The following is a 226,772-nucleotide window of genomic DNA, read 5'->3' on the forward strand; positions in this document are numbered from 1 at the left end:
TGTATTTACGTTGCGACTGATGATACCGCGAGGTAATGCTACCGTACAGCATTTTTATGCTAACACGACATTAAAATTTGTTAATTTGTAATTTATAAAACTAGTTTTCAACACATGTAGATTCTCTGAATATACGAAAAATGATGAAAGCATAGCTTTTATGCGAATCGCATAGTTAATTCGAGAAAACAACGAAAAGTTTTTAAAGAGGGGCACAGATGAGCTGAATCAATAGTGCGGCGGCTTCTCATTCACCGGCCCCTGCCCGGCGTCGCGCAGGGCGCGGAGGTGCTCCGCCAGCTTGGCCACCATGGCTTCGAGCTGGTCGATGCGGCGGCCCTGCTCGTAAATGGTCTGGTTCAGCGAGTCGACCAGGTTTTCCTGGTGGGCCAGCTTGATTTCGATATCGATGACACGGTCTTCGTCGCTCACGGCAATTCCCCAAATGAAAAGAGCCGCATTATGACAGCGGCTCGTGAACGACGCCGGCCATGCGGCGCCGCTTCCTGGTACAAATTTCAGATATGAACGACGGGAATGTAATCCACTCCATGTTCAAGCTGCCCAATTACTTTTGCGATGTTTTCAGGACTATCGCTGAAATCGATCAGCAGTTGCGCGCGTAGTGCCACCTTGTTCGCTTCTGGTGCATTGATCAGCGCGCTCATCCAGAAGTCAAAACCCTTAGCGTCCGGGTCGCGACCCAGTACATTATGGTAGAGCTGTGTAACGAACTGAGTATCGGTCGGGTTAGTGCCGTACATCTTGTCGAATTCGGCTTGGCCTTTCCCATCGCCGCCTACCATGAACTCGAGCGATACCGTATTGAGTGCAGCGCCGCTATCCATACGATCGATCCAGTAGCCCATGCCAACGGCGTCGGAAGGACGTCCAAACGCAGCCGAATACAAGCGGTACAACTGAGCAGAGGTGTCATCGATCGAGACGCTACCATCATCGAACTTGATACGCTCGATGTTGATCAGGGAATCATGACCATTGGCGCCGCCGTTGTCGAAGATATCGAAACCCCAATCCGCTTGTTGGACGGTAAAACCGCTACGCGAGCCTGCATAGACCGCAGTATCGATGCCTGCACCGCCGTCAACAGCGTTATTACCCATGCCCGGCGTGAGAACATCATTGCCGGTAGATCCCGTGATATTCGCCGTACTGTTGATAACCCAGCTCGGGCTACTTGTTGCATTGCTACCGTTCTCGCCTTGATCAATCGACGTTACTCGAACCGTGTAACTACCGTTGGGCAATGGTGATGTTTCGAGATGCCAATTACCATCGGCGCCAACGGTAGTATGTGCGATTTGTTGAAGATCCTTGGTACGCACAAGTACCATAGTCGTACCGGGCTCTCCTCTACCATTCAAGACGACCTGATTGCTGTCGAATGCTGGAGCGTAGCTGGAGTTGTATGTAGGACTGACCGGCGGCAAAGTGTCTAGACCAAAGCTAACTGGGCTGCTTTTTAATAAAACATTGCCTGTTGCGTCAGTTTCCGTAGCGTAGATACTTTGCATGCCATCCGGGAGCCAATCGAGCTGCACCGAATACATACCATATTTGTCCAGTGCGGCAGTTCCTAGTAGATGATCGTCTGCGGCAGAATAAATTTTTACGGTAGTACCCATCTCAGCCTTGCCGCTGACCTCCAGAGGCTTAGTTTTTGGATAGTATCCGTATTGATTTGTAAATATCGTCAGAGTGAGTTTGTCCGATGTCTGAGCAGCTGAATAGAGATCGGCACGAGTCACGCTCATGTCCGAAAACTGCAGGACTTCTATAGACTTCAACGTGTCGGTGCCGTCGATGCCATTCTGACTCGCCACCTGCAGATCACCGTTCGACAACGTAGTGATTGTGTAGTTGCTGCGTGCGCCCCGAAACACGGCGGTATCTGTACCAGTTCCTCCATCGATCATGTCATCACCTCCATTGCCTTGTAGTTTGTCGTTAGCAGCAGTACCTGTAATGTACCGACCGCCGTTATCAGAATTGATACCCAATGCGCCACCAAGGCCATCGCCGCCGTAGAGCCAGTTCAAAGCAGCGACGTCGTATGGGCTGTACGTAGAATAAACACTGTTCAGTGGCTTATGGGTGTAGGACATGAGCGTGTTGCTCGTGTCGTCCTGTGATTGGGGAAGGTAAATCGGATTTGGATTGTCTTCCGTTGGTTGGTAGAACGAATGCTTCAGGCCGAGAGCGTGGCCTAACTCATGCAATAAGGTTTCATAACCTGTTTGTCCTGGGGTAAGGTTTGCGTTCTCTGCTCCAAACTCGACGTTATCCAGATAAACGTAGGCATCGGCGTCATAGCTGACCAGCTGCGGCCCCAGATAGCTGTAGGAGCTTTGCCAGCTGCACAGGCCAGTGGCATTGCTGCCGATGAGATTGGCATTACACAGGTGGATCTGGGCGTCGGCGCCGTTACTGGTTTCGACAAAGTGAATGCCTGTCAGGGCCGTCAAGTACCCATCTTCTTTAAGTAGCGCTTTTACGATTGCTTGTTGAGCTGAGCTGAACGCCTGCTGTGTACCCGTGAAATTTTTCTGCGCATACTTCGGATCCTCGTTTCCAGATGCAACAGAGAACGTGTAATAGATCGTATTGTTGTTCGGCGTAAGATAATTCCAATCCGGTCCCGTATCGAGCAGTGCGTCGATGTGGTTCAGCCCGGACAGAGGAGTAGTAGTGATATCGAATACGGTTGCCATGCTATTTGACTTCAACGTTGACTGTGACAAAGAAGTCACTTCGGGAAAGTATTTCCTGCTCAACAGTTGATGTCAAATAAGAGTTCAATCGTGCGCACCCCTTGTCATCCCGACAAGGCTTATGCGCAACGAATGTCAACTCCAGGCAAATGTCTCTTATCTGATGAATTACACCTTCGGCGTCGCCAGCAAGGCCTTCAGATTGGCCAGGCGTGCCTTCGGGCTCAGCACTTCATCTTCCTTGGGTGGCGCTTCGCCGACCTCGAGCGCCATTTCCTTGATGAAGCGGGACGGATCGCAATGCAAGAGCTCACCGGCGCGCTTGCGCTTCTTGCACCACAGGACATGCAGGGTGCGCTGGGCGCGCGTGATGCCGACGTACATCAGGCGCCGCTCTTCCTGGATGCGCGCGGCAATGCGTTCGACCGGATCGTCGGGATCGCCCTTGTGCGGCAGGATGCCTTCCTCGACGCCGACCAGGTAGACATGCGGATACTCCAGGCCCTTCGATGCATGCAGGGTCGACATGCGGACCGCATCCTGTTCCTCGTCCTGGCCCTCGAGCATGGACATCAGGGCCACCATCTGGGTCAGCTCGAGCAGGTTTTTTTCTTCGCCATCGCGCTCGCGCCCGCCGCGGCCGCGTTCCTTCAGCCAGTTGGTGAACTCGAGCACGTTCTGCCACCGGGCCTGGGCGGCCTTGTCGTCGAAGTTCTCGTACAGGTAGTGCTCGTAGTTGATCTCTTTCATCATGTCGTCGAGCAGCTCGGCGGCATTGTCGCCGCTGCCGGACGGGCCGGGACGGGTGGCGCGGTCTTCCAGTTCGTTGATCCAGTGGCAGAACTCGCGCAGCGGGATCAGCTGGCGGTCCTGCAGCCTGGCTTCGATGCCGCCCTTGAAGGCGGCCTCGAACAACGAGCAGTTCCACTGCTTCGAGACTTCGCCCAGCACCTCGATGGTGGTCATGCCGACCCCGCGCTTCGGGGTCGTGATGGCGCGGATGAAGGCCGGGTCGTCGTCCTGGTTGGCGATCAGGCGCAGGTAGGCGATGACGTCCTTGATCTCGGCCTTGTCGAAGAAGCTCTGGCCGCCCGAGATCGTGTAGGGGATGCGCTCCTTGCGCAGCGCCTGCTCGATGATGCGGGCCTGGTGGTTGCCGCGGTACAGGATGGCGAAGTCCGCCCATTTGTTCTTGCGCTGGAAGCGCTCGGACGAGATCATCATCGCCACCTGGTCGGCTTCCGTCTCTTCGTTCGGCATGCCCAGCACCTTGATCGGCTCGCCCAGGCCATGCTCGGACCACAGCGCCTTCTCGAACAGCTTCGGGTTGTTGCCGATGACGGCATTCGCCGCCTGCAGGATGCGGGTGGTCGAGCGGTAGTTCTGCTCCAGCTTGATGACCCGCAGGTCCGGGAAGTCGGTCTGCAGGGTTTTCAGGTTCTCGACCGAAGCGCCGCGCCAGGCATAGATCGCCTGGTCGTCGTCGCCCACGGCCGTGAACATCGGCTTCTTGCCGAGGCCCGTCACCAGCAGTTTCACCAGTTCGTACTGGCAGGTGTTGGTGTCCTGGTACTCGTCCATCAAGAGGTAGCGCAGGCGGCGCTGCCAGCGGTCGCGAATCGGCTCGTTGTTGCGGAACAGCTCGACCGGCAGGCGGATCAGGTCGTCGAAGTCGACCGCCTGGTAGGCCTGCAGGGTCGCCACATAGCTGCGGTAGATGCGGCCGGCGTGGGCTTCGTCCTCGTCCTTGGCATCACGGATTGCGTCCTCCGGGTCGACCAGGCCGTTCTTCCACAGCGAGATCGCGTTCTGGATGCGGCGGATTTCCTGCTTGTCGGTGGTCACCGCCAGGTCGGACACGACGGTGTAGCAGTCGTCGCTGTCCATGATCGAGAACTTGTCCTTCAGGCCGACGCCGGCCGCTTCCTGGCGCAGGATCTTGACGCCCAGCGAGTGGAAGGTCGACACGGTCAGCTGCTTGGCCTGCTTGGGCTGTTTCAGCAGCTTGCCGATCCGCTCCTGCATCTCCAGCGCGGCTTTATTCGTGAAGGTCAGCGCGGCGATGGTGCGCGGATCATAGCCGCGGTGCTCGATCATGTAGGCGATCTTCTGGGTGATCACGCGGGTCTTGCCGGAGCCGGCGCCAGCCAGCACCAGGCAGGGGCCGTCCAGGTAGAGCACGGCTTCGCTCTGCGGACCGTTGAGGCCGAAATTCGGGGTCGACATGGGGATATTTCCTGCAGGACTGCCTTTGGGGTGAGCTCAGCATTTTAACGAAGCTCGGCCGCGCACGCTAAAATCATTTTCGGAAAAACACATTATGTTGCGACTTGTCAGCACGCCATTCGCCACCATATAACCGGTTTAGTGCTGTCCAAGCGAGAGAACAGAACATGAAATTCGAACACCTGATCGAGATTAACGACCCGCTCAACCCGCTGGCGGATACCCTGACCCGCGAGCAACTGTGGCGTGGCCTGGTGCTGCGCGCCGAAAACCCGAAGATGTTCATGCCGCACCTGGACGAATGCACGCTCGGCGAGCGCGAGAGCGGCAGCTTCGCGCGCCGCCTGCGCTACGGCGAACTGGTGATCGAAGACGTGGTGCACCTGACCCCGCTGCAGGAAGTCCGCTACGAAGTGCCGGCCCAGGGCGACATTGCCGCCTCGCGCATGAGCATGACGATCGAGGCGCCGAGCGAAGGGGTGATGTGGGTGCGCTTCCTGTACGACGACGGCAATGCCTCGGCAAGCGACGAGATGGGCAAGATGTACGAGGACTTCAAGAAATCGGCCTACCAGGAGGCCGATATCGACACGATCAAGATCGTGCGCCAGCTGGCGTCGGAAGGAAAGCTGGACGCGTCGTATCTGAATTGACCTCACGCGTGGGCACGGTGTGCCTACGCCGGCCGCGCCCACCCTACACAAGGATTACGTTCCGGGTTCGACCTCGTCCGGATCGAGGTCGCTGGCGCCCTTCGCAAGATTGGCCGCCAGGTCGCGCAGCGCAGTGCGCACGCCCTCCTCGATCACCGGGTGGTAGAAGGGCATCTCCAGCATCTGCTCGACCGTCACGCGGCACTGCACGGCCCAGGCCAGCAAGTGGCCGAGGTGCTCGCCGCGCGGCGCGATCATCTCGGCGCCCAGGAAGCGGCCGGTGCCGTATTCTCCGTACACCCTCAGCATCCCCTTATTCTGCAGCATGACCCGGCTGCGGCCCTGGTTCTCGAACGAGACCTGGCCGATCGCGAACTTCGGCTTGCCCGGCGCGCACAGCTGCTTGTAGCTGGCGCCCAGGGTGACGATGTTCGGCTCGGTGAAGGCGGCGGTCAGCGGCGCGCGCCGCAGGCCCGGGCGGATGTCCGGGTAGCGGCCGGCATTGTCCCCGGCGATCTTGCCGTGGTCGGCCGCCTCCGGCAGCACCGGCCGCTCGTTGTTGGCGTCGCCGGCAATGAACACGTGGCTGCTTCCGCACTGCATGGTGCGGCTGTCGAACAGCGGCACGCCGTTGGCGCCCAGCGCCAGGCCGAGCTGCTCGATGCCGATCCCGGCCACGTTCGGCGTACGCCCGGCCGCCTGCAGCACGTACTGGAAGCGCATCGCGCGCTCCTGGCCCTGCTGGCGGATGGTCAGCGCAACCTCGTCGCCGTCCTGCACCGCGCTCACGATCTCGGACTGGAAGTGCAGGTCGATCTCCTCGGCCAGTACGCGGCCCGCATTGCGCAGCACCACCGGATCGCTCAGCTGGGCCACGCTGCCGCCGCGCGCGAACACGCTCACGCGCACGCCCAGGCGCGTGAGGGCCTGGCCCAGCTCCAGCCCGATCACGCCGGTGCCGATCACGGCCACCGAACGCGGCAGGTCCTGCCAGTAAAACACCTCGTCGCTGGTGATGATGCCGGGGCCGACGTTCTCCAGCTTCGGCAGGCGGGTCGGCGTCGAGCCGGTGGCGATCACGATGCGCGCGGCCTCGACCTCGGTATGGTCGTCGACCATGAGGGTGTGCGGGCCGGTGAAGCGCGCATAGCCGCGCAGCTTGTCCTCATCGGGAATGTTGTCGACGCCTTCCAGCACGAAACCGACGAAGCGGTCGCGCTCGCGCCGCACGCGCTCCATCACGGCCACGCCGTCGATGCGCTTTTCTCCGGCATGCACGCCGAAGCCCGGCGCGATATCGATGAAATGGGCTGCCTCGGCGGCGGCAATCAGGAGCTTGCTGGGCATGCAGCCCACGCGCGCGCAGGTGGTGCCGTAGGGGCCGCCCTCGATCATGACGGTACGCGCCCCCTGGACCCTGGCGGAACGGTAGGCGACCAGCCCGGCGGTGCCGGCGCCGATGACCGCAACATCGACCTTCAGTTTCTGCATCTTCATCTCCGGTAGTTCGCGGACATGACGATACGCTATTTTCGCGATGCCGGCGGAACCGGCTGTGCCTTGTGGCCGTCTATTCGAACCGGATGCCGAAGTGCCAATCGGTCGTGACCAGCGTATCGGGAGAAATGCCGTCCGGACGCGGATAGCGGCGCAGGGCACGGTCGGCGACCCCACGCGCGGCGCCCTCGAAGCCGCCCGCCGACCTGGCCCCGCGTTCGCGTATTCTGTCGCCGTCGATCAGGCCGAACAGCGGGTACTCGCGCACCTTGCCAAGCCGTAGGTCGATCTGCGGCACCGCGGGCAGGAAGCGCAGGCTCACGTCGCCGCCGACGTTGTATTCGGCGGCCAGGGTCGGATAGCCGATTTCGGCCGAGAGCATCGACATCACGCCGATCAGGTAGTTGCAGACAGCGAGCCGCGCCTGCGGCCAGGTCTGCAGCTCGGCCACGAAACGGTCCATGTCGTCGGCCGCCGCCGGGCTGACCGCGCAATCGGGCATGCCCTTCGCCCGGGTGACGTCCTTGTTTCCGCGGTGACCCCACCACAAGGCGGCGGCCACGTCCGCACCGTTCTCGGGCGCCGCGTAACCGGCGGCTAGCCTGTCCGCGGCTTCCTTCATTCCGCCCTGCCAGGCCTGGATATAAAACGGGACGGCGCGATTCCAGTCGCGCTTCACGCAGATGCCGTTGTCGTACATGCTGCCCGCCAGCAGGGCGACTTCGACAAATCCCTTCTTCAGGCCCGTCTTCAGGTCGGCTACCGCACCGTCGCAATGCCGCATCTGGATCCGGTCGCGAATCTCGGAGACGGCGTTCCTGCCGAAACGGGATTCCTCGGCAGTGGCATGGAAGGATGACAAGCCGATCAGGCCGGCCAGGACGACGCGCAGTGCATGGGATGCCATCGGTGTCATTCGAAATGTTTTTTGAATGACAATAATAGCTTCAAATATCCAGCGGGTCGACCTCCAATGACCAGCGCACCCGCGACTTCATGGCCCGCAGCGCATCGACCCAGACCGTCAGGAAGGCCTGCAGGGCGGGACGCGAATTCGATTCGACCAGCAGCTGGGCGCGGTCGACGTTGTGCAATCGCGTCATGGTCATCGGGATCGGATCGTTGAGCACCACCGCTTCGTTCGGCACCGCATCGCGCGCCTGCTCCAGGAAGGCGATCGCGGTGGCCAGCTCCGGCGCCTCGGCGCGCAGCAGGGCCTGGTACATATAGGGCGGCAGCGCGGCCTGGTGGCGCTCTTCCAGCAGGCTGCCGGCGAAGCGGTCATAGTCGTGCCGCATCACCGCGCCGTACAGCGGGTGCTGGCAATAGCGCGACTGGATCAGCACCTCGGACTCGAGTCCGGCGCGCCCGGCGCGCCCGGCCACCTGCATCAGCTGGGCGAACAGGCGCTCGCTGGCGCGGTAATCCTGCGAGAACAGGGCCGTATCCGGGTTCAGCACGCCGACCAGGGTCAGGTTCTTGAAGTCGTGGCCCTTGGCGACCATCTGCGTGCCGATCAGGATGTCGACGTCGCCGCGGTGCACGGTGTCGAAGGCGGCCTGGGCGCTGCCCTTGCGGCGCGTGGAGTCGGCATCGATGCGCAGCACGCGCGCCTCCGGGAACAGCGACTGCAGGCCCTCCTCGATGCGCTGGGTGCCGCGGCCCAGCGGCTGCAGGTCGATGTTGCCGCAGGTCGGGCAGGAATGCGGGATGCGCAGCTCCAGCGAGCAGTGGTGGCAGCGCAGCCGGTGCTCGGGACGGTGCAGGACCATGAAGGCGGTGCAGCGGGTGCAGTTGCTGATCCAGCCGCAGGCGTCGCAGGACAGCACCGGTGCATAGCCGCGCCGGTTCAGGAACAGCAGCGACTGCTCGCCGCGCGCCATGCGATCGCGCAGGGCCGCGATCAGGTGCGAGGTCAGGCCTTCCTTCGGCTTGTCCTTTTCCATGTCGACCAGTTTTACGCGCGGCAATACGGCATCCTTCACGGCGCGCTCGCGCAGCTCCAGCTTGCGGTAGCGGCCCGTCTGCGCGTGGTGCCAGCTTTCCAGCGAGGGCGTGGCCGAGCCCAGCACGATGGGAATCCGGAGCTGGTGCGCGCGCCATACGGCCAGGTCGCGCGCCGAATAGCGCAGGCCTTCCTGCTGCTTGTACGAGGGGTCGTGCTCCTCGTCGATCACGATCAGCCTCAGGTGCGGCAGCGAGGCCAGGATCGCCAGCCGGGTGCCGAGCACGATGCGCGCGCGGCCCGTGTGCGCGGCCAGCCAGTGCAGCATGCGCTCGCCCTCGGACAGGCTGCTGTGCAGGGTCGCCAGCATCACGTCCGGGAAGCGCGCGCGGATATTCGCTTCCAGCTGCGGGGTCAGGTTGATCTCCGGGACCAGGATCAGGATCTGCGCCTCGCTTTCCTTCGCCAGCACCTGGGCGCAGGCCTGCAGGTAGACCTCGGTCTTGCCGCTGCCGGTCACGCCGTACAGCAGCAGCGGACTGAAGCCGCCGGCCTGGCCGATGGCGTCGGCCGCCTGCTGCTGGGCGGGATTCAGGACCGGCATCGCGGCCGGCGTCGGATCGTGCGCCTCCTCGAGTTTGGCCAGCTTTTTCAGGGCGCGGTCCAGCGCCACGGTGCTGCCAAGGCGCAGGTTCTTCGGCAGGCCCGGCATCGCCACCTCGCCCAGCGGACGGTGGTAATAGTCGGCCGCGAAGCGCGCCAGCGCCAGCCATTTGCCGGACAGGGGCGGCAGCTGGCTGCGCACGGCCAGTGCATCCTTGAGCTTGTCCGGCGGAACGTCGGTCTCCTGCTTGACGGCGACGATCACGCCGACGGCTTCGCGCCGGCCGAAGTTCACCAGCACCAGCTGCCCGACCGCGGGCTCGCTGCCGGGCTCACACGGCCAGCGGTAATCGAACACGCTGTCGAGCGGCGTATCGAGCGCGATTTGTAAGATGCAGTAAGACAAACCGGACCTTGTGGAAAACTTTGTGGAAAATGGAAAACTTGACCGGGACAAAGGTTTACGTTAGCGCAAAGCACTTGGCAATTCCTTAATTCCACAAAAGATTTTCTCTTTTAAAATCAGGAACTTGCCTTTACAACCTTGCTGCAGTAGAAATCCAGCATCGCTCGACCGCTTCTGTGCATAACTGGGCATTTCCGGTGAAGAACTCAAGCGCAGTGCAGCAAAAACTTGATGCAACACTTGAAGAAATCGCGTAAACCCCGGTAAACGCAGCACTTTTCCAGATTATTCACAGAATCTGTGCATAACTTTGTGAACAATGCGCTGTCAACTTGGGCAGGCCCCTCTCGGAGAAGCGGAACAGCCTCCCGGACCGCTGTGCGCTCTCGGCAATAAAACCAATGAAATCAACTACTTATTCAAATTCATCCAGTACTGTACATTTTCACAGCCGGGTGATGGGAAGTTCAAGAATTTGTGAATAAGTGTGATTCGATGCACCGTGGGCAGCACCGCGGCGCAGCACTACGCTCAAGCCTGGCGTTGCCGGCGGCTGAAGTCATGCACCGCCTCGACCATCGCCGTCACCGACTCCGGCGGCGTGAACTGCGAGATGCCATGCCCCAGGTTGAACACGTGGCCATGGCCGCTGGATGGCGTGCCATAGCTGCCCAGCGCCTTTTCGACTTCGGCACGGATCTGGTCCGGACCCGCCATCAGGATGGCCGGGTCCAGGTTGCCCTGCAGGGCGACGCGGTCGCCGACCAGGGCGCGGGCGCGGCCCAGGTTGACGGTCCAGTCCAGGCCGAGCGCGTCGGCGCCCATGTCCGCCATCTCGTCCAGCCACAGGCCGCCGCCCTTGGTAAAGACGATCGCCGGGATGCGCACGCCGTCTTTCTCACGCTGCAGGCCGGCGACGATCTTGCGCATGTACGCCAGCGAGAAGGCCTGGTAGGCGCCGTCGGCCAGCGCCCCGCCCCAGGAGTCGAAGATCATGACGGCCTGGGCGCCGGCGTCGATCTGGGCGTTCAGGTACTGGATGACGGCTTGCGCGGTCACGTCCAGGATGCGGTGCATCAGGTCCGGGCGCGCGTACAGCATCTTCTTGATCGTATGGAACTCGCGCGAACCGCCGCCTTCGACCATATAGCAGGCCAGGGTCCAGGGGCTGCCGGAAAAGCCGATCAGCGGCACGCGGCCGTTCAGGGCAGTGCGGATCTGGGTCACGGCGTCGAACACGTACTGCAGGGACGCCATGTCCGGCACCTGCAATTTGGCGACGTCTTCCTCGGTGCGCACGGTGCGCTCGAATTTCGGGCCTTCGCCATCCTCGAAATACAGGCCCAAGCCCATCGCGTCCGGCACCGTCAGGATGTCCGAGAACAGGATCGACGCATCCAGCGGATAGCGGTCGATCGGCTGCAGCGTCACCTCGGTGGCGTAATCCGGATTCTTGGCCAGGCCCAGGAAGGAGCCGGCGCGCGCGCGGGTGGCGCGGTATTCCGGCAGGTAGCGCCCCGCCTGGCGCATCAGCCACACCGGGGTATGGTCGGTCGGCTGGCGCAGCAGCGCACGCAGGAAGGTGTCGTTCTGGAGCGGGGCGAATCGTGGCATGGCTGGCAACCTGATCAGAGAATAGGCGCCCGGCGCGCGGGCAAACGTCTATTATCTCACTACTGGCCCATCCGTACGCATCCTTCGTGACACGGGAATAGGCTCTTATAATGGGCGCCTACCTTTTGCCAGGACCGACCATGCCCGAATCCTCCCGCAAGCAGGCCGCCCCCTGTGGCGCCTGGACTTCCCCGATCACTGCCGCTCTTGTCGCCGCCGGCTCGACCCCGCTGTCCGGCGTGCTGCTCGACGGCGCCGACCTCTACTGGCTGGCCGGCCGCGCCAGCGAAGGCGGGCGCACGCCCCTGCTGCGCCAGCGCGACGGCGAGGTAAGCGAGCTCACGCCGGCGCCCTTCAACGTGCGCACCCGCGTGCACGAATACGGCGGCGGCGCGGTGCTGGCCGCGAACGGGACGGTGTGGTTCTCGCATTTCGCCGACAACCGTCTGTATCGCATCGAGGATGGCGGCGAGCCGCAGCCCATGAGCGCCGGCGGCGACTTGCGCTATGCGGATTTCGTGCTCGATGCCGCGCGCCGGCGCCTGGTCGGCGTGCGCGAAGACCATTCGGCGGGCGGTACCTACCCGGTCAATACGCTCTGCGCGATCGGCTTCGACGGCCTGGAAACCGTGCTGGTCGACGGCAACGACTTTTATTCGTCGCCGCGCCTGTCCCCGGACGGCAAACAGCTCGCCTGGCTGTGCTGGGACCATCCGCGCATGCCCTGGCAGGGTACGGAACTGTGGCTGGCCGATGTCGCCGCGGACGGCAGCCTGGTCAACGGCCGCCTGATCGCAGGCGGACAAGAGGAAGCCATCGTGCAGCCGGAGTGGTCGCCGGGCGGCGTGCTGCATTTCGTGTCCGACCGCAGCGGCTGGTGGAACCTGCACCGCTACGACCACGGCGTGGTGCACCCGATTTGCCCGCGCGAGGCGGAATTCGGCGGCCCGCACTGGGTCTTCGGCAACAGCATGTACGGCTTCCGCTCGGACAGCGAGATCGTCTGCACCTATATCGAGGGCGGCGTGAGCAGGCTTGCGCGCCTGGACACCGCCAGCGGCGCCTTGAGCGCCATCGACACGCCCTACCAGGAGATCCGCGAGCTGCGCGTGGCCGGCGACACCCTGGTGCTGCTGGCCGGCGCCCCGACCATTGCGGCGGAGGTGGTGCGTATCGACCTCGCCAGCGCCAGGCGCGAGGTGCTGGCGCGCTCGATCGAGCAGCTGCCGGATGTGGGCTATCTGTCGGTACCGCAATCGATCAGCTACCCCAGCGCCGGCAAGCGCAATGCCTACGCCTTCTACTATCCGCCGACGAATGCGGACTATGCGCCACTGCCGGGCGAGTTGCCGCCGCTGATGGTGATCGGCCACGGCGGCCCGACCAGCATGGCCAGCAGCACGCTGAAGCTGGCGACCCAGTTCTGGACCAGCCGCGGCATCGCGGTGCTGGACGTGAACTACGGCGGCAGCACCGGCTTCGGGCGCGCCTACCGCGACCTGCTGAAGGAACAGTGGGGCGTGGTCGACGTCGAGGATTGCGTGGCCGGCGCCCGGTACCTCGCCGGGGAGATGCTGGTCGACCGCGAGCGCCTGGTGATCCGCGGCGGCAGCGCCGGCGGCCTCACCACGCTGTGCGCCCTCGCCTTCCACGACGTGTTCAAGGCCGGCGCCAGCTACTACGGCGTGTCCGACCTGAAGGGCCTGGACGCCGACTCGCACAAGTTCGAGTCGCACTACAACGAATACCTGATCGCGCCGAAAGCGCGCGCGGATGCCGTCTACGCCGAGCGCTCGCCGATCAACCACACCGACAAACTGCGCCGCCCCATGATCTTCTTCCAGGGCCTGGACGACAAGGTGGTGCCGCCGCCGCAGTCGGAGGTGATGGTCGAGGCCTTGCGCAAGCGCGCCGTGCCGGTGGCCTACCTGACGCTCGAAGGCGAAGGCCACGGCTTCCGCAAGGCCGACAGCATCGTCCGCACGCTCGAGGCGGAGCTGGTCTTCTACCTGCGCGTGTTCGGCATTCCGGTGCCTGGCGACCTGCCTCCGGTGGACATCGAGAACCTCGCCGCATGACTGTGGAAGTCATCGGCGCGATCTTCGAAGCCTGTAGTGAGAAGCGCAAGCTGATCCTGACCCTGCTGGCCCTGGCCGGCGAGCCGATGGGCCGGCGGCGCATCCACGAGCACCTGGCGCCGCTGGGCGAAAGCGCCGTGGAAGACGACCTGGCGGACGACCTCGACAGCCTGCGCGCCGATGGCCTGATCGGCGAGCTGCCCTCGCGCGGCTACGTCGTCACGCCCGACCTGGGCTGGCCGGCGATGGCCTGGGCCATCCGTGCACGCCGCCTGAACGAACTGCGCGAGGTCTACCAGACGGTGACGCCGCTGCGCATCGACTGGCAAGGCACGCCCATGCTGCGCAGCTACCGCCAGGGCGTGGCCCTGCTGCGCATGGCCCTGCTGGCCGGCGAAGGCCCGAAGACCATCGCGCCGCTGCTGGCGGCCTGCCTGCGCTGCCACGAAGCGGCCTACCTGCATCCGCTGGTCGACATCTGCGCGCGGCCGTTCGAACCGGCGCTCATCGAGCGCGTCAACTCCGCCTTCCGCGACGAGGTACTGGCAGTGCTGGTCAGTCACGTCCAGCGCGAGCCGGCCAGCGCGTCGCAGGTGCGCGCCTACGCCGAAGAGCACGTGGCCCAGGGCGGCGCCTCGATGGCGCTGCGCACGGCCCTGGCCGAGCACCTGATCCTGTGCGGCCGCCTGGACGCCGCCGCCGACCTGCTGCACGACCTCGACGAGTCCGCGACCCTGTACTACCGCAGCGTGCTGCAGCTGCTGCGCGGCGATACCGAGGAAGCGCTCGGCGGTTTCGACAAGGCCCTGAAGGCGCTGCGCAAGGAAACCGGCAAGCGCAAAGCCATCTTCGAAGGCATCGGCGGCCACCTGTACATCACCGCGCTCCTGAAGAGCAGCGATCCGAAGCACGCCAAGGCGCTCGACAGCTACCTCGATTCCGCCACCCGCGCGGTGCAGAGCCACGACACCGCGGTCTACCAGCAGCTGTCGATGCTGCGCCAGATCCGCGGCGGCACCGTCGACGCCGAGGTCCTCCCCTCGCGCAACTGGGAACAGGCATTGCAGCCGGTGATGTTCCGCGCCCTGCTGCACTGGTGGCTCGGCATGCCGCAGTTGGGCGAGCGTAAAGCCTTCCTGGAACAGCAGATGGAGACGGCGGAAGCGGCCGGCTTCGACTTCATCGCCGCCCAGATCGGCTCCGTGCTGGGCCAGCTCGGCATGGTGGGCGTCGACAAACGTGCGATCGCCCTGCGCCAGCGCCACCGCTTCACCGACATGGCGCTGTGGTTCGAACGCGAGCAGCCGTGGGAGCGCCAGCTCAACGCCCTGATCAACCTGCAGCCGGCCGTCAACGTCGAGGTGGTGAAGGAGTCGCGCCTGGCCTGGCTGGTGGGCTGGGACCCGCACCTGGGCGTACGCGCGCTCGAGCCGCGCGAGCAGAAGCGCGACGCGCAGGGCGGCTGGACCCGCGGCCGCGCCTTCAGCCTGAAACGCCTGGCCGAGGAAGCGGCCGAACTCGACTTCCTGAGCGCGCAGGACGTGCAGGTGGCCGCCACGATCGGCGCCTACCGCTACTACAGCGGCACCGGCATGCGCCACGAATTCGACCTCGACAAGGCGGTCATGGCCCTGGCCGGCCACCCGCTGCTGTTCTGGATGGATTCGCCCGGCACCCGCATCGAACTGCTGCCCGGCGAGCCGCAGCTGATGGTGCGCGCCGCGAGCGGCAAGGTCACGATCTCGCTGAATCCGCCGATGCGCGAACAGCAGGGCGACGTGGTGGTGACGAAGGAAACCCCGACCCGGCTGCGCATCGTGCGCATCAAGGATGAACACAAGCGCATCGGCGCCATCGTCGGCGAGGGGCTGGAAGTGCCGCTCGAAGCGGAAAAGCGCGTGCTGCAGGCGATCAGCGCGATCTCCTCGATCGTGACGGTGCAGTCGGACATCGGCGGCAGCCCGGCCGACATCGAGCAGGTCCCGGGCGATCCGCGCCTGCACGTGCACCTGCTGCCCTACCAGCAGGGCCTGCGGGTGCGCGTGCTGGTGCGCCCGCTGCCGGATGCCGGTCCCTACCTGCAGCCGGGCGACGGTGCCGAGAGCATCATCGCCGACGTGGGCGGGGTGCGCATGGAGGCGCGGCGCGACCTGAACGCCGAGCGCGAAGCCGAGCGCCAGCTGCTGGCCGATTGCAAGACCCTGGAAAACGCCGAGGACGAGCATGGCGAATGGCTGCTGGGCCAGCCCTTCCACTGCCTGGAACTGCTGACCGAGCTGCAGGAGGTGGATGCGTCGCGCGTGGTGATCGGCTGGCCGGAAGGCGAATCCTTCCGCATCACGAAGAAGGTATCGTCGAAGTCGGTGCGCCTGAACATCCGGCGCGACAAGGACTGGTTCGCCGCGAATGGCGAAGTCCGGGTCGACGAGAACAAGGTGATGGACTTGCGCGAACTGCTCGGACGCCTGCGCGAAGACCGTTTTATCGCCCTGGGCGACAACCAGTTCCTGGCGCTCACCGACGAACTGCACCGCAGATTGACGGACCTGTCGGCCTACACCGATGCCGATGACGAAGCCCTGCGCTTCCATCCGCTGGCCAGTTTCGCGCTCGAAGAGATGGCGCTGGAGGCTGGCGAAGTCGACGCCGATGCCGCCTGGCGCAAGCACCTGCAGCACATGGCGGCGAACGCCGACTACCGGCCGCAGTTGCCGAGCACCCTGCAGGCCGAGCTGCGCGACTACCAGGTCGAGGGCTTCGAATGGCTGTCCCGCCTGGCGCACTGGGGCGTGGGCGCCTGCCTGGCCGACGACATGGGCCTCGGTAAAACCCTGCAGGCGCTGGCGCTGATCCTGTCGCGCGCACCCGGCGGGCCGACCCTGGTGGTGGCGCCGACCTCGGTCGCCACCAACTGGATGGCCGAGGCGGAGCGCTTCGCCCCGACGCTGAACATGAAGCTGTTCGGCCCGGGCGACCGGGAAAAGACGGTGAAGGAAGCGGGGCCGTTCGACGTGATCGTCGTCAGCTACGGCCTGCTGCAGCTGGAAGCGGCGCTGTTCAAGGAGCTGCGCTGGCACAGCATCGTGCTGGACGAGGCGCAGGCGATCAAGAATGCGCATACGCGCCGTTCGCAGGCAGTGATGGCCCTGCGCGGCGACTTCCGCATGGCCGCCACCGGCACGCCGCTGGAAAACCACCTGGGCGAGTTGTGGAACCTGTTCCGCTTCATCAACCCGGGCCTGCTCGGCACCAGCGACCAGTTCAACCTGCGCTTTGCCGGCCCGATCGAAAAGGCCAGCCAGGATAAAACTAAAGACAGGCGCGCCGAACTGGCCGCGCGCACGCGCCTGCGCCGCCTCACGCAGCCCTTCATCCTGCGCCGGACCAAGGCCCAGGTACTGTCCGAACTGCCGCCGCGCACCGAGATCGTGCTGCCGGTGGAGCTGAGCCAGGAAGAGATGGCGCTGTACGAATCGCTGCGCCGCGACGCGCTGGAACGCATCGCGTCACTCGACGCCCCGCAGGCCCAGAAGCAGATCCAGATCCTGGCCGAGATGATGAAGCTGCGCCGCGCCGTCTGCAATCCGGTGCTGGTGGCGCCCGACAGCGGCATCCGCAGCAGCAAGCTGGAAGCCTTTGCGCGCCTGCTGGAGGAGCTGCTGGAAAACCGCCACAAGGCCCTGGTGTTCAGCCAGTTCGTCGATCACCTGAGCCTGATCCGCAAGCACCTGGACGAGCGCGGCATCCGCTACCAGTATCTCGACGGTTCCACGCCGATGCAGGAACGCAAGCGCCGGGTGGACGCCTTCCAGGCCGGCGATGGCGACCTGTTCCTGATTTCGCTGAAGGCCGGCGGGGTCGGCATCAACCTGACCGCGGCCGACTATGTGATCCACATGGACCCGTGGTGGAACCCGGCGGTCGAAGACCAGGCCTCGGACCGCGCCCACCGCATGGGCCAGCAGCGCCCGGTGACCATCTACCGCCTGGTGGCGCGGCATACGATCGAGGAAGGCATCGTCGACCTGCACCGCCACAAGCGCGACCTGGCCGACAGCCTGCTGGAGGGCAGCGACGTGTCGGCGCGCCTGTCCCCCGCCGACATGCTGGCCATGCTGCAGGCCGGCCTGGCGGGCGGACGGCAGGCGGTCGCGGATACGTGACGTATTGTTTCAAGTTTCCGCAAAGACCGGTAATGGTGCTAATCTGGCGCCCGCCATTTTTTAATCAGGCAGACAGACCACGATGATGAAAACGAAACTCGCGCCGAAACTTGTTCTTGCGGTCCTGCTCACCAGCTTCGCGCTGGCGCCGGCCGGTGCGCGCACCAGCAAGGCGGCCAAGCCGAAGCACAGCAGCAGCGCCAAGGCCAAGGAATCCGGCAAGCACGCCTCGAAGTCCCCGAAGGCCTCGAAAGCCTCGAAGGCCGACGGCAAATCCGCCCGGGGCACGAGCAAGCATGTCGCCGCCCCGGTCGAGGCAGCGCCGGCGCAGGTCCGCGCTGCCGCGCCGGCTTCGCTGAACCGCAACGACCGCTACATGGACTCGCTGTCGATGCAGTTCCTGACCGCGCTGTGGCGCATGGATCCGGAAGGCGGCATCTATGTCGGCAAGTTCGACGCCGCCGCCAGGCTGACCATCCCCGACGCCCCGACCCGCGCCAAGCAGCTGGCCTTCATCGACGAGTGGCTCGAAAAATTCCGCAAGCTGAATGCCGATAAACTCTCGCCCAACCAGCGCACCGACCTCGCGGTCCTGCTCAACAAGCTGCAGCAGGACCGCTGGCAGCTGACCGTCTACCGCGACTTCGAATGGAACCCGGCCCAGTACAACGTCGCCCAGCCGCTCGACCTGATCCTGAACACCGAGTACGCGGCCAAGCCGCAGCGCCTGCGCACCATCCTCAAGCGCCTGGCCGACGTGCCGGCCTATTACCAGGCGGCGCAGGCCTCGATCGCGCACCCGACCCGCGAGCACACCCAGCTCGCGATCTCGCAGGCGCCGGGCACGCTGGTGGTGCTGGCCGACCTCGGCAAGGCGGCGCAGGAGTCAAGCCAGCTGACGCCGCAGGAAAAGGCGATCTTCGCCCAGCGCATCGCCAACGCCGGCAGTGCCGTGCTGGCCTGGGTGGACTTCCTGAGTGACCTCGACAAGTCCCAGGAGCAGATGCAGCGCGCACGTTCCTTCCGCATCGGCAAGGAGCTGTACGAGCAGAAGTTCGCCTTCGAGATCCAGTCGTCCAGCACGGCCGAGCAGACCTACCGCAAGGCCCTGGCCGCGCGCGAAGAACTGCTGACCCGCATGGACGGCCTGGCCGACCAGCTGTGGGACAAGACGATGGGCAATGCCGCCAAGCCGAACGACCGCTTCCGCAAGATCGGCATGGTGATCGACAAGCTCTCGCTGCAGCACGTCGCGCCCGCCGACTTCCTGCCCGAGATCCGGCGCCAGATCCCGCAGCTGCAGGACTACGTCATCAAGAACAATCTGGTGACGATCGACCCGAGCAAGCCGCTGGTGGTACGCGAGACCCCGCTGTACCAGCGCGGCGTGGCCGGCGCCAGCATCGATGCGCCGGGTCCGTACCGCCCGAAGGACAAGACCTATTACAACGTCACGCCGCTGGATGGCCTGACCCCGGCCCAGGCCGAGAGCAGCCTGCGCGAGTACAACAACTGGATGCTGCAGATCCTGAACATCCACGAGGCGATCCCCGGCCACTACACCCAGCTGATGAACGCCAACCGTTCGCCGTCGCTGGTCAAGACCCTGTTCGGGAACGGCGCGATGATCGAGGGCTGGGCCGTGTACGGCGAGCGCATGATGCTCGAATCCGGCTACGGCGACAATGCGCCGGAACTGTGGCTGATGTGGTGCAAGTGGAACCTGCGCAGCGTCTCCAACACCATCCTCGACTACAGCGTGCACGTGCTCGGCATGACGCGCGAGCAGGCGATGGACCTGCTGGTGCGCCAGGCCTTCCAGACCCCGCAGGAAGCGGCCGAGAAGTGGCGCCGCGTGCAGCTCTCCTCGGTGCAGCTGACCAGCTACTTCAGCGGCTACAGCGACATCATGGAACTGCGCGAGCGCCGCAAGCAGCAACTGGGCGAGCGCTTCAACCTGAAGGAGTTCCACGACCAGTTCCTCGGCTACGGCAATGCGCCGGTGAGGATCATCGGGCAGCTGATGCAGTAACGATGCAGCAAGCGTGATGCGGCGGGCGGGGGCATGAAAGGGCAGCGCGCGCAACTGGGATATCGGCGGCATGGCCGGCTTCTTCCAGCACGGCTTCGCCGGCGCCAGCGGCTTCAGCCAGACCCCGGAAGGCAAGGTGCTGGCGGCGTCTTTCATGGATTCGTACAAGCAGATGGTCAAGGCCGTGCGCGCCTACAAGGCGCAGTCCGTTGAAGGCGGCTTGGGCAATGGCGGGGTGTTGAAGATCAACTGAGTTGGTCCCGAACCGACAGCTTTCGACAGGCTGTTGTTCCCGGGCCGACGCTGCGCGGCCCAAAAGCGCCCTGACGGCGCGCTTCCCCCTCACAAAGTGGCTGGCACGCCTCGTGCTCAATGAAGAAGGCCGGGCGGAAAAATGCCGCCCGCTTTCCGAAACCAGCCACTGAAGGGGAACATCATGAACATCCACAAGCACATGGAAGCCATCTTCGTCGTCGCGTTCACCGTCGTCGTGCTCGGCACGTCCGCATTCGACAGCACGGCGCAAGCCGGCGCCGGATCGGCGCCGGTGATACGCGACGTGGCGGCGACGCCGGCCGATGCCGCCGCCGTCGCCTGCGCGGCGCAGGCGCCGCGCCGGGCCTGAGCTCGGGCTATGCGCCTCTCAGGCCTCGGCCCGGATCATGTTGCGCATCACGCCCAGGCCCGTGATCTCGGTCTCGATCACGTCGCCGCTCTTCAGGAACTCGGGCGGTTTGCGGGCAAAGCCGACGCCCGAGGGCGTGCCGGTGGCGATGATGTCGCCCGCCTCGAGCGTCAGGCCGCGCGACAGCTCGGCGATGATGCGCGGGATCTTGAAGTACATCTGCTTGTAGCTGGCGTTCTGCTTTTCGACGCCGTTCACGCGGCAGATCACGCGCAGGTCGTCGAGCTTGACGCCGGCCGCGGTGACGATCCAGGGCCCCATCGGCCCATGGCCGTCCAGGCTCTTGCCCTTGAACCACTGGCCGCCGTGCATTTTCTGCTGGGCTTCGCGCACCGTGGTGTCGTTGTAGGGCGCATAGCCGAACACATAATCCATGGCCCGCTCTTCCGGGATGTTGCGACCGGTCTGGCCGATGATGACGGCCAGCTCCGCTTCCCAGTCGGTGGTGTTCGAATAGTTCGGGTCGTGCGGGATCGGATCGAAGGGCCCGTTCATCGTGTGCGTGCCCTTGGTGAAGAACACCGGGTGATCCGGCAGCTTTTCGGCCGACTTGTCGAAGCGGGCCTGCTTGCCCTCTTCGAAGTGGTCGAGGTAGTTCCAGCCGACGCAGTAGATGTTGCGGTCGGGCCGCGGAATCGGTGACATGAAGCGCGCATTCTCGACCGACAGCAGCGAAGCCGGTTTCCCGGCCGCGTGCTCGACCAGGGCCCGCACCTGTTCGAGGCCGGCATTGCCGCTCTTGATCAGCGCCAGCATCGACGAGGCATCGAAGGGCAGCGTCCGCTTCTGGCGCTTCGCTTCCGCCTGCAGGTCGATCATCTTGCCGTTGTCGAGCACCGCCACCACCCGCGGCGCACCGTTGGGTGCGAGGGAGCAGGTGGCGAGCCGCATGCCGATCCTGCCGGCCAGCGGAGGGACGGCGAGCGCGTGCGCTTCGGGGGTGGCCTGGTTCTGGGCCTGGGCCTGGGCCTGGGTGGCGGCGAGCAGGCTACCCACGGCGGCGGATGCACCGGCTTTCAGCAGGTTGCGACGGTTTGAATCCATGAAACGTCTCCTTGTCGTTATGGCAAAACTCATCTTTAACCATTCTAACGGGCAAGTTTCCTGCACTGGAGGTTTGTTGCAAAAATATAACAAATGAAAACGGCGCCCGAGGGCGCCGCTTTCGCTGAAGCAGGTGCCGGACCGGGATCAGGCGTGCTCTTCCGGCGCGCGGGTGACGCGCACGAACACCGGGGCCATCAGCAGGCCGAGCTCGAACAGCAGGCACATCGGAATGGCCAGGGCCAGCTGGCTGACCGCGTCCGGCGGCGTGACGACGGCGGCGATCACGAAGGCGCCGACGATCACGTAGGGGCGCACCGACTTCAGCTTCTCGACGCTGATGAAGCCCATCCGCACCAGGATCACGACCACCACCGGCACCTCGAAGGTGGCGCCGAAGGCCAGGCACATCGAGATCACGAAATCGAGGTAGTTCTCGATGTCGGGCATGACCGCGATCGAGCTGGGCGCGAAATTGGCGATGAAGTGGAACACCCGCCCGAACACGAAGAAATAGCAGAACGCGACCCCGGCGATGAACAGCAGCGAGGACGAGATCACCAGCGGCAGCACCAGCCGCTTTTCGTGGGCGTACAGGCCGGGCGCAATGAAGGCCCAGGCCTGGTAGAACACCCAGGGCAGCGCGAGGATCAGCGCCAGCACCAGGGTTACCTTCATCGGCACCAGGAAGGGCGAGCTGACGCCGGTGGCGATCATCTTGGCGCCGGCCGGCAGCGAGGCCAGCATGGGTGCGGCCAGGAAATCGTAGATCCGGTCCGGTCCCGGCCACAGCATCAGGGCGACGCAGGCAATGGCAACCCCGATCACGGCCCGGACCAGGCGGTCGCGCAATTCGACCAGGTGCGAAATGAAAGTTTCGCCTGCGGCTTCGTCAGTCATCTAGACTCTAGAAAAAGGAAGTATGGGACTTGGCGCCGGGACGGAACTTGCGCACGCGCGCCGCGCCCGACAGGACATGCTGGCGGCTGCCGTTGCGGTTCTTGTACCAGGCCGGAACGCTGGAGCTCTTGACCAGCTTCTTGCGGCGGAATTCGCGCGCCTTGCGCTCGATGTCATCCGGGGTGGCCAGCGAGGGCGACGGCGACGTATTGGCGTCGCCGCGCCAGGCCGATTCGACTTCGCCGAGATGGGACGAGACCGTGTTCTCGACCTCGGAACCGAAGCTCTCGACCTCGGTCTTGAAGCTGTGCGCGGTTTCCTGCACTTCTTTATGCAGGTTGCGCAGCTCTTCCATTTCGATCTCGCGCGACACCTCCGACTTCACCTCGTGCAGGTAGCGCTGGGCGCGGCCGTACAGCGTGCCGGCCATGCGCGCCACCTTCGGCAGGCGCTCGGGGCCGATCACGATCAGCGCGACCACGCCGATGACGGCGAGTTTGGAAAGCCCGAGATCGATCATGGGGACTCAGCGCGGATCAGGAACGATTCTTTTCGCGCGTCTCGACGTCGATCGTGGTCGTGGACTTGTCGACCACCTGCTGCGGCGGCGCCGGCGGCACATTCGCATTTGCCTGGCGCTCTTCTTCGCTGCCCTTGACGCCGTCCTTGAAGCCTTTCACGGCCTTGCCCAGGTCGGAACCCGCGTTCTTCAGCTTGCCGGTACCGAAGACCAGCACCACTACCACCAGCACGATCAGCCAGTGCCAAATACTCAACGAACCCATTGTTTTCTCCTTGCGGGCGCAAGCCCGAATTCGCGTGAAGCGTACGCGCAGTATAAGCGATGAACAGCTGGAATGGCCTATTTCCAGCCGGAAGCTTTGATCAGGTCCCCAGCCCGCGCCACGGACGTGGTCCGCCGTACACATGCAGGTGCAGGTGATACACCTCCTGCCCGCCGTCCGGACCGGTGTTGATCAGCGTTTTATACCCGCCGCGGCGCTGGCCATCCGGTCCCTGCTTGACGGAAATACCATGTTCGGCCGCCAGCTTCGGCGCCAGGGCCAGCATCTTGCCGAGGATCGCCGCGTGCTGCTCCGTGCAGTCGGACAGCGTCGCCAGGTGCTGTTTCGGAATGATCAGCAGGTGGACCGGCGCCGCCGGGTTGATGTCCTTGAACGCGAGCAGCTCATCGTCCTCGTACACCACGCCAGCCGGGATCTGTTTGGCGGCGATCTTGCAGAAGATACAGTTGTCCATGTTCTCTCCCAAAAGGGTTACTTGCGCGCGGCCTTTTCCTCGATGCCGGAAATGCCTTCGCGGCGCGCCAGTTCGTCCAGCACCTGCTCGGGCGTCAGGCCGAAGCGGGCCAGCAGCACGGCCGAGTGGAACCACAGGTCGGCCACTTCGTACAGCAGCTTGGACGGGTCGGCGCCGGCGCGCACGTCCTTGGCCGCCATGACGGTCTCGGTCGCTTCTTCGCCGATCTTCTTGAGGATCGCGTCGTCGCCTTTCGCGAACAGGCGCGCGACATAGGATGTATCGGGATCGCCGCCGTTTTCCGGCTTGCGCGATTCGATTACCGCCGCCAGGCGGTTCAGGGTGGTGCTCATTTGCTTTTCTTCGGAGTCGTCTTCGGGTTCGTATAGATGCTGTCGGGGTCCTTCAGCACCGGCTCGGCGTCATGCCAGTCGCCGTCCCCGAACTTCTGGAAGAAGCAGGAATGGCGGCCGGTATGGCAGGCGATCCCGCCGGCCTGCTCGACCTTCAGCAGCACCACGTCCTCGTCGCAGTCGAGGCGGATCTCCAGCACTTTCTGGACGTGGCCGGACTCTTCGCCCTTGTGCCACAGCTTCTTGCGCGAGCGGCTCCAGTACACCGCTTCGCCCAGCTCCACGGTCTTGGCCAGGGCTTCGCGGTTCATCCAGGCGAACATCAGGATGTCGCCGGTCGCCGCTTCCTGGGCGATCACCGGCACCAGGCCGTGCTCGTCCCATTGCACCTTCTTCAGCCAGGGCTGGGCGGGAATCGCGTGGTTCGTCGTCGGGGTTGCCATCTGTATCGTGTCCAGTTCAGTCCAGCTCAGTCCAATCTCATCGGGATGCCGCGTTCCTGCATGAAGCGCTTGGCCTCGCCGACCGTGTGCTGCCCGTAGTGGAAGATGCTGGCCGCCAGCACGGCATCGGCATGGCCTTCGAGGACGCCGTCGGCCAGGTCCTGCAGGCCGCCCACGCCGCCGGAGGCGATCACGGAAATGCCGACCGCGTCCGAGACGGCGCGCGTCAGGCCCAGGTCGAAGCCGGACTTGGTGCCGTCGCGGTCCATGCTGGTCAGCAGCAGCTCGCCGGCGCCCAGGCTTTCCATTTTCCTCGCCCACTCGACGGCGTCGAGGCCGGTCGCGTTGCGGCCGCCGTGGGTGAACACTTCCCACTTGCCGGGCGCGACCTGCTTGGCGTCGATCGCCACCACGATGCATTGCGAGCCGTGCTTCTGCGAGGCGTCGAACACCAGCTGGGGGTTGGTCACGGCGGAGGTATTCATCGACACCTTGTCGGCGCCGGCGTTCAGCAGGCGCCGCACGTCCTCGACCTTGCGCACGCCGCCGCCCACCGTCAGCGGGATGAAGACGGTCGAGGCGACCGCCTCGATGATCGGCAGGATCAGGTCGCGGCCATCGCTCGAGGCGGTGATGTCGAGGAAGGTGATCTCGTCGGCGCCCTGGCCGTCGTAGCGGCGTGCGATCTCGACCGGGTCGCCGGCATCGCGCAGCTCGGTGAAATTGACGCCCTTGACCACGCGGCCACCGGTGACGTCCAGGCAGGGAATGATGCGTTTTGCGAGCATAAAGTTAAGCCTGTGCACCTTCGGTCAGCTGGTCGGCGCGTTCCTGCGCACTGGCCAGGTCGAGCGTGCCTTCATAGATCGAGCGGCCGCAGATCACGCCCTCGATGCCTTCGTCCTGCACCGCGCACAGGGCCTCGACGTCGGCCAGGTTGTGCAGGCCGCCGGAGGCGATGATCGGGATCTTGACGGCCTGGGCCAGGCGCACGGTCGCTTCGATGTTCACGCCGCCCATCATGCCGTCGCGGCCGATGTCGGTGTAGATGATCGATTCGACGCCGTAACCCTCGAACTTCTGGGCCAGGTCGATGACTTCGTGGCCGGACATCTTGCTCCAGCCGTCGGTCGCGACCTTGCCGTCCTTGGCGTCCAGGCCGACGATGATCGAGCCCGGGAAGGCGCCGCAGGCGTCGTGCAGGAAGCCCGGGTTCTTCACGGCGGCGGTGCCGACGATGATGTAGGTGATGCCGTCGTCCAGGTAGCGCTCGATGGTGTCGAGGTCGCGGATGCCGCCGCCGAGCTGGACCGGGATCTCGTCGAGGTCGTTTTCGGTAGCGTATTCCTGTACCACCTGCAGGATCGACTTGATGGCAGCCTCGTTCTTCGGCTTGCCGGCGAAGGCGCCGTTCAGGTCGACCAGGTGCAAGCGGCGCGCACCTTTCTTCAGCCAGTGCAGCGCCATCTCGGCGGGATCTTCGGAGAACACGGTGGCGAGGTCCATATCGCCCTGTTTCAGGCGAACGCAGTGACCGTCTTTCAGGTCGATGGCGGGGATCAGCAGCATGGTCGTAAAAAGGTTAAGGATTCCAGTGGATGAAATTGCGATACAGGCGCAGGCCGGCGGCCGCGCTTTTCTCGGGGTGGAACTGGGTGGCGACGATATTGTCGCGCGCGACTGCGCAGCAGTAGGCGCCCCCGTAATCGGCCTCGCCGATCGTGTCTTGCGGATTCGCCGGCTGCGCGTAATAGCTGTGCACGAAGTAGAAATACGCGCCGTCCTCGACGCCTTCCCACAAGGGGTGCGCGCGCACCTGGCGCACGCGGTTCCAGCCCATCTGCGGGACCTTGAAGCGCGAGCCGTCGGCCTGCAGCTTGCCGTCGAGCTGGAAGCGCACGACCTTGCCGGGCAACAGGCCCAGGCCGGGCGTGCCTTCGTTCTCTTCGCTGGCGTCGAACAGCATCTGCTCGCCCACGCACACGCCCATCACCGGACGTGTCTTCATGGCGCGCAGCACCGCATCCTCGGCGCCGGATTCGCGCAGGCTGCGCATGCAATCGCGCATCGCGCCCTGCCCCGGCAGCACGACGCGGTCGGCGGCGTCGATCACGGCGGCGTCACTGGAAACGATCACGTCGGCTTCGGGCGCGGCGGCGCGCAGCGCCTGCGCCACGGAGCGCAGGTTGCCCAGACCATCGACCACAACAATCTTGTTCGTCATGACGGTTACAGGCTGCCCTTGGTCGAAGGAATCGTGCCGAGCGCGCGCTCGTCGAGCTCGGAGGCCATGCGCAGGGCGCGGCCGAAAGCCTTGAACACGGTTTCGCACTGGTGGTGGGCGTTCACACCGCGCAGGTTGTCCACGTGCAAGGTCACGCCGGCGTGGTTGACGAAACCGCGGAAGAACTCGATCGTCAGGTCGACGTCGAAGCGGCCGATGGTGGCGCGGGTGAACGGCACATGCCATTCCAGGCCCGGACGGCCGGAAAAGTCGATGACCACGCGCGACAGCGCCTCATCGAGCGGCACGTAGGCGTGGCCGTAGCGGCGGATGCCCTTCTTGTCGCCGATCGCCTTGGCGACCGCCATGCCCAGCGTGATGCCGGTGTCCTCGACGGTATGGTGGTCGTCGATGTGCAGGTCGCCGACGGCCTCGACTTCGAGGTCGATCAGGCCGTGGCGGGCGATCTGGTCCAGCATGTGGTCCAGGAAGGGCACGCCGGTGTTGAGTTTCTGGCGGCCGGTGCCGTCGAGATTTAGCGCGACGCGGATTTGCGTTTCGCTGGTGTTGCGCGTGATTTCTGCGGTGCGGGTCATTACAGGGAAGCCTTCAGGGCATTCAGGAATACGGAATTTTCTTCCGGGGTGCTGACCGTCACGCGGATGCAATTGGCCAGCAATACATGCATTTTACTCAAATTCTTGATCATTACCCGTGCATCGAACAGTTTAGCGCAGGTCCGCTCGGCGTCCGGCACACGCACGGTAATGAAATTCGCGCTCGACGGGAATACCGTCACCCCCGGCAACGCGGCCAAGGCCGCCGCCAGCTCGCTGCGCGCCTCGTTCAGGCGGGCGGCCTGCTCGTTCAGCACATCGAGGTGGTCGAGGGCAAACTCGGCCGCGACCTGGGTCAGCACATTGATGTTGTAGGGCGGACGCACCTTGTCGAACTGCTGCAACAGGCTGGGCGCGGCCGCCAGGTAGCCCAGGCGGATGCCGGCCAGGCCCAGCTTCGACAGCGTGCGCATCACCATCAGGTTCGGATACTGCGGCAGGCGCTCCATGAAGCTGACCCGGGCAAAGGGCTGGTAGGCCTCGTCGACCACGGCGATACCGTGCTCGCCCAGCGCCTCGATGATGGCGACCATGTCGTCCTCATCGTACAGGTTGCCGGTCGGGTTGTTCGGGTAGGCCAGGAACACGACCGAGGGCTTGTGCTGTTCGATCGCCGCCAGCATCGCCGCGCGGTCGAGCGTGAAGTCGGCCTTGAGCGGCACGCCGACGAAATCCATGCCCGCGAACTGGGCCGAACGCTGGAACATCACGAAGGCCGGGACCGGCGCCAGCACGACGGCGCGTTTGTCCTGGCGCGCGGTGGCCATCGCGATGATGCTGATGATCTCGTCCGAGCCGTTGCCGAGGATGACGTCGTAGCCGGCCGGCACACCCAGATTGTCGCGGATCTTCTGCTTGAGCGTGGCGTACGAGGGCACCGGATAGCGGTTCAGCACGGCGTCGGCCAGGCGCTGCGCGAGCTGCTGGCGCAGGTTCTCCGGCAGCTCGTAGGGGTTCTCCATGGCGTCGAGCTTGACGTAGCCGCTGGCGTCCGGGACGTTGTAGATATGGCCGGCACGGACGTCTTCGCGGATCGTGTTGGCGATGAGGGTGTCGATGTCGGTCATGGTGTCGCTCCTTCGGAGGTAGTAATGGAAATCTGGTCCTTCTTGCGGCTCGCCGCGGCGCGCTTCCTGGCCGGCGCCGCCGGCGCCGCCAGGCGCTGCTGGATGATCTCGCAATACGCCGGATTCAGCTCGAAGCCGACGAAATGCCTGCCCAGCCGGCGCGCCGCCAGGGCCGTGGTGCCGCTGCCCATGAAGGGGTCGAGCACCGTGCCGCCCGGCGGACACGAGGCCTTCAGCATGCGTTCGATGATCTCGAGCGGCTTCTGGGTCGGGTGGTCGACCCGTTCGGCATGCTCGCGGTGCAGGCGCGACACGCTCCACAGGTCCTTCGGGTTGTAGCCGACCTCGAGCCATTTGGCGCCGATGAAGATCGAACGCGAGCGCGCCTTCTTGGTTGCGGCGTCGTAGGGGATGCGCACGGCGTCCAGGTCGAAATAATAGTCCTTGCGCCTGACGAAGAAGCCGATGGTGTCGTGCACCGAGCTGAAGCTGCGGGTGCTGCCGCCCATCGAGGGCACGCGGCGGTCCCAGATGATCTCGTTCATCATCGTCATGCGCTTCTTCAGCATGACGAAGATCTCGGGCGTGAAGCGCCAGGTGAGGAAGATGTACAGGCTGCCGTTGGGCTTCAGCTTGGGGACGGCGATGTCGATCCAGCGCTCGGTCCAGGCCAGGTAGTCGTCCACGCTCTGCTGGTCGGAGGCGTTGCCGTAGTCCTTGCCGAGGTTGTAGGGCGGATCGGTCAGGATCAGGTCGATGGACCCATCGGGGATGCGCGCCATTCCGGCCAGCGCATCCTCGCAGAAGACCCGGTCGACCCAATCCATCATGCCGGGTCGCCGGACCGCGTCGAACCGTCCTGCCTGATCCTCAGCTCTGCACTGCGGGCGTGCGCCTGCAGCCCTTCTCCATACGCCAGCTCGGCCGCCACCTTGCCCAGGGTCTGGGCCCCGGCTTCGGACACGAACAGCACCGACGAACGTTTCTGGAAATCGTACACGCCCAGCGGCGACGAGAAGCGCGCCGTGCGCGAGGTCGGCAGCACGTGGTTCGGGCCGCAGCAGTAATCGCCCAGCGACTCCGAGGAGAAGCGGCCCAGGAACATCGCGCCCGCATGGCGGATCTGGTCGGCCCACTGCTGCGGTTCGAGCGCCGAGATCTCGAGGTGCTCGGCGGCGATGTCGTTGGCGATCGCGCAGGCTTCCGCCATGTCGCGCACCTTGATCAGGGCGCCGCGGTCGCTCAGCGAGGTCGTGATCGTGTCCTTGCGCGGCATGCTCGGCAGCAGCTTGTGGATGCTGGCTTCGACTTGCGCGATATAGCCGGCGTCCGGACACAGCAGGATGGCCTGGGCCAGCTCGTCGTGTTCGGCCTGCGAGAACAGGTCCATCGCGACCCAGTCCGGATCGGTCGTGCCGTCGCACAGCACCAGGATCTCCGACGGGCCGGCGATCATGTCGATGCCGACCGTGCCGAACACGCGGCGCTTGGCGCTGGCGACGTAGGCGTTGCCGGGGCCGACGATCTTGTCGACTGCCGGGATGGTCTCGGTGCCGTAGGCCAGCGCGCCGACAGCCTGGGCGCCGCCGATGGTGATTACGCGGGTCACGCCGGCGATCGCGGCGGCGGCCAGGACCATCTGGTTCCTGACGCCGTCCGGGGTCGGCACCACCATCACGATTTCCTTGACGCCCGCGACCTGGGCGGGAATCGCGTTCATCAGCACCGACGAAGGATAGGCCGCCTTGCCGCCCGGGACGTAGATGCCGACACGGTCCAGCGGGGTCACGCGCTGGCCCAGCACGGTGCCGTCGGCTTCGGTATACGTAAAACCGTTCAGTTCCTGCTTCTGGCGCTCGTGGAAGACGCGAATCCGCTCGGCGGCCGTCTGCAGCGCCGCGCGCTGGGCCTGCGGCAGCGCGTCGAGCGCGGCCTGCAATTCTTCCTGCTTCAGGTCGAAGGCGGCCATGCTGGCGGCGCCGCCGGGGATCCGGTCGAATTTGTTGGTGTACTCGAGCACGGCCGCATCGCCGCGCGCCTTGACGTCGGCCAGGATCTTCGCCACGGCGGACTCGATGGCGTCATCGGTCTCGGCCTCGAAGGCCAGCAGTTTCGTCAGCTGCCGCTTGAAATCGGGAGCGGTGGAATCGAGCTTGTTGACCCTGACTTGGACTTGTACGTTCATTACTCAGCCTTGCTGTTTCGAGGCGCGTTCGAAGGCCTCGATGATGGGTTGCAGGCGCTCGCGCTTGAGCTTGAGCGCGGCCTGGTTGACCACCAGGCGCGACGAGATTTCCATGATCTTCTCGACCTCGACCAGGTTGTTGGCGCGCAGCGTGCCGCCGGTCGAGACCACGTCGACGATGGCGTCGGACAGGCCGACCAGCGGCGCCAGTTCCATCGAGCCGTACAGTTTGATCAGGTCGACGTGCACGCCCTTCTTGGCGAAGTGCTCGCGCGCGGTTTCCACGAACTTGGTCGCCACGCGCAGGCGCGCACCCTGGCGCACCGCGTTCTCGTAGTCGAAGCCGGCGTTCACCGCCACCGACATGCGGCAGCAGGCGATGCGCAGGTCGACCGGCTGGTACAGGCCCTCGCCGCCATGCTCGAGCAGCACGTCCTTGCCGGCCACGCCGAAGTCGGCGGCGCCGTACTGGACATAGGTCGGCACGTCGGTGGCGCGCACGATCAGCACGCGCACGCCGGGGTCGTTGGTGGCCAGGATCAGCTTGCGCGAGGTTTCCGGGTTTTCCAGCACCTCGATGCCGGCCGCGGCCAGCAGCGGCAGCGTGTCTTCGAAGATGCGGCCCTTCGAGAGGGCGAGGATCAGCTGTTTGCCGTCCTGGGGTGATTTGGTCATGTTATTTGATACGAACGATGTCGGCGCCTACCGCCGACAGCTTGGCTTCCATGCGGTCGTAACCGCGATCCAGGTGATAAATCCGGTCGACGATGGTGGTGCCCTCGGCGGCCAGGCCGGCGATCACCAGCGAGGCCGAAGCGCGCAGGTCGGTCGCCATCACCGGCGCGCCGACCAGGCGTTCGACGCCGCGCATGAAGGCGGTGTTGCCCTCGGTCGAAATCTGGGCGCCCAGGCGGTTCATCTCCTGCACGTGCATGAAGCGGTTCTCGAAAATGGTCTCGGTCACGCGGCTCGGGCCGTCGGCGATGGTGTTCACGGCCATGAACTGGGCCTGCATGTCGGTCGGGAAGCCGGGGTATTCCGTGGTGCGGAAGGACACCGGGCGCGGGCGGCCGTCCATGCGCGCGCGGATGGCATTGCCTTCCACGTCGAGCTGCACGCCCATCTCGCGCAGCTTGTCGATCGCGACGTCGAAGATGTCGGTGCGGGTGTTGGTGATGCGGATGTCGCCGCCGGTCGCCGCCACCGCGCACAGGAAAGTCGCGGCCTCGATGCGGTCCGAGATCACGGCGTGCCTGGTGCCGTGCAGCGCGTCGACGCCCTGGATCACCAGGCGGTCGGTGCCGATGCCTTCGATCTTCGCGCCCATCGCCACCAGCATGTTGGCGAGGTCGGTCACTTCCGGCTCGCGCGCGGCGTTTTCCAGCACGGTCTCGCCTTCGGCCAGCACCGCGGCCATCAGGAGGTTCTCGGTGCCGGTCACGGTGATCATGTCGGTGAGGATGCGCGCGCCCTTCAGCTTCGGGCATTTGGCGTGGATGTAGCCGCCCTCGATCGTGATCTCGGCGCCCATCGCGCGCAGGCCCTTGATGTGCTGGTCGACCGGACGCGAACCGATCGCGCAGCCGCCCGGCAGCGAGACCTTGGCTTCGCCGAAGCGCGCCAGCATCGGGCCCAGCACCAGGATCGAGGCGCGCATGGTCTTCACCAGTTCGTATGGCGCTTCCAGGCTGGTGATATTGGCGCCGTTCAGGGTGACGTTCTCGCTGTCGTTCCCTTCGCCCTGGGTCACTTTCAGGCCGGTCTGCGCCAGCAGCTTGAGCATGGTGCGCACGTCGTGCAGGCGCGGCACGTTCGACAGTTCGAGGTCGCCCGAGGTGAGCAGGCCGGCGCACAGGATGGGCAGCGCGGCGTTCTTGGCGCCCGAGATGACGATCTCGCCGTTCAGGCGCTTGCCGCCGGTGATCTGGAGCTTGTCCATTGATTATCCTTGGTACTCGTCGGGGGTCAGGGTCTTCATCGACAGCGCGTGGATTTCCTCGCGCATGCGGTCGCCGAGCGCGGCGTAGACGATCTGGTGGCGCTGGATGCGGCTCTTGCCGGCAAACGCAGGCGAGACGATGACGGCGCTGAAGTGCTGGCCATCGCCCTCGACTTCGAGGTGGGTGGTTTCCAGGCCGGCCTGGAGATAACCGTGGATGAGTTCAGGAGTGGTAGCCATGATGCGTAATAAATTGGATAAGGCTTAGTGACGCAGCTTGTAGCCGCGGCGAAGCAAATTGATGGCGACGCCGGCCAGCACCACGAAGAACACGGCGACGATGGCCAGGCTGGTCCAGGGCGAGACGTCCGACTTGCCGAAGAAACCGAAACGGAACCCGTCAATCATATAAAAGAACGGGTTGAAATGCGAGACCGCCAGCCAGAATGGGGGTAGTTTCTTGATCGAATAGAACACGCCGGCCAAAAACGTTGCAGGCATGATCAAAAAGTTCTGGAACGCGGCCAGCTGGTCGAACTTCTCGGCCCAGATGCCGGCGATCACGCCCATGGTGCCGAGGATCGCCGCACCGAGCAGGGCGAACACGATGATCCACAGCGGGAAAGTGAAGGACAGGTGGGCGAACCAGGCGGTGATGATGAACACGCCCAGGCCGACCGACAGCCCGCGCACCACGGAGGCGGTCACGTAGGCCGACAGGATCTCCCAGTGCGACAGCGGCGGCAGCAGGATGAACACCAGGTTGCCGGTGATTTTCGACTGGATCAGCGAGGACGACGAGTTGGCGAAGGCGTTCTGCAGCACGCTCATCATCACCAGGCCCGGGATCAGGAAGGCGGTGTAGTCGACGCCTTCGAGCATCTGCACGCGGCCTTCCAGCACGTGGCCGAAGATCAGCAGGTACAGCATCGAGGTGACGATAGGCGCGGCGATGGTCTGGGTCGCGACCTTCCAGAAGCGCAGGATCTCTTTGTAGAACAGGGTGCGGAAACCCACGGAGAACACATTCATCGGACCGGAGCCCCTTCCATAATCTGGATAAAGATATCTTCGAGGTCGGCCTGCTGCAGCTGCATTTCGTCGATCTCGGCGCCCGACTCGCGCAGGCGCGCCAGGATGTGTTCCACCTCGCCGTATTCGTTGACGCGCAGGGTGTACTTGTTGCCGCCGTCGCCGTTGCCATTTCCCTGGCCCTCGTCGTGCTCGTCGTGCGCGACCAGGTGGCGCAGGCCTTCCGGCAGGCCGCCATGCTTCAGGTGCACGATCAGCGAAGAGCCGGACACGCGGCGCAGCAGCTGCGACATGGTGTCCAGCGCCACCACGTTGCCGGTCTTGAGCATGGCCACGCGCTGGCACATGGCCTGCGCTTCTTCGAGGTAGTGGGTGGTCAGGACCACGGTGTGCCCTTCGCGGTTCAGGCGCGCGATGAACTTCCACAGGGTCTGGCGCAGTTCGACGTCGACGCCGGCGGTCGGCTCGTCCAGCACGATCACGGGCGGCTTGTGGACCAGGGCCTGGGCCACCAGCACGCGCCGCTTCATGCCGCCGGACAGGGCGCGCATGTTGACGTCGGCCTTCGGCATCAGGTCGAGGTTTTCCATGACCTCGTCGATCCAGGGGTCGTTGTTCTTCAGACCGAAGTAGCCGGACTGCAGACGCAGCGTCTCGCGCACCGTGAAGAACGGATCGAACACCAGCTCCTGCGGCACCACGCCGAGCGCCATGCGCGCGGAACGGAAGTCCCTGGTGACGTCATGGCCGTGCACGCGCACGCTGCCGACGTCCGGACGGATCAGGCCGGCGATGCAGGAAATGAGGGTGGTCTTGCCGGCGCCGTTCGGGCCGAGCAGGCCGAAGAACTCGCCTTGTTCGATGGTCAGGGAAACGCCCTTGAGGGCCTTGAAGCCCTTGTAGCTTTTCTCGACGCTGTCTATCTGGATGGCTGCTGTCATGCGTAGGGGGACGCGCCGGGCGGCGGACCGTGCAAGGGAAACGAGCCATTATAGAAGAAATCGCCATGATGGGTTCGGCGGACCTTGCCGCCGAACCGCCGGCATTTCCTCAGGCGCGGCCGATCAGCCCATCGACGCCGTACAGGCGCGCCAGCGCATCGACGTTGCCCGGCACGTTGACGAAGGTGAGCTTGCGTCCCTGGGCCTGGGCGCGGCGCTGCCAGGCCAGCATCAGCGCCAGGGCGGTGGAATCGGCGGCGCGCACGCCGCCGAGATCGAACACGGTTTCGCCGGCGGCCAGCGCCGCGCAGCCCTGCTCCATCGCCACATGGGCGTTCTGGAAGGTCAGGGCATCCAGCGAAAGCATTGGGTTGGACTCGGCCATGCTTATTTCTGCGGGGCCTTCAGCGGCTTGTTGGCCAGCTGCTGGTTACGGTCGTGCAGCTTCTTGATCAGGCCATCGATGCCGCCCTTGCTGATTTCGGAGGCGAAGGTCGACTTGTAGGTCTCGACCAGCCAGGCACCCATCACGTTCAGGTCGAAGATCTTCCAGCCCTGCGTGCCCTTGCTGAGGCGGTAGTTCAGGGTGATCGGCTCGCCGCGGGTCAGGTTGACCTGCGACTTCACCTCGACTTCGCTATCGGCCGGGTCGGCGCGGAAGGGCTTGAACTCGATGGTTTCGTTCTTGATCTGCGAGAGCGCGCCGGAATACGTGTAGATCAGCAGCTGGCGGAATTCGTCCGACAGCTGTTTCTGCTGCTCCGGGCTGGCCTGGCGCCAGAAGCGGCCGGCGGCCTGCGCGGTCATCTTGTCGGAGTCGACATACGGCAGGATCTTGGCGTTGACCAGGTCGATGATCTTGCGGCTGTTGCCGGCCTGGATGTCCTTGTCGGCCTTGACCGAATCGATCACGTCGGTGCTGACGCGCTTGACCAGCACGTCCGGCGCTTCGTTGGCGGCCGGCGCCGGGGCAGCGATCACGCTGGTGGAGAAAGCCGCCACTGCGGCGGTCATGATCAGTTGTGCGATAGGCTTCATACGCTTCCTTTTTCTTGGTTGAGGCAATGCCCCGATATTTATTCCATTAACTACTTCTGCACCGGTTCGGATGACACGGCGGACGGCGAAACCGGAGCGGGCGCCGGCGGATTGTTTGGCGCCGAGTCCTGCTGTTCCGGGGTGTGTTCGTCCGGGTTCTGCGTCTTTTTCACGCCCAGCCTTTCCTGGACTTTTTCCTGTACCTTGTCGAGCTTTTCCTGGACCTTCTCGGCGCGGACCTGGGCCTTGTCGGTATCCAGGACCTTGCTGCTGCGGCGCTGCAGGTAGCCGTCGCGGATGAATTCATAGCGGTCCAGGGCGGCGTCTTCGAGCAGGTTGGAGGCGTCCAGCACGCTGGCGCGCTGGTCGACCGCACGCAGCACGATGCCGCCGTTACGCCACGGGATGTCGTTCACGTGGGTCCAGGCATCGCCCCACCAGTCACCCGGCAGGACGGCAGTGTCGCGTACCGTAGATGGGCCCAACAGCGGCAACATCAAGTAGGGGCCGCTTGGCACGCCCCAGTAACCCAGGGTCTGGCCCAGGTCTTCGTTATGCTTGCGCAGGCCGGCCGGGGTCGCGATATCGAGCACGCCGGCCAGGCCCAGGGTCGAGTTCACGGCAAAACGGGTGAAGTCGTTCAGGCCGTCCTGGCCCTTGAGCTGGGCAAAGTTGTTGGCCGAGCTCCACAGGTCCGACAGGTTGCCGAAGAAATTGTTCACGCCGGTCTGGAGGAAATCCGGGGTGTAATTCTTGTAGACGGTGGCGGCCGGCTTCAGCGCGGTACGGTCGACCGCGTCGTTGAAGCTGAACACGGCGCGGTTGAATTTCTCGAACGGGTCGCGCGGATTGGTGGCGGTGCTTGCGCAACCGCTCAGCAGTACTGCGGCGCCGGCAGCCAGCGTCAGTGTGTTACGAATACTCATTTCTGGCTGTCCTTTCCATCCGCTGCCTTGCTATAAATGAACTGGTTGATCAGGTCTTCCAGCACCGCTGCCGATTGCGTACGCGAAATGCGGTCGCCTTCGACCAGGTTGTTGGTGTCGCCGCCGGCTTCGATGCCGACGTACTGCTCGCCCAGCAGGCCGGAGGTCAAAATCTTCAGCGAGCTGTCTTTCGGGAACTTGTACGCCGGATTCATGTCGAGGCGGACCAAGGCCTGGAAGCTCTTGTCATCGAAGCTGATGTCGCCGACCCGGCCCACCACCACGCCAGCACTCTTGACGGGCGATTGCGGCTTCAAGCCACCAATGTTGTCGAACTTGCCGACGATCGCATACGTTTTGGTGAACGAGATAGTGCTCATGTTACCCGCCTTGAGGGCGAGGAAAAGGAGCGATACCGCACCCAACAGCACGAAAAGTCCGACCCAGACGTCAATAGTTTTGCGATGCATAAGATTTCCTAATATATAGCGGCGATTGATCAGCCAAAGTTCTGATTACTTGTTGAACACTTATTTGTTGAACATTAAGGCAGTCATGATGAAGTCCAGGCCAAGGACCATCAGCGAGGCGATCACGACGGTACGGGTGGTGGCGCGCGACACGCCTTCCGGCGTCGGCTGCGCTTCATAACCCTGGAACAGGGCGGTGAAGGTGACGGCGATGCCGAACACGAAGCTCTTCAGCACGCCGTTCATGATGTCGCGGCGCACATCGATATTGCTCTGCATCTGGGACCAGAACGCGCCCTCGTCCACGCCGATCAGCTGCACGCCGACCAGGTAGCCGCCGATCACGCCGATCGCGGAGAACACGGTGGCCAGCACCGGCATGGCGATCAGGCCGGCCCAGAAACGCGGCGCCAGCACGCGCTGGACCGGGTTCACCGCCATCATTTCCATCGCCGACAGCTGCTCGCCGGCCTTCATGAGGCCGATTTCCGCGGTCAGCGAGGTGCCGGCGCGGCCCGCGAACAGCAGCGCGGTGACGACCGGACCGAGTTCGCGCAGCAGCGATAGCGCCACCAGCTGGCCGAGCTTTTCGTCGGCGCCGAACTGGCTCAGCGTGTAGTAGCCCTGCAGGCCCAGCACCATGCCGACGAACAGGCCGGACACGACGATGATCAGGAGCGAGTAGTTGCCGATGAAGTGGATCTGTTCCGAGATCAGCGTCGGCCGCTTCAGCGCGCCCGGCGCCCGGCCCAGCAGCTTGAAGAAGGAACGGGTGACGAAGCCGACGCGGGCAAAGGTGTCCAGCACGAAGGCGCCGATGAAGCCGAGGAAACGCGTAATCATCGCTTGTCTCCCAGGCCCAGGTCTTCGGCCAGCGATTTACCCGGATAGTGGAAAGGCACCGGGCCGTCCGGCTCGGCGTTGACGAATTGCTTGACGTAAGGGTCGGACGAGTTGCGCATTTCTTCCGGCGTGCCCTGGGCAACGATTTTTCCGCCCGACAGGAAGTACACGTAGTCGGCGATGCTGAAGGTTTCGTTCACATCGTGCGAGACCAGGATCGAGGTCGAGCCGAGGGTGTCGTTCAGGTTGCGGATCAGGTTGGCGGTTACGCCCATCGAGATCGGGTCGAGGCCGGCGAAGGGCTCGTCGTACATGATCAGTTCCGGATCGAGCGCGATCGCGCGCGCCAGCGCCACGCGGCGCGCCATGCCGCCCGAGATCTCGTTCGGCTTCAGTTGGGCCGCATTGCGCAGGCCGACCGCGTTCAGGCGCATCAGCACCAGGTCGCGCAGCATCTCTTCCGGCAGATCGGCATGTTCGCGCAGCGGAAAGGCCACGTTCTCGAACACGGTGAGGTCGGTAAACAGGGCGCCGAACTGGAACAGCATGCCCATCTTGCGGCGCAGGCGGTACAGGTTTTCCGTGTCGAGCTGGTGGACGACTTCGCCGTCCACCTTGACCGTGCCGCGCTGGGGGCGGATCTGGCCGCCGATCAGGCGCAGCACCGTCGTCTTGCCGGAGCCGGAGCCGCCCATCACGGCGATCAGCTTGCCGCGCGGGAAATCCATGCTCAGATTCGACAGGATGGGGCGATCTCCATACGAAAAATGCAGATCGCGGATTTCGACAAGGTTGGACACAGTGGAGTTTGGTATTTGGTGAATCTCGTATTGTAGTGCAGAAACAGCAATCCCTGCTGGAGACAGCCCAATTCCGCTTCGCTTATCGACGTGATATTACAACACTACTGAACAGTGAGTCAGATATTTTCCTGACGTAAGTATTTGTTTTAAATGAGATATGTATATCGAAGATTGTTGCATTTTGATAAGGCCTGTTAACAATTCCATATGGAAACACTTCTCCGCGAGCGGCCATCGACGGCGTGAATTTTTGCGCGCATCATAGGTCGAATACCATGGGGGCCACCATGAATGCCAAGGCGCTGATCCATATCCAGCACGAGGACATCGGCATGGAAGGCATGCTGGAGCTGCCGCACGAGGCGCTCGGCATCGTCCTGTTTGCGCACGGCAGCGGCAGCAGCCGGCTCAGCCCGCGCAACAACTATGTCGCGCGCGTCCTGCGCGAGGCGAACATCGGCACCCTGCTGCTGGACCTGCTCAGCACCGAAGAAGAAGCCGATCCCCACCACCGTTTCGACATCGCCCTGCTGACCCTGCGCCTGCGCACTGCAGCGCGCTGGCTGGCGCACGAGCCGGCAACGGCGCATCTGCCGCTGGGCCTGTTCGGGGCCAGCACCGGCGCCGCCGCCGCGCTGCGGCTGGCGGGCGAGCCGCACCTGGGCGAACCCTACCTCGGCCACCTGACCCCCGACCGGCCGTATCCGCATGCGCCGTATCCGTCGATCGCCGCCGTGGTCTCGCGCGGCGGCCGGCCCGACCTGGCCGGGATCTCGGCCCTGCATGGCGTGACCGCGCCGACCCTCCTGATCGTGGGCGGCAAGGACGGCGACGTGATCGACCTGAACCGGCAAGCCTTCGCCCAGCTGCATTGCCCGCGCGAGCTGGCGATCATCCCCGGCGCCACCCACCTGTTCGAAGAACCGGGCGCGCTGGAAGAAGTGGCGCGGCTGGCCAGTGTCTGGTTCCGCGGGTGCTTTGCCCGCGATACGGGATGAATTCCCGCGCCGCCGGGCTGCGCCTGCTGTTCGGCGGCGACGTGATGCTCGGGCGCCTGGCCGGCGACGCGCTGCTGCGCGAGGGCGTCGACTATCCGCTGGGCGCCGTGTCTACCCTGCTGCGCGGCGCCGACCTCGCCATCGCCAACCTCGAATGCGCGATCTGCGAGCCGGCCGAGCGCTGGCACGGCGCCCCCAAAGCCTATTATTTCCGCGCCCCGCCGCCGGCCGGCCAGGCGCTCGAGAATGCCGGCATCGGGCTGCTCAGCCTGGCCAACAACCACATCCTCGACTACGACGTGCAGGGACTATTGGATACCGTGCGCATCCTCGATGCGCACGGTATCGCGCATACCGGTGCGGGCGTCGGCCTGGCCGCCGCGCTGGCGCCGGCCATCGTCGAGAGGCAGGGCGTGCGGATCGGCATGGCGGCTTTCTGCGACCACCAGGACGACTTCGCCGCCACGCTTGAGCATCCCGGCATGGCCTGGCTCGGCCTGCACGACGAAGCCGCCGCCATCGACGCCTTCGCGCGTGCGCTCGCGCCGCTGCGCGCGCAGGGCGTGCGCTGGCCCATCCTGTCGCTGCACTGGGGGCCGAACATGGCCAGCGAACCGTCGGCGCAGCAGCGGCGCCTGGCCCGGGCGGCGATCGATGTGGGGTGGAAGATCGTGTACGGGCACAGCGCGCACGTGTTCCAGGGCGTCGAGCTGTACGAGGGCTGCCCGATCCTGTATGCGGCGGGCGACCTGGTCGACGATTACGCGCCGGATCCGGCGTTTCGCAACGACCATCAACTGCTGTTCGAACTGGAACTGAGGGAGGATGCGCTGGAGCGGATCGTGATGCACCCGCTGTTCATCCGGCAGTGCCGGGTGTTCCCGGCAAACAGTGCGCAGCGGGGCTGGATCGCCGAGCGGATGCGCGGCTTGTGTAAAGAGCTGGGGACCGCGGCCGACATCGAAGGCGATCGCCTGGTGATCACGCCGCGGATGGAGAAGCCGCACGAATGAAAAAGCGTCCCCGCAAGGCCGCTTTTCGCTTCAGGCAGCTGTCGCCGATCAGCGCGGCAGTTCCGACGATCCCATCAGGAATTCATCGACCGCGCGTGCGCACTGGCGCCCTTCGCGGATCGCCCACACCACCAGCGACTGGCCGCGGCGCATGTCGCCGGCCGTGAACACCTTCGGCACCGAGGTTGCATAGCTGGTCTCGCCGTCGACGGCGGCGCGGGCGTTGCCGCGCGCATCCTTCTGCACGCCGAAGGCATCCAGCACCTGCTGCACCGGCGACACGAAGCCCATCGCCAGCAGCACCAGGTCGGCCTTCAGTTCGAATTCGGTGTTCGGCACTTCGATCATCTTGCCGTCTTTCCATTCGACGCGGCAGGCGATGACTTTCTCGACCTTGCCGCCCTTGCCTTCGAAGCGCTTGGTGGCCACCGCGAAGTCGCGCTCGCAGCCTTCCTCGTGCGAGGACGAGGTGCGCAGCTTGGTCGGCCAGTAGGGCCAGACCAGCGGCTTGTTCTCGTGCTCAGGCGGCATCGGCATCAGTTCGAACTGGGTGACGGAGGCCGCGCCGTGGCGGTTCGAGGTGCCGACGCAGTCGGAACCGGTGTCGCCGCCGCCGATCACGACCACGTGCTTGCCGGTGGCCTTGATCTGGTCTTTCACTTTATCGCCGGCGTTGACGCGGTTCTGCTGCGGCAGGAAGTCCATCGCGAAGTGCACGCCCTTCAGCTCGCGGCCCGGGACCGGCAGGTCGCGCGGCTGCTCGGCGCCGCCGGCCATGATGACGGCGTCGAAGTCCTTGACCAGGTCTTCCGGGAAGATGGTCTCGCGCGCCATATTGCTGACCGTGGTCGGGAAGTCCTTGCCGATCAGGGTGCTGGTGCGGAAGGTCACGCCTTCGGCCTTCATCTGTTCGACGCGGCGGTCGATCAGGTCCTTCTCCATCTTGAAGTCGGGGATGCCGTAGCGCAGCAGGCCGCCGAGCCGGTCGCTCTTCTCGAACACGGTCACGTCGTGGCCGACGCGCGCCAGCTGCTGGGCCGCGGCCAGGCCGGCCGGACCCGAGCCGATGATCGCGATCTTCTTGCCGGTCTTGACGGCAGCAATTTCCGGCACGATCCAGCCGTTTTCCCAGCCGGTGTCGGCGATCTTGCGCTCGATCGACTTGATGCCGACCGGGTCGTTGTTGATGCCCAGCGTGCAGGCGGCTTCGCAAGGCGCCGGGCAGATACGGCCGGTGAACTCCGGGAAGTTGTTCGTCGAATGCAGGTTCTCGACGGCGTAACGGTAGTTGCCGTGATAGACCAGGTCATTCCAGTCGGGGATCATGTTGTTGACCGGGCAGCCCGTGTTGCAGAACGGGATGCCGCAATCCATGCAGCGCGCGCCCTGGACCTTGGCCTGGTCATTGCTCAGGGTCAGCGTGAATTCCTTGTAGTTCTTCAGGCGCGCAGCTGGTTCCAGGTGACCTTCTTCCTGGCGTTGAAATTCCATGAAACCGGTGATTTTACCCACAATATTTTCCTTATCCGTTTCCGCGTCGCCCCCGCGCAGGCGAGGGTCCAGGTTCTGCGTGCGTTTTCGCTACGCATCCACTTGGGTCCCCGCCTGCGCAGGGACGACGCTATTTGCTGTTCTTAGGCCGCGAGCTCGATCTTGTCGTTCGCCTCTTCCATGCTGGAGTTGTGCATTTCCTCCAGCGCGCGCTTGTAGTCGGTCGGGAAGACCTTGACGAACTTGCCGCGGCTGTTGGCCCAGTCGTCCAGCAGGTTGCGGGCGCGGGTCGAGCCGGTGTGCTTGAAGTGGCGTTCGATCAGGCGCTTCAGGATCACTTCGTCGGACTCGCGCTCGCCGTTGCGGGTCTGGGCGTGCCAGGTCGACTTGTCGCCCTGCTCCTTGGCGGACAGCACGCGCTCCAGGTTCACCATGGTCGTGTTGCACTTCTGTTCGAAGTCGCCCTTCGGGTCGTACACGTAGGCCACGCCGCCCGACATGCCGGCTGCGAAGTTGCGGCCGGTGTCGCCCAGCACGACGACGGTACCGCCGGTCATGTATTCGCAGCCGTGGTCGCCCACGCCTTCGACGACGGCGGTCGCGCCCGAGTTACGCACCGCGAAGCGTTCGCCGGCCACGCCGTTCAGGAAGGCTTCGCCCGAGATCGCGCCGTACAGCACCGTGTTGCCGACGATGATGTTATCGACCGCCCAGCCACGGAACTCCGTGTTCGGACGCACGATGATGCGGCCGCCCGACAGGCCCTTGCCGACGTAGTCGTTACCCTCGCCCACCAGGTCGATGGTGATGCCGGCCGCCAGGAAGGCCGCGGCCGACTGGCCCGCCGTGCCCTGCAGCTGGATGTGGATGGTGTCGTCCGGCAGGCCGGCGTGACCATAGCGCTTGGCGACTTCGCCCGACAGCATGGTGCCGACCGTGCGGTTGACGTTGCGCACCGGCGAGATGAAGGACACGCGCTCGCCGCGCTCCAGCGCCGGACGCGCCTGGGTGATCAGCTTGTGGTCCAGCGCCTTGTCCAGGCCGTGGTCCTGGCCTTCGCTGTGCAGCAGGGCGCGCGGGCTGTCGACCTTCGGCTGGTAGAAGATATTGCTGAAGTCCAGGCCCTGCGCCTTCCAGTGCGTGACGGCGTGGCTGCGGTCAAGCAGGTCGGCGCGGCCGATCAGCTCGTCATAGGTGCGGATGCCCAGCTGGGCCATGATCTGGCGCGCTTCCTCGGCGACGAAGAAGAAGTAGTTCACCACATGCTCCGGCTTGCCCTGGAACTTGGCGCGCAGGACCGGGTCCTGGGTCGCCACGCCCACCGGGCAGGTGTTCAGGTGGCACTTGCGCATCATGATGCAGCCCTCGACCACCAGCGGCGCGGTGGCGAAGCCGATTTCGTCGGCGCCCAGCAGGGCGGCGATGACGACGTCGCGGCCGGTACGCATCTGGCCGTCGGCCTGGACGCGGATGCGGCTGCGCAGGCCGTTCAGCACCAGGGTCTGCTGCGTTTCGGCCAGGCCCAGCTCCCACGGGGTGCCGGCGTGCTTCACGGACGACAGCGGCGACGCGCCGGTGCCGCCGTCATGGCCGGCCACCACCACGTGGTCGGCCTTGGCCTTCGAGACGCCCGCGGCGACCGTGCCGATGCCGACTTCCGACACCAGCTTGACCGAGATCGAGGCGTTCGGGTTGGCGTTCTTCAGGTCGTGGATCAGCTGGGCCAGGTCCTCGATCGAGTAGATGTCGTGGTGCGGCGGCGGCGAGATCAGGCCCACGCCCGGCACCGACACGCGCAGCGAGGCGATGTACTCGGACACCTTGTGGCCCGGCAGCTGGCCGCCTTCGCCCGGCTTGGCGCCCTGCGCCATCTTGATCTGGATCTGGTCGGCCGACGCCAGGTACTCGGCGCTGACGCCGAAGCGGCCGGAAGCGACCTGCTTGATCTTCGAGCGCAGCGAATCGCCTTCCGCCAGCGGGATGTCGGCGACCACGCGGTCCGAGCCCAGGATCGAGGCCAGGGTCTCGCCCTTGGCGATCTTGATGCCCTTGAACTCGCCCATGTAGCGGCGCGGGTCTTCGCCGCCCTCGCCCGTGTTGCTCTTGCCGCCGATGCGGTTCATGGCGATCGCGAGCGTCGCATGGGCTTCGGTCGAGATCGAGCCGAGCGACATCGCGCCGGTGGCGAAGCGCTTGACGATTTCCTTGGCCGACTCGACTTCTTCCAGCGGGATCGCCTTGGCCGGGTCGATCTTGAATTCCATCAGGCCGCGCAGGGTCAGGTGACGCTTGCTCTGGTCGTTGATGATCTGGGCGTACTCTTTATAGGTGCTGTAGTTGTTGGCGCGGGTCGAGTGCTGCAGTTTCGCGATCGCGTCCGGGGTCCACAGGTGGTCTTCGCCGCGCACGCGGAAGGCGTATTCGCCGCCGACGTCCAGGCCATGGGCCAGCACCGGGTCGTTACCGAAGGCCAGGCGGTGCAGGCGCAGCGCTTCCTCGGCCACTTCGAACAGGCCGATGCCTTCCACGGTCGAGGAGGTGCCGCGGAAGTACTTGTCGACCAGCGACTTGTTCAGGCCCACGGCTTCGAAGATCTGCGCGCCGCAGTAGGACATGTAGGTCGAGATGCCCATCTTCGACATCACCTTCATCAGGCCCTTGCCGACCGCCTTGGTGAAGTTGTAGGCCGCCTTGTCCGCCTCGAGCGGGTGCGGCATGTGGGCCGACAGGTCGACCAGGGTTTCCAGCGCCAGGTACGGGTGCACGGCTTCGGCGCCGTAGCCGGCCAGCAGGGCGAAGTGGTGGGTTTCGCGGGCCGAGCCGGTTTCGACCACCAGGCCGGTCGAGGCGCGCAGGCCGCGCATCACCAGGTGCTGGTGGACGGCGGAGGTGGCCAGCAGGGCCGGAATCGCGACCTGCTCGGCCGACATGCCGCGGTCCGAGACGATCAGGATGTTGTGGCCGGATTTGACCGCATCGACGGCCTCGGCGCACAGCGAGGCCAGCGAGGCTTCGATGCCTTCCTTGCCCCACGAGACCGGGTAGCAGATGTTCAGTTCATACGACTTGAACTTGCCGCCGGTGTGCAGGCTGATCGAGCGCAGGCGCGCCATGTCGTCGAAGCCGAGGATCGGCTGCGCGACTTCGAGGCGCATCGGCGGGTTGACGTTGTTGGTGTCGAGCAGGTTCGGCTTCGGGCCGATGAAGGACACCAGCGACATCACCATGCTTTCGCGGATCGGGTCGATCGGCGGGTTGGTCACCTGCGCGAACAGCTGCTTGAAGTAGGAGTACAGCGGCTTCAGCTTGTTCGACATGACCGCCAGCGGCGAGTCGTTGCCCATCGAGCCGGTCGCTTCCTCGCCCAGCACCGCCATCGGCGCCATCAGGAACTTCAGGTCTTCCTGGGTATAGCCGAAGGCCTGCTGGCGGTCCAGCAGGGAGATCGCGGCCTTCTCGCCCTGGGCCGGCGTGTCCTTCACGCGGCTCTGGGAGAGCTGGCTTTCGGTGACCTTGATTTCGTTCAGCTTGATGCGCACCGACTTGATCCATGCCTTGTACGGCTTGGCGTTCGAGTAGGTGTCCTTCAGTTCCTTGTCGTCGATGATGCGGCCGGCTTCGAGGTCGATCAGGAACATCTTGCCGGGCTGCAGGCGCCATTTCTTGACGATGCGCGATTCCGGGATCGGCAGCACGCCGGACTCGGACGCCATCACGACCAGGTCGTCATCGGTGACCACGTAGCGCGCCGGGCGGAGGCCGTTGCGGTCGAGGGTGCCGCCGATGTGGCGGCCGTCGGTGAAGGCCATCGCGGCCGGGCCGTCCCACGGCTCCATCATCGCGGCGTGGTATTCGTAGAAGGCGCGGCGGTTCTCGTCCATGGTCGCATGGTTTTCCCACGCTTCCGGGATCATCATCATCATCGCCTGGGCGATCGGATAGCCGGCCATCACCAGCAGTTCGAGCGCGTTGTCGAAGCAGGCGGTGTCGGACTGGCCTTCATAAATCAGCGGGAACAGCTTGTTCAGGTCGTCGCCCAGCACGGCCGACTTCATCATGCCTTCGCGGGCGCGGGTCCAGTTGAAGTTGCCCTTGACCGTGTTGATCTCGCCGTTGTGGGCGATCAGGCGGTAGGGGTGGACCAGCGGCCACTCCGGGAAGGTGTTGGTCGAGAAGCGCTGGTGCACCAGGGCCAGGGCCGAGACGCAGCGCGGATCCTGCAGGTCCCGGTAGTAGACGCCGACCTGGTCGGCCAGCAGCAGGCCCTTGTACACGATGGTGCGGGCCGACATCGACGGCACGAAGAATTCCTTGCCGTGGATAAGTTTCAGGGCCTGGATCGCGTGGCCGGACGATTTGCGGATCACGTACAGCTTGCGCTCGAGCGCGTCGGTGACCATCACGTCCGGGCCGCGGCCGATGAAGATCTGGCGGATGACCGGTTCCTTGGCGCGCACGGTCGGGGACATCGGCATGGTGTCGTCGACCGGCACATTGCGCCAGCCCAGCACGACCTGGCCTTCGGCGCGCACGGCGCGCTCGATTTCCTGTTCGCAGGCGATGCGCGAGGCGTGCTCTTTCGGCAGGAAGACCATGCCGACGCCGTATTCGCCGGGCGGCGGCAGTTCGACGCCCTGCTTGCCCATCTCGTCGCGGTAGTACTGGTCGGGGATCTGGATCAGGATGCCGGCGCCATCGCCCATCAGGGCATCGGCGCCAACCGCACCGCGGTGGTCCAGGTTTTTCAGGATCATCAGACCCTGTTCAATAATCGAGTGGCTTTTATTGCCCTTGATATGGGCGATGAAACCGACGCCGCATGCGTCGTGTTCATTGGCGGGATCGTACAAACCTTGGGCAATCATGGGAAGCTCCGCTGCATTTTTGAAGAGATCGAAGGGCGAGAGTAAAGCACACGCCGGTAAACATCAATCACAACAATTAGGGTCGGAGTCGAATTAACTTGGTTTTCGCGTCCGGTCAAAATAAATAGGGACACAGTGAAAGCAGGCCGAGCGCGGGCGGACAGGGGCGCAATATCGATCGGCGGCGCGGATACCGTCAGTCGGACGTGGCCTGGTCCGCCGCCGGCTTGAGCTTGAAAGGCCGGCCCCGCTTGGCCGGCAGGATCTGCCGTTTGGTCTTCTTTTCCAGCTCGGCCTTGAAGGCATGCGAGCCGACCGGCCAGCCTTTTGCCAGTCCGGTCCCGATCAGCGTCCCTTCGTCGCTGCCATAGCCCTGCTGCACCAGTTCGATGTAGGCGGCTTCGCGCTGGAAAGGCGTGTTGCCGAGACTCCAATACAACATATGCTCGGTGACCAGCGGATCGGCGCGCACGCCGGCATGGTGGGCATAGCTGGACCAGCGGTAGTCGAGCGGGCCGGATGCCAGTCCAGCCTGCACCGGAGCGAGCTCGACGTAGCGGCTGCAGGCCAGCAGCCAGGAAGCGGCATCGACCAGCGAGGTGCGGAAGCGTCCCTGGAACAGGGTGCCCGAACGGCCGTGCTTGGCGTTGAACCAGGGGACGTAATGGCGGCCGACTTTCTGCATCATCAGCGCCAGTCCCTCTTCGTCGGACGGGGTGGCCAGCAGGATGACATGGCTCGGCATCAGCACCCAGGCGTGCACGGCCACCTTGTACAGCCGGGCGCATTCCTTCAGCCAGCCGAGGAAGCGCTCATGGTCTTCGTCGTCGCGGAAAATCGTCTGGTTGTCGTTGCCGCGCTGGAGGATGAGGTGCGGCTGGTGCGGCAGGATGAGGCGGGGTTGGCGGGCCATGGCGTCGTGGGAAATCGTCGGAAACCAGGATTCTAGCGCAGCCGGCCTGCTCTGTCCCCGATTAATTTTTCAAGAATCCACATACGTATTGGCCCTGTCCCCAATTGAGCATTACGGGGAAATCTGCGGTATTGAGCAGGCTCATGACGATCACCCTCCAAACTCAGCACACTAGAGCTTGCCGTAAGGAAACATTTAAACAGGCAAGCGCACAAATTAACAATTGCGAGGATGAGATGAGCTTGGAAACGATGGATCGACGTTCTTTCGCCGCCACGACGCTGGGTTTGTTGATCGGCCAGGCAGCGACCGTGAAGGCCGCGGGCATGACGATGGTCAGCGCGCCCGCCCGGCCGAAGACCTTTGTCCTGGTCCATGGGGCCTGGTATGGCGGATGGTGCTGGGAGAAAGTCGCGCAGGGCCTGCGCGCCCAGGGCCATATCGTCAGCACCCCGACCTGCCCCGGGCTCGGCGAACAAGCGCACCTGCTGTCGAAGGACATTTCGCTCACGACCTTCATCACGAGCGTCACCAAGCACATCGTCTACCAGAACCTGAACGACGTGATCCTGGTCGGCAGCGGTTTCGGCGGCGTGGTGATCAGCGGCGTCGCCGACCGCATCCCCAGCCAGCTCAGGAATCTCGTGTATGTCGACGCGATGGTGCTGGAGAGCGGGATGTCGGTATTCGAAGGCCAGCCTGCCGCGGTCACGAAGAAACGCCTGGAACAGGTGGCCGCGCAGGGGAAAGGCATGGCGATTCCGGTGCCGCCGGCCGGCAGCTCCTACCGCGGCGTCGACCGGAAGACGCTGGCCTGGCTCCTGCCGCGCCTGACCCCGCAGCCGGTCGGGACGTATCAGGAGAAATTGGTGCTGAATAATGCGCTGGGCAATGGGGTGCCGCGCACCTATGTCGACTGCACCGCTTCACCGTTCGAGCCGCTGGTCGAGGTCAAGAAAAGCCTGAAGCGGCAAGGCGGCTGGAACTGGGTCGAGCTGCCCACCCATCACGATCCGATGATCACCGAGCCGCAGATGCTGGGCGAGTTCCTGGCGCGGGTCTAGGGAACACGGACGAACAGTCCATCAAACGGCGGCTCGGGCCAGACCAGCCTCCACACTTCCCGGCTCTGCAGGTGCAGGTACCAGACCTCGGCCGGGATCAGGCCCGCATCCCTGCCGTCGTGGCGGTAGGGGTCGGCGACCGGCACCTGCCGCGCCAGTCCGCCGCTGACCTGCCCCAGCATCCAGCGTTCGAAGCTGCGGAACTCGGCCAGGCTGACGAATCCGTCGACTTGTTCCCAGGGACAGCAAAACCTCATGGCCAACCTCGTTCGGGCGATGCGCGTGAGCGTCAATGTACCCGAAATCGGCCGGCCGGATCAGGCCAGCGTAAACCCGGCCGACAGGCTGTAGCCCTCGCCGTAGGCGCTGCGCAGCGGCAGGTCCTGGCCAAGGCCCGTTCGCGCCTTCTTGCGCAGGCGGTAGACCAGCATGTCGACGCGGCGGCTGGCGTCCGGGTCGTCGCCGCCCATGCCGGCCACGATCACCTGGCGCGGCACCGGCCGGGTGTTGATGGTCAGCAGGTGCAGGAAGTTGCACTCTTTTTCGGTCAGGTCAATCACCTTGCCCATCAGCTCGAGCTGGCGGGCGGACACGCGCAGGGTCCACTTGCTCGGCGCCGGCGGCGGCGCCGAGGGGCGTACGCGGCGGTCGAGCGCCTCGATGTGGGCGGCCAGTTCGGGGAACTTGATCGGCTTGGTCAGATAGTGGTCCGCGCCCAGGCGCAGGCCGAGGATGCGGTTGTCGAATGCGACCCGGCCGGTCAGGACCAGCAGGCCGATCTCGGGATACAGCTGGCGCATCCGCGGGATGACGTTGAACCCGTCTTCATCCGGCAATCCGAGGTCGAGCACCACCACTGCGGCGGGGGTGCGGGTCAGCGCCGCCCACATGTCGCCGGCCGTGGTCGCAATCGTGACCTCGTGGCCGAGTTCCTTGAGGAAATCAGCCATGTCGCCGGCATATTCGCCATTGTCTTCAACAATCAGTATTTGCGTCATGGGTTGGCCATGTATTTTTAATTCGTTTTTACCCGACTCTCTCGCCGGGGCGGCTATCCATGTAGGCCGTTCCGATTATCACTGCTGGTCTCGCTGGAAGCAAGACCTTTCCCCGGCGCATCCTGCACCGGCAAACACAGCCGGAACTCGGCGCCGCCCCCCGGCGCCGCCACATGGTCGAGCGTGCCGCCATGGACTTCGACCACCGAGCGCGCCATGTACAGACCCAGGCCGCTGCCCGGCAGGCCGGCGGCATTGCTGCCGCGGTAGCCCTTGTCGAAGACGCGCGGCAGGTCCGCCGGCGGCACGCCCGGGCCGGCATCGCGCAGCGCCAGCACCACGCCATTTCCGGCACGCTGTCCCAGCACGGTGAGCGCACTGCCGGCCGGCGTGTAGCGCAAGGCATTGTCGAGCAGGATCTTCAACGCCAGGCGCAGGCCGGCAGGCTCGCCGCGCAGCAGCGCCGGCAGTTCGTCCGCCTGCAGCTGCACCGGGCGGCCGGCCACGCGCGCCTGCGCCACCAGTTCTTCCAGCAGCAGGCGCGGCGCCACCGTGTTCGGCTGGCGCTGCCGTCCCAGCGCCGCCATCCGCTCCGGCGACAGGTAGTCGTCCAGCATCGCGATCAGGCGGTCGGTCGCGTTCGCGATCTTGCGGTGGCGCTGGCGCGTCGCCTCGTCGGCGCCGGCGTTGGTCGCTTCGAGCCGCTGGATGGCGCCGTCGATGGTCGACAGCGGCGTGCGGAATTCGTGGTTCAGCATGCTGGCGAAGCGTTTCTGCTCGCGCTCGCGCGCGCGCCGCGCCGACTGGTCGCGCACGTACCCGGCCAGCGCCTGCGCCCTGCCCGCCTGGTCCAGCAGCAGGGTCGAGATCACCTCCAGCGGCACTTCGCGCCCGTCCGGGCGCAGCAGCTCGAACTCGCGCACCACGCGCAGGCGCGAACCGTCGCCCGCGGCGAAGCGGCGCAGGCGTTCCTGCAGGCCGGTGCAAAGCGGCGCAAGGGGACTTTCCCGATTTGTAGCAAATTGATCATGAACATCGGAAGCGCCATAACCCAGCATCTCGTTGACATGAGGGCTGATATAGACCGGCAGGCCGCTCGTGCAATCGATGATGAAGACCAGGTCGCCGCCGAGTTCGGCAATGGCGCGGAAGGCCTCGGCCGTGGCCAGCATGGCGTTCGGCTCCGCATGACTGGGCAGAGAAACGGGAGCGCTGCGCGCCATAGTACCTTCAGGAAAGTATGTTCACCCGGGAAGTATAGTGCTCAGCCTGCAGGTTTGTATAGGAAAGCGACTCCCAGGCGTTGCATTGGGCACGCATGGCGCATGCTTCGCTAACTTCTGTAAAGACGAAGGCAATATGCAGCCAACATGGCGTTACAGTAAAAACGTCGTCCCTGCGGAGGCGGCGACGACGTTTCAGGTACTGCCTAGTCTTCCAGCGGCGCGAAGATGGCCTGCAGGTCTTCCTGCGTCAGCGCCATCTTCTGCGATTCGCCTTCGGCCAGGATCGACTGCGCCAGCTCCGACTTCTTCTGCTGCAGCAGCTGGATCTTCTCTTCCAGCGTCCCCTTCGCGATCAGCTTGAAGACGAACACCGGCTTGTCCTGGCCGATGCGCCAGGCGCGGTCGGTGGCCTGGTTTTCGGCCGCCGGGTTCCACCACGGGTCGTAGTGGATCACGGTGTCGGCCGCGGTCAGGTTCAGGCCGACGCCGCCGGCCTTCAGGCTGATCAGGAAGATCGGCACCGCGCCCTGCTGGAAGGCGGCGACTTGGGCCGAGCGGTCGCGGGTTTCGCCGGTCAGCAGCGCATAGCGGATGCCGCGCGCTTCCAGCTCTTCCTCGATCAGCGCCAGCATGCTGGTGAACTGCGAGAACACCAGGATCTTGCGGCCTTCGCCCAGCAGGTCGTCGACCATCTGCATCAGGTCGGTCAGCTTGGCCGATATCGCCGCCGTGTTCTTGCGCGACGGCATGGCTTTCACCAGGCGCGGGTCGCAGCAGACCTGGCGCAGTTTCAGCAAGGCTTCGAGGATCACGATCTGGCTGCGCGCCACGCCCTTGCGGTCGATTTCCTCGCGCACCTTCTTGTCCATCGCCAGGCGCACGGTCTCGTACAGGTCGCGCTGCGGGCCGCTGAGCTCGATACGGCGAATCATCTCCGTCTTCTCCGGCAGCTCCTTGGCCACGTGGTCCTTGGTCCGGCGCAGCAGGAAAGGCTTGATGCGGCGGTTGAGCAGGGAGCGGCGCACCGGATCGTCCTGGCGTTCGATCGGATGGCGGAACTGGCTGTTGAAGGTCTTCTCGTCGCCGAGCAGGCCCGGCAGCAGGAAGTGGAACTGCGACCACAGTTCGCCCAGGTGGTTCTCCAGCGGCGTGCCGGACAGGCACAGGCGGTGGCGCGCATTCAGCGAGCCGGCCGTCTGCGCCGCCTTCGAGCGGGTGTTCTTGATGTAGTGCGATTCGTCCAGGATCACTAGGTGGTACTGGTGCTCGCGCAGCTTTTCCTCGTCGCGCGGCAGCAGCGCGTAGGTGGTCAGCACGATGTCGGCCTGCTCGATCTGGTCGAACAGCTCCATGCGCTCCTTACCCTGCAGCAGCAGCACCTTCAGGCTGGGGGCGAAGCGCGCGGCTTCTTCCATCCAGTTCATCATCAGGCTGGTCGGCGCGATGACCAGCGCCGGGCTGGTGAGCCGGCCCGCTTCCTTTTCGGTCAGGATGTGGGCGATGGTCTGCACGGTCTTGCCAAGACCCATGTCGTCGGCCAGGATGCCGCCCAGGTCGTACTCGCGCAGGAACTGCATCCAGGCCAGGCCGTCGAGCTGGTAGTCGCGCAGGGTCGCCTGCAGGCCTTTCGGGGCGTCGACCTTCTTGACCTTGCCGAACTGGCTGAGCTTGCGGCCGGTCTCGCGCAGGCGTTCGCCGCCGGTCCAGGTGAACTCGGCGCCGCGCGCCAGCTCTTCCAGGCGGGCCGCGTCCAGCGTCGACAGGCGCACCTTGGCCTTGATCTTGTCGTTGAAATACAACTCGCCCAGCGTCGACAGGATGGGCTTGACGCGGCCCCAGGGCAGCGCCACGCGCACGCCGTCGGGGAGCGTGGCCAGCATCTGGTCGGCTTCCAGGTGGGCGGCCAGCACCTCGGGATTGAAATCGAGGGGCGCGCTACGGATCAGCTGGACCAGCACCGGCAGCAGCGGCACGCGCTTGCGGTTGACGACGATGCCCAGCTCCAGCTCGAACCAGGCGTTGCCGGCCTCGGCCGGCTCGTCGATGTCGGCATACCAGTCCTCGACCGGCACCACGTCGTAGCGGTACTTGGCCGACTTCTGCACCTGCCAGCCGAGGTCGGTCAAGGATTCGAGGTCGTTGCCGGCAAAGCGCAGCCATTGCGCCTGGCCGTCCAGCAGCAGGGCGCCGGACAGCGAGCTCAGCGGCATGGTGGCCGGCTTGCGGAAACCCATCTTGTTCAGGATGTCCAGGGCCTTCGCCTCGGCGGCTTCGTCGCGCTCGATGATCTCGGTGACGTCGCCGATCTGGCGTACCACGCGCTGGGCCGGGTCGAAGGAGATGCGCTGGCCGTCGTAGTCGAAGGCGAGGACGGCGAAGTCCTGCCAGCGCTGGCCCGTGCCTTCGGCCACCGGAAGCGCATCCAGCATCAGGTGCGGCACCGGCTTGACGTCGTCGCGCAGGCGTTGCGTGAGCGGCTGCGGCAGCGGCATCAGCTGCTGCAGGCCGTGCGCCAGCAGCAGTTGCGATACGCGCTTCTTGTCGTTGCCGCCCAGCGCCGGGGCCTGGGCCACCAGCGCCTGCAGTTCGGCCAGCGAAATGTCGACGCCGCCGCGATTCAGCTCGAGAGGTCCGCAGGACAGGTTGTCGATGTACCACGGCGGATCGGTCGGCAGCATGTAGTCGACCAGGTCGGCGCCGGCGTGCGTGGCGCCCTTGGCCGGTTCCACCGACCAGCCAAGCTTGGCCACGCGGCCCTCGTCGCGCCACGCCAGGCTGGCCTTGCGCACCGGGCCGGCCTGCAGCGGATACAGCAGGCCGTTGCCCATGTCGGACCACGAGTTCGCCCACAGCAGCTTGCCCTGCGCCAACAGTTGTTGCAGCAGAATGGCGCCGACCTTGCCCTTCGGCTCGGTGGCGCTGCTGCTCTGGTTCGACCCGCTGCGCATGGCGATGAAGAAACGGACCAGGTCCTCGTCGTCGCCTTCCAGGTAAGCGGGCGGGGCCGACAGCAGCGAAAACACCTCGCCCACCGGACTCGCCGCGGCGACGTCGCCGTTCGGGCGCAGACGCGCCTTGCACAAGCACACAGCGACGTGGCGGCCGCCGCTGGTCGGGGCCATGACATAAACGAATTTGTACTGGACAGCTTTGGGGTCGGCGACTTCCGCGGTCAGCTTCGGCTGGGGATGTGCTGCCGCTTCGACCCTTTGCAGCCAGCTCAACACCGGGGCAGGCAAGGCTGGAGCACGTGCAGGCGCTCGGGCCGGTGGTGCCTCGCTGGTGTCGTCGCGATGAAGATCAACTGTGTGCATGGGTCTCACGAGTCTGTATTAAAAAAAACAACAAACGATATTATCCTTCATGCGGTCCGTTCTGTTTTGTTCGGAATCGCACGTAGTCAGGAAATCTTTATTGGCTGAAAGAGCGAAAACTTCAAAAGTTACACGGTTCCGCGCATTTGCACCACCCCCACACGAACGAGCGCGGCCAATACAGAATGGACCGCGCCCGCCATCCACGGTTCCGGACGCATGTTCGGGAGGGGCTGTCAAGACTGGCAGATCCCTCGGGTTTGCGTATCATTGCCCGTCTGACTTACTGATTTCGCGTCCCATGCTGCCTTCGATCGAACAACGCCTCGCCCAAGAACTGTCCGCCAAACCGGCCCAGGTGGCCGCCGCCGTCGCCCTCCTCGACGAAGGCGCGACCGTCCCCTTCATCGCCCGCTACCGCAAGGAAGCGACCGGCGGCCTGGACGACATCCAGCTGCGCCTGCTGGAAGAACGCCTGCGTTACCTGCGCGAACTCGAAGAACGCCGCGCCGCGGTGCTTTCCTCGATCACCGAGCAGAACAAGATGACGCCGGAGCTGCTGCAGGCGATCTCGCTGGCGGAAGACAAGACCCGCCTGGAAGACCTGTACCTGCCGTACAAGCAGAAGCGCCGCACCAAGGCCCAGATCGCGATCGAAGCCGGCCTGGCGCCGCTGGCGGATTCGCTGCTGGCCGATCCGGGCCAGAACCCCGAGGAGGTGGCCGCGCGCTATGTACGCGACGCCTTCGTCAATGCCGACGGCGTGAACAACCCCGGCGTGGCGGACACCAAGGCGGCGCTGGACGGCGCACGCCAGATCCTGATGGAGCGCTTCGCCGAGGACGCCGAACTGCTGCAGTCGCTGCGCGAATACGTGCAGGAACATGGCGTGGTCGAATCGAAAGTGGTCGAGGGTAAGCAGGAAGAAGGCGAGAAGTTTGCCGACTATTTCGCCTATGCCGAGCCGCTGTCCACCGTTCCCTCGCACCGCGCGCTGGCGCTCATGCGCGGCCGCCGCGAGGGCATCCTGGACGTCACCCTGCGCCTCGACACCGAGGAAGAAAAGCCGAAGTGGGACGCCCCGCACAACCCCTGCGAAAACCGGATCGCGGCGCGCTTCGGCATCAAGGGAGCGGGACGCCCGGCCGATAAATGGCTGCTCGACACCGCACGCTGGACCTGGCGCGTGAAGAGCTTCATGTACATCGAGACCGAGCTGATGGGCCTGCTGCGCGAAAAGGCGGAAACGGACGCGATCCAGGTGTTCGCACGCAACCTGAAGGCCCTGCTGCTGGCCGCCCCGGCCGGTCCGCGCGCCACCATGGGCCTGGACCCGGGCCTGCGCACCGGCGTCAAGGTGGCCGTGGTCGACCCGACCGGCAAGGTGGTCGACACCGCCACCATCTACCCGCACGCCCCGCGCAACGACTGGGACGGTGCGCTGCACGTGCTGGGCCAGCTGGCCGCGAAGCACAATGTCTCGCTGATCTCGATCGGCAACGGCACCGCGTCGCGCGAAACCGACAAGCTGGCCCAGGACCTGATCAAGCAACGTCCGGAACTCGCCCTGACCAAGATCGTCGTGTCGGAAGCCGGCGCCTCGGTGTACTCGGCCTCCGAGTTCGCCTCGCGCGAGCTGCCGGACCTCGACGTCTCGATCCGCGGCGCGGTCTCGATCGCGCGCCGCCTGCAGGATCCGCTGGCCGAACTCGTCAAGATCGACCCGAAATCGATCGGCGTCGGCCAGTACCAGCACGACGTGTCGCAGACCCAGCTGGCGCGCCAGCTCGACGCCGTGGTCGAGGATTGCGTGAACGCGGTCGGCGTGGACGTCAACACGGCCTCGGCGCCGCTGCTGGCGCGCGTGTCGGGTCTCTCGTCCAGCGTGGCCCAGAGCATCGTCAGCTACCGCGACATGCAGGGCGCCTTCCCTTCGCGCGCGGCGCTGAAGAAGGTCCCGCGCCTGGGCGACAAGACCTTCGAGCAGGCGGCAGGCTTCCTGCGCGTGATGAACGGCGAGAATCCGCTGGACGCCTCGGCGGTGCACCCGGAATCGTATCCGGTGGTCGAAAAGATCCTGGCCGACATCAAGCGCGACATCAAGACCGTGATCGGCGACGGCTCGCTGGTGAAGACCCTGAACCCGGCCAAGTACGCCGATGAGAAGTTCGGCGTACCGACCGTCAGCGACATCCTGAAGGAACTGGAAAAGCCGGGCCGCGACCCGCGTCCGGAATTCACCACCGCCACCTTCAAGGAGGGCGTGGAAGAGATCTCGGACCTGCGCCCGGACATGATCCTGGAAGGCGTGGTCACCAACGTCGCCGCCTTCGGCGCCTTCGTCGACATCGGCGTGCACCAGGACGGCCTGGTGCATATCTCGGCGCTGTCGAATACCTTCGTCAAGGATCCGCACACGGTGGTGAAGGCCGGCCAGGTGGTGAAAGTAAAAGTGCTGGAAGTCGACGTCAAGCGCAAGCGCATCGCCCTGACCATGCGCCTGTCCGACAGCGCACCGCAGCCGGGCTCGCAACCCCAGCAGCGCGGCGACCGCGACGACCGCAAGCGCCTCGGCCAGCACCAGCAGCGCCAGGAACGCTCGGCGGCGCCAAGCGGCGGGGCGATGGCGGCGGCGTTTGCCAAGCTGAAGCGTTAACACCGTCGTCCCCGCCTTCGCGGGGACGACGGCCTGCTCACGTTCGGCTTTTCTTATAAAATGCCGTCATCCACCTAATTTCTCACCGAAGGCAGAACCAAATGAGCGACGTACAAAACTGGATCAAAGAGACCGTGACCAAGACCCCGGTCGTGCTGTTCATGAAGGGCACCGCCCAGTTCCCGCAATGCGGCTTTTCCGGCCGTGCGATCCAAATCCTGAAGGCTTGCGGCGTCGACAACATCGCCACCGTGAACGTGCTGGAAGATGCGGAAGTTCGCCAGGGCATCAAGGAATTCTCGAACTGGCCGACCATCCCGCAGCTGTATGTGAACGGCGAATTCGTCGGCGGCTCGGACATCATGACCGAAATGTACGAGTCCGGCGAACTGCAAGCCCTGATCACCAAGCAGCAGAATGGCTGACCAAAGGCCGCGCCGGATCGTCGTCGCCATCACCGGCGCGACCGGCGCGGTCTACGGCGTGCGGCTGCTCGAGCGGCTGCGCGACTGTCCCGGCGTCGAGACCCACCTGGTCATTTCCGACGCCGCTTCCCTCACCCTGCACCAGGAAGTCGGCCTGCAACGGCGCGACGTGGAAGCCCTCGCCCACGTGGTGCACAAGAACCGCGAGATCGGCGCCTCGATCGCCAGCGGCTCGTTCCAGACCGACGGCATGGTGATCGCTCCCTGTTCGATGAAGACCCTGGCCGCAGTCGCGCATGGACTGTCCGACAACCTGATCGCGCGCGCGGCCGATGTGTTCCTGAAAGAACGCCGCCGCCTGGTGCTGATGGTGCGCGAGACGCCGTTCAACCTGGCGCACCTGCGCAATATGACGGCCGTCACCGAAATGGGCGGCATCGTGTTCCCGCCATTGCCGAGCTTCTACAACAAGCCGGGCAGCATCGCCGAGATGGTCGACCACACGGTTGCCCGCGTCATCGACCTGTTGGGGATCGACAATGACCTGGCGCCGCGCTGGGGCGGCATGAAAGACGGACCGGCCTAGCGCCGCTCGCCGTAGCCCTCCTGCTCTGCCTTTCTTGCTTCTCTTGCGTCTTCGATTTTCCTGCGCTGCTCGTTACGCTTGCGCATGATTTCTGCGTGTTGCGTCGCCGTCATCGGCGGCGCAGTCATGAGATCTTTCAACTGCGCGGTGTTGCTGTAGTTATTAATCATGAGGGCACTGCATCCTTATATGACCGATAACGCTGGCGGGCGCCAGTAGCGTAGTAGATTATGCGCGAGACTCGGCCATTTGTGCTGTCCCGTTGAAGAAAAATTGCAGTCAGGAATAAACGCAGAACGGCCCGGCCGGGAAAACCCCGGGCGGGCCGTTCTGTTCTGGTAAGCCGGCGCTTACTTCGGCTGGTGATTCATGCGCACCAGCATGCGGATGAACTCGCGCGCCAGCTGCTTGTGGTGTTCGTCCAGGCGCTGCAGGTCGGCGATCAGCTTGACGTCGGCCGATTCGAAACGCGCCGAGGCGTCGCCGGCTTCGCCATTGACCGGGACGGCTTCGGTACCGCCGAAACGCAGCCAGTCGGCCGGCACACCCAGCCATTGGGCGATCATGCGCAGCTTTTCCTGCGTCGGGATGGCTTCGCCGACCAGCCATTTGCGGGCAGCGTGGACCGTGATCGGCCGGCCTTCGAAACGAATGTTAAATTCGCGCGCCAGCCGGGTCGGGCTGTCGGGCGAGTAATGGGCGTTCTTCAGGGCTTGCTGCAAGCGCTCGCTGAAGCTTTCCCGCTCGTTGGTCGAATTCATCGGTGGTACTAGTGGTTCATGCAGGGCTGTCATGGTTTCTCCATGGTTCAGACCTTATGTAACAGCTGGAAAGTCTGAAAGTAACAAACATGTGAGTATTGACCGATTCTCACAGTGCTGTCCAGCAATTCCGGTGCTTTTGGCGAAGAGAATAGGTAAGTGTTAAAAATATCCTACAGGAAAAAGAAAACGTTTGCTTGTTCTCGTTCAGGCGTGCAAACGAAAACAGGCAAGCTCTTCGCTTGCCTGTTTATGCGGAACGTGTGAGGAAGTGCGGAAATCAGGCCAGTTGAAAGCGGATCACCCCGTCGGCGCCGGTTACACGATCGAGGATACCGTCGTACCAGAGCTTGTGCAGGTGGGCCAGCGCCTCGCCGGTCGCAAAGCTGAGCTGGTGAGCGTCGAGCTGGCGGCGGAACATCAGCGGGACAATGTCAACTGCGGAGCGCGGCACGGTGCAGGCCTCGCGCACTTCGTCCAGACGGGCGACATGGTGCGCCTGCAACTGCTGGATCCGCACATGCAGGCCGCGGAACGGCTTGCCGTGCGAGGGCAGCACCAGGGTGTCGTCCGGCAGATCCGCAAACTTGCCGAGCGAGTCGAGATACAGGGCGAGCGGGTTGCCTTCCGGCTCGACCGCGAACACGGACACGTTCGTCGAAATGCGCGGCAGTACCATATCGCCGGAGATCAATATTCTGCCCTCCTCGGCATACAGCGACACATGCTCGGGCGAGTGGCCGAAGCCCGTGATCACGCGCCATTCGCGCCCCCCGATCCTGAGCTTCTCGCCATCCTGCAGCCGGGTATAGCTCGGCGGCACGGCAGGCACCAGGCTCGGATAGTAATTGCGGCGGCCCTGCATCTGCTCGAGCATGGCCGGGTCGACCAGGCCATGGCGCTGGAAATGCGGGATCGCCGACGGTCCGTCCACGCCCGGCAGCGCGGCCGCCATCATGCGCGCGAAGCCGAACTCGGCGGCGCTGGTCCAGAACGGCACCTGGAAACGCTCGCACAGCCAGCCGGACAGGCCGACGTGGTCCGGGTGGCAGTGGGTCGCGAGCACCCGCAACAGCGGACCGTCATCCATCGCGCCCGCGATGACTTGCTCCCAGGCGGCGCGGGTGGCGTCGGTGCCGGCGCCGCAATCGACCAGCGCATACCCTTCCCGTCCCTGGAAAACGTCGTCCAACAGCCACAGGTTGATGTGGTCGAGGGCAAAAGGCAGCGGCATGCGCAGCCAGCGCAGGCCGGGCGCGAGTTCCTGCACCGTGCCGGACGCCGGGATGTCGTCGCCGAAGGGATAGCTGAGTTGGGATTCGAGAAGGTTCATGCGAAGTTCTTTCGTATTGGGACGACGGCGCGCGCTACAATGCATTCAAGATTGATGTTTACGTTGACGTAAACGGAAACCTTGACACCGACTTCGATTCTATGCGATTCCGCTGAATGCTTCCGGACGCCGCTTCTTTTTCGACCTTGCAGGACAATATGGCCACCACCTACACCATCGCCGAACTGGCGCGCGAATTCGACATCACCGCCCGTGCGATCCGCTTCTATGAAGACCAGGGGCTGCTCAGCCCGATGCGCGAGGGCCAGGGCGGCCGCAACCGCGTCTACAGCCCGCGCGACCGCACGCGCCTGAAGCTGACCCTGCGCGGCAAGCGCCTGGGGCTGACCCTGTCGGAGATCAAGAGCATCGTCGACATGTACGAAACGCCGAAGGACACCGTAGCCCAGATCAACCGCTTCCTCGGCGTGCTGTCCCACCAGCGCGAGACCCTGGAGCAGCAGCGCGCCGATATCGAGATGTCGCTGGCCGAGATCGCGGTACACGAGGACGAGTGCCGGCGCCTGCTGGCCGAGGCTGGCGAGAATGGGAACGTGCCTTCGCAGGAGCGCGATGCGGCGTAAGCGAGTACTTGCTTATCGCCATTTAATTTCGGCTGCTGCGCCAAATCCGCGGGAACGATGTCGACAAGTTCCGGCCAAGACGCCCCTCGCTTGACGTTTACGTTAACGTCACTTCGCGCTATCATCCCATCGAGCCATCCGCCATAACGACACACGAGACAACGAGAGGACGACATGCTGCATCTTCCAGGCCTGACCTTTGACCACGGCGAGGACATCGCCGCGCTGCGCGAAGCAGTGCAACAGTTCGCAGCAAGCGAAATCGCCCCGCGCGCGTTTGACATCGACCGTACCGACCAGTTCCCGATGGACTTGTGGAAGAAAATGGGCGAGCTGGGGCTGCTGGGCATCACTGTCAGCGAAGAATACGGCGGCGCCAACATGGGCTACCTGGCCCACATCGTCGCGATGGAAGAAATCTCGCGCGCCTCGGCCTCGGTCGGGCTGTCGTATGGCGCCCACTCGAACCTGTGCGTCAACCAGATCAAGCGCAACGGCAACGAAGAGCAGAAGCGCAAATACCTGCCCAAGCTGATCTCGGGCGAGCACGTCGGCGCCCTCGCCATGTCCGAGCCGAATGCCGGTTCCGACGTCGTCAGCATGAAGCTGCGCGCCGAATTGCGCGGCGACCGCTACGTCCTGAACGGCACCAAGATGTGGATCACCAACGGTCCGGACGCCGACACCCTGGTGGTCTATGCCAAGACCGACCTCGAGGCCGGCCCGCGCGGCATGACCGCCTTCCTGATCGAAAAGGGTTTCAAGGGCTTTTCGATCGCCCAGAAGCTGGACAAGCTGGGCATGCGCGGCTCGCATACCGGCGAGCTGGTGTTCCAGGATTGCGAAGTGCCGGTCGAGAACGTGCTGGGCGGCGTGGGCAAGGGCGTGAACGTGCTGATGTCGGGCCTGGACTTCGAGCGCACCGTGCTGTCCGGCGGCCCGCTGGGCATCATGTCGGCCTGCATGGACGTGGTCGTGCCGTATATCCACGAAAGAAAACAGTTCGGCCAGGCGATCGGCGAATTCCAGCTCATGCAGGGCAAGATCGCCGACATGTATTCGACCATGATGGCCTGCCGCGCCTATGTGTATGCGGTCGGCCAGGCCTGCGACCGCGCCGATAACGCCGCCGCCGTGCGCGCGCTGCGCAAGGACGCCGCCGGCGCCATCCTGTACAGCGCCGAGAAGGCGACCTGGATGGCGGGCGAGGCGATCCAGACCCTGGGCGGCAACGGCTACATCAACGAGTACCCGGTCGGCCGCCTGTGGCGCGACGCCAAGCTGTACGAGATCGGCGCCGGCACCAGCGAAATCCGTCGCATGCTGATCGGCCGCGAGCTGTTCGGCGAAACGGCGTAAAGGCGTCGAGGCCGATCAGCCGTCGTTCCCGCCTGCACGGGAACGACGTGCGGGAGCTAGTAGAAATACTGGGGTTCCCCCGGCAGCGAAACACCAGCATTACAATATTCGCTCCCCCCTCCACCGCGCGCGAGACCACCGATGACCCAGGCAAGTTTCCCCAAACTGCTCTCGTCGCAGATCGCCTTCGACATCGCGCGCACCATCCTGGACGGGTTCGACCGCCATTATTCGCTGTTCCGCCAGGCCAGCCAGGCGGCCAAGACCTATTTCGAGCAGGCCGACTGGAGCACCGCCCAGCGCGCCGCGCGCGAGCGCATCGATTTCTACGACCGGCGCGTGCAGGAATGCGTGCAGAGCCTCGAGGACGAGTACGCGCCCGAGGAGTTCAACGACGGCACCTGGCGCGAGACCAAGCTGCACTACATCGGCCTGCTCACCGGCCACAAGCGCCCCGAACTGGCCGAAAGCTTTTTCAACTCGGTCAGTTGCCACATCCTGCACCGGACCTACTACCGCAACGATTTTCTGTTCGTGCGTCCGGCCGTCTCGACCGAGTACATCGAGACCGAGGAGCCGCAGCCGACCTACCGCGTCTACTACCCGGCCAAGGACGGTCTGCGCTTTGCCCTGCGCCGCGTCGTCACCAACTTCCAGCTGGCCCGCCCCTTCGCCGACCTCGACCGCGACATCGCGCTGGTGGAACGGCGCCTCGTCGAACAATTCGGGCTGGACCGTGCGGAAGCGAACCAGCAGCTGCAGGTGCTCTCCAGCCTGTTCTTCCGCAACAAGGGCGCCTACATCGTCGGCCGCGCCATCAACGGCGTGCGCGAATACCCCTTCGTCATCCCGGTGCTGCACGAGCGCGGCGGCGCACTCGTGCTCGACACCGTGCTCACCGAACCGCTGCAGGTGCTGACCCTGTTCTCGTTCACGCGCGCCTACTTCATGGTCGACATGGAAGTGCCGTCGAGCTACGTGCAGTTCCTGCGCAGCCTGATGCCCATGAAACCGCGCAGCGAGATCTACACCGTGCTCGGCCTGCAAAAGCAGGGCAAGACCCTGTTCTACCGCGACTTCCTGCAGCACCTGAAGCACAGCTCGGACGAGTTCCGCATCGCCCCCGGCATTCCCGGCCTGGTGATGCTGGTGTTCGAGCTGCCGTCCTTCCCCTATGTGTTCAAGGCGATCAAGGATTTCTATCCGCCCCCGAAAGAAACCACGCGCGCCCAGGTCAAGGAAAAATACCTGCTGGTGAAGCACCACGACCGCGTCGGCCGCATGGCCGACACCCTCGAGTACTCCGACGTCGCCTTCCCGCTGGCGCGCTTCCCGGAAACGCTGCTGGACGAGCTGCGCCGCCATGCGCCCTCGCTGCTCGAACTCGAGGGCGACCGGGTGATCGTCAAGCACCTGTACATCGAACGCCGCATGGTGCCGCTGAACCTGTACCTGCTCGACGCCGAGCGCAGCGGCGACAGCGCCCGCCTCGAACACGGCGTGATCGAATACGGGAATGCGATCCGCGACCTGGTCGCGGCGAATATCTTCCCCGGCGATATGCTATACAAGAATTTCGGCGTCACCCGCCACGGCCGCGTCGTGTTCTACGACTACGACGAGATCGAGTACCTCACCGACTGCAACTTCCGCGATATCCCGCAGGCGCGCAACGAGGAAGACGAGATGGCGGCCGAGCCCTGGTACCCGATCGGCCGGCACGACGTCTTCCCCGAGCAGTTCGAACGCTTCCTGCTCGGGAACCCGAACATCCGCACCGTCTTCATGCAGCACCATGCCGAGCTTCTCACGCGCGCATGGTGGCAGTCACACAAGGAACGCATCCAGGCCGGCATCGTCGAGGATGTGTTCCCCTATCCGCAGCAGATCCGCTTTTCTCAACCTTTGGAGACACTACAATGAATGATCCAGTCGTTATCGTCGGCGCGGCCCGTACCCCGATGGGCGCCTTCCAGGGCGATTTCTCTTCCAAAACCGCCAGCGACCTGGGCGCGGTGGCGATCAAGGCCGCCGTCGAGCGCGCCGGCGTCGACCCGCAAAAGGTCGAACACGTCTACTTCGGCAACTGCCTGATGGCCGGCCAGGGCCAGGCCCCGGCGCGCCAGGCGCTGATCAAGGCCGGCCTGCCAATGTCGACCGGCGCCGTGACCCTGTCGAAGATGTGCGGCTCCGCGATGCAGGCCGCGATCTTCGGCCACGACGCCCTCAAGGCCGGCAGCGCCGACGTGATCGTCGCCGGCGGCATGGAATCGATGACCAACGCGCCCTACCTGATCCCGAAGGCGCGCGGCGGCTACCGCATCGGCCACGGCATCATGTTCGACCACATGATGCTGGACGGCTTGGAGGACGCCTACTCGCGCAACGAGAAGACCGGCGAAGGCCGCTCGATGGGCACCTTCGCCGAAGAGTGCGTGGCGACTTACCAGTTCACCCGCGAGCAGCAGGACAACTTCGCGATCGAGTCCGTCAAGCGCGCGCAGGCCGCCAACAACGACGGCAGCTTCGCCTGGGAAGTGGCGCCGGTCAGCGTCGCGAATCGCCTGGGCGAGCAGGTCATCGAAAAGGATGAAGGCCCGCTGAAGGCCAAGGTCGACAAGATTCCGTCGCTGCGTCCGGCCTTCAAGAAGGACGGCACCGTGACCGCCGCCTCGTCCTCCTCGATCAACGACGGCGCCGCCGCGCTGGTCATGATGCGCGAGTCGACGGCGAAGGAACTGGGCCTGACCCCGATCGCCCGCATCGTCGGCCACGCCACCCACGCGCAGGAACCGAACCTGTTCACCACGGCGCCGATCGGCTCGATGAAAAAGCTGTTCGAGAAGACCGGCTGGAAGGCCAGCGACGTCGACCTGTTCGAGATCAACGAAGCCTTCGCCGCGGTGCCGATGGCCGCCATGCGCGACCTCGATATCCCGCACAGCAAGGTCAACATCCACGGCGGCGCCTGCGCCCTGGGCCACCCGATCGGCGCCTCGGGCGCGCGCATCATCGTCACCCTGCTGGGCGCGCTGAAGAAGACCGGCGGCAAGCGCGGCGTGGCCTCGCTTTGCATCGGCGGCGGCGAAGCGACGGCGATGGCGATCGAGATGGTGTAAGGTAGGGTGGGGTAGTTCAGGCCAGTGGCCTGAACTACGAACGCGCCCACCATGCAAACAAGGAGTCTTTTATGTCTACAGCCCTCATCATCGGCGCCTCCCGCGGCATTGGCCACGAAATGGTCCGCCAGTACCGCGCCGACGGCTGGCGCGTGATCGCCACCGCCCGCAAGCCGCAGGATTGCGACGAACTGCGCCAGCTCGGCGCCGAGGCGCACCAGCTCGACGTGACCAATGCCGAAGCGATCGGTGGCCTGGGCTGGAAACTGGACGACGAGAAGATCGACCACGCCTGGCTGGTGGCCGGCGTCTACGGCCCGCGCCACGACGGCTTCCCGACCCAGCAGGAATTCGACGAGGTCATGCACACCAATGTGCTGGCGGCGATGCGCCTGCTGCCCATCGTCGGTCCGCTGGTGGCGAACGCGCATGGCAAGCTGGCGGTGATCTCCTCGCGGATGGGCTCCATCGGCGAACGTTCGAGCGCCTCGGGCTCGCTGTACCGCGCCAGCAAGGCCGCGCTGAATTCGGTGCTGGCCGATACCGCGCTGACCTACGGGCCGCAGGGCGTGACCTGCCTGAGCTTCCACCCGGGCTGGGTGCAGACCGACATGGGCGGCGCCGGCGCCACCCTCGGCGTCGAAGAAAGCGTGCGCACGCTGCGTGCGACCCTGGCCAGCGCCGGCGCCGCGCAGAATGGCGCCTTCCTGAACCACGACGGCACGCCGATCGCGTGGTAAGCGCAGGCGGGCCGTCGATACAACGATAACGACACACGAGACAAGATGATCCTCAACGAAGAACACCAGATGATCCGCGACGCCCTGCGCAGCTTTTCGCAGGAGCGCCTGGCGCCGAATGCCGCGCGCTGGGACCGCGAACACCATTTCCCGAAACAGGAATTGCAGGAACTGGCCCAGCTGGGCGCCTTCGGCGTCGCGGTGCCGGAGCAGTACGGCGGCGCGGGCCTCGACTACGTGTCGCTGGCCCTGGTGCTGGAAGAGATCGCGGCCGGCGACGGCGGCACCTCGACCATCATCTCAGTGAACAACTGCCCGGTATGCTCGATCGCGATGATGTACGCGAACGAGGCGCAGAAAGAGAAATGGCTGCGCCCGCTGGCGCAGGGCGAGATGCTGGGCGCGTTTGCCCTGACCGAACCGCATACCGGCAGCGACGCCGCCGCCCTGCGCACCACCGCCACGCGCGACGGTGACCACTACGTCATCAACGGCACCAAGCAGTTCATCACCAGCGGCAAGCATGGCGACGTGGCGATCGTCATGGCGGTCACGGACAAGGCCGCCGGCAAGAAGGGCATCAGCGCCTTCTGGGTGCCGACGACTACGCCCGGCTACATCGTCGCCGGCATCGAGCACAAGATGGGCCAGCATTCCTCGGACACGGCGCAGATCGTGTTCGACAACTGCCGCATCCCGCTTGATAACCTGATCGGCGAAGAGGGCCAGGGCTACAAGATCGCCCTGTCCGGGCTGGAGGGCGGCCGCATCGGCATCGCCTCGCAATCGGTCGGCATGGCGCGCGCGGCCTTCGAGGCGGCGCTGGCCTACGCCAAGGAGCGCGAGAGCTTCGGCACCCCGATCTTCGACCACCAGGCCGTGCAGTTCCGCCTGGCCGAGATGGCGATGCAGATCGAGGCCGCGCGCCAGCTGATCCTGCACGCCGCGTCGATGAAGGATGCCGGCGTGCCCTGCCTGAAGGAAGCGGCGATGGCCAAGCTGTTCGCCTCCGAGATGGCCGAGCGCGTGGTCTCCAGCGCCATGCAGGTGTTCGGCGGCTACGGCTACGTGGCCGACTTCCCGATCGAGCGCATCTACCGCGACGTGCGCGTGTGCCAGATCTACGAAGGCACCAGCGACATCCAGAAGATCCTGATCGCCAGGGCGCTATGACGATCCGCCCGGCGGAGCCGGCCGACCTGCCGGCCTTCTTCGTCTACCTCGACGACCACCTGCGCGACAATGGCCGCGACGGCGCCCCGCTGTTCCAGCCGCTGTCGCGCGCGCAGTCGCAGCTGCCGCCCGGCCTGCGGGTCTCCTTCATCGAGGGACTCGTCATTCCTGTCGGCGAAGCGGGCTGGCGCCGCCTGTGGCTGGCGCTGGATGAGCGCGGCGCGATCGCCGGCCACATCGACCTGCGCGCGCGGCCCGAACCCCTGGCGCGCCACCGTACGATGCTGGGGATGGGCGTGCATCGCGCCTGGCGCCGGCGCGGACTGGGGGCGCAGCTGCTCGATACCGCCATCGCCTGGGCACGCAGCCAGGACAGGCTGAAGTGGATCGATCTCGAAGTGCTGTCCGAGAATCACCCGGCCGTCTCGCTCTACCTGCGTGCGGGCTTCACGATGACGGCGCGGATCGAGGACATGCTGCAGATCGATGGCGTGAGCCATGATCTGAGCTATATGCGCTACAGGCTGCGCTGATCAGAAGCCCTCCAGCACGATCTTCCCGCGCGCCGTGTTCGACTCGATCAGCGCATGCGCGCGCCGCAGGTTCTCCGCATCGATACGCCCGAAGTGTTCGTTGGCCGTGGTGCGGATCGTCCCCGCATCGACCAGCTCGGCCAGACGGTTCAGGATGCGATGCTGCTCGATCATGTCGGCCGTGTTGAACAGCGAGCGCGTGAACATCAGCTCCCAGTGCAGCGACACCGCCTTGCGCTTGAACTTCATGATGTCGATCGGCGTGGTCGGGTCGTCGATCAGCGCGTACTTGCCCTGCGGCGCGATGGCTTCGACGACCTGGTCGAAGTGCTGGTCGCTGTGGGTCAGGCTGGTCACGTAATCGGGCGCCGGCAGCCCCGCGGCAGCGATCTGTCCGGCAAGTGGCTTGCCGTGGTCGATCACGTGATGGGCGCCCAGCTCGCGCACCCACGCCACCGTTTCCGGCCGCGATGCGGTGGCGATGATGCTCAGCTGCGTGAGCTGGCGCGCCAGCTGCACCAGGATCGAACCGACGCCGCCGGCCGCGCCGATCACCAGCAGGGTCTTGCCCTTGCCTTCAGGACCGGTCGGCACCTGCAGGCGGTCGAACAGCATCTCCCAGGCCGTCAGGCCGGTCAGCGGCAGCGCCGCGGCGGGGCCGAAGTCCAGCGTCGCCGGCATGCGGCCGACGATGCGCTCGTCGACCAGCTGCAGCTCGCTGTTGCTGCCGGCGCGGGCGATCGAGCCGGCATACCAGACGCGGTCGCCCGGCTTGAACAGGGTTACATCCGGACCGACGCTTTTCACGATGCCGGTCGCATCCCAGCCCAGCACCTTCCACTCGCCGGCTTCCGGCTTGGCGCTTTTCCGCACCTTGGTGTCGACCGGATTCACCGAGACCGCGCGCACCTCGACCAGCAGGTCGTGGCCTTGCGCGACCGGGTCGGGAAGCACGATGTCGACCAGCGACGCTGCTTGGTCGATGGGCAGGTTGTTCTGGTATCCGATGGCTTTCATGGGCAAGCTCCTGTTGGTGTAACGATGTGATGGATGCCATTCTGACCAGCCACGGCTTTTTGATAAACTGGGCAATCCCGAATTCACCTTCAATATTCCATTGAAAATCCGGAACATCCAGGACCTCGAAACCTTCGTCGCCACCGCCGAGCAGGGCAGTCTGTCGGCCGCCGCGCGCCTGCTGGACCTGTCGCCGGCAGTCGCCAGCGCCAGCCTGAAGCGCCTGGAAGCCGACCTCGGCGCGGCGCTGTTCGTGCGCAGCACGCGCAGCATGCGCCTGACCCTGGCGGGCGAACGCCTGCTCGCGCGCAGCAAGGTGTTATTGGACGGCCTGCGCGAAGCGGAGGACGAGGTGCGCGCCGGCCAGGACGCGATCGAAGGCCAGCTGCAGATCTCGATGCCGTCCGACCTCGGACGCCATGTGGTCCTGCCCTGGCTGAACGATTTCCAGGCGCGCTACCCGGGCGTCAAACTCAGGCTGCAGCTCACCGACCGCCTCGCCAACATCTACCGCGAACCGGTCGACATCGCGCTGCGCTTCGGCGTGCCGCCCGAGTCCAGCATGGTGGCGCTGCCGCTCCTGGCCGAGAACCGCCGGGTGCTGTGCGCTTCGCCCGCCTACCTCGCGCGGCGCGGCGTGCCGGCCTCCCCGCGCGAGCTGGCAAACCACAACTGCCTGTGCTTCATGCTGGACGAAACCGTCAACGACCGCTGGCGCTTCCGCAAGGGAGACGAGGAGATCGAAGTCCTGGTGCAGGGCGACCGCCTGGCCGACGATTCCGAAGTCGTGCGGCGCTGGTCGCTGGCCGGGCTCGGGATCTGCTACCGCTCGCGCATCGACGTGCACGCCGACCTCGCCGGTGGCCGCCTGCGCCTGATCCTGCCGGAGTGGGAAGGCGTGAATGCGCCGCTGACCATGCTGGTGGCGAACCGCAAGCAGGTGTCGCCGGCAGTGCGGGTGCTGCGCGAATTCCTGCAGCAGCGCTGCGCCGCCCTGTCGAGAACCTGACGCCGCGCTACACTCGCAGGCATCACCAACGAAGGAGACGACATGGACGCACGGGCGACGATCGAACAATGGCAGCAGCAGCTGGACGCGGTGCGCGCACGGGCGGCGCAGAACGGCGCCCATGCCGGCGTGGTGCCCTTCGCACAGGCGCGCGAGATGAAGGGCCTGGACATCATGCAGGCCCTGCTCGAAGGCCGCTTTCCGTATCCGCCGATCGCCGAGACCCTGGATTTCCACCTCGTCGAGGTCAGCCGCGGCCAGGCGAGCTTCCAGGGCACGCCGCTGCAGAAGCACCTGAACCCGATGGGCACCGTGCACGGCGGCTGGTACGCCACCCTGCTCGATTCGGCGGTCGGCTGCGCGGTGCAGACCATGCTGGAGCCCGGCCAGGCCTACACCACGGCGGAGCTGAGCGTGAACCTGGTGCGCGGCGCACGCCTGGACGGCGGCCCGCTGCGCGCGATCGGCACGGTCCTGCATTGCGGCCGCCAGCTCGCCACGGCCGAAGGGAAGATCGTCGACGCGCAGGGCCGGCTGTATGCGCACGCGACGACCACTTGCCTCGTATTCGAAGCGCGCTGAAACACGACGCTTCACTTCAGGAAGTATTGTTTTTATAGAAATTTAACTGTTGATGAATTATTATTCCATACCTGTGATTACTTATTAATTGGTCCGAATCCGGACAAGCGGCGCCAGGCAGGCAACGGTTAAAAAATGCACACGTTTAACAGACTGCTCATCGATGTGTATGCGAATGCACAGCACTGCAGCTTGGCGGAATTTAATGAGTATGGTCTCCGCGAACTGAAAAAAGTCGTGACCTTCGACTCATGCGTTCTTGTGGATCTCGCCATCACACCGGAACGAAAGCTTGCTTTCCAGACCCTGCATTTGCATGCAACACCGATCGAACGCTTGCAGGACCGTATCCAGAGCATTGGCCAGGAAACGCTGAAGAAAAACGGTGGGCTCAGCAGCATGGACCTTACCCTCGTCAAGGCCTTTGAACAGCGCGGCCAGAGCATCGTCGCCGACCTTGCTGCCAGTTCGAACGATCCGCAAATCCTGTCGTATTGCCGCAAGTACGAGACAGCCCATTCCCTCGCCTTCGTATCAAGTACCAGCTTCGGCCGGTCCGTGCCGGCTCTCGGGCTATGGCGCGCCAGCAAAAAGAATGCGTATAGCCGCCAGCATGCCCACGACGCAACGCTATTCCTCCCCCATCTGCTGCAAGCGAGGGAAATCAACTGCCGTTTCAAACCAGGCACGAGCGCAGAACCGGTACGCCAGGCTTTGGTGCTGAGTACGCTGAAGGGACAGCTCTACTTCATCGACGACGACACGGTCCAGTTACTGCAATCCGAATGGAAAAGCTGGACGCCGCCTTTTTTACCCCCAGCACTGATGGATGCCCTGGGTAGTACAGGTGCCCGACAATTCGTGGGCAAGCGCATTACCGTCCAGGCCGAGGTGCGAGACAGGATGCTGAGCCTGTCCATCACGTCGCACTCGCGCCAGCACGCAAGGCTCACGCCGACCGAATTACGCGTCGCATCGCTCGCGGCTCAGGGAATGCAATACAAGGAAATTGCAAAACAGACTGGCGCGGCACCCGCAACCATACGGAATCACCTGCATGCCGTGTATCGCAAACTCGGCGTCGCCAACAAAACTGCGCTGGCGCTGGCGCTCTCCGCTCACTGAAGACCTAGAACATCTGTCCTATGGTCGAGCCGCCAAGCGGGCATTAACATAATCGAATGACAACATGAACAAGGCGTCGATGCGGCTCCTTGTAAAAATAAAAGGAGAGATTATGTTTAATAAGAACGAACGCGCACGAGTTCTCGGTATGGCCGCCCTTTGCTCGGTACTGTCGGCCTGCGGTGGGGGTGGAAGCGGAGGCGGCGCCGATCCCAGCACCGCCGCGACCGCGCCGGGACCGGGTTCCACTACCCCGTCTGCAACGACAACGGGCACGATTCAATATGCCCAATATCAGCCGACCAATACGATCATGTGGGATGCAGCCTGGTCGACAACGACCGTCAGCGCCAGCACGAGCTTCACTACGACATCCAAACAGGGATCGATCCAGTTTCCCTTATCCGGCGTTAACGAAATTGTCTCCACCAGCGATGCTTATGCCACGGTTTCCTGGGCCGGTCCTTTGACCAGCGGCGCCTATAAATTCGACGGCAATATCCTCATGGGCTGCGACGCTGCCGCAGCCGACAGGGAGTCCACCCGGGTCTTTGTCTCCAGCTCGCTGGCACGCGTCAAGGATGGCATGGTCGATGACTTGTCCGGCTTGAGTTTCGATGTCGTGGATTGCGCCCTGCTCAAACAGAGCAAGGTGGAAACCCTCAAGATCAATGCGGACGGCTCGCTGTTCATGTCGACATTTAACGCAACGATTCCCAAGAATCAGGTATTCGACATGTTAAATCCGGAAAAATATCCCGGCATCCTGATTAACAACGGCGATTTCAAAACGACTGGCAATTACTCAGGCCATGCGTTTCGCTATACTGTCAATGGCGTGACCAGGTACGCGATCGTCATCCAGACCAACGTCGGCTATATGGGCACCGGCATCAAATTCCACTACCTGCTGGCCATCCAGCGCTGATCAGCTGACCGCCGGCTCCAGCAAGGTCACGGTCTGCGCCTGCGTGTCCAGCGTGGCGCGCACGCCGACCGGAATCGTGAACTGGTTGCGGATGTGACCGAAGGAATAGCCGCTCACTGCCGGCACGTGCAGCGGCTGCAGGTGCAGGTCGAGGGTTTCGTCCAGGCTCAGGGACGAGCCGCCGCCCTGCGGCCCGCAGTTCTCGCAGATGCCGATCATGAGCCCGGCCGCCTTGTCGAGGCCACCGGCCAGGTCGAGCTGGGTCATCCAGCGGTCGATCCGGTAGGGCTCCTCGTTCACCTCCTCGATGAACAGCAGGCTGTCGCGGAAGTCGGCCGCATAGGGGGTGCCGGCCAGCGCGCTCACCAGCGACAGGTTGCCGCCGATGAGCGGGCCGGTAGCGACGCCGCCATGCACGGTGCGGATCGCGTACTGCGGCTCCTCCAGCGCGCGCCGCGCATTTTCGGATGACATCGGGATCGTGTAGCTGGCGCGCGGCTCCATCAGCACCGCCAGCATGTGCTCGTTCGAGTAATCCGACGGCGTGCTCGACGCCACCGGACCGTGGAAGCTCACGACGCCGGCGTGGCGGTGGATGGCCAGGTGCAGCGCCGTGATGTCGGAGTAGCCGAGCAGGATCTTCGGGTGCTTGCGGATCAGTTCGAAGTCCAGGTGCTTCAGCAGCGAGATGCAGCCGGAGCCGCCGCGGATCGCCCAGATGGCCTTCACTTCCGGGTCGCGGAACATGCCGTGCAGGTCGGCGATGCGGGCCGCGACCGTGCCGCCGTAGTTGCCCCAGACCTCGCGCAGGTAGTTGCCGGGCTTCGCGCGAAAACCCAGCGCTTCGATGTGCTGGACCGCTTTCTGGATCGCGGCGTCATTGGTGTAGCCGCCCGGCGCGATGAGGCCGACCAGGTCGCCTTGCTTCAGGCGTGGAGGTTTGATCAGGTGTGTCATGGATGGAGAAGCGCGCCGGCGCGCACGCGGCGGGATGGCGGCGGCGGCCGGCAGGGACGGCAGCAGCGCCGCCGCCACCAGCGCCGCAAAGCGCCGCCTGCCGCCGTTATTCATGCGCGGATCAGAAGAACTTGTACTTGACGTCGAAGCTCAGCGAACGGCCACGCGGATCGGCCACGCGCGGATCCCAGCCTGCGCCCACGACTTCGTCCACGTTGTGCGCGGTGAACGGCGGATTGCGGTCGAACAGGTTCTGGATGCCGACGGTGATCGTGGTGCTCTTGAAGCCGGTGTAGGTCGTCGACAGCCCCCAGGTCGTGTAGCTGGCCACGTGCGGGTTGAAGCCGGCCGGCGGGGTGCCCTTGCCGCCGTTCGGCAGCTGGTCCATGTAGCCGTCACGGTACAGGTTGCTCAGCATGGCGCTCCACGGACCCTTGCTCACGCTGAAGGTGGCGTTGTGCTTCCAGCGCAGGTAGATGTCGCGGGTGTAGAAGTTGCCCACGTATTCCGTGTACGGCTGGCCTTCGTATTCCGAGAACTGGTAGCTCTGGGTCCAGGTGCCGTCCAGGCTGGCGTTCCACTTGTAGCCGCCCGGCAGGTTGCCGCGGCCGCGCAGGCCGAGGTCGGCGCCGCGCGTCTTCAGGCCCGCCGCATTGATCCAGCCGGCCTGCACGTAATCGATGGTGCCGTCCGGGTTACGGTGGATGTACTCGGCCAGGCCGACCGGGTTGGCCAGCACGTTCTGCGGCGTGCGCTTCAGGATGCGGTCCTTGACGTTGACCGCCCAGTAATCAACCGAGGCCGAGAAGTTGGCGCTCGGCTCGACGATGAAGCCCAGCGTGCCCTGTTTCGAGGTTTCCGGGCGCAGGTTCGGGTTGCCGCCGCTCTTGTAGTTCAGGCGTTCGATGGCGCAGAAGCGCGGATCGCCCGGGTGGGCCGCGCAGCCGACCGGGTCGGACACGCCGCTCGGCAGTTCCTGGCTGAGGGCGCCCGAGTACAGCTGGACGAAGCTCGGCGCCAGGAAGCCGCGGTTGGCCGAACCACGCAGCATCAGCCAGCTGGCCGGACGGTAGCTGAACGCGATCTTCGGGTTGGTGGTGGCGCCGATCTGGCTGTAGTCGTCGCGGCGGATGGCCAGCTGCAGCTCCAGGTTCTTCAGCACCGGCACCATCAGCTCGGCGTACACCGCCTTGATGTTGCGCGCCACGCGGTCCTGCTTCGCATTGTCCGGCGCCTGCCAGATCAGGGTCGGGTCGACGTCCTGCGCGTACTGGTAGCTTTCGCGGCGCAGGTCGGTGCCGATGGCGCCCGAGACGGCGCCGGCCGGCAGCTGCCAGATTTCGCCCGACACCGAGCCGTTCAACTGGGTCAGCGTGGTCTTGCCATGCTGCAGGCGGCCATAGAACTTGGTCGCTTCCAGCGCATCCATCGCGGCCTGGGTCTGGCCCTGTGCCGGCGAGGCCCACGGATTCACGACGCCGCTGCCCAGCACCGCATACAGGGGCTTGGTGTAGCCATAGCCGTCGACCAGGTCGGTCGTGGTGCGGCTGGCGCTGTGCGACAGGTCGACGCGGTAATCCCACTTGCCGCCGATGGTGCCGTCGGCGCCCACCATGAAGCGCACGGTGTCGGTGCCGTATTTCTGGGTGCGGTTGCCCATCGGCCAGGCGCGCCACTTGTAGAGGATCGGCTTGGTCGGGTCGTAGGTCGGGATGTAGGCCGACAGGTCCTGGTAGTACGGGCCGCCGGCCGGGTAGGCATTGCCGTTCGCCAGCGAGGTCGAGATCTGCAGCGGGGTCAGGATCGACAGGCTGCTGTTGCGCGCGCCGATCGCCTCGGCGTACACCCGGTGGTCCGGGTTGAGCTGGAAGGTGCCGCGCGCCACGAAGTTGGTGCGCTCGACCGGCATCTGCATCACGTAGTCGCCGCCGTAGTCGTAGGCGCAGGAATAGGTCGAGCGCAGCGGCGAGGTGACGTCCTTCCACAGGCTGGTCTGGTACTGCGACATGCCTTCGACGCTGTCGCACTTGCCCTGCAGGCTCAGCAGGCCGGCCTGCAGGTATTTGTTCGGGTCGCCCGGCATCTGGAAGTTGGCGCCCAGTGCAGTGCCGGCGCCGGCCAGCTGGTTGGCGACCGGGGTGCCGGTGGTGTCCGGGGACAGGCCGCGCGCCGGCTGGAAGCCGTTCGCGAACCCGCGCTGGCGCGAATCCAGGCGGTCGTTCTTGTCGTAGCCGATGGCCGCCATCAGGTTGAAACCGTCGGTGTCCAGGTTGCCCTTGCCGGCGATCAGTTGCAGGCGACGGGTCGCACCGCCGCCGTGTTCGGTGAAGTTGCCGGTGCCATTCGCCTGCAGGCCCTGGAAATCGGTCTTCAGGATGAAGTTGATGACGCCCCCGACCGCATCGGTGCCGTAGATCGCGGAGGCGCCATCCTTCAGCACCTCGACGCGGGCGACCGCCGCCAGCGGAATCGTGTTCAGGTCGACGGCATTGCCGGACAGGCCATAGGCGGCCATGCGGCGGCCGTTGATCAGCACCAGGGTGCCGGTCGGGCCGAGGCCGCGCAGCGACGCGAAGGAAGCGCCACCGCTGAGACGGTCGGCGTCGGCGCCGAACACGTTATTCCCGGAGGTCATGTTGTCGGCGCCGGTGCCGTTCGCCGAGATCAGGCGCATCATCTGTTCGGCGTTGGTGATGCCCTGCTTTTCCATCTGGTCCAGCGAGATCGTCTGTACCGGCAGTGCGCCTTCGGTGGCGATACGCTTGATGCTACTACCCGTGATTTCGACGCGTTGCATGGGTTTGTCCGACTGCACGTCCTGTGCCATGGCCGGGCTGACGATGCCGATCAGGGCAATCATCTGTGCTAACTTCTTTAACTTCACGCGTCTCTCCTTGGGTATCGCTGCGACAATGTCTTTGCACTACGTTATTTTGATTTCGAGGGTACGCGCACGTATTTGCGCCTTCCAATGAAAAATCCGGAGCCGAGTATAACTACAAGGAATGTTTTACTTGGGAAAATCCAACCGAAAAGATTACTTCCCTTGGGTAGCCCGTGCCCTTTGCGCAACATCGACATCCAGATAACGCCATTGCGTTAATTCGACCGGGTGACGTTTGTAGTTTTTCAACCACGGTTGGCGGATATCGGCCGACAGCACATGGGTCAGCAACACCCAGGGGTTATAGGCGTGGAGCAGCTGGTTCATTTCGAAGTAGAGCTTCTGGCGCGCCGGGCCGTCCTGCAGGGCGTGCGCCTGTTCGTAGCGTTCGTTATACGCGGGCAGGTTGAAGCGCGAATAGTTCGCGCGGCCGGCATTGGGGCCGTACAGCAGCTGGTAAAAATTGTCGCCGTCGGGGAAGTCGGCCACCCAGTTACTCTCGAACATCTGCACCTTGCCCAGGCGTGAAGCCTTGATGATCTCGGGCTTCTTGTCCGACTTGAACACCACGCGCAGGCCGATCCCGTTCAGGCATTTGCGCCACAGTTCGTCGCGCAGGCGGCCGCTGACGGTGGCTTCGCTGCTCATCACCAGGGTCAGGGGTTCGCCGTTCGGCTGGCGGCGAAACCCGTCCGGGTCGCGCTTGCCGTAACCGTAGCGGTCCAGCAGCGCATTCGCCAGCGCCGGATCGTAGGGCACCGGGCTGCGGTAGTCCGGGTCGTAGCCCAGCACGCCGGCCGGCAAGGGCGATTCCGCCTTCATCGCGAAGCCCTTCTTCAGCAGGGCGATGTCTTCGGCGCTGTTATAACTCAGGGAAATGGCCCGGCGCAGCGCGATCTTGTCCTTGCCGTAGCCGCCGATGACCGGGTCCTGCATGTTCATCCACATGTAGTAGGTCTGCAGCACCGGAAAGCGGGTCAGCTGCATGCCGCGCGCGGCCAGTTCGGGCTTCAGCCTGCCGTCGCGGATCACCATGTCCGTCATCGATTCCGGCACCTGCTCGAGGTAATCGTATTCGCCGTTCAGGAAGCCCAGCATGCGGCCCTGGAATTCCTCGGCGATCTTGACCTCGACGCGATCGACGCGCGGCAGATGCTGGCCTTCGAGCGCCGCGGCCAGGGTCTTGTCCTCGGCCGTGTTGCGGGCGCCGAGGCTGCCATGGAACACGGCGCTGGAATCCGGGTTGGCCAGCAGCACGATGCGGTCGCTGTGCTTCCAGTCGCCGATCATGAACGGGCCGGTGCCGACCGGATGATTGCCGGCCTGGCCCGGATAGGCTTCCATCACTTCGCGCGCGACCACCGACGCCGCCGGCATCGCCATGTAGAACAGGAAATTGTTGTCCGGCTCCTTCAGGCGGATGCGCAGGGTGTAGCGGTCGAGCGCCTGCAGGCCGGCGATCTCGGTGGCGTAGCTGAAGTTCTTCTTGAGCGCCTCGTCGCCCACCAGCTTGCCGTCGAAGATATAGCCGAAGGGCGAATGCAGGCTCGGATCGTACAGGCGCTTGAAACTGTAGACGTAGTCCTGGGCCGTGACTTCCCGCTTCTTGCCCTTGAACGCGGGGTCGGCCGTGAAATAGACGCCGGGACGGATCTTGAACGTGTAGCTGCGGCCGCCCTCCTCGACGAGCGGCAGGCCGGTGGCCGTATTCCCCTGCAGTTTCACGGGCCGCGCCAGGTAGTCGTAGCGCAGCAGCGGGTCGAACAGGTTTTCCAGCAGCGACAGCGTGGCCAGGTCCGAGCCGACCGCCGGATCGAGGCCGGCTTCGCTGGTCGACAGGAACATGTGCAGGGTTTTCGGTTCCTCGGCCCGCACGGGCGAGTACAGCAGGGCGAGCGAGAAAGCGGCGGTGAGGAATCGCATTGTCAACATTGGGGGCAGTCCTGGAGGCGTTGCCTATCATAGGGCCAGCGCTTAGCGATAGGCAATACGTGGCGCCGCTCAGCGGAACTGCGTGGTGGAGATCTCGAAGCGCTTCAGTTTGTCGTACAAGGTCTTTTTGGGGATGTTCAGGCTTTGGGCGGCATCGACGATGTTACCGCCATGGCGGCGCAGCGCCTCTTCGATGATCGAGCGCTCGAAGGCGTCGACCTGTTCGGCCAGCGAGGCTTCGCGCTTGGCCTCGGACGGCGCCAGCGAGCAGTCGAGCAGCCCGAGGACGAAGCGGTCGGCCATGTTCTGGAGTTCGCGCACATTGCCCGACCAGCGGTGTGCCATCAGCGAATGCAGCAGTTCCTCGCCGACCAGCGGCGCCGGCTGGCCGTAACGCCGCGCGGCCTGCAGCACGAAGAACTCGAACAGCAGCGGAATGTCTTCGCGTCGGTTGCGCAGCGCCGGCAGGGTCAGGCTGGCGACGTTCAGTCGATAGTACAGATCGGCGCGGAAGGCGCCCTGTTCGGCCAAGCATGCCAGGTCTTCCTTGGCGGCGGTAATTACCCGGAAGTCCACTGGAATCAGCCGGTTCGAGCCGAGCCGCTCGACCTTCCGTTCCTGCAGCACGCGCAACAACTTGACCTGCAGCGCCAGCGGCATGCTTTCGATCTCGTCCAGGAACAGGGTACCGCCGTTGGCATATTCGATCTTGCCGATGCGCTGGCGCTGGGCGCCGGTGAAGGCGCCCTCTTCATGGCCGAACAGTTCGGATTCGAACATCGATTCCGGCAGGGCGCCGCAATTCAGCGCCACGAAGGGATACTGGCTGCGCTCGCTGAATTCGTGCAGGCAGCGCGCGATGAGTTCCTTGCCGGTACCGGTTTCGCCGAGGATGATGACGTCGGCCGCCTTCGGCGCCAGGTTCAATACCAGCTGGCGCACCCGGGTCATGGCGCTGCTGCGCCCGATCACCCGGGCTTCGATGCCGGCCCGGTTGTCGAGCTGGCGCCGCAAATCCAGGTTTTCCAGCACCAGGCGCCGCTTGTCGAGCGCGCGGCGGCAGACTTCGAGCAGCAGGTCGGCGGAAAACGGCTTTTCGATGAAATCGTAGGCGCCCTGGCGCATCGCATCAACCGCCATCGAGACGTCGCCATGCCCGGTCACCAGGATCACCGGCAGGGTCGGGTCCTTCTCGACCGCCAGCTTCAGCAGCTTCAGGCCGTCGATGCCCGGCAGCCTGACGTCGCTCAGCAGGATGCCGCGGAAGGCCGGCGACAGGTGCGGCAGCGCCTCCTCGGCCGTGGCGCAGGCGATCACGCTCAGGCCGGCCAGTTCGAGCGCCTGGCGCACGCCTTTGCGGACCACGGCATCGTCTTCCACGTACAGCACTTGCATGCCGTCGGAGCTGGTTTCAAGCATGGGATTCCTTCTGACAGGTAAAGCTGATGATGAATTGGGCGCCGCCGCCCTCGTCTGCGCTGCGGTTGCGCACCGCCAGCGTGCCGCCGGCCGCACGGATGATCCCGGCGCTGATCGACAGTCCGAGCCCGAGTCCCTGTTCCTTGGTGGTGTAGAAGGGTTCGAAGATCCGGTCGAGGGAGGCGGCCGGCACGCCCGGTCCGTTGTCGGTCACCTCGATGCGCACCCGGTCCCCCTCCTGCCGGGCGACGACCGCGATGCGCACCCCGCCAGGCGCCGGCACCGCCTCCATCGCATTCGACAGCAGGTTCGAAAACACCTGTTCGAGCCGGATCGGATTGCACGGCACGATCAGGTCCTCCTCGGGCCAGTCCTCGCTCAGCACCAGGCGTTCGGCGCCGCGCCGGGTACGGATCTGCAGCAGCGTCTGCGCGAACGCGGTGCGCACGCTGGCCGACTGGTTGCTGTCGTCGCTGCGCCGCGCGAAGCCCTTCAGTTGCGAAGTGATGTAGCCAAGCCGCTTGACCAGGTCGGCAATGGTCGACAGGTTGTCCAGCGCGTCGTCGATGCGCCCGCGCGCCAGCAGCACCCGGGTATTGTCGGAGAAGGTCTGCAGGGCCGCGAGCGGCTGGTTGAGTTCGTGCGTGACGCCGGCCGCCATCTGGCCGATCGCCGCCAGCTTGCCGCTTTGGACCAGTTCGGACTGGGCCTGGCGCAGGGTCCGCTCGGCGCGCTCGCGTTCGCTTACTTCGGCCTGCAGGCGCAGGTTGGCGTTCTGCAGGTCGGCGGTGCGCTGGGCAACCTTGACTTCGAGTTCCGCATACGCCCGCCCCAGCGCTTGCTGGGCGTTCAGGCGGTCGCGGATGCGGCTGCGGCGCTGCCCGGCATACAGGGCGCCCAGCATCAGCAGGGCCCAGCCGAGCGCGGCGGCGACCGCGGCGTTCCTGGCCGCAGCCTGGACCTGGTCGAGCTCGGCGAGCACGGTGATGTCCCACTCCAGTGGCGCCAGGCGATGGCTGACCGCCAGGTAATCCGCATGGTTGCCCAGAGAAATGACCGAAGCGCCGTCGGCAAAGCGTTCGCGCACGGCGTGCGGCAGCAGCGCCAGGTCTTCGCCCTGGAACTGGCGCTGTTCGCGGATGCTGCGCTGGGCGGCGGCGGACAGCGGCGCCTGGAGCTTGAACTTGAACGCGGCAATCGAGGACAGCAGGATCACCCCGTTGCCGTCCTTGACCAGGATCTGCTCGCTGTCGCCATGCGAGCGCCAGGAACGTTCGAGCCAGTCGAGGCTGACCTTGGCAACCGCGACGCCGATCACCCGCTCGTGCCACCACACAGCTTGTGAAATGAAATAGCCGGCCTCGCCGGTGGACACGCCGATCCCATAGTAGCGCCCGATATCGCCGCCGGCGGCCAGCTTGAAATACGGGCGGAAACCGTAATTCTGGCCAACATAGGACGTGCTCTCCTTCCAGTTGCTCGACGCGAGCGTGGTGCCGTCGAGGCCGATCACATACACGGCAAAAGCGCCGCTACGCCGGTTGATGCGTTCCAGATAGGTGTTCACCTCGGCCGCCGACACGTCGCCGCGTTGCGCCAGCAGGGCCTTGACCAGATCGCTCTGGGCGACCGCCAGCGGCAGGAATTCGTAGCGGTCGATCACGCCGCCGATGGTCGATCCGTACACCTCGGCGCGCGAGGCCAGGGTACGGTGCAGCTCATCCAGGTGGCGGCTCCTGACGAAGGCATAGGTGCTCATGGCGACAAGCACCAGGGAGCATGCCGCGAGGGCGCTACCCAGTCTCCGATTCGATCTCCAATTGCGCAATGCCATTGCGTTCCTGTCCACATGAATCCCGGGGGCCGCTGCCCGGGCGAGCGCGCAGTATCGCATGCGGCGCCCGCCCGGCGGCAAGCTCAGAACGCGGCGATGCCGGTCTGCGCCCGGCCCAGGATCAGGGCGTGGATGTCGTGCGTGCCTTCGTAGGTGTTGACCACCTCGAGGTTGACCATGTGGCGGATGATGCCGAACTCGTCCGAGATGCCGTTACCGCCGAGCATGTCGCGCGCGGTGCGGGCGATGTCCAGCGACTTGCCGCAGGAATTGCGCTTCATGATCGAGGTAATCTCGACCGCCGCCGTGCCCTCGTCCTTCATGCGGCCCAGGCGCAGGCAGCCCTGCAGGCCCAGCGTGATTTCGGTCTGCATGTCGGCCAGCTTCTTTTGCACCAGCTGGTTGGCCGCGAGCGGCTTGCCGAACTGCTTGCGGTCGAGTACGTACTGGCGCGCGGTATGCCAGCAGTCTTCCGCCGCGCCGAGCGCGCCCCAGGCGATGCCGTAGCGGGCCGAGTTCAGGCAGGTGAACGGGCCCTTCAGGCCGCGCACCTCCGGGAAGGCGTTTTCTTCCGGGCAGAACACTTCGTCCATGACGATTTCGCCGGTGACCGAGGCGCGCAGGCCGAACTTGCCGTGGATGGCCGGGGCCGACAGGCCTTTCCAGCCTTTTTCCAGCACGAAACCGCGGATCGCGCCTTCGTCGTCCTTGGCCCAGACCACGAACACGTCGGCGACCGGCGAGTTGGTGATCCACATCTTCGAGCCGCTGAGCGAGTAGCCGCCCGCGACCTTGCGCGCGCGCGTGACCATCGAGCCGGGGTCGGAGCCGTGGTTCGGTTCGGTCAGGCCGAAGCAGCCGATCCATTCGCCGGTGGCCAGCTTGGGCAGGTATTTCTGTTTCGTCGCTTCATTGCCGAACTCGTGGATCGGCACCATCACCAGCGAGGACTGCACGCTCATCATCGAGCGGTAACCGGAATCGACGCGCTCGACTTCGCGCGCGATCAGGCCGTATGACACATAGTTCAGGCCCGGGCCACCGTACTGTTCGGGAATGGTCGGGCCCAGCAGGCCGAGTTCGCCCATCTCGCGGAAAATGGACGTGTCCATGGTCTCGTGGCGGAAGGCCTCGAGGATGCGCGGTTTCAGCTTGTCCTGGCAATACGCGCTAGCGGCGTCGCGCACCATGCGCTCCTCGTCGTTCAGCTGCGCGTTCAGCAGCAGCGGGTCATCCCAATGAAACTGGGCTTTTTGTCTCATGATGTTGTTCTTTCTCGGTTGTCGCTTCAGTCTGCCGTTGCGGTGAGACGCTCGGCGTTCTCGTGGCGCTGCTGTTCTTCCATGACCAGTTCGCCCAGCAAGCGTTTGATGCGATTGAATTCCGGATCGGCCGGGTCGCGCGGACGTTCCAGCGTGATCGGCACATCGCGCTTGATGGTGCCGGGGCGGTAGGTCATGACGATGGTGCGGTCGGCCAGGTAGACCGATTCCTCGATGCTGTGCGTGACGAACACGATGGTGGTGCCGAATTCCTTCCAGATCTTCAGCAGCTCATCCTGCAGGTTGCGCCGGGTGAGCGCGTCGAGCGCGCCGAAGGGCTCGTCCATCAGCATCACCGGCGACTCCAGCGCCAGCACGCGCGCGATCGCCACGCGCTGGCGCATGCCGCCCGACAGCTCCTTCGGATAGCGCGCACGGAAATCCTGCAGCTTGAGCATGTTCAGCAGGAAGTCGACGCGCTCCCTGATCTCGGCCGGGGTGCGCCCTGCCACTTCGAGGCCGAAGGCGATGTTCTTCTCGATCGTCATCCAGGGGAACAAGGCGTACTCCTGGAACACCATGCCGCGGTCGGGGCCGGGATTGGTGACCGGCTGGTCGCCGACCAGGATACGCCCGGAGGTCGGATGCGAAAACCCGGCAAGCGCGTTGAGCAGGGTCGACTTGCCGCAGCCCGACGGGCCCAGCAGGCAGATGAACTCGCCGCTGGCGATTTCCAGGTTGATGTCCCTGAGCGCGACGACTTCGCCGCCCTCGCTGGCGAATACCTTATTGACGCCGTTGATATGGATGGCTGTCATATCGTCTCCTTAATGGTTGTCGAGACCGCGATGCCACTTCAGCAAGTGGTTGTTCAGCGCACTCATGCCGGTATCGATGGCCAGCCCCAGCAGTCCGATGGTGAACATGCCGGCGATGATCTTGTCGGACCAAAAATACTCGCGTGCCTCCAGGATGCGGAAGCCGAGGCCGTTGTTCACCGCGATCATTTCGGCAACGATCACGACGATGAAGGCGGTACCCATGCCGATGCGCGCCCCGGCCAGGATGTAGGGCGTGGCGGCCGGCAGGATGACGCGCCGGAACATCGTCATGCGGCCGACGCCGAGGTTGCGCGCCGCCCGGATATAGATCGAGTCGACCTGGTGCACGCCGGCGATGGTATTCATCAGCACCGGGAAGAAGGAACCCAGGCTGATCAGGAAGAAGGCCGGCGGGTTGCCCAGGCCGAACCACAGGATCGACAGCGGGATGTAGGCGATTGGCGGAATCGGCCGCAGGATCTGCACCAGTGGGTCGAACAGTTTGTAGATGGCCCGGTTGGTGCCCATCAGCAGGCCGAGCGGCAAGGCCAGGCCGGCGCCGATCGCGAAGCCGACCAGCACCCGCGTCAGGCTGCCGTAGGCGTCTTCCAGCAATTCGCCGGACAGCAGCCAGCGCAGGTAACTGCCCTGGGCCGGATCGTAGGCGCTGAGCGGCAACAGGTACTCGCCCCATTTATGCAGTACGGCGACGGGCGAAGGCAGCACCTGCGGATTGACCCAGCCCAGCGACGACGCTGCCTGCCATACGAGCAGCGCCACCAATGGGACTGCGGCACCGTGCGCCAGGCGCCGGAGCGACAGAACATTCATCCCGTCCCCCTTTATTTTGCGGCCGACTTCTTGGCTGCCTGCAGCAGATCGAGCTTGACCCAGTCCTTCGCCGCCGGCGGGGTCGCCATGCGGCCGACGTTGTACTTCATCATGTAGTCGGTGGTCAGCTGGACGTGCTCGACCGTGATGTCGTCGGTGAACTTGGCGTTCTCCATCGCGTCGCGGTAATCCTCGGACGATACCTGGTTCTTGAACATCGACTCACGCACATACTTCTCGGCCAGTTTCGGATCGGCGAGGAACTTGCGAGTGGCATCCACGAAGCACTGCATGAAGCGCTGGGCGACGTCGCGTTTTTCCTTGTACATCTTTTCCGACATCACCAGGGCGCGGGTCGGCTCTTCCAGCGGGGTATCGTAGGGCTTGATGATTTCGTTGCCGTATTTTTTGTTGATGGCCTGGGTCGAGTAAGGCTCGGACTGGCTCATCGCATCGATGTTCTTGGTCAGCAGCGCCTGGTTCAGGTCCGGATAACCCATGTAGACAATCAGCACGTCCTTGCCCGGCTTGTCCGACCAGGTCATGTGGTGCTTGGACAGCTCGGCGAACAGCAGGATTTCCTGCGGACCGCCGCGCGTCACGCCGACCTTCTTGCCCTTCAGGTCGGTGATTGAATGGATGTTCAGGTCGGGTCGGCCGACGATGCGCACGCCACCCTTGGCGAAACCGGCCACCAGGTAGACCGGCACGCCGCTGGCGCGGCCCGAAATCGCCGCCTCCAGCGCGCTGGCGGACACATCGACTTCACCGGCGATCATCGCCGGGACGATATCGAGTCCCTTCGCGAAGACGCGCTCTTCGATCTTGAGATTGTATTGCGGCGCGATTTCCTTCATATAGGCCACGGCGCCGTAATGGGCGAACTTGAGGTTGCCCAGACGCACCAGATCGGCCGCATGCGCGGCCAGCGGGAATTGCACGGCCGCGGCCATGCCAATCGCGACTGCCAGTGTTTTAACGTTAACGAATGCTTTGATACGGTTGGCGAATGCCATTGTCGTCTCCTTGATGATTGATGTGTTATGCGCACTCTGCGGTACGTTGTTACCGAATTATCAGCACATTCCATGCCAAGCATCGAGGCCCTAGCCCTTGCTCTAAGTCTTTGTTTTAAAATAAAAAGATTAGGCAGCGCACAGGTGCGGAGGCGGCGCATTCCGCAAAACCGCACCAGGCAGGCGAAATTTGTCCGGATTGCCGCACACCGCAGCGGCATGCGATGCATAACTTTTTCACATAGCCTCGTCCCAATCTTTCATCCTTGCAGCTTGCTCAGCGCCTATACTCTCCGCTGCACAATCGAGCGCTGGCTCGCCCTGACTATTCAACATGGCTCTGAATTACATCTGGATCGGCTTTTTCCTGGTTGGCTTCGTCGCGGCGCTGGCTCAGTGGATCTTTCTCGGGGATACCGAGATCTTCAAACGCATCATCGACGGCACCTTCGATTCCGCCAAGATGGGCGTGATGGACATCGCCCTGCCGCTGGCAGGCGTGATGACCTTGTGGCTGGGGATCATGAACGTCGGCGAAAAGGCGGGGGCGATCGGCTGGCTGGCGAAAATCATTTCGCCCTTCTTCTCGCGCATCTTCCCGGAAGTGCCGAAGGACCACCCGGCCACCGGCCACATGGTGATGAATTTCTCGGCCAACCTGCTGGGTCTGGACAACGCCGCCACGCCCTTCGGCCTGAAGGCGATGGAGAGCCTGCAGACCCTGAATCCGCAAAAAGACACCGCCAGCAACGCCCAGATCATGTTCCTGGTGCTGCACACCTCGGGCCTGACCCTGATTCCGCTGGCGATCATGGCCCAGCGCGCGATCCTCGGCGCGAAAGACCCGTCGGACATCTTCATCCCCTGCATGATCGCGACCTATGTCGCCACCGTCACCGGGATCATCGCGGTCTCGATCCGCCAGCGCATCAACCTGCTCAACGGCGTCGTGCTGGGCTGGCTGGGCGGCATGACGGCCGCGATCGCGGGCTTCATCTGGTACGTCACGACCTTCCTCAGCAAGCCGGAAATCGAGACCTTTTCCAAGGTCACCAGCAACCTGATCCTGTTTTCGATCATCGTCGTGTTCATCGTCGGTGCGATGCGCAAGGGCGTCAACGTGTACGAAGCTTTCATCGAAGGCGCCAAGGGCGGCATCCAGACCTCGCTGACCATCATCCCCTACCTGGTCGGGATGCTGGTGGCGATCTCGGTGATCCGCAATTCCGGCGTGCTCGGCTATATCGTGCAAGGCCTGGAATGGCTGATCCGGTTGGCCGGCCTCGACACCGCCTTCACCCCGGCGCTGCCGACCGCGCTGATGAAGCCGCTGTCCGGCAGCGGCTCGAAGGCGATGATGATCGACGCCATGAAGACCTATGGCGTGGATTCCTTCGTCGGACGCCTGGCCTGCATCTTCCAGGGCTCGGCCGACACCACCTTCTACATCGTCGCCCTGTACTTCGGTTCGGTGGGCGTGCGCAAGACCCGTTACGCCATTTCCTGCGGCCTGATCGCGGACCTGGCCGGCATCGTCGCCGCCATCTCGGTGGCCTACGTGTTTTTCGGATAACTCACTCATTAAAGGACCGGCATGTTCCGCATCCGCCCGCTTGCCCTCGCCGCCGCCTTCGTCTCCTTCGCCACCACCCTGCCCGCCCACGCCCAGCTGCCGGAACCGGTGCTGCAGGTGATGCGCACCAACGGCATCGCGGAAGACGCCGTCAGCGTGCTGGTGCTGCGCGGCGACCGGACCCTGATCTCGCACCTGGCCGACCGTCCCATGCAGCCGGCCTCGACCATGAAACTGGTGACCACCCTGGTCAGCCTGGAGACCCTGGGCCCGGTGTTCCGCGGCCGCACCGAGCTGCGCACGACCGGCGAGGTGCAGGGCGAGACGCTGAAGGGCGACCTGATCCTGCGCGGCGGCGCCGACGTCGACCTCTCCAGCGAGGTGCTGGACGACATGTTGCGCAGCCTGCGCTACCAGGGCATCCGCAAGATCGAGGGCCGCCTGGTGGTCGACCGCCAGCTGTTCAATCCGGCCCGCACCGACCTCGGTGCGCCGCCCTTCGACGAGTCGCCGGAAGCGTATTACAACGTCATCCCCGACGCGGCCATGATCAACAAGAACATGCTGCAGCTCGACATGCGCTCGACCGGCTCGCACCTGAAGCTGGCCATGCAGCCCGCGCTGCAGGGCGTGACGATCGGCCACGACATGAAACTGGTGAATGCCGACTGCAAGCAATGGGATGACGGCTGGCAGCTGCCGGAAGCGGTGCCGCAGAAGAACGGCGGGATCAAGGTGGTGCTGCACGGGACCTTCCCGAAGAACTGCAACCAGAGCTATTCGATCAACGTGATCGACCGCCAGGAATATGTGGACCGCCTGTTCCGCGCCAGCTGGAAACGGCTCGGCGGCACGATGTCCGGCGCCGCCATCGAAGGCGCGACGCCGCCGGAGTCGCGCCTGCTGGCCGCGCACGTCTCGCGCACGCTGCCGGAAATCGTCCGCGACACCAATAAACCCTCCGACAACCTGCTGGCGCGCCTGCTGTTCCTGAGCCTCGGCGCGTTGGAAGCGGATCCGGTGCTGGGCAGCCGCCCGGCGGCGGGCGGCGCCGAAACCACGCTCTCGCGCAGCGATGCCGTCGTGCGCAACTGGATGCGCGCCCACGGCATCGATGACAGCGGCCTGGTGCTGGAAAACGGCTCCGGCCTGTCGCGCACCGAGCGCATCACCCCGGTGCAGATGGGCGGCCTGCTGCAGGCCGGCCTGCGCAGCAACTGGGCGCCGGAGTTCCAGTCCAGCATGCCGATCGTGGGCGTCGACGGCACCATGCGCCGCCGCCTGCACGACAGCCCGGCGGCCGGACGCGCGCGCATGAAGACCGGCACCCTGCACAACGTGGTGGCCCTGGCCGGCTATGTGCCGGACGCCAGCGGCCAATCCCTCGTCGTGGTGGCCCTGGTCAACAGCGACCTGGCCGGCAATGGCCGCGGCCGCGCCGTGCTCGACACCCTGGTCGACTGGGTGGCGCACCAGAACGGGCCGGCCCAGCCGGTCCTCGCCATTCCCGGCGAGGCGGCGCCGGCGCAGCCCGAGCAGCCGGCGCCGCCGGCCCCGCCGCAGGGCCAGGACGGCATGCAGCGCCAGCCTGTGCCGCAACCCGTGGGCGCCGTCCAATGAGCGCAGGACACGCGTTCCGCATCCGCCGCTTCGCGCCGCAGGAGTGGCCGGCCTACCGCGCCCTGCGCCTGCGCTCGCTGGTTGACGCGCCGAACGCCTTCGGCAGCAGTTACGCCGCCGAGGAAGCCTGGGCGCAGGAACTGTGGATGGCGCGCCTGACCGCCGCCCAGGTGTCCGGCCGCGATTGCCCACTGGTCGCGGAATCGACCGCGCCGGATGCCATCCTGCTCGGCCTGGTCTGGGCCAAGTGCGACGCCGCGGATGCCGGCATCGTCAACCTGTTCCAGATGTGGGTGGCGCCGGAAACGCGCGGCCGCGGCGTGGCGGCGGCCCTGCTGGACGAGGCCGTCGCCTGGGCGCGCACGATCGGTGCACACACCGTCCAACTGGGCGTCGTCTGTGACAACCAACCGGCCATCCAGCTCTACGTTCGCAAAGGTTTTCGCAAGGTCGGCGAACCGGAGCCGATCCGGCCGGGATCGGCGCTGCTCGAGCAAACCATGCTTTTGAGCGTCTAAAAAGCCCTCATGGCGGCGTTGCATTCGTCTCGCCGTACTAGCGTACTGTCTTCGACGATGCGCCTTGCCCCGAGGGTTTTGTTAGACGCTCTTTATTGGAAGTTTAATCCGGCTTGCTGGCCCCTCCCGCCGTACTGGCCTGCGCAGTCGCTGCCGGCGCCGCCCCCGCGCCGACCTGCGCGGTCGCGTTCCTGCTCGGCTCCAGCCAGGGCGTGCCGGCCATGTTCGGCTTGGCTTCCACCAGCGAGACCTTGGCCCCCGTGCTTTCGCGGATCGCGCGCACCACGTCCATCATGGTCGATTCGGTGAATTTTTCCGGCGTGCCGAGGAACATGCCGCCCAGGCGCCGCGGCCATTGCATAATGCCGCCCTCGGGCTTGGTGAAGACGGCGTACATGTCGAGGTGGTAGCCGGTCTTGTAGGGGAACAGGCAGGCGACCAGGTTCATGTCCTCGGTGCCGCGCACGCGCGGGGTCGCCTTGGCCGTCCACGAGGCGCCGTCGCAGCTCGGGCCCTTGGCGACGGGTGGGCCACCCGCAGGGGTGGCCGGCGGGGCGCTGGTCGGATCGGCGATCTTGAAGTGGCCGGGCAGCTCGGTCGCCTCGACCCCGCCCGGGGTCGACACCACCGCATCCTTCACGTTGCGGTTGATGCCGTCGGTGGCCGCCTTGGCGACTTTGTCCGCGGGAACCTCGGTCTTGATGTCGAAGACCCGGTAGTACTCCACCGTCGTGCTGCGCGAGGCCAGCGGATTGCTGCCGCCCTCGGTGCTGCATCCTGCCAGCACGGCCGCCACCGCGCAGGCCATCATCGTGCCTCTCATCTCGCACCTCCCTGTTGGTTGGACGTCTGTTACACGTCCGATTTTCAGGTGCGCTCATGCAGCATGAATGAGTTGGCTCAAGCTTGCGCAGGCGCCGTCAGCATGGCGCCACAGGGATGCCAGGAAGCGTCAGAGAACGCGGCGGAATGTCTGGCGCACCAGCGTGCGGTCACCGCAATCGAAGTGCCACCACTCGGTGTTGATGCCGACGAAGCCGGCCTGGAACATGGCCTCGCGCAGCAGGCGGCGGTGCGCTGCCTGCGCTTCGCCCAGCGCGCCGCTGCGGATGAAACCTTCTTCCAGCGCGGGGTGCGAGAGTTCGGTCATGTCGTCGAAGCCGGTGCCCATGTCGAGCTCGCGTCCGTGTTCGTCGAGGATCGTGATGTCGAGCGCCATGCCGTAGGAGTGGATCGAACCGCGCGCCGGATCCGCCAGGTACATCTGCAGGCCGGTGCCCTCGAGCGTGTCCCACAACTGCTGCTGCACGCGCTGCGGGCGCAGGGCGTCCAGCACCAGCGGCGTGCAGCCGGGCCGCTTTTGCTTCAGCCAGGCCACCACGCGCTCCAGCGCCGCGGCGGCATCGACGTGCAGCCAGGCGCAATCGTAGGGCGAGTACAGGTCGTGGCCGACGAAGTTGTTGGGGCTGGCGTAGCGCAGGTCGACGGCGATGCCGGCGATGGTGGAGAGGTGGCGGAACTCGGGATCGCCGGCGATGTCTTCGCTGGCGATCGTCAAGGGTCCGGTAATACTCATGAACTTCCTTTGTCTAACAGGGCGCGGGCCGTCGCGCCGATACAGTTGGCCAGCTCGCGCGCACCGTGCGACAGCGGCGCGTGGCTCGCCGTCAGCAGGTAGAGCTGGACCGGCATGGTCGGCGCCCACTGGCGGCACTGGACCTTGTCGCGCGCCGCCGAGGCCGCCGTGAACGGATCGAGCACCGCACTGCCGGCGCCGGCCTCGACCAGCGAGCGGGCGATCTGGTAGGTCTGCACCACGGTGTGGAAGACCGGATGCACGTCCTGGGCTTCGCAGGCCGCCACCACCATCTCGCCAAGCGGGTCGCGGTCGGCCAGGCCGATCAGCTCGCCGGACAGGGCGCTGGGCGTGATCGGTTCGCGGCATTCCGCCTCGCTCCAGGTGCCGCGCGGCGCCATCACCATCAGGTTGCCGGCGGCGATCGGCTCGGCCTCGATGCCGGGATGGCGCGGGTCCTGCAGCGACAGCGCCAGGTCGGCCTCGCCCAGGCGCAAGGCGTTCACGATCTCGCTGGTGTGGAAGGTCGCCAGTTCGCAGCGTGTCTGGGCGAAGTCGCGGCGCCAGACCGTCAGGGCAGCCGGCAGCACGCTGACCGCGATGGTCGGCGTCGACACCAGGCGCACGGTCTCGCTGGCGCGGTTCTTGAGGCTGGCGGCCAGGCGGCGGATGCCCTGCAGGTCGCGGTTCAGCTTTTCGGTCTCGGCGAACAGGCGATGCGCTTCCGGCTTCGGATACAGTTTTCCGCGCACGCGCTCGAACAGCGGCATGCCCAGCTGCAGCTCGGCATGCTGCAGCACCTTGGTCACCGCCGGCTGCGAGATGTGGAGGACCTGGGCGGCACCGCTGATGGTGCCGACCTGCATGATGGCGTGGAAAACTTCGATATGGCGCAGGCGCATCGCTTTATTCCTTCTGGGTGAAAGGGGAAGGATACGAAAAACTGGCGCTGCCGGATAGCATCAATGCTGATCTTTTACGGGCGGTGTTGCGGGAACGGCATTCGGGTCGATGGCCGTGTCCGGCACCGGCGTGGGCGCCGGCTCGGCGGGAGGCGTCACCGGCGCCGTGAACATCGGCGCCGGCGGCACCGGCGGCAGCGGCCCGGCCGGGTTGGTCAGCGCTTCCAGCAGGGCGGCGGTCTCGACGTCGGGCATGCCGTCGATATTCGCCGGGCGGTATTTCATCTGGAAAGCCGACAGCACGGTGCGGGTCTGCTCGTCCAGGTTGCCGGACTGGACCAGGCCATAGCCCCAGGTCGCCAGCTTCTTCTGGAACCAGGCCACGTCCGGCAGCTGGGTCTGGAAGATTGGCGTCACGGCGGCCACGCGGGTCGCGTCCGGCCACGTCACCAGGCCGGCCGCGGCCAGCTGCTTCCACGGGAACATCGGGCCCGGGTCCTGCTTGCGCAGCGGCGCGATGTCGCTGTGGCCGAGCACGTTCTCCGGCGTGATGTGGTTGCGGATGACGATGTCGCGCACCAGCGGGATCAGGGCGTCGATCTGGGTTTGCGGGAAGGGTGCGTAGACGCGGCCGTTCGGCGTGTCCTTCCAGCCCGGATTGACGATCTCGATGCCGATCGAGCTGTTGTTCAGCTGCGTGAAATTCTTCCAGCTCGAATTGCCGGCATGCCAGGCGGCGTTCTTTTCGTCGACCAGGTTGTAGATGGTCGGCTTCGGCTCGTCGGTGACCAGGTAATGGGCGCTCACCTCCTGTTCGGTCAGGATCTTGATCGAGGATGGGCGGTCGCTCACGGTGTAGTGCAGCACCAGGAAGCGGGCGCGCGAACTCTGGCCCTTGGCCGTGTAGGTCTTGTCATACTGCGGTCCGGTGGCGCAGCCGGCCAGCAGGGCGATCAGGAGGGTGGCGGCAAGGGTTTTCATGGTCGGTTCGGTCTCGTTGATTGTTCGATACGTGATAGGGGCATTATGCCGGGCTAGGCCGGCGCACGCGGCGGCGCGAGCGCCATGCGTGCGGCCGCGTAGTGCGCGCCGCCAGCCGTCTGGGTGAAGGGCAGTCCGGGCGGCAGCAGTGCGCGCATCGACGCCACGATTGCCGGGTGCAGCTCGGCCGCGCGGCCCGATACGGCCACCGGGCGCGGGCCGAAGCGGCCGATGAGAGCCTTGGCCAGGCGCGCCAGTTCGCAGCCGGCATTGTGCAGGATGGCGGCGGCGGCCGGGTCCTGGTCGGCGACGGCGGCGACGGCGAGGGCCAGCTTGCCGACCGCGCCGCGTTCCTGGCCGTAGATGAACTGGCGCGAATACGCCCAGTCGTCGCCGCCGACGTAATCGAACACGGCCTGCGCCATGGCCGACGCGCGCCAGGCACCGGGCGTTTCGTCTTCGAGGCGCCAGATGTGGCGCAGGGCTTCCTTCGCGATCCAGAAGCCGCCGCCGCCATCGTCCAGCACCACGCCGCGGCCGCCGGCGCGGTGGAACTGGCCGCCGGCGTCGATGAAGGCGCCGATCGAGCCGGTGCCGGCGTACACCAGGTAGCCCTCTCCGGGCGCAAAGCTGGCGCGGTAGGCGATTTCCATGTCGCTGCAGAAGTGGACATCCGCCGGCTGCACGTGCAGCAGTTCGGCCAGCCAGCGCTGCAGCAGTTCGCCGTCGCCGCCGAAGCCGGTCAGCCCGGCCTGCACCCGCGCCGGCACCCCGTGCAGCAGCACCGCGGCAGCCAGTTCGGCGAAGGTGGCGCGCACGGTGTCGCGCCCATGCGGGCTGCCCATCTGCAGGGCCGACAGGCCGGCCACCGTGCCCTCGGCCAGGATGGCGCCATCCGGCGCGGCGAGCGCCCAGCGGGTCTGGGTGCCGCCGGCGTCGATGCCGAGACCCAGTTCGATGGGGGATGAGGAAAGGATCATGCTTTCTTCCAGGCCTGGACCCGTGCGCTTTCGTTGCCGAGCCGGTCGATCGCGCTGACCACCACCAGGTCGGTGGCGCCCAGCGTCGCATCGTCCGCCACGTCCCACTCCGCGCGCGACGCCGGCACCACCGCGAAGCGCCACTGGCCGCCGTAGCGCGACCACACCGCATACAGGGCGCTGGCCTTGCCGGGCGCCAGCTTGAGGCGCACGGCGCCGCCCTTGCGGGTCGCCGCCACCGAGGGCGCTTCCGGCACCGCCTTGCCCAGCCAGGGCGTGGCCGGCGCCAGCGCCGGGGTGGCGTAGGAGATGGTGCGCAGCTGGTCGGCGAGGCCCTTGCGGTTTTCCATCAGCGCGACCATGCTGAAGTGGACGTGGCCGCCAGCCGTCGGACGCGAGCGGGTGACCGCGATCTGCTCGATGATTTCCTGCGGCGGATAGTCCTTGGCGGGCGGCGCGATGCCGACCCGGCTGGTATACAGGCCCGGCCACACGTGGCGGCCCAGGGTGTTCTGCCCGAGCCAGTAATCGAGCAGCACGTCATAGGCCTGGCCCGGCTGCTTGATCGACCAGTAGAGCTGGGGCGTGAAATAGTCGAGCCAGCCGTTCTGCAGCCAGGTCTCGGCGTCCGCGTACAGCTTGTCGTACTGCGAAAAGCCGACGATGCCGGGCGGACGGCGGTCCGGGCGGCCCAGGCCGAAGGGGCTGATGCCGAAGCGCACCCAGTGCTTTTCCTTGTGGATGCCTTCGTACAGCGCCTGGATCAGGCGGTTCACGTTCTGGCGGCGCCAGGACGCGCGGTCCAGCTTGCCGCCACCGGCCAGGTAGCGCTGCCAGGACGGCTCGTCCGGGAAGTCGAGTTCCCCCTTGGCGGTCCTGCCCTCCAGCGCCGCGCCTTCGGCGCCGGTCGCGCTCGGGGCCGGGATCGGGTAGGGATAGAAATAATCGTCGATGTGGACGCCGTCGATGTCGTAGCGGCGCACCACGTCGAGCACCACGTCCAGGGTCTGGCGGACGGCGGATTCCTCGCCCGGGTCCATCCATTCGTACTTGCCGTAGGTCTTGACGGCGGCCGGGTTGCTGCGGGTGATGTGGTTCGGCGCCGCCGGCGACTTCGCGATGTTGTGGCGCGCGCGGTAGGGGTTGAACCAGGCGTGCAGCTCGAGCCCGCGCGCATGCGCCTGCGCGACCCAGAACTTCAGCGGATCGTACCAGGGCTGCGGCGGCCTGCCCTGCTGGCCGGTCAGGTATTCCGACCACGGCTCGATCTGCGAGGCGTAGATGGCGTCGGCCGAGGGGCGCACCTGCAGGATGATGGCGTTCAGGTTCAGGGCCCTGGCGCGGTCGAGGATGGCGATCGCTTCCGCCTGCTGCTGGGCGGCGCTCAGGTTCTGTTTGCTGGGCCAGTCGATGTTGGCCACGGTCGAGACCCAGGCGGCGCGGAATTCGCGCGGCGCAGGGGGCGGGGTGTCGCCATCGCCGGCGCCGGCCGTGGCGATCTTGCCGGCGCCCGGGGTCGTGGTACAGGCCGAGAACAGGCCACTCATCGCCAGCGCGGAGGCCACGCCGGCCAGCGCGAACGCACGTCGTTTCCGATCAGCTTGCATTAAAAACTGCTCCGAATAATCATTAAACTTTCACGAACCATTTTTTGCGCCACATGGCCCAGGCCACCGCGAACATGCAGGCATTGAACAGCAGCGCATGCAGCAGCGAGGTGTTCACGGGTCCGATGGGCAGCGCGGCGAGCGGCGCATACAGCGTCTTGCCCAGCGAACGCAGGCTGCCGTCCGGCTGGGTGAATTTGATGTAGCCGAACATCTTGGCCACGAAACCCGACAGCGCGAAGATGAACAGCGCATTCATGCCGTAGATGACGAAGGGCCGGCTCCAGCGCGCCGCAAGCTCGCGCACGCCGGCATGGGGATTCACGTCCAGCAGCCAGTAAAAGGCGGAAAACACGATCAGGGCCCAGCCCGTCATCAGGAAGCAATAGGACGGGGTCCACAGGCTCTTGTTAATTGGCATCAGAATGGTATCGAAAATCACGCCGAGCCAACAACACAGCAGACCGGCCAGCAGCATCCAGACAGTCTGCTCGGTGCGGTTCACATCGGTCACGAGCCAGCGCCCGGCCAGCACCCCGAACAGCTGGCTGCACAGCGCGGGTAATGTCGACACCAGCCCTTCCGGATCCCAGGTTTTGCTCTGCACCCACAAGTGCTTGCCGAGAACGGCGCGGTCGATCCAGGCGCCGAAGTCCTGGCCCGGCTCCAGTACCCCGGCGCCGATGCCGGGCACCGGCACCACCAGCATCAGCACGCTGTACAGGCCCAGGAGGGCCGCGATGATCGCCAGCTGCATGCGCCAGCCGCAGTAGACCACGATGGGTGCGGCCAGCAGCGTGCACAGGGCGATCCGCTGCAGCACGCCGGGAATGCGCACCTTCTCGACGTTAAAGTAGGGCATGAAGTTGAGCAGGAAGCCGATCAGGAATATCAGCGCGGCGCGCTTCGCCAGTTTCATCAACAGGCGCGGCCGGTCGGCGCCCAGCGCCGCGAGGCGGCCCAGCGACAGCGCCATCGCGACGCCGCCGATGAACAGGAAGAAGGGGAAGATACAGTCGGTGAAGGTCCAGCCGTTCCACTTCGCGTGTTCGAGCTGGGCGTACAGGTGGCCCCAGTCGCCCGGATTATTCACCAGCACCATCGCGGCGATCGTGAAGCCGCGGAAGGCGTCGAGCGAAGCCAGGCGCCCCCCAGCGTCACGCATCCTGTTTCTTTCCGAATTCGGGATCGATCCTCACCAGCGCCGCCATGATAAAGGCCGGCACGGTCGCCAGGCAGGTCCAGACGAAGAAATGCTGGTAGCCCAGCATCTCCTGCAGCTTGCCGCTCCACATGCCCGGCACCATCATCCCCAGCGCCATCAGGCCGGTGCAGATCGCGTAGTGCGCGGTCTTGTACGGCCCCTCACAGACCATGATCATGTACATCATCATGGCGGTGAAGCCGAAGCCGTAGCCGAACTGCTCGATCGCCAGGAAGCCCGCGATCACGCCCAGGTTCTGCGGCTGGGCCGAGGATAAATAGACGAACACCAGGTCCGGCAGGTGCACCGCGACCACCATCAGCCACAGGCAGCGCTTCAGGCCCCAGCGCGAGATCAGCCAGCCGCCGAACAGGCCGCCGATGGTCAGCGCGATGATGCCGATGGTGCCGTAGGCGGTGCCGTACTGCTCGTTGCTGAGGCCCAGGCCGCCCGCGGCCACCGCATCCTTCAGGAAGGGCGCGACCAGTTTCAGCAGCTGGGCCTCGCCGAGGCGGAAGGTCAAAATGAAACCGAGGATCAGCCAGATGTCGCGCTTGCCGAAGAAGCTGCCGAAAGTGGCCAGGAAGGCGCGCAGCGGGTTCGTGCCCTCTGCCGCCTTGTGGTCGGCGCTTGGTCGCGGCAGCACCGCCTGGTGCCAGGCGCACAGCGCGAAGAACAGGCCCGCCAGCACGAAGAACACGATGGCCCAGGCCTGGTGCACATCGCCCAGCGAGGTCGTCAGGGCGCCGACCAGGATCACCAGCGGCCCCTGCCCCATCAGCGTCGCCAGGCGGTAGAAGGTCGAGCGCACGCCGACGTAGGCCGCCTGCTGCTGCTGGCGCAGGCCGAGCATATAAAAGCCGTCGGCCGAGATGTCATGGGTGGCCGAAGCAAAGGCCATCAGCCACATGACGGCCAGGCTGACCGTGAAGAAGGCGGGCAGGTGCAGGGTCGCGCCGACCGCGCCGAGGGCGGCCGCGATCGCCAACTGCAGCGCGACGGTCCAGCCGCGCTTGGAACCGAACATGTCGACCAGCGGCGACCACAGGGGTTTGATCACCCACGGCAGATACAGCAGACTGGTATAGAAGGCGATGTCGGTGTTGGAGATCCCCATGTCCTTGTACATGACGACCGACAGGTAGTTGGCGACGATGTAGGGGATCGCCTGGCCGAAGTACAGGGAGGGCACCCACAGCCATGGGTTCTTTGCTTGCGATGTCTGCATAAGTCTTTCGTGATCCCGGGCCGGCGCTGTTCCCCACGGTGGGAAAGCTCAGCCGGCCATCAGGAAACCAAGGCAGCGCGCACGCTGCCGTTCGCGCTGTCCAGCAAGGCGCGCGCCTGCTCGACCTGGATTTTCCTGGACAAGGCCACGATCGCGACCTTGACGTGGAAGCCGCACTGCTCCAGCACCTGGCGCGCAGACTCCTCGTCGGCGCCGGTGGCGAAGGTCGTCAGGCGGATCGCCCGGCGCACCAGCTTGGCGTTGGTCGCCTTCAAGTCTACCATCAGGTTGCCATAAACCTTGTTCAAACGCACCATCAAGGCGCTCGAAAAGGTGTTCAGCGCGATCTTTTGCGAGGTGCCGGCTTTCAGGCGGGTGCTGCCCGAGATGGCTTCCGGGCCGGTGTCCAGGGTGACGCCGATTTCCGCCTCGTTCGCGACCGGCGCATCCGGGTTGTTGGCGAAGCCGATGGTCAGCGCCCCGGCCGCGCGTGCGGCGCGCAGCGCGCCCAGCACGTAGGGCGTGCCGCCGGAGGCCGCGATCAGCAGCACCACGTCGTCCGGCCCCACGTTCACGCCGTGCAGGTCGGCAGCGCCCTGTTCGAGGTCATCCTCGGCGCCTTCGACGGCGACGAACATCGCATCGCTGCCGCCGGCCAGCAGCGCCACCGCGCGGCCGTGGGGCCAGGAGAAGGTCGGGTAGAGTTCGACGCTGTCGAGCACGCCCAGGCGGCCCGAGGTGCCGGCGCCGACGTAGATCAGGCGCCCGCCCGCTTCCATGCGCGGCAGCGCGGCCGTGACGGCGGCGGCAATGTGCGGCGCGGCGGCGCGGACGGCCTCTACGGCCTTGAACTGATCGTCGACCAGCACGTTCACCAGCTCGGTGGTGGGATATTGGTCCAGGGAAGCGTGTTCTGCGGCGGGGGTTTCGGTGTTCAGCATAATAAAACCAGTGTAATACCAATCACAACAGCCTGCCATGAAAGGATCGGGCGTTATCATTCCGAAAAGTTATGCACAGGCGCGGCCTATTCATTGGCAACGCCTGCAGCGACTCCGTATGCTGGAAAGACAAGGACAAGGAGACGGAATGGAGCACGGCAGACGCAAGCTACTGGGCATGGCTTTATTGGGCCTGATCGATCCACTGATGGCCGCCACGCCGGCGCCGGGCGGCGCGCCGGCCGCCGTGAAGGCAAGCCTCGACCGCGAGCTGGCGGCGATCGCGGCGAATCCGGCCTGCGAGCTGGCCAGCCTGTCGGTGCTGGCGATCCGCGACGGCCGCATCGCCTACGAGGGCCAGTTCGGCCGGCGTTTCATCGGCACGCCGGGTGCGGCCGGCGGCCTGGCGGACCAGCCGGTCGACGCGCATACCCTGTTCCGCATCGCCTCGATCTCGAAGATGATGACCACGCTCGGCCTGATGCGCCTGGTCGAAGAGGGCAAGCTCAGCCTGGATGCCGACGTCTCCGCCTACCTCGGTTTTACGCTTCGCAATCCGCACTTCCCGGACCAGCCGATCGTCCTGCGCCAGCTGCTGACGCACACCTCGTCCCTGCGCGACGAAGCCGGCTATTCCTGGGGCGTGGATACGGCGTTGAAGGACGTCCTCGATCCCGGCAGCCGGCTGTATGGCGAAGGAAGGATGTGGGCGGCGAACGCCGGTCCGGGCGCCTATTTCACGTATTGCAACCTCGGCTGGGGCGTGATCGGCACCATCATGGAAAGGGTCACGGGCGAGCGCTTCGACCGCCTGATGCGGCGCCTGCTGGTCGATCCGCTGGGCCTGCACGCCGGGTATAACCCGTCCGAGCTGCCGGCCGCCGACATCGCCAACATCGCCACCCTGTACCGCAAGCGCACCGTCGACACCGAGGTCTGGGATGCGAACGGTCCCTGGATCGCCCAGGCCGACGACTACAGCAAGGCCCCGCCGGCGGCGCCGCCCGGCATCGAGCGCTACCGCATCGGGACGAACGCCACGCCCTTCAGCCCGACCGGCGGCCTGCGCATCTCGGCCCGCGACATGGGCGTCGTGATGCGCATGCTGATGAACGGCGGGGTACATGAAGGCAAACGCCTCCTGCAGCAGGCGACGCTGGACCGGATGTTCGCGCGCCAGTGGACCTACGATGGAAAAGGCGGCAACGGCGACAGCCTGGATGGGCTGTTCAATTGCTGGGGCCTGGGCAACGAGCAGTTCCCGGACGATCCCGCTACCCGCACGCGGCTGGTCGAAGGGGGCGGCTTCGCGGCGGTCGGCCACCTGGGCGACGCCTACGGATTGATGTCGGTATTCGTCGCCGACCTGAAGCAGCGCAACGGCATGGTCGCGCTGGTGGGCGGCACCTCGACCGATCCGCTCGTCTATAAAGGCGTGTATTCCTCGCTGGCGCGCTTCCAGGAACAGATCCTCACGGCGATGCACCGGCGCGCCATTCTGGTGCGCGCATGACCGGCGGTTATGCCCGTCCGCTCTACATTCATTAGCGAAAGCCAGGCCCAGCCCCTAAGCTTCCATGTCATTACCGAAGAAAAATAGTGTGCACGGATGCAAGAAATAATCGTGATCGGCGGCGGGGTAGTCGGCCTGACTTCGGCCTGGTGGCTGCTCGAAGCGGGTCACAAGGTCACGCTGCTCGAACGTGCACCGCAAGTGGGCACCGGCACCAGCTTCAGCAATGGCGGCCAGCTCAGCTACCGCTACGTCTCGCCGCTGGCCGATGCCGGCGTGCCGCTGAAAGCGCTGCAGTGGCTGTTCCAGGAATACGGCCCGCTGCGCTTCAAGCCCCAGTTCGACGCCCACCAGTGGCGCTGGCTGGCGGCCTTCCTCGCCAACTGCCGCGTCGACGCCAACCGCAAGACCACCCACAAGCTGCTCGAGCTGGGCGAACTGTCGCGCCGAGCGATGGTCCAGCTCGAACCGGTGGTGCCGCCGGCGTCTTTCGCGTGGCGCGAGTCCGGCAAGCTGGTGGTGTATCGGACCCGTCAAGCCTTCGAGGCCGCCACCGCCAAACCCGATGCCTCCCCCACCCGCCAGGTCTGGAGCGCGGCCGACTGCGCGGCCCACGAACCGGCGCTGGCCGCCGTCGCCGGCCAGCTGCAGGGCGGCATCTATAACAGCGGCGAAGCGGTGGCCGACTGCCATGCCTTCTGCGTGGTGCTGGCCGAACGCATCGCCGCCCATCCGCTCTTCAAGGGTTTCGTGCATGGCGACGCCGCGCGCCTGCTCAGCGCCGGCGGCAAGATCACCGGCGTGGCGACCAGCGCCGGCCTGGTGCAAGCCGACGCCTACGTGCTGGCGGCCGGCATGCAGAGCCGCGCGCTGGCGAAGACTGCCGACATCGCGCTGCCGATCTATCCGCTGAAGGGCTACAGCCTGACGGCGCCGATCCGTGCGGGCGACGTGGCGCCGGAGATCAGCGTCACCGACTTCGAGCGCAAGGTGTTGTATGCACGCATCGGCGCCAAGCTGCGGGTTGCGGCCATGGTCGACATGGTGGGCGAAGACCTGAGCCTGGACGCGCGCCGCCTGGCGAGCCTGACGCGCCAGGTGCGCGAAACCATGCCGCATGCGGCCGACTACGACAGCGTCACGCCCTGGGCCGGCTTGCGCCCCGCGACCCCGAACAGCGCCCCGATCGTCGGCCCCTCGCCCTATGCGAACCTGTGGCTGAACATCGGCCACGGCCCGCTCGGCTTCACCTTCGCCTGCGGCACCGCCAGCGTGCTGGCCGACCTGGTGCAAGGCAAGGCCCCACCGTTCTCGCTCGAAGGCCTGACCCTGCGTTAATTGCCCAAAACCGGGGTCAGACTCCGGTTTTTGGAAATATCAGCTGATCAATATTGTGAAGCCTCCGTTCTTGATTTGGCATCCTCGCCGTATTTGTGCCTGACAGTCAAAACTTGAAAAGTGTTCGGACCCCGAATTTTTTTCGCGTCGGTTGAATTTATTTTCGGCAAAAATTATCCGAAGATGAGGCAACTGCTCGCAATATGCCGCCTTCTCGGCGATTCCAAACAGACAGTCCCTCTCACCTGAGCCCCAGAAATGGCGGATAATTGCCGCCATGCCTACCCCGCCCTCATCCGGTTGCCCCTGCGGCAGCAATTTGCCGATCCTGCGCTGCTGCGGCCCCTATATCGCAGGGGCCGAACTGCCGCCGACCGCCGAAGCACTGATGCGTTCGCGCTACACGGCCTATGTGATGCAGGTCGAAGATTACTTGCGCGCCACCTGGCACCCCAGCACCCGGCCCGACGAGCCCCTGATCGACAAAAATGAAAAGATTCAATGGCTCGGACTTGAGATAAAATCTGCTTTACGTTTACGTCAACGTAAAGCAGATCTGCCGGAACAGTTGAATCACGACACCGTCGAATTCGTCGCCCGCTTCAGGGTCAACGGCCGCGCGCAGCGGCTGCACGAGATCAGCAACTTCGTGCGCGAACCTGAAACGCCGGGCGGCGTGGCGCGCTGGTTCTATGTGGACGGCAGCTTCCCCGAGCAAAAAGCCAAGTAAATACCAGCAGGAGACGCGATGCCCCAGATCGACAGCAAACTCAACCCGCGCGGCGAGGATTTCAAGACCAATGCCGCAGCCATGCAAGCCCTGGTCGACGACCTGCGCGCCAAAGTCGCGCTGGTGGCCAAGGGCGGTGGCGAAGCGGCCAGCAGCAAACACGTCGCCCGCGGCAAGCTGCTGCCGCGCGACCGCGTGCAGATGCTGCTCGATCCGGGCACGCCCTTCCTCGAGTTCTCCCAGCTGGCGGCATACGAGATGTATGAGGGCGCCGCCCCCGCGGCCGGCATCATCACCGGCATCGGCAGGGTCAGCGGCCAGGAATGCGTGATCGTCTGTAACGACGCCACCGTCAAGGGCGGCACCTATTACCCGATGACGGTGAAAAAACACCTGCGCGCCCAGGAGATCGCCGAGCAGAACAAGCTGCCCTGCATCTACCTGGTCGATTCCGGCGGCGCCAACCTGCCGAACCAGGACGACGTGTTCCCCGACCGCGACCACTTCGGCCGCATTTTCTACAACCAGGCCAACCTGTCCGCCAAGGGCATCCCGCAGATCGCCGTGGTGATGGGTTCCTGCACCGCCGGCGGCGCCTACGTGCCGGCGATGAGCGACGAATCGATCATCGTGAAGGACCAGGGCACGATCTTCCTGGGCGGCCCGCCGCTGGTGAAGGCCGCGACCGGCGAAGTGGTCAGCGCCGAAGACCTGGGCGGCGGCGACGTCCACACGCGGCTGTCGGGCGTGGCCGACCACCTGGCGCAGAACGACACCCACGCGCTGGCGCTGGCCCGCACCATCGTCTCGAACCTGAACCGCGTGAAGCCACAACAAGGCGCGCTGCGTGAAGCACAAGAGCCGAAGTACGCCCGCGAAGAGCTGTACGGCGTGATCCCGGTGGACACCCGCAAACCCTTCGACGTGCGCGAGGTGATCGCCCGCATCGTCGACGGCAGCGAGTTCGACGAGTTCAAGGCCAGGTACGGCACCACCCTCGTCTGCGGCTTCGCCCACATCTTCGGCATGAAGGTCGGCATCATCGCGAATAACGGCATCCTGTTCTCGGAGTCGGCGCTGAAGGGCACCCACTTCATCGAGCTGTGCTGCCAGCGCAAGATCCCGCTGGTGTTCCTGCAAAATATCACCGGCTTCATGGTCGGCCGCAAGTACGAGAACGAAGGCATCGCCCGCAACGGCGCCAAGATGGTCACCGCCGTGGCGACCGCCGCGGTGCCGAAGTTCACCGTGATCATCGGCGGCTCCTTCGGCGCCGGCAACTACGGCATGTGCGGCCGCGCCTTCTCGCCGCGCTTCCTGTGGATGTGGCCGAACGCGCGCATCTCGGTGATGGGCGGCGACCAGGCCGCATCCGTGCTGGCCACCGTCAAGCGCGACGGCATCGAAGCCAGGGGCGGCCAGTGGTCGCCGGAAGAGGAAGCCGCGTTCAAGCAGCCGATCAAGGACCAGTACGAGCACCAGGGCCACCCCTATTTCGCCAGCGCGCGCCTGTGGGACGACGGCGTCATCGATCCAGCCGACACGCGCATGGTGCTGGGCCTGGGCCTGTCCGCCGCGCTGAACGCACCGATCGAAGACACGAAGTTCGGCGTATTCAGGATGTAAGGGGAGAGAACATGGATACCTACGACACCCTCGAGATCACCGTTGCTGACAAGGTCGCGACCATCACCCTGAACCGTCCGGACGTGCGCAACGCCTTCAACGAGACCGCCATCGCCGACCTGACGATGGCCTTCGACGAAGCCGGCCAGGACGCGGACATCCGCGCCATCGTGCTGGCCGCGAACGGCCCGGCCTTCTGCGCCGGCGCCGACCTGAACTGGATGAAGAAGATGGCCGGCTACTCGTTCGAAGAGAACGAAGCCGACGCCCTGCGCCTGGCCGACATGCTGCGCACCATCTACTTCAGCCCGAAGCCGGTGGTGGCCAAGGTCCAGGGCGCCTGCTACGCCGGCGGCATGGGCCTGGTGGCGGCCTGCGACATCGTGGTCGCCGCCGAAGGCGTGAACTTCTGCCTGTCCGAAGTGAAGCTGGGCCTGATCCCCGCCACGATTTCCCCCTACGTCATCAAGGCGATGGGCGACCAGGCGTCGCGCCGCTACTTCCTGACCGCCGAGCGCTTCGACGCCGGTTGCGCGCAGCGCCTCGGCCTGGCGCATGAAGTCGTCCCGAGCGAAGAGCTGGACGCGACCGTCGCCGGCATCGTCAAGGCGCTGGTGAACAACAGCCCGAACGCCGTGCGCGAAGCGAAGAAGCTGGTGCGCGACATCGCCGGGCTGCCGATCGACGACGTGCTGCTGGCCGATACCGCCGGCCGCATCGCGCATATCCGTGCATCCGCCGAGGGACGCGAAGGGGTCGCGTCCTTCCTCGAAAAACGCAAACCCTCCTGGTTAACCAGTTAAGCATTTAGGAAGCCATCTTGAACCGTAACACCTCGTCCGACTGGATCGCGCGCAGCCTGCGCAGCGTCTGGCACCCATGCACGCAGATGCAGCACCACGAAGAGGTGCCGCTGATCGCCGTCAGCCACGCCAAGGGGCCGTGGCTCTACGACCATGAAGGCCGGCGCTACCTGGACGGCATCAGCTCGTGGTGGGTCAACCTGTTCGGCCACGCCAACCCGCGCATCAACGCCGCGCTGAAGGACCAGCTGGACAAGCTGGAACATGCGATGCTGGCCGGTTTCACCCACGAGCCGGTGATCGAGCTGTCCGAGCAGCTGGCCGCCCTCACCGGCCATGCGCTGGGCCACGCCTTCTATGCCTCCGACGGCGCATCGGCGGTCGAGATCGCGCTCAAGATGAGCTTCCACTACTGGCGCAACGCCGGTTTCCCGAACAAGCAGGAGTTCGTCTGCCTGCAGGGCTCCTACCACGGCGAGACCATCGGCGCGCTGGCCGTCACCGACGTCGCCCTGTTCAAGGACGCCTACGGCCCGCTGCTGCGCGCTTCCCGCACCGTGGCCTCGCCGGACGCCCGCAATGCCGTCGACGGCGAGTCGGCCCAGGACGTGGCGCGCCGTGCGATCAAGGACGTCGAAACCCTGTTCGCGGAAGAGGGAGAGAAGATCGCCGCCATCATCGTCGAGCCGCTGGTACAGTGCGCGACCGGCATGGCGATGCATGACCCGCTCTACCTGCAGCGCCTGCGCGAGCTGTGCGACAAGTACCACGTGCACCTGATCGCCGACGAGATCGCGGTCGGCTGCGGCCGCACCGGCACCTTCTTCGCCTGCGAGCAAGCCGCCATCTGGCCGGACTTCCTCTGCCTGTCGAAGGGGATCAGCGGCGGCTACCTTCCGCTGTCGCTGGTGCTCAGCACCGACAAGATCTACGAAGCCTTCTACAGCCAGGACATCACGCGCGGCTTCCTGCACTCGCACTCCTACACCGGCAACGCCCTGGCCTGCCGCGCGGCGCTGGCGACGCTGCAGATCTTCCAGGAAGACGACGTGCTGGCCAGGAACCGCGAAACGGCCACCCGCCTGATGCTGGAAATGGCCCCGCTGCTCGAGCACGAACGCGTGACCGGCTTCCGCCAGCGTGGCATGATCCTGGCCTTCGACGCCGTCGAGCCGGATGCGAAGCGCGCCTCGACCTTCGCCCGCCGCTTCTTCACGACCGCGGTCGAGAACGAGCTGCTGCTGCGCCCGATCGGCCGCACCGTCTACCTGATGCCGCCGTATGTGCTCGACGAAGAAGAAATCGCCGGGCTGGCCGCGCGCACCCGCATCGTGTTCGAGAAGGTGATCGCGGAATGAGCACTGACCTGATCGCGGGCCTCGAGCGGCAGCTGGACGCGCTGGCTGACCAAAGCCTGACGCGGCGCCGGCGCACCGCCGACACGGCCTGCGCGCCGCACCAGGTGGTCGACGGCCGATCGATGCTGGCCTTCTGCAGCAACGACTACCTCGGCCTGGCCTCGCATCCGCGCGTGATCGCGGCCCTGCGCGAAGGCGCGGAACTGTACGGCGCCGGCAGCGGCGCTTCGCACCTGGTGTCCGGTCACAGCCGCGCGCACGCGCTGCTGGAAGAAAGGCTGGCCGCATTCGAAGCGCCGCACCTGGTCGACGCGAAGGCGCTGTACTTCTGCACCGGCTACATGGCCAACCTCGCCGTCCTGACCGCACTGGGCAGCGATCCGGACGCCATGATCTTCTCGGAGGCGCTGAACCATGCCTCGCTGATCGATGGCGCCCGCCTGGCGCGCGCCGGCGTGACGGTCTATCCGCATGGCGATGTGGCGACTCTGGAAGCGAAGCTCGCAGCCAGCAACGCCACCACGAAAATCGTCGTCACCGACAGCGTGTTCAGCATGGACGGCGACCTGGCGCCGCTGCCGGAACTGCTGGCCCTGTGCGAACGCCATGGCGCCTGGCTGGTGGTCGACGATGCCCACGGCTTCGGCGTGCTGGGAGCGCACGGCCGTGGCGCGCTCGAGCATTTCAAGCTGCGCTCGCCCAACCTGGTCTACGTCGGCACGCTCGGCAAGGCCGCCGGCGTGGGCGGCGCGTTTATCGCGGCGCATGCCGCGGTGATCGAACTGATGATCCAGCGCGCCCGCCCCTACATCTACACGACGGCGGCCCCGCCCGCGCTGGCGCATGCGCTGCTGGCCAGCCTCGACATCATCGAGGGCGAGGAAGGCGCGCAGCGCCGCACGCAGCTGAACGGGCTCATCGCGCAGCTCGACGGCGAACTGCGGCTGCAGCGCTGGCAGCGTCCCCTTTCGCACACGGCGATCCAGCCGATCGTCATCGGCGCCAACGAGGAAGCGCTGCGCGTCGCAGGCCGCCTGCACGCGCAGGGCCTGTGGGTGCCGGCGATCCGGCCGCCGACCGTGGCCGTGGGCACGGCGCGCCTGCGCGTGACCCTGTGTGCCGCGCATACCGAACACGACGTGGCGCGGCTGGCCACGACACTCAACAAGCTTGAAACCGAGCAGCTGGAAAGGACCGCACCATGACTATCAACGATCTCGAACAACCGGGTGGCGAACCCGTCGGCGGCGCGCCTGCCCTGCCCGAGGTCGGCTTTGCCGAGCCGGCGCCGGCCAGCGCCCCGGCCGTCGCCACCGTGCCCGCCCCTCTGGCGGCTGAAGGCGTGCCGACCCGCTTCGCCTGCTTCGTGACCGGCACCGATACCGAGATCGGCAAGACCCTCATCTCGGCCGCGATCCTGCACAAGCTGGTGCAGCACGGCCAGCGCGCCTGCGGCATGAAGCCGATCGCGGCCGGGGCCGAAGAGCGCGACGGCGAGCTCCACAACGAGGATGCCGCGATGCTGCGCGCCGCCGGCAACGTGAACCTGCCGCAGCACATCACCACGCCCTTCATGCTGCGCGAACCCTGCGCCCCGCACATCGCGGCCGCGCTGGAAGGCGTGACCATCGAGCCGGTGCCGATCCTGACCGCCTATGCCGAGATCCTGGGCGCGTCCGACGCCACCGTGGTCGAGGGCGTGGGCGGCTTCTGCGTGCCCTTCTCCGACGATTTCGACAGCGCCGACATGGCGGTGCAGCTCGGCCTGCCGGTGATCCTGGTGGTCGGCCTGCGCCTGGGCTGCATCAACCACGCCCTGCTCACCGCCGAGGCGGTCATCTCGCGCGGCCTGGTGCTGGCGGGCTGGGTCGCCAACCAGGTCGACCCCGACATGCGCTTCGCCGACGAGAACGTGGCGGCACTCGAACAGCGCATGCCCGCGCCCCTGCTGGGACGCGTGCCGCGCCTGGACCAAGCCTCGGCTGCCGCTGCGGCAGCCTATATCGAGCTCGCGGGCGTGCCGGGATGGCCGTCACGCGCAGCCTGAATCAAAAACCAGGATTTCAAGAGGAACCAAGCATGACCCAAATCGTAACCCTCCACCCGCCCGCCACCCCGGCTTCGCTGCCGAAAGACGCCACCTGGCCCCTGGCCGAAGTGCTGGCCCTGTTCGAACTGCCGCTGCCGGAGCTGATGTTCCGCGCCAGCCAGGCGCACCGCGCCAACTTCCCCGACGGCGACGTCGAACTGGCGACTCTTCTCTCGATCAAGACCGGCGGCTGCGAGGAAGATTGCGGCTACTGCCCGCAGGCCGCGCGCTACGATACCGGCGTCGAAGCGAAAAAAATCCTCGAACTGGACACGGTGCTGGCCGCAGCAAGCGAGGCCAAGGCCAAGGGCGCGACCCGCTTCTGCATGGGCGCCGCCTGGCGCAGCCCGAAGGAGCGCGACATGGAGAAGGTCGAGGCGATGGTGCGCGGCGTGAAGGCGCTGGGCATGGAAACCTGCGCCACCCTCGGCATGCTGGAAGAGGGACAGGCCGAGCAGCTGAAGCAGGCCGGCCTCGACTACTACAACCACAACATCGACACGTCGCCGGACTTCTATGGCGACGTGATCTCGACCCGTGAATACAACGACCGCCTCGACACCCTGGGCCGCGTGCGCAGCGCCGGCCTGAAGATCTGCTGCGGCGGCATCGTCGGCATGGGCGAAACCCGCTCCCAGCGCGCCGGCCTGATCGCCCAGCTGGCCAACATGAACCCGTATCCGGAATCGGTGCCGATCAACCACCTGGTGCAGGTCGAAGGCACGCCGCTGCATGGCCTGCCGCCGCTGGATCCGATCGAATTCGTGCGTACCATCGCCGTGGCCCGCATCACCATGCCGAAGGCGCGCGTGCGCCTGTCGGCGGGCCGCCGCGAGCTGGGCGAAGCGGTGCAGGCGATGTGCTTCATGGCCGGCGCCAACTCGATCTTCTACGGCGACAAGCTGCTCACCACCGACAACCCGGAAGCGGATGACGACCGCAAGCTGCTGGAGAAGCTGGGCCTCAAGACCCGCTCGGCGACGCTGGAGTCGGTGCAGAAGGAAAGCTGCGGGTGCTGAGGTCCGCTACCTAAGCCCGTCGTCCCGCGCACTTAAGCCGTCGCCCCGGCGCACTTAACCCGTCGCCCCCGCGAAGGCGGGGGTCCAGGTTTTTCGACTGGGCCAGGAACTTGGGTCCCCGCCTTCGCGGGGACGACGTAACAATATTCATATAACAGACGAGACACCACATGTTCACCAAGATCCTCATCGCCAATCGTGGCGAAATCGCCTGCCGTGTCGCCGCCACTGCGCGCCGCATGGGTATCCGTACCGTTGCCGTTTATTCGGAAGCCGACGCCGGCGCGAAGCACGTCGCGGTCTGCGATGAAGCGGTCTTGATCGGCCCGGCCGCGGCCAAGGACAGCTACCTGCGCGGCGACAAGATCATCGAGGTCGCGAAGGCCACCGGCGCCCAGGCGATTCACCCGGGCTACGGCTTCCTGTCCGAGAACGCGGACTTCGCCGAAGCCGTCGATGCGGCCGGTATGGTCTTCATCGGCCCGACCGGCTCCTCGATGCGGGCGATGGGATCGAAGTCGGCGGCGAAGCAGCTGATGGAGCAAGCCAGGGTGCCGCTGGTGCCGGGCTACCACGGCGACGACCAGGATCCGGAACTGCTGCAGAGCGAAGCCAATCGCATCGGCTATCCGGTGCTGCTGAAGGCCAGCGCCGGCGGCGGCGGCAAGGGCATGCGTGTGGTGGAGCGTTCGGAGGATTTCCAGGCGGCGCTGGCGTCCTGCAAGCGCGAGGCGATTTCGTCCTTCGGCGACGACAAGGTGCTGGTCGAAAAATACCTGACCCGTCCGCGCCACATCGAGATCCAGGTGTTCGCGGACAAGCTCGGCAACTGCGTCTACCTGCACGAGCGCGACTGCTCGGTGCAGCGCCGCCACCAGAAGGTGCTGGAAGAAGCGCCCGCGCCCGGCATGAGCGCCGAGCGCCGCGCCGCGATGGGCGAAGCGGCAGTGGCGGCCGCGCGCGCGGTGGATTACGTCGGCGCCGGCACGGTGGAGTTCATCGCCAACCAGGACGGCTCCTTCTACTTCATGGAGATGAACACGCGCCTGCAGGTCGAGCATCCGGTCACCGAGATGATCACCGGGACCGACCTGGTCGAATGGCAGTTGCGCGTGGCGGCCGGCCAGCCGCTGCCGAAGCAGCAGCATGAACTCACGATCAACGGCCACGCGATCGAGGCGCGCGTCTACGCCGAGAATCCGGAAAAGGGCTTCCTGCCCTCGATCGGCACGCTGCGCTTCATGGACGTGCCTTCGCACGCAGCCTTCGAGCTGGGCGGTACTGTCAATGCGCCGGCCGGCGTGCGCATCGATTCGGGCGTGCGCGAGGGCGATGCGATTTCTCCGTTCTACGACCCGATGATCGCCAAGCTGATCGTGTGGGGCGCGGACCGCAGCCAGGCGCTGTCGCGCATGGCGCAGGCGCTGTCCGAGTTCCACATCGTCGGCCTGGCCACCAATATCGCTTTCCTGATGCGCCTGGTGGAAGGCCAGGCCTTCTCCAGCGCCGATCTCGACACCGGCCTGATCGAGCGCAACAACGCGGCCCTGTTCCCGCCGGCGGGTCCGGCGCCGAAAGCTGCGCTGGCCCTCGCGGCCGTGGCGCTGGCGGATGCCGAACAGGCCTTGTCGGTATCGGGCAACCCGGCCGACCCGTGGACCAGCACCCACGGCTGGCGCATGAACGGCACCTATCGCCGCCAGCTCGCCTTCGGCGACGAATACAGCGCGGGCCTGGAGGCCAAGACCTACAAGGCCGGCCTGGCCTACCACCCGCACGGCTGGGTGCTGGAACTGGACGGCGCGGCGCACCCGCTGGCGCTGGCGGGCAAGCGCGGTGGCGAGTACGCGATCCGTCTCGACGGCACGGCCCTGCACGGCACCGTGCGCCGCGACGGCGAATTGCTGCACGTGTTCACGGGCGGCGCCCACTACGCGCTGCAGTACGCCGATCCGATGGCGCACGCCGGCGAACACGAAGCCCTGGGGGGCCGCCTGACCGCGCCGATGCCGGGCAAGGTTGTGGCCGTGATCGCGAAAGACGGCCAGCTTGTGAAGAAGGGCGAGCCGCTGGTGATCATGGAAGCGATGAAGATGGAGCACACGATCGCCGCGCCGAGCGACGGCCTGGTCGAGGAGATCCTGTACCAGGTCGGCGACCAGGTGGCCGACGGCGCGCCGCTGCTGGCCTTCAAGGCGGCAGCCTAAGGAGGCGCCCATGCGCATTCTCTTATACCGCGGCGATGGCGTGATCGAACCGTGGGCGCGCGATTTCGCGAAGGCGCTGCCGCAGGCCGAGACGGTCGTGTGGCAGGAGCGGCTGGCGCTGCTGCCGTGCGACTATGCGGTCCTGTGGGCGCCGGAGCCCGCCCTGCTCGAGCAGCTGGCGCACGTCAAGGCGATCTTCCTGATGGGCGCGGGCGTCGACGCCATCCTGAAATTCGGCGATGCGCTGCCCGACGTGCCGGTGATCCGCCTCGGCGACGCCGGCATGGGCGAACAGATGGCGGAATACGTGGCGTATGCCGTGCTGCGCTACTTCCGCCGCTTCGACGAATACGAACAGCAGGCGCACCTCGGCGTTTGGAATCCGCTCGCCCCGCGTCAAAAACAGGCGTTCACGGTCGGCGTGCTCGGGCTGGGCAAGCTCGGGATCCCGGTGGTGAAGGCGCTGCACCAGCTCGGCTTTCCGGTGCGCGGCTGGAGCCGCACGGCCAAGGCCCTGCCGGGCGTGGACTGCTACGCCGGCATGGCATCGCTCGGCGACTTCCTGGCCGGTACGCGCGTGCTGGTCTGCATGCTGCCGCTCACGCCGGAAACGACCAACCTGCTCGACCGCGCGTGCCTGTCGCAGCTGCCCGAGGGCGCCTACCTGATCAACGTCGCGCGCGGCGCCCAGGTCGCCGAACCGGACCTGATGTCGCTGATCCGCGCCGGCCACATCGCGGGCGCCACGCTGGACGTGTTCCGCAACGAACCGCTGCCGGCGCCGCATCCGTTCTGGAACGAACCGCGCATCACCATCACGCCGCACATCTCGGCGCTCACGGTGCGCGAGGAAGCCGTGCGCCAGATCGCGCACAAGATCACGCTGCTGGAACAGGGCGAAGAGATCGCCGATATCGTTGACCGCAACCTGGGATACTGAAATGAATACTCTGCCAAAACACGTCAAGATCGTCGAAGTCGGCCCGCGCGACGGGCTGCAGAACGAGAAGGAGAATGTCTCCGCCGCCGTGAAAATCGAGCTGGTCGACCGCCTGTCGCGCGCCGGCTTCGCGAATATCGAGGCGGCGTCCTTCGTTTCGCCGAAATGGGTGCCGCAGATGGCGACCAGTACCGAGGTCATGGCCGGCATCACGCGCCGTCCGGGCGCGATCTATTCGGCGCTGACGCCGAACATGCAGGGTTTCGAGGCGGCGCTGGCGGCGAAGGCCGATGAAGTCGTGATCTTCGGCTCGGCCTCGGAAGCCTTCTCGCAGAAGAACATCAACTGCTCGATCGCCGAATCGATCGCACGCTTCGAGACGGTGGCGAAGGCGGCCAAGCAGCACGGCCTGCGCCTGCGCGGCAGCATCAGCTGCTCCTTCGGCTGCCCTTACCAGGGTGAGGTGCCGCTCGAGGCCGTGGCCGACGTGGTGGCGCGCATGCGCGACCTGGGCTGCGACGAGATCGACATCGCCGACACGATCGGCGTGTCGACCCCGAAAAAAACCCAGGCGGTGATGGAGACCGCGGCGCGCGCCTTCCGGCTGGACGGCATCTCCGGCCACTTCCACGATACCTACGGCCAGGCGCTGGCGAACATCTACGCCAGCCTGGAAACGGGCGTGGCGATCTTCCACTCGTCGGTGTCGGGCCTGGGCGGCTGCCCGTATGCGAAGGGTGCGACCGGCAACGTCGCCACCGAAGACGTGCTGTACATGATGAACGGCCTGGGCATCGACACCGGCATCGACCTCGACCAGGTGGTGGAGGCAGGCCACTTCATTTCGCAGCATCTGGGCCGCAAGGGCGTGAGCCGGGCCGGCAATGCCTTGCTGGCGAAACGCGCAGGCTGATTGGCGTGGTGGTGGGCACGGGTGCCCGCCCTACGTACACGCAATGCTACGGCGCGGAAATGAAAAAGGCCGACGATTACTCGTCGGCCTTTTCGTTATACTGGTCGGAGTACAAGGATTCGAACCTTGGACCCTCTGGTCCCAAACCAGATGCGCTACCGGGCTGCGCTACACTCCGAAGACAGCCATCATAACGTGCCGCGCCGGTTCCGGTCAAGGAAAGCGCCAGTAATGCTGTGCGAAAGTGCGCGCGTGAGGCTTTCCGGCACAAAAATCGATGGGAGTCCGCCATGACCGCCATGATCGACCATGTCCCGAACCCGGGCGCCGCCGTCCTTCCCGACCGCAAGCAGATGACGCGCGTGACGGCGGGCATTGCCATTTCGCTGGCCGTGCACGCGCTGTTGTTATCCAGCTATCGCCGGCCGCAGGCGCCCGCCTTGCCCCCGCGCGCCAGCGAGCCGCTCACCGTGCGCCTGCGGGCGGCGCCGGCGCCTCCACCCGTGGTCGAACCCGCAAAGCCGGCCTTGCGGCCGAAGGCGGAACCTCAGCCGGCGCCGCGCGCGCACGCGCCGCGCCGCATCATCGCCGTGCCGCCGAAAACCGCGCCGGCCGCCGAGGACAGGCTCAAGGTCGAACCGCAGCCCGCCGCGCCGCCCGCGGAGGCAGCGCCGGCCGCGGCCCCGCACTTCGACCTGGACGCCGCCCGCAGCGTCGCACGCCAGGTGGCGAACGAGCCGGATCCGGCCAAGGCGGGAACGGCGCTGGAACGCCTGCCCCCGCCGCCTTTGCAGACCGAGAGCAAACTGGAACGGGGAATCAAGGCGGCCAAGCGGCCGCTTTGCAAGGATGGGGTGCCGGGCGGGCTGCTGGCGCCGATTTTCCTGGCGATGGATAAGAAGGATGGGGGGTGCAAGTGGTAGGCCGTCAGGCCTCGCCCTTGATCTGCAAGGCCCGCTCATACAGCGCATTCTTCTTGCGCCCCGTGATCTGCGCCGTCAGGTTCGCCGCCTGCTTCACCGAACACTCCGCCAGTAAAATCTGCAGGATCCGCTCCGCTTCCGCATCGCCTTCGTCGCCGGCTTGCGGCGCGCCTTCGACCAGGACCACGAATTCGCCGCGCTCGCGGTGCTGGTCGGCCTTGACCCAGGCCAGCGCCTCGCTCAACGCGCAGCGGTGGATTTCTTCGAACATCTTGGTCAGCTCGCGCGCGAACACGACCTGGCGGGTCGGCTCGAACACGCTGGCCAGGGCTTCCACGCAGTCGATGATGCGGTGCGGGGCCTCGTAGATCACGAGGGTCGAGGCGACCGTCTTGAGCTGGGCCAGCTCGGTTTCGCGCTGTTTCGATTTGGCCGGCAAAAAGCCGACGAAATGGAAGCGGTCGTTTACCAGGCCGCTGGCCGACAGCGCCGTGACCGCCGCCGAGGCGCCGGGCACCGGCACCACGTTCAAGCCGGCCTTGCGCACCGCATCGACGATGCGGGCGCCGGGGTCGGACACGGCCGGCGTGCCGGCGTCCGAGACCAGCGCCACGCGCTCGCCCGCGTGCAGGCGCTGCACCAGCTTCTCGGCCGCCTCGCGCTCGTTGTGCTGGTGGGCCGCCACCATCTGCTTGTTCAGGCCGAAGCGCGTCAGCAGCGCGCCGGTCTTGCGCGTGTCCTCGCAGGCGACGACGTCGGCGATCATCAGGACGTGCAGGGCGCGCAGGGTAATATCGGTGACATTGCCGATCGGTGTGGCCACCACATACAGCGTTGCGGTAGGATAGGACTGCTGGGCTGCCTCGCCCAGGACGGGCAAGTTGGCGATCTGGCTGGACTGGGTGGAAGTCATGTGGGGATCGAATGCTGATTAAAAATCTCAAAGCGCTATGCGCGGGCCTGGGTGTCGTGCTGCTGGCCGGCTGCAGTACGGTAAGCCTCGACGAGCCGCAGGGATTGTGCGCGCCCGGGGGCGCAAACACAAGTCCCCGCTCGGGCGACTACGCCTGTCCGGAGCCGGCGCCGGCGCCCCGCTACGTGCCGCCGGCGCGCGACCCGGCGCCCGAATCCGCTCCCGAACCTGCGCCCTTCCAGACCCGGCCGATCCAGCTGCCGGGCCAGGCCGCGGACCAGCCGCGCCCCGGCGCCGGCGCCGGAAACGCCGGCGCGGTGCGCCTCGCCCTGCTGCTGCCGATGAATTCCTCCTCGCTGGGCGGCGCCGCCGATGCCGTGCGCGCCGGCTTCATGGCCAGCGTCGAACGCGACGGCGCCGGTGTCGACGTCGAACTCGTCCCCACCAGCGACAGCACCGACGATGCGCTCGCGTCCTATTCCCGGGCCGCCGCGTCCCACGACGTGGTGGTCGGCCCGCTGGCCCGCCCTGCCGTCAGCGCGCTGGTGGCGAGCGGCGCACTGGGCCGCCCGACCGTTGCCCTGAACCATCCCGACCCGCGCGGTAATTTGCCGCGTGGCATGGTCGTGGCCGGCCTCTCGATCGAAGACGAAGCGCGCCAGGCCGCCGACTGGGCGGCGCGCGAGCATCCGCACGGCCGGGTGCTGATCCTCACCAGCAATGCCGCCTGGGCCCAGCGCGCGGCGGCCGCCTTCGAAGCACGCTGGAACGAACTCGGCCATACTGGCCAGCGCTTCGCCCTGCCCTCGTCCGGGGGGCGGGTCGATCCCGCCGCCATGGGCGAACTGAAGATGCGGCTCGACGTCGATCCGCCCGAGCTGCTGTTCGGCGCCCTCGACGTGGTCGAGCTGCGCCAGGTGCGCGCCCAGACCGGCACCGCCATCCCCTGCTACGTCGGCAGCGCCGGCAACCCGGGCCGCACGCCCGGCATGGGCCTGCCGGAACTGGACGGCCTGCGCGTGGTCGACCTGCCCTGGGTGGTGCGGCCGGACAATCGCGCGGTGATGATGTATCCGCGTCCGCTCGAGACCGAACAGTCGCTCACCATGACCCGCCTGTACGCGCTCGGCATCGACGCCTTCCTGGTCGCGCGCGAACTGGCCCTGCGTCCGGGCAGCGCCTTCGTCATCGATGGCGTCACCGGCCACCTCGAAGTCGGCCGCGACGGCGTCCTGCGCCGCCGCGAAGCCATGGCGGTCTACCGCGACGGCAACTTCGAACCCGTCGACGCGAGTCCCTGAGATGTGGCCGGCCCGCCTGTCGCAGAAGCAGGAACAGGGTCGGAAAGGGGAAGAATCAGCGCAGGCGTATCTTCAACGCCACGGTTTGGTGCTGATCGAAGCAAACTTCCGGTGTAAATTGGGCGAGATCGATCTCGTCATGCGCGAAGGCGAAACCCTGGTCTTCATCGAAGTGCGCCAGCGCGCCGACCGTTCCCGCGGCGGCGCCGCCGCCAGCATCACCCCGGCGAAGATCCGCCGCATCCTGCGCGCCGCCCAGGTCTACCTGCAGCGTTTCCAGCGCCTGCCGCCCTGCCGCATCGATGTCGTCGCGATCGACGGCGGCCAGCTCGAGTGGATACGGAACGCCATCGAGTCCTACTGAAGTGTAAGCATTTTTTACCCCACTTGCGCGGTAGACGTTGCCGCTGCACTATAATCTTCGACCATGAATACTCAACGCATCCTCGCTCATTTCCAGGAAAGCGCCGAACTCAAGCTGAAGTCGGGCCAGCTGCTGGCACAACCCATTTCCCAGGCCATCGAACTGATGTTCAATGCCCTGTCCAACGGCAACAAGATCCTGGCATGCGGCAACGGCGGTTCGGCCGGCGACTCGCAGCACTTTGCCGCCGAACTGGTCGGCCGCTTCGAGCGCGAGCGTTTTCCGCTGCCCGCGATCTCGCTGAGCACCGACACCTCGATCATCACCGCGGTCGGCAACGACTACAGCTTCAACGAGATCTTCAGCAAGCAGGTGCAGGCCTTCGGCCAGGCCGGCGACATCCTGCTGGCGATCTCGACCTCCGGCAATTCCGCCAACGTGCTGGCGGCGGCTGAAGCCGCGCTCGAGCGCGAGATGCGCGTGGTCGCGCTGACCGGCAAGGATGGCGGCAAGCTGGGCAAGCTGCTGACCGAGGCCGATGTCCATATCAACGTGCCGCACGCACGTACCGCGCGCATCCAGGAAGTGCACCTGGTGGCGATCCACAGTATCTGCGACGGCCTGGACGTCGCCCTGTTCGGAGAAGAAGATGCAAGTTAAGAAAGTCGTCCTGACCGCCGCCGTACTCGCTTCCCTGATGGCATCCCTGCAAGGTTGCGTGGCCGTGGTGGCCGGCGGCATGGTCGCGGGCGCAATGGCGACCTCCGACCGCCGCACCCTGGGCGCCCAGACCGAAGACAAGGCGATCGCCGTGAAGGCCGATACCCATCTGCCGCAGATCGTCGGCGATGCCGGCCACGTCAACGTCAACAGCTACAACCGCAAGGTGCTGCTGACCGGCGAAGTGCGCGACGAGGAAATGAAGCGCGCCGTCGAGAACGAGGTGCGCAGCATCACCAATGTCGACAACGTGATGAACGAGCTGGTCGTCGCCGGTCCGTCGAGCTACACCTCGCGTTCGAGCGACGCCCTGATCACCAGCAAGGTCAAGCTCAGCCTGGCCGACAAGAAGACGGTGTCCGCGAATTCCTTCAAGGTCGTGACCGAGCGCGGCACTGTCTACCTGATGGGCCTGGTGACCCAGCGCGAAGGCAATATCGCGGCCCAGGTGGCGCAAGGCGTGTCCGGCGTGATGCGCGTGGTTAAGATGTTCGAATACATCAGCGAAGAAGACCTGCGCGCGATGCAGCCGCAGCAGCCGCCGCAGGCTTCCCAGTAAGCATCATTCCGAGCGTCTAACAAGACTTCAGGGCAAGGCGCATGGTCGAAGACAGTACGCCAGTACGCCAGTACGGCGAGACAATGCAACGCCGCCATGGAGTCTTGTGAGGCGCTCGGCGCCGGGACTCTTCGGCAAGGAAAGGGTGGCAGGCCTATAATGAACTGTCGCCCGATCACGGATGAGATGACCCCATGACCGCTTCCACCTCCCACCGCTCCTGGATCAAGCCGGCCGCCATCGGCGCCGCCGTGCTTGCGATCGCCGGCATCGGCTTCGCCACGCTCAGCCAGCAGCCGAGCGCGCCCGACGTCACCTTCATCAGCATCGACGGCAAGAAGATCAGCTCGCAGGACTTGCGCGGCAAGGTCGTGATGGTCAATTTCTGGGCCACGTCCTGCGCCACCTGCGTGAAGGAAATGCCGCAGATGGTCGAGACCTACAACAAGTTCCGCCAGCAGGGCCTGGAATTCGTTGCCGTCGCGATGAGCTACGATCCGCCGAACTATGTGCTGAACTACGCCGAGACCCGCAAGCTGCCGTTCAAGGTCGCGCTCGATTCGGGCGGCGACCTGGCCAAGCAGTTCGGCGACGTGGCCATGACCCCGACCACCTTCGTGATCGGCAAGGACGGCAAGATCCTCAAGCGCTACCTGGGCGAGCCGGATTTCGCCTCCCTGCACGCCTTGCTGCAGAAGTCGCTGAGCGCAAGCTGAGCCGCGTTTTGACGCTCCCGCGCACACCTGAGCTCCCGCAAGTCCTGCCTGTCTGCTTGGCCCAAGCTTGACGCGTCCGCTGGCAAAGGAGATTTACATGCGCAATTTGTCCAAGTCCTCCCTCCTGCTCCCGCTCCTGCTGGCGGGCTGCACGAGCGCCGACCCGGGACTGCGCGACACCGTCATCCTGCATTACCAGCACGTCGCGAACGTGCACCGGATCGACTTCAGGACGCCGGTGCCGCTGCGGCGCGACGATGCCATCCATTTCGTGCAGCCGCTCGAATCGCGCGGCTTCTGGGCCGTGTTCGTGCTGTGCAGCGTGGACGTCACCAATCCCGCCGTGCCGGCCTTCTATTACGACGTCGACCGTTTCCGCGTGCAGTTCGGCGGCCGGCGCTTCGGCCCGCTGCGCCCCTACACGCTGCGGCTCGACGACACGATCGACCTGAACACGCGTACCGACACCGGCGCCATCGTCGACGCCATCGCGGCGGAGATCCACGAAGGCCCGCCCAGCCAGGTGTTCCGCCACGGCTTCTACCCGAATCTCGACTACCGCTTCGCGATCTACGTGTCGCAGGACCTGTCCGATTACGCGGGCGAGGAATTGCCCTTGTCCTACGTGGGCGGCCACACCCGGGTGCTGGGCAATGGCACGCCGCCGTCCGACATCCCGGTGGCGGGCGCGAACGGCACCGGGATCACGGCGCGCTGCCGGCCTTGAGGTAAGCTGTCTCCATCGACACCTGGAGGAGACGAGATGAGCGCAGCAGACAACATCCTGACGGTCGAGCAGGCCTACCGGGCCATGCTGGTCTTTCTCGAACGCGAGGTCGAGCTGACCGAATCCAGCGACCTGGCCGACCTGGTCAGCGAATACAAGCTCGGGGCGGACGGGCACAGCCGGGATCCGGCGATCTGGGAAGAGTGGCTGGAGGCGGTGGCGAAGGCCAGGACGGCTTGATTTTCGCTGCCCCCGCGCTTCACTCCGTCGTCCCCGCGCAGGCGGGACGACGCTTGCAAACTACCACCGCCCTTTTTCTTTCTTCGACTGCCGCTTGCGCGCCGCCGCATTCTGCTGCTGCAGCAAGGAATCGACCCGTTCGGACGCCTCGCGCGCCAGTTGCTGGGCCAGCTCGATGCTGGGGAAGAAATCCGGCATCCGGTAACCCAGCCAGGCATAGGCCGAGTACATGCGGCAGGTGTCCTCGACTTCCTGCAGGTTTTGCCAGAACAGCGACTGCGGATGCGGCTCCAGCTTGCTGATCCGTCTTTTCGCCAATGACTGCGCCCAGTGGCTCCAGGCGCTTTCCAGCGTCGGCACCCTGGTCGAGATCGGCACCAGCGACATCGTGAACTTCTCGGCCACGCTCAGGTCGAGGGTATCGAGCCACTCGGCGCGCTCGTTCTGCTCCTCCGTGATGCGCGGATAGAAAAAACCGTCCGGCACGTCGATGTTGTGCACGAAGCGGCGCAGCAGCTTCACCAGGGAGGTCTCGCCGGTCACCGAGGCGATCCGGTGTAATTGTTCGAGCGAAGGCGCGACCGCGAAACCGCTGGCCGGCACCGGCGGGATCTTTTCCTTCATCAGCGCGCGCATGATGTCGTGGGTATCGTCGTCGTAGCCGGCGACAAAGCCCTCCTCGTGCACCCCGTAGCGCCCTGCCCGTCCGGCGATCTGCCTGGCCAGCGCGGCCGAGATCTCTTCCTCCTCGACGCCGTTGTATTTCACCGCCGTGGTCATCACGATGCGCTGGATCGGCATGTTCAGGCCCATCGCCAGGGCGTCGGTGCCGACCACGATGTCGGCCTGGCCCTCGCGGAAGCGCTCGGCCTGGGCACGCCGCACTTCCGGCGACAGGTTGCCGTAGACGGTGGCCACCGACAGGCCGGTTTCCGTGATCATGTCGCGCCACATCAGCACGTCGCGCCGCGAAAAGGCGATCACGGCGTCGCCGCGTTTCAGGTTGCGGATCTTGCGCACGGCGCTGGGCTCCATCGACAGCGGCGCCTTTCTCTTGAGCACGTGGACTTCGAGCGGACACTCCAGCCGTTCGGCCAGCGCCTCGATCGCGCGCCGCGCTTCCGGCGCCCCGACCAGGTAGACGACGGACGCCGGCGCACCGCACACGGCCGCGGTCCAGGCGGCGCCGCGGTCGCGGTCGGCCAGCATCTGGATCTCGTCGATCACCGCCACCTCGACCTTCGTTTTGGTATCGAGCATCTCGACGGTGCTGGCGACGTGGGTCGCGTTCTCGGCCAGGCGCCGCTCCTCGCCCGTGACCAGGCTGACGGCCAGCGGCGCGCCGTCTTCGCGGACGACGCCTTGCAGGCGCTCGTAGTTTTCCAGCGCCAGCAGGCGCAGCGGGGCCAGGTAGACGCCGCTTTCGGCCTGGGCCAGGTGCTCCATCGCGCGGTGGGTCTTGCCGGAGTTGGTCGGCCCCAGCAGGGCGACGAAGCGGCGCGCCATCTTGCTGGCGACCTCGAAGGAGCCGGGGTACTCCGCCAGGTTGATGCTTTCCTTGGTGCGCGCGGCGTGACGCTCTTCCTGGTCGCGCTCGATGGCGTGGTCGAGGCGCTGGTGGATGCGCTCGAACACATATTCGGCCGGCTCGGCCGTTTCCAGTTCTTCCAGCACATGCAGGAACAACATGGGATCGAAGCCGGCCTCGTCGCACTGGTCGGCGATGTCGCGCACGAATTCCTCGACTTCCTGGTTCAGGTCGTCGATGGCGTCGCGGGTGGCGCGTTCCTCGATGAGTTCGCGCCGCGTGCCGAGCTCCATCTTGCGCCATTTGCTCGGCTTGGCCAGCACGCCGCGCGCCGGCACCAGGCGGTAGTCGACGTGCAGGCCGTCGACACGCACCGCGCCGGAAAAGCGCAGGAAGACGCGGCCTTCCATCTTGACCAGTTCGGCGCCGCGCTCATGCAGCTTCAGTTCGCGCTCGAGGAAGGCGTCGTCGTCCTGGGTGTCGTTGTCGTTCTCGGGATAACGGGAATGGTGTTGGCTCATGTTCTTGTGTGCACGGGCTGAGGTCTTGCCAATATAGCGCGACAGGCGCGCGGGCTACGTTCGGCAAGCCACGTGCGGGATCAATCGGTAAAAAAGCGGTGGGCGGAGGCGCCCACCCTACGGAATTCGATCCGGTAGGGTGGGCGGCCTCCGCCCACCATGTGCTGCTGGTCGAGGAAAGGCTGGCTTACGCAGCCACGCCCGCCTCGTGCGCCTGCTGGTCCGCATGGTACGAGGAACGCACCATCGCGCCCACGGCCGCGTGCACGAAGCCCATCTCGTAGGCCTTCTCTTCGAACATTTTGAAGGTGTCCGGGTGCACGTAGCGGCGCACCGGCAGGTGCGAGTTCGACGGCGCCAGGTACTGGCCGATGGTCAGCATGTCGATGTTGTGCTCGCGCATGTCGCGCATGACTTCGAGGATTTCCTCGTCGGTCTCGCCCAGGCCCACCATCAGGCCGGACTTGGTCACGGCGTTCGGGTACTTGGCCTTGAAATCGCGCAGCAGTTCCAGCGAGTGCTTGTAGTCGGCGCCCGGACGGGCTTCCTTGTACAGGCGCGGCACGGTTTCCAGGTTGTGGTTCATCACGTCCGGCAGGCCGTCGGCAAAGATGTTCAGGGCCTTTTCCAGGCGGCCGCGGAAGTCCGGCACCAGCACTTCGATCTTGGTGTTCGGGCTCAATGCGCGGGTTTTCTGGATGCACTCGACGAAGTGGCCGGCGCCGCCGTCACGCAGGTCGTCGCGGTCGACCGAGGTAATCACTACGTAGGACAGGCGCAGGTCGGCGATGGTCTTGGCCAGGTTGCCCGGCTCGTTCACGTCCAGCGGATCCGGACGGCCGTGGCCGACGTCGCAGAACGGGCAGCGGCGGGTGCACTTGTCGCCCATGATCATGAAGGTCGCGGTGCCCTTGCCGAAGCATTCGCCGATGTTCGGGCAGCTCGCTTCTTCGCACACCGTCACCAGGTTGTTGGCGCGCAGGATGTCCTTGATCTCGTAGAAGCGCGAGGAGGCGGTGGCGGCTTTTACGCGAATCCAGTCCGGCTTCTTCAGGCGCTCGTGCTGCTCGACCGGCACGATCTTGATCGGGATGCGCGACGTCTTGCTCGCGCCTTTTTGCTTTTCGCTGGCATTGTAGGCAGCTGCTGCGGCGGTGCCGGTATCGATTTCGGAAGTCATTGGCTCTTGCCCCGGTAGGGTTTCAGTTAGTTTGCGACAGGTTGTTGGCCAGCGCCCGGGCGAGGGCCTGCTGCACATCGTGCAACGGCGCTTCGACGCCCATGGTGCGCATGTCCACTGTGGCCAGCCCGGAATAGCCGCACGGGTTGATCCAGGTGAAGGGAGACAGATCCATCGCCACGTTCAGCGAGACGCCGTGGTAGGTGCAGCCGTTGCCGCGCACCTTCAGGCCGAGGGCGGCGATCTTGGCGCCCTTGCGCGGGCCGTCGGCGATGTAGATGCCGGGCGCGCCTTCGACGCGTTCACCCGCCAGATTATACGCCGCCAGCACGTCGATGACTGCCTGCTCGATCTTGTGGACGAACTGGCGGGCATACAGCTTGCCGCCCGGCTTGTTGCGGCGCAGGTCCATCAGCAGGTAGATCACGACCTGGCCGGGACCGTGGTAGGTCACCTCGCCGCCGCGGTCGGTCTGCACCACGGGAATGTCGTGCGGGTTCAGGACGTGGCTACGGTCGGCGCCGAGGCCGAGCGTGTACACCGGCGGGTGCTCGACGATCCAGAATTCGTCGGAGGTGTCGGGCGTGCGCGCGTCCGTGAAGGCACGCATGGCGGCAAAGACGGTGTCGTAGTCGGCGCGGCCAAGCTCACGGATGAGCGGCGCGGCGGTGCTGGTCACTGGCATGGAAGCTGTGGGAACAGAAATGGAATGCCTCGACATTATAAGCCAGGCTCATGTCCCGTGCCCGCAGGCCCTCCATGCCTGTTGTTCAGAGCACGACTTTGACCATCGGGTGCGAGGACAGCTCGCTGTACAGCTTGTCCAGCATCTCGCGGCTGGTGGCGCGGACGATCACGGTCAGGCCGGTGTAGTTGCCCTTGGCGGAAGGACGCACTTCCATCTTGCCTTCGTGGAAACTCGGGTCGTGCAGGACGATGAGCTCGAGGATGGTCGTGGCGAACTCCTCATGCGTCGCGCCCATCACCTTGATCGGAAAATCGCTGGGGTATTCGATGAGGGATTCTTTCGGGTCCATGGCCACTCCTGTAAAACCAGCATTGTAGCCAAAGTCCCCGGATCGCGCCGGGCGAGGCCGGCCGCGATCCGGAACCGCAGGCAAAACGGCTCAGCGCTCCTGCTGGCGGGCGTGCTCGTCGCCGCGCTTGCGTTCCTCGGCGCGGGCGGGCGCCGGATGTGCCGGTGCGCTGGCCTGGGGCGGCGGCGGCGCAGGACGGGCCACCGGCGGCGCCGAGGCGACCGCAGCCGGGGCGGGCGCCGGCGGAGGCGGTGGCGGCGGCGGCGCCACGCGCTGCGGTGCAGGCTGCGGCGCCGTCATGACGGCGGCGTGCTGGACCGGTGCGGGCGGCGCCGCCATCGACACCGGCGCCGGGCGGCGCTCCTGGCGCTCCTGGCGCTCACCCTCGTCGCGGCGTTCGCGGCGCGGGTCGATGCCTTCATGGCCATTGCGGCCGTCGCGGTGCTCACGGCCATCGCGGCGCTCCGCATCCCAGTCGCGGCGCTCCTGGCGCTCCTGGCGCGGCGGCGGGGCGCCGGGCAGCAGGGACGGATCGTGGAACACGGGCGCGCTGCTGGTCAGCGGCTGCGGCGTCGACGGCATGTGCGGCGTCGGCGACACCACTGGCTGGGCCTGGGTCGGCTGGTGCGGCGTCGGGCTCACCACGCCCTGCGGGCGGACCGGCGCCGCCATCGGCACCGTACCGGGCGCCTGCTGCTGTTGCACAATGACCGGCTGCGGCCGCGGCCCCTGGCGCACGAAGCCGTCGCGCTCGGCGCGCGCGGTCTCGATGCGGTCCGGGCGGCCCGGTCCGCCGTTGCGGTCGTGCTCGCGGTCGCCATTGCGGTCCACGCGCTGCGCCTCGAAACGGTCGGGGCGGCCCGCTCCGCGGTCGTGCTCGCGGTCGTGGTCACGGTCGGCGACGTTGCCGCGGTGCGGCCGGTTCGGCGGCGCGGGCGGCGCGCTGGTCGCCGGAATATTCATGTTCTGGCCGTTATGCACCAGCGCCGGCGGCACGGTGGCGATCGGCGCCTTCCGCACGTTGACCCGGCCGCCGGCGCCGAAGCGGTCCTGCGGCACCACGGTCAAGCCCTGCGGACGGTAGTCGCGCCCGCGCTGCGGGGTGGTCCGCACGTGGTCGTTCAGCCAGCGCAGGTGATTCTCGGAAGCGTGGTAGGACGGGACGTAGCGGTCGTGCGGCGACAGCGGATACCAGCCGAAGCCGGGACGGCGGCTGCGGTCGCGGAAGGTGAAGTCCCAGCCGCTGCCGCCGACCCAGCCGACCAGCGCCGGCGCCCACACCGCGTGTTCGACGCGGCTGCCGGGCGCCCAGGCCCAGCGGCGGTTGACGTAGACCCAGCGGCCGTAGTGGAAGGGCGCATAGCCCCAGGGCGCGTTGTCGACCCAGGTCCAGCCCCAGGGCTCGATCCAGGTCCAGCTGCCGTCGCGGTAAGGCACCCAGTCGGCGGCGACGGCGGGCATCCACAGCGGGCCGTATTCGCTGTCGGTGCGCCAGCTGCCGTAGCGGTCCAGGTCTTCGTAGCCGGTCATCTCGGTGGTGACGTAGCGCCGCGAGGCCGCGTTGTCCTCGATCCGGTCACGCGAGAACGACCAGCTGTCGAAGGCATCCTGCTGGGCATTCGCGGTGCGCATGTCGTCGTCGGTGACCTCGAGGCGCTTGCCGGCGCGGACCGTCAGCTGGGAGCCGCCGGCATCGACCAGGGCGGCGCCGTCGAACACATTGACGGCGCTGGTGTCGCGCAGGCGCTCGGCGTCGATGCGCACCCTGCCCGGCTGCTGCAGGCGCACGCGCGCCTGCGGGGTGAGCAGCTCGAAGCCGCGCAGCACGTCCGCGTTCACGATGCGCACGCTGGCGCTGCCGTAGTACAGGCGCAGGCGGATGCTGTCGTCGTCCAGCTCGGTGACTTCGAGCGAGGAATCGCCGTCCAGGCGGATCGAAGTGGAGCCGATGCGCAGTTCGGTGCGGCTGCCTGCGGCGGTGGTGAGCATGGTGCCCGAGGTGACCGGCCAGTTGACCTGGGCCGGGGTCATTTCGGCGCCGACCTCGCCGCCGATGCTGACCCGGCCCTGGGTGAGCGCGACGCGGCCGACGCGGGCCGGCGGATCGTCCGCCGCCACGGCCAGCGCGGACAGGGTGGCGAAGGCCAGCAGCATGGCCGACTTCAGGATCGGGTTCGACATGGCAGTCTCCAGCGTGGATTGTTTGTTATTCGTTATACCCGCTTACAACGCACGAGCGCGCGGACGGACGACGCCCGTTACAAATCGTTGCGAAATAGTTATTTCACCAGCATGGATCAGGTGTGGCGCTTCACCAAGAAGAGCAGGCAACCCATCACCATCAGCACCCCGCCAAAGAAACGGTTTTGCATCCTGACCGCGTGCTCGTCGCGGAAGAAGCGCTGCATCGACGAGGCGAGGAAAGCATAGCCATGCATCACGGTGGTGTCGATGGTCACCATGGTCCCGCCCAGGATCGCCAGCTGCAGCAGCATCGAGCCGTCCTTGGAAATGAACTGGGGCAGCACCGCGACCATGAAGATGATCCCTTTCGGGTTGGTGGCGTTGGTGAGAAAACCGGTCAGCACGCGCCGGCCGAAAGAGGGATGGGCTTCCAGGCCGGCGGTCGGCACGCCGCTCGCCTTGGCTTTCGAGCGCCACTGGCCGATGCCCAGCCAGATCAGGTACAGCGCGCCGGCGATCTTGACGGCGGTGAAGACGGCGCTGGAGGCCAGCACCAGCGAACCGACGCCGGCGCCGGCGATGACCAGCACCAGGATCAGGCCCAGCTGCAATCCCAGCACGGTCGCGCTGGCCTTCTTGAGGCCGTACGCCAGGCCGTGCGACATCGACAGCACGGCGCCCGAACCGGGCGAAAGGGCGATCAGGACGCCGGCGATGACGAACGCGATCCAGGTGGAGAATGGCATGCTGGGATGACGGTAAAGGAAGGAGAGAGGGAATGCGGAATCGGGAACGGCCGGGCTGGGCGCGCAGCGACCGGCATGACGCCGGACTGCGGCCCGCCGGGGGACAGCTTACTTCTTCTTCGGGTTGACGGCAGCCTTCAGGGTGGCGCCGGCAGCGAAGCGCGGGGTCTTCGACGCAGCGATCTTGATCACTTCGCCGGTAGCCGGGTTGCGGCCTTTGCGGGCAGCGCGCTTGGTGACCGAGAACGTGCCGAAGCCGGTGATACCGACCGTGTCGCCCTTCTTCAGGCGCTCGGTGATGATGTCGATGATGGTGTTCACTGCCTCGTTGGCAGCGGCACCGGACAGCTCGGTACGCTTCGCAAATTCAGCGATCAGTTCGCCTTTTTTCATAAATCCTCCGGGTTGAAAGAGCCGGAAGATTAGCATAATTAATTGCCATATGTAATGTCCTCGACAAGGCGTACGCTGGCCGTACGCCCTGTCGCAACAGGCTTCCTGCGTTTTGGCAGGGTCAGGCGGGGGATGCGCTGGCCTCCTGCACAGCCAGTCGGGTGCGCAGGGCGGCGTTGATCAGTGTCTGGTAACCGGTGCCGGTGCGCTCGGCGCGCAGGCGGAATTCGTCCAGCACCTCGTCGTCGAGGTAGATGGTGATGCGGGTCTTGCGCTTGGGCGGACGGGCGCGGCGGCGCGGTGCGACCGGCAGGTCGAGCGTGGCGAAACTGGCGAGCGTAGTGGTCATGGCATCTCCTTCGTCGGCAAGGCTGCTGCACCGCAGCCAATGTTGTCACTATACGTATGACGCCGGCGGGGCTCCGCCGGAAAGCGACGAGATGCAGATTTCCGGGGATGAAACGCAAATTACGCGCCTGAACCGTGTGAAGAAGCTGTGAAGCCTCGGTTAAGATGTGGCCATCTTGATATTGGAGGTGAAACAATGGCTGCAGGCAGTTTGCTAGCGTTAATTGACGATATCGCGAGCGTGCTCGACGACGTCGCCCTGATGAGCAAGGTCGCGGCCAAGAAGACGGCCGGGGTGCTCGGCGACGACCTGGCCCTGAACGCCCAGCAGGTGAGCGGCGTGAACGCCGACCGCGAACTGCCGGTGGTGTGGGCGGTCGGGGTCGGCTCGCTGAAGAACAAGGCGATCCTGGTGCCGGCCGCGCTGGCAATCTCCGCTTTCATCCCGTGGGCGATCACGCCGCTGCTGATGGTCGGCGGCGCCTACCTCTGCTTCGAAGGCTTCGAGAAGCTGGCCCACAAGTTCCTGCACAGCGAGGCCGAGGACGCCGCCCACGAGGAGGAACTGGTGCAGGCGCTGGCCGCCAACGCCGATATGCGGGAAGTCGAAAAGGAGAAGATCAAGGGCGCAGTGCGCACCGACTTCATCCTGTCGGCGGAAATCATCGTGATCGCGCTGGGCGTGGTCAACGCGCAGGGCGCCTCCTTCGGCGCCCAGGTCGCGGCCCTGGTCGCGGTGGCGGTCGCGATGACGATCGGGGTCTACGGCGTGGTGGCGGGCATCGTCAAGATCGACGACCTCGGACTGTACCTGAGCCGGAAGAGCGGCGCCGCCGCGCGCGCCATCGGCAACCTGCTGCTGGCGGCCGCGCCACGCCTGATGAAGGCGCTGTCGGTGATCGGCACCGTTGCCATGTTCATGGTCGGCGGCGGCATCATCGGCCATGCCTTCGAACCGCTGCACCACCTGGCCGAAGGCGCTTCCCACGCCGTCGCCGGCGTGCCGCTGCTGGGCGGCCTGCTGGCGGCCGTGACCCCGACCCTGATCGACGCCGTGGCCGGGGTGGTGGTCGGCGCGGTCGTGCTGCTGGGAGTTACCCTGGTCCAGCGCCTGCGCGGCAAGAAATAAGCCCCGCTTGATCGCTCGCTTACGTTTTCCTGACAGGCGGGACCTGTTGCAGAATTACATCTATGCAATCTGGGAAAATTGACAACGGTAAATATGCGGAACAGTATCGTTCTAAAGTGCATCCCAACAAGAAGGAACGATAGATGAAACAACGCTTTGCCCCGGAAAAGACCGTACTCGCTTTATCGATTGCCTCACTGTTTGCCGGCGCCGCCGCGCAGGCCCAGGAAACCGGTGATACCGCCAGCGCCACCAGCGGCAATGCCGCCACCGTGGTCGTCACCGGCACGCGCGTCGCGAACCGCACCGCCCTCGACACCGCCTCGCCGGTCGACATCATCTCCGCGGAGACCCTCAAGACCTCCGGTTCCACCGAACTGAACCAGGCCCTGGCCGTGGCCCTGCCCTCGCTGAACTTCCCGCGTCCCTCGCTGACCGACGGCACCGATACGATCCGCCCGGCCACCCTGCGCGGCATGGCGCCGGACCAGTCGCTGGTGCTGGTCAACTCGAAGCGCCGCCACGCCTCCTCGCTGGTCAACCTGAACGGCAGTATCGGCCGCGGTTCGGCCTCGGTCGACCTGAACACGATCCCTTCGTCGATGGTCAAGACCATCGAAGTGCTGCGTGACGGCGCCGCCGCCCAGTACGGCTCGGATGCGATCTCGGGCGTGGTCAACGTCCGCCTGCGCACCGACCGCAGCGGCGGCGAAGGTTCCGTCGTCTACGGCGCGCACGTGACCGAGTACGACCTGCTGAACGACGCCGCCCCGGCCGGCGGCACCTGGACCGCGCCGAACTCGCGCAAGCGCACCGACGGCCAGACCACTACCGTCAGCGCCTGGAAAGGCCTGCCCTGGGGCGAAACCGGCTACGTCACCCTGGCCGCCGAATACAAGAACCAGGAACACACCGAGCGCGCCGGCTACGACATGCGCCAGCTGTACGCCAAGGTCAACGGCGCCTACGATCCGCGCGAGCTGACCATCAACCGCTTCGACGCCTGGTACGGCGAGCCCGAAGTCAAGCAGTCGACCCTGTTCGTCAACGCCGGCAACAACATCACGGCGGACGTCAAGGTCTACGGCTGGGCCAGCTACCAGAAGCGCGACGCCCGTTCGGCCGGCTACTTCCGCACGCCGCAGGACGCGCGCAACATCCAGTCGATCTATCCGGACGGCTTCCTGCCGATCATCGCGCCGTCCGTCGACGACTACAGCGCCGCCGGCGGCGTGACCTGGACCGCGGGCGCCTGGGACATGGACGCGTCCATCGTCTACGGCAAGAACAAGATGGATTACGAGATCCAGAACACCCTGAACCGCTCGATCGGCGCGTCCAGCAAGACCGTGTTCGACGCCGGCGGCTTCGCCTACGACCAGACGGTGCTGAACCTGACCGGCGTGCGCAAGGTCGACATGGCCGGCCTGGCCTCGCCGCTGAACGTGGCGGTCGGTCTCGAAGCGCGCCGCGAGGGCTACCAGCTGAACGCGGGCGAACCGGATTCCTACCGCTACGGCGGCGAAGTGCTGGCCAACGGCACCCCGGCCGCGCCGGGCGCCCAGGTGTTCCCGGGCTTCCGTCCGGCCAACGCCACCGATGCCAGCCGCAACGCGGTCGGCGCCTTCGTCGACCTGGAAGCCAACCTCACCGACAAGTTCCTGGCCTCGGCAGCAGTGCGCGGCGAGCATTACTCGGACTTCGGCAGCAACCTGTCGGGCAAGCTGTCCGGCCGCTACGATTTCAGCAAGGCCTTCGCCCTGCGCGGTTCGGTGCAGAACGGCTTCCGCGCGCCGTCGCTGCAGCAGCAGAACTTCACCTCGACCTCGACCAACTTCATCAACGGCGTGCCGTTCGAGATCACCACCTTCAAGCCGACCGACCCGGTCGCGGTGGCGCTCGGCGCCAAGCCGCTGAAGGCCGAGAAGTCGACCAACTTCTCGCTCGGCGCGGTGGTGCGCTTCGATCCGCTGACGCTGACGGTCGATGCCTACCGCATCAACGTGCGTGACCGCATCGTCCTGTCGGAAAACCTGACCTCGGCCGCGGTGCGCAACTACATCGTGGCGCAGGGCTTCACCGGCGTGGGCGGCGGCCGCTTCTTCATCAACGGCGTCGAAACCAGGACCGAAGGCGTGGACATCGTCGCCAACTACCCGCTGAACCTGGGCGCCAGCGGCCGCTTCGACTTCACCCTGGCCGGCAACTTCAACCACACCGACGTGACCAAGGTGCCGACCACCGCCCAGCTGGCGGCGCTGAACCCGGCGCCGGTGCTGTTCGACCGCGTGAACGTGCTGACGCTGGAGAAGGGCCAGCCGAAGAACAAGATCACGGCCAGCGCCAACTGGAAGCTGGGACAATGGGGCGTGACCGCGCGCGCCACCCGCTACGGTGAAGTGCTGTCGCCGGGCACCACCCAGGCCTTCGACTTCCTGATCCATCCGCACACCATCGTCGACCTGGAAGCGCGCTACGCCCTCACGCGCCAGCTCAACCTGGCGATCGGCGCGGACAACCTGTTCGACCAGTACTCGGAAACGCTGCCGCCGTCGCTGAATACGACCAGCAACACGCCGTTTGCGAACTACACGCCGTTCGGTACCGGCGGACGTTACGTGTACGCGCGCGCGACCTACAGCTTTTAATTAAGGCCGCGCACTTAACAACCGCCATTCCCGGCATTGTCGGGAATGGCGGTTTTTTGCTATCAAAGGAAACTGTATGTCCCGCATCGGTCTTGGTCTCGTCTTCGTCCTCGCCTCCGGCAGCGCACTTGCCGCAGCACCTGCCTGGGTCGCACGCAGCGACGCCTACACCCAGCCCGTCCTGAAGGACAGCGGCAAATACCATCCCGAGGGATCGACGCAGCTGGGCGACGAGAGCTTCGACACCATGGTCGCCGACTTCAAGCCGCGCGACTACGAGCGCGAACTGGCCGACACCGAAAAGCGCCTGCTCGAGCTGCGCCGCCAGCGCAGCGCCGAGAAGGACCCGAAGGTGGGCCAGGACCTCGACATCCTGATCGACTCGCGCGAAAAGCAGATCGCGAGCATGAAGCTGGAGCGCCAGTACCTGCTGGACTACACCAACGTCGGCGAGCTGGTGTACGGCGGCCTGCGTTCGCTGCTCGACCCGCGGAATAAACCCGAGCGCCAGAAGCTGGCCCTGGTGCGCCTGAAGCGCTACGCCGGCCTCGAACCCGGGTTTACGCCGATCGCCACGCTGGTGCGCGCCCGCACCGAGGAACGCCTGGCCAACAAATCCCTGATCGGTCCGTATGTGGGCGAGGTCGAGGAAGCGCTGAACAACAACGCCACTTACCTGGACGGCATCGAGAACCTGTTCAGGCAGGCCGGACTGGAAGGCTGGGAAGCCGACTTCGCCGCCCTGCGCCGGCAGGTCAAGGACTACGACGCCTTCGTGAAGAGCCGCATCCTGCCGCGGGCGCGCAAGGACGTGCGCCTGCCGGAAGCGATCTACGTGAACCGCCTGCGCAACGTCGGCGTCGACATCGCGCCGGAACAGATGATCGAGCGCGCCAGCTTCGACTTTCAGGAAGTGCGCGACCAGATGCAGGTGGTGGCCAACACCATCGCCGCCCAGCGCGGCCTGCCCTCGAGCGACTACCGCGACGTCATGCGCGAACTGAAGAAGACCTCGATCCCGCCGGACCAGCTGCTGTCCTTCTACCGCGACCGCCTGAAGGACATCGAGGGCATCATCCGCCAGCACCAGCTGGTGACCCTGCCCACGCGCGAGGCGAATATCCGCACCGCGACGCCGGCCGAGGCGGCGCGTACGCCGGCGCCCTTCATGAATCCGCCGCGCATGATCGGCAATACCGGGGAATACGGCGAGTTCGTGATTCCGCTGTCGAACCCGAACGCGAAGTCGAAGGAAAAGATGAACGACTTCGACTTCGCCGCCATGTCCTGGACCCTGGCCGCGCACGAGGCGCGCCCGGGCCACGAGCTGCAGTTCGCGTCGATGGTGGAACAGGGCATGTCGGTGGCGCGCGTGCGCTACGCCTTCAACAGCACCAACGTCGAAGGCTGGGGCCTGTATTCGGAAGCGCTGGTGCTGCCCTACATGCCGCCCGAAGGCCAGCTGGTGTCGCTGCACGCGCGCCTGCTGCGCATGGCGCGCGCGATGCTGGACCCGCAGATCAACCTGGGCCGCATGACGCCGGAAGAAGCGAAAAGCTTCTTGATGAAGGAAGTGGTGCTGTCGGAGCCGTTCGCGCAGTCGGAAGTGGACCGCTATTCCTACCGCAGCCCGGGCCAGGCCACCGCCTACTACTACGGCTACGTGAAGCTGCGCGCCTTGAAGACCCTGGCCGAGATCGAGCTGGGCGACCGCTTCAATCTGAAGGCCTTCAACGATTTCATTATCGCCCAGGGCATCCTGCCGCCGCAGCTGATGAAGGAGGCGGTGCGGCGCGACTTCATTCCGTCGCAGAAAGCCAGGGTGGCGGCAAACTGAGCGGTGCGCCGGGAGCCCCGGGTTTTGGGTATCGTGGACGCCATCAGTCATTCACAGGACGGAGGATTCCATGCGTAAGATGATCATGATGGCCATTGCCGGCTTTCTGCTGAAAAAAGTACAGTCGAAGTTCGCGAAACAGACCTACCAGGGCAATCCGGTACGGCGCTACTGAGGCCGCGGCCGGCGCGCCGAGCGTGCGCCGGTCGACTGAGCCTTGGGTTCACAATAGCTCTCCGGGCGCGCGGGCCAGGAGGTCCGCAGGCGCAACACCGATGGACGGAGGGCAACGATGCAGGCTTACCAGATTCTTCCCGGCGAAGGCATCGACGGGCTGCAGTGCGTGGAGTTTCCTGACCGTGAGCTGGGCACCGGAGAGGTCCGGGTGCGCGTGCATGCGGTGTCGCTGAACTACCGCGACCTGATGGTTGCGGGCGGTAACTACCTGGTCAATGTCGACGATCCGATCATCCCCTGCTCCGACGGCGCCGGCGAAGTGCTGGAGGTGGGCGCGGGCGTGAGCCGGGTGCAGGTGGGCGACCGCGTGGCCGCCTCCTTCTTCCCCTACTGGCAGGACGGCCCGACGGGCCCGGACAAGATCCGCCACGCGCTGGGCGGCGATATCGACGGCATGCTGGCCGAGCAGGTCGTGCTGCCGGAGGACGCGCTGGTGAAGATCCCGCCGGGGATGAGCTTCGTCGACGCCTCCACCATGCCCTGCGCCGGCGTGACCGCCTGGAACGCGATCTTCGAGTCCAGCAAGGACATCCGTCCGGGCGACACCGTGCTGCTGCTGGGCACGGGCGGCGTCTCGGTGCTCGGCCTGCAGCTGGCCACGGCCGCCGGCCTGCGCACCATCATCACCTCGTCCAGCGACGAAAAACTACAGCGCGCCCGCGAACTGGGCGCGCATCACACGATCAACTACCGCAGCTTCCCGGAGTGGCAGGAAGAGGTGCTGCGCCTGACCCACGGGGTCGGCGCCCACGTGGTGCTGGAAGTGGGCGGGCAAGGGACCGTCAACCGCTCGGTGGCGTCGACGGCGATGGGCGGCAGCGTCGCCATCATCGGCGGCGTCAGCGGCTTCGGCGGCGAGATCAATCCCGCGACCTTGCTGGCCGTCGCCAAGCGCATGGTCGGCATTTTTGTCGGCAGCCGGACCATGCTGGAACAGGTGCTGCGCTTCGCCGACACCAGCGCCCTGCAGCCGGTGGTCGACCGCGTGTTCACCTTCGGCCAGGCGAAGGAAGCCTACCGCCACATGGAATCGGGCTCGCACTTCGGCAAGGTGGTGATCGCGGTGAGCTGAGGCGCGCTCAACGCCGCTCGATCCTGACCAGTTCGATCTCGAACAGCTTCGGCCACAGCTTGCCCGTCACGTACAGGTGGTGATGCTTGCCGTCCCAGGCGATGCCGTTCAGGACGGCGTCCGGCGAGGCGGTGCCGCGCTGGGCCGGCGGCAGCAGGCCGCTGAGGTCGATCCAGCCGACCACCTTGCCGCTGGCCGGGTCGATGCGCGCGATCACGTCCGTGCCCCAGACGTTGGCGAAGATCTCGCCGTCGACCACTTCCAGCTCATTCAACTGGGTGATCGGCTTGCCGTCGGCGGTCACGCTGATGCGGCGCCGTTCTTCCAGCGTCTTCGGGTCGAGGATCCGGATCTCGGCGCTGCCGTCGCTCATGTAGACGTTCTTCGCGTCGCTGGCCAGGCCCCAGCCCTCGCCCTTGTAGTTGAAGCGGCCTTTCAGCGCGAAGGTCCTGGCGTCGAAGATGAAGCCGACGTTCGACTGCCAGGTCAGGCTGACGATGGTGTCGCCCACCGGGGTCGAGCCTTCGCCGAAATACTGGTCGGCCAGGTCCTTCTTCTGCAGCACCTTGCCGGTCTTGAGGTCGACCTTGCGCAGCGAGGACTGGCCCTTCTGGCCGGTGCTCTCGTACAGTTGGCCATCCTTGATGAACAGGCCCTGCGTGAACGCCTGCGGGTCGTGCGGGTAGGTGTTCTTGACCACGAAGCCGTACAGCGGAATGGCGGCCTGGGCGAGGTTCGCGCCGACGAGGGCGGCGGCGGCGAGCGCGAAGGATGCGAGTTTCTTCAAGGTGGTGACTCCTGGATCGGTGACGGCATAGTATGCCAGCAACGCGGCGGGGCCACCATCCGCTGCAAGCGATGTTAAGCTGGCGCCATCATGCAAAAGAAGATCCTGACTTACCTGGCCCTGCCGCCCGGCAGCGAGCTGCCCGCGCTCGAACACCTGGCGCCCTTCCTCGCCATCGTGCTGGGCGAAGAAGAATCCGACGAATTGTGGCAGGCGGAAACCGCGCGCTGGCTGGTGGCGTCCGGCTGCCGCTATGTGCTGGCCTGGGGCAAGGATTGCGAAGCCTGGCAGGAAGCCGTCGACGAAGCCAACCTGGAAGCCTTCGATTACGAGGACATTCCCGAGGAAGACCGGGTGCTCACCACCCGCCACGAGGACGAGGAGCGCGAGGAAGTGTTCTGGTTCGCCAAGCACCGCGCCGCCCACCCCGGCCACAGCTTCAAGGCCACCGTCATCCTCGACATCGCCTCGCTCAGCCGCAAGGAAGAGATTGAAGCGGAGTACGCCGACGCCTGAGCGGGCGCGGGCCGGGCACGCGTGCGCGGCGCTGCCCGCCTGGCGCGGTAGGATGGGCGATGGACACCAACACCCTTCTCCGCATCGACGTCTGGAGCGACTATGTCTGCCCCTTCTGCTATCTCGAATTGCCGGCCCTGCAGCGCCTGCAGCAGCGGTTCGGCGCGCAACTGACGGTGGTCTGGCGCGCCTTCGAGCTGCGTCCCGATCCCAAGCCCACGCTCGACCCCGACGGCGACTACCTGCACGACACCTGGAACCGCGCCGTCTATCCGATGGCCGAACAGCGCGGCATGCTGTTGCGGCTGCCGCCGGTGCAGCCGCGCAGCCGGCTGGCGCTGGAAGCGGCCGCCTTCGCCGAGTCCCACGGCCGCTTCGCCGCCATGCACGAAGCCTTGTTCCGCGGCTTTTTCGCGCAGGGCCGCGACATCGGCGACCTCGAGGTGCTGTGCGCGATCGGCCAGGATGCCGGCCTGGACGCCGGGGCCCTGCGCCAGGCGCTGCAGGAAGGCCGGCATACGGCCGGGGTGCTGGACGACGAGCGGCTGGCCCAGGCGCTGGGCGTGTCCGGCGTGCCCATCCTGTTCCTGCGCCGCGCCGACGCGCCATGGGAACAGGCGCTGCCGCTGCGCGGCGCCGTCCCCTATGAGACCATCGAACTGGCGGTGCGCCAGCTGCTGGGGCAAGCGTGAGGCGGACTGCCCCGCTTTGCGTTAGCATGCGCTCTGCAATCGCCTGAATCGCTGGAGAAAGGAACCGACATGGACAGTATTGACCTCGAAGTGCTGCACGCCTGCGCGCAATGGATCCGGGACGGTTTCCAGTGCGAGTACGTGACCGTGGTGCGCACCTGGGGTTCGAGCCCGCGGCCGGAAGGCGCGACCATGGCGATCCGGGCCGACGGCCTGGTGGTCGGCTCCGTCTCCGGCGGCTGCATCGAGGACGACCTGATCGCCGCCGTGCGCGAAAAAGGCATTACCCGCACCAAGCCGGAAGTGGTTACCTACGGCATCTCGGCCGACGAGGCGCACCGCTTCGGCCTGCCCTGCGGCGGCACGATCCAGCTGGTGGTGGAGCCGCTCGGCCCGCACAGCCGCATGGAAGAATTGCTGGCGCTGGCCCAGCGCCGCGTCCTGAGCCGCCGCACGCTGCAGCTGGAGACCGGCGCGGTCGAGCTGTCGCAGGCCTCGGCGGACGACCAGCTGCGCATGGCCGACGGCTTTCTCGTCACCGTGCACGGGCCGCGCCTGCGCATGCTGATCATCGGCGCCGGCCAGCTGTCGCAATTCCTGGCGCAGATCGCGATCGGGCTCGAATACCAGGTCACGGTGTGCGACCCGCGCGAAGAATACCGCGGCAGCTGGAGCCTGCCGGGGGTGGAGGTCGTGCATGCGATGCCGGACGACGTCGTGCTCGACATGAAGCTCGACAGCCGCAGCGCCGTGATCGCGCTGACCCACGACCCCAAGCTCGACGACCTCGCCCTGATGGAAGCGCTCAAGACCGAGGCCTTCTATGTGGGCGCGATCGGCTCGCGCGTGAACAATGCGCGGCGCCGCGAGCGCCTGCGCGAGTTCGATCTCAGCGAAGCGCAAATCGCGAAGCTGCACGGCCCGATCGGCATCTACATCGGCAGCAAGACGCCCTACGAGATCGCGGTCTCGATCCTGGCCGAGCTGACCGCGGTGAAGAACGGCGTCGCGCTGCCGGTCCAGATGTCGGTGGAAGGCGGCAAGGCGCTGGCCGGCAATCTGCCGGACAATCCGCTGGCGCACTCACTGGCTGCCTGAGCTGGCAGCCTGATTCAGCCTGCCTTCAGCAGCAGCACGGCCAGCACCAGCATGGTGGCCCCCGTAAACGCTTCGATCGCGCGCCAGACCGCCGGCCGGCCCAGCACGAAGGCGCAGCGGCGCGCCAGCAGGCCGAGCGCGCAGAACCACAGCAGCGAGGCCGTCATCGCACCGGCCGCGAAGGCGCTGCGGTGCCCTGCCGCCAGGCTGCCGCCGACCGCCCCCAGCAGCACCACGGTATCCAGGTAGACGTGCGGATTCAGCAGCGACATCGCCAGCACCGTGAGCAGCGCGCGGCGGCGGCTGACTTGTCCGGCTTCCTGCCCTGCCGGCGTGGCGGCGCCGCCGCGCCAGGCGCTGGCCCAGCAGCGCAGGCCATACCACAGCAGGAATGCGGCGCCGCCGTGGCGCGCGGCCGCCAGCAGCCAGCCTGACGACTCGACCAGCTTGCCGAGTCCGGCCATGCCGAGCGCGATCAGGGTGATGTCGACCAGCACGCAGGCCGCCACCGTCAGTCCCACGTGCCGACCGCTGACCCCGGTGCGGATCACATGCGCGTTCTGGGCGCCGATCGGCATGATCAGGCTCGCCCCCATGCCTAGACCCTGTAGAAATACCTGCTGCGAAAACATGTTCTTGCTTCCTCCATGCGTGAATGCAGAGAGGATCGCTGCCCGGCGCCGAATCTTCAATTACATTAACGAAATCTAAGCTATCGTAAATTTCGCTAACCCATGAAGATCGATCCACGCCGCAGCGAGGCCTTCCTGGCCGCCATCGACAGCGGCAGCCTGGAAGCGGCGGCCGGCCAGCTCAGCATCACACCATCGGCCGTGTCGCAGCGCATTTCCGCGCTCGAGCAGGACCTCGGCACGCCGCTGCTGATCCGCACCCGTCCCTGCCGCCCGACCGCGCCCGGCATGCGCCTGCTGCAATTCCTGCGCCGCCGCGCCCTGCTGGAAGCCGAGTTCCTGGCCGAGGTGGAAAACGACGCGCCGCCGGTACGGGTGCCATTGGCCGTCAACAACGACACCCTCGCGACCTGGCTGTTGCCGGTGCTGGCGCCGGTACTGGCCGAGGAACAGCTGCTGGTCGAATTCGTGCTGGACGACCAGTGGCACACGTTTACCCTGCTGGAACAGGGACGCGCCCTGGCCTGCATCTCCGGCGAACCGGAACCGATGCGCGGCTGCACGGTGACGCCGCTGGGCCGCATGCGCTACCGGCTGGTGGCCTCGAAAGACTTCGCGCAGCGCTGGTTCCCCGGCGGTTTTACGCGCGAGGCCGCCAGGAAAGCGCCGGTGGTCGTGTTCGACCGCAAGGATTCCCTGCAGGCGGGCTTCCTGCTGCAGCATTTCGGCCTGCCCGAGGGGGCTTACCCCTTCCACTATGTGCCGGCCAGCGACCCGTTCGCCGATACGATCCGGCTCGGCATCGGCTACGGCATGCTGCCGCTGGAGCAGTGCGCGGCGCTGCTGGCATCCGGCCTGCTGGTCGACCTGACGCCGGCGCTGCACGTGGACGTGTCGCTGCACTGGCATGCCTGGCGGATCCAGCCGCCAAGGCTGGAGCGCATGGGTGCGGCGCTGGTCAAGGGGGCGCGGGCGGTGCTGCTGCAGGCCTGAAAGCGCCACGTCCTCAGGGCTTTGGCAGGCGCTGTACGTAGAAATTTGTTACAAAGCCATGTCCGCGTGATACGCTCCTGCCGCGTTGAATACGCAGGCGCCAGCACAGGCGCACGGAACGATACGATGGAGAAGAACATGAAACGCCTGTTAGCTGCCGCCGCCATCCTGGCGAGCTTCGCCCAAGCCGCCTTTGCCGGCGAGATCACGCTGTTTACCGACAACGATTTCCGCGGTGCGCGCGTCACCATCAACCGCGACGCCTACAACCTGGCCGACATCGGCTTCAACGACCGCGCCTCCAGCCTGATCGTGCGTTCGGGCGTGTGGCAGCTGTGCGAGCACAAGGACTTCGGCGGCTACTGCGCCGAGTTCGGCCCGGGCGAATACCGCGAACTGCCGCGCTTCAACGACAGCATCTCATCGGCGCGCGAAGTCACGCGCGGCGGCCGCGGCTACGACCGCGACGAGCGCCGCGGCGGTCCGGGCTGGCGTGACCACGACGAGCGCCGCGGTGACTGGCGCGGTGACGATCGCGGCGGCCCGCGCGGCGACGCCGTCCAGCTGTTTGCCGGCCCGCGCTTCGAAGGCGCCGCCGTCAGCCTGTCGGGCGACTTCCGCTCGCTGAACGAGGTCGGCTTCAATGACCGCGCCGTCTCGATCATCATCAACGAAGGCCGCTGGGAATTCTGCGAGCACGGCGACTTCCGCGGCCAGTGCGTGGTGTTCGGCCCGGGGCGCTATCCCTTCCTGGAGGGGATGAACAACCGCATCTCGTCGATGCGCCGGGTGCGCTGAGCGCGCTGCAGATTCAATTAAAGATGCCGCTGCGCGGCGCCGCTTCGCCCTCCAGCAGCGCGCGCAGGGTAAACCGCATCGGGTAGATCTCCGACGGCGCCTTGCCGAGCTCGCTGGCGGCAGAGGTCTTGTAGCGCAGCGGGGTTTTTTCGCCGTGCACGGCATAGACATGGGTTCCGCCGGCAAACAGGCTGGCGCAAGCGATCTCGAGGCCCTCATCGGTCGACAGGCCGACGATGCCGACAAATTGCGTGCCGTCGGCGGTGACGAAATCGGCGGCGACCGACAGCGAACTGGCATCGCCGGGAATCGTGGAGCGGTCGAGCGGCCGGACCGAGGTCTCGTCCTGGCCGTCATCCCCTTCCTCGTCCATGGCGAATTCCCAGATCGTGCAGGCGTCCAGGTCCTCCGACGTGAGGGCGTCGATCGGTTTGCGGGTTTGCAGTGCGGACTTCATCGATGACTCCCTGTCGGCTGGCGGTGGATACGGTATCGCAGCAGTGTAGACAGCAAATGATAGAGTTGCAATAGTGCAACTTCAGTAACCGGCTGTACGAATCGACCGGTTTCGCGCCGGGCATGAAGGGGCGGACAGCACGCACTTCTCGTCCACCACCATAGCTTTTTCGTGGCGGCATTTTTATGCCAAGCCGTGATGGCTTGCTCTCGCTCAAGCTTTTGGTCGCGCCGCCCCAACTGAACTATTCTTTCCATCGCGTCCATGTAAGACTTTTGGCTCGATCACGCGAGGGGAATGCGATGAAGGGTTTCACGCCTGGCTTATTCGACCGTCTGCTCGGGACGCCGGTGCGCGGCGCGGCGGGCGGCGCGGCGGTGTCGCGGATCTCGGCCGAGGAGTTGAAGGATGCGGTCGCGCGCGACCTCGAGGCCCTGCTCAACACCCGCGCGGTGATCGACGAAGCGCTGCTCCAGGACTACCCGGAGTGCCGCAGCTCGATCCTCAACTACGGCCTGAGCGATTTCGCCGACCGCTCGCTGTCCAGCCCTTCCGACCGCGCCCACATCTGCGCCTGCCTGGAGAAGGTCATTACGCTCCACGAGCCGCGCCTGCGCAACGTCAAGGCGTCGCTCGAGATCAGGGAAGGTGCGGTGAACCGCCTGAACTTCTCGATCACGGCGCTGCTGGTGGCCAGCAGTGCGCAGGAACCGGTCAACTTCGACGCCGTGCTGCAGCGCTCGACCCTCCAGTACAGCATCAGCAAAGGCGGACGCCCGGCATCGGCGATCTCCACGCCGGCGGGAGCCTGAGGCGGAGCTGCTGCCGCCGTATGACGAGCGCGAGCTGGGCGACCTGCGCCGCACGCTGCGCGATTTCGTCGACGCTGTCCGAAGATCACCGGCCGCCTGCTGATCAGCGGCCGTGCGCTACCAACTGCACGCGCTGTGGGACGCCTCGTCGAACAGCCCTTCGCCCTGCCAGCAGCGCCGTCCCGCTGCCGCCTGTGCGGACAGCGCCTTGCCGGCCAGGCCCAGCTTCCCGAGCAGGCGCGGGAAGGCCCGGCAATAGGTGGACTGCACCCCGGCCAGGCGCGCCAGCTGGGCATAGGTGAGCACCATCCCGTCCGGTAGCTTGTGCAATACCTGCGTGACCCGCGCGCGCCAGTCCTCGTCCCAGGCGGGCAGCGGGCGCCCCAGGTCGAGGATGCGGTCGCCGGGACGGATCGTGCCGCCGGCCAGCACCCGCGCCAGCACGCCGCGGCGCCAGCCGATCCGGCCCGACAGCCCGGCCTGGGAAGCGTCCAGATAGCCGCAGGCTTCGCACTGGAACATCAGGCGCAGCAGGACGTCCGTGCCGATCCGCAGCACGGTGCCGGACGCCAGCGCTGCGGTCTCGAAGTCGACCAGCAGGTTTTCGCCCAGCGCGTAAGCCGGCAGTGTGAAGTCGGCATAGACGGCGGCGCTGGCCAGCAGCACCTGGCGCGGCGACAGGGGATCGGCGTGCCGGTCGCCATCCAGGCCGAGGCCGGCGAGCGCGAGTACACCCTCCGCCGCCATCGGCGTGCGCGCGCCGGGCGGACGGGTCGCCAGCGCCTCGACATATCCAATCTCCATGCGTAACAGGATACTCCCCTTGAGTTTGCTTGCGCCATGCCAGCGACATGGATAACAGACGAGCTAGTCTGATCGGGTATGCCCGGTGAGTCCGCATCTTTCCCGGATGCACGCCGAGCATCCTTCATTCGGAGAGCACGTCATGATTCGACCAGCACACCATGCGTTCAGTCCGTCCCGCAGAACCGTCCTCAAGACCACCAGCCTTGCCTTGGCCGGCGGCCTGCTGCCGCTCGCTTCCCCGTTCGCGCAGGGCGCCGCCAGGCCCGCGCGCTACCGCCGCTACAATGCCTCCGGTTCGAAAACGGGGGCGCGGATGCTGCAGAGCTATGCCAAGGCAGTACGCGCCATGCTGGCGCTGCCGCCCGAGGATCCGCGCAACTGGTACCGGCACGCGATGGTGCATACGCTCGACTGCCCGCACGGGAACTGGTGGCTGCTGCCCTGGCACCGCGGCTACCTGGGCTGGTTCGAGCAGATCTGCCGCGAACTGAGCGGCGACCCGCAGTTCGCGCTCCCCTACTGGGACTGGACCGCCGAGCAGAAGGTCCCCAGCGGCATGTTCGATGACGTCCTCGACCCGACGAATGCCGCCTACATCCCGAACGCCCAGGAATTCGAACAGCGCCTCAAGGCGGCGCTCGCAAACACGGACTACTGGACCTCGCCGGGCGGCATGTTCGACCGCAATACCCGGTACGGGCAACTGCTGATCCGCAAATTCCGCTTCGCCGACGACATCATGTTCGACATCGTCGGCGATCCTTCCGGCCCGCTGTTCTACGACCAGGCGCATGCGCGCGGCATCCGGCGCGACGCCCCGCAGCTGTCGGCCGCCACCATCGATGCGGTGTCGACGGCCACGATCCAGGCCGCCCTGGCCGCGCCCGACTTCCCCACCTTCGGCAGCCTGAAGAGCGCAAATCACCACACCATGGCCGGCTTCAGCGTCATCGAGGGCCGGCCGCACAATTCGATCCATCGCTGCGTCGGTTCGCGCGACTGCAACTTCATGGACGCCCAAGGCTTCATGACCAACTTCCTGTCGCCGGTCGACCCGATCTTCTTCCTGCACCATGCCAACCTGGACCGCTTGTGGGACGTCTGGACCCGCAAGCAGCAGCTGCTTGGCCTGCCGGTCCTGCCCAGCGGCGTCGAACTGCGCACCGAGCTGCCCGACGACCAGAAATCCGCGGAAGAGAAGAACACCGACTATTACCGCTGGGCGCGCGAACCGGTCCTGTTCTTCGTCGACAGCCAGGGCAGGCCGGTCAGCAAGACCCGGGCCGAGGACTATACCTGGATGAGCGCCTTCGACTACGACTACGAACCCGGCAGCGGCGAAGAGGTCGTGCGCTGGGCCGGCAGCCAGCCACGGCCCAGGCTGGCGGCGCGGCGGGTCTACACCGGCACGGTGCAGAGCCGGATGGTAAGCGGCACGAAACCGGCCAGTGCGACGGTCCAGCTGCCATCCAGCGCGGTCGCGCAGGCCGGCACGATGGGCTCGACCCTGGTGGCCAACGTCACCCTGAATTTTTCGGAGATGGTCCACGATGCCTTCGTGGTCATCCTCAACGGGCCGGACGATCCTTCATCGGTCGAACCGGGCAGTCCGTTCTACTTGGCGACGATCACCATGATCGGCGGCCACGGCAGCTGCGGCGCGTTGTCGTATGCGCTGCCGCTCGGCGACAAGCTGGGCCAGGCAGGCGCGGCCCAGGCGCTGGCGGCGGACGGTTCGCTGCGGCTGCGCGTGGTGCCGATGCACGCCATGATGGGCCACCATGGGATGGGGGGTGAGAATGCGGTGGAGCTGCTGGCGGTGAATGTGGAGACGTACTAAAAACGTCGTCCCCGCGGAGGCGGGGACGACGGGTTGGTGCGACTGAATTAAGCCAGCGAAGCCAGCGCCTGATTGAAGGTCGCGCTCGGACGCATCACGGCTTTCACCTTGGCGCTGTCCGGCTGGTAGTAGCCGCCGATGTCGACTGCCTTGCCCTGGATTTCCAGCAGCTCGGCGACGATCTTCTGCTCGTTCTCGGCCAGGCTCTTGGCCAGCGGCGCGAAGTAGGCGGCCAGTTCGGCGTCCTCGGTCTGCGCGGCCAGTTCCTGGGCCCAGTACATCGACAGGTAGAACTGGCTGCCGCGGTTGTCGAGCTCACCGGTCTTCGGCGACGGCGACTTGCGGTTGTCCAGCAGCTTGCCGGTGGCGGCGTCCAGGGTCTTGGCCAGCAGCTTGGCTTTCGCGTTGCCGGTCTTGATGCCCATGTCTTCCAGGCTCACCGCCAGCGCCAGGAACTCGCCCAGCGAATCCCAGCGCAGGTGGTTCTCTTCGACCAGCTGCTGCACGTGCTTCGGTGCCGAGCCGCCGGCGCCGGTTTCGTACATGCCGCCACCCGCCATCAGCGGAACGATCGACAGCATCTTGGCGCTGGTGCCCAGTTCCAGGATCGGGAACAGGTCGGTCAGGTAGTCGCGCAGGATGTTGCCGGTCACCGAGATGGTGTCCAGGCCGCGGGCCACGCGCTCCAGGGTGTAGCGCATCGCGCGCACCTGCGACATGATCTGGATGTCCAGGCCGGTGGTGTCGTGATCCTTCAGGTAGGTCTTGACCTTCTTGATCAGTTCATTCTCGTGCGGACGGTACGGGTCCAGCCAGAACACGGCCGGCATGCCGGAGTTGCGGGCGCGGGTGACGGCCAGCTTGACCCAGTCGCGGATCGGCGCGTCCTTCACCTGGCACATGCGCCAGATGTCGCCCTTTTCGACGTTCTGCGACATCAGGACTTCGCCGGTGGCGAGGTCGGTGATGTTGGCGACGCCGTCTTCCTGGATCTCGAAGGTCTTGTCGTGCGAGCCGTATTCCTCGGCCTGCTGCGCCATCAGGCCCACGTTCGGGACGGTGCCCATGGTCTTCGGATCGAAGGCGCCGTGCCATTTGCAGAAGTTGATGATCTCCTGGTAGATGCGGGCGAAGGTCGATTCCGGAATGACGGCCTTGACTTCCTTCAGGCGGCCATCGGCGCCGTACATCTTGCCGCCGGCGCGGATCATGGCCGGCATCGACGCGTCGACGATCACGTCGTTCGGCGAGTGGAAGTTGGTGATGCCCTTGGCCGAGTCGACCATGGCCAGCGCCGGACGGTGTTCCTGGCAGGCGTGGATGTCGCGGATGATCTCTTCCTTCTGCGATGCCGGCAGCGTCTCGATCTTGGCGTACAGGTCGGCCATGCCGTTGTTGACGTTCACGCCCAGGCTGTCGAACAGCGCGCCGTGCTTCTCGAAGGCGTCCTTGTAGAAGGTGCGGACGCAGTGGCCGAACACGATCGGGTGCGAGACCTTCATCATGGTCGCCTTGACGTGCAGCGAGAACATCACGCCGCTGTTCTTCGCGTCTTCGATCTGCTGCTCGTAGAAGGCCAGCAGGGCCTTGCGGCTCATGAACATCGAATCGATGATCTCGCCGTCCTGCAGCGCGACCTTCGGCTTCAGCACGATGGTCTGGCCGCTCTTGGTGACCAGTTCCATCTTGACGTCGCGGGCCTTGTCGAGGGTCATCGACTTTTCGCCGTGGTAGAAGTCGCCGTGGGTCATGTGCGACACGTGGGTGCGCGAGGCCTGCGACCATTCGCCCATCGAGTGCGGGTTCTTGCGGGCGTATTCCTTGACCGCCCGCGGTGCGCGGCGGTCGGAGTTACCTTCGCGCAGCACCGGGTTCACGGACGAGCCGACGCACTTGCCGTAGCGGGCCTTGATTTCTTTTTCTTCGTCGGTCTTCGGATCGGCCGGGTAGTCGGGCAGGTTGTAGCCCTTGCCCTGCAGTTCCTTGATCGCCGCCTGCAGCTGGCCCACCGACGCGGAGATGTTCGGCAGTTTGATGATGTTGGCTTCCGGCGTCAGGGTCTTCTGGCCCAGGTCGGCCAGGGCGTCAGGCACGCGCTGTTCCGGCGTCAGGCGCTCGGGGAACTGGGCCAGGATACGCGCCGCAACCGAGATGTCGCTCTGCTCGATGCTGATGCCGGCAGGCTTGGTGAAGGTGCTGACGACGGGCAGGAAGGCGTGGGTGGCCAGCAGGGGCGCCTCGTCGGTTAAGGTGTAGATGATGGTCGAATCGCTGCTCATACGCTTTTTCCTCGGTGTTCGCGAAGGTAAGGGGAACTAATACTAAAAAGACATCTTCTGTCTGGGCTCGCGGATCACGCACGCCGTAAGGCGATGATCCTAACCGATCTAACCCGGCGCGAGGCGCTTTTCACCGCTTGCTGCTATTTGCTGCGCGGCTAAGTCTTATATAAGACAGAAGACAAGCGCCATATTATGCACCGCTTTTGTGCCGCTTACCATCTTTTCGAGCGCCACCGGCTCGTGCCTGTCGCACCGGATCGGCAGGGCGGCGCTTCAGGCCCCTGTCTTCATCCCGCATCGTGACATTTCGATAGCTTTCAGGGTGACCGCTCCAGTTACCATCCGTGTCGAACGCCACAAAACCAACAGTTCGATCCAACTGAGAGAAAACATGAAAAATCGTACGTTCTTCCTTGCCATCGCCTCGACGCTGGCCCTGGGCGCCTGCGGCGGCGGCGGCGGCAGCTCGGGCTCGACTGGCGGTTCCATGCCGGTGCAGACCTCGGCGCTGACGCCGATCACGGCGGCCAGCTCGACACAGACGGCGGCCACCGGCTACACGGCCGCCGCCCTGATCGACAACTCCTCGTCCTCGATCACCGATGTCCTGACCGGCGTGAGCATCGGCGGCCCCGGCATCAGCGCCGTGTCGCCGGTCATCAAGCTGGCGAAGCGCGTCGTCGGCCGGAGCGGTGCGCAACTGCTGACCGGCGTGACGATGTCCGAAAACTGCTCGGGCGGCGGCGCCGTCACGATCGACGCCAACCTGCGCAACGCGCAAACCTTCAGCAACGGCGATACCCTGACGCTGACCGCCAAAAACTGCGTCGAGGACGGCAACAACCTGAACGGCAACCTGACGATCACCCTGTCCGACGTCAGCGGCGACCTCGTCAACACCCCGGTCGGCACGGTGACGATGGACACCCGGTTCACCGGCTTCAGCATCGCCAGCGGCAGCGACACCGCCACCATCAACGGCGACATGAAGATCGCCTTCCGATCGGCGAGCGCGACCAGCAGTTCGCTCGCCATATCCGGCAAGTCGCTGCAGACCACCGAGCAGAAGACCGGCGCCGCCGTGGCCAACCTGACCCTCAGCGACTATTCCCTGACCGGCAACACCGACGGGACCACCACGACCAGCTCGGCCAGCCTCTCGCTGTCGGGCAATGCGAACGGCCTCGGCCAGTTTGCCTACACGGTGAAAAACATCCAGCCTTTCGTGAGCGTCGGCACGGCCATGCCGGGTTCGGGTTCGCTGATCATCAACGGCGCCGCTTCCTCGGTCACGGTCACCGCGCTGAGCGCCAGCAGCGTGCGCCTGGACTACAGCGCGAAGGGTGATGGCGCGATCACGCAAACCACGACGCTGGGCTGGAGCGAACTCCTCGCATCGATCTGATTCATGCAATCGCTCCAGCGCGCCGCCTGCATGGCGGCGCTGAGCGCCTTGTCCTGCGCGCCCGCCAGCGCGCAATGGCAGGGCAGCGTCGGCATCGGCGCCCGCAGCGCCACCCATACCGAATACGGCCTGGCCGGCCGCCAGCTGGTCCGCGAAAACGGCTGGCTGCCCGGCGCCAGCCTGGACGCCGGCTACCGGCGCGGCAGCCTGACCTGGTTCGGCGGCGCGGACTGGTACCAGGGCGGCATCGATTACCGCGGCCGCACCCAGGCCGGCAGCGCCGCCCAGTCGTCGACCTCGACCAGGCTGGCGTCGGCGCGCCTGGGCGCAGCGGCTGACTGGCGAAGCCATGCCATCCTGGCCGCGCTCGAGATCGACCACTGGAAACGCGACATCCACGGCACCGCGGCCGCCGCCGGACTGCAGGAACGCTACCGGTCCTGGCGCCTGCTGCTCGGCGCCGGCACGACCTGGCACCAGGCCGCCGGCGCGGTCTCGCTCGACGCCGCCGCGGTCCTGGCGGCGCCGGAGCACATGCGCATCGGCTTTTCAGGCCTGTTCGATCCGGTCTCGCTCGACACGCGCCGCGGGCACGGCCTGCGGCTCGGGGCCGCCATCCGCCCCGCCTGGCGCCCTGCCCTGCAATTGCGCGGCCGCTTCGACTGGCTGGCCGTGCCGCGCAGCGGCGACGCGGTCCTGAACGCGAACGGCGCCTTTCGCGGCACGGTCACGCAAGCGGAACATGTGCGCAGGGCGCTGACGCTGGAGCTGGCGACGGTGTTCTAGCCGGGGCCGCGCACTTTCCGCCCGTTCGCAAGTCCAAACCGGATGATGCTCGTGCGAACGGAGGAGCCGATGAAACTGATCGCCTCGGCGCTGCTGTCCGGCTGCGCCATCGTCGCCGGCTGCACCTCGCCCGCCGGCGCGCCGCAGGGCGCGCCCACGGCCTGCAAGAGCAGCAATGAGCAGGAAATCGCCGCCCTGTTCGAGCGCTGGAACCAGGCCCTGCAGACCGGCGACCCGCACCAGGTGGTCGCCAACTATGCGGAGCGGTCGATCCTGCTGCCGACCGTGTCCAACAAGCCGCGCCTGACGCCGGCGGAAAAAGAGGATTACTTCCAGCATTTCATGGAACAGCGGCCCGCCGGGAGGATCGACCTGCGCTTCATCGAGCTCGGCTGCAATGCGGCGGTCGATGCGGGCCTGTACACCTTTACCTACGCCAAGACAGGCGACGTGGTGCATGCCCGCTACACGTTTACCTATCGCTGGGATGGATCGCGGTGGCTGATCACGAGCCACCATTCGTCGGCGATGCCGGAGCAGTGAGGGCAGGGAGCCGGATGGCGAAGGTGGCGCCCTGGCCGCGGCCGGCGCTGCTGACGCTGAGCGTGCCCTCGTGCAGCTCGACGATGCGGCGCGCGATGTACAGGCCCAGCCCGAGTCCGTTGGCGTTGTCCTGCTGCTGCAGCCGGAAGGCGCCGAACACGTGCGGCAGGTCTTCCGCTTCGATGCCCTGGCCCGAATCGATGATGTCGATTTCGACCATGCCGCCGGCTTGCCGGATCTCGATGCGGATGATGCCGCCCACCGGCGTGAATTTCACGGCATTGAACAGCAGGTTCCAGATCACCTGCTGCAGGCGCCGGCCGTCCGCCTCGAAGCGGATATGGTCGCCGTAATCGCCAGGTGTCACCCGCACCAGGATGTCCTTGGCGTGCGCATGGGTTTCCACCGTCGAGATGGCGTCGCGCAGCACCTGGCCCAGCACGACCGGCGCGCGCGTGATCGACATCTGCCCGGTCAGCGTGCGCGCGGCGTCGATCAGGTCTTCGACCATCGCCACTTCCTGGCGCACGTGCAGGCGCATCGATTCGAGCCCGCTGACCGCTTTCGGCGGCAGCTCCGGCATCGTGCGCAACAGCAGGTCGATGCGCATCGAGATGGCCGACAGCGGCGTGCGCATCTCGTGCGAGACCGTCGCCAGGAACAGTTCGCGGGTGCGGTTCACGCGCGTCAGGTCGTCGATGGTTTCGCGCTGGCGGTCGAGCGTGCCCGAGAGCGTCTTCAGCAGGGCCGCATAGGTGCTCATGCGCTGGTCGGACACCGGCGCATCGAGGCGCGCCTCGTTCCACAGCAGATGGCCGGGCAGCCCGATCTGCTTGGCGATACGCTCGCAGGCGAGCGGCGAGCTGAAGTCGGCGAAACGCCAGCCGAACACCAGCACGCCGTAGACCTGGCCGCGCAACAGCAGCGGCTGGGTGCACACGCGGAAGCCTTCCTCGAACTGGCCCGCGACCGAACTTCCCTGCGCACACGCGGCCTGCACCAGCGTCCGCTCGAAGGCGGTGCCGGGGCCGTCCTCGGCCCACAGGGTCGACTGCTCGGCCAGCAGCTTCGCCATGCGCGAGCCGGTCAGCGGGCCGATGTGGCGCACGCCGGCCGCGTCATAGACCGACGTGACGAGGCCCGTCGCTTCCGTGAACTGCCGTAGCGGCGTCTGCCAGTCATCCCAGTCGACCGGCGGCTTGTCTGGCAGTTCGGCTGTGATCACCTGGGCTTTTCGGTCGGCAGCTGCGCCGAGTCGGGTAGCGGGGCGCCGCTGGCGACGGCTTCTTCGATGGCCGGGCTCTGGCGCGACGGCGAGCGGGACAGCAGGCCATAGTAGGACGAGAACGGCAACTGCGGCACGGCCTTGGTATTGCTGTCGCGTTCCTCGAGCAGCACCAGGCCGCCGACGCCGATCTCGTACTCGCGCGTGACCTGCACGTTGCGGCTGCCGCGCACCTTCGGCACGGCCAGCGCGCGGCGCAGCACGGTGGAGATCTCCACGTAGTTGAGCAGGATGATGTTATCGACCAGGTGCGAGCCCTTGAGTTCCTCGCTGATCTGCGAGACGCCCAGCAGTTCCGGGCTTTCATAGTTGAACAGGGTCGTGGCCAGGCGGTTCTTGAAGAAGCTGGCCAGGGCATACAGGTAGTCGGCCACCTCGCTGCTGCTGGTCATTTCGTACACGGCCACCGAATCGAGCATGATGCAGTCGATGTTTTCCTGCTCGACCAGCTTGACGATGCGGTCGAAGTGCACGTCCAGCTCGAGCTCCAGCGGTGATTCGTAGTGGATGAACAGCTGGCCCGCGTCGATCAGGCCCTGCAGGTCGAAGCCGAGCGACTTGGCGTTGCGGATCAGCTGGCGCGGGTGCTCGTCCAGGCTCACCAGCAGCGCCTTGTGGCCGTTCTTGATGGCGTCGCTCAGGAACTGGACGCTGAACACCGTCTTGCCGGTGCCGGAAATGCCGCTCACCAGCGTCACCGAGCCTTCGTAGATGCCGCCGCCCATCATCTTGTCGATGGCCGGCGAGCCGGTCGACAGGCGCCGTTCCGAGGTCGGCTGGTCGGGCGAGGTGACCGGGCGCGACTGCGCGCGGCGGTACACGTGCACGCCCACCTCCGGCTCGATCCGCATGGTGTGGCTGCCGCCGATGAAATCCTGGCCGCGCGACTTCATCACCGTCAGGCGGCGGGTCGCGCGACGCCGGGCTTCGCCGAGCGAGAGCGAGATGATGGTGTCGAACACGAAGCGCTCGTGCGCCAGCACGGCGGTCAGGGTTTCGTCGCGCTCGGCCGTGACCATGGTGGTCACGCCCAGGCGCGTGAGGCCTTCGATCAGCAGGTGCACGTCCTCGCGGAAGGGCATGTCGTGGACGTCGGCGTACAGGCGCAGCGGCGTCAGGCCGTCGATCAGCAGGCGCTTGGCGCCCATCCCCAGCAGCGCGGCGGCAAAGGCGCCGTCGCCGCTGCGGAACTCGCTCAACAGCACGGCGGGACTGGTCTGGATGATCTTGATCTTGCCCTGGTCGATCATGCCCTGCAGGTCCCAGTTGAAGCCGGCCGCGTCACGCAGCAGCTTGCCCGGGTCGAGCTCGAAGGACACGATGGCGCCCGGCTCGTCGTAGTCCTGGGCGCCGTGGTAAATGAAACCCAGCCCGAACGTGGTCTTGCCCGAACCGGGCGGCCCCTCGACGATCAGGTTGTTGTTTCGGGGAAAGCCTCCGTGCAGTACCTCGTCGAGTCCGGTAATGCCCGTCTTGACCAGTTCATTCATCGATTTGCCCTCTATAAGTGTGTCAGCTTAACATGCGGCGGCGCAACAGTCTCACTACTGTCTTGCCTGGCCCGCGCAATTGCATTCCTGATGTCCTGCAGCGTATAAGGCTTCTGGATGAATTCCACCGCCAGCGCCTGCAGCCGTTCGGGCGCCAGCACATAGCCGCTAGCCAGCACGATCGGCAACTGCGGACGCTGCGTGCGGAAGGCGGCGGCCAGGCCGATGCCGTCGAGCGAGCCGGGCATCATGACGTCCGACATCAGCACATCGATACCGGCGCAGCCCAGCGCCAGCGCGGCGTCGCCGCTGGCGGCCTGGACCACTTCGCAGCCGAGCGCCTGCAGCAGGGCCACCGCCTGCTCGCGCACCATCGGATCGTCCTCGACGCACAGGACGCGCAATCCGGGCGGCAGGCCGGCCTCGGCCTCGGCCTTGGCGGGCAGGGCGCATGGCGCTTCGGGCGCGCGCGGCAGCAGGATGCCTGCGGTCAGGCCGCCGGGGCGCTGCGCCAGGTAGGCATGGCCGCCGCTCTGGCGCGCGAAGCCCTGCACCTGGGACAGGCCGAGGCCCGTGCCCAGGCCGGCGGGCTTGGTGGTAAAGAAGGGCTCGAAGGCGCTGGCCGCGGTCTCGGCGCTCATGCCGCTGCCTTCGTCGGCCAGCGCCAGGCACACGTAATCGCCGGGCGGCACGGCGGCGTCCGGATAGCGGACATCGGGCAGGCTGCAGTTTTCCAGCATGAGCGTGACCGTTCCCCCGCGCGGCATGGCGTCGCGCGCATTGATCGCCAGGTTCAGCAAGGCCACTTCGAGCTGGGTCGGATCGGCGACGATCGGCCACAGCCCGGCGTCGGCGCAGACCTCGAGCGTGATCGCGGCGCCCAGCGAATGGCGCAGCAGGTCGCCCAGTTCGCCGATCTGCGCATGCAGGTCGATGGCGGTGCTGGCCAGCGGCTGGCGGCGGCCGTAGGCCAGCAGTTGGCCGGTCAGCTTGGCCCCCTTGGTGGTGGCGCGGCCGATGCTGGTCAGCGCACGCTCGATGCGGCTGTCGCCGGTCGTGCGGGTGAGCAGGCGCAGCAACTCGACGGCGCCGGAAATCACCTGCAGCAGGTTGTTGACATCGTGGGCGACGCCGCCGGTCAGGCGCCCCAGCGATTCCATGCGGCGCGCTTCCAGCAGGGCTGCTTCGGCGCGTTTGCGCTCTTCGATTTCGCGGGCCAGCGCCGCGCTGCGCTCCTCGACGCGCCGTTCGAGCTCGTCGGCATGGCCGGCCAGCGCCGCCAGCTGGTCGCGCACCTGGTATTGCAGCAGGCGGGCGCGGCGGGCCGAATCGAGCGCCATGCGCAGGGCCTCGCGCGACAGCGGCCGGTGGATCATCGTCACGTTGCCCAGTTCGGCCAGCGCTGCCAGGCGGCTGCCGGCACTGGGCGCGCGCTTGCTGCCGGTGAGGGCGAGGATGGGAATGTCCGACCAGATCGGCTGCGCCCGCAGCAAGGCCCCGAGCTCGGCGTGCGAGCAGGCCGCCAGGCCTTCCTCGGTGATCACCAGCAGCAGCGCGTGCTCGTCGACGCGCGCGTACAGGTCGGCCGCGCTGGCGCAGATCTCGCTAGGTATGCCGACCTCGTCGAGCACGGAACGCACAGCCTCGGCGTCGCGGCCGAACGGCGCCAGCACCGGCACCGTATGCGGCGCCGGGGAAACGAAAGCGGGCACGCTCATGGCATCAAACGGCTCCGATTACGCCGGCCATCAGGTTATGCACCGAGGTGATCTTGTCGCCGACTTCGACGCCGGCCTCGGTCAGCAGGAACTCGCGGATTTCATGGCTGTGCCGGCCATGGCGTTTCTTGAGCACGGCAATGGCCTTGCGGACGTCGCCGTCGCGTTCGTAGAAGCGCAGCGAGATCATGTTGTCGGTCATCAGGCTGAGGGCATCCGGCTCGCGCGAGGTGTCCAGGTTGGCCGAATGGGCGCCGATCACGATCGACATCACGCCCATGTTGGCGAGATAGGCAAACAGCTCGTTCATCTGCAGCAGCATGGCGCGCTCTTCGCGGATCACGTCCAGGTAGGAGTTGACGCTGTCGATGATCACCAGGCGCACATCGTGGTCTTCCACATGGCGGCGTACGCGCCACACGAAGGCCCCCGGCGAGATGCGCGACGGGTTGATGCGCGTGATCAGGAAGCCGGGCGGGTCTTCCTGGTCCTGCGCGCTGCCCATGTGCTTGATCATGCGCGAGCGCAAGGTCATCTCGCTTTCGTCGAAGGTGAAGTAGGCCGCCTTTTCGCCGGCGTCGATCAGCGACATCGCGTACTGCAGCGCCAGCGTCGATTTGCCGACGCCGGACGGGCCGACGATCATCGTCGAGGTACCGGAGCCGAGGCCGCCGCCGAACAGGGCATCCAGCCCGGGGGCATGGCTGAGCAGCTCGGAGGGCACGTGCGGACGGCGGTGCTCTTCCGCGATCAGGCTGGGGAAGACCAGCACTTCGCCGGTCGTGATGGCGAAGTCGTGCCAGCCGCTCTGGAAGTCGCCGCCGCGCAGCTTGGTGACGCACAGGGTGCGCCTGGCCGACCCGAAGGTGCGGTCGCGCATCTCCAGGCACAGCACCCCGTGCACGGCGCTTTGCAGCTCGTATTCGGGCGCGGCGGAGGTCTGGTCGTCGAGCAGCAGGATGGTGGCGCCCAGCGCGGTCAGCTGGTGGCGCAGCTGGATGATCTGGCGCCGGTAATGCGAACTGTCCTGGGCCAGCAGGCGGATCTCGGCCATCGAATCGATCACCACGCGTTCAGGCTGGTGGTCGCGCACCGTGGCGACGATGGCGTCGACCAGCTTGGACAACTCGCTGTCGGCAGGCAAGAGCACGCTTTGCTCCTGGTTGAGCGTCTCGTCGACCGGCATGCGCTCGCTGATATGGATGCCCTGGAGCGACCAGTTGTGGTTCTGCGCCGTGGCCAGCAGTTCCTGGCGTGTTTCCGACAAGGTAACGTACAGGCAGCTTTCGCCGGCCTTGGCGCCTTCGATCAGATAGCGCAAGCCGATGGTGGTCTTGCCGGTGCCTGGACGGCCTTCGACGAGGTGGATGCGACCGCGCAGCAGGCCCCCACGCAGGACGGTATCGAGCTCGGGAATGCCCGTAGGGAGGCGGGTAATGGATTGGACCACATCGTGCCTCTGTAGTTGGTTATTCGCTTCCGCGAAGATATACGCGGATTCTAACGCTCCCGTAACAGTTTGTTAGCACGATTGAAACATCAGGAACGCGTCCGCTTCGCGCCACACAAGCGCAAGCGCGCCATCCTTGAGCACGCAGGGCCTTATGCTGGTCCGACAAATGATGAGTGATCCCTGATGTGACCCCATGCAAGGAGATCCGCCATGAAGCTGCTGACGATGATTGCCGCCCTCGCGCTGGCCGCTTGCGCCTCGCCCTCGGGCTCCGGAAAGTACACGCAGGTGCCGCGCACTGAAACCTGCAAGCCGACCTCCGAAAAGAAGATCGCGGCCCTGTTCGAGCGCTGGAACGATTCGCTGCAGACGGGCGACCCGCACCAGGTGGTGGCCAATTATGCGGACGACGCGATCCTGCTGCCGACCGTGTCCAGCCAGCCCAAGCTGACCCAGGCAGAACGGGAAGAGTATTTCGAGAAGTTCCTGCTCGACGAACCGTCCGGCAGGATCGACCTGCGCCGTATCTACCTCGGCTGCAATGTCGCCGTCGATGCCGGCCTCTACACTTTTACTTTCGGCAGGACGGGGCAGGAAGTGCCTGCCCGGTACACCTTCACCTACCGCTGGGATGGCGAGGAATGGCGCATCACGAGCCACCACTCGTCGGTGACGCCGGAGCAGGAGTAGCCGCCCCGAATGTATGATGGTGCCCCGTTCGCCGTAGGCGACAGACAGGTAGGGAGGCAGGCAGGAATGGAAACGGCATCGTTGGAAGGCAAGGTCGCCATCGTCACCGGCGGCGGACGCGGACTCGGACATGCGATGACCCTGGGCCTGGCCCGGGCCGGCGCCAGCGTCGTCATCTCGGCCGCGCGCCAGACGGACGAGGTCCGCAGGGTCGCCGACGATATCAACGCGGTGCTCGGTGCGCGCCGTGTGCTGGCGCTGCAGGCGGACGTGACCCGGGAAGCCGATTGCCGGCGCCTGGTCGATGAGGCCATCGCTGCCTTCGACGGTCTGCACATCCTGGTCAACAACGCTGGTCGCGGCATGAAATACGTGAGCCCGACCTTCCTGACCGAAGCGACGCGGTTCTGGGAAGTCGACAGCGAAACCTGGCGGACGATCATCGATACCAACGTCAACGGTCCGTTCCTGATGGCCAAAGCGGCCGTGCCGCACATGGTGCGCCAGCGCTGGGGCCGCGTCATCAATATCACGATGAACCACGAAACCATGCGCCGCGCCGGCTTTTCGCCATACGGCCCATCCAAGGCCGCGCTCGAGTCCGAAACCGTGATCTGGGCCCAGGACCTGGCCGGAACCGGGGTCACCGTCAACGGCCTGCTGCCCGGCGGCGCCACCGACACCGGTATGATCCCGGACGGCGTAGCCGACGCCGTGCGCCGTCAGTTGCTGCGGCCGGAGGTGGTGGTCGAGCCGCTGCTGTGGCTGGCCTCGGAAGCCTCTGCGGAGATCACGGGCACGCGCTTGAACGCGGCGCGCTGGGACGGCGCCCTGCCGGCAGAACAGGCTGCCGCAGCCGCGCTTGAGAACGCGGGCTGGGTGTGAACGAACAATAAGAGCGCCTGACGAAACCTTCAGAGCAAGGCGCAGCTATGGAGGTTTTGTTCGGCGCTCTAAAGCTTGCCACAAGCTTTCCTTTGAAGCGGACCGATTCCAGCATGCTGCTCTTGCAAATAATGTCTGCCACAAAGAGTTCGGCGAACGGTTTTGCATCGGTCACTTGCAACAATAACATTTGCCACAGCCTGTCGGCACGTATGGGGTGCAAGCCAAAGCGCACCTAAGTCAAGTAGTTCCAATGCTCTTGCTATTTCGACCGCCCTTGTTTTCGCCCCATGCTATTAAGACAAGCAACAATGTGGAAACGAATAGCTGCCAGCCCGGTGGAAGATAACAAGATATCAACCCGGATGCCACTAATGCTGCAGCCATCATCCACTCAAAATGGCGACGTACTTTCAGGACGGCCTTTTGGTACAAGCCAATAGAGGCGACAATCAGAGCCGGCCCCCCAAACAGAAGCATGGTGATGCCAGGCTCATGAGTATGATTAGGATCATGAATGATCAGCTCGTTTGCGACCGCAACCGCGATTAGCCCAGCCGCTACGAACATCACGGTGTTCATTGCATGACGGGTCAAGCGGACCGGATTGTGAGTCATGTGAATGTGCGCAGCTACGCGGCGATTCGCAGCGCCAAACAGCAGAGAAAAGAGTGCGATATTCCCTGTCAACGCAGCGGTGCCAACGAGGGCGGTCGTGATCGACATACCAGCGTTGGAGATCGCGGCCCCTGTCGACAGTACCGCTTCTCCGAGCGCGATCATAAGGAACAGGCGGCATCGTTCGAGCATGTGCTCGCCATCGAACTCCAGCTGTTCAGAGCGTAACCAATGACCAGGTATTGGATGCGCCAGCCAGGTGCCAATCAATTCGATAGCGGTCGCACCACCCCACCATGCCAGTCGCGTTTCAGCTGTTGAACTGGCGCCGATGAGCCAGAGTGGAGTCGTCGTGATTAGCCACACCATCATCCGGGCGTAATGTGCGCGGTACAAGCGATCAGTCATGCTCACGATGCACCACAGGGTGCGGCCGAGCTGGATCGCAAGCATGGGCAGCGCAAATGCCCATGGAGAGTCAGTAAATGCCCTTGGGATCATCGCATTCATGAACAGCCCTAACAATGCCACGACCACCATCATCCACGCCGCAGATCGGTTGTCATCAACATGCACGTGTGTGGCTATCCAACTTGTAAATGACCATGCGGTAACAGTAGTTGCCAGCAAAATGAGAGTTTCAAGTGCATGACGCCAGGATAGCTCCGTCGCCAAATACATTGAGAGCTTTGTAAAGGCAAACGCAAATATCAGGTCGAAGAACAGCTCGAGAGGAGAGACCGGATATGACCCATCTTCGTGTCTTTGCATGTATACCTCATCGAAGCTGGCTGATGAAACAAACTCAACATTGGTGGGTCATTATGCGCCGGATCAGTAAATTTACAGTGAAAGCTGAAGTAACGAGGCTACCGAAATCACGGTGTCACGCGGTCGAATTTTTCCTCCCGACAGCCGTACGCCTCGATGATTCGAACGTTCATACGTGCATTTTGCAAATGATACTCAGCCCATTCCGGGTATCTCGCGGCTCTCGTACGTTCACATTGTGCGTCACGCCGCAGTGCATCAATCAATGCCGCCCGCTCATTATGGAACAGGGTTTTAGAAACAAAATCCATGCAGACTCCCAGTTTCATGTCCGATTCAATTACTTGCTGATTCAATTCTTTGCGACCTACCGCAAGTACATGCTGAAGTCCTGGCACTTGCGGCCTTGAAAATTCCTTGGCTGTCTTACACAGCCAAACAGATGTCGCGCGGATCAGCCCAGCTCGCCAAGGGGATGGATCTTGCGGGAAACCGCCGCACCCAACGCGTCTGCGCCGTTACCGACGATCGAAGAGACGCTGGCATCCTTCTCGCCTGCGTTTTCCTTTCCCGCCATGAGGTTCTCCTATTCCAGTGCGAGTGATACCAGTAATCTTCCTGTGGTTTCAGAAGATTCGTGTCATCAAAACTTGATATGAAGCGACAGATGCCCGTCTTGAGCTTGCTGATTGGGCAGGTAGGTTGCCCGAGAATCTGAACAAAAGCAGTGGTAAGTACAGTAGATGCTGGCCTGACTCAGAGGAAAGCCGGTTTGTCTACGTCAGAATTCGGCCTGTTGACTCCCACGTTGGCGCGTACCAGCTGTTCGGGGTGATCTACCAACGCGGCCACCAGCGCCGCCACGCTCTTGCGTGATACTTCGGTCCCTTTAAAAGGCTCGTCCCGGCCAGTAATTTCATAATCCACCTCATCCTCGTCCTGGAGCCAGGCGGGGCGCAAAATGGTGTAGTCGGAATCGGATGCTTCGATAAGGTCTGCGGATGTCCGATACCGAGGCAGGTACTGGCCAATCTCATTGCGATTCCACTCGCCGAACTTTCCCGGCACTTCATCATAGATGCCAAGCGAGTTCACAAAGATCAGCCGCGTGACACCGCTGGACTTCATCGCCGCCAGAATGTGCACCGTCTGCTTGTCCACCTCGCCCGCGAGATTGGCATAAACAATGTCCTTTCCCTCCATGAGACGGGGCAGCAGTTTCTTGTCCATGACGTCGCCAATGACAATCCTGGCATTCGGAGGTTCGGCACTGGTCAGTTTTTTGGCATCGCGTACGAGCAAGGTTTGCTCGACGTTCTTGCGTTCGCCCAGCATACGTACAACCCAACGAGCGATTTGACCACTGGCGCCCAGAATCAGTACTTTGGTCATGATGTCCTTCTTGAGTAACTGGGCCTCACCATCGGCGGCAAGGCCGATGACTGTTCGGATCTGCCGCTGAAAAGATCTTCCAGTTCGGCTTTACAGGTTTTCCTTATAAAAAGGAATCAGCTTGGCCAATGCCTGGCGGACTGGTTCGGGCTTGTCATACAGATCGTAATGAGACCAGCCTTCAACGACGACAAGCTCTTTCTTCCTGGAGGCAGCCCGACCGATGATTTCGCAGCCATCCCGGTAGGCGCCAAATCCTCCAACCTTGTCCCCAACAACCACCATCAAAGGCTGCGTGAGCAAGGTTTCGCACAGATGGAAAGCATCCCAGCCGACGGCTGCGGCTTGATGGGAGAACAGTGAACGGTTCAGGCCGTTTGGCGCACGGCCACGGTCAGTGCGGTAGTAGTCGGTTGCCCCCAGGACGTCAACATCCTTGATACCAGCTTCCTTGGCGGCGTCGGGCGAAGACGGCAGCAGGTCATCGACACGCAGCTCTGCACCACGAGCCTCTGCCGTTCGCTGCTTTGCCATTGCCTCCAATGCAGCGATCGGGTTAAAGCCGCTGAAGCCCTCGCGCATCAGACGACCGTAGTTCGCCCCCGTGACGGTGCCGACGACCTTGATACGACGTTCAGTCATGGAGGCGTTAATTGCATAGCCGCCGCCGCCACAGATACCGAGTACGCCAATCCGTTCTTCATCGACATAAGGCAGCGTCACCAGGTAGTCACAGACCACACGGAAATCTTCGACACGCAGCGTTGGATCTTCGATGAATCGTGGCTCGCCACCGCTGTCACCCTGGAAACTGGCGTCAAAGGCGATAACGACAAAGCCTTCCTTGGCCAGGGCTTCGCCGTAGACCTTACCCGAAGTTTGTTCTTTGCAGCTCCCGATGGGGTGGGCGCTGATGATTGCCGGATACTTTTTACTTTCATCGAAATTTGGCGGGAAGTGCAGGTCCGCCGCGATGTCCCAGTAGGTGTGCTTGATTTTGACGCTTTTCATCATGATCTCCTTGTCGCAGCCAAGTTGGAATTCAGGGTGCTGTCCTTGATCGATGCGCACCCGTAAGTACACTTTAGACCTACTATTTGGTTTGTCATAGCCATCAATCTGCACTACAGTTGTATCCCTAAATTGACAATGCGACTGAGATGGATCCTTCATTACTTCCGGCTCTTGCCTGGTTTGCCCATGTGGCGCACCACCGCAGCTTTACCAAAGCAGCGGCAGAGATGGGCGTCTCGCGCGCCAATCTGTCGCAAAACGTGACAGCACTGGAGCGCCGCTTGAACGTCAAGCTTCTCTACCGCACAACGCGCGACATGTCGCTGACCGAAGAGGGGCAGCGTCTGTATGACGTCTGGTATCCCGCGCTAATTGCCGTGGAGCGCACGGTACAAACCATGCATGACATGCGTGACGAGCCGACTGGCCTCGTACGTGTGAACACGTCCCGTGTCGCCGCAAGGATTCTGCTGGAGCCCTATTTGAACGAGCTTTGTACTCGCTACCCCAAGCTTCAACTGGAACTCGTAATGGACGATGCGTTAGCTAACATCGTGGCAGCTGGTTACGATGTCGGCATTCGCATTGGTGAAAGCTTGGCCGAACACATGGTCGCCATGCCAGTTTCGCCCGCGTTAGCGATGGCGGTCGTGGGTACCCCAGCCTATTTTGAAAAGCATGGACGACCCAGCACGCCGGCTGAGCTCTCTCAGCATAACTGCTTACGTTTTAGGCGGGTTGGCGGAGGAATTCATCCCTGGGAGTTCACGTCGCCTGATGCAGGCGGCCATACTTTCATGGTCGAGCCGAAAGGAAGCTTCATCACCAATGACGACGACGGGATGATTCGCGCGGCATTGCAAGGAGTGGGGCTGATGCAGCACATTGATATTGCCGTTCAAGAGCATTTGAAATCTGGTGCATTGGTGCGCGTTCTGCAAGCTTGGTGCAAGCCTTTCGCAGGCTTTTACATCTATGCTCCAACCAGGGCACAGATGCCGGCCAAGGTGCGGGCATTAATCGATTTCCTGGTTGAAAAGCGTGCGGACAGGGTTTCCTGAGCAGCACTCGAGCGGCATTGTTAATCAAGGCTGAATACTGTTGTATCTGCGAAAAACCTTGGTTTTCACGGGCTTCTGCCGCAGTTTGGAGGTCTTGCGACTTTGGCTCTCGAACTCCCATGACTGTGGAACATACCTCTTTATTTCAATCTTTTACTTTCAATAACGGCATCACGCTGCGTAACCGCGTCGTGATGGCACCGATGACCACTTGGTCCGCTAATCCGGACGGAAGCATCTCTGAGGACGAGCTGGACTATTATCGTCGCCGCGTGCAGGGTGTCGGCATGGTGATCACGGGCTGTACTCATGTGACCGAAAACGGTATCGGTTTTATCGACGAGTTCGCCGCCCACGATGATCGCTTCATCCCCAGCCTGCGCCGCTTGGCCCAAGCTGCCAGAAGTGGCGGCGCTCCGGCGATCCTGCAAATCTTCCATGCAGGGAACAAGGCTGTGGTGGATGCCATACCTGCTGGCGAGCTTGTGAGCGCCAGCGCCATCAGCCCGCTTGCCGGCCCCTTCAATCGGGATGATGTGCAGCCACGTGCCCTGTCCCACGCTGAGGTCACGAACATGGTGCACGCCTTTGGGGAAGCTACACGCAGAGCCATTGAAGCTGGCTTCGACGGCGTGGAGTTGCACGGCGCGCATGGTTTTCTGCTGCAAAACTTCTTCTCGCCGCGCTACAACCAGCGTAGCGACGATTGGGGTGGCTCGCTGAAAAATCGTCTGCGCTTTCCGCTTGAGGTCGTGGCAGAGACGCAGCGCGTCATCGCCGCCAATGCGAAACGCCCGTTCCTGTTGGGGTATCGCATCTCGCCAGAAGAGCGTGAAGAAGGTGGCTACCGAGTTTCGGACATGTACGCACTTTTGGACGGTCTCATTGAAGGAGGCGTCGACTATCTGCATGTCTCGCTCAACGATGTTTTGCATGCCCGGCCATTAGGCACCGACAGCCGCCTCACGGTGGAACAGATTCTCGGACACGTCGGCAATCGTATTCCCCTGCTGGCTGCTGGCTCGCTCCGGACGCCTTCCCAAGCCCGCGTTGCGCTGGATCTTGGATTGTCACTGGTGGCAATTGGCAAGGGATTGGTAATGAATCCGGACTGGGTGGAACTGGCTCATGCGGCAAACGATGAACAGATTTGCCAAGAAATCGATATGAGCAAAGGTGCGCAGCTTTCGATACCAAGTGGGATATGGCAAGCGATGAAAGCAGCGCCGGGCTGGATCCCGATACGCCAAGCGGAGGCAACCGGATACGTCTGATGCTATCGTCCGTTTGGCCGATAGCGGACGTTCAGTATGGCTCAGATGCTTACGCCAAGAAAAGGGAAAGCGGTGCAGCTTTCCCTTCGATGATGCGGGCGGCAAGGATGCGCAATGCGGGTGTGGACGAACAATAGAGCTTGCCACAAGCTTTCCTATGAAGCGGACCGATTCCGGCATGCTGTCCTTGCAAATAATGTCTGCCACAAAGAGTTCGGCGAACGGTTTTGCATCGGTCGCTTGCAACAATAAAATTTGCCACAGCCTGCCGGCACGCATGGGGTGCGACAGTCCGGTTTCAGCCATTGCAGACGTTCCCGAGTTGGAGCTTCCATTCAGCAACGACGTTTATGAGCTTGGACTGACGTCCTTTCCAGTTGCAACAGGTAACTTGAGGACTTCCGCGACTCTTGCAGCGTTGAGGTGGCTGCAGCAGACCATATGGTCGCAGTAGTCTTCTACGGTATGAATCACCAAGTCCCCGCATGCCATTTGCTGAAGAAGCAGCCTGTCCGCGACCCACTTGATATCGTCATCGATCATGTCGAACTCATTGAGCCGGAAAGCAGTTGTCGGCGCGGCCTTCAATTCCTCACCGAACCTGTCCTCCCAAGAAAGCGACGCCTCAGCGACCTGGAATACATCTGCAAGCCTGCGCAGCGCGTGCTTGCGAACCAAGTGCCCAGGGTAGGAGACAAGCCGCTCACTGGATTTCTTACCCACCACATCTGCAGTCCTTCGTATTCAATTGGTCCATCTTGTGGCCGCGACGATGATAGGCCGCTCCTGGCCCGATAGCGGACCGTCTCGAGAGCAGGCCCACAGCGACCACTTTGTCAATCTCATCGTTTTGTGCCCAACTTTATTGTTCGTCCACACCCAGCATTTCCCAAGGAAGGCCGGCCACGCGGTCGGCATGGCTTCGGCGACCGCATTCGAGCCGAATTCCCGAAGTCGTCAGGCTGACGAAAGCGGCACCCTCGACGGATGAGCCGATGGCAGAGGTGACCTCTGTCGCACCCGCCCCTTGGAGGTACATGTAGTGCGGTTCCAAGGCCGCTAGGCAAATCTCCCGTCAGGCAAAACGCCGGCCTTTGCCGCCGACTTCCTCAGGCCTCAAGGGGAGTGATGATGCGCGTGCGCCGCATGATCCGAACGCTGCGCGGCAAACCACTCATGAATTGCCGCTATCACGGCAGTATCGCGGCTCGAGTAAGTGAGGCTGGCGCCTGCCGGTAATGCCCGGTAGCTGACGTGCAGCTTATCGCCGGCGGTGGCGAGCGTCTTCAGGCCAGGCATATCCTTGCCGTGGATCTTGGCCGGATCTGAAAAATCGCCGCGGCCGAACTGCGTGGCTTCATGCGCAAGGTGCGAGCGGATAAGCTCGACTTGCCGCTGGTCGTGGAGATCGTTCGCCGTTACTCTTTCCACGCCCCCTGTTGCGGTATCGTCGAAATAATGCGTTGTCAGGGTAAGGTCGAACGGCATGACCTCGGCTCCTTTACGGGCGACTTCGTCCTGGCGTGACGTGCTGACGTGGTCCTGTGCAAAGCCGGGTAACACGCCAAGCACAAAGCTCATCAAAATGGACGCTGCCTGAATACCTCGTTTCATCTGTCCGCCACCTCAAAATAGTAACTGCCATAAAATTCTAGCTTGTTGCGAGCACCGGTTGAATGCGCAACCCAAAGCAGTCATTGCGGTACATACTGTCGCCCCCAGTGGCGCGTGACCTACAGCGTCCTCTTAGTGCTCGTCCATTGATAGCTAACTGGCAGGCCGGTTTCAAGGCGGTGCAAAGGGTTCGGCCACAAGTCTGATGAGTAGCCATCCCGAGACTGGCACGCAAATCCACGACAATAGCTGACACCAGAACAATCCGACCCCTAGGGCAGGCAGTATGTTTACACCTCCTGCGAAGCAGGGGGCGAGGTTTTTAACCCCACCTTGGCACGCAAAAAAGTCATACGCCCAAACTGCCAATCTCCAGCCACCAAAGGTGACGATCGCGGGAAGCAATGCAAAGAAGTAGCGCAGAATAATTTTGATGCTTTGCTTCATCGACCCCATGCCAATTTAAATATTGTTACGGTAGCCGCGCGTTTGCTCCTGGCCGACAGCGGACGTCGGCTCAGTGTACGAGGTCGTTGCTGCAGGAGCAAGTAAAGGGTTTTGTGAAGCGCTCTAGATGGCAATGTCAACCCTGCACACTATCAGGCATTGATCTTTATCGAATGACTAAACTGAATCTCATTTCGATCAATTTCCGCAAGGGAGTGGCTCATGGACATTACGTTGATCAGTCATGCCTCGGTAGTCATCGACGCGGGAGGAACGCGCATCTGGACCGATCCCTGGACACTGAGCCGCGCCTTCAACAATTCCTGGAGCCTGATCGGCAAGCCGGCATATTCGCCGGACATGCTGGATGAGGTCGAGTATGTCTGGATTTCCCACGAACACCCCGACCATTTCAATGTGCCAACCCTGAAAAGCCTACCGGATACATTCAAGCAGCGCGTCACCGTCCTGTTTCAACAGCAGAATTCGGAAAAGATCTTCAATGCCTTGCACCAGTTCGGATTCCGGAATTTCCAGTCGCTGCCGAATGGGCGCGTTGTGACTTTAAAAGAGGGCGTTGACGTTTATTGTTATCAGGCGAGTTTCGGCGATTCCTGCCTGGGTATCCGGCATGGCGATGAAACGATTTTCAATATCAACGATGCCGAACTCTCGGCATCGGATTGCCGGCGCGTATTGAAAGACCTGGGGAAAGTCGATCTGGTGCTGAACCAGTTTTCCCTGGCCGGCTATAACGGCTATTTGAATTACGAACAGGTATTGCCGACACTGGCCAGGGAAAAGCTGGCGCGGCTGCTCAACAATCACCGCGAACTGCATGCCGGCGTGACGGTACCGTTTGCCAGCTTCGTGTATTTCTCGGCCGACGACAATCGTTTCCTGAACGCGTATGCCAACAGCCCGCAGGTCGTCGCCGCCTGGATGCAGGCGAACGGCGCGCCGGTGCGCTTCCTGTTCCTGGGCGAGCGCGCATCGTTGCGCGACCTCGTCGACGCCGGCGGCGAGGCGGCCGAGCGCAGCTTGTCGCAGTGGCAGGCGATGTACGACAGGATCGACGAGCTGGAATACACACACGACGCGCCGGTGGCGCTCGAGGAGATCCAGGCGCTGGCCAGCGCCTTCTCGGCCTCACTGCGCCAGTATTTTCCGGCGCTGCTGCTGCGGCGCGTGAAGCCGCTGCGTTTCTACATCCGCGACCTGGACCTGGTCACATGTTTCGACGCCGCCAGCGGCACCCTGGCGCCGACCGGCGAGCCGCAGCAGGCCGCCGACATCCTGGTCAACGCGCAGCCGCTGGCGGCGGCATTCCGCTTTCCTTCCGGCTTCGAGACGCTGGCCGTGTCGGGCCGCTTCCTGGTGCAGCAGCATTTCAGGAACTGGCAACTGCTCAAGAGTATTACGATCCTCTGGAACAACCAGATCTACCTGCGCGCCCGCTACCTGCTGAACGGCCGCCTGCTGCGTTACCTGGCGATGCGCGTCAAGGGCGGCCTGCTGCGCCAGATGATGGCCAAGGCGAAGATGCGCGCCGCGGCGATGCGGGCTGCGACGGCGCAACCCGCCGCTGCGCCACCGACGGCTGGTGCGCCGGAGGCCTGAAGCCGCGCATCCGGTGAGTCAGGCGGGCGGCGGCAGCCACGTGCGCGCTGCCTTCACCAGCGCCGCATCCCTGCGCTCCAGCCGCGCCGGCTGGATGCGCCAGGCGTGTCAATACAAGGGCACGTCCACGTGCCGGCCGGGCGCCAGGTCGACCAGCTCGTCGCTTTCCAGCAGCGCCGCGCACAGCTCGGGCGGCATGTCGCTGCTGAACCCGCACGTGTATCTCGACACGGTGTGCTGCTCGGCGCGGTCGGCAGCAGCCTGGCGCTGGGCCACCGCGGCGCCTTCGCGGCCGGCGCGATGACCGCTTCACTGCTGTGGTTTTCCTGCCTCGGCCTGCTGGCGCGGCGCTTCTCGCCGGTGCTGGCCCGGCCGGGCGTGTGGCGCGCGGTCGAGACGTTCACCGGACTGATGATGCTGGTGCTAGCGGGGATGGTGGTGCGCGGGTGAGGCGGGCAGCGCAGGTGGCGCATTGCGAGCTGTCGAGGTCGGCTTTCGACCCGATTGGAGACGTTCGGGCCAGCATAGCGTGTTGCCAAAGTCGAAAATCCCGCGGAATGTCACGAAGGTCTGCAGCAGAACCGGAACGGACCTTCCATTCCGGTTAGCCGTAGCCTAGCTGCTCGGTATTACAGAGAAAACCTTGCTTTCCTGCATATTGAAAACCAGCCTGATGAGCAGATCGAAACCCGGTAGCCGCTCCCTGACCGTAAATAAAACGGCCCTCGCTGCGGGACGCTAGTTACAAACTGTCCAGAATATGGCTGCAGTGTCCCGACGTTCCACCCGCGCGTGAGGTTGAATTTATGGAGCTGAAACGACTCTGCTTGAGCTTCCACGCTCCAAACGACCTTCTCGGATGCCGTCTCTGCTCTCTCAATTCGTCCAACGTCCGAAGGATAATCATGAAGCACTTCGCAGTGAATGGTAGCCCCATGCGCAGATGACTCCGCATAAACCGATGGAGTGCAAAAATACACATAGGCGATAAGCACAAGAACGAGAGGAACTGCGACAGCAATCACAAAATATTTCATCGAGCCCGGCTTCCTCATGTAATCACAAAAGCCTGCTGCCGGCGAACCAGGTCGCTCGATTCAGCACAGCAGGTTGCCGAGGCTGAGGCGTCACAAACCGTCATCGCTGTCCGGGACCGACCCTGAGCAGATGTACGCTATTTATCGGTAACTTTGCTACCGCAGGGGCTTCGGGTGCTGATGTTTCTTGGTCGCTCACGATCAGCGTCAGCGTGTCCTGCTGGGCTGAAGCTTTTTGCTGAACGATCTTCACTGCAACTGCACGGCCATCGACCACGGGCCTCGGATGGAAAAAGTTGAACATGAGTACTTACTGGCGTTGAGGTGAGGCTGCATTGAACGCAACAATACCTCAGCGCGTGGCTGAGGTCGATCACGGCAGTTGAAAGGTCCAGTTATGGCCGAACCCGGCCATTGTAAGACTTTGGAAGTTATTGCCGTGGTCTCGAGAAAGACCATCCGTCTGGAAGCCGTTCAGCCAGTGCTTTCAATGCGTTCAAGTGCCTATCACGCATGTCGTTGAAATATGCTCGATCGTCACGCTGCGGATCGGGTTTGTCGTGCATGAGTTCGTCACAGAGCGCACGGCCTGGCCAAGGATTTGAAGCAAAGACTGCTTTCGCTCGATTGATGTGCTCCTGCACCTGCGGAGCATTAACCAGGCTCTTGCCAAGGCGAGTATTAGACAAATCCGGGTATTGGGCTAAGCATGCAGTGGCGGCGGGCAGAATCCATAGGCCATCATTTCCAGAACTCCAGCTAGAGGCACACACACAAAATGTGCACAATGCGATAGTCAACTTACGATGCCGCATGGTTTTCCTTATCGTGTTGTTGGTTGCACGTGACCATCTGCTCTTAGGCCGATAGCGGACGTTCAGTATGGCTCAGTGTACGAACTAGTTGCTGGGACAAGTCGCAAGATGCCGGTAGCTCGTGGTCTTGTGGCAGACAGACTTTATTGGTTTGCGGCGAACTTTATTAACGCACAGCGGAGGCCTTCAGCCAGCATGCGGATGCTTGCGCCAAAAAAAAGGGAAAGCGGTGCAGCTTTCCCTTCGATGATGCGGACGGCGAGGATGCGTAATGGGGGAGGACCGGCCGCCCCCGCTCCGCTTACTCCACCGTCACCGACTTCGCCAGGTTGCGCGGCTTGTCGACGTCGGTGCCGCGCGCCAGCGCCGTGTGGTAGGCCAGCAGTTGCAGCGCGGCCACGTGCAGGATCGGCGACAGCAGGCCGTAGTGCTCCGGCAGGCGGATCACGTGCACGCCGTCGCTCGAGGTGATCTGGCTGTCGACGTCGGCGAAGCAGTACAGCTCGCCGCCGCGGGCGCGCACTTCCTGCATGTTCGACTTCAGCTTTTCCAGCAGGGCGTCGTTCGGGGCGATCGTCACCACCGGCATCTCTTCGGTCACCAGCGCCAGCGGGCCGTGCTTCAGCTCGCCTGCCGGGTAGGCTTCGGCGTGGATGTACGAGATTTCCTTCAGTTTCAGCGCGCCTTCCAGGGCGATCGGGTAGTGGATGCCGCGGCCCAGGAACAGGGCGTTTTCTTTTCGCGCGAATTCCTCGGCCCAGGCGATGATCTGCGGCTCGAGCGCCAGCACCGCGCTCAGCGCGACCGGCAGGTGGCGCATCTGCTTCAGGTAAGTCGCTTCTTCTTCGTCGCTCAGGCGGCCGTTCACCTGCGCCAGCGTCAGGGTCAGCAGGAACAGCGCAGCGAGCTGGGTGGTGAAGGCCTTGGTCGAGGCCACGCCGACTTCGACGCCGGCACGGGTGATGTAGGACAGCTTGCACTCGCGCACCATGGCGCTGGTGGCGACGTTGCAGATGGTCAGCGTATGCGGCATGCCCAGGCTGCGGGCGTGCTTCAGCGCGGCCAGGGTGTCGGCGGTTTCGCCGGACTGCGAAATGGTGACGACCAGGGTTTGCGGATGCGGGACGCTGTCGCGATAACGGTATTCGCTGGCGATCTCGACGTTCACCGGGATCTTGGCCACCGATTCGATCCAGTACTTGGCGGTGAGACCGGCATAGTAGCTGGTGCCGCAGGCCAGGATCAGTACGCGGTCGATTTCCTTGAACACGCGGAAGGCCTGGTCGCCGAACAGTTCCGGCATGATGCCGGTGACGCCGTCGAGGGTGTCGCCAACCACGCGCGGCTGCTCGAAGATTTCCTTCTGCATGTAGTGGCGGTAGGGGCCGAGCTCCGCGGCGCCGGTGTGCGCGTGCACGGTCTTGACTTCACGCTCGGCCGGGCGGCCGTCGACGTCGACGATCCAGTAGCGGGCCAGCTGCAGGTCGACCACGTCTCCCTCTTCCAGGTAGATGATCTGGTCGGTGGTGCCGGCCAGCGCCATCGCGTCCGAGGCGACGAAGTTTTCACCTTTGCCGAGGCCGACGATCAGCGGCGAGCCCTGGCGCGCAGCCACCACGCGGTGCGGCTCTTCGCGGCAGAATACGGCGATCGCGTAGGCGCCGTGCAGGCGTTTGACGGCTTGCTGCACGGTCTCGAACAAATCGCCGTTGTACATGTGGTCGACCAGGTGGGCGATGACCTCGGTATCGGTCTGGCTCGTGAACTTGTAGCCGAGATCGGTCAGTTCGCGGCGCAGCTCGTCGTGGTTCTCGATGATGCCGTTGTGGACCAGGGCGATGCGGGCATTTTCCTCGGTCGGCGAGAAGTGCGGGTGCGCATTCTGGGTGGCCGGGGCGCCGTGGGTGGCCCAGCGGGTGTGGGCGATGCCGGTGAAACCTTGCAGGTCGGTTTCCTTGATCTGGGACTCGAGGTCGGCCACGCGCGAGGTGCTGCGCGAACGCGACAGGCGGCCGTCGACGTGCAGGGCAACGCCACAGGAATCGTAGCCACGGTATTCAAGGCGCTTCAGACCTTCGATCAGGATAGGGGTAATGTTGCGCTGGGCTACTGCTCCGACGATGCCACACATGATGAGCTCCAATAAAAATTAACAGTTGTCACTAATGTAGAGTAGACACAGTGAAATAAGCTATCGAGTTTCACATGTTTTTGATAGATTATTTCATACATGTATAAAAACGAAATATTCTTTCAAATTCTTAAGAAAACTTTATAAAAATGTCGAAAGACCCACAAAACTTGGACGATCTTGATCGTCGCATCCTGAACACCCTGCAGGTTGACGCTTCTCACACCAATGCCGAGTTGGCGGAATTGGTACATGTGTCCCAGCCAACTTGCCTGCGGCGCGTCAAACAGCTGACCGAGAGTGGTGTTATCGAACGGCAAGTTGCGATCGTTTCGCCGGACAAGGTCGGCGCGCGCCTGACGGCCATCGTCGAGATCTCGCTGGACGTGCAGGCCGCCGACCGCATGCAGGAATTCGAAGACGCCGTCGCCGGCGAGGCCGCCGTGCTGCAGTGCTACCGGGTCGCGCCCGGTCCCGACTTCGTGCTGGTCGTGCAGGTGGCCGACATGCCGGCCTACCACGCGCTGGCACATCGCCTGTTCACCACGCACAGCAATGTGCGCAATGTGAAAGCCTATTTTTCGACTTTCCGCAGCAAGTTCGAAACCCGCATCGTGGTCTGAGAAAAGACCGTCACACACAGGCTATCCACAGGGGGCTGTGAATAATGTGGATAAACTGTTTACCTGTAAACTTTGCCACCGAACAGGTAATCCACAATCCATCCACAGGCCGCTGTGGACAGATTGTGACATTGCTGAATTCATGAGCAATCGACCCGCAAAACCGCAAAAACGGCCACCCTGGAGCCTTCCGCAAGCATTTCATGCGCTGTGGATAACTCATGCGCCCGGCATGCGGCGCAGGCCCACGCAATTTGCGCCTCACTGGAGAAACCCGCGCTAAAACAAGCACCAATCAAGACAACAGGCCCGCCGGATTGCCGTGCGGGCCTGTGGATGACTTTGTGGGTATGTGTGTGGATGAGCGGTTCATACCCCTGTGCACAGCCGGTGGATCAGCTTGTGTTTATCCTGTGCGATTCCGGTGAATTACTTCTTCTTGACCGGACGTTTCCAGTTTTCGATCGTCAGCTGCTTCGGACGCGAGATCGTCAGCATGCCGGCCGGCGCATCCTTGGTCAGCGTGGTGCCGGCGCCCAGGGTCGCGCCCTTGCCGACCCGCACCGGGGCCACCAGCTGGGAATCGCTGCCAATGAAGGCGTCGTCCTCGATCACGGTGCGGAACTTGTTGGCGCCGTCGTAGTTGCAGGTGATGGTGCCGGCGCCGATGTTGACGCGCGAGCCGACATCGGCATCGCCGACATAGGCCAGGTGATTCGCCTTGCTGTGGGCCGCGATCTTGCTGTTCTTGACTTCGACGAAGTTACCGATGTGGACATCTTCGGCGAGTTCCGTGCCCGGGCGCAGGCGCGCATAGGGACCGATCTGCGATTTGTCGCCGACCACCGCATCTTCCAGGTGGCAGAAGGGCTTGATCTGCACGCCCGCGCCTACCTTGGTATTCACCAGCACGCAATTGGCGCCGATCGTCACGCCGTCGGCCAGCTCGACGCGGCCTTCGAACACGCAGCCGACGTCGATCGAGACGTCGCGTCCGCAGACCAGCTCGCCACGCACGTCGATGCGGGCCGGATCCAGCAGGTGCACGCCCTTTTCGAGCAGCGCATTCGCGATGTTCAGCTGGTGGCGGCGCTCGAGTTCGGCCAGCTGTACCTTGCTGTTCACGCCGGCGACTTCCCATTCGGCCGATGGATGCGCCGACACCACCGGCACGCCGTTGGCAACGGCCTGGGCCACGATGTCGGTCAGGTAATACTCGCCCTGCGCATTGTTGTTCTTCAGCGCGCCCAGCCAGCCGTTCAGGTGCTTGGTCGGGATCACCATGATGCCGCTGTTGATTTCCTTGATCGCGCGCTCTTCCGCGCTGGCATCCTTCTCTTCGACGATGCGCACGATTTCTCCGTTCTCGCGGATGATGCGGCCCAGGCCGAAGGGATTGTCCTGCACCACGGTAAGAATGGCCAGCTTGTCCTGGCCGGCCGCTTCGACCAGGCGCTGCAGGCTGGCGGCGGTGGTCAGCGGCACGTCGCCGTACAGCACCAGGGTCGGCGCGTTTTCATCGATCTGCGGCAGGGCCTGCATCACGGCATGGCCGGTTCCCAGCTGGGGCTGCTGCAAGGCAGTGTCGACCACGATGCCCGTATCCAGTCCCCATTCATGAACCGCACTCGGCACCGCTGCGCCGCCGTGTCCATAAATTACGCATAATTTGGATGGGTTCAGGCTGCGGGCCGTGTTGATGACATGCTGCAACAGTGGCTTGCCAGCCAGTGGATGCAAGACTTTCGGCAGGGCGGATTGCATGCGTTTTCCCATGCCGGCGGCGAGGATGACTACGTTCATATGCCGTTCTCAATAGAAAATGTAGTTGAAAAATATGAAAAAGTTTAACACGCAACAATCCTTGTTCCAGCGCGCACGATTGCTGTTTCTGGTCGCGCTGATGGTCCTTGCGGCAGGATGCAGCACGATCCGCTTCACCTATAACCACGGCGATACGCTCTTGTACTGGTGGTTGAATGCTTACCTGGATCTGGATAGCGATCAATCCGACTGGGTCAAGAAAGATATCGACAACCTGTTCCAGTGGCATCGCTCCACCCAGTTACGCGACTACGCCGGCCTGCTGAGCAAGATGCAGCGCCAGCTCGGCGACGGCACCGTCACCAAGGACGAGCTGCTGTCCGACTACCGCGACATCAAGGCGCGTACCGAGCTGCTGGCCTTCAAGGCGCTGCCCGAGCTGGCGGACCTGGCGATGTCGATCAAGCCCGACCAGATCGGGCAGATGGAACAGAAATTCGCCAGGAACAACGACAAGTTCCGCAAGGAGTTCATGAGCGGCAGCGTCGACGACCAGAAAAAGGCGCGCTTCAAGAAGTCGATGGACCAGCTCAACCTGTGGTTCGGCAGTTTCAACCGCGAGCAGGAAGCGCAGTTGCGCGCCGCCTCGGATGCGCGTCCGCTGGACAGCGATGTCTGGCTGCAGGAACGTCAATTACGCCATAAGAAGATCGTGGCCTTGCTGCGTCGCGTACATGATCAGAAGCTGAACAAGGAACAGACCATGTCGGCCATCCATGACCTGCTGCGCGACATGTTCGACCGCATGGAAGCGCCGGACAGAAAACCCTTCTTCGATGCCTATGTGGATAACACGGCAAAGTTCATCATGACGGCGGTCAAACTGACCACGGCGGAGCAGAAGGCGCACGCGCAGAAGCGGATGCAGGGCTGGATCAACGATTTCAACGCACTGGCGCAGGGCAAGTGATATAGTCCGCCCCCATGCAAAAGAAGTCTTCACACAAACCCGCATTCCCCCGCCGTCCCGGCCCGCCGCAACAGGTCCGCATCATCGGCGGCGCCTGGAAACGCACGCCGCTGCCCGTGCTCGACGCCTTCGGCCTACGTCCGACCCCGGACCGCGTACGCGAAACCGTGTTCAACTGGATCCGGCACCAGGTCGATGGCGGCTGGGACAGCCTCGACTGCCTCGACCTGTTCGCCGGCAGCGGCGCCCTCGGCTTCGAAGCGGCCAGCCGCGGCGTCCGCTCCATCACCATGGTCGATACGCTCGGTCCCGTGGTGCGCCAGCTGGAAACGATCAAGGACAAACTGAAGGCGGACAATGTAAAAATCCTGCGCGCCGACGCCCTCGCCGTGGCGCGCGACCTGATCCAGCGCGGCCAGCGTTTCGACCTGATCTTCCTGGACCCGCCTTATCAACAGGATTTCCTGAGCCAGGTCCTGCCCCTGTGCGCCAGCCTGCTGAAGGAGGGCGGCCTGGTATACGCCGAATCCAGCGCCGCCCTGCCGTTCGCCGAAGGCGAGGAGGGCGGCACGCCGGCATGGCTGTCGGCTTGGGAGCTGGTGCGCGCCGACAAGGCCGGGATGGTCCACTTCCACCTGTTGAAGTTGCACTGAAACACCGCTTTTTCGGCGGATCTGCTCAAATATTGAGCAATTCTCGCCCTACGGTGGGGCAACTGCCGAATTTTCAGGCATAATGCGCGCTTATTCAGGTGCATTTCTCCAGGGAGCCGCAATGGTTGTAGCCGTTTATCCAGGTACGTTCGATCCGCTGACCCGCGGCCACGAGGATTTGGTGCGTCGCGCATCGGGTCTGTTCGATACCCTGGTCGTCGGTGTCGCCGACAGCAAGAACAAGAAACCGTTCTTTTCGCTCGCCGAACGCCTGGAAATCGCCAACGAAGTGCTCGGTCACTATCCGAACGTGAAGGTCGAGAGCTTTTCCGGCCTGCTCAAGGATTTCGTGCGCCAGCATGATGCGCGCGTGATCGTGCGCGGCCTGCGCGCCGTGTCCGACTTCGAGTACGAGTTCCAGATGGCCGGCATGAACCGCTACCTGCTGCCCGACGTCGAAACCCTGTTCCTGACCCCGTCCGACCAGTACCAGTTCATTTCCGGCACCATCGTGCGCGAGATCGCGATGCTGGGCGGCGATGTCTCCAAATTCGTGTTCCCTTCGGTCGACCGCTGGCTGCAGAAGAAAATCGCCGCCATCACCGCCGCACCGAAGGCCTGATTTCTACAGGTTGTAAAAATGGCTTTGCTGATTACCGACGACTGCATCAATTGCGACGTGTGCGAGCCCGAGTGCCCGAACGACGCGATCTCGATGGGCGCGGAGTACTACCAGATCGACCCGCACAAATGCACCGAATGCGTCGGCCACTTCGACGAACCGCAGTGCGTGGCGCTGTGCCCGGTCGCCTGCATTCCCTTCAATCCGGAGTGGCGCGAAAGCCGCGAAGAACTCCAGGCCAAATACGAAAAGCTGACCGCCGCCAAGGCGGCTGCCTGATCGTCCGGCAGGGCGCCTAGGCCCCCCTTCCTTCTATTCCTACCCCGATCGGCACCGGTGCGACACTGCGCCGCTGCCGTCGCTCGTCTCCGCCATGCCCGCCGCTGCCTGTTGCTTGTGCATCTGCAGCATCGAAATAGTCTCGAATGTGTAGTTACAGCAAATAAGTTGATGCTATATTTATTAGCAAAAAAATAGCACGTCCATACTATTTTCGGGACCTGGAGTCAAGATGATTCGTAACACGAGTATCGGCCAGCGCCCGGCCGTGGGCTTCGGCATCGTCATCGCTTTGCTGGTGCTGCTGGCGGGGATTTCCTGGCTGCGCATGGAAAGCCTGAACAGGGAGATGGAAACGCTGCTCAATGTGCGTTACGCAAACACGGTGGCCGCCAATCGCGTCAAGGAAGACGTCAGCGAAGCCACGCGCAGCATGCTGAACGTCCTGATCATGAGCGATCCGGACCAGATCCGGAAGGAGCTGGCGAATACGGAAGCGCGCAGCGCCAAGGCCAGCGCCGCGGTGGCCGACCTTGCCAGACATGCCAGCGATGCCGAAGGCGCCGCGATCCTGAAGGCGATCGGCGTCATCCAGGCCAAGTTCCTGCCGGCCCAGAGCAAGTTCATCGGCCTGGTCAACGAGGACAAGAAGGACGAGGCGATGGTGAAATTCATGTTCTCGCTGCGGCCCCAGCAGGCGCGCTACTTCGAGCAGCTCGACCTGTTCGTCGCCTACCAGAACGCGGCCATGACCCGCGCCGGCCAGGAAGCCGCCGCCGTGACGCATCGCACCGAGCTGCTGATCCTGCTGCTGGCCGGCGCCGCCTGCCTGCTGTCGGTGGGCGTGGCCATCCTGTCCACCCGCAGCATCACCCGGCCGTTGGCCCAGGTGGTCGAGATCGCCCGGCGCGTCGCCGATGGCGACCTGAGCAGCGAGATCGCGGTCGACAGTCGCGACGAAGCGGGCCAGATGATGGCAGCGCTGCGCCACATGAACGCCAGCCTGGTCCGCATCGTCGGCGAAGTGCGCAGCAGCACCGAATCGATGTCGGGCGTGTCCGGCGAGATTGCCAGCGGCAACCTCGACCTCTCGGCGCGCACCGACGCCCAGGCCTCGTCCCTGGCCAAGACCTCGAGCTCGATGCGCGCGCTGACCGACACCGTGCAGCAGAACGCCGATAACGCGCGCCAGGCGAATGCGCTGGCCGCCCAGGCTTCCGACGTGGCGGCGCGCGGCGGTTCCGTCGTGTCGCACGTGATCGCCACCATGGGATCGATCACGGACTCGTCGAAGAAGATCGTCGACATCATCGGCGTGATCGACGGCATCGCCTTCCAGACCAATATCCTGGCCCTGAACGCCGCGGTGGAAGCCGCGCGCGCGGGCGAGCAGGGCCGCGGCTTCGCGGTGGTGGCCTCGGAAGTACGCAACCTGGCGCAGCGCTCGGCGGCGGCGGCGAAAGAGATCAAGTTGCTGATCAGCGATTCTGTGGATAAAGTGCATGAAGGTAGCCACCTGGTCGAGCAGGCCGGCGTGACGATGGCCGAGGTGGTCGAGAGCGTGCGCCGCGTGGCCGACATCATGGGCGACATCGCGGCCGCCAGCGTGGCGCAGAGCGCCGGCATCGCCGAGGTCAGCCAGAACATCGTCGAGATGGACCAGACCACGCAGCAGAATGCGGCGCTGGTCGAAGAGGCGGCAGCGGCCGCGGCGGCGATGCAGGAGCAGGCGGCGCAACTGGCGCGCGCGGTCAGCGTCTTCAAACTCGACCAGGCCGTGACACAAGAACCATCCCTGCAGCACGAAGCCCGGCTCGCGCTGCACTAATTTTATTCCTGAGGAGATGCATATGACTTTCACCATCCACCGTACCCTGGCCGGCGCCCTGCTGGCTGCGGCCGTCAGCCTGCCGGCCTGGGCCTCGGTCGACGTCAACGGCTACAAGTTCGAAGACACGACCAAGGTCGCCGGCAAGGACCTGAAACTGAACGGCGCCGGCATGCGCACCAAGCTCATCATCAAGGTCTATGCCGCCGGCCTCTACCTGCCGGAGAAGAAGAGCGCCGTGGCCGAGATCCTCAAGCAGGACGGCCCGCGCCGCATGACCCTGCAGATGGCGCGCGACATCTCGTCCGAAGACTTCGGCAAGGCCTTCATGGATGGCCTGAACGAGAACGTCGACAAGGCCGAGAAGCAGAGGATCGTGGCCCAGATCGGCAAGTTCGGCGAGATGTTTGCCAACGTCGACGGCCTCAAGAAGGGTGACGTGCTGCATATCGACTGGATTCCCAGCACCGGTACCCAGATCGAGCTGAATGGCAGGAAGCTGATCGAAAACGTCCCCGACATTACCTTCTATAACGCCCTGCTGCGCATCTGGCTGGGCGACCATCCTGTCGACCGCTCGCTCAAGCCGGCCCTGCTCGGCGAAGCCAAGTAAATCCACCATCCCTATCCTGGCTTGACGCGGCCCCGGGCAACCGGCGCCGCGTTTTTTTTCGTCCGTATTTTTTGACTGCGTGACCGCCATTTTTTTGGATAGGGTCGGACCCCAGGCAGCCTTGCGAAGGCGCAGGCGGCGCATGCATTCGATATGATCGAAGTAACGATAACTCAATCATATCCAGTGACTTTAGTTGAACTTCCTTCTTTGTAGCGCCAACGTATCCATAAGATGCCGATATCTTCGTCTTTCATTCACTTTCGCAGCACTCATGCAAGGGCATCGGCGCAATCGGGGCTCATTGGCTGTTTCAGGCAATATACCTGATAAAGTGGCGCTAAAACTCATCAATAACCATTCATCTCGCATCGGATACCATATTCGAATTCATGCATAACGCATAAGATAGCGACTAAATGTTAAATCGATTGCCTGAAAAATCCCCAGAAAACCGGATCGACCGGAAGTCGACGGCGATTCTTGATTCCCGCTCGACGCGGGTGGGAAACACGAGTGAAAAGGACGAAAAAAAACGGCGCCGGTTACCCGGGCGCCGTTCAGGAAGAAGGACGGTAATCTGGATCAGGAACGCAGGGCGCGCACCTCGGCAGGGGCGGCAACGGCGGCTGCGCCAGCCTGTTGCGCCAGGCGCAGCTTACGGCGCGCGGCCAGCTCGTCCTTGGTCGGACGCGGGCGCACCACCAGCACCAGTGCACGGGCGATGCCGATCAGGAGAGGGCGGAAGAACATCAGCAGCGCGCCCAGCAGGGTCAGCTGGACCATGCTGGTGAATAGCTGCATGAACGGCACTGCCGTCATCGGTGCTTGGAACAGGGTGGCAGTGAAAGACATGGCGCGAAAGACGCGAGTGTGCGTTTGATGTTAAGGTTCCATGTAATATAGTGCGACGCAACATATAAATCTAATCACGTTTCCTGATACGTCTTATATTGATCGTGAATGGAAATCGGGTACACTTGGCACAACCAAGAAACACAGCCCCAGAACGGATCCCATGAGCTTCCTCACGCTTGACCTGAACCTGCTCCGCGTCTTCGACGCCGTCATGACCGAGCAAAACCTGACCCGCGCCGCCGGCCACCTGGCGATGACCCAGCCGGCGGTGTCGAACGCCATCAAGCGCCTGCGCGAAAGCCTGGGCGACGAGCTGCTGATCCGTACCGCCTACGGCGTCAAGCCGACCCCGCGCGCCGAAGCACTGTGGCCCTCGGTGCGCCAGGCGCTGGCCGCGCTGGAAGCGGCCGTGATGCCGGAAACCTTCGACGTGTCCAAGGCCCAGGCGACATTCCGCCTGGCGATGGCCGACGCAACAGCCGCACTGTGGCTGCCCTCGCTGGTGCGCTCGATCGAAAAGGAAGCGCCGGGGGTGAATATCCGCATGGTGCCGCTGACCACGCGCGAGCCGCGGCCGATGCTGCTGCGCGGCGACATCGACCTGGCGGTCGGCTTTTTCCCTGGCGTGGCGGCCCAGCTGTCGTACGAAACCGGCTCGCCGATCCGCCACGAACGCCTGTATTCGGGTGAGTATGTGGCGGTGATGCGCAAGAACCATCCGCTGGCCCAGGGCAAGCTGGACCTGGACAGCTATTGCAAGGCCAACCACCTGCTGGTGAGTTTCTCGGGCCGCGCCCACGGCCTGGTCGACGAAGCTCTGGCCCAGATCGGCCGCGAGCGCCGCACCCTGCTGACCGTGAACCAGTTCTTCACCGCCGGCCGCGTGGTCGCGAACTCGGACCTGGTGACGGTCCTGCCGCGCCACCTGATCGCCTCGACCGGCGCCGCCGATTCCCTGGTCTGGCGCGAACTGCCGTTCCAGCTGCCGGCCGTGCACCTGGACATGCTGTGGCACGAGCGCGACGGCCGCAGCCCGGCGCACCGCTGGCTGCGCACGAATCTCGAACAACTGTCGGTGACGGCGCAGAAGACGCTGCCGCACAAGTCCGAGATGACGGAAAAGATGGAAAAGATTGCTTGATTTTGTACGTCGTCCCCGCGCAGGCGGGGACCCAAGTGTGTACGCGTTTCGATAGCTTACGCAGAACTTGGGTTCCCGCCTGCGCGGGAACGACGAGCCATCTGCTTATTTGATGGGCAGCTTGGTGGTGTTCTTCACTTCTTCCATCACCGCATAGGTGTGCGTCTCCCGCACGCCTTTCTGCAGCAGGGTCTTGCCCAGGAACTCCCGGTACGCCGCCATGTCCTTCACGCGCGCCTTGACCAGGTAGTCGAAGCCGCCGGCCACCATGTGGCATTCCAGAACCTCGGGGATCAGCTGGACGCTCTGCTTGAAGGCGTCGAAGACTTCCGGGGTGGTGCGATCCAGCACCACTTCGATGAAGACCAGCAGTGACACGTCCAGCAGCACAGGGTTCAGCTGGGCCGTGTAACCGGTGATGTAGCCGGACTCGTGCAGCTTGCGCACCCGTTCCAGGCAGGCCGCGGGCGACAGGTTGACGCGGGCGGCCAGTTCGACGTTGCTGATACGCCCGTCGCTCTGCAGCTCGGCAAGGATTTTCTTGCTGATCTTGTCCAGCATGTTGGTTCACTCTCCACTATAAATATTATTTGGTCAAATTCTCTCACCAAAAACTATCTATTGCTAGTCTTCTGTAAAAACAGAATTAATCCAGAAGATTTCCCTCTACAATCGAATTCATGTAGCTACATCTGCCGTTGCGCCGGCCGTCCCTGACGGTGCGGCGCTTTGCACATGTGGACCCGGTCTCATCCTTATCCCTTTATCCAGAGCTTTCATGAACATTGCCGCCACCCCGGCCATCACCTTCGTCCCCTTCGACGCCTTGCAGGCCGAGACCAAACGCGAGCAGACGACGCTGCGCGCGGCGATCACCGCCGCCTACCGCCGCGACGAGACCGCGGCCGTCGAATGGCTGCTGGCGCAAGGCGCCGTTGCCTCCGCCGACGCCACCGCGCTGGCGCACCGCCTGGTGTCGAGCGTGCGCGAAAAACGCACCCGCTCCTCGGGCGTGGACGCGCTGATGCACGAATTCTCGCTGTCGTCGGAAGAGGGCGTGGCCCTGATGTGCCTGGCCGAAGCCCTGCTGCGTATTCCGGATGCCGACACCGCCGACCGCCTGATCGCCGACAAGATCAGCCGCGGCGACTGGAAGAAGCACCTGGGCGAATCGCCGTCGCTGTTCGTGAACGCCGCCACCTGGGGCCTGCTCATCACCGGCAAGCTGGTCTCGAGCAGCAGCGAGAAGGGGCTGGGCGCGGCGCTGACCCGCCTCATCGCGAAAGGCGGCGAACCCTTGATCCGCAAGGGCGTCGACATGGCCATGCGCATGCTCGGCAACCAGTTCGTGACCGGCCAGACCATCGTCGAGGCGCTGAAGAACAGCCGCGAGAATGAAACGCGCGGCTACCGCTACTCCTACGACATGCTGGGCGAAGCCGCCCTGACCGAGCTGGATGCGGAACATTACTACGCCTCCTATGAAGCCGCGATCCACGCGATCGGCAAGGCTTCGAACGGCCGCGGCATCAAGGAAGGGCCGGGCATCTCGATCAAGCTGTCGGCCCTGCACCCGCGCTACAGCCGCGCGCAGTCCGCGCGCGTGATGGGCGAGCTGCTGCCGCGCGTGCGCAAGCTGGTCCTGCTCGCCAAGCAGTACGACATCGGCATCAACATCGACGCCGAGGAAGCCGACCGCCTGGAAATCTCGCTCGACATGCTGGAAGCACTGGCGTTCGATCCGGACCTGGCCGGCTTCGAGGGCATCGGCCTGGTGGTGCAGGCCTATCAAAAACGCTGCCCCTTCGTGATCGACTACGTGGTCGACCTCGCACGCCGCAGCGGCCGCAAGTTCATGGTGCGCCTGGTGAAGGGCGCCTACTGGGATGCCGAGATCAAGCGCGCCCAGGTCGACGGCCTGCCCGGTTACCCGGTCTACACGCGCAAGGTGTACACCGACGTGTCGTATCTGACCTGTGCGAAAAAGCTGCTGGCCGCCACCGACCTCATCTACGCCCAGTTCGCGACCCATAACGCGCACACCCTGTCGGTGATCTACACCTGGGCCAGGGCCGACGGTGTGGACAACTACGAATTCCAGTGCCTGCACGGCATGGGCGAGACGCTGTACGACCAGGTCGTGGGCGCCGACAAGCTCGGCAAAGCCTGCCGCATCTACGCGCCGGTCGGTTCGCACGAGACCCTGCTGGCCTACCTGGTGCGCCGCCTGCTGGAAAACGGCGCCAACTCCTCGTTCGTGAACCAGATCGTCGACGAAAGCGTGCCGATCGACACCCTGCTGGCCGATCCCTTCACGCAGGCGCGCGCCGCGAAATGCCTGCCACACCCGCGCATTCCGCTGCCGCTGGCGCTGTACGGCGCCGGCCGCAAGAATTCCGCCGGCCTGGACCTGGCCAACGAAGACGTGCTGCGCGCGCTGGCGCTCGAGCTGGCCGCCCCGCGCCACTACCTGGCCGCGCCGCTGGTCGAGGGTCCGCTGGAAGCCGTGGGCGCCGTGAATGTGATCAACCCGGCGCAGTCGGCGGACATCGTCGGCCAGGTGACCGAAGCGACGGTCGCCGACGTCGACACCGCCCTGCAGGCGGCCGATGGCGCCTTCCCGGCCTGGGAAGCGCTGGGCGCCAGCGCCCGCGCCGACATCATTGCGACCGTCGGCGACCTGTTCGAGCAGCACATGGCCGAGCTGATGGCCCTGGCGGTGCGCGAAGCCGGCAAATCGCTGCCGAACGCGATCGCCGAGATCCGCGAGGCAGTCGATTTCCTGCGCTACTACGCGGAAGAAATCCGCTACAGCGGTGATGCGAAAGCGCTGGGCTCGGTCGCCTGCATCAGCCCGTGGAACTTCCCACTGGCAATTTTTACGGGCCAGGTCGCGGCCGCGCTGGCTGCCGGCAACGTGGTGCTGGCCAAGCCGGCCGAGCAGACCCCGCTGATCGCCTACCGCGCCGTGCAACTGTTCCACGCGGCCGGCGTGCCGGCCGGCGTGCTGCAACTGCTGCCGGGCCGCGGCGAAACCGTCGGCGCGGCGCTTACCGCCGATGCGCGCGTCAACGCCGTCATCTTCACGGGCTCGACCGAAGTCGCCCAGCTGATCAACCGTACGCTGGCGAAACGTGCGGCCGCCGAAGGCTGCGACATCCCCTTGATTGCCGAAACCGGCGGCCAGAACGCGCTGATCGTGGATTCCTCGGCGCTGCCGGAACAGGTGGTGCAGGACGTGCTGTCGTCCGCCTTCGACAGCGCCGGCCAGCGCTGCTCGGCCCTGCGCGTGCTGTTCCTGCAGGAAGATATCGCCGACAAGACCATCAAGATGCTGAAGGGCGCGATGCAGGAACTGCGCGTCGGCGTGCCGGACCGCCTGGCCACCGATATCGGCCCGGTGATCGACCGTGAAGCCCAGCAGAACCTGCTGGCCCACATCGAGGCGACCCGCGCCAGCGCCCGGCAAACCTTCGCGCTGGAACTGCCGGCCGCGCTCGAGGCGCAGGGCACCTTCGTGCCGCCGACCGTGCTCGAGATCGGCTCGATGGCGGAACTGCAGCGCGAAGTCTTCGGTCCGGTACTGCACATCGTGCGCTACCGCCGCGCCGAGCTCGGCAAGGTGATCGACACCATCAATGGCACCGGCTACGGCCTGACCCTGGGGATTCATTCGCGCATCGACGAGACCATCGACTTCATCGTCGCCCGCGCCCACGTCGGCAATATCTACGTGAACCGGAATATCGTCGGCGCCGTGGTCGGCGTGCAGCCCTTCGGCGGCGAGGGCAAGTCGGGCACCGGTCCGAAGGCCGGCGGTCCGCTCTACCTGAAGCGCCTGCAAAAGGAGGCCGCGCCGCTGCTGCAGCGCGCGCGCCACAGCAACGACGCACTGGACGCCCTGATGGGCTGGATGCAGGCCAAGGGCCACGGCGACGTCGCGGTGCTGGCCGAGCAGTACACGACCACCACCCTGGACGGCATCAGCCTCGAGCTGCCGGGCCCGACCGGCGAACGCAACACGCTCGGCTTCACGCCGCGCGGCGCCATCCTGTGCGCGGCGGGCGACGTGAAAGGTGTGCTGAACCAGCTGGCGGCGGTGCTGGTGACCGGTAACCGGGCCCTGCTGCTGGCGGATTCGCGCGACCAGGCGCTGGCCAGCCTGCCGGCGGAAGTGAAGGAGCGCGTGCGCTTCGTCGCCGACGCCGAACTGGACGCGCTCGAGATCCAGATGGCGCTGGTCGAAAACGGTTTGAAAGGCAATCTGCAGGCAAGACTGGCGGCGCGGTCCGGCGCCATCGTCGGCATCGTCGACACCCGGCCTTCGGCACCGGTCGCCCTGTGGCGGCTGGTGGCGGAACGGGCCGTGTGCGTCAACACGACCGCGGCTGGCGGTAACGCAAGCCTGATGACGCTGGGCTTGTAATCATAAGAAGAAATGACCGGGGCACATGCCCCGGTTTTCACATGCGCAGTCGTTTGCGTTGTTTACATGGAGGCAGACATGCTAGTTGGCGTTCCCAAGGAAATCAAAAACCATGAGTACCGGGTCGGCCTGACCCCGCCCAGCGTCCACGAACTGGTGACGCGCGGGCACCAGGTGCTGGTGCAGACCGGCGCCGGGGCCGAGATCGGCTTATCCGACGAACAATACACGGCGGCAGGCGCCAGCATCGCGGCCAGCGCAAAGGAGATCTTCGAACGCGCCGACATGATCGTGAAGGTCAAGGAGCCGCAGCCGCAGGAATGCGCGATGCTGCGCGAAGGCCAGATCCTGTACACCTATCTGCACCTGGCGCCGGATCCGGAACAGACCGCGGCGCTGGTGAAATCCGGCGCGGTCTGCATCGCCTACGAAACCATCACCGGTCCGGGCGGCGGCCTGCCGCTGCTGGCGCCGATGAGCGAGGTGGCGGGGCGGATGTCGATCCAGGCCGGCGCCAGCCACCTGGAAAAATCGAAGGGCGGCATGGGGCTGCTGCTGGGCGGCGTGCCGGGGGTGGCGCCGGGCCACGTGGTGATCATCGGCGCCGGCGTGGTCGGCACGAATGCGCTGCAGATGGCGGTCGGCGCCGGGGCCCGGGTCAGCGTGCTGGACAAGAACGTCGACCGCCTGCGCCAGCTCGACCTGGTGTACGGCAACCGGATCGCGACCCTGTACTCGAACGCCCATGCGATCGAGGAAGCAGTACTGTCGGCCGACCTGGTGATCGGCGGCGTGCTGGTGCCGGGCGCGGCGGCGCCGAAGCTGGTGACGCGCGCCATGGTCTCGCGCATGAAGAAGGGGGCGGTGGTGGTCGACGTCGCGATCGACCAGGGCGGCTGCTTCGAGACCTCGCATGCGACGACGCACGCCGATCCGACCTTCGTGGTCGACGGCGTCGTGCACTACTGCGTGGCGAACATGCCGGGCGCGGTGGCCCGCACCTCGACCTTCGCGCTGAACAACGCCACCATCGGCCACGCCGTGGCGCTGGCCAGCAAGGGCTGGCGGCAGGCGCTGCGCGACGATCCGCATCTGAAAAACGGCCTGAACGTCTGCCAGGGCAAGGTGACGTACGCGGCCGTGGCCAAGGGCCTGGGCTACGACTACGTGCCGGCGGATACCCTGCTGGCCTGAGTTGCGCGCAGCTGCCGGCAGAACTGCCTGACGATATAAAAAGCATATTGCGCGGCCACCGACTTCACGAAACGCATGAAGTCGGTGGCCGCGTTTTCATTGGCGTTGTCGGAAATCGTTCGGATCACGCCGAACGGAACGCCGAGCTCGAAACACACCTGCGCCACCGCGGCGCCTTCCATTTCCACCGCCAATAGCCCTGGCAAAGCCTCGCCAAGGGCCTGGATACGCTCCCTGTGGCTGACGAACTGGTCACCGCTGCCCACCAGGCCCCGGTGCACGCGCGGCGCCTGCAGCGCGAATACGGCCCTTTCCCGGGCATCGATGGACTTGTCCAGCTCCAGCTCGAGGAAGCGTTCGGCGGCCTGCGCCAGTTCCAGCGTCAGCTGGCGGTCGCTCGCAAAATGGCTGAGGCCCGTCAGCGGCACCTCGTAGCGCGGAAACAGCGGGCTCGCATCCATGTCGTGCTGGACCAGGGAGTCGGCCACCACGACGTCGCCAACCCGCACCGCGGCATCGCCGGAACCGGCCACACCTGTAAACAGGATGTGCGTAACTCCGAACTTCTCCACAAGCGTGGTGGCTGTCATGGCAGCGGCAACCTTGCCTATACGCGATAAAACGCACACAGCGTCGATTTCCCAGAGTTTCCCTCCCCAGTACTCACGCATACCGTGGATGAGCTTGTAGGGCCTCTCCATGGCCTCTACGAGCCCCTGCTGTTCTTCGTGCAAGGCACTGATGATCCCTAATCGCATGTTTTTTCTGTCCTGGATGGCTTGGCAGCCGGGGTTAACACGGTTTTGCAGCCCAATGTTTTAACAAAACAAGATGTATATAAAAACTGGTAGTAGATAGTAAACGGGCATTTTGCTGTGGATAAACCCGGATTTGTCTACAGCGTCAAGGGTTTACGTACTGTCGGATGCGCTGGAAAAGCATTGTATCCAGCTTGAACCGATCTTGGACAAAACGGCTTTGGCCAGCAAAAAAGTGGCTTCTGCACATTTGCTGCTGTGGATATGCAGGCGTTTTTCCACAGACGCGGCGGTTAACGCGCGCATTTTGTGGCTGATCTTGCTGAATTTGCATTTGGTTCAGCAAAAACCAGGGTGTCGGCAGCCTTGGTGCAGCGACTGGCCTGTGCTTGCCGTGTCGGCTTTCGTCTCTTTCCCTGTCTGCAGTCCAGGATCGCTGTTCCCTGCGATGGGCTCGTATTCCGTTCTTCCTGAAGACAAACAAGAATTTCTCAAGCAGTCGCGGCTTTCGCTTTGTCCACGCAAGTTCGCATCTCTGTTTTAGTTAACTTGAATAGATATATAAATTGGTAGTGATAGTAAACGCTGCCAGATCTGTGGATAAGACCAGTTTTCTCCACAAGCTCAAGGGTTTACGTGCGTTTTAAGCTGCTGGACAAGGCTTGCGTCTGGCGGGGATCGAAACTGGACAAAAAATCGGCTGTGGCCAAGTCCCGCGGTTTCGCACATTCGATCCTGTGGATATGCATGGGTTTGTCCACAGAGCAGGGCGGTCTGGCGTTTGCCGGCGTCATCGACGCCGTCAACCCGGCCAGGATCGTGGCTGGTCCGGAGTCGGGAAATTTTTTTTTAGCAGCCAGATGCTTCGGCAGCATCGGATCGTTCACCAGCGTCAGCGGTCGAAGTCGAAAGTACAGCCGGGCGTCAGCCTGGCCGAAGCCGAAAATTTTTTTTCGTCGAAGCGGCGATTCAAAAACGGATCCTCAGGTTTACACCCAAAAGCGTGTATACAGAATAGTGGTAATAGTTAACGGAGGTGCTCATCTGTGGATAAGCCGGGTTTTGTCCACAAGATCAAACGTTTACGGTCCGCATAAGCCAGTGGGCTTGCCTTGTATGTGCTTGGTGGAAAAAATGGATAAAAAATCGTGTTGTGCGAAAACCGGGCGTTTCGCACAATCCGTCCCTGTGGATATGCAGACCCTTATCCACAGTCCTGAAACCTTGCCGATCTGGTAAGCTTGCTCAAGCGAAGCATCACCATATCCAGGATGGAGGGGGCAGCGTGGAATCGGCAGGGGAATACGACTACATCATCGTGGGCGCCGGCACTGCCGGTTGCGTGCTGGCGAATCGCCTGACCAGGAAGCCGGACGTCCAGGTCTTGCTGATCGAGGCCGGCGGCAAGGACGATTACCTGTGGATCCACATCCCGGTCGGCTACCTCTATTGCATCGACAATCCGCGCACCGACTGGCTGTTCCGCACCGAAGCCGACCCCGGCCTGGGCGGCCGCGCCCTGATCTACCCGCGCGGAAAAGTGCTGGGCGGGTCTTCCTCGATCAACGGCATGATCTACATGCGTGGCCAGGCTGGCGATTACGACCGCTGGGCCGAGCTCACCGGCGATCCGTCCTGGCGCTGGGAACATGTGCTGCCCCTGTTCCGCCAGAGCGAAGACCATCATGGGGGCGCCAGCGAGATCCACGGCGGCGGCGGCGAATGGCGCGTCGAGCGCCAGCGCCTGTCCTGGGAAATCCTGGATGCGTTCCGGGAAGCCGCCGCAGAGAACGGCATTCCGAAAATCGACGATTTCAACGGCGGCGATAACGCCGGCTGCGCCTATTTCGAAGTCAACCAGCGGCGCGGCATCCGCTTGAACACCGCCAAGGCCTTCCTGAAACCGGCCTCGCAGCGGCCGAATCTCACCATCATGACCGGCTGTCATGTGGAAAAGCTGCTGATCGAGGCGAGCGGGCAGGACAAGGTCTGCCGCGGCGTGCAATTCACGGGCGGCGGGCGCGCCTTCACGGCCACGGCGCGCCGCGAAACCCTGCTCGCCGCCGGCGCGATCGGCTCGCCGTCCATCCTGCAGCTGTCCGGCATCGGTCCGGCCGCCAGGCTGGCGCAACACGGCGTCAACCCGTTGGTCGATTCCCCGGGCGTCGGCGAAAACCTGCAGGACCACCTGCAGCTGCGCATGGTCTATCGCATCACCGGTGCGCCTTCGCTGAACACGAGCGCCGCGCACTGGTTCGGCAAGGCGAAAATCGGCCTGCAGTACATGTTGTTCCAGAGCGGGCCGATGTCGATGGCGCCGTCCCAGCTGGGCGCCTTTGCCCGCTCCGACGAGCGCCAGGCCACGCCCAACCTGCAATACCACGTGCAGCCGCTGTCGCTGGAAAAATTCGGCGACCCGCTGCACGGTTTTCCGGCCTTCACGGCCAGCGTCTGCAACCTGCGCCCGACCTCGCGCGGCCACGTGCGGATTGCCTCCGGCGACAGTTACGCCGCGCCGAAGATCACGCCCAACTACCTCAGCACGCCCGAAGACCGGCAGGTGGCGGCCCATGCGCTGGCATTGACGCGCCGCATCGTGGCATCGAAGGCGCTGGCCAGGTACCGGCCCGAGGAATTCAAGCCGGGCCCGGATTACCGCACGGAGGAGGAGCTGGCCCAGGCCGCCGGCCTGATCGGGACCACGATTTTTCATCCGGTCGGCACCTGCCGGATGGGGAAAACCGACGATCCGCTGGCGGTGGTCGACAGCGAACTGCGTGTCAAAGGCGTGCGCGGGCTGCGCGTGGTCGACGCCTCCGTCATGCCGTTCATTACCTCAGGCAACACGAATTCACCGACCCTGATGATCGCCGAGAAGACGGCGCAGCGGATCGCGGCGCAGAACAGCTAGCAGCCCGCTGGGCAAAAATGCACAACGGGTTTGCGTTGACGCAGTACGCAACTGAAAGACCGGCACGAAAGATGTGTTGTATCGTGGCGATACCTAAAAATATGTAGTTTTCGTCAATGGAGACGCAATGGCGGACGTCATTCTGGAGACGCGCGAGCTGACGAAGGAATTCAAGGGATTTACTGCTGTCAGCAGCGTCAACCTGCAGGTGCAGCGCGGCCATATCCACGCCTTGATCGGCCCGAACGGGGCCGGCAAGACCACCTGCTTCAACCTGTTGACCAAGTTCCTGGTGCCGAGTTCGGGCCAGATCCTGTTCAACGGGCGCGACATCACGGGCCTGAAACCGGCCCAGATCGCCCGCATGGGCATCATCCGTTCCTTCCAGATCTCGGCCGTGTTCCCGCACCTGACTGTGCTGCAGAACGTGCGCATCGGCCTGCAGCGCGCACTCGGCAGCGGTTTTCACTTCTGGCGCAGCGAACGGACCCTCGACCAGCTGAACGGGCGGGCCATGGCCCTGCTCGAGGAAGTCGACCTCGGCAGTTTTGCCGATACCCTGACCGCCGACCTGCCTTACGGGCGCAAGCGTGCGCTCGAGATCGCCACCACCCTCGGCATGGAGCCGGAACTGATGCTGCTCGACGAACCGACCCAGGGCATGGGGCACGAAGATGTGCACCGGGTGACGGAGCTGATCAAAAAAGTGTCAGCCGGGCGAACCATCCTGATGGTCGAGCACAACATGAACGTGGTGTCCGGTATCTGCGACCGTATCTCGGTGCTGCAGCGCGGCGCCATCCTGGCCGAGGGCAGCTATGCCGAGGTCTCCCGCAACCCGCAGGTGATGGAAGCGTACATGGGCACCGAAGCACCACTCGAAGGAGCGCACTGATGGCGGCGGCACTCGAGATACAGAACCTGCAGGCCTGGTACGGCGAATCGCACATCCTGCACGACGTCGGCTTTTCGGTCGACGAGGGGGAGGTCGTGACCCTGCTGGGCCGTAACGGCGCCGGCCGCACCACCACGCTGCGCGCCATCATGGGCCTGACCGGCACCCGGCGCGGCTCGATCCGCGTGCACGGGACCGAGGCGATCCACCTGCCGACCTACAAGATCGCCCACCTCGGCATCGGCTATTGCCCGGAAGAGCGGGGCATCTTTTCCTCGCTGTCGACCGAGGAAAACCTGTTGCTGCCGCCCGTGCTGGCGGCGTCGAAGGGCAGGGCGGCCGGCATGTCGCTCGACGAGATCTACGAGATGTTCCCCAACCTGTACGAGCGCCGCCACAGCCAGGGCACGCGCCTGTCGGGCGGCGAGCAGCAGATGCTGGCCGTGGCGCGCATCCTGCGCACCGGCGCGCGCCTGCTGCTGCTGGACGAGATCTCGGAAGGCCTGGCGCCGGTCATCGTCCAGGCCCTGGCGCGCATGATCACGACCCTGAAATCGAAGGGCTACACGATCGTGATGGTGGAACAGAACTTCCGTTTCGCGGCGCCGCTGGCCGAGCGTTTCTATGTGATGGAACACGGCCAGATCGTCAAGACGATCCGCGCGGCCGAGCTGCAGGCCAGCATGCCGGCATTGACCGAACTGCTCGGCGTTTGAAGAAGAAATAAAACCAACCCTCTTTTTTTGAATGGAGACAATAATGAAACGCACCGCCATTGCCACCGCCATCGCCGCTACCGCCGCGGCCGCCTGCTTGTCGATCCCGGCCCAGGCCCAGGTCTCGGGCGACACCATCAAGATCGGCTTGATCACCGACCTGTCGGGCGTGTATTCCGACATCGACGGCAACGGCGGCGCCGAAGCCGTGCGCATGGCGATCGCCGACATGGGCGGCGCCGTGAACGGCAAGAAGATCCAGTTCATCGTCGCCGACCACCAGAACAAGGCGGACATCGCCGCCAGCAAGGCGCGCGAATGGTTCGACCAGCAGGGCGTCGACATGCTGATCGGCGGCACCAACTCCGGCGCTAGCCTGGCCATGGCCAAGGTCGCCGCGGAAAAGAAAAAAGTCTTCATCGCCATCGGCGCCGGCTCCGCCCGCCTGACCAACGAGGAATGCTCGCCCTACACCGTGCACTACGCCTACGACACCGTGGCGCTGGCGCGCGGCACCGGCGGCGCGATGGTCAAGCAGGGCGGCAAGTCCTGGTACTTCCTGACCGCCGACTACGCCTTCGGCCAGTCGCTGGAAAAGGACACCACCGAGGTCATCAAGGCCAACGGCGGCAGCGTGCTGGGCAGCGTGAAGCATCCGCTGGGCGCCTCCGACTTCTCGTCCTTCCTGCTGCAGGCGCAGTCGTCCAAGGCGCAGGTGCTGGGCCTGGCGAACGCCGGCGGCGACTTCATCAATTCGATGAAAGCCGCCAACGAGTTCGGCCTGACCAAGAAGATGAAGGTGGCCGGCCTGCTGGTGTTCATCAACGATATCCACACCCTCGGCCTGAACACGACCCAGGGCCTGTACCTCACCACCGGCTGGTACTGGAACCAGAACGACGCCACCCGCGCCTGGGCCAAGCGCTACTTCGCCAAGATGAAGAAAGAGCCGTCGATGCTGCAGGCGGCCGACTATTCGGCCACCATGAACTACCTGAACGCGGTGAAGGCGGTCGGTAGCGACGACGCCGACAAGGTCATGGCCCACCTGAAGAAGACCAGGATCAACGACATGTTCGCCAAGAACGGCGAGATCCGCCCGGACGGCCGCATGGTCTACGACATGTACCTGATGCAAGTGAAGACGCCGAAGGAATCGAAGGCGCCGTGGGATTACTACAAGGTCATCGCCACCATTCCGGGCGCCCAGGCCTACACCACCAAAGCCGAGACCAAGTGCGCGGCGTGGAAGTAATTCGTTAACCTGACCGTCGTCCCCGCCTGCGCGTGGACGACGGACGCATTAGCCTGAGCTCTTATGGAAATTTTTGGCGTCCCCCTGCAAGCCATGATGAGCCAGCTCCTGCTGGGGCTGGTCAACGGTTCTTTCTATGCGATGCTGTCGCTGGGCCTGGCCGTGATCTTCGGCCTTCTCAACGTGATCAACTTTTCGCATGGCGCGCTGTACATGATGGGCGCCTTCGCCGCCTTCATCGGCGTCACGTCCTTCGGCTTGAACTACTGGACGATGCTGGTACTGGCGCCGCTGCTGGTCGGGGTGTTCGGCATCCTGATCGAGAAATCGATGCTGCGCTGGCTGTACAAGCTGGATCATTTATACGGCCTGCTGCTGACCTTCGGCATCACCCTGCTGCTGGAAGGCGTGTTCCGCTCCATCTACGGCGTGTCCGGCCAGACCCTGGACGTGCCGGAATCCCTGTCCGGCGCCACCGACCTCGGTTTCATGATCCTGCCGAACTACCGGGCCTGGGTGGTCGCGGCGTCCTTGACGGTGTGCCTGCTTACCTGGTTCGTGATCGAAAAGACGCGCCTGGGCGCCTACCTGCGCGCCGGCACCGAGAACCCGAAGCTGGTCGAAGCCTTCGGCGTCAACGTGCCGCTGATGGTCACGCTCACCTACGGCTTCGGCGTCGCCCTGGCCGGCTTTGCCGGGGTGCTGGCGGCGCCCGTCATCAACGTCACGCCGCTGATGGGCTCGAACCTCATCATCGTCGTGTTCGCGGTGGTCGTGATCGGCGGAATGGGCTCCATCCTCGGCTCCATCCTCACCGGCCTGGGCCTGGGCGTGATCGAGGGCCTGACCCGCGTCTACTACCCGGAAGCGTCGGAAGTGGTGGTGTTCGTCGTGATGGTGATCGTTTTACTGCTGCGTCCGGCAGGACTGTTCGGCAAAGAGAAGTGACATGAATCGAAAAATCGCCTATACCATCGCGCTGCTGGCGGCCCTGGCCGCGCCCTTCGTCGGCTACCCGGTGTTCCTGATGAAGCTGCTGTGCTTCGGCCTGTTCGCCTGCGCCTTCAACCTCCTGATCGGCTACACCGGCCTGCTGTCCTTCGGCCACGCCGCCTTCTTCGGCGGCGCCGGCTATGTGGCCGGCTACGCCCTGACGACGCTGGGTCTGCCGTTCGAGGCCGGCATCGTGCTGGGCGTGCTGGCCGCCGCCGCCATCGGCCTCGTGATGGGCCTGCTGGCGATTCGCCGCCAGGGCATCTATTTCTCGATGATCACCCTGGCGCTGGCCCAGATGGTGTATTTCGCGGCGCTGCGCGCACCCTTCACGCACGGCGAAGACGGCCTCCAGGGCATTCCGCGCGGCAAGCTGCTGGGCCTGCTCGACCTCGGCAACGACCTGACGATGTACTACGTCGTGCTGGCGATCTGCGTGCTCGGCTTCGCGCTGATCATGCGCATCGTCCATTCGCCCTTCGGCCAGGTGCTGAAAGCGGTCAAGGAGAACGAGCCGCGCGCCATCTCGCTGGGCTACGACGTCGACAGGATCAAGCTGCTGGCCTTCGTGCTGTCGAGCGCCCTGGCGGGCCTGGCAGGGGCCACCAAGGCCGTGGTGCTGGGCTTCGAGACCCTGACCGACGTGCACTGGACCATGTCCGGCCTGGTCATCCTGATGACCCTGGTGGGCGGCATGGGCACGCTGGCCGGCCCGATCCTGGGCGCCTTCCTGGTGGTCGCCCTGGAAAACAAGCTCGGCGACGTAGGGAACTTCCTCGCCGAAGCGACGCATGTAGAATGGTTCTCGTCCCTGGGCGAATCGGTGGGCATCGTCACCGGTCTGATCTTTGTTGCCTGCGTGCTGCTGTTCCGGCGCGGCATCGTCGGCGAGATCATGGCGGCGGTCGAGGCCAGCAAGCGGGGGAACAAGCCGGCTTAAACTTCGGGAGGTGACGCCGTGATCGACGAATCCCTGATGGTGGATGTGAACGGCATCCACATGCATGCCACCACGACCGGGCAGGGGCCGGTGATCCTCCTGCTGCACGGTTTTCCCGACACCCACCTCGTGTGGCGCAAGCAGGTGCCGGTGCTGGCCGGCGCCGGCTTCCGCGTCATTGCCCCCGACCTGCGCGGCTACGGCCGCACCGATGCGCCACCCCATGTGCTCGACTACACGCTGGACAAGGTCCGCGCTGACGTGCTGGGCCTGCTGGACGCCTTCAAAATCGACAAGGTGCACCTGGTCGGCCACGACTGGGGCGGCGTGATCGGCTGGCAGCTGGCGTCCATGGTGCCTCAGCGCATCGAACGTTTCGTCACCCTGTCGACCGGCCATCCGAAGGCGATCGCCCATGCCGGCATCCTGCAGCACATGCGCATGGCCTATATCCCGATGTTCTGCATGCCGGGTATTGCCGAGGGTATGCTGCGGGCGGCCGACTGGTTCGCGCTGCGCCAGTTCACCAGCGAGCCGGGCCAGGCGGAAATCTGGAAGCGCGACCTGGCGCGGCCAGGGCGCCTGAGCGCCGCCCTGAACTACTACCGCGCCAACCTCAAGCTGGCGCTGCCGCAATCCTATGCGCCCGTCAAAGTGCCGGTGATGGGCATCTGGAGCGACCGCGACCCGGCCCTCGGCGAAAAGCAGATGCGCGATTCCGCCCATTACGTCGACGGTGAATTCCGCTTCGAACGCATCCACGACGCCGACCACTGGCTGCAGCTGACCGCGCACGAGAAAGTGAATGCGCTGCTGCTGGATTTTTTGGCAGCGAAGAGGCCGCAGAGCACGTTCTGAACGTCTAGAGCGCCGCCGCGTAGATCGCCCGCGCATCTTCCCGCGTCAGCTCGCGCGGATTGTTCCCCAGCAGCCTGGTCTGCAGCATCGCTTCGTCGGCCAGCCGGTCCAGGTCGTGCTCGCCGATGCCGACCTGCTGCAAGGTCGTCTCGACGCCGGTGATCTTGGCGATCTGCTGCATCGCAACAATCAAGGCCTGGGCCCGCACTTCCTCGCTGCCGCTGGCGTGCGGCACCACGATGCCGGCCAGTTCCGCATAGTGGCTGCTGGCCGCTGGCAAATTAAAACGCAGCACATGCGGCAGCACGAGCGAGTTGGACAGGCCGTGCGCCACGTGGAAGACGCCGCCGATCGGGTAGGCGAGGGCGTGTACGGCGGCCACCGGCGCATTCGAGAAGGCCTGGCCGGCCAGGCAGGCGCCCAGCAGCATGGCTTGGCGGGCGTCCAGGTCGCGGCCGTTCTCGCAGGCTTTCACGATGTTTGCGGACAGCAGGGACAGCGCCTGGCGCGCCAGCATGTCGGACAGCGGGTTCTTCTTGTGGCGGCTGGTATAGGCTTCGATCGCATGCACCATCGCGTCGATGCCGGTCGCGGCGGTGACGACCGGCGGCAGGCCGAGGGTCAGCTTAGCGTCCAGCAAGGCGATGTCGGCATACAGCTGGGGCGCGACGACGCCCATCTTGGTGGTCTCGCCGGTGGTGACGATGGCGATGTTGGTGACTTCCGAGCCGGTGCCGGCGGTGGTCGGCACCTGCACCAGCGGCAGGCGCTTGCCGCTCACCTTGCCGATGCCGTACATATCGGCCAGCGGCTGCGCGCTGCCGGCCAGCACGGCGACCAGCTTGGCGACGTCCATCGAACTGCCGCCGCCCAGCCCGATCACGAGTTCCGTTCCCTGCTGGCGGGCGAACTCGGCCGCGGCCTGGACCACGGCTTCCGGCGGGTCGGCCATCACGTCCGAATAGATGGCGACCTGCATGCCCTGGCGTTCAAGGCTGAGGCGTGGCGGCTCGACCAGGCCGGTGCGCAGGAAGCCGGGATCGGTCACCACCAGCACCCGCCGCACGCCGGGGAAGCGCTCGGCGACGAGCTGTCCGAGCCGCAGCGATGCGCCCGGTTCGGACACGATGCTGGAAACCGTGGTGAAACTGAAAGCGGGAATGATGCTCATCGTCGTCTCCGTTTTGATTTTGTGTTTTCTCAAGCTTACACCAGCTCGACACGCCCGTTACCGTACAATGGCGCCTTCCTTCCGCCCCGTATGTTGTGGTCCCATGCTTGATTTCCTCGTCCTGGCCTGCGCGGCCTTTCTTGCCGGTCTGGTCGATGCTGTGGTGGGAGGGGGAGGGCTGATCCAGATCCCGGCGATCTTCGCCGTGTTCCCGAAGGAAGTGCCGGCGACCCTGCTGGGGACCAACAAATTGGCGTCGATGTGCGGCACCTCGGTGGCGGCGGTGAAATATGCGCGCCGGGTGCAGGTGGCGTGGAGCACAGCCGCCCCGGCCGCCATCGCCGCCTTCGCCCTTGCCTTCGTCGGCGCCTGGACCGTGACCCGCGTGCCGGGCGATTTCGTACGCAGCCTGCTGCCGTTGATCCTGTTGGCGGTTGCGGTCTACACCTTCAAGAAAAAGGATTTCGGGTCGGTGCACGCCCCGGTCCACAGCGGCATGACGGAGCGCCTGCTGGCGACCGGCATCGGCGCCGCCATCGGCTTCTATGACGGCTTCTTCGGTCCGGGCACCGGCAGCTTCCTGATCTTCATGTTCGTACGCTTCTTCGGCTTTGATTTCCTGGGCGCCTCGGCGGCGGCGAAGATCGTCAACGTGGCCTGCAATGTGTCGGCCCTGCTGTGGTTCGGCTACAGCGGCCACCTGATCTGGAAGCTGGCTGCGCTGATGGCGGTATGCCAGGTCGGCGGCTCGCTGATCGGCACCAGGCTGGCGCTGAAGCACGGCAGCGGCTTCGTGCGCAAATTGTTCCTGGTCGTGGTGTCCTTGCTGATTGTAAAGACGGCCTACGATTCGTTCACAAAGGTGGGCTGGTGATGTGGGGGCTGGTAGTGTTTCACGTGAAACATTGGGGCAGTGCGTCGTCCTGCTGAACCTCGTTACCGTGGTCGGACGCGGAACGAGTCCGCTCGCCTCATCGCCTTGAGCAACTCGAGCGGACCACCAAGCACAGCCAAACTTGGTTTCACGTGAAACAATTTCTGTCGTTTTCCGCCATCAACTGAAGCCGCACAGAAAAAAGAATCTATAATCCCAGCTTAACTCTCCTCGCAGCACACTCCATCATGCTATTTCCGACAGAATTCGACGTGATCGTCGTTGGCGGCGGCCATGCCGGCACCGAAGCGGCTCTCGCGTCCGCGCGCATGGGGCAAAAGACCCTATTGCTTACTCACAACATCGAAACCCTCGGTGCGATGTCCTGCAATCCCTCGATCGGCGGCATCGGCAAGGGCCACCTGGTCAAGGAAGTCGACGCCATGGGCGGCGCGATGGCGATCGCCACCGACGAGGCCGGTATTCAGTTCCGCATCCTGAACTCGTCCAAGGGTCCGGCCGTGCGCGCTACCCGCGCCCAGGCTGACCGCGTCCTGTACAAGGCGGCGATCCGCTCGCGCCTGGAAAACCAGCCGAACCTGTGGCTGTTCCAGCAGTCGGTCGACGACCTGATGGTCGAAGGCGACCGCGTGGTTGGCGCCGTGACCCAGATCGGCCTGCAGTTCCGCGCCCGCGCCGTGGTGCTCACGGCGGGTACTTTCCTCGACGGGAAGATCCATGTCGGCCTGCAGAACTACACCGCCGGTCGTGCCGGCGATCCGGCCGCGGTGTCCCTGTCCGCGCGCCTGAAGGAACTGAAGCTGCCGCAAGGCCGCCTGAAAACGGGCACGCCGCCGCGCATCGATGGCCGCAGCATCGACTTTTCCGCCATGAGCGAACAGCCGGGCGACCTCGATCCGGTCCCGGTGTTTTCGTATATGGGCAACGTCGCCATGCACCCGAAACAGGTGCCGTGCTGGGTCACGCACACGAATGCCCAGACCCACGACATCATCCGCAGCGGCCTGGACCGCAGCCCGATGTACACCGGCGTGATCGAAGGCGTCGGCCCGCGCTACTGCCCGTCGATCGAAGACAAGATCCACCGCTTCGCATCAAAAGAGTCGCACCAGATCTTCCTCGAGCCCGAAGGCTTGACCACCAACGAGTTCTACCCGAACGGGATCTCGACCAGCCTGCCTTTCGACGTGCAGCTGGCCCTGGTGCGTTCGATGCGCGGCCTGGAAAACGCCTTCATCCTGCGCCCCGGCTATGCGATCGAATACGATTACTTCGACCCGCGCGGCCTCAAATCCTCGCTGGAGACCAAGGCCATCAATGGCCTGTTCTTCGCCGGCCAGATCAACGGCACCACCGGCTACGAAGAAGCGGCCGCGCAGGGCATGCTCGCGGGTATCAACGCCGCGCTGCAGACCCAGGGCCGCGACGCCTGGACCCCGGGCCGCTCGGAAGCCTACCTCGGCGTGCTGGTCGACGACCTCACGACCCAGGGCGTGGCCGAGCCTTACCGCATGTTCACCAGCCGCGCCGAATACCGCCTGTCGCTGCGCGAAGACAATGCCGACATGCGCCTGACGGAAATCGGCCGCAAGCTGGGCGTGGTCGGCGATGCGCAGTGGGAAGCCTTCGAGCGCAAGCGTGAATCGGTGGCCCGCGAACTGGAGCGCCTGCGCTCGACCTGGGTCAACCCGCGCATCCTGGCCGCCGCCGAATCCGAGCGCGTGATCGGCCAGGCCATCGAACGCGAGTACAACCTGGCCGACCTGCTGCGCCGTCCGGGCGTCGAGTACGACAGGCTGGTCACGATGCAGGGCGTCGATGGCCAGCAACTGGCCGGCCCCGGCGTCGACGATCCGGCGGTGAAGGAACAGGTCGAGATCCAGCTGAAGTATTCGGGCTATATCGACCGCCAGGCCCGCGAAGTGGAGCGCCACGACCACTATGAAAACCTGAAACTGCCGGAAAACCTGAATTACCTGGAGATCGCGGCGCTGTCGATCGAGGTCAGGCAAAAACTCGACAAGCAACGCCCGGAAACCCTGGGCCAGGCCTCGCGCATTTCCGGCGTGACCCCGGCGGCAATTTCCCTGCTGCTGGTGCACCTGAAAAAGCGCGGCGCCAAGGGCTTTAGCAATGCACCGGCGGAGGAAACGGCCGAATGAAGAATTTCGACCGCAACACCCTGTCCCAGGTACTGCGTGAGGGCATCGCCGAGATGCAGCTCGATGTCAGCCCGGCCCAGCAGGAAAAGCTGATGGATTACCTGGCCCTGATGTTCAAGTGGAATTCCGTCTACAACCTGACCTCGCTGCGCGACCCGATGCAGATGGTGACCCACCACCTGCTCGATTCGCTGGCCGCGGTACCCGCCTTCGCCAGCGCAAAGAACGTGCTGGACGTCGGCTCGGGCGGCGGTTTGCCGGGCATCGTGCTGGCCATCGTGCGCCCGGACATGAAGGTGTCGATGATCGACACCGTGCACAAGAAAACCGCCTTCCTGACCCAGGTGAAGGCGGAACTGCAGCTGGCCAACGTCACCATCTACACCATGCGGGTCGAGCAACTGCAGGTGAGCGACAAATTCGACGTCATCACCTCGCGCGCCTTTGCCGACCTCTCCGATTTCGTCAACTGGTCTTCGCACCTGCTGGCGGAGCAGGGCCGGTACATCGCCCTGAAAGGGGTGGCGCCGGCGGAAGAGCAGCAGAGGCTGCCGGCCGCATGGCGGGTGACCAAAGTGGAGCCCCTGCAGGTGCCCAGGCTAGGCGCGGAGCGCCACCTGGTGCACATCGAGAAAATTCGCGAAGCAAGCAGCTAAACGATATAAACCGTTTATACCGTATTACCAAATAAATCGTATAAATCGTTTTAATGGTATTAACGGTATGGCTTTTTGAAGGCATACATGGCGAAAATTTTTTGCGTAGCAAACCAGAAGGGCGGCGTCGGCAAGACCACCACCAGCGTCAACCTGTCCGCGGGGCTGGCCAAGCTGAACCAGCGCGTGCTGCTGGTCGACCTCGACCCGCAGGGCAACGCCACCATGGGCGCAGGCATCAACAAGGCCGGGCTGGCGTCCTCGATCTACCAGGTGCTGCTCGGCGAGGCCGATGTCGCTTCCGCGCGCCTGCGCAGCGAAGCAGGGCGCTTCGACGTGCTGCCGGCCAACCGCGAGCTGGCCGGCGCCGAAGTCGAGATGGTCGAGCTGGACAACCGCGAACGCCGCCTGAAGGACGCCCTCGCCAAGGTCGATGCCGATTACGACTTCATCCTGATCGACTGCCCGCCGGCCCTGTCGATGCTGACCCTGAACGGCCTGGTGTGCGCGCACGGCGTGATCATCCCGATGCAGTGCGAGTACTACGCGCTGGAAGGGCTGTCGGACCTGGTCAACACGATCAAGAAAGTGCACGCGAACCTGAACCACGACCTGCGCATCATCGGCCTGCTGCGGGTGATGTTCGATCCGCGCATGACCCTGTCGCAGCAGGTCTCGGCGCAGCTCGAGCAGCATTTCGGCGACAAGGTCTTCAAGACCATCATCCCGCGCAACGTGCGCCTGGCCGAAGCGCCGTCCTACGGCATTCCCGGGGTGGTGTTCGATCCTTCGTCGAAAGGCGCGCAGGCATATATCGCTTTCGGCGCCGAGATGGTCGAACGCATCAAGACCATGTAATCAACATAAAACAACGACAGTCCAACACCATGGCAACCAAAAAACTGAAGGGACTCGGCCGCGGCCTCGACGCCCTGCTCGGCGGCGACGCCCACGACACCCCGGCCGCGCCCGCCGGCAGCCCGTCCACCTTGTCGGTGACCCGCATCCAGGCCGGCAAGTACCAGCCGCGCACCCGCATGGACGACGGTTCGCTGTCCGAGCTGGCCGCATCGATCAAGAGCCAGGGCATCATGCAGCCGGTGCTGGTCCGTCCGATCAGCCCGGCGGGCGAGGTCGCTTACGAGATCATCGCCGGCGAACGCCGTTTCCGCGCGGCCCAGCTGGCCGGCCTGGAAGAGATCCCGGTGCTGGTGCGCGAGGTCGACGACCAGAACGCGGCCGCGATGGCCCTGATCGAGAACATCCAGCGCGAAGACCTGAATCCGCTGGAAGAGGCGCAGGGCATCGCGCGCCTGATCTCGGAATTCGACTTCACCCACGAGCAGGCGGCGAATGCGGTCGGGCGCTCGCGCAGCGCGGTCTCGAACCTGCTGCGCCTGGTGAACCTGGCCCAGCCGGTGCAGACCATGCTGATGGCAGGGGATATCGACATGGGGCATGCGCGTGCGCTGCTGGCGGTCGATGCCGCCAACCAGATTGCGCTGGCCAACCACGTGATCGCGAAACGCCTGTCGGTGCGCGAGACCGAGAAGCTGGTCGCCCGCACCCTGGAAGAGCAGAACGCCCCGGCCGCCACCGCGCGCCAGAAGGAAAAGTCAGGCGACATCGTGCGCCTCGAGGAAGAGCTGTCCGACCGGCTCGCCACCCCGGTGGTGTTCAAGATGGGCAACAAGGGCAAGGGTCAGATGATCATCGACTTCGCCGACTTGGACGTGCTCGAAAGTGTACTGGCGCGCCTGCGCGGCTGACCTCCCTGTAAATTTCTTACACTGTGGGTAAGTGGCAACTTACCCACAGACAACCTGCGCTTTCCCTCTTACAGAGCGACGTCGGACGCCTTTCGCCCCCTTCGCGCATTCACTGCGGTTACAGGAAAAACGCGTGCTTTCGTAGGAAATTTAACAATTTTGGGACAAAATTCTTTGTCGTTTTTACATCGACTTAAGCTTAATTTAAGACCAGAAGAGTTTGACGACGGCGTTCATAAGCCCTTATAATCCCGCTGATTCATGTAATTACCATACCGTAACTCGGTTCCACCACGGCTGGCGCGAAAGAAAAATAACAATGTTGCGCCTGGTCTCCCTGCAAATGCTAGTAACAGTCGTGGCCGGCATGATTGCCGGACTGCTGGGGGGATGGTCTGCGATGTTTTCGGCGGTATTGGGCGGGTTATGTTGTGTTGTTCCGAACGGTGTCATGGCCGTGCGCCTGTTCGCCAGCGCGCAAAAGCCGGGCGGCGCGAACCCTGCCACATTTTTCATCTGGGAATTCGTAAAGATTGCTTTAACGCTGGCGCTGCTGTACATAACGGCGCGGCTTTACCACGATCTGAACTGGTTCGCCCTGCTGGGCGGGTTCATCGTGGCGCTAAAAAGTTACATCATCTTAATATTTAGGCAGAAACAATGACGAGTCCAACGGTAGAAAATGCAGCGGGGCATGCACCCACTGCAGGAGAATATATTTCCCACCACCTGGGTCACCTGACCAATGTCCACCAGGGCTTTATCGTGGACTTCAAGGTCATCAACTACGATACCGTCTTCTGGTCCATCCTGATGGGCGTTATCGGCGTCTTCGTTCTGTGGCTCGGCACGCGCCGCGCCACCTCGGGTGTACCGGGTCGTTTCCAGGGCGCCATTGAAGCTGTCGTCGAGATGGTCGAAGACCAGTCGAAATCCATCATCCACGGCGATCGCCGCTTCATCGCGCCGCTGGCCCTGACCGTGTTCGTCTGGGTGTTCCTGATGAACTGCCTGGACTTCCTGCCGGTCGATCTGTTCGCCGCCATCCTGCGCGCCATGGGCATGGGCGAGATGCACTTCCGCATCGTCCCGACCGCCGACCTGAACGGTCCGCTGGGCATGTCGCTGGGTGTGCTGGCCGTGGTCCTGTTTTACAACCTGAAGGTCAAGGGCGTGGGCGGCTGGGTGCATGAGCTGTTCGCCGCGCCGTTCGGTATTTATATGGCTCCGTTCAACTTCCTGTTGAACATGATCGAATACGCAGCACGTACGGTGTCGCTCGGCATGCGACTGTTCGGCAACATGTACGCCGGCGAGCTGCTGTTCCTGTTGATTGCTCTGCTTGGCGCACTGGCTGGCCCGTTCGGTATCGTTGGCCAAATCGTCGCCGGTTCGGCTTGGGCAATCTTCCACATCCTGATCGTGCTCCTCCAAGCTTTCATCTTCATGATGCTGACGCTGGTGTACATCGGTCAGGCCCACGAGAGCCACTGACCGACGCGATCGCAAGAACGAACAAGATAGTGGTAGTAAAGAGTTGTAAATTTTTAATTTTTTAAATTAACTTTTGGAGTAAATCTAATGACTGACTATTCTTACATTGCGCTGGCTTGCGGTCTGATCATCGGCCTGGGTGCAATTGGTGCCTGTATCGGTATCGCTCTGATGGGCGGCAAATACCTGGAAGCTTCGGCACGTCAGCCTGAACTGATGAACACCCTGCAGACCAAGATGTTCCTGCTGGCCGGCCTGATCGACGCGGCATTCCTGATCGGTGTTGGTATCGCAATGCTGTTCGCATTCGCAAATCCGTTCCACGCCTAATCGAAACACCATTCGATTCTGACTAGCCGAACCTCCCCCGGTTCGGCATCCGTTTTTGTGAGAAGGAATTTACCGTGAATCTGAACGCAACTCTGTTTGTTCAGTTCGTGGTCTTCTTCATCCTGGTGTTCGTCACGATGAAATTCGTGTGGCCGCCGGTGATGAAAGCGCTCGACGAGCGCGCCGAGAGGATCGCGAACGGCCTCGCCGCAGCTGACCGTGGCAAGGCAGAAATGGCCGCCGCCGAAAAACGCATCGCCGCCGAACTGGCTGCGACCCGTGACGAAAGCGCCAAGCGCATCGCCGACGCTGAAAAGCGCGCCCAGGCGATCATCGAAGACGCCAAGCAGACCGCTGCCGTCGAAGCCGCACGCATCGTCGAAGGTGCCAAGGCTGACGCCGAGCAGCAAGTGACCCGCGCGCGCGAAGAACTGCGTGCCCAGGTGGCTGCGCTGGCCGTTGCCGGCGCCGAGCAGATCCTCAAGCGCGAAGTGAACGCAGCGGCCCACGCCGACCTGCTGAACCGCCTGTCGACCGAGCTCTGATCATGGCTGAGTTCGCAACCGTCGCCCGCCCCTACGCCGAAGCGCTGTTCCGTGTCGCCCAAAACGGCGACATGGCGGCCTGGACCAACATCGTCTCGGACCTGGCCCAGATCGGCGCCAATCCGGACGTGCAGGCTTTTGCCAGCAATCCGAACGTCACGGCGGCACAACTGGCCGAGACGATTGCGTCGCTGGTCAAGTCGCCGCTGAACGCCGAAGCGAAGAACTTCATCGCCATGCTGGCCGAAAACGGCCGTATCGCGCTGCTGCCGGAAATCGCCGCCCAGTTCACCGTGCTGAAGAATGCACAGCTGGGCGCCGCCGACGCCACCGTCTACAGCGCGTTCGACATCTCGGCAGACCAACTGAACTCGGTGGTCGCCGTGCTGGAAAAGAAATTTGGCCGCAAGCTCAACCCCACGGTCGAAGTCGACCCGTCGCTGATCGGTGGTGTGCGCGTGGTCGTTGGTGACGAAGTGCTGGATACCTCGGTCCGCGCGAAGCTGCAGCAAATGCACAACGCGCTGGTGGCCTGAGGATCTTTGCACCGTCTTCCGCGTCCAAGCACTTGCCCAACGCATCAAGAAACTATTAGGAGTTAGCACTCATGCAACTTAATTCGTCTGAAATCAGCGAACTGATCAAGAGCCGCATCCAGGGCCTCGAAGGTTCGGCTGATGTTCGTAACCAAGGCACGGTGATTTCCGTCGCCGACGGTATCTGCCGCATCCATGGTCTGTCGGACGTGATGCAGGGCGAGATGCTGGAATTCCCGGGTAACACCTTCGGTCTGGCGATGAACCTCGAGCGCGACTCGGTCGGCGCCGTGATTCTGGGTGCTTACGAGCACATCTCCGAAGGCGATACCGTCAAGACCACCGGCCGCATCCTGGAAGTGCCGATCGGTCCGGAACTGCGCGGCCGCGTCGTCAACGCACTGGGCCAGCCGATCGACGGCAAGGGTCCGGTCGACGCCAAGATGACCGCCCCGATCGAAAAGATCGCCCCGGGCGTGATCGCGCGTGAATCCGTGTCGCAGCCGCTGCAGACCGGCATCAAGTCGATCGACGCGATGGTGCCGATCGGCCGTGGCCAGCGTGAGCTGATCATCGGCGACCGCCAGACCGGTAAATCGGCTGTCGCAGTCGACGCGATCATCAACCAGAAGGGCCAGGGCGTCACCTGCGTGTACGTCGCGATCGGCCAGAAGGCCTCGACCATCAAGAACATCGTCCGCTCGCTGGAAGAGCACGGCGCGATGGAGTACACCATCGTGGTCGCCGCTTCCGCTTCGGAATCGGCTGCGATGCAGTACATCTCGGCCTACTCGGGCTGCGCGATGGGCGAATACTTCCGCGACCGCGGCGAAGACGCGCTGATCGTCTATGACGACCTGTCGAAGCAAGCTGTTGCTTATCGCCAGATCTCGCTGCTGCTGCGCCGTCCGCCGGGCCGCGAAGCCTACCCGGGCGACGTGTTCTACCTGCACAGCCGCCTGCTGGAGCGCGCCGCGCGCGTGAACGCCGACTACGTGTCCGCCTTCACCAACGGCGCCGTGACCGGCAAGACCGGTTCGCTGACCGCACTGCCGATCATCGAAACCCAGGCCGGCGACGTCTCGGCATTCGTGCCGACCAACGTCATCTCGATTACCGACGGTCAGATCTTCCTGGAAACCTCGCTGTTCAACGCCGGTATCCGTCCGGCGATCAACGCCGGTATCTCGGTGTCGCGCGTCGGTGGCGCAGCCCAGACCAAGGTCATCAAGAACCTGTCCGGCGGTATCCGTACCGACCTGGCGCAGTACCGTGAACTGGCCGCGTTCGCGCAGTTCGCGTCGGACCTGGACGAGTCGACCCGCAAGCAGCTGGACCGCGGTGCACGCGTGACCGAACTGCTGAAGCAGAAGCAGTTCTCGCCGCTGCCGGTCTCGCTGATGGCTGCCTCGCTGTTCGCCGTCAACAAGGGCTATTTCGACGACATCGAAGTCAAGCGCGTGCTGGATTTCGAAGCCGGTCTGCACAACTTCCTGAAGTCGAGCCACGGTGCCCTGCTGTCGAAGATCGACGACACCAAGGTTCTGGACAAGGACGGCGAAGCAGCGCTGGCCGCCGCCATCGCCGATTTCAAGAAGTCGTTCTAAGCGCGGCTTTCTGATGGATCGCAGGACGGGGAGCAATCCCCGTCCGCATAAGGAGTAAGGGCTCATGGCAGCAGGCAAAGAGATACGTGGCAAGATCAAAAGCGTAGAAAATACGAAGAAGATCACCAAGGCGATGGAAATGGTCGCCGCGTCCAAGATGCGCAAGGCGCAGGACCGGATGCGCGCCGCCCGTCCCTACAGCGAGAAGGTCCGTAACATCACGGCCAACCTCGCCACTGCGAATCCGGAGTACACCCACGCGTTCATGGCCCAGGCCAAGGACGTCAAGGCGAAAGCCGTCGGCTTCATCGTCGTCACGACCGACAAGGGTCTGTGCGGCGGCATGAACACCAACGTGCTGCGCCAGGTGACGCAGAAGACCCGCGAGCTGGAAGCCGCGGGCAAAAGCATTGAAGTCGTTGCAATCGGTAACAAGGGCCTGGGCTTCCTGAGCCGCATCGGCGTGAAGGTCGTCTCCAGCGTGACCCAGATCGGCGATACCCCGCACCTGGAAAAGCTGATCGGCCCGATCAAGGTCATGCTCGACGCCTACCAGGATGGTCAGCTGGACGCGGTGTACCTGTGCTACACCAAGTTCATCAACACCATGCGCCAGGAACCGGTGGTCGAGCAACTGCTCCCGCTGCCGGCCAAGGCACTGGAAGCCGACCGCGGCAGCCACTCGTGGGACTACATCTACGAGCCGGACGCGCAAGTGGTCATCGACGAGCTGCTGATGCGCTACGTCGAGGCGCTGATCTACCAGGCGGTGGCCGAGAACCTGGCGTCGGAGCAGTCCGCGCGCATGGTGGCGATGAAGGCCGCAACCGACAACGCGGGCAACGTCATCGGCGAGCTGAAGCTGGTCTACAACAAGACCCGCCAGGCAGCGATTACGAAAGAACTCTCCGAGATCGTGTCGGGCGCAGCTGCAATCAGCAGCTAAGCGCTGCAAGCGACCTCTCGTAACGAAATTAAAACTATATCTGAAGGAACGAACATGGCTGATGGCAAAATCGTTCAGTGTATCGGTGCAGTGGTTGACGTGGAATTCCCGCGTAACGCCATGCCGAAGGTGTACGACGCACTGAAAATGGAAGGCTCCGAACTGACCCTGGAAGTGCAGCAGCAGCTGGGTGACGGCATCGTCCGTACCATTGCGCTGGGCAGCTCGGAAGGCCTGCGTCGCGGCATGACCATTCAAAATACCGGCAAGCCGATCATGGTGCCGGTGGGTAACGCTACCCTGGGCCGTATCATGGACGTGCTGGGCAACCCGATCGACGAGCGCGGCCCGGTCAACGCCGAGACCACTGCATCGATCCACCGCACCGCCCCGGTGTACGACGAGCTGTCGCCGTCGCAGGACCTGCTGGAAACCGGCATCAAGGTGATCGACCTGGTCTGCCCGTTCGCCAAGGGCGGTAAGGTCGGCCTGTTCGGCGGCGCCGGCGTGGGCAAGACCGTCAACATGATGGAACTGATCAACAACATCGCGAAGGCGCACTCGGGTCTGTCCGTGTTCGCCGGCGTCGGTGAGCGTACCCGCGAAGGTAACGACTTCTACCACGAGATGGCCGATGCCAAGGTCGTCGACCTGGACAACCTGCCGAACTCGAAGGTCGCGATGGTCTACGGCCAGATGAACGAACCGCCGGGCAACCGTCTGCGCGTCGCGCTGACCGGCCTGACCATGGCGGAAGCGTTCCGTGACGAAGGCAAGGACGTTCTGTTCTTCGTCGATAACATCTACCGTTACACCCTGGCCGGTACCGAAGTCTCGGCACTGCTGGGCCGTATGCCGTCCGCGGTGGGCTACCAGCCGACCCTGGCCGAAGAGATGGGCCGCCTGCAGGAGCGCATCACCTCGACCAAGACCGGTTCGATCACCTCGATCCAGGCCGTGTACGTCCCTGCGGATGACTTGACCGACCCGTCGCCGGCAACCACCTTCGCCCACCTGGACTCGACCGTCGTGCTGTCGCGTGACATCGCTTCGCTGGGTATCTACCCGGCCGTGGACCCGCTGGACTCGACCTCGCGCCAGCTGGACCCGCTGGTCGTCGGCGAAGAGCACTACTCGACCGCGCGCGCCGTGCAGGGCACCCTGCAGCGCTACAAGGAACTGCGTGACATCATCGCGATTCTGGGCATGGACGAACTGGCGCCGGAAGACAAGCTGGTCGTGGCACGCGCTCGCAAGATGCAGCGTTTCCTGTCGCAGCCGTTCCACGTCGCTGAAGTGTTCACCGGCGCACCGGGCAAGTACGTTTCGCTGAAAGACACGATCAAGGGCTTCAAGATGATCGCGTCGGGCGAACTGGACCACCTGCCGGAGCAGGCGTTCTACATGGTCGGCACCATCGAAGAAGCGATCGAGAAGGCCAAGAAGCTGGCTGCTTGATCAAGCCGACTTCAAAGGACACTTATGGCAAACACTATTCACGTAGACGTCGTCTCGGCCGAAGAGCAGATCTTTTCGGGCGAAGCCGAGTTCGTCGCGTTGCCGGGTGAATCGGGTGAGCTGGGTATCTACCCGATGCACACCCCCTTGATCACGCGTATCCGTCCGGGCGCCGTGCGCATCACGGTGCCGGGCCAGAGCGAAGAGGAATTCGTCTTCGTCGCGGGCGGCATCCTGGAAGTCCAGCCGAAAGGCGTGACCGTCCTGGCCGACACCGCGATCCGCGGCGCCGACCTGGACGAAGCGAAAGCCCAGGAAGCCAAGCGCAAGGCTGAAGAGCTGATGCTGAACAAGGAATCGCAGATCGACTACGCCAAGGCGCAAGCCGAACTGGCGGCCGCGATCGCCCAGCTGGCGGCCATCGCCAAGCTGCGTCACAAGGGACGCTGATCGCTGTTGCTTGGTGATCAAAAAGAAGGCAGCCTGCGGGCTGCCTTTTTTCTTGTCTGACCGTTCTGGAAATACGGCCTCTCGTCCTTATCTAGCAGGGATCACGACGATGGCTTGAAAGGACTGATAATGAAACAAGAAACCGCAATCCTCGCAGGCGGCTGCTTCTGGGGCATGCAGGACCTGATCCGCAAGATGCCGGGCGTACTGGCGACCCGGGTCGGCTATTCCGGCGGCGATGTGCCGAACGCCACCTACCGCAACCACGGCACGCACGCCGAGGCGATCGAGATCGTGTTCGATCCGGAACAGATCAGCTACCGGCGCCTGCTCGAGTTCTTCTTCCAGATCCACGACCCCAGCACGGCCAACCGCCAGGGCAACGATATCGGCGCCAGCTACCGCTCCGCGATCTTTTATACCAACGACGCGCAGAAAGAAGTCGCGCTGGACACGATCCAGGACGTCGACGCCTCCGGCCTCTGGCCCGGCAAGGTCGTGACCGAAGTAAAACCCGCCGGCCCATTCTGGGAAGCGGAACCGGAGCACCAGGATTACCTGGTCAAGCATCCGAACGGTTATACCTGCCACTTCGTCCGCAAGGACTGGCGCCTGCCTCACCGCGACGGCCGCGCCGCCTGAAGCGGCGCCAGCCCTCAGCCGCCTGGCGCAGACGCCGCCTGCGCCAGCTTGAGCGCCACCTTGTGCCGGAAATAGCCATCCTGTACGTAGCGGTACAGGTTGGCACCCGGGCACACGGTCTGCTTCGAGAAATCGCGGTGGCTGGCGATGTGGTCCAGGGGCACCTGATATTTGTGGGCCAGCAGCGCCATCAAGTTCACCACGGCGTCCAGCTGCTGCTGGTTCGGCTCGACTTCCTCGAAATTCCCGACCACCTCGATCAGCGCGTGACCGGTCGGGTCGTATTCCGTGTTGGTGTCGCCGGCATAGTCGATCTTCCTGCCTTCGTAGATGCGGCCGTCGAGGTCGATGATGTAGTGGTAGGGGATGTCCAGCCAGTGTTTCGTCCTGCGCGACCAGTTTTGAAGATTGCGCAGGTACTGCCGCGGATCGGTGCCGGGCCTGAAAGGCTCGCCCTGGTGATGCAGGGTGATGTGGGTGATGGTCTGGCGCTGCGCGCGGGAGGCGTCGGCCGGGGTGCCGCCCCAGCTCGCGACGGGGACGATGCCGCGTTCGACCTCGGGCAGGGACTGGGCCGCCGCGCCAACGCAGGCGAACAACAGCAGGGAAAGGATGAGGGCAGGGCGGATCGTCATGGTGCGGGTTTCATGCGCCGGGGCGCGATATAAAGATGATAAGCTGGCCATGACGATAACATAGCGAGCCCAGCATGCGAACCATCGAACAAATCCTCAAGACCGCCAAGACCGTCGCCGTGGTCGGCCTGTCGAACAAACCGGAACGCGCCAGCTACGAGGTGGCGGAATACCTGCAATCGCAGGGCTACGAGATCCTGCCCGTGAACCCGGCCTATGCCGGCCAGCAGATCCTCGGCCGCACCGTCTACGCCACCCTGCAGGAAGCCGCCGACACGCTGGCGAAGGATGGCCGGCGCATCGACGTGGTCGACTGCTTCCGCAAATCCGAAGACATCCCGCCGGTCGCCAAGGATGCCATCCATGTGCGCGCCGGCACCCTGTGGATGCAGCTCGGGATCGAGAACCAGGCCGCGGCCGACCTGGCGCGCGCAGCCGGGCTGGACGTCGTCATGAACCACTGCATGCTGATCGAGCACCGCAAGCTGGAAGCCCGGGCATGAAGACCCTCGAACGCTTCCGCGCCCCGAAGGCACTCAAGCTGCGCGACGAGGACGCCGGCCTGACGCCGCTGCGCGAAAAGAATGGCGACGAAAAGAACGGCAAGAACGGCGGCGCCAAGCAGCGTGAGCGAGCGCTGACTAGCGAGCTGATCTGTAAAATCGGCCACCTCCAGGAAATGCTGTTCGCCAGCCGCAGGCAGAAGCTGCTCCTGATCCTGCAAGGCATGGACACGTCCGGCAAGGACGGCACCACGCGCGCGCTGTTCGCGGAATCGCAGATCAGTCCGATGGGCCTGCAGGCCACCGGCTTCAGCGCGCCCAGCGAACGCGAACGGGCCCACGACTACCTATGGCGCGTGCATGCGCATGTGCCGGGCAATGGCATGATCGCCGTCTTCAACCGCAGCCATTACGAGGATGTGCTGGTGCCGCGCGTGCTGGGCGATATCGACGGCAAGGAAACCAAGCGCCGCTACGCCCAGATCCGCGATTTCGAGCGCATGCTGTCCGAGACCGGGACCACGATCATGAAGGTGTTCCTGCACGTCTCGAAGGACGAGCAGAAGAAACGCCTGCAGGAGCGCCTGGACGATCCGGAAAAGCACTGGAAGTTCGACCCGGTCGACCTCGAGGCGCGCGCGCAGTGGGATGCCTACCAGCGCGCCTACGAGGATGCGATCGACGCCACCAATGCCAACCACGCGCCCTGGTACATCGTGCCGGCCGATTCCAAGACCCACCGCAACCTGATCGTCGCCAACCTGCTGCTGGAGACCATGGAAGCGATGAAACTGTCGTGGCCGGCGCCGAAGGCCGACCTCGCCAAGGTCAAGGTGGACTAGAATGGTATTTTTTTAACCCTGACCTTCGCCGCCATGTCCAAGACCACCACCCTGCTGTTCTCCCTCGGCGCCGCTTTAGTCTCCAGCTTCGCCGCCACCGTGCCCGCCCAGGCCCAGAACGCATCGGCCGCGATGGCGCCGGCCGCGGCGCCGGCGTCCTGCCCGGCCGTGCTGAAGCACACCTTCAAGCGCCTGCAGGACGAGGCGCCGCAAGACCTCTGCCAGTATGCCGGCAAGGTGGTATTGGTGGTGAACACGGCCAGCTACTGCGGTTATACGCCGCAATACCAGGGCCTGGAGGCGCTGTACGCCAAGTACGCGGCGCGCGGCCTGGTGGTGCTGGGCTTCCCGTCGAACGATTTTAAACAGGAATCGAGCGACGCCAAGAAGATCGCCGACCTCTGCTACAACACCTATGGCGTGAAGTTCCCGATGTTCGCCTCCAGCGTGGTGAGCGGCGCCGATGCGAATCCGCTGTACACCGAGCTGATCAAGGCGACCGGCAACCAGCCGAAGTGGAATTTCAACAAATACCTGATCGACCGTAACGGCAAGGTGGTCGAGTACTTCCCGAGCAAGGTCACGCCGCAGGATCCGGCCCTGGTGGGCAAAATCGAGCAGGCGCTCGGCGGCTGAGCGATCAGGCTGCGCGCCGGATCGTGGCGCGCAGCGGCCCGCGCAGCGCATTGCAGACTACGATCTCCTGCGCGCGCTCCAGGGTCTCGCGCGAGATCGGGCATTCGATCGCATTCCAGGCAGGATCCTCCAGCAGCAGGCCGCGCATCACGCCGGGCAGCACGCCCGAGGACAGCGGCGGCGTGTACCAGCGCTCGCCGACCCGCACGAACACGCTGCTGCGCCCGCCCTCGGCCAGTTCGCCGCGCTCGTTGAAGAACAGGGTGTCGAAGGCGCCCACGCTGTCGGCAGCCTTCCAGGCGGCGTCGTAGCGGCTGCGGATGTTGGTCTTGTGGCGCGCGAACAGGGCCGTGGAGTCGACCGGCTCGTCCGACAGCAGTACCTCGACCGGACCTTCCAGGGGCGCAAGCGGCGCCGTATGCACCACGACCTCGCCGTCCGGCTGCAGGGCCAGGCGCAGGCGGTGCGGCGACTTCCCGGGCAGCACCGCACAGGCGGCGATGGCGCCGGCCCGCGCGACTTCCTCGGTGAACGGAAAGCCGAAGTAGGCGCTCGATGCCCGCAGGCGCGCCAGGTGGCGTTCCAGGTGGCGACAGCCGTCTTCGCGGGTGGCAAGCATGGTCTCGAAGATCTCGAAGGCGTTCGGCAGGCCGGTCAGGAAGCGCGCCTTCAGCTGGCACTCCGCGTACTCCGCGGCGGGATCGCTGTCGTACACGATGCCGGCCCCGACCCCGAGTTCGCCGCGCCGCACGCCGTTGTGCTCGGGGTGCAGCACCAGGGTGCGGATCGGCACCGACAGACAGAAGTCACCTGACTGCGCGCCGGACGCGGGCGGATCCATCCAGCCCAGCGCGCCCGTGTAGATGCCGCGCGGCGCCGGTTCCAGCTCGTGGATGATCTCCATGGTGCGGCGCTTCGGTGCGCCCGTGATCGAGCCGCAGGGGTACAAGGCGTCGAAGATGCCGCCGAGAGAAACCCCCTCGGCCAGCTGGGCCTGGACGGTGGACGTCATCTGCAGCACGCTGCTGAAGCGGCGCACTTCGAACAGGGCCGGCACACCGACGCTGCCGGTGCGCGCGATCCGTCCGAGGTCGTTGCGCAGCAGGTCGACGATCATCAAATTCTCGGCGCGGTTCTTCGGATCGGCCGCCAGCGCGCTGGCGCGCACGGCATCGAGCTCCTCGTCGCCGCTGGCGGGCGCGGTGCCCTTCATCGGCCGCGCCAGCAGACGTCCGGCGTCGTGGCGCACGAACAGCTCGGGCGACAGCGACAGCACGGTGCGGCCGTCCGGCAGCCTGAGCAGCGCGCCGTAGGGCACCGGCTGGCGCTCGCGCAGGCGCGCGTACAGCGCGTAGACGGAGCCGAAGGCGTCGAAACGGATCCGGTAGGTGTAGTTGACCTGGTAGGTATCGCCGGCGGCGATGTAGTCGCGGATGCGCCCGATGGCGCGCGTAAAACCGGCTTCGTCGACGTTGGCGCGCACATCGGCGATCCCGGCCGGGCCGCCGCCGGCGGCGCGTTCGGCCAACCAGCTGCCGACTTCGTCCGCAGACATCAGCGTGTAGCCCTGGAACAGCAGCACCTGGGCCAAGGGCGAGTCCTGGGCTGGCGCAGGCGGCACGATCCCGAGCAGCTGCTCGCCCAGCTCGTAGTCCAGCACCGGCACCGCGTGCAGGCCGGACGCCAGGGCTTCCTGCAGGCGCGCCAGCAGGGCCGGCCATTCTTCCAGCGTGTAGCAGGCCAGCATGCCCGCATAGCCGTGGTACAGGCGCGAGCGCGACGGCGGCGCTGCGTCCGGCGTGGCGTTGTCGAGCAGGGCGAAAACCGGGCTGTCGTCCATGACGGGACTCACGTGCTCAGGCGGCGAGCAGCAGCGACAGCTGCAGCGCGCTGTTTTCCGCCGGGTGCTGGCGGAAGCCGCTCTTGGCGAAACGGTGCCAGCGTCCGGTCACATAGGACACCAGCAGGCTGGCGCGCGCGCCGACGTCTTCCTCGCGCCCGTGGCCCTGGGTGACGGCGACCCGCAGGGCTCCCTTGAACGCCAGCTCGACCTTGTCATAGAACTGGTTCATGCGCGACTGCAGGCGTTCGTCCTCGCCGACCAGGGCGTCGCCGATCAGCACCCGGGTCATGCCCGGATTGTTGGCGGCGAACGAGAGCAGCATCTGCAGCATCGCATGGGCCTGGGCCACGCCGTCGTCCTCGCGTGCCGTGATCTGGTTGCACACGCCGAACACGCTGGACTCGATGAATTCGATCAGTCCCTCGAACATCTGGGCCTTGCTGGCGAAGTGGCGGTACAGCGCCGCTTCCGACACCGACAGTTTGGCAGCCAGCGCCGCGGTCGTGATCTTCTCGCCCTTCGGTTGTTCCAGCATCGCCGCCAGGGCCTGGAGGATCTGCAGTTTTCGTTGGCCCGGCTTGGTGCTTGCCATGTTGTCCCGGTTCTCCGTGTTCAGGTCGATGAGCGCAGCCGGCGCAGGTGCGACGGCAGCTGAAGCACGGATTTTACTTTGACATCGACATAGGCGGGTCGTTTTACCATCTTCGGCAGAGGGGCTTTGCCGATCGGATCGCTCATGCGCAGGTATTGCGTGACCCAGGCGGTGCGCACGCCGACGCGCTTGGCGTGCTTGAGGTTGACCAGGGTATCCTCGACCAGCACGCAGCGATGCGGCGCCAGTCGGTGCTTGCGCAGCAGGCGCCGCAGCATCAGCGTCGACGGCTTCGGGCGCAGCTGGCGGTGCACGTGCATGTCCTCGATCGCGATGTGGTGCGAGAAATGACGATGCAGGCCCATGTGGCGCATGACCTCGGTCGAATACGCGGTCGGCGCGTTCGTCAGCAGGATCTTGCGGCCGGGCAGGCGCTTCATCAGGCGCGCCAGGCCGCGCTCCCAGCGCACCATCTCGCGCAGCGCTTGCAGATCGTGGGTCTCGCGCAGGAAATCGGCGGCGTCGACCTGGTGGTGACGGATCATGCCGAGCAGGGTGGCGCCGTAGCGCTTCCAGTAGCCGAGCCGGGCCGCGTTCACCGCCTCGATGCTGGCCGGCGTGACGCCGTCGCCGAGCACGCGCGCGATATAGGTGTTCATGTTGGCGCTAATCGCCGGAAAGATCGCGTGGGACGCGTCGTGCAGGGTGTTGTCGAGGTCGAACAGCCAGACGGGGGAGGGCTTGGGCACAGTGCGATTCCTTGATAAAAAAAATGCCTCCGCGAGGGAGGCATTTTTTCTGAATCTGGCGGAGCGGACGGGGCTCGAACCCGCGACCCCCGGCGTGACAGGCCGGTATTCTAACCAACTGAACTACCGCTCCAGATGGTGCCCTTGACGTGGATTGAACACGTGGCCTCTCCCTTACCAAGGGAGTGCTCTACCACTGAGCTACAAGGGCATCGCTACTTCGTTTCGAAGCGACTTGAATCGCTGCAAAATTTCAGTGAGACCGGATCATAGTGCCAAAGGCCTGTTCGGTCAAGACTTCCAGCAATAAACTGTGTTCAATGCGCCCGTCGATGATGTGCACGGTATTGACGCCGGACTTGGCGGCGTCCAGCGCCGACGAGATTTTCGGCAGCATGCCGCCCGAAATCGTGCCGTCCGCGAACATCTCATCGATCTCGCGCGCCGACAGGTCGGTCACCAGATTGCCCTGTTTGTCCTGCACGCCGGCGATGTTGGTCATCATGATCAGCTTTTCGGCTTTCAGGATTTCCGCGATCTTGCCGGCGACGACGTCGGCATTGATGTTGTAGGCCTGGCCATCCTGGCCGAAGCCGATCGGCGAGATGATCGGGATGAAGGCGTCATCCTGCAGGGCTTTCACCACGGCCGGATTGATCGCCTCGATTTCGCCGACGAAGCCGATGTCGAGGAACTCGCCCGGCTTTTCCTTGTCCGGCATCGCCATGCGGCGCGCACGGATCAGGCCGCCGTCCTTGCCGGTCAGGCCGACCGCCTGGCCGCCGTAGTGGTTGATCAGCATGACGATGTCCTGCTGGACTTCGCCGCCCAGCACCCACTCGACCACTTCCATGGTCTCTTCGTCGGTGATGCGCATGCCTTGCACGAAGGTGCCCTGCTTGCCGATCTTTTTCAGGGCGTTGTCGATCTGCGGACCGCCGCCATGCACCACGACCGGGTTCATGCCGACCAGCTTCAGCAGGATGACGTCGCGCGCGAAGCCGTGCTTCAGGCGTTCGTCGGTCATCGCGTTGCCGCCGTATTTGATGACGATGGTTTTTCCGTGGAAATTACGGATATAGGGAAGTGCTTCGGCCAGGATCTGCGCCTTGATCTGCGGCGAGACCGCAGTCAGGTCGTTCTTCTGGTCGTCGCCCGTCATTGTGCTCAGCGTAGCGTTCATTAGGGGTCCAAAAAGAATTTGCGAGATTTTACAGGCAATGGCCCGTCGCAGTGCGCATTATAAAGGCAGCTTGTTGTATTTTCCGGCCCGCCCCGTTAAGGTGGGGCCATGAGCACTTGTATTCGTTGCGGCGCGGCGTTCGGCTGCGCCATGGTCGATGGCGGCACCGAGCCCTGCTGGTGCACCGCCTTGCCGCCGGTCGTGCCGGTACCATCCGGCGCGCGGGCGCCCGCAGCCGGCTGCTGGTGTCCCGCCTGTCTGCGCCAGCATATCGCGCAACAGGCCGGCGCGTCGCCGGACACGTCCGGAGCAGCGTGAAGCCTCAACGCCGGGTACGGAAGAAACGCATCATTTCGCGGCTGGCGTCCGGGCCCTTGGCGTCCGTATAGGTGCCGAGGACATTCCCCCCCGACCAGGCATGGCCGAAGCCGTGCACCAGCCAGTGTTCCGCGTGGATCGTGCCGTCCGGATGGCTGTGCACGGTGCGCGTGTAGGCATGGCCATCGGGCACCCGGCCCGGCTCGACCACCACCTGTTCTCCCGTGTGGCGGCGCCGGCGCCGGATCAGCTCCTCGCCATTCGCCGGGTGTACCGTGGTGTCCTGGTCGCCGTGGAACACGATGATCGGCAGTTCGCGCACCTTGTTGCCCTTGGGGCGGCGGAAATCGCCTTTCATGGCGGCCATCGCCGTCGGCAGGTCGTGCGCGGCCGCGAAAGGCAGGCCGGAATGCACGCCCACCGCCGCGTACAGCTCGGGATACAGCGTGCCCAGGATGGCCGACATCGCGCCGCCGGCCGACAGGCCCGCCACGTACACCTGTTCCGGATCGACCGCATAGCGCGCCATCAGGTCGCGCGTCAGCCCGGCGATGATCGACGGTTCGCCCTGGTCGCGCTGCTGGTCGACCGCATTGAACCAGTTCCAGCAGCGGTGCGCATTCGCCTGCTGCGACTGGGCCGGATACACGACCAGGCAATTCCACTCCTCGGCCAGCGCGTTCATGCCGGTGCCGAGCGCAAAGTCGTCGGGATTCTGGGTGCAGCCGTGCAGCATCACCAGCAGCGGCGAAGGCTGGCCGGTATAGCTGCCCGGGACGTACAGCTTGTAGTCGCGGGTGCCGGCGTCGTTGGTGAAGGAACCGTCGATGAAGCGCCCGGGCAGGCCGATCGCGGCCGCACCGCTCGACAGCGGCGGCGCATTGAAGGGATTCACGGACTGGCCGATACGGCTCAGGCCGGCCAGCATGTCGGAAGCGGAATCGATATTCACCGGCTTGGCGGCCGGCTTCAATTTCCGCGCCGGGTGCATGCTGGAGGCAGTCTTGATCGATTCCCGCATCACGGTGCGCGCCACGGAGGGGCCGCGGCGCATCAGGGAACGGGTGGCGGCGCGCATCTGCGCCAGCAGTTTATTGCTTAGGGTCATCGGCCCTCCTTGTGATTGGCCATGCCGCAGTCTTGGTCGGAAAGCTTGCGTCAACCTGACAGCGTGGTACAAGCGCAAACCGACCGGATACGGTAATCTGCGCAGCATGAGTCCAACATTTCAGCCGGGGATCCGGTTCGAGTGGCGTTACACGGTACCTGAACGGGCGACCGTGCCGCAGCTCTACCAAGATACCCCATTCTGCCTCGACATGCCGGAGGTGCTCGCTACCGGATACATGGTCGGGATGATGGAGCTTGCCTGTGTGCATGGCATGATGCCTTACATGGACTGGCCCCGCGAACAGAGCCTGGGCACCATGGTCAGCTTCCAGCACCTGGCGCCGACGCCGCCCGGCATGACCCTGCATGTGAAGGGGGAGGTCATCGAAGTCGAGGGCCGCCGCGTGCGTTTCAAGGTCGAAGCCTGGGACGATGTCGAACGCATCTGCGAAGGCATCCACGAACGCCATGTGATCGACCCGGCGCGCTTCCAGGCCAGACTGGCAAGCAAGATCGACAAAGCTGCATCGACATGACGAATCCGGAAGACCGCACCCCTGTCCCATCCCCCTGCATCAACGTGTGCCGCATGGTCCGCGAGACCGGCCTGTGCGAAGGCTGCCTGCGCACCATCGACGAGATCGTCGCGTGGGGCACTGCCTCCGACGCTGACAAGCGCGCCGTGTGGGCCGAGATCCGGCGCCGCGAAGCCCGGCTGTTCGAGTGATGCGGCTGCCGGCCTCGATGCGGGTGTTCGAGCGCGGCTGGCTGTCCGCCAACAACATCCTGTTCCTCGGCCGCGACCAGACCACCCTGGTCGACAGCGGCTACGTGACGCATGCCGGCCAGACGCTGGCGCTGGTCCGGCAGGCGCTCGGCACGCGGGCGCTGGACCGCGTCGCCAACACCCATCTGCACGCCGACCATTGCGGCGGCAACGCAGCCTTGCAGGAAGCCTTCGGCTGCCGGATCGCGATTCCCGCCTTCGAGGCCGATAAAGTCCGCGACTGGGACGAGGACGCGCTCAGTTATCGGGCCACCGGCCAGCAGTGCGCACGATTTACCTTCGACGAGACGCTGTCGCCGGGCGCGGTGCTGGCGATGGGCGACCTGCACTGGCAGGTCCTGAGCGCGCCGGGCCACGATCCGCACGCGCTGCTGTTCTGGTGCGCAGGCGAGGGCATCCTGATCGCCGGCGACGCCCTGTGGCAGAACGGTTTCGGGGTGGTCTTCCCGGAACTGGCCGGCGAACCGGGTTTCGCCGATGTGCGCGCCACGCTCGACCTGATCGCCTCGCTCGATGCGCGCCTGGTCATTCCCGGCCACGGCGCGCCGTTCACCGACGTCGAGGCGGCCCTGCAGCGGGCCCGGTCGAGGCTGGATTACCTGGCCGCCGACCCGGTGCGCAATGCCGAGAACGCCGTCAAGGTCCTGCTGAAATTCCTGCTGCTCGAGCGCCGCGCCATGCCGCTGGCCGACGTCGACGCCCTGTTCGGCACGGTGCCGCTGCTGGTGCTGGCGCGCCAGCGTTTCTTGAGGCGGCCGGCCGCCGAGCTGGCGCAGTGGGCGATGACGGCGCTGGTCAAGGCCGGCGCGGCGCGCATCGAAGGCGACCTGCTGGTGGATGCCTGAATTAGAGTCGAGAATCTAGCACGGTCGTGCTTTTTTGAATCTATAATCGGGCAGTGGTCCGATCAACCCTTCATTGCAAACTTCACCGGGAACATCCATGGCGCTGCCTACCGTCCTGCAAGACCTTTCCTTACCCGTCATCGCGTCGCCGATGTTCATCGCCAGCGGCCCGGCCCTGGTCGCCGCGCAGTGCAAGGCTGGCATCGTCGGTTCCTTCCCGGCGCTGAACGCGCGCCCGGCCGAGCAGCTCGACGTCTGGCTGACCGAACTGCAGCGTGAACTGGCCGACTACCAGGCAGCGCATCCCGATCAAAAGCTCGGTCCGATCGCCGTGAACCAGATCGTGCACCAGTCGAATGACCGCCTGGCGCATGACGTCGAGGTCTGCGTGAAGCACCAGGTGCCGATCATCATTTCCTCGCTGCGCGCGCCGCCGCAGGAGATGCTGGATGCGGTGCACGCCTACGGCGGCATCGTGCTGCACGACGTGGTCTCGATCCGCCATGCCGAGAAGGCGCTGGAAGCGGGCGTCGACGGCCTGATCCTGGTCGCGGCCGGCGCCGGCGGCCATGCGGGGGCTTTGTCGCCGTTCGCGCTGGTGGGGGAGGTGCGCAAGTTCTTCGACGGTCCGATCGCCCTGTCCGGTGCAATCGCCACCGGCGACGCGATCCTGGCGGCGCAGGCCATGGGCGCCGACTTCGCCTACATCGGCTCGCGCTGGCTGGCGACCAGGGAATCGAACGTCAGCGAGGCCTACCGCGACGCGATCGTGGACTCGAGCGCGGCGGACGTCGTGTACACCAACCTGTTTACGGGCGTGCACGGCAACTACCTGAAAAAATCGATCGTGGCGGCCGGGCTGGATCCGGACAACCTGCCGGTGTCGGACAAGAGCAAGATGAGTTTCGGCGCCGGCAGCGCCAAGGCCTGGCGCGACATCTGGGGCGCGGGGCAGGGCGTCGGGTTGATGGACGATGTGCCGACGGTGGCGGAGATGGTGGAGCGGTTGAAACAGCAGTATCAGGCGGCCAGGGAAAGACTGGGCCTGAAGGCGTGAGTTAGCCGGCGAGCCGTCGTCCCCGCGCAGGCGGGGACCCGAGTTCGGCGATCAGCGCGAACGTGTAAAGGCTATTTCACGTAAACCTGGGTTCCCGCCTGCGCGGGAACGACGTTCAAACGCGGTTTCGGCCGCGCGCCTCAAGCCGCGGGCGCCGCCGGCGGTGCTTCCTCCACCTGCTTGTCTTCTTCCTTGATCACCCACAGCCCCGGCAGGTTACGCCAGTAGCCATGCGCATCCATGCCGAAGCCGACCACGAACTTGTTCGGGATGGTCAAGCCGACGATATCCGCCTGCACCGGCTTCTTGCGGCCCAGGTCCTTGTCGGCGAACACGGCCAGGATCACCTCGGCCGCGCCCATGTCGAGCAGGCGCTGCTTCACGTGGGCCAGGGTCTCGCCTTCGTCGAGGATGTCGTCGACCACGATGATGGTGCGGCCCGCCACGTTCTGGCGCGGAATCACCTTCCACACGACTTCACCGCCGCGGTCCAGGTCGCCGTAGCGGGTGACGTGGATGTAGTCGAATTCGAGCGGGAAGCTGAGTTGCGGCAGCAGGTGGCCGGTGAAGACCACCGCGCCACCCATCACGCCCAGCACCAGCGGGAAGGCGCCGATGGCGTCGTTGTCGAAACGTGCGTTCAGCACGTCGGCGACATTGCGCACCGCGGTCTGGACGGTGTCGGCGCTGACGAGTTCTTCGGCACGGGAGAGCAGTTCGCGGGCGCGGTTGTAGTGGAAATCCTGTTCTTGCATAGTTTATCGTGAGAAAAAGAATTCAAGTCCGATTATCCGTCAGAATGCCGCCGGCTGCGATTCGCTTGCTCCGGGCAGATCGACAGATTGATGTTCCAACGCAATCAGGCTCCTGCGCCACATCCGGACAGAGGGGCGTATCATACGCAGATTGGAGAATCCACAACACATAAAAATCCCGAATATGTCAGCAACCGACACCACTGCCCTGCGCGCCGAACGTCTTGCCCAGCTGCGCGCCGCGATGGCGCGCCACCAGGTCGACGCCTTCATCGTTCCCTCCGCCGACCCGCACCTGTCCGAGTACCTGCCCGGGCGCTGGAAAGGGCGCGAATGGCTGTCGGGCTTCACCGGCTCGGTCGGCACCTTCATCGCCACCCGGGATGTCGCCGGCGTCTGGACCGACGGCCGCTATTACACCCAGGCCGAGCAGGAACTGGCGGGCACCGAGATCCGCCTGATGAAGATCCCGTCGGGCGCCAGCCTGCTGCACATCGACTGGCTGGCCGACACCATGCAGCCCGGCCAGACCGTCGCCGTCGACGCCCGCGTGCTGGGCCTGGCCGTGGCGCGCCTGCTGGAAGACGCATTGACGGCGCGCGGCGTCAAGCTGCGCACGGATCTCGACCTGCTGGACGAGATCTGGAGCGACCGTCCCGGCCTGCCGCCCGAGGCCGTGTACGAGCACGAGGCGCCCTACGCCTGCACCTCGCGCGCCGACAAGCTGCACGCGACCCGCAACGCGATGGCGAAACTGGGCGCCGAGCGCCATTTCATCTCGACCCTGGACGACATCGCCTACCTGTTCAACCTGCGCGGCGCCGACGTCAGCTACAACCCGGTGTTCGTGGCCCATGCGCTGGTCGAGCCGTCGGGCGCGACGCTGTTCGTCGCCGAGGGCAAGATCCCGGCCGCGCTGCGCGAGCGCCTGGCGCAGGATGGCGTGCGCGTCGCCCCGTACGACCAGGCGGCCCGGGCCTTGGCCGCGCTACCGGCGGACAGCGCCCTGCTGCTCGATCCGCGCCGCGTCACCGCCGGCATGCGCCAGGCCGTACCCGCGGGCGTGCGCGTGGTCGAGGCGATCAACCCGACCACCTTCGCCAAGTCGCGCAAGCTGCCGCCCGAAGCCGACCACGTGCGCGACGCCATGGAGCAGGACGGCGCGGCCCTGTGCGAATTCTTCGCCTGGCTCGAACCGACCCTGCTTGATGCCGACCGCGCGCCGCTCACCGAGCTCATGATCGACGAGCAGATCACCGCGGCGCGCGCGCGCCGTCCGGGCTTCGTGAGCCCCAGCTTCGGCACCATCGCCGGCTTCAACGCCAACGGCGCGATCATGCATTACCGCGCCACGCCCGAGAACCATGCCGTGATCGAGGGCGACGGCCTGCTGCTGATCGACTCGGGCGGCCAGTACCTGGGCGGCACCACCGACATCACCCGCGTGGTCCCGGTCGGCACGGCATCAAGCGCGCAGAAGCGCGACTTCACGCTGGTGCTGAAAGGGATGATCAACCTGTCGGTGGCGCGCTTCCCGCGCGGCACCCGCGGCCCGATGCTGGACGCCCTGGCGCGTGCGCCGATCTGGGCCGCCGGCATCGACTACGGCCACGGCACCGGCCACGGCGTCGGCTACTTCATGAACGTGCACGAAGGCCCGCAGGTGATCTCGCCGACCGCCATGCCCGAGCCGCACACCGCGATCGAGCCGGGCATGATCACCTCGAACGAGCCGGGCATCTACCGCCCCGGCCACTGGGGCATCCGCATCGAGAACCTGGTGCTGGCCCAGGTGGCCGAGACCACGGAGTTCGGCGAGTTCCTCGGCTTCGAAACGCTGACCCTGTGCCCGATCGACACCCGCTGCATCGACATGTCCCTGATGCGCGGCGACGAGGTCGCGTGGCTGAACGACTACCACCGCAGCGTGCGCGCACGCCTGCTGCCGCTGGTCGACGGCGCCGCGCGCGACTGGCTCGAACAACGTACCCGGGAGATCTGAGATGGCAGCCGGCGTCCGTTCCACCCGCGCCAGCGCCGCCGTCGATCGGCTCAAGCGGCGCACCGGCATCACCACCTATTCGATGGCGCGCACCGGCGCCGGCCACTTCTTCCTGGCGGAGAAGGCCGGCGCGCCGCCGCTGTGCCCACCGATGGAGCTGGACGACTTCGTGAAGTTCGTCGACGGCCTCGGACCGCAACCGGAAAAGCGCATCACCAAGAACGATGCCGCTTTCGAAAAGCAGCTGGTGCGCAAGAAGCCGTGAATCCGGCCACAACGCATGGCTCCGTGCTGACCTTGCCGGACCTGGTCAATCTCTATTGGTCGCAGGCCGAACTGCAGACCAATGCCCTGGTCCTGCTGCACCTGCTCGGCGCGCTGCTGCTGGGGCTCCTGGTCGGCTACGAGCGCTCCTATCACGGGCGCGCCGCCGGCATGCGTACCTATGGCCTGGTGTGCATGGCGTCCTGCGCCTTGACCATCATCGCCGGCTACCCGAACTCCTGGTATGGCGGGCATGGCGCCGCCGTGGCCCTGGTCGATCCGACCCGCGTGATCCAGGGCGTGGTCACCGGCATCGGTTTCCTCGGCGCCGGCGTGATCATGCGCTCGGGCTTCAACATCAGCGGACTGACCACCGCGGCCTCGATCTGGGCCTCGTCGGTGATCGGCATCATGGTCGGCGTCGGCTTCTACATGGCGGCGATGGGCCTGGCCTTTTTCTCCGCGATGATCATGATCTACCTGAACCGCGCGGTCAGCATGCTGCCGTCGCGCCAGGCGGTGGCGGTGACGCTGCGCTTCAAGCCCGGCGTACGGCCCCAGGAAGAGGTGCTGCGCAAGCAGGCGCTGGAGCGCGGCTACGAGATCGCCGGCGGTTCGCTCACCATCGGCAGCGACAAGGGCTGCCAGGAATGGCGCTTCGTCGCGCTGGCGCTGGCCAACCATGCGGGCGCACCGCTGTCCTCGCTGGCCTCGGAGCTGTCCGGCTTCGAGGGCGTGGACGGCTTCCTGCTCTCGCATGCCCGCAACTGATAGGAAAATCATCATGAACGCCCAGCAAGTACTCGATTTCTGGTTCGGCGCGCCCGGCAGCGAGACTGCCGGCCAGCCGCGCCGCGAATGGTTCGTCAAGAGCGAGGCCTTCGACGAACAGATCCGGCGCATGTTCGGCGCGGCCATCGACCAGGCCGTCGCCGGCGGCCTGCGCGAATGGGATGCCGAGGGGCCGCAGGGCGTGCTCGCGCGCATCCTCGTGCTCGACCAGTTCACCCGCAACGCCTACCGCAACACGCCGCGTTCCTTCGAAGGCGATCCGCTGGCGCTGGCCGCCGCGCGCCAGCTGGTCGACAGCGGGGCGGACAAGGAGCTGCCGCCCTGGCAGCGCTCCTTCGTCTACATGCCTTTCGAGCACGCCGAGGACGCCTTCATGCAGGAGCGCGCGGTCGAGCTGTTCTCGGTGCTGGCCGCCGACCATCCGGGCTTCGACGAATCGCTCGACTATGCGCACCGCCACCGCGGCATCATCGCGCGTTTCGGCCGCTTCCCGCACCGTAACGAGATCCTCGGCCGCGCCTCGACCCCGGAAGAGATCGAATTCCTGCGCCAGCCCGGCTCCCGCTTCTGATGAGCGCAAGCCTGAATATCGTTGGCGCCGGCCACGTGGGCCGCGCGCTGGGCCGCCTGTTCGCCGCGCGCGGCGTGCTGCCGGTGCAGGATGTGCTGACCCGTTCGCACGCCAGCGCGCAGGCGGCGGTGGCCTTCATTGGCGCCGGGCGCGTGGTCGATGCGGTGGAGGCGCTGCGGCCGGCGTCCGTCTGGATGCTGGCCGTGCTCGATGACCGCATCGCCGGCGTGGCGCAGCAACTGGCCGCGCGCGGCGATCTGGCCGGTGCGGTGGTGTTCCATTGCAGCGGCGCCAAGGCGTCTTCCGAGCTCGAACCCCTGCGCGCGGCTGGCGCCCTGGTCGCCAGCGTGCACCCGGTGCGCAGCTTCGCCGATCCCCGGCAGGTGGCCGATGCCTTCGACGGCACCTTCTGCGGCGTCGAAGGCGACCCGGAGGCGCTGGCCGTCCTGACGCCGGCCTTCGCGGCGATCGGCGCGCGCGTGGTCCCGATCGATGCCAGCGCCAAGACCGTGTATCACGCCGCCTCCGTGTTCGCCTCGAACTACCTCACCACGGTGCTCGACGCCGCCCTGCGCGCCTACCAGGCGGCCGGTATTCCGGCCGAGGTGGCGCGCGAGCTGGCGCGGCCGCTGGCGAGCGAGACCCTGGCCAACGTGTTCCGCCTGGGACCGGAAACCGCGCTGTCCGGCCCGATCGCGCGCGGCGACGCCGCCACCGTGGCGCGCCAGCAGGACGCCGTGAACGCCTGGGATCCGGCTACCGGCGCCTTGTACGAGGCGCTGGCGGCCGCGACCTGGGACCTGGCGCGGCGCCGCAACATTCACTCATAGGAGAAGCAAGATGCGCTTGACTGCGTGGGCGACGCTGGCCGTGCTCGGCGTGTATTTCTGGACCGGCGTGATGGCCGGCCTGGCCAGGGCGAAATATAAAGTGCCGGCGCCGGCGATGGATGGCCCGCTGCCGTTCCAGAGCGCGCAGCGGGTCCAGGCCAACACCCTCGAGCAGCTGCCGCTGGTGCTGGCGCCGCTATGGCTGTGCGGGATGTATCTGGGCGATACCTGGGCGGCAGCCGGCGGATTGCTGTGGTGCGTCGGGCGCATCCTGTATGCGCTGGGCTATTACCGCGACCCATCGAAACGCGAAGCCGGCTTCGTCATCGGCATGCTGGCGTGCGGCGCCTTGGTGGCCGGCAGCGCGCTCGGATTGCTGTTGCACTAGAGCAAAACCTTCACTTGGTTTCGTGACAAAGTTCCCGTAGTGCAATAAGCTGGACGTCTACGACCATGGAGGATCGCATGCTGTTTTTGAAGAGTACCAGCGTCACCAAAGCGCCCGGCATTTACGAAGTCGACGTTGCCGCCAAACCGCCGGGCAAAACCTTCGGCGTCTTCATGGCCACCGACCCGGACAATCAGCCGAACGCCGTGCTGGCCGCGCTGCAAGAACTTGGCTTCGCGAACACCTACCAGCAGAGCTATGTCCACAAAGACAAAGGCAAGGTGCTCGACCTGCATTTCCAGAAAGACGGCAGCGACCTGTTCAAGGGCTGGAAGGCCGACGAATGCGCGACCAACCTGGCGGCGCTGGATGCGCTGTTTGGCAATTACGGTATTGCGGTGACGCCAAGGGTCATGAGCCTGGCCGAAGCCTACGCTTGAGGAGCCCCGCAAACCTGCTGCGCGTTGCAGTTTCGTTCTGCGATGCTCGCTGTACGCTCGTACAGCTGCGCTTCTCAAACGAAACTGCGGCCGCTCGCTACGGTTTTCGAGGCTCCTTACCTTAATTTACTTGAACGTGATAAAGCGCCCACGGACAAGCGGCAAACCGCTGCGCCAGCGGCTGTGCGGCCATCTCCGGCACCCGGTCGGCGTCGTACACCGCCCATAGCGGCCCTAGTCCCCCCAGCGGCATCGCCTTGCCGTCCACCTGCGTGGCGACGATGAAGCGCCGCGCGCGCGCCTGCGCCAGCGGCAGCTCGACGTTGTAGCCGTCCACCGCGCGCAGCACCAGCACCGTCTTGTCCCCCAGCGTGGCGCCGGCGCGCGCCAGCACGTCCACCAGCAGCGGGCCGCGGAGCAGGTGCGGCTTGCT

217 protein-coding genes and 3 tRNA genes (1 of these 220 running past the window's edge) are annotated in these 226,772 nt (G+C 64.8%); 115 read left to right on the forward strand and 105 right to left on the reverse strand.

Annotated elements, in window-relative coordinates; all coding sequences use genetic code 11:
- Positions 1-228: 228 nt before the first annotated feature.
- The 3 genes from AM586_RS14460 to AM586_RS14470 all read right to left on the reverse strand — a co-directional run bounded on the left by AM586_RS14460 (position 229) and on the right by AM586_RS14470 (position 4,958).
- Positions 229-432: a SlyX family protein gene (locus tag AM586_RS14460; protein WP_047821276.1), complete on the reverse strand. Its 204-nt coding sequence runs from the start codon at positions 430-432 to the stop codon at positions 229-231.
- 86 nt (positions 433-518) lie between these two features.
- On the reverse strand, positions 519-2,732 hold the full coding sequence (locus tag AM586_RS14465) for a DUF4214 domain-containing protein (RefSeq protein ID WP_082439348.1): 2,214 nt from the start codon (positions 2,730-2,732) through the stop codon (positions 519-521).
- A 168-nt stretch (positions 2,733-2,900) separates the two neighbouring features.
- Complete coding sequence (locus AM586_RS14470; protein ID WP_047821278.1) at positions 2,901-4,958, reverse strand: UvrD-helicase domain-containing protein; 2,058 nt, start codon at positions 4,956-4,958, stop codon at positions 2,901-2,903.
- Positions 4,959-5,125: 167 nt separating this feature from the next.
- On the opposite strand from AM586_RS14470, the gene AM586_RS14475 reads away from it, so the two are divergent.
- Positions 5,126-5,611, forward strand: a complete 486-nt coding sequence (locus AM586_RS14475) for an SRPBCC family protein (RefSeq protein ID WP_047821280.1) — start codon at positions 5,126-5,128, stop codon at positions 5,609-5,611.
- 54 nt (positions 5,612-5,665) lie between these two features.
- Here AM586_RS14475 and AM586_RS14480 read toward each other — a convergent pair whose 3' ends face one another.
- From AM586_RS14480 to hemE, 4 genes are all read right to left on the reverse strand, one after another.
- A complete protein-coding gene (locus tag AM586_RS14480; protein ID WP_047821999.1) occupies positions 5,666-7,102 on the reverse strand; it encodes a dihydrolipoyl dehydrogenase in 1,437 nt (478 codons plus the stop codon).
- A gap of 79 nt (positions 7,103-7,181) precedes the next feature.
- Positions 7,182-8,015: a sel1 repeat family protein gene (locus AM586_RS14485; protein WP_047821282.1), complete on the reverse strand. Its 834-nt coding sequence runs from the start codon at positions 8,013-8,015 to the stop codon at positions 7,182-7,184.
- Positions 8,016-8,055: 40 nt separating this feature from the next.
- A complete protein-coding gene (locus tag AM586_RS14490; RefSeq protein WP_047821283.1) occupies positions 8,056-10,062 on the reverse strand; it encodes a primosomal protein N' in 2,007 nt (668 codons plus the stop codon).
- Between the two features lie 531 nt (positions 10,063-10,593).
- Positions 10,594-11,676, reverse strand: a complete 1,083-nt coding sequence (hemE, locus tag AM586_RS14495; RefSeq protein ID WP_047821285.1) for a uroporphyrinogen decarboxylase — start codon at positions 11,674-11,676, stop codon at positions 10,594-10,596.
- A gap of 140 nt (positions 11,677-11,816) precedes the next feature.
- On the opposite strand from hemE, the gene AM586_RS14500 reads away from it, so the two are divergent.
- The 5 genes from AM586_RS14500 (at position 11,817) to AM586_RS14520 (ending at position 20,574) form a co-directional block, all read left to right on the forward strand.
- A complete protein-coding gene (locus AM586_RS14500; RefSeq protein WP_047821287.1) occupies positions 11,817-13,754 on the forward strand; it encodes a prolyl oligopeptidase family serine peptidase in 1,938 nt (645 codons plus the stop codon).
- The gene (locus AM586_RS14505) at positions 13,751-17,917 is read left to right on the forward strand and encodes a DEAD/DEAH box helicase (RefSeq protein WP_047821289.1); all 4,167 of its coding nucleotides are present in this window, start codon (positions 13,751-13,753) and stop codon (positions 17,915-17,917) included. The genes AM586_RS14500 and AM586_RS14505 overlap by 4 nt, the downstream gene beginning before the upstream one ends.
- An 82-nt stretch (positions 17,918-17,999) precedes the next feature.
- On the forward strand, positions 18,000-19,949 hold the full coding sequence (locus AM586_RS14510; protein WP_047821291.1) for a DUF885 domain-containing protein: 1,950 nt from the start codon (positions 18,000-18,002) through the stop codon (positions 19,947-19,949).
- A gap of 70 nt (positions 19,950-20,019) precedes the next feature.
- Complete coding sequence (locus AM586_RS14515) at positions 20,020-20,202, forward strand: hypothetical protein (protein ID WP_047821293.1); 183 nt, start codon at positions 20,020-20,022, stop codon at positions 20,200-20,202.
- Positions 20,203-20,385: 183 nt separating this feature from the next.
- Positions 20,386-20,574: a hypothetical protein gene (locus tag AM586_RS14520; RefSeq protein WP_082439809.1), complete on the forward strand. Its 189-nt coding sequence runs from the start codon at positions 20,386-20,388 to the stop codon at positions 20,572-20,574.
- An 18-nt stretch (positions 20,575-20,592) separates the two neighbouring features.
- On the opposite strand, the gene AM586_RS14525 is transcribed toward AM586_RS14520, so the two are convergent.
- The 25 genes from AM586_RS14525 to AM586_RS14645 all read right to left on the reverse strand — a co-directional run bounded on the left by AM586_RS14525 (position 20,593) and on the right by AM586_RS14645 (position 38,716).
- Entirely contained in the window at positions 20,593-21,678 is a 1,086-nt protein-coding gene (locus AM586_RS14525; protein WP_047821296.1) for a fumarylacetoacetate hydrolase family protein, read from the reverse strand.
- 147 nt (positions 21,679-21,825) lie between these two features.
- Positions 21,826-22,578, reverse strand: a complete 753-nt coding sequence (gene tatC, locus AM586_RS14530) for a twin-arginine translocase subunit TatC (protein WP_047821298.1) — start codon at positions 22,576-22,578, stop codon at positions 21,826-21,828.
- A 7-nt stretch (positions 22,579-22,585) separates the two neighbouring features.
- The gene (gene tatB, locus AM586_RS14535; RefSeq protein WP_047821300.1) at positions 22,586-23,098 is read right to left on the reverse strand and encodes a Sec-independent protein translocase protein TatB; all 513 of its coding nucleotides are present in this window, start codon (positions 23,096-23,098) and stop codon (positions 22,586-22,588) included.
- A gap of 16 nt (positions 23,099-23,114) precedes the next feature.
- Positions 23,115-23,363: a Sec-independent protein translocase subunit TatA gene (gene tatA / locus AM586_RS14540; RefSeq protein ID WP_047821301.1), complete on the reverse strand. Its 249-nt coding sequence runs from the start codon at positions 23,361-23,363 to the stop codon at positions 23,115-23,117.
- Between the two features lie 100 nt (positions 23,364-23,463).
- Positions 23,464-23,838, reverse strand: coding sequence for a histidine triad nucleotide-binding protein (locus AM586_RS14545; RefSeq protein ID WP_047821303.1), 375 nt, complete (start codon positions 23,836-23,838; stop codon positions 23,464-23,466).
- Between the two features lie 17 nt (positions 23,839-23,855).
- A complete protein-coding gene (locus AM586_RS14550; protein WP_047821305.1) occupies positions 23,856-24,191 on the reverse strand; it encodes a phosphoribosyl-ATP diphosphatase in 336 nt (111 codons plus the stop codon).
- Positions 24,188-24,634, reverse strand: coding sequence for a phosphoribosyl-AMP cyclohydrolase (gene hisI / locus AM586_RS14555; protein ID WP_047821307.1), 447 nt, complete (start codon positions 24,632-24,634; stop codon positions 24,188-24,190). The genes AM586_RS14550 and hisI overlap by 4 nt, the downstream gene beginning before the upstream one ends.
- Positions 24,635-24,660: 26 nt before the next feature.
- Entirely contained in the window at positions 24,661-25,422 is a 762-nt protein-coding gene (gene hisF / locus AM586_RS14560; RefSeq protein WP_047821309.1) for an imidazole glycerol phosphate synthase subunit HisF, read from the reverse strand.
- Positions 25,423-25,426: 4 nt separating this feature from the next.
- Positions 25,427-26,203, reverse strand: coding sequence for a 1-(5-phosphoribosyl)-5-[(5-phosphoribosylamino)methylideneamino]imidazole-4-carboxamide isomerase (gene hisA, locus AM586_RS14565; RefSeq protein ID WP_047821311.1), 777 nt, complete (start codon positions 26,201-26,203; stop codon positions 25,427-25,429).
- 13 nt (positions 26,204-26,216) lie between these two features.
- Positions 26,217-26,858 carry an imidazole glycerol phosphate synthase subunit HisH gene (gene hisH, locus AM586_RS14570; RefSeq protein WP_082439349.1) on the reverse strand — a complete coding sequence of 214 codons (642 nt, stop codon included), beginning with the start codon at positions 26,856-26,858 and terminating at the stop codon, positions 26,217-26,219.
- 5 nt (positions 26,859-26,863) lie between these two features.
- Positions 26,864-27,454, reverse strand: a complete 591-nt coding sequence (gene hisB, locus AM586_RS14575; protein WP_047821313.1) for an imidazoleglycerol-phosphate dehydratase HisB — start codon at positions 27,452-27,454, stop codon at positions 26,864-26,866.
- Entirely contained in the window at positions 27,454-28,542 is a 1,089-nt protein-coding gene (gene hisC, locus AM586_RS14580) for a histidinol-phosphate transaminase (protein ID WP_047821315.1), read from the reverse strand. The genes hisB and hisC overlap by 1 nt, the downstream gene beginning before the upstream one ends.
- Positions 28,539-29,372 carry a site-specific DNA-methyltransferase gene (locus AM586_RS14585; protein ID WP_047821316.1) on the reverse strand — a complete coding sequence of 278 codons (834 nt, stop codon included), beginning with the start codon at positions 29,370-29,372 and terminating at the stop codon, positions 28,539-28,541. The genes hisC and AM586_RS14585 overlap by 4 nt, the downstream gene beginning before the upstream one ends.
- A complete protein-coding gene (hisD, locus tag AM586_RS14590; RefSeq protein WP_047821318.1) occupies positions 29,369-30,727 on the reverse strand; it encodes a histidinol dehydrogenase in 1,359 nt (452 codons plus the stop codon). The genes AM586_RS14585 and hisD overlap by 4 nt, the downstream gene beginning before the upstream one ends.
- Before the next feature lie 3 nt (positions 30,728-30,730).
- Positions 30,731-31,402 carry an ATP phosphoribosyltransferase gene (gene hisG / locus AM586_RS14595; RefSeq protein WP_047821320.1) on the reverse strand — a complete coding sequence of 224 codons (672 nt, stop codon included), beginning with the start codon at positions 31,400-31,402 and terminating at the stop codon, positions 30,731-30,733.
- Position 31,403: 1 nt separating this feature from the next.
- Positions 31,404-32,666, reverse strand: a complete 1,263-nt coding sequence (murA, locus tag AM586_RS14600) for a UDP-N-acetylglucosamine 1-carboxyvinyltransferase (RefSeq protein ID WP_047821322.1) — start codon at positions 32,664-32,666, stop codon at positions 31,404-31,406.
- 3 nt (positions 32,667-32,669) lie between these two features.
- A complete protein-coding gene (locus AM586_RS14605) occupies positions 32,670-32,906 on the reverse strand; it encodes a BolA family protein (RefSeq protein ID WP_047821325.1) in 237 nt (78 codons plus the stop codon).
- A 24-nt stretch (positions 32,907-32,930) separates the two neighbouring features.
- A complete protein-coding gene (locus AM586_RS14610; RefSeq protein ID WP_047821327.1) occupies positions 32,931-33,698 on the reverse strand; it encodes an ABC transporter permease in 768 nt (255 codons plus the stop codon).
- Positions 33,695-34,639, reverse strand: coding sequence for an ABC transporter ATP-binding protein (locus tag AM586_RS14615; protein WP_047821329.1), 945 nt, complete (start codon positions 34,637-34,639; stop codon positions 33,695-33,697). Before AM586_RS14615 ends, AM586_RS14610 begins: the two co-directional genes overlap by 4 nt.
- A 109-nt stretch (positions 34,640-34,748) precedes the next feature.
- Complete coding sequence (locus AM586_RS14620) at positions 34,749-35,024, reverse strand: lipid asymmetry maintenance protein MlaB (protein WP_052233191.1); 276 nt, start codon at positions 35,022-35,024, stop codon at positions 34,749-34,751.
- Positions 35,025-35,026: 2 nt separating this feature from the next.
- Positions 35,027-35,677, reverse strand: coding sequence for a phospholipid-binding protein MlaC (locus tag AM586_RS14625; protein WP_047821333.1), 651 nt, complete (start codon positions 35,675-35,677; stop codon positions 35,027-35,029).
- A gap of 50 nt (positions 35,678-35,727) precedes the next feature.
- The gene (locus AM586_RS14630; RefSeq protein ID WP_082439350.1) at positions 35,728-36,603 is read right to left on the reverse strand and encodes a VacJ family lipoprotein; all 876 of its coding nucleotides are present in this window, start codon (positions 36,601-36,603) and stop codon (positions 35,728-35,730) included.
- Positions 36,600-37,073 (reverse strand): outer membrane lipid asymmetry maintenance protein MlaD, encoded by a 474-nt coding sequence (mlaD, locus tag AM586_RS14635; protein ID WP_047821335.1) that lies wholly within the window; start codon positions 37,071-37,073, stop codon positions 36,600-36,602. The genes AM586_RS14630 and mlaD overlap by 4 nt, the downstream gene beginning before the upstream one ends.
- A 60-nt stretch (positions 37,074-37,133) precedes the next feature.
- A complete protein-coding gene (gene mlaE / locus AM586_RS14640) occupies positions 37,134-37,916 on the reverse strand; it encodes a lipid asymmetry maintenance ABC transporter permease subunit MlaE (RefSeq protein WP_047821337.1) in 783 nt (260 codons plus the stop codon).
- Positions 37,913-38,716, reverse strand: a complete 804-nt coding sequence (locus AM586_RS14645; protein WP_082439351.1) for an ABC transporter ATP-binding protein — start codon at positions 38,714-38,716, stop codon at positions 37,913-37,915. Before AM586_RS14645 ends, mlaE begins: the two co-directional genes overlap by 4 nt.
- A 290-nt stretch (positions 38,717-39,006) precedes the next feature.
- On the opposite strand from AM586_RS14645, the gene AM586_RS14650 reads away from it, so the two are divergent.
- Both AM586_RS14650 and AM586_RS14655 read left to right on the forward strand, forming a co-directional pair.
- Positions 39,007-39,717, forward strand: coding sequence for a dienelactone hydrolase family protein (locus tag AM586_RS14650; protein ID WP_047822005.1), 711 nt, complete (start codon positions 39,007-39,009; stop codon positions 39,715-39,717).
- On the forward strand, positions 39,714-40,730 hold the full coding sequence (locus tag AM586_RS14655; RefSeq protein ID WP_047821340.1) for a CapA family protein: 1,017 nt from the start codon (positions 39,714-39,716) through the stop codon (positions 40,728-40,730). The genes AM586_RS14650 and AM586_RS14655 overlap by 4 nt, the downstream gene beginning before the upstream one ends.
- Before the next feature lie 48 nt (positions 40,731-40,778).
- On the opposite strand, the gene AM586_RS14660 is transcribed toward AM586_RS14655, so the two are convergent.
- The 3 genes from AM586_RS14660 to AM586_RS14670 form a co-directional block, all read right to left on the reverse strand.
- Positions 40,779-42,242, reverse strand: coding sequence for a glutamate synthase subunit beta (locus AM586_RS14660; protein ID WP_047821342.1), 1,464 nt, complete (start codon positions 42,240-42,242; stop codon positions 40,779-40,781).
- A 122-nt stretch (positions 42,243-42,364) separates the two neighbouring features.
- Positions 42,365-47,086 carry a glutamate synthase-related protein gene (locus tag AM586_RS14665; RefSeq protein WP_060566563.1) on the reverse strand — a complete coding sequence of 1,574 codons (4,722 nt, stop codon included), beginning with the start codon at positions 47,084-47,086 and terminating at the stop codon, positions 42,365-42,367.
- 196 nt (positions 47,087-47,282) lie between these two features.
- Positions 47,283-47,999, reverse strand: coding sequence for a transposase (locus AM586_RS14670; RefSeq protein WP_047821346.1), 717 nt, complete (start codon positions 47,997-47,999; stop codon positions 47,283-47,285).
- Between the two features lie 251 nt (positions 48,000-48,250).
- On the opposite strand from AM586_RS14670, the gene AM586_RS14675 reads away from it, so the two are divergent.
- Positions 48,251-49,063, forward strand: a complete 813-nt coding sequence (locus AM586_RS14675) for an alpha/beta fold hydrolase (protein WP_052233277.1) — start codon at positions 48,251-48,253, stop codon at positions 49,061-49,063.
- Here AM586_RS14675 and AM586_RS14680 read toward each other — a convergent pair.
- The 4 genes from AM586_RS14680 to AM586_RS14695 all read right to left on the reverse strand — a co-directional run bounded on the left by AM586_RS14680 (position 49,060) and on the right by AM586_RS14695 (position 54,601).
- Complete coding sequence (locus AM586_RS14680) at positions 49,060-49,320, reverse strand: hypothetical protein (protein WP_047821347.1); 261 nt, start codon at positions 49,318-49,320, stop codon at positions 49,060-49,062. The two genes, AM586_RS14675 and AM586_RS14680, sit on opposite strands and share 4 nt — an antisense overlap.
- Before the next feature lie 60 nt (positions 49,321-49,380).
- Positions 49,381-50,061, reverse strand: coding sequence for a response regulator transcription factor (locus tag AM586_RS14685; protein WP_047821349.1), 681 nt, complete (start codon positions 50,059-50,061; stop codon positions 49,381-49,383).
- A 53-nt stretch (positions 50,062-50,114) separates the two neighbouring features.
- Positions 50,115-51,233, reverse strand: a complete 1,119-nt coding sequence (locus AM586_RS14690; RefSeq protein ID WP_109370476.1) for a PAS domain-containing sensor histidine kinase — start codon at positions 51,231-51,233, stop codon at positions 50,115-50,117.
- 257 nt (positions 51,234-51,490) lie between these two features.
- Positions 51,491-54,601, reverse strand: coding sequence for a DEAD/DEAH box helicase (locus tag AM586_RS14695; RefSeq protein WP_047821353.1), 3,111 nt, complete (start codon positions 54,599-54,601; stop codon positions 51,491-51,493).
- 301 nt (positions 54,602-54,902) lie between these two features.
- On the opposite strand from AM586_RS14695, the gene AM586_RS14700 reads away from it, so the two are divergent.
- From AM586_RS14700 to AM586_RS14710, 3 genes are all read left to right on the forward strand, one after another.
- Positions 54,903-57,257, forward strand: a complete 2,355-nt coding sequence (locus tag AM586_RS14700; RefSeq protein WP_047821355.1) for a Tex family protein — start codon at positions 54,903-54,905, stop codon at positions 57,255-57,257.
- 101 nt (positions 57,258-57,358) lie between these two features.
- Positions 57,359-57,682, forward strand: coding sequence for a Grx4 family monothiol glutaredoxin (grxD, locus tag AM586_RS14705; RefSeq protein WP_047821357.1), 324 nt, complete (start codon positions 57,359-57,361; stop codon positions 57,680-57,682).
- On the forward strand, positions 57,675-58,268 hold the full coding sequence (locus AM586_RS14710; RefSeq protein WP_047821359.1) for a UbiX family flavin prenyltransferase: 594 nt from the start codon (positions 57,675-57,677) through the stop codon (positions 58,266-58,268). The genes grxD and AM586_RS14710 overlap by 8 nt, the downstream gene beginning before the upstream one ends.
- Here the strand turns inward: AM586_RS14710 and AM586_RS28610 are convergent.
- The 3 genes from AM586_RS28610 to AM586_RS14720 all read right to left on the reverse strand — a co-directional run bounded on the left by AM586_RS28610 (position 58,265) and on the right by AM586_RS14720 (position 60,362).
- Positions 58,265-58,438, reverse strand: coding sequence for a hypothetical protein (locus AM586_RS28610; protein WP_197416359.1), 174 nt, complete (start codon positions 58,436-58,438; stop codon positions 58,265-58,267). The two genes, AM586_RS14710 and AM586_RS28610, sit on opposite strands and share 4 nt — an antisense overlap.
- 180 nt (positions 58,439-58,618) lie before the next feature.
- Complete coding sequence (locus AM586_RS14715) at positions 58,619-59,029, reverse strand: transcriptional regulator (protein WP_047821360.1); 411 nt, start codon at positions 59,027-59,029, stop codon at positions 58,619-58,621.
- Between the two features lie 280 nt (positions 59,030-59,309).
- Positions 59,310-60,362: an MBL fold metallo-hydrolase gene (locus AM586_RS14720; RefSeq protein WP_047821362.1), complete on the reverse strand. Its 1,053-nt coding sequence runs from the start codon at positions 60,360-60,362 to the stop codon at positions 59,310-59,312.
- A gap of 158 nt (positions 60,363-60,520) precedes the next feature.
- Between AM586_RS14720 and AM586_RS14725 the strand changes: the two genes are divergently transcribed.
- The 7 genes from AM586_RS14725 to AM586_RS14755 all read left to right on the forward strand — a co-directional run bounded on the left by AM586_RS14725 (position 60,521) and on the right by AM586_RS14755 (position 67,870).
- Positions 60,521-60,946, forward strand: a complete 426-nt coding sequence (locus AM586_RS14725; RefSeq protein ID WP_047822009.1) for a MerR family DNA-binding transcriptional regulator — start codon at positions 60,521-60,523, stop codon at positions 60,944-60,946.
- Between the two features lie 174 nt (positions 60,947-61,120).
- Complete coding sequence (locus AM586_RS14730; protein ID WP_047821364.1) at positions 61,121-62,305, forward strand: isovaleryl-CoA dehydrogenase; 1,185 nt, start codon at positions 61,121-61,123, stop codon at positions 62,303-62,305.
- Positions 62,306-62,446: 141 nt separating this feature from the next.
- The gene (aceK, locus tag AM586_RS14735; protein WP_047821366.1) at positions 62,447-64,228 is read left to right on the forward strand and encodes a bifunctional isocitrate dehydrogenase kinase/phosphatase; all 1,782 of its coding nucleotides are present in this window, start codon (positions 62,447-62,449) and stop codon (positions 64,226-64,228) included.
- Positions 64,225-65,424: an acetyl-CoA C-acetyltransferase gene (locus tag AM586_RS14740; protein ID WP_047821368.1), complete on the forward strand. Its 1,200-nt coding sequence runs from the start codon at positions 64,225-64,227 to the stop codon at positions 65,422-65,424. Before aceK ends, AM586_RS14740 begins: the two co-directional genes overlap by 4 nt.
- Positions 65,425-65,495: 71 nt before the next feature.
- Complete coding sequence (locus tag AM586_RS14745; protein ID WP_047821370.1) at positions 65,496-66,164, forward strand: SDR family oxidoreductase; 669 nt, start codon at positions 65,496-65,498, stop codon at positions 66,162-66,164.
- Positions 66,165-66,209: 45 nt separating this feature from the next.
- Positions 66,210-67,337 carry an acyl-CoA dehydrogenase family protein gene (locus AM586_RS14750; protein ID WP_047821372.1) on the forward strand — a complete coding sequence of 376 codons (1,128 nt, stop codon included), beginning with the start codon at positions 66,210-66,212 and terminating at the stop codon, positions 67,335-67,337.
- On the forward strand, positions 67,334-67,870 hold the full coding sequence (locus AM586_RS14755) for a GNAT family N-acetyltransferase (RefSeq protein ID WP_047821374.1): 537 nt from the start codon (positions 67,334-67,336) through the stop codon (positions 67,868-67,870). The genes AM586_RS14750 and AM586_RS14755 overlap by 4 nt, the downstream gene beginning before the upstream one ends.
- On the opposite strand, the gene AM586_RS14760 is transcribed toward AM586_RS14755, so the two are convergent.
- Positions 67,871-68,887: a zinc-binding alcohol dehydrogenase family protein gene (locus tag AM586_RS14760; protein WP_047821376.1), complete on the reverse strand. Its 1,017-nt coding sequence runs from the start codon at positions 68,885-68,887 to the stop codon at positions 67,871-67,873.
- Positions 68,888-68,987: 100 nt separating this feature from the next.
- Between AM586_RS14760 and AM586_RS14765 the strand changes: the two genes are divergently transcribed.
- The 4 genes from AM586_RS14765 (at position 68,988) to AM586_RS28150 (ending at position 72,531) form a co-directional block, all read left to right on the forward strand.
- Entirely contained in the window at positions 68,988-69,896 is a 909-nt protein-coding gene (locus AM586_RS14765; protein WP_307162431.1) for a LysR family transcriptional regulator, read from the forward strand.
- A 42-nt stretch (positions 69,897-69,938) separates the two neighbouring features.
- Positions 69,939-70,478 (forward strand): PaaI family thioesterase, encoded by a 540-nt coding sequence (locus tag AM586_RS14770; RefSeq protein ID WP_047821379.1) that lies wholly within the window; start codon positions 69,939-69,941, stop codon positions 70,476-70,478.
- Between the two features lie 135 nt (positions 70,479-70,613).
- The gene (locus tag AM586_RS14775; protein WP_047821381.1) at positions 70,614-71,603 is read left to right on the forward strand and encodes a helix-turn-helix transcriptional regulator; all 990 of its coding nucleotides are present in this window, start codon (positions 70,614-70,616) and stop codon (positions 71,601-71,603) included.
- Positions 71,604-71,667: 64 nt separating this feature from the next.
- Positions 71,668-72,531: a hypothetical protein gene (locus tag AM586_RS28150; RefSeq protein ID WP_156328070.1), complete on the forward strand. Its 864-nt coding sequence runs from the start codon at positions 71,668-71,670 to the stop codon at positions 72,529-72,531.
- On the opposite strand, the gene AM586_RS14790 is transcribed toward AM586_RS28150, so the two are convergent.
- From AM586_RS14790 to AM586_RS14830, 9 genes are all read right to left on the reverse strand, one after another.
- Positions 72,532-73,602: an LD-carboxypeptidase gene (locus AM586_RS14790; protein WP_052233192.1), complete on the reverse strand. Its 1,071-nt coding sequence runs from the start codon at positions 73,600-73,602 to the stop codon at positions 72,532-72,534.
- A gap of 7 nt (positions 73,603-73,609) precedes the next feature.
- Positions 73,610-76,348 (reverse strand): TonB-dependent receptor, encoded by a 2,739-nt coding sequence (locus AM586_RS14795; RefSeq protein ID WP_229412932.1) that lies wholly within the window; start codon positions 76,346-76,348, stop codon positions 73,610-73,612.
- A gap of 177 nt (positions 76,349-76,525) precedes the next feature.
- Entirely contained in the window at positions 76,526-78,304 is a 1,779-nt protein-coding gene (locus AM586_RS14800; RefSeq protein ID WP_052233193.1) for an ABC transporter substrate-binding protein, read from the reverse strand.
- 69 nt (positions 78,305-78,373) lie between these two features.
- A complete protein-coding gene (locus AM586_RS14805; RefSeq protein ID WP_047821389.1) occupies positions 78,374-79,723 on the reverse strand; it encodes a sigma-54 dependent transcriptional regulator in 1,350 nt (449 codons plus the stop codon).
- Positions 79,716-81,482 carry an ATP-binding protein gene (locus tag AM586_RS14810; RefSeq protein WP_229411020.1) on the reverse strand — a complete coding sequence of 589 codons (1,767 nt, stop codon included), beginning with the start codon at positions 81,480-81,482 and terminating at the stop codon, positions 79,716-79,718. Before AM586_RS14810 ends, AM586_RS14805 begins: the two co-directional genes overlap by 8 nt.
- Before the next feature lie 158 nt (positions 81,483-81,640).
- A complete protein-coding gene (locus AM586_RS14815) occupies positions 81,641-82,819 on the reverse strand; it encodes an acyl-CoA dehydrogenase (protein WP_204116198.1) in 1,179 nt (392 codons plus the stop codon).
- 26 nt (positions 82,820-82,845) lie between these two features.
- A complete protein-coding gene (locus AM586_RS14820) occupies positions 82,846-83,637 on the reverse strand; it encodes an ABC transporter ATP-binding protein (RefSeq protein ID WP_052234064.1) in 792 nt (263 codons plus the stop codon).
- A gap of 9 nt (positions 83,638-83,646) precedes the next feature.
- On the reverse strand, positions 83,647-84,471 hold the full coding sequence (locus AM586_RS14825; RefSeq protein WP_052234065.1) for an ABC transporter permease: 825 nt from the start codon (positions 84,469-84,471) through the stop codon (positions 83,647-83,649).
- An 11-nt stretch (positions 84,472-84,482) separates the two neighbouring features.
- A complete protein-coding gene (locus AM586_RS14830; protein WP_052234066.1) occupies positions 84,483-85,487 on the reverse strand; it encodes an ABC transporter substrate-binding protein in 1,005 nt (334 codons plus the stop codon).
- 334 nt (positions 85,488-85,821) lie between these two features.
- On the opposite strand from AM586_RS14830, the gene AM586_RS14835 reads away from it, so the two are divergent.
- Genes AM586_RS14835 through AM586_RS14845 form a run of 3 tightly spaced genes read left to right on the forward strand, consistent with a single transcriptional unit; the run spans position 85,822 to position 89,198 of the window.
- Complete coding sequence (locus AM586_RS14835; RefSeq protein ID WP_052234067.1) at positions 85,822-87,060, forward strand: nucleoside recognition domain-containing protein; 1,239 nt, start codon at positions 85,822-85,824, stop codon at positions 87,058-87,060.
- A gap of 21 nt (positions 87,061-87,081) precedes the next feature.
- Positions 87,082-88,680, forward strand: a complete 1,599-nt coding sequence (dacB, locus tag AM586_RS14840; RefSeq protein WP_082439352.1) for a D-alanyl-D-alanine carboxypeptidase/D-alanyl-D-alanine-endopeptidase — start codon at positions 87,082-87,084, stop codon at positions 88,678-88,680.
- Positions 88,677-89,198: a GNAT family N-acetyltransferase gene (locus tag AM586_RS14845; protein ID WP_052234068.1), complete on the forward strand. Its 522-nt coding sequence runs from the start codon at positions 88,677-88,679 to the stop codon at positions 89,196-89,198. The genes dacB and AM586_RS14845 overlap by 4 nt, the downstream gene beginning before the upstream one ends.
- A gap of 103 nt (positions 89,199-89,301) precedes the next feature.
- Here the strand turns inward: AM586_RS14845 and AM586_RS14850 are convergent, their stop codons facing one another.
- The 9 genes from AM586_RS14850 to murQ form a co-directional block, all read right to left on the reverse strand.
- Entirely contained in the window at positions 89,302-90,021 is a 720-nt protein-coding gene (locus AM586_RS14850) for a hypothetical protein (protein WP_156328239.1), read from the reverse strand.
- 129 nt (positions 90,022-90,150) lie between these two features.
- Entirely contained in the window at positions 90,151-90,774 is a 624-nt protein-coding gene (locus AM586_RS14855; protein WP_052234070.1) for a M15 family metallopeptidase, read from the reverse strand.
- Positions 90,771-91,676: a LysR family transcriptional regulator gene (locus AM586_RS14860; RefSeq protein WP_052234071.1), complete on the reverse strand. Its 906-nt coding sequence runs from the start codon at positions 91,674-91,676 to the stop codon at positions 90,771-90,773. Before AM586_RS14860 ends, AM586_RS14855 begins: the two co-directional genes overlap by 4 nt.
- A gap of 60 nt (positions 91,677-91,736) precedes the next feature.
- The gene (locus AM586_RS14865) at positions 91,737-92,657 is read right to left on the reverse strand and encodes an N-acetylmuramoyl-L-alanine amidase (protein ID WP_052234072.1); all 921 of its coding nucleotides are present in this window, start codon (positions 92,655-92,657) and stop codon (positions 91,737-91,739) included.
- Positions 92,658-92,710: 53 nt separating this feature from the next.
- On the reverse strand, positions 92,711-93,637 hold the full coding sequence (locus tag AM586_RS14870; RefSeq protein ID WP_052234073.1) for an N-acetylglucosamine kinase: 927 nt from the start codon (positions 93,635-93,637) through the stop codon (positions 92,711-92,713).
- The gene (locus tag AM586_RS14875; protein WP_052234074.1) at positions 93,634-95,244 is read right to left on the reverse strand and encodes a glycoside hydrolase family 10 protein; all 1,611 of its coding nucleotides are present in this window, start codon (positions 95,242-95,244) and stop codon (positions 93,634-93,636) included. The genes AM586_RS14870 and AM586_RS14875 overlap by 4 nt, the downstream gene beginning before the upstream one ends.
- 22 nt (positions 95,245-95,266) lie before the next feature.
- The gene (locus AM586_RS14880) at positions 95,267-96,409 is read right to left on the reverse strand and encodes an acyltransferase family protein (RefSeq protein ID WP_052234075.1); all 1,143 of its coding nucleotides are present in this window, start codon (positions 96,407-96,409) and stop codon (positions 95,267-95,269) included.
- Positions 96,402-97,676, reverse strand: a complete 1,275-nt coding sequence (locus tag AM586_RS14885; RefSeq protein ID WP_052234076.1) for an MFS transporter — start codon at positions 97,674-97,676, stop codon at positions 96,402-96,404. Before AM586_RS14885 ends, AM586_RS14880 begins: the two co-directional genes overlap by 8 nt.
- Positions 97,677-97,735: 59 nt before the next feature.
- The gene (gene murQ / locus AM586_RS14890; RefSeq protein WP_052234077.1) at positions 97,736-98,617 is read right to left on the reverse strand and encodes an N-acetylmuramic acid 6-phosphate etherase; all 882 of its coding nucleotides are present in this window, start codon (positions 98,615-98,617) and stop codon (positions 97,736-97,738) included.
- A 148-nt stretch (positions 98,618-98,765) separates the two neighbouring features.
- Here murQ and AM586_RS14895 point away from each other — a divergent pair, with 148 nt between their 5' ends.
- The 12 genes from AM586_RS14895 (at position 98,766) to AM586_RS14950 (ending at position 113,153) form a co-directional block, all read left to right on the forward strand.
- Positions 98,766-100,130 (forward strand): serine hydrolase, encoded by a 1,365-nt coding sequence (locus tag AM586_RS14895; protein WP_197416479.1) that lies wholly within the window; start codon positions 98,766-98,768, stop codon positions 100,128-100,130.
- 96 nt (positions 100,131-100,226) lie between these two features.
- On the forward strand, positions 100,227-101,468 hold the full coding sequence (locus AM586_RS14900; protein ID WP_052234078.1) for a D-amino acid dehydrogenase: 1,242 nt from the start codon (positions 100,227-100,229) through the stop codon (positions 101,466-101,468).
- 277 nt (positions 101,469-101,745) lie between these two features.
- Positions 101,746-102,198: a YchJ family protein gene (locus AM586_RS14905; RefSeq protein ID WP_052234079.1), complete on the forward strand. Its 453-nt coding sequence runs from the start codon at positions 101,746-101,748 to the stop codon at positions 102,196-102,198.
- An 18-nt stretch (positions 102,199-102,216) separates the two neighbouring features.
- Positions 102,217-103,824 carry a carboxyl transferase domain-containing protein gene (locus AM586_RS14910; RefSeq protein ID WP_060566567.1) on the forward strand — a complete coding sequence of 536 codons (1,608 nt, stop codon included), beginning with the start codon at positions 102,217-102,219 and terminating at the stop codon, positions 103,822-103,824.
- 11 nt (positions 103,825-103,835) lie between these two features.
- On the forward strand, positions 103,836-104,627 hold the full coding sequence (locus AM586_RS14915; protein ID WP_060566569.1) for an enoyl-CoA hydratase/isomerase family protein: 792 nt from the start codon (positions 103,836-103,838) through the stop codon (positions 104,625-104,627).
- Positions 104,628-104,644: 17 nt separating this feature from the next.
- Positions 104,645-105,985, forward strand: coding sequence for an adenosylmethionine--8-amino-7-oxononanoate transaminase (gene bioA / locus AM586_RS14920; protein ID WP_060566571.1), 1,341 nt, complete (start codon positions 104,645-104,647; stop codon positions 105,983-105,985).
- Positions 105,982-107,190, forward strand: coding sequence for an 8-amino-7-oxononanoate synthase (gene bioF, locus AM586_RS14925; protein WP_060566574.1), 1,209 nt, complete (start codon positions 105,982-105,984; stop codon positions 107,188-107,190). Before bioA ends, bioF begins: the two co-directional genes overlap by 4 nt.
- Positions 107,187-108,032 carry a dethiobiotin synthase gene (gene bioD, locus AM586_RS14930; RefSeq protein ID WP_082439353.1) on the forward strand — a complete coding sequence of 282 codons (846 nt, stop codon included), beginning with the start codon at positions 107,187-107,189 and terminating at the stop codon, positions 108,030-108,032. Before bioF ends, bioD begins: the two co-directional genes overlap by 4 nt.
- 32 nt (positions 108,033-108,064) lie before the next feature.
- Positions 108,065-109,093 (forward strand): biotin synthase BioB, encoded by a 1,029-nt coding sequence (gene bioB / locus AM586_RS14935; RefSeq protein WP_060566576.1) that lies wholly within the window; start codon positions 108,065-108,067, stop codon positions 109,091-109,093.
- A gap of 170 nt (positions 109,094-109,263) precedes the next feature.
- Positions 109,264-111,300 (forward strand): acetyl/propionyl/methylcrotonyl-CoA carboxylase subunit alpha, encoded by a 2,037-nt coding sequence (locus AM586_RS14940; RefSeq protein ID WP_047826515.1) that lies wholly within the window; start codon positions 109,264-109,266, stop codon positions 111,298-111,300.
- Between the two features lie 10 nt (positions 111,301-111,310).
- On the forward strand, positions 111,311-112,240 hold the full coding sequence (locus tag AM586_RS14945) for a glyoxylate/hydroxypyruvate reductase A (RefSeq protein WP_047826514.1): 930 nt from the start codon (positions 111,311-111,313) through the stop codon (positions 112,238-112,240).
- Between the two features lies 1 nt (position 112,241).
- Entirely contained in the window at positions 112,242-113,153 is a 912-nt protein-coding gene (locus AM586_RS14950) for a hydroxymethylglutaryl-CoA lyase (protein ID WP_047826513.1), read from the forward strand.
- Between the two features lie 101 nt (positions 113,154-113,254).
- Here the strand turns inward: AM586_RS14950 and AM586_RS14955 are convergent.
- Positions 113,255-113,331: transfer RNA gene (locus AM586_RS14955), tRNA-Pro, on the reverse strand.
- A 112-nt stretch (positions 113,332-113,443) separates the two neighbouring features.
- Here AM586_RS14955 and AM586_RS14960 point away from each other — a divergent pair.
- Positions 113,444-114,076, forward strand: coding sequence for a hypothetical protein (locus AM586_RS14960; protein WP_047826512.1), 633 nt, complete (start codon positions 113,444-113,446; stop codon positions 114,074-114,076).
- Positions 114,077-114,080: 4 nt separating this feature from the next.
- Here the strand turns inward: AM586_RS14960 and rsmI are convergent, their stop codons facing one another.
- Positions 114,081-114,989 carry a 16S rRNA (cytidine(1402)-2'-O)-methyltransferase gene (gene rsmI, locus AM586_RS14965; RefSeq protein WP_047826511.1) on the reverse strand — a complete coding sequence of 303 codons (909 nt, stop codon included), beginning with the start codon at positions 114,987-114,989 and terminating at the stop codon, positions 114,081-114,083.
- A gap of 11 nt (positions 114,990-115,000) precedes the next feature.
- On the opposite strand from rsmI, the gene AM586_RS14970 reads away from it, so the two are divergent.
- From AM586_RS14970 to AM586_RS15000, 7 genes are all read left to right on the forward strand, one after another.
- Positions 115,001-116,290: a penicillin-binding protein activator gene (locus AM586_RS14970; RefSeq protein WP_047826510.1), complete on the forward strand. Its 1,290-nt coding sequence runs from the start codon at positions 115,001-115,003 to the stop codon at positions 116,288-116,290.
- Between the two features lies 1 nt (position 116,291).
- Positions 116,292-116,654, forward strand: a complete 363-nt coding sequence (locus AM586_RS14975; protein WP_047826509.1) for a YraN family protein — start codon at positions 116,292-116,294, stop codon at positions 116,652-116,654.
- A gap of 63 nt (positions 116,655-116,717) precedes the next feature.
- The gene (locus tag AM586_RS14980; protein ID WP_047826508.1) at positions 116,718-117,314 is read left to right on the forward strand and encodes a phosphoheptose isomerase; all 597 of its coding nucleotides are present in this window, start codon (positions 116,718-116,720) and stop codon (positions 117,312-117,314) included.
- Entirely contained in the window at positions 117,304-117,933 is a 630-nt protein-coding gene (locus AM586_RS14985) for a BON domain-containing protein (protein ID WP_047826507.1), read from the forward strand. Before AM586_RS14980 ends, AM586_RS14985 begins: the two co-directional genes overlap by 11 nt.
- Positions 117,934-118,127: 194 nt before the next feature.
- On the forward strand, positions 118,128-118,649 hold the full coding sequence (locus AM586_RS14990) for a peroxiredoxin (RefSeq protein WP_047826506.1): 522 nt from the start codon (positions 118,128-118,130) through the stop codon (positions 118,647-118,649).
- A 97-nt stretch (positions 118,650-118,746) separates the two neighbouring features.
- The gene (locus AM586_RS14995; protein WP_047826505.1) at positions 118,747-119,376 is read left to right on the forward strand and encodes a hypothetical protein; all 630 of its coding nucleotides are present in this window, start codon (positions 118,747-118,749) and stop codon (positions 119,374-119,376) included.
- Positions 119,377-119,412: 36 nt separating this feature from the next.
- Positions 119,413-119,616, forward strand: a complete 204-nt coding sequence (locus AM586_RS15000) for a hypothetical protein (protein ID WP_047826504.1) — start codon at positions 119,413-119,415, stop codon at positions 119,614-119,616.
- A 60-nt stretch (positions 119,617-119,676) separates the two neighbouring features.
- Here AM586_RS15000 and AM586_RS15005 read toward each other — a convergent pair whose 3' ends face one another.
- The 8 genes from AM586_RS15005 to AM586_RS15040 all read right to left on the reverse strand — a co-directional run bounded on the left by AM586_RS15005 (position 119,677) and on the right by AM586_RS15040 (position 127,554).
- Positions 119,677-121,665 carry a helicase-related protein gene (locus AM586_RS15005; RefSeq protein ID WP_047826503.1) on the reverse strand — a complete coding sequence of 663 codons (1,989 nt, stop codon included), beginning with the start codon at positions 121,663-121,665 and terminating at the stop codon, positions 119,677-119,679.
- 187 nt (positions 121,666-121,852) lie between these two features.
- Positions 121,853-122,845: a lipoyl synthase gene (gene lipA, locus AM586_RS15010; protein ID WP_047826173.1), complete on the reverse strand. Its 993-nt coding sequence runs from the start codon at positions 122,843-122,845 to the stop codon at positions 121,853-121,855.
- Positions 122,846-122,867: 22 nt separating this feature from the next.
- Entirely contained in the window at positions 122,868-123,530 is a 663-nt protein-coding gene (lipB, locus tag AM586_RS15015) for a lipoyl(octanoyl) transferase LipB (protein WP_047826172.1), read from the reverse strand.
- Positions 123,531-123,615: 85 nt separating this feature from the next.
- On the reverse strand, positions 123,616-123,888 hold the full coding sequence (locus AM586_RS15020; protein ID WP_257791518.1) for a DUF493 family protein: 273 nt from the start codon (positions 123,886-123,888) through the stop codon (positions 123,616-123,618).
- 84 nt (positions 123,889-123,972) lie between these two features.
- Complete coding sequence (locus AM586_RS15025) at positions 123,973-126,063, reverse strand: DUF6600 domain-containing protein (protein WP_060566577.1); 2,091 nt, start codon at positions 126,061-126,063, stop codon at positions 123,973-123,975.
- A 116-nt stretch (positions 126,064-126,179) separates the two neighbouring features.
- A complete protein-coding gene (locus tag AM586_RS15030) occupies positions 126,180-126,812 on the reverse strand; it encodes a LysE family transporter (RefSeq protein WP_047826170.1) in 633 nt (210 codons plus the stop codon).
- A 108-nt stretch (positions 126,813-126,920) separates the two neighbouring features.
- Complete coding sequence (locus AM586_RS15035; protein ID WP_047826169.1) at positions 126,921-127,205, reverse strand: HU family DNA-binding protein; 285 nt, start codon at positions 127,203-127,205, stop codon at positions 126,921-126,923.
- Positions 127,206-127,326: 121 nt separating this feature from the next.
- A complete protein-coding gene (locus AM586_RS15040) occupies positions 127,327-127,554 on the reverse strand; it encodes a BrnA antitoxin family protein (protein ID WP_082439354.1) in 228 nt (75 codons plus the stop codon).
- Between the two features lie 195 nt (positions 127,555-127,749).
- Between AM586_RS15040 and AM586_RS15045 the strand changes: the two genes are divergently transcribed.
- The 4 genes from AM586_RS15045 to AM586_RS15060 all read left to right on the forward strand — a co-directional run bounded on the left by AM586_RS15045 (position 127,750) and on the right by AM586_RS15060 (position 134,476).
- Entirely contained in the window at positions 127,750-128,682 is a 933-nt protein-coding gene (locus AM586_RS15045; RefSeq protein ID WP_047826168.1) for a DUF808 domain-containing protein, read from the forward strand.
- A gap of 143 nt (positions 128,683-128,825) precedes the next feature.
- A complete protein-coding gene (locus AM586_RS15050; protein ID WP_047826167.1) occupies positions 128,826-131,330 on the forward strand; it encodes a TonB-dependent siderophore receptor in 2,505 nt (834 codons plus the stop codon).
- A gap of 76 nt (positions 131,331-131,406) precedes the next feature.
- Positions 131,407-133,167, forward strand: coding sequence for a DUF885 domain-containing protein (locus AM586_RS15055; RefSeq protein ID WP_047826166.1), 1,761 nt, complete (start codon positions 131,407-131,409; stop codon positions 133,165-133,167).
- Positions 133,168-133,459: 292 nt separating this feature from the next.
- Positions 133,460-134,476, forward strand: coding sequence for an NAD(P)-dependent alcohol dehydrogenase (locus tag AM586_RS15060; RefSeq protein ID WP_047826165.1), 1,017 nt, complete (start codon positions 133,460-133,462; stop codon positions 134,474-134,476).
- 7 nt (positions 134,477-134,483) lie between these two features.
- Here AM586_RS15060 and AM586_RS15065 read toward each other — a convergent pair whose 3' ends face one another.
- Complete coding sequence (locus tag AM586_RS15065; RefSeq protein ID WP_047826164.1) at positions 134,484-135,263, reverse strand: glutaminyl-peptide cyclotransferase; 780 nt, start codon at positions 135,261-135,263, stop codon at positions 134,484-134,486.
- Positions 135,264-135,353: 90 nt separating this feature from the next.
- Between AM586_RS15065 and AM586_RS15070 the strand changes: the two genes are divergently transcribed.
- From AM586_RS15070 to AM586_RS15080, 3 genes are all read left to right on the forward strand, one after another.
- Entirely contained in the window at positions 135,354-135,779 is a 426-nt protein-coding gene (locus tag AM586_RS15070; RefSeq protein ID WP_052234413.1) for a hypothetical protein, read from the forward strand.
- A 59-nt stretch (positions 135,780-135,838) separates the two neighbouring features.
- The gene (locus tag AM586_RS15075) at positions 135,839-136,471 is read left to right on the forward strand and encodes a DsbA family protein (RefSeq protein ID WP_047826163.1); all 633 of its coding nucleotides are present in this window, start codon (positions 135,839-135,841) and stop codon (positions 136,469-136,471) included.
- Positions 136,472-136,540: 69 nt separating this feature from the next.
- Entirely contained in the window at positions 136,541-137,569 is a 1,029-nt protein-coding gene (locus tag AM586_RS15080; RefSeq protein ID WP_047826162.1) for an XdhC family protein, read from the forward strand.
- A gap of 14 nt (positions 137,570-137,583) precedes the next feature.
- Here the strand turns inward: AM586_RS15080 and AM586_RS15085 are convergent, their stop codons facing one another.
- Positions 137,584-138,165, reverse strand: a complete 582-nt coding sequence (locus AM586_RS15085; protein ID WP_229411264.1) for a LysE/ArgO family amino acid transporter — start codon at positions 138,163-138,165, stop codon at positions 137,584-137,586.
- A 138-nt stretch (positions 138,166-138,303) separates the two neighbouring features.
- Between AM586_RS15085 and AM586_RS15090 the strand changes: the two genes are divergently transcribed.
- Entirely contained in the window at positions 138,304-139,194 is an 891-nt protein-coding gene (locus AM586_RS15090) for a LysR family transcriptional regulator ArgP (protein WP_047826160.1), read from the forward strand.
- 138 nt (positions 139,195-139,332) lie between these two features.
- Entirely contained in the window at positions 139,333-139,992 is a 660-nt protein-coding gene (locus AM586_RS15095; protein WP_229411263.1) for a beta/gamma crystallin-related protein, read from the forward strand.
- Positions 139,993-140,005: 13 nt separating this feature from the next.
- Here the strand turns inward: AM586_RS15095 and AM586_RS15100 are convergent, their stop codons facing one another.
- Entirely contained in the window at positions 140,006-140,449 is a 444-nt protein-coding gene (locus tag AM586_RS15100) for a hypothetical protein (protein ID WP_047826158.1), read from the reverse strand.
- A 302-nt stretch (positions 140,450-140,751) separates the two neighbouring features.
- Between AM586_RS15100 and tssE the strand changes: the two genes are divergently transcribed.
- On the forward strand, positions 140,752-141,261 hold the full coding sequence (gene tssE, locus AM586_RS15105; protein ID WP_047826157.1) for a type VI secretion system baseplate subunit TssE: 510 nt from the start codon (positions 140,752-140,754) through the stop codon (positions 141,259-141,261).
- 117 nt (positions 141,262-141,378) lie between these two features.
- Here tssE and AM586_RS15110 read toward each other — a convergent pair whose 3' ends face one another.
- The gene (locus AM586_RS15110; RefSeq protein WP_197416505.1) at positions 141,379-142,065 is read right to left on the reverse strand and encodes an MOSC domain-containing protein; all 687 of its coding nucleotides are present in this window, start codon (positions 142,063-142,065) and stop codon (positions 141,379-141,381) included.
- Positions 142,066-142,207: 142 nt separating this feature from the next.
- Between AM586_RS15110 and AM586_RS15115 the strand changes: the two genes are divergently transcribed.
- Positions 142,208-143,908 carry a tyrosinase family protein gene (locus tag AM586_RS15115; protein WP_047826156.1) on the forward strand — a complete coding sequence of 567 codons (1,701 nt, stop codon included), beginning with the start codon at positions 142,208-142,210 and terminating at the stop codon, positions 143,906-143,908.
- A 47-nt stretch (positions 143,909-143,955) separates the two neighbouring features.
- On the opposite strand, the gene AM586_RS15120 is transcribed toward AM586_RS15115, so the two are convergent.
- Positions 143,956-146,187 (reverse strand): NADP-dependent isocitrate dehydrogenase, encoded by a 2,232-nt coding sequence (locus tag AM586_RS15120; protein WP_047826155.1) that lies wholly within the window; start codon positions 146,185-146,187, stop codon positions 143,956-143,958.
- A 394-nt stretch (positions 146,188-146,581) separates the two neighbouring features.
- On the opposite strand from AM586_RS15120, the gene AM586_RS15125 reads away from it, so the two are divergent.
- The 3 genes from AM586_RS15125 (at position 146,582) to AM586_RS15135 (ending at position 148,924) form a co-directional block, all read left to right on the forward strand.
- Positions 146,582-147,595 (forward strand): hypothetical protein, encoded by a 1,014-nt coding sequence (locus tag AM586_RS15125; RefSeq protein ID WP_047826154.1) that lies wholly within the window; start codon positions 146,582-146,584, stop codon positions 147,593-147,595.
- Between the two features lie 3 nt (positions 147,596-147,598).
- Positions 147,599-148,381: a hypothetical protein gene (locus tag AM586_RS15130; RefSeq protein WP_047826153.1), complete on the forward strand. Its 783-nt coding sequence runs from the start codon at positions 147,599-147,601 to the stop codon at positions 148,379-148,381.
- Between the two features lie 69 nt (positions 148,382-148,450).
- Positions 148,451-148,924: an SgcJ/EcaC family oxidoreductase gene (locus AM586_RS15135; RefSeq protein WP_047826152.1), complete on the forward strand. Its 474-nt coding sequence runs from the start codon at positions 148,451-148,453 to the stop codon at positions 148,922-148,924.
- Here the strand turns inward: AM586_RS15135 and AM586_RS15140 are convergent.
- The 4 genes from AM586_RS15140 to AM586_RS15155 are packed head-to-tail and all read right to left on the reverse strand — an operon-like array spanning position 148,887 to position 154,867.
- Positions 148,887-150,149, reverse strand: a complete 1,263-nt coding sequence (locus AM586_RS15140) for a sensor histidine kinase KdpD (RefSeq protein ID WP_052234411.1) — start codon at positions 150,147-150,149, stop codon at positions 148,887-148,889. The two genes, AM586_RS15135 and AM586_RS15140, sit on opposite strands and share 38 nt — an antisense overlap.
- Positions 150,146-151,699 (reverse strand): ATPase domain-containing protein, encoded by a 1,554-nt coding sequence (locus AM586_RS15145; protein WP_047826151.1) that lies wholly within the window; start codon positions 151,697-151,699, stop codon positions 150,146-150,148. Before AM586_RS15145 ends, AM586_RS15140 begins: the two co-directional genes overlap by 4 nt.
- Before the next feature lie 11 nt (positions 151,700-151,710).
- Positions 151,711-153,417 (reverse strand): response regulator, encoded by a 1,707-nt coding sequence (locus AM586_RS15150; RefSeq protein ID WP_052234410.1) that lies wholly within the window; start codon positions 153,415-153,417, stop codon positions 151,711-151,713.
- A 4-nt stretch (positions 153,418-153,421) separates the two neighbouring features.
- Complete coding sequence (locus AM586_RS15155; RefSeq protein ID WP_052234409.1) at positions 153,422-154,867, reverse strand: ATPase domain-containing protein; 1,446 nt, start codon at positions 154,865-154,867, stop codon at positions 153,422-153,424.
- 213 nt (positions 154,868-155,080) lie between these two features.
- Between AM586_RS15155 and AM586_RS15160 the strand changes: the two genes are divergently transcribed.
- Both AM586_RS15160 and AM586_RS15165 read left to right on the forward strand, forming a co-directional pair.
- Complete coding sequence (locus AM586_RS15160) at positions 155,081-155,560, forward strand: SgcJ/EcaC family oxidoreductase (RefSeq protein WP_047826149.1); 480 nt, start codon at positions 155,081-155,083, stop codon at positions 155,558-155,560.
- 66 nt (positions 155,561-155,626) lie between these two features.
- Positions 155,627-156,445, forward strand: coding sequence for an SDR family NAD(P)-dependent oxidoreductase (locus AM586_RS15165; protein ID WP_047826148.1), 819 nt, complete (start codon positions 155,627-155,629; stop codon positions 156,443-156,445).
- 240 nt (positions 156,446-156,685) lie between these two features.
- Here AM586_RS15165 and AM586_RS15175 read toward each other — a convergent pair whose 3' ends face one another.
- The 5 genes from AM586_RS15175 to AM586_RS15185 form a co-directional block, all read right to left on the reverse strand.
- Positions 156,686-157,834, reverse strand: a complete 1,149-nt coding sequence (locus AM586_RS15175; RefSeq protein WP_047826147.1) for a low temperature requirement protein A — start codon at positions 157,832-157,834, stop codon at positions 156,686-156,688.
- Between the two features lie 107 nt (positions 157,835-157,941).
- Entirely contained in the window at positions 157,942-158,163 is a 222-nt protein-coding gene (locus tag AM586_RS28155; protein WP_156328260.1) for a hypothetical protein, read from the reverse strand.
- Between the two features lie 125 nt (positions 158,164-158,288).
- On the reverse strand, positions 158,289-158,411 hold the full coding sequence (locus tag AM586_RS29080) for a hypothetical protein (RefSeq protein WP_257791519.1): 123 nt from the start codon (positions 158,409-158,411) through the stop codon (positions 158,289-158,291).
- Between the two features lie 179 nt (positions 158,412-158,590).
- Entirely contained in the window at positions 158,591-159,226 is a 636-nt protein-coding gene (locus AM586_RS15180) for an SDR family oxidoreductase (protein ID WP_047826146.1), read from the reverse strand.
- A 90-nt stretch (positions 159,227-159,316) separates the two neighbouring features.
- Positions 159,317-160,237, reverse strand: a complete 921-nt coding sequence (locus AM586_RS15185) for an alpha/beta hydrolase (protein WP_047826176.1) — start codon at positions 160,235-160,237, stop codon at positions 159,317-159,319.
- 149 nt (positions 160,238-160,386) lie between these two features.
- On the opposite strand from AM586_RS15185, the gene AM586_RS15190 reads away from it, so the two are divergent.
- Together AM586_RS15190 and AM586_RS15195 are read left to right on the forward strand one after the other, a co-directional pair.
- Positions 160,387-161,301: a LysR family transcriptional regulator gene (locus AM586_RS15190; protein ID WP_047826145.1), complete on the forward strand. Its 915-nt coding sequence runs from the start codon at positions 160,387-160,389 to the stop codon at positions 161,299-161,301.
- A 119-nt stretch (positions 161,302-161,420) separates the two neighbouring features.
- The gene (locus AM586_RS15195; protein WP_047826144.1) at positions 161,421-162,575 is read left to right on the forward strand and encodes an NADH-dependent flavin oxidoreductase; all 1,155 of its coding nucleotides are present in this window, start codon (positions 161,421-161,423) and stop codon (positions 162,573-162,575) included.
- Between the two features lie 348 nt (positions 162,576-162,923).
- On the opposite strand, the gene AM586_RS15200 is transcribed toward AM586_RS15195, so the two are convergent.
- A complete protein-coding gene (locus AM586_RS15200; protein ID WP_047826175.1) occupies positions 162,924-163,298 on the reverse strand; it encodes a hypothetical protein in 375 nt (124 codons plus the stop codon).
- Positions 163,299-163,691: 393 nt separating this feature from the next.
- Positions 163,692-164,189: a hypothetical protein gene (locus AM586_RS15205; protein WP_047826142.1), complete on the reverse strand. Its 498-nt coding sequence runs from the start codon at positions 164,187-164,189 to the stop codon at positions 163,692-163,694.
- A gap of 669 nt (positions 164,190-164,858) precedes the next feature.
- Here AM586_RS15205 and AM586_RS15215 point away from each other — a divergent pair.
- The gene (locus tag AM586_RS15215) at positions 164,859-166,256 is read left to right on the forward strand and encodes an MBL fold metallo-hydrolase (RefSeq protein WP_060566582.1); all 1,398 of its coding nucleotides are present in this window, start codon (positions 164,859-164,861) and stop codon (positions 166,254-166,256) included.
- A gap of 108 nt (positions 166,257-166,364) precedes the next feature.
- On the opposite strand, the gene AM586_RS29085 is transcribed toward AM586_RS15215, so the two are convergent.
- Complete coding sequence (locus AM586_RS29085) at positions 166,365-166,487, reverse strand: hypothetical protein (protein ID WP_257791520.1); 123 nt, start codon at positions 166,485-166,487, stop codon at positions 166,365-166,367.
- Positions 166,488-166,490: 3 nt separating this feature from the next.
- On the opposite strand from AM586_RS29085, the gene AM586_RS15225 reads away from it, so the two are divergent.
- Complete coding sequence (locus tag AM586_RS15225; protein WP_052234407.1) at positions 166,491-166,706, forward strand: LysE family transporter; 216 nt, start codon at positions 166,491-166,493, stop codon at positions 166,704-166,706.
- 687 nt (positions 166,707-167,393) lie between these two features.
- Here the strand turns inward: AM586_RS15225 and AM586_RS28160 are convergent.
- Together AM586_RS28160 and glmS are read right to left on the reverse strand one after the other, a co-directional pair.
- The gene (locus tag AM586_RS28160; protein ID WP_156328259.1) at positions 167,394-167,597 is read right to left on the reverse strand and encodes a hypothetical protein; all 204 of its coding nucleotides are present in this window, start codon (positions 167,595-167,597) and stop codon (positions 167,394-167,396) included.
- Positions 167,598-168,409: 812 nt separating this feature from the next.
- The gene (gene glmS, locus AM586_RS15230) at positions 168,410-170,239 is read right to left on the reverse strand and encodes a glutamine--fructose-6-phosphate transaminase (isomerizing) (protein WP_047826140.1); all 1,830 of its coding nucleotides are present in this window, start codon (positions 170,237-170,239) and stop codon (positions 168,410-168,412) included.
- A gap of 149 nt (positions 170,240-170,388) precedes the next feature.
- Between glmS and AM586_RS15235 the strand changes: the two genes are divergently transcribed.
- Positions 170,389-170,862, forward strand: a complete 474-nt coding sequence (locus AM586_RS15235; RefSeq protein WP_047826139.1) for an Lrp/AsnC family transcriptional regulator — start codon at positions 170,389-170,391, stop codon at positions 170,860-170,862.
- Positions 170,863-171,291: 429 nt separating this feature from the next.
- On the opposite strand, the gene glmU is transcribed toward AM586_RS15235, so the two are convergent.
- Positions 171,292-172,626: a bifunctional UDP-N-acetylglucosamine diphosphorylase/glucosamine-1-phosphate N-acetyltransferase GlmU gene (gene glmU / locus AM586_RS15240; RefSeq protein WP_229412960.1), complete on the reverse strand. Its 1,335-nt coding sequence runs from the start codon at positions 172,624-172,626 to the stop codon at positions 171,292-171,294.
- On the opposite strand from glmU, the gene AM586_RS28860 reads away from it, so the two are divergent.
- The 7 genes from AM586_RS28860 to AM586_RS15270 all read left to right on the forward strand — a co-directional run bounded on the left by AM586_RS28860 (position 172,567) and on the right by AM586_RS15270 (position 177,591).
- The gene (locus AM586_RS28860) at positions 172,567-172,713 is read left to right on the forward strand and encodes a hypothetical protein (RefSeq protein ID WP_229412965.1); all 147 of its coding nucleotides are present in this window, start codon (positions 172,567-172,569) and stop codon (positions 172,711-172,713) included. The two genes, glmU and AM586_RS28860, sit on opposite strands and share 60 nt — an antisense overlap.
- Complete coding sequence (locus tag AM586_RS15245) at positions 172,700-173,596, forward strand: DUF6279 family lipoprotein (protein WP_060566586.1); 897 nt, start codon at positions 172,700-172,702, stop codon at positions 173,594-173,596. The genes AM586_RS28860 and AM586_RS15245 overlap by 14 nt, the downstream gene beginning before the upstream one ends.
- A 14-nt stretch (positions 173,597-173,610) precedes the next feature.
- On the forward strand, positions 173,611-174,249 hold the full coding sequence (gene rsmD, locus AM586_RS15250; protein ID WP_060566593.1) for a 16S rRNA (guanine(966)-N(2))-methyltransferase RsmD: 639 nt from the start codon (positions 173,611-173,613) through the stop codon (positions 174,247-174,249).
- Positions 174,250-174,370: 121 nt separating this feature from the next.
- A complete protein-coding gene (coaD, locus tag AM586_RS15255; RefSeq protein WP_060566595.1) occupies positions 174,371-174,871 on the forward strand; it encodes a pantetheine-phosphate adenylyltransferase in 501 nt (166 codons plus the stop codon).
- Between the two features lie 18 nt (positions 174,872-174,889).
- Positions 174,890-175,150 (forward strand): YfhL family 4Fe-4S dicluster ferredoxin, encoded by a 261-nt coding sequence (locus AM586_RS15260; protein WP_060566599.1) that lies wholly within the window; start codon positions 174,890-174,892, stop codon positions 175,148-175,150.
- 232 nt (positions 175,151-175,382) lie between these two features.
- Complete coding sequence (locus AM586_RS29185; protein WP_060566601.1) at positions 175,383-176,978, forward strand: methyl-accepting chemotaxis protein; 1,596 nt, start codon at positions 175,383-175,385, stop codon at positions 176,976-176,978.
- 22 nt (positions 176,979-177,000) lie between these two features.
- Complete coding sequence (locus tag AM586_RS15270; RefSeq protein WP_229411259.1) at positions 177,001-177,591, forward strand: chalcone isomerase family protein; 591 nt, start codon at positions 177,001-177,003, stop codon at positions 177,589-177,591.
- Positions 177,592-178,176: 585 nt separating this feature from the next.
- On the opposite strand, the gene AM586_RS15275 is transcribed toward AM586_RS15270, so the two are convergent.
- Positions 178,177-178,395, reverse strand: a complete 219-nt coding sequence (locus AM586_RS15275) for a hypothetical protein (RefSeq protein WP_156328256.1) — start codon at positions 178,393-178,395, stop codon at positions 178,177-178,179.
- Positions 178,396-178,609: 214 nt separating this feature from the next.
- Here AM586_RS15275 and AM586_RS15280 point away from each other — a divergent pair, with 214 nt between their 5' ends.
- A complete protein-coding gene (locus tag AM586_RS15280) occupies positions 178,610-179,590 on the forward strand; it encodes a LysR family transcriptional regulator (RefSeq protein WP_052234366.1) in 981 nt (326 codons plus the stop codon).
- 105 nt (positions 179,591-179,695) lie between these two features.
- Here the strand turns inward: AM586_RS15280 and AM586_RS15285 are convergent, their stop codons facing one another.
- Positions 179,696-180,151: an Lrp/AsnC ligand binding domain-containing protein gene (locus AM586_RS15285; RefSeq protein WP_052234365.1), complete on the reverse strand. Its 456-nt coding sequence runs from the start codon at positions 180,149-180,151 to the stop codon at positions 179,696-179,698.
- A gap of 217 nt (positions 180,152-180,368) precedes the next feature.
- Here AM586_RS15285 and putA point away from each other — a divergent pair, with 217 nt between their 5' ends.
- Positions 180,369-184,016 (forward strand): trifunctional transcriptional regulator/proline dehydrogenase/L-glutamate gamma-semialdehyde dehydrogenase, encoded by a 3,648-nt coding sequence (gene putA / locus AM586_RS15290; protein WP_052234364.1) that lies wholly within the window; start codon positions 180,369-180,371, stop codon positions 184,014-184,016.
- Positions 184,017-184,094: 78 nt separating this feature from the next.
- Complete coding sequence (gene ald / locus AM586_RS15295; RefSeq protein WP_052234363.1) at positions 184,095-185,210, forward strand: alanine dehydrogenase; 1,116 nt, start codon at positions 184,095-184,097, stop codon at positions 185,208-185,210.
- Here the strand turns inward: ald and AM586_RS15300 are convergent.
- Positions 185,180-185,968, reverse strand: a complete 789-nt coding sequence (locus tag AM586_RS15300; protein ID WP_052234362.1) for a 5'-methylthioadenosine/adenosylhomocysteine nucleosidase — start codon at positions 185,966-185,968, stop codon at positions 185,180-185,182. The two genes, ald and AM586_RS15300, sit on opposite strands and share 31 nt — an antisense overlap.
- 205 nt (positions 185,969-186,173) lie before the next feature.
- On the opposite strand from AM586_RS15300, the gene AM586_RS28165 reads away from it, so the two are divergent.
- From AM586_RS28165 to AM586_RS15335, 8 genes are all read left to right on the forward strand, one after another.
- Entirely contained in the window at positions 186,174-186,512 is a 339-nt protein-coding gene (locus tag AM586_RS28165; protein ID WP_156328255.1) for a hypothetical protein, read from the forward strand.
- A 741-nt stretch (positions 186,513-187,253) separates the two neighbouring features.
- Positions 187,254-188,879 (forward strand): GMC family oxidoreductase, encoded by a 1,626-nt coding sequence (locus tag AM586_RS15305; protein ID WP_052234361.1) that lies wholly within the window; start codon positions 187,254-187,256, stop codon positions 188,877-188,879.
- A gap of 127 nt (positions 188,880-189,006) precedes the next feature.
- Positions 189,007-189,774: an ABC transporter ATP-binding protein gene (locus AM586_RS15310; protein WP_052234360.1), complete on the forward strand. Its 768-nt coding sequence runs from the start codon at positions 189,007-189,009 to the stop codon at positions 189,772-189,774.
- Positions 189,774-190,490, forward strand: a complete 717-nt coding sequence (locus AM586_RS15315; protein ID WP_052234359.1) for an ABC transporter ATP-binding protein — start codon at positions 189,774-189,776, stop codon at positions 190,488-190,490. Before AM586_RS15310 ends, AM586_RS15315 begins: the two co-directional genes overlap by 1 nt.
- Before the next feature lie 43 nt (positions 190,491-190,533).
- The gene (locus AM586_RS15320; RefSeq protein WP_052234358.1) at positions 190,534-191,745 is read left to right on the forward strand and encodes an ABC transporter substrate-binding protein; all 1,212 of its coding nucleotides are present in this window, start codon (positions 190,534-190,536) and stop codon (positions 191,743-191,745) included.
- Between the two features lie 63 nt (positions 191,746-191,808).
- On the forward strand, positions 191,809-192,693 hold the full coding sequence (locus AM586_RS15325; RefSeq protein WP_052234357.1) for a branched-chain amino acid ABC transporter permease: 885 nt from the start codon (positions 191,809-191,811) through the stop codon (positions 192,691-192,693).
- Position 192,694: 1 nt separating this feature from the next.
- Positions 192,695-193,678 (forward strand): branched-chain amino acid ABC transporter permease, encoded by a 984-nt coding sequence (locus tag AM586_RS15330; RefSeq protein ID WP_052234356.1) that lies wholly within the window; start codon positions 192,695-192,697, stop codon positions 193,676-193,678.
- 18 nt (positions 193,679-193,696) lie between these two features.
- Entirely contained in the window at positions 193,697-194,536 is an 840-nt protein-coding gene (locus tag AM586_RS15335) for an alpha/beta fold hydrolase (protein WP_229411258.1), read from the forward strand.
- 4 nt (positions 194,537-194,540) lie between these two features.
- On the opposite strand, the gene AM586_RS15340 is transcribed toward AM586_RS15335, so the two are convergent.
- Entirely contained in the window at positions 194,541-195,698 is a 1,158-nt protein-coding gene (locus AM586_RS15340) for an iron-containing alcohol dehydrogenase (protein WP_109370577.1), read from the reverse strand.
- A gap of 112 nt (positions 195,699-195,810) precedes the next feature.
- On the opposite strand from AM586_RS15340, the gene AM586_RS15345 reads away from it, so the two are divergent.
- The 15 genes from AM586_RS15345 (at position 195,811) to msrA (ending at position 209,197) form a co-directional block, all read left to right on the forward strand.
- Positions 195,811-196,581: a TSUP family transporter gene (locus AM586_RS15345; protein WP_052234354.1), complete on the forward strand. Its 771-nt coding sequence runs from the start codon at positions 195,811-195,813 to the stop codon at positions 196,579-196,581.
- Positions 196,582-196,829: 248 nt separating this feature from the next.
- Positions 196,830-198,764, forward strand: a complete 1,935-nt coding sequence (gene mnmG, locus AM586_RS15350; RefSeq protein ID WP_052234353.1) for a tRNA uridine-5-carboxymethylaminomethyl(34) synthesis enzyme MnmG — start codon at positions 196,830-196,832, stop codon at positions 198,762-198,764.
- Entirely contained in the window at positions 198,761-199,420 is a 660-nt protein-coding gene (gene rsmG, locus AM586_RS15355) for a 16S rRNA (guanine(527)-N(7))-methyltransferase RsmG (RefSeq protein ID WP_052234352.1), read from the forward strand. The genes mnmG and rsmG overlap by 4 nt, the downstream gene beginning before the upstream one ends.
- An 87-nt stretch (positions 199,421-199,507) precedes the next feature.
- A complete protein-coding gene (locus tag AM586_RS15360) occupies positions 199,508-200,278 on the forward strand; it encodes a ParA family protein (protein WP_052234351.1) in 771 nt (256 codons plus the stop codon).
- A 29-nt stretch (positions 200,279-200,307) separates the two neighbouring features.
- Positions 200,308-201,189: a ParB/RepB/Spo0J family partition protein gene (locus AM586_RS15365; protein ID WP_052234350.1), complete on the forward strand. Its 882-nt coding sequence runs from the start codon at positions 200,308-200,310 to the stop codon at positions 201,187-201,189.
- A gap of 319 nt (positions 201,190-201,508) precedes the next feature.
- The gene (locus AM586_RS15370; RefSeq protein WP_052234349.1) at positions 201,509-201,853 is read left to right on the forward strand and encodes an ATP synthase subunit I; all 345 of its coding nucleotides are present in this window, start codon (positions 201,509-201,511) and stop codon (positions 201,851-201,853) included.
- Positions 201,850-202,683, forward strand: a complete 834-nt coding sequence (gene atpB, locus AM586_RS15375) for a F0F1 ATP synthase subunit A (protein WP_052234348.1) — start codon at positions 201,850-201,852, stop codon at positions 202,681-202,683. The genes AM586_RS15370 and atpB overlap by 4 nt, the downstream gene beginning before the upstream one ends.
- Positions 202,684-202,770: 87 nt before the next feature.
- The gene (atpE, locus tag AM586_RS15380) at positions 202,771-203,013 is read left to right on the forward strand and encodes a F0F1 ATP synthase subunit C (RefSeq protein WP_052234347.1); all 243 of its coding nucleotides are present in this window, start codon (positions 202,771-202,773) and stop codon (positions 203,011-203,013) included.
- Between the two features lie 74 nt (positions 203,014-203,087).
- Positions 203,088-203,558: a F0F1 ATP synthase subunit B gene (locus AM586_RS15385; RefSeq protein WP_052234346.1), complete on the forward strand. Its 471-nt coding sequence runs from the start codon at positions 203,088-203,090 to the stop codon at positions 203,556-203,558.
- A 2-nt stretch (positions 203,559-203,560) separates the two neighbouring features.
- Complete coding sequence (locus AM586_RS15390; RefSeq protein ID WP_052234345.1) at positions 203,561-204,094, forward strand: F0F1 ATP synthase subunit delta; 534 nt, start codon at positions 203,561-203,563, stop codon at positions 204,092-204,094.
- Between the two features lie 71 nt (positions 204,095-204,165).
- Complete coding sequence (gene atpA, locus AM586_RS15395; protein ID WP_052234344.1) at positions 204,166-205,701, forward strand: F0F1 ATP synthase subunit alpha; 1,536 nt, start codon at positions 204,166-204,168, stop codon at positions 205,699-205,701.
- A 64-nt stretch (positions 205,702-205,765) separates the two neighbouring features.
- A complete protein-coding gene (atpG, locus tag AM586_RS15400) occupies positions 205,766-206,647 on the forward strand; it encodes a F0F1 ATP synthase subunit gamma (protein ID WP_052234343.1) in 882 nt (293 codons plus the stop codon).
- A gap of 54 nt (positions 206,648-206,701) precedes the next feature.
- Complete coding sequence (gene atpD / locus AM586_RS15405; protein ID WP_052234342.1) at positions 206,702-208,105, forward strand: F0F1 ATP synthase subunit beta; 1,404 nt, start codon at positions 206,702-206,704, stop codon at positions 208,103-208,105.
- 24 nt (positions 208,106-208,129) lie between these two features.
- Positions 208,130-208,555, forward strand: a complete 426-nt coding sequence (locus AM586_RS15410; protein WP_052234341.1) for a F0F1 ATP synthase subunit epsilon — start codon at positions 208,130-208,132, stop codon at positions 208,553-208,555.
- A gap of 129 nt (positions 208,556-208,684) precedes the next feature.
- On the forward strand, positions 208,685-209,197 hold the full coding sequence (msrA, locus tag AM586_RS15415; protein WP_052234340.1) for a peptide-methionine (S)-S-oxide reductase MsrA: 513 nt from the start codon (positions 208,685-208,687) through the stop codon (positions 209,195-209,197).
- A gap of 14 nt (positions 209,198-209,211) precedes the next feature.
- Here the strand turns inward: msrA and AM586_RS15420 are convergent, their stop codons facing one another.
- Positions 209,212-209,832 (reverse strand): peptidoglycan recognition family protein, encoded by a 621-nt coding sequence (locus AM586_RS15420; protein ID WP_052234339.1) that lies wholly within the window; start codon positions 209,830-209,832, stop codon positions 209,212-209,214.
- Positions 209,833-209,906: 74 nt separating this feature from the next.
- Here AM586_RS15420 and AM586_RS15425 point away from each other — a divergent pair, with 74 nt between their 5' ends.
- From AM586_RS15425 to AM586_RS15435, 3 genes are read left to right on the forward strand one after another with little or no spacing between them, the layout of a single operon-like run.
- Positions 209,907-210,335: a CoA-binding protein gene (locus AM586_RS15425; protein ID WP_052234338.1), complete on the forward strand. Its 429-nt coding sequence runs from the start codon at positions 209,907-209,909 to the stop codon at positions 210,333-210,335.
- Positions 210,332-211,177 carry a PPK2 family polyphosphate kinase gene (locus tag AM586_RS15430; protein WP_052234337.1) on the forward strand — a complete coding sequence of 282 codons (846 nt, stop codon included), beginning with the start codon at positions 210,332-210,334 and terminating at the stop codon, positions 211,175-211,177. Before AM586_RS15425 ends, AM586_RS15430 begins: the two co-directional genes overlap by 4 nt.
- A 33-nt stretch (positions 211,178-211,210) precedes the next feature.
- Positions 211,211-211,813 carry a glutathione peroxidase gene (locus AM586_RS15435; protein WP_052234336.1) on the forward strand — a complete coding sequence of 201 codons (603 nt, stop codon included), beginning with the start codon at positions 211,211-211,213 and terminating at the stop codon, positions 211,811-211,813.
- A 4-nt stretch (positions 211,814-211,817) separates the two neighbouring features.
- Here the strand turns inward: AM586_RS15435 and pabB are convergent, their stop codons facing one another.
- The 6 genes from pabB to argB form a co-directional block, all read right to left on the reverse strand.
- The gene (gene pabB, locus AM586_RS15440; RefSeq protein WP_052234335.1) at positions 211,818-213,653 is read right to left on the reverse strand and encodes an aminodeoxychorismate synthase component I; all 1,836 of its coding nucleotides are present in this window, start codon (positions 213,651-213,653) and stop codon (positions 211,818-211,820) included.
- A 16-nt stretch (positions 213,654-213,669) separates the two neighbouring features.
- Positions 213,670-214,248: a nucleoid occlusion factor SlmA gene (gene slmA, locus AM586_RS15445; protein ID WP_052234334.1), complete on the reverse strand. Its 579-nt coding sequence runs from the start codon at positions 214,246-214,248 to the stop codon at positions 213,670-213,672.
- A gap of 20 nt (positions 214,249-214,268) precedes the next feature.
- On the reverse strand, positions 214,269-214,997 hold the full coding sequence (locus AM586_RS15450; RefSeq protein ID WP_052234333.1) for an HAD-IA family hydrolase: 729 nt from the start codon (positions 214,995-214,997) through the stop codon (positions 214,269-214,271).
- Between the two features lie 56 nt (positions 214,998-215,053).
- Positions 215,054-215,130: transfer RNA gene (locus AM586_RS15455), tRNA-Asp, on the reverse strand.
- A 3-nt stretch (positions 215,131-215,133) separates the two neighbouring features.
- Positions 215,134-215,208: transfer RNA gene (locus tag AM586_RS15460), tRNA-Thr, on the reverse strand.
- Between the two features lie 42 nt (positions 215,209-215,250).
- On the reverse strand, positions 215,251-216,180 hold the full coding sequence (gene argB / locus AM586_RS15465) for an acetylglutamate kinase (RefSeq protein WP_197416498.1): 930 nt from the start codon (positions 216,178-216,180) through the stop codon (positions 215,251-215,253).
- Between the two features lie 108 nt (positions 216,181-216,288).
- Here argB and AM586_RS15470 point away from each other — a divergent pair, with 108 nt between their 5' ends.
- A complete protein-coding gene (locus AM586_RS15470) occupies positions 216,289-216,498 on the forward strand; it encodes a cysteine-rich CWC family protein (RefSeq protein WP_082439356.1) in 210 nt (69 codons plus the stop codon).
- Positions 216,499-216,502: 4 nt separating this feature from the next.
- Here the strand turns inward: AM586_RS15470 and AM586_RS15475 are convergent, their stop codons facing one another.
- Positions 216,503-217,606, reverse strand: coding sequence for a PHB depolymerase family esterase (locus AM586_RS15475; protein WP_052234331.1), 1,104 nt, complete (start codon positions 217,604-217,606; stop codon positions 216,503-216,505).
- A 211-nt stretch (positions 217,607-217,817) separates the two neighbouring features.
- Between AM586_RS15475 and AM586_RS28875 the strand changes: the two genes are divergently transcribed.
- The 4 genes from AM586_RS28875 (at position 217,818) to AM586_RS15495 (ending at position 220,297) form a co-directional block, all read left to right on the forward strand.
- Positions 217,818-218,144, forward strand: a complete 327-nt coding sequence (locus AM586_RS28875; protein WP_373995245.1) for a thioesterase family protein — start codon at positions 217,818-217,820, stop codon at positions 218,142-218,144.
- Positions 218,141-218,335 (forward strand): DUF1289 domain-containing protein, encoded by a 195-nt coding sequence (locus AM586_RS15485; RefSeq protein WP_052234329.1) that lies wholly within the window; start codon positions 218,141-218,143, stop codon positions 218,333-218,335. The genes AM586_RS28875 and AM586_RS15485 overlap by 4 nt, the downstream gene beginning before the upstream one ends.
- Positions 218,335-219,240 carry an MBL fold metallo-hydrolase gene (locus tag AM586_RS15490; RefSeq protein ID WP_052234328.1) on the forward strand — a complete coding sequence of 302 codons (906 nt, stop codon included), beginning with the start codon at positions 218,335-218,337 and terminating at the stop codon, positions 219,238-219,240. Before AM586_RS15485 ends, AM586_RS15490 begins: the two co-directional genes overlap by 1 nt.
- A 97-nt stretch (positions 219,241-219,337) precedes the next feature.
- A complete protein-coding gene (locus AM586_RS15495; RefSeq protein ID WP_052234327.1) occupies positions 219,338-220,297 on the forward strand; it encodes a nitronate monooxygenase family protein in 960 nt (319 codons plus the stop codon).
- Between the two features lie 140 nt (positions 220,298-220,437).
- On the opposite strand, the gene AM586_RS15500 is transcribed toward AM586_RS15495, so the two are convergent.
- Complete coding sequence (locus tag AM586_RS15500; protein WP_052234326.1) at positions 220,438-221,052, reverse strand: hypoxanthine-guanine phosphoribosyltransferase; 615 nt, start codon at positions 221,050-221,052, stop codon at positions 220,438-220,440.
- A gap of 184 nt (positions 221,053-221,236) precedes the next feature.
- On the opposite strand from AM586_RS15500, the gene AM586_RS15505 reads away from it, so the two are divergent.
- From AM586_RS15505 to AM586_RS15535, 7 genes are all read left to right on the forward strand, one after another.
- Positions 221,237-223,054 (forward strand): aminopeptidase P family protein, encoded by a 1,818-nt coding sequence (locus tag AM586_RS15505; protein WP_052234325.1) that lies wholly within the window; start codon positions 221,237-221,239, stop codon positions 223,052-223,054.
- A gap of 1 nt (position 223,055) precedes the next feature.
- Positions 223,056-223,319, forward strand: coding sequence for a hypothetical protein (locus AM586_RS15510; RefSeq protein ID WP_052234324.1), 264 nt, complete (start codon positions 223,056-223,058; stop codon positions 223,317-223,319).
- On the forward strand, positions 223,316-224,089 hold the full coding sequence (locus AM586_RS15515; RefSeq protein WP_229411256.1) for an MgtC/SapB family protein: 774 nt from the start codon (positions 223,316-223,318) through the stop codon (positions 224,087-224,089). Before AM586_RS15510 ends, AM586_RS15515 begins: the two co-directional genes overlap by 4 nt.
- 13 nt (positions 224,090-224,102) lie before the next feature.
- Complete coding sequence (locus AM586_RS15520) at positions 224,103-224,681, forward strand: DUF924 family protein (protein ID WP_052234323.1); 579 nt, start codon at positions 224,103-224,105, stop codon at positions 224,679-224,681.
- Entirely contained in the window at positions 224,681-225,511 is an 831-nt protein-coding gene (locus AM586_RS15525) for a Rossmann-like and DUF2520 domain-containing protein (protein ID WP_052234322.1), read from the forward strand. The genes AM586_RS15520 and AM586_RS15525 overlap by 1 nt, the downstream gene beginning before the upstream one ends.
- Positions 225,512-225,521: 10 nt before the next feature.
- The gene (locus AM586_RS15530; protein WP_052234321.1) at positions 225,522-225,899 is read left to right on the forward strand and encodes an MAPEG family protein; all 378 of its coding nucleotides are present in this window, start codon (positions 225,522-225,524) and stop codon (positions 225,897-225,899) included.
- A 77-nt stretch (positions 225,900-225,976) separates the two neighbouring features.
- On the forward strand, positions 225,977-226,339 hold the full coding sequence (locus AM586_RS15535; RefSeq protein WP_052234320.1) for a hypothetical protein: 363 nt from the start codon (positions 225,977-225,979) through the stop codon (positions 226,337-226,339).
- A 121-nt stretch (positions 226,340-226,460) separates the two neighbouring features.
- Here the strand turns inward: AM586_RS15535 and AM586_RS15540 are convergent, their stop codons facing one another.
- On the reverse strand, positions 226,461-226,772 hold the 3' portion of the coding sequence (locus AM586_RS15540; RefSeq protein ID WP_052234319.1) for a molybdopterin-dependent oxidoreductase. It continues 276 nt past the right edge of the window; only the last 312 of its 588 coding nucleotides appear in the window; its start codon lies off the right edge, out of view — the gene reads right to left on this strand; its stop codon occupies positions 226,461-226,463.

Source organism: Massilia sp. WG5 (assembly GCF_001412595.2).
Classification (GTDB): Bacteria; Pseudomonadota; Gammaproteobacteria; order Burkholderiales; family Burkholderiaceae_D; genus Telluria.

Bases quoted from the DNA above. Each gene is read 5' to 3' on its own strand.
- AM586_RS15150 (WP_052234410.1), bottom strand. From the start codon at position 153,417: ATGAGCGTGCCCGCTTTCGTTTCCCCGGCGCCGCATACGGTGCCGGTG.
- bioB (WP_060566576.1), top strand. From the start codon at position 108,065: ATGACCCAAATCGTAACCCTCCACCCGCCCGCCACCCCGGCTTCGCTG.
- AM586_RS15310 (WP_052234360.1), top strand. From the start codon at position 189,007: ATGGCGGACGTCATTCTGGAGACGCGCGAGCTGACGAAGGAATTCAAG.
- AM586_RS15320 (WP_052234358.1), top strand. From the start codon at position 190,534: ATGAAACGCACCGCCATTGCCACCGCCATCGCCGCTACCGCCGCGGCC.
- AM586_RS14945 (WP_047826514.1), top strand. From the start codon at position 111,311: ATGCGCATTCTCTTATACCGCGGCGATGGCGTGATCGAACCGTGGGCG.
- glmS (WP_047826140.1), bottom strand. From the start codon at position 170,239: ATGTGTGGCATCGTCGGAGCAGTAGCCCAGCGCAACATTACCCCTATC.
- AM586_RS15435 (WP_052234336.1), top strand. From the start codon at position 211,211: ATGTCCAAGACCACCACCCTGCTGTTCTCCCTCGGCGCCGCTTTAGTC.
- AM586_RS14870 (WP_052234073.1), bottom strand. From the start codon at position 93,637: ATGATCCTTTCCTCATCCCCCATCGAACTGGGTCTCGGCATCGACGCC.
- atpB (WP_052234348.1), top strand. From the start codon at position 201,850: ATGACGAGTCCAACGGTAGAAAATGCAGCGGGGCATGCACCCACTGCA.
- aceK (WP_047821366.1), top strand. From the start codon at position 62,447: ATGACCCAGGCAAGTTTCCCCAAACTGCTCTCGTCGCAGATCGCCTTC.
- atpG (WP_052234343.1), top strand. From the start codon at position 205,766: ATGGCAGCAGGCAAAGAGATACGTGGCAAGATCAAAAGCGTAGAAAAT.
- AM586_RS15160 (WP_047826149.1), top strand. From the start codon at position 155,081: ATGAAGCTGCTGACGATGATTGCCGCCCTCGCGCTGGCCGCTTGCGCC.
- AM586_RS14900 (WP_052234078.1), top strand. From the start codon at position 100,227: ATGCAAGAAATAATCGTGATCGGCGGCGGGGTAGTCGGCCTGACTTCG.
- AM586_RS14990 (WP_047826506.1), top strand. From the start codon at position 118,128: ATGACCGCTTCCACCTCCCACCGCTCCTGGATCAAGCCGGCCGCCATC.
- AM586_RS14690 (WP_109370476.1), bottom strand. From the start codon at position 51,233: ATGCTGGCCACGGCCGAGGCCTTCCGCGCCATTGCCGAACTCGGCGGC.
- AM586_RS15215 (WP_060566582.1), top strand. From the start codon at position 164,859: ATGGACATTACGTTGATCAGTCATGCCTCGGTAGTCATCGACGCGGGA.
- AM586_RS15185 (WP_047826176.1), bottom strand. From the start codon at position 160,237: ATGAAAAGCGTCAAAATCAAGCACACCTACTGGGACATCGCGGCGGAC.
- AM586_RS14670 (WP_047821346.1), bottom strand. From the start codon at position 47,999: ATGGCCCGCCAACCCCGCCTCATCCTGCCGCACCAGCCGCACCTCATC.
- AM586_RS15130 (WP_047826153.1), top strand. From the start codon at position 147,599: ATGCAATCGCTCCAGCGCGCCGCCTGCATGGCGGCGCTGAGCGCCTTG.
- AM586_RS14500 (WP_047821287.1), top strand. From the start codon at position 11,817: ATGCCCGAATCCTCCCGCAAGCAGGCCGCCCCCTGTGGCGCCTGGACT.
- mnmG (WP_052234353.1), top strand. From the start codon at position 196,830: ATGCTATTTCCGACAGAATTCGACGTGATCGTCGTTGGCGGCGGCCAT.
- AM586_RS14905 (WP_052234079.1), top strand. From the start codon at position 101,746: ATGCCTACCCCGCCCTCATCCGGTTGCCCCTGCGGCAGCAATTTGCCG.
- AM586_RS14545 (WP_047821303.1), bottom strand. From the start codon at position 23,838: ATGGACAACTGTATCTTCTGCAAGATCGCCGCCAAACAGATCCCGGCT.
- argB (WP_197416498.1), bottom strand. From the start codon at position 216,180: ATGAACGCTACGCTGAGCACAATGACGGGCGACGACCAGAAGAACGAC.
- atpD (WP_052234342.1), top strand. From the start codon at position 206,702: ATGGCTGATGGCAAAATCGTTCAGTGTATCGGTGCAGTGGTTGACGTG.
- rsmI (WP_047826511.1), bottom strand. From the start codon at position 114,989: ATGACTTCCACCCAGTCCAGCCAGATCGCCAACTTGCCCGTCCTGGGC.
- msrA (WP_052234340.1), top strand. From the start codon at position 208,685: ATGAAACAAGAAACCGCAATCCTCGCAGGCGGCTGCTTCTGGGGCATG.
- AM586_RS15180 (WP_047826146.1), bottom strand. From the start codon at position 159,226: ATGACCAAAGTACTGATTCTGGGCGCCAGTGGTCAAATCGCTCGTTGG.
- AM586_RS15080 (WP_047826162.1), top strand. From the start codon at position 136,541: ATGGACAGTATTGACCTCGAAGTGCTGCACGCCTGCGCGCAATGGATC.
- AM586_RS14895 (WP_197416479.1), top strand. From the start codon at position 98,766: ATGGAGCACGGCAGACGCAAGCTACTGGGCATGGCTTTATTGGGCCTG.
- AM586_RS14720 (WP_047821362.1), bottom strand. From the start codon at position 60,362: ATGAACCTTCTCGAATCCCAACTCAGCTATCCCTTCGGCGACGACATC.
- glmU (WP_229412960.1), bottom strand. From the start codon at position 172,626: ATGCAATCCGCCCTGCCGAAAGTCTTGCATCCACTGGCTGGCAAGCCA.
- AM586_RS15390 (WP_052234345.1), top strand. From the start codon at position 203,561: ATGGCTGAGTTCGCAACCGTCGCCCGCCCCTACGCCGAAGCGCTGTTC.
- AM586_RS14800 (WP_052233193.1), bottom strand. From the start codon at position 78,304: ATGTTGACAATGCGATTCCTCACCGCCGCTTTCTCGCTCGCCCTGCTG.
- tssE (WP_047826157.1), top strand. From the start codon at position 140,752: ATGAAGGGTTTCACGCCTGGCTTATTCGACCGTCTGCTCGGGACGCCG.
- lipB (WP_047826172.1), bottom strand. From the start codon at position 123,530: ATGCCAGTGACCAGCACCGCCGCGCCGCTCATCCGTGAGCTTGGCCGC.
- AM586_RS15085 (WP_229411264.1), bottom strand. From the start codon at position 138,165: ATGGGGGCGAGCCTGATCATGCCGATCGGCGCCCAGAACGCGCATGTG.
- AM586_RS15325 (WP_052234357.1), top strand. From the start codon at position 191,809: ATGGAAATTTTTGGCGTCCCCCTGCAAGCCATGATGAGCCAGCTCCTG.
- mlaE (WP_047821337.1), bottom strand. From the start codon at position 37,916: ATGATTACGCGTTTCCTCGGCTTCATCGGCGCCTTCGTGCTGGACACC.
- AM586_RS14655 (WP_047821340.1), top strand. From the start codon at position 39,714: ATGAATTCCCGCGCCGCCGGGCTGCGCCTGCTGTTCGGCGGCGACGTG.
- hisA (WP_047821311.1), bottom strand. From the start codon at position 26,203: ATGCTGCTGATCCCCGCCATCGACCTGAAAGACGGTCACTGCGTTCGC.
- dacB (WP_082439352.1), top strand. From the start codon at position 87,082: ATGTTCCGCATCCGCCCGCTTGCCCTCGCCGCCGCCTTCGTCTCCTTC.
- atpA (WP_052234344.1), top strand. From the start codon at position 204,166: ATGCAACTTAATTCGTCTGAAATCAGCGAACTGATCAAGAGCCGCATC.
- AM586_RS14825 (WP_052234065.1), bottom strand. From the start codon at position 84,471: ATGAATGTTCTGTCGCTCCGGCGCCTGGCGCACGGTGCCGCAGTCCCA.
- hisH (WP_082439349.1), bottom strand. From the start codon at position 26,858: ATGACGAACAAGATTGTTGTGGTCGATGGTCTGGGCAACCTGCGCTCC.
- AM586_RS14760 (WP_047821376.1), bottom strand. From the start codon at position 68,887: ATGAAAGCCATCGGATACCAGAACAACCTGCCCATCGACCAAGCAGCG.
- AM586_RS15245 (WP_060566586.1), top strand. From the start codon at position 172,700: ATGAAAAAGTTTAACACGCAACAATCCTTGTTCCAGCGCGCACGATTG.
- AM586_RS14980 (WP_047826508.1), top strand. From the start codon at position 116,718: ATGAATACTCAACGCATCCTCGCTCATTTCCAGGAAAGCGCCGAACTC.
- AM586_RS28155 (WP_156328260.1), bottom strand. From the start codon at position 158,163: ATGAAACTGGGAGTCTGCATGGATTTTGTTTCTAAAACCCTGTTCCAT.
- AM586_RS15420 (WP_052234339.1), bottom strand. From the start codon at position 209,832: ATGACGATCCGCCCTGCCCTCATCCTTTCCCTGCTGTTGTTCGCCTGC.
- AM586_RS14795 (WP_229412932.1), bottom strand. From the start codon at position 76,348: ATGATTGCCCTGATCGGCATCGTCAGCCCGGCCATGGCACAGGACGTG.
- murQ (WP_052234077.1), bottom strand. From the start codon at position 98,617: ATGCTGAACACCGAAACCCCCGCCGCAGAACACGCTTCCCTGGACCAA.
- AM586_RS14665 (WP_060566563.1), bottom strand. From the start codon at position 47,086: ATGATTGCCCAAGGTTTGTACGATCCCGCCAATGAACACGACGCATGC.
- AM586_RS15530 (WP_052234321.1), top strand. From the start codon at position 225,522: ATGCGCTTGACTGCGTGGGCGACGCTGGCCGTGCTCGGCGTGTATTTC.
- AM586_RS14820 (WP_052234064.1), bottom strand. From the start codon at position 83,637: ATGACAGCCATCCATATCAACGGCGTCAATAAGGTATTCGCCAGCGAG.
- AM586_RS15235 (WP_047826139.1), top strand. From the start codon at position 170,389: ATGTCGAAAGACCCACAAAACTTGGACGATCTTGATCGTCGCATCCTG.
- AM586_RS15205 (WP_047826142.1), bottom strand. From the start codon at position 164,189: ATGAAACGAGGTATTCAGGCAGCGTCCATTTTGATGAGCTTTGTGCTT.
- AM586_RS15095 (WP_229411263.1), top strand. From the start codon at position 139,333: ATGAAACGCCTGTTAGCTGCCGCCGCCATCCTGGCGAGCTTCGCCCAA.
- AM586_RS15300 (WP_052234362.1), bottom strand. From the start codon at position 185,968: ATGCGATTAGGGATCATCAGTGCCTTGCACGAAGAACAGCAGGGGCTC.
- AM586_RS15055 (WP_047826166.1), top strand. From the start codon at position 131,407: ATGTCCCGCATCGGTCTTGGTCTCGTCTTCGTCCTCGCCTCCGGCAGC.
- AM586_RS15505 (WP_052234325.1), top strand. From the start codon at position 221,237: ATGTCAGCAACCGACACCACTGCCCTGCGCGCCGAACGTCTTGCCCAG.
- AM586_RS14475 (WP_047821280.1), top strand. From the start codon at position 5,126: ATGAAATTCGAACACCTGATCGAGATTAACGACCCGCTCAACCCGCTG.
- AM586_RS14775 (WP_047821381.1), top strand. From the start codon at position 70,614: ATGCACACGTTTAACAGACTGCTCATCGATGTGTATGCGAATGCACAG.
- AM586_RS14810 (WP_229411020.1), bottom strand. From the start codon at position 81,482: ATGAGCACCTATGCCTTCGTCAGGAGCCGCCACCTGGATGAGCTGCAC.
- AM586_RS15195 (WP_047826144.1), top strand. From the start codon at position 161,421: ATGACTGTGGAACATACCTCTTTATTTCAATCTTTTACTTTCAATAAC.
- AM586_RS14755 (WP_047821374.1), top strand. From the start codon at position 67,334: ATGACGATCCGCCCGGCGGAGCCGGCCGACCTGCCGGCCTTCTTCGTC.
- AM586_RS15005 (WP_047826503.1), bottom strand. From the start codon at position 121,665: ATGAGCCAACACCATTCCCGTTATCCCGAGAACGACAACGACACCCAG.
- AM586_RS14730 (WP_047821364.1), top strand. From the start codon at position 61,121: ATGCTGCATCTTCCAGGCCTGACCTTTGACCACGGCGAGGACATCGCC.
- AM586_RS14470 (WP_047821278.1), bottom strand. From the start codon at position 4,958: ATGTCGACCCCGAATTTCGGCCTCAACGGTCCGCAGAGCGAAGCCGTG.
- AM586_RS14480 (WP_047821999.1), bottom strand. From the start codon at position 7,102: ATGCAGAAACTGAAGGTCGATGTTGCGGTCATCGGCGCCGGCACCGCC.
- AM586_RS14520 (WP_082439809.1), top strand. From the start codon at position 20,386: ATGAACATCCACAAGCACATGGAAGCCATCTTCGTCGTCGCGTTCACC.
- hisI (WP_047821307.1), bottom strand. From the start codon at position 24,634: ATGGCAACCCCGACGACGAACCACGCGATTCCCGCCCAGCCCTGGCTG.
- AM586_RS15070 (WP_052234413.1), top strand. From the start codon at position 135,354: ATGCAAAAGAAGATCCTGACTTACCTGGCCCTGCCGCCCGGCAGCGAG.
- AM586_RS15190 (WP_047826145.1), top strand. From the start codon at position 160,387: ATGGATCCTTCATTACTTCCGGCTCTTGCCTGGTTTGCCCATGTGGCG.
- AM586_RS14620 (WP_052233191.1), bottom strand. From the start codon at position 35,024: ATGGCCGAGTCCAACCCAATGCTTTCGCTGGATGCCCTGACCTTCCAG.
- AM586_RS15040 (WP_082439354.1), bottom strand. From the start codon at position 127,554: ATGACCACTACGCTCGCCAGTTTCGCCACGCTCGACCTGCCGGTCGCA.
- AM586_RS15035 (WP_047826169.1), bottom strand. From the start codon at position 127,205: ATGAAAAAAGGCGAACTGATCGCTGAATTTGCGAAGCGTACCGAGCTG.
- AM586_RS28610 (WP_197416359.1), bottom strand. From the start codon at position 58,438: ATGATTAATAACTACAGCAACACCGCGCAGTTGAAAGATCTCATGACT.
- AM586_RS14700 (WP_047821355.1), top strand. From the start codon at position 54,903: ATGCTGCCTTCGATCGAACAACGCCTCGCCCAAGAACTGTCCGCCAAA.
- AM586_RS14985 (WP_047826507.1), top strand. From the start codon at position 117,304: ATGCAAGTTAAGAAAGTCGTCCTGACCGCCGCCGTACTCGCTTCCCTG.
- AM586_RS14510 (WP_047821291.1), top strand. From the start codon at position 18,000: ATGATGAAAACGAAACTCGCGCCGAAACTTGTTCTTGCGGTCCTGCTC.
- AM586_RS15490 (WP_052234328.1), top strand. From the start codon at position 218,335: ATGCGGCTGCCGGCCTCGATGCGGGTGTTCGAGCGCGGCTGGCTGTCC.
- hisD (WP_047821318.1), bottom strand. From the start codon at position 30,727: ATGAACGTACAAGTCCAAGTCAGGGTCAACAAGCTCGATTCCACCGCT.
- tatC (WP_047821298.1), bottom strand. From the start codon at position 22,578: ATGACTGACGAAGCCGCAGGCGAAACTTTCATTTCGCACCTGGTCGAA.
- tatA (WP_047821301.1), bottom strand. From the start codon at position 23,363: ATGGGTTCGTTGAGTATTTGGCACTGGCTGATCGTGCTGGTGGTAGTG.
- AM586_RS14485 (WP_047821282.1), bottom strand. From the start codon at position 8,015: ATGGCATCCCATGCACTGCGCGTCGTCCTGGCCGGCCTGATCGGCTTG.
- AM586_RS15360 (WP_052234351.1), top strand. From the start codon at position 199,508: ATGGCGAAAATTTTTTGCGTAGCAAACCAGAAGGGCGGCGTCGGCAAG.
- lipA (WP_047826173.1), bottom strand. From the start codon at position 122,845: ATGACTTCCGAAATCGATACCGGCACCGCCGCAGCAGCTGCCTACAAT.
- AM586_RS14715 (WP_047821360.1), bottom strand. From the start codon at position 59,029: ATGAATTCGACCAACGAGCGGGAAAGCTTCAGCGAGCGCTTGCAGCAA.
- AM586_RS15025 (WP_060566577.1), bottom strand. From the start codon at position 126,063: ATGTCGAACCCGATCCTGAAGTCGGCCATGCTGCTGGCCTTCGCCACC.
- AM586_RS14835 (WP_052234067.1), top strand. From the start codon at position 85,822: ATGGCTCTGAATTACATCTGGATCGGCTTTTTCCTGGTTGGCTTCGTC.
- AM586_RS14995 (WP_047826505.1), top strand. From the start codon at position 118,747: ATGCGCAATTTGTCCAAGTCCTCCCTCCTGCTCCCGCTCCTGCTGGCG.
- AM586_RS14630 (WP_082439350.1), bottom strand. From the start codon at position 36,603: ATGAGTATTCGTAACACACTGACGCTGGCTGCCGGCGCCGCAGTACTG.
- AM586_RS15535 (WP_052234320.1), top strand. From the start codon at position 225,977: ATGCTGTTTTTGAAGAGTACCAGCGTCACCAAAGCGCCCGGCATTTAC.
- AM586_RS15315 (WP_052234359.1), top strand. From the start codon at position 189,774: ATGGCGGCGGCACTCGAGATACAGAACCTGCAGGCCTGGTACGGCGAA.
- AM586_RS15050 (WP_047826167.1), top strand. From the start codon at position 128,826: ATGAAACAACGCTTTGCCCCGGAAAAGACCGTACTCGCTTTATCGATT.
- pabB (WP_052234335.1), bottom strand. From the start codon at position 213,653: ATGGACGACAGCCCGGTTTTCGCCCTGCTCGACAACGCCACGCCGGAC.
- AM586_RS14975 (WP_047826509.1), top strand. From the start codon at position 116,292: ATGTGGCCGGCCCGCCTGTCGCAGAAGCAGGAACAGGGTCGGAAAGGG.
- AM586_RS14750 (WP_047821372.1), top strand. From the start codon at position 66,210: ATGATCCTCAACGAAGAACACCAGATGATCCGCGACGCCCTGCGCAGC.
- AM586_RS14855 (WP_052234070.1), bottom strand. From the start codon at position 90,774: ATGAGTATTACCGGACCCTTGACGATCGCCAGCGAAGACATCGCCGGC.
- AM586_RS14865 (WP_052234072.1), bottom strand. From the start codon at position 92,657: ATGAAAACCCTTGCCGCCACCCTCCTGATCGCCCTGCTGGCCGGCTGC.
- murA (WP_047821322.1), bottom strand. From the start codon at position 32,666: ATGGACAAGCTCCAGATCACCGGCGGCAAGCGCCTGAACGGCGAGATC.
- ald (WP_052234363.1), top strand. From the start codon at position 184,095: ATGCTAGTTGGCGTTCCCAAGGAAATCAAAAACCATGAGTACCGGGTC.
- AM586_RS14710 (WP_047821359.1), top strand. From the start codon at position 57,675: ATGGCTGACCAAAGGCCGCGCCGGATCGTCGTCGCCATCACCGGCGCG.
- slmA (WP_052234334.1), bottom strand. From the start codon at position 214,248: ATGGCAAGCACCAAGCCGGGCCAACGAAAACTGCAGATCCTCCAGGCC.
- AM586_RS15345 (WP_052234354.1), top strand. From the start codon at position 195,811: ATGCTTGATTTCCTCGTCCTGGCCTGCGCGGCCTTTCTTGCCGGTCTG.
- AM586_RS15425 (WP_052234338.1), top strand. From the start codon at position 209,907: ATGCGAACCATCGAACAAATCCTCAAGACCGCCAAGACCGTCGCCGTG.
- AM586_RS15030 (WP_047826170.1), bottom strand. From the start codon at position 126,812: ATGCCATTCTCCACCTGGATCGCGTTCGTCATCGCCGGCGTCCTGATC.
- AM586_RS15500 (WP_052234326.1), bottom strand. From the start codon at position 221,052: ATGCAAGAACAGGATTTCCACTACAACCGCGCCCGCGAACTGCTCTCC.
- AM586_RS14465 (WP_082439348.1), bottom strand. From the start codon at position 2,732: ATGGCAACCGTATTCGATATCACTACTACTCCTCTGTCCGGGCTGAAC.
- AM586_RS15000 (WP_047826504.1), top strand. From the start codon at position 119,413: ATGAGCGCAGCAGACAACATCCTGACGGTCGAGCAGGCCTACCGGGCC.
- putA (WP_052234364.1), top strand. From the start codon at position 180,369: ATGAACATTGCCGCCACCCCGGCCATCACCTTCGTCCCCTTCGACGCC.
- AM586_RS14790 (WP_052233192.1), bottom strand. From the start codon at position 73,602: ATGAATAACGGCGGCAGGCGGCGCTTTGCGGCGCTGGTGGCGGCGGCG.
- AM586_RS15120 (WP_047826155.1), bottom strand. From the start codon at position 146,187: ATGAGCAGCGATTCGACCATCATCTACACCTTAACCGACGAGGCGCCC.
- AM586_RS15285 (WP_052234365.1), bottom strand. From the start codon at position 180,151: ATGCTGGACAAGATCAGCAAGAAAATCCTTGCCGAGCTGCAGAGCGAC.
- AM586_RS28160 (WP_156328259.1), bottom strand. From the start codon at position 167,597: ATGTTCAACTTTTTCCATCCGAGGCCCGTGGTCGATGGCCGTGCAGTT.
- AM586_RS14610 (WP_047821327.1), bottom strand. From the start codon at position 33,698: ATGAATGTGTTCTCCGTGGGTTTCCGCACCCTGTTCTACAAAGAGATC.
- AM586_RS15110 (WP_197416505.1), bottom strand. From the start codon at position 142,065: ATGGAGATTGGATATGTCGAGGCGCTGGCGACCCGTCCGCCCGGCGCG.
- AM586_RS14675 (WP_052233277.1), top strand. From the start codon at position 48,251: ATGGATCGACGTTCTTTCGCCGCCACGACGCTGGGTTTGTTGATCGGC.
- AM586_RS14650 (WP_047822005.1), top strand. From the start codon at position 39,007: ATGAATGCCAAGGCGCTGATCCATATCCAGCACGAGGACATCGGCATG.
- AM586_RS15370 (WP_052234349.1), top strand. From the start codon at position 201,509: ATGTTGCGCCTGGTCTCCCTGCAAATGCTAGTAACAGTCGTGGCCGGC.
- AM586_RS14515 (WP_047821293.1), top strand. From the start codon at position 20,020: ATGGCCGGCTTCTTCCAGCACGGCTTCGCCGGCGCCAGCGGCTTCAGC.
- AM586_RS15100 (WP_047826158.1), bottom strand. From the start codon at position 140,449: ATGAAGTCCGCACTGCAAACCCGCAAACCGATCGACGCCCTCACGTCG.
- AM586_RS15145 (WP_047826151.1), bottom strand. From the start codon at position 151,699: ATGAATGAACTGGTCAAGACGGGCATTACCGGACTCGACGAGGTACTG.
- AM586_RS14830 (WP_052234066.1), bottom strand. From the start codon at position 85,487: ATGGCATTCGCCAACCGTATCAAAGCATTCGTTAACGTTAAAACACTG.
- AM586_RS28860 (WP_229412965.1), top strand. From the start codon at position 172,567: ATGCTGCAACAGTGGCTTGCCAGCCAGTGGATGCAAGACTTTCGGCAG.
- AM586_RS14860 (WP_052234071.1), bottom strand. From the start codon at position 91,676: ATGCGCCTGCGCCATATCGAAGTTTTCCACGCCATCATGCAGGTCGGC.
- hemE (WP_047821285.1), bottom strand. From the start codon at position 11,676: ATGCCACGATTCGCCCCGCTCCAGAACGACACCTTCCTGCGTGCGCTG.
- AM586_RS14880 (WP_052234075.1), bottom strand. From the start codon at position 96,409: ATGCGTGACGCTGGGGGGCGCCTGGCTTCGCTCGACGCCTTCCGCGGC.
- AM586_RS14685 (WP_047821349.1), bottom strand. From the start codon at position 50,061: ATGACGCAAATACTGATTGTTGAAGACAATGGCGAATATGCCGGCGAC.
- AM586_RS14505 (WP_047821289.1), top strand. From the start codon at position 13,751: ATGACTGTGGAAGTCATCGGCGCGATCTTCGAAGCCTGTAGTGAGAAG.
- AM586_RS29185 (WP_060566601.1), top strand. From the start codon at position 175,383: ATGATTCGTAACACGAGTATCGGCCAGCGCCCGGCCGTGGGCTTCGGC.
- AM586_RS14745 (WP_047821370.1), top strand. From the start codon at position 65,496: ATGTCTACAGCCCTCATCATCGGCGCCTCCCGCGGCATTGGCCACGAA.
- AM586_RS15115 (WP_047826156.1), top strand. From the start codon at position 142,208: ATGATTCGACCAGCACACCATGCGTTCAGTCCGTCCCGCAGAACCGTC.
- AM586_RS14695 (WP_047821353.1), bottom strand. From the start codon at position 54,601: ATGCACACAGTTGATCTTCATCGCGACGACACCAGCGAGGCACCACCG.
- AM586_RS15330 (WP_052234356.1), top strand. From the start codon at position 192,695: ATGAATCGAAAAATCGCCTATACCATCGCGCTGCTGGCGGCCCTGGCC.
- grxD (WP_047821357.1), top strand. From the start codon at position 57,359: ATGAGCGACGTACAAAACTGGATCAAAGAGACCGTGACCAAGACCCCG.
- AM586_RS15520 (WP_052234323.1), top strand. From the start codon at position 224,103: ATGAACGCCCAGCAAGTACTCGATTTCTGGTTCGGCGCGCCCGGCAGC.
- AM586_RS14605 (WP_047821325.1), bottom strand. From the start codon at position 32,906: ATGGCTACCACTCCTGAACTCATCCACGGTTATCTCCAGGCCGGCCTG.
- AM586_RS15430 (WP_052234337.1), top strand. From the start codon at position 210,332: ATGAAGACCCTCGAACGCTTCCGCGCCCCGAAGGCACTCAAGCTGCGC.
- AM586_RS14845 (WP_052234068.1), top strand. From the start codon at position 88,677: ATGAGCGCAGGACACGCGTTCCGCATCCGCCGCTTCGCGCCGCAGGAG.
- AM586_RS15090 (WP_047826160.1), top strand. From the start codon at position 138,304: ATGAAGATCGATCCACGCCGCAGCGAGGCCTTCCTGGCCGCCATCGAC.
- hisG (WP_047821320.1), bottom strand. From the start codon at position 31,402: ATGACCAAATCACCCCAGGACGGCAAACAGCTGATCCTCGCCCTCTCG.
- AM586_RS15165 (WP_047826148.1), top strand. From the start codon at position 155,627: ATGGAAACGGCATCGTTGGAAGGCAAGGTCGCCATCGTCACCGGCGGC.
- AM586_RS14915 (WP_060566569.1), top strand. From the start codon at position 103,836: ATGGATACCTACGACACCCTCGAGATCACCGTTGCTGACAAGGTCGCG.
- AM586_RS29080 (WP_257791519.1), bottom strand. From the start codon at position 158,411: ATGGCGGGAAAGGAAAACGCAGGCGAGAAGGATGCCAGCGTCTCTTCG.
- AM586_RS14625 (WP_047821333.1), bottom strand. From the start codon at position 35,677: ATGAAGCCTATCGCACAACTGATCATGACCGCCGCAGTGGCGGCTTTC.
- AM586_RS15060 (WP_047826165.1), top strand. From the start codon at position 133,460: ATGCAGGCTTACCAGATTCTTCCCGGCGAAGGCATCGACGGGCTGCAG.
- AM586_RS14850 (WP_156328239.1), bottom strand. From the start codon at position 90,021: ATGAGAGGCACGATGATGGCCTGCGCGGTGGCGGCCGTGCTGGCAGGA.
- AM586_RS14680 (WP_047821347.1), bottom strand. From the start codon at position 49,320: ATGAGGTTTTGCTGTCCCTGGGAACAAGTCGACGGATTCGTCAGCCTG.
- AM586_RS15075 (WP_047826163.1), top strand. From the start codon at position 135,839: ATGGACACCAACACCCTTCTCCGCATCGACGTCTGGAGCGACTATGTC.
- AM586_RS14815 (WP_204116198.1), bottom strand. From the start codon at position 82,819: ATGAGACAAAAAGCCCAGTTTCATTGGGATGACCCGCTGCTGCTGAAC.
- AM586_RS14910 (WP_060566567.1), top strand. From the start codon at position 102,217: ATGCCCCAGATCGACAGCAAACTCAACCCGCGCGGCGAGGATTTCAAG.
- atpE (WP_052234347.1), top strand. From the start codon at position 202,771: ATGACTGACTATTCTTACATTGCGCTGGCTTGCGGTCTGATCATCGGC.
- AM586_RS28150 (WP_156328070.1), top strand. From the start codon at position 71,668: ATGAACAAGGCGTCGATGCGGCTCCTTGTAAAAATAAAAGGAGAGATT.
- AM586_RS14585 (WP_047821316.1), bottom strand. From the start codon at position 29,372: ATGATGGATTGGGTCGACCGGGTCTTCTGCGAGGATGCGCTGGCCGGA.
- AM586_RS15470 (WP_082439356.1), top strand. From the start codon at position 216,289: ATGAGCACTTGTATTCGTTGCGGCGCGGCGTTCGGCTGCGCCATGGTC.
- hisB (WP_047821313.1), bottom strand. From the start codon at position 27,454: ATGACCCGCACCGCAGAAATCACGCGCAACACCAGCGAAACGCAAATC.
- AM586_RS14940 (WP_047826515.1), top strand. From the start codon at position 109,264: ATGTTCACCAAGATCCTCATCGCCAATCGTGGCGAAATCGCCTGCCGT.
- coaD (WP_060566595.1), top strand. From the start codon at position 174,371: ATGGTTGTAGCCGTTTATCCAGGTACGTTCGATCCGCTGACCCGCGGC.
- AM586_RS14550 (WP_047821305.1), bottom strand. From the start codon at position 24,191: ATGAGCACCACCCTGAACCGCCTGGCGGCGGTAATCGAATCGCGCAAG.
- hisF (WP_047821309.1), bottom strand. From the start codon at position 25,422: ATGCTCGCAAAACGCATCATTCCCTGCCTGGACGTCACCGGTGGCCGC.
- AM586_RS14615 (WP_047821329.1), bottom strand. From the start codon at position 34,639: ATGACAGCAGCCATCCAGATAGACAGCGTCGAGAAAAGCTACAAGGGC.
- AM586_RS15135 (WP_047826152.1), top strand. From the start codon at position 148,451: ATGAAACTGATCGCCTCGGCGCTGCTGTCCGGCTGCGCCATCGTCGCC.
- AM586_RS14970 (WP_047826510.1), top strand. From the start codon at position 115,001: ATGCTGATTAAAAATCTCAAAGCGCTATGCGCGGGCCTGGGTGTCGTG.
- AM586_RS14725 (WP_047822009.1), top strand. From the start codon at position 60,521: ATGGCCACCACCTACACCATCGCCGAACTGGCGCGCGAATTCGACATC.
- hisC (WP_047821315.1), bottom strand. From the start codon at position 28,542: ATGACCGACATCGACACCCTCATCGCCAACACGATCCGCGAAGACGTC.
- AM586_RS14770 (WP_047821379.1), top strand. From the start codon at position 69,939: ATGGACGCACGGGCGACGATCGAACAATGGCAGCAGCAGCTGGACGCG.
- AM586_RS15125 (WP_047826154.1), top strand. From the start codon at position 146,582: ATGAAAAATCGTACGTTCTTCCTTGCCATCGCCTCGACGCTGGCCCTG.
- rsmG (WP_052234352.1), top strand. From the start codon at position 198,761: ATGAAGAATTTCGACCGCAACACCCTGTCCCAGGTACTGCGTGAGGGC.
- bioD (WP_082439353.1), top strand. From the start codon at position 107,187: ATGACTATCAACGATCTCGAACAACCGGGTGGCGAACCCGTCGGCGGC.
- bioF (WP_060566574.1), top strand. From the start codon at position 105,982: ATGAGCACTGACCTGATCGCGGGCCTCGAGCGGCAGCTGGACGCGCTG.
- tatB (WP_047821300.1), bottom strand. From the start codon at position 23,098: ATGATCGATCTCGGGCTTTCCAAACTCGCCGTCATCGGCGTGGTCGCG.
- AM586_RS14875 (WP_052234074.1), bottom strand. From the start codon at position 95,244: ATGCAAGCTGATCGGAAACGACGTGCGTTCGCGCTGGCCGGCGTGGCC.
- AM586_RS14525 (WP_047821296.1), bottom strand. From the start codon at position 21,678: ATGGATTCAAACCGTCGCAACCTGCTGAAAGCCGGTGCATCCGCCGCC.
- AM586_RS15485 (WP_052234329.1), top strand. From the start codon at position 218,141: ATGACGAATCCGGAAGACCGCACCCCTGTCCCATCCCCCTGCATCAAC.
- AM586_RS15510 (WP_052234324.1), top strand. From the start codon at position 223,056: ATGGCAGCCGGCGTCCGTTCCACCCGCGCCAGCGCCGCCGTCGATCGG.
- rsmD (WP_060566593.1), top strand. From the start codon at position 173,611: ATGCAAAAGAAGTCTTCACACAAACCCGCATTCCCCCGCCGTCCCGGC.
- mlaD (WP_047821335.1), bottom strand. From the start codon at position 37,073: ATGCATCGCAAAACTATTGACGTCTGGGTCGGACTTTTCGTGCTGTTG.
- AM586_RS15045 (WP_047826168.1), top strand. From the start codon at position 127,750: ATGGCTGCAGGCAGTTTGCTAGCGTTAATTGACGATATCGCGAGCGTG.
- AM586_RS15275 (WP_156328256.1), bottom strand. From the start codon at position 178,395: ATGCAGCTATTCACCAGCATGGTCCAGCTGACCCTGCTGGGCGCGCTG.
- AM586_RS15495 (WP_052234327.1), top strand. From the start codon at position 219,338: ATGGCGCTGCCTACCGTCCTGCAAGACCTTTCCTTACCCGTCATCGCG.
- AM586_RS15270 (WP_229411259.1), top strand. From the start codon at position 177,001: ATGACTTTCACCATCCACCGTACCCTGGCCGGCGCCCTGCTGGCTGCG.
- AM586_RS15365 (WP_052234350.1), top strand. From the start codon at position 200,308: ATGGCAACCAAAAAACTGAAGGGACTCGGCCGCGGCCTCGACGCCCTG.
- AM586_RS14740 (WP_047821368.1), top strand. From the start codon at position 64,225: ATGAATGATCCAGTCGTTATCGTCGGCGCGGCCCGTACCCCGATGGGC.
- AM586_RS15175 (WP_047826147.1), bottom strand. From the start codon at position 157,834: ATGCAAAGACACGAAGATGGGTCATATCCGGTCTCTCCTCTCGAGCTG.
- AM586_RS14950 (WP_047826513.1), top strand. From the start codon at position 112,242: ATGAATACTCTGCCAAAACACGTCAAGATCGTCGAAGTCGGCCCGCGC.
- AM586_RS15475 (WP_052234331.1), bottom strand. From the start codon at position 217,606: ATGACCCTAAGCAATAAACTGCTGGCGCAGATGCGCGCCGCCACCCGT.
- AM586_RS14885 (WP_052234076.1), bottom strand. From the start codon at position 97,676: ATGCAGACATCGCAAGCAAAGAACCCATGGCTGTGGGTGCCCTCCCTG.
- AM586_RS14960 (WP_047826512.1), top strand. From the start codon at position 113,444: ATGACCGCCATGATCGACCATGTCCCGAACCCGGGCGCCGCCGTCCTT.
- AM586_RS15410 (WP_052234341.1), top strand. From the start codon at position 208,130: ATGGCAAACACTATTCACGTAGACGTCGTCTCGGCCGAAGAGCAGATC.
- AM586_RS28875 (WP_373995245.1), top strand. From the start codon at position 217,818: ATGCCGGAGGTGCTCGCTACCGGATACATGGTCGGGATGATGGAGCTT.
- AM586_RS14805 (WP_047821389.1), bottom strand. From the start codon at position 79,723: ATGCTTGAAACCAGCTCCGACGGCATGCAAGTGCTGTACGTGGAAGAC.
- AM586_RS15280 (WP_052234366.1), top strand. From the start codon at position 178,610: ATGAGCTTCCTCACGCTTGACCTGAACCTGCTCCGCGTCTTCGACGCC.
- AM586_RS15525 (WP_052234322.1), top strand. From the start codon at position 224,681: ATGAGCGCAAGCCTGAATATCGTTGGCGCCGGCCACGTGGGCCGCGCG.
- AM586_RS15260 (WP_060566599.1), top strand. From the start codon at position 174,890: ATGGCTTTGCTGATTACCGACGACTGCATCAATTGCGACGTGTGCGAG.